This window comes from Hymenobacter monticola, assembly GCF_022811645.1.
GTDB classification, from domain to species: Bacteria; Bacteroidota; Bacteroidia; order Cytophagales; family Hymenobacteraceae; genus Hymenobacter; species Hymenobacter monticola.
The window spans coordinates 2,062,525-2,293,210 of record NZ_CP094534.1; the positions used below are offsets into that span (position 1 = coordinate 2,062,525).

At 61.0% G+C, this 230,686-nt stretch carries 185 protein-coding genes, 4 tRNA genes and 3 rRNA genes (1 of these 192 cut by a window edge); 109 read left to right on the forward strand and 83 right to left on the reverse strand.

Annotation, left to right across the window (positions count from 1 at the left end; genetic code table 11):
* Positions 1 to 226, reverse strand: the 5' portion of a protein-coding gene (locus MTP16_RS08575; RefSeq protein ID WP_243518222.1) for an NAD(P)/FAD-dependent oxidoreductase. It extends 1,109 nt beyond the left edge of the window; the window shows 226 of its 1,335 coding nt (coding positions 1-226); the start codon lies at positions 224 to 226; its stop codon lies beyond the left edge, outside the window.
* A gap of 96 nt (positions 227 to 322) precedes the next feature.
* Complete coding sequence (locus tag MTP16_RS08580; RefSeq protein ID WP_243518225.1) at positions 323 to 769, reverse strand: META domain-containing protein; 447 nt, start codon at positions 767 to 769, stop codon at positions 323 to 325.
* A gap of 174 nt (positions 770 to 943) precedes the next feature.
* Here MTP16_RS08580 and MTP16_RS08585 point away from each other — a divergent pair, with 174 nt between their 5' ends.
* Positions 944 to 1,378 carry a DUF2141 domain-containing protein gene (locus MTP16_RS08585; protein WP_243518228.1) on the forward strand — a complete coding sequence of 145 codons (435 nt, stop codon included), beginning with the start codon at positions 944 to 946 and terminating at the stop codon, positions 1,376 to 1,378.
* A 243-nt stretch (positions 1,379 to 1,621) separates the two neighbouring features.
* Positions 1,622 to 3,508, forward strand: coding sequence for a T9SS type A sorting domain-containing protein (locus tag MTP16_RS08590; RefSeq protein ID WP_243518231.1), 1,887 nt, complete (start codon positions 1,622 to 1,624; stop codon positions 3,506 to 3,508).
* 7 nt (positions 3,509 to 3,515) lie between these two features.
* Here MTP16_RS08590 and MTP16_RS08595 read toward each other — a convergent pair whose 3' ends face one another.
* Positions 3,516 to 4,007 carry a YdeI/OmpD-associated family protein gene (locus MTP16_RS08595; RefSeq protein ID WP_243518234.1) on the reverse strand — a complete coding sequence of 164 codons (492 nt, stop codon included), beginning with the start codon at positions 4,005 to 4,007 and terminating at the stop codon, positions 3,516 to 3,518.
* Positions 4,008 to 4,186: 179 nt separating this feature from the next.
* Here MTP16_RS08595 and MTP16_RS08600 point away from each other — a divergent pair, with 179 nt between their 5' ends.
* Complete coding sequence (locus MTP16_RS08600; protein ID WP_243518236.1) at positions 4,187 to 5,461, forward strand: hypothetical protein; 1,275 nt, start codon at positions 4,187 to 4,189, stop codon at positions 5,459 to 5,461.
* Here the strand turns inward: MTP16_RS08600 and MTP16_RS08605 are convergent.
* Positions 5,458 to 6,447, reverse strand: a complete 990-nt coding sequence (locus MTP16_RS08605) for an aldo/keto reductase (protein ID WP_243518238.1) — start codon at positions 6,445 to 6,447, stop codon at positions 5,458 to 5,460. The two genes, MTP16_RS08600 and MTP16_RS08605, sit on opposite strands and share 4 nt — an antisense overlap.
* Before the next feature lie 285 nt (positions 6,448 to 6,732).
* Between MTP16_RS08605 and MTP16_RS08610 the strand changes: the two genes are divergently transcribed.
* Positions 6,733 to 7,437, forward strand: a complete 705-nt coding sequence (locus MTP16_RS08610) for a DsbA family oxidoreductase (protein WP_243518240.1) — start codon at positions 6,733 to 6,735, stop codon at positions 7,435 to 7,437.
* 72 nt (positions 7,438 to 7,509) lie between these two features.
* Here MTP16_RS08610 and MTP16_RS08615 read toward each other — a convergent pair whose 3' ends face one another.
* Genes MTP16_RS08615 through mfd form a run of 4 tightly spaced genes read right to left on the reverse strand, consistent with a single transcriptional unit; the run spans position 7,510 to position 13,619 of the window.
* Positions 7,510 to 8,985: a PAS domain-containing protein gene (locus tag MTP16_RS08615; RefSeq protein ID WP_243518242.1), complete on the reverse strand. Its 1,476-nt coding sequence runs from the start codon at positions 8,983 to 8,985 to the stop codon at positions 7,510 to 7,512.
* 60 nt (positions 8,986 to 9,045) lie between these two features.
* Positions 9,046 to 9,495, reverse strand: coding sequence for a GNAT family N-acetyltransferase (locus tag MTP16_RS08620; protein ID WP_243518244.1), 450 nt, complete (start codon positions 9,493 to 9,495; stop codon positions 9,046 to 9,048).
* Between the two features lie 9 nt (positions 9,496 to 9,504).
* Complete coding sequence (locus MTP16_RS08625; RefSeq protein WP_243518246.1) at positions 9,505 to 10,188, reverse strand: DUF6624 domain-containing protein; 684 nt, start codon at positions 10,186 to 10,188, stop codon at positions 9,505 to 9,507.
* A 17-nt stretch (positions 10,189 to 10,205) separates the two neighbouring features.
* Positions 10,206 to 13,619, reverse strand: coding sequence for a transcription-repair coupling factor (gene mfd, locus MTP16_RS08630; protein WP_243518248.1), 3,414 nt, complete (start codon positions 13,617 to 13,619; stop codon positions 10,206 to 10,208).
* Between the two features lie 195 nt (positions 13,620 to 13,814).
* On the opposite strand from mfd, the gene MTP16_RS08635 reads away from it, so the two are divergent.
* The 3 genes from MTP16_RS08635 to MTP16_RS08645 all read left to right on the forward strand — a co-directional run bounded on the left by MTP16_RS08635 (position 13,815) and on the right by MTP16_RS08645 (position 17,761).
* Positions 13,815 to 15,491, forward strand: coding sequence for a toxin-antitoxin system YwqK family antitoxin (locus MTP16_RS08635; protein WP_243520139.1), 1,677 nt, complete (start codon positions 13,815 to 13,817; stop codon positions 15,489 to 15,491).
* A 122-nt stretch (positions 15,492 to 15,613) separates the two neighbouring features.
* Positions 15,614 to 16,354: a metal-dependent hydrolase gene (locus MTP16_RS08640; protein WP_243518250.1), complete on the forward strand. Its 741-nt coding sequence runs from the start codon at positions 15,614 to 15,616 to the stop codon at positions 16,352 to 16,354.
* A gap of 399 nt (positions 16,355 to 16,753) precedes the next feature.
* Entirely contained in the window at positions 16,754 to 17,761 is a 1,008-nt protein-coding gene (locus MTP16_RS08645) for an NYN domain-containing protein (protein ID WP_243518252.1), read from the forward strand.
* Between the two features lie 213 nt (positions 17,762 to 17,974).
* Here the strand turns inward: MTP16_RS08645 and MTP16_RS08650 are convergent, their stop codons facing one another.
* Positions 17,975 to 18,457, reverse strand: coding sequence for a PaaI family thioesterase (locus MTP16_RS08650; RefSeq protein ID WP_243518254.1), 483 nt, complete (start codon positions 18,455 to 18,457; stop codon positions 17,975 to 17,977).
* Between the two features lie 132 nt (positions 18,458 to 18,589).
* Positions 18,590 to 19,051, reverse strand: coding sequence for a GNAT family N-acetyltransferase (locus tag MTP16_RS08655; protein WP_243518256.1), 462 nt, complete (start codon positions 19,049 to 19,051; stop codon positions 18,590 to 18,592).
* Positions 19,052 to 19,154: 103 nt separating this feature from the next.
* Here MTP16_RS08655 and MTP16_RS08660 point away from each other — a divergent pair, with 103 nt between their 5' ends.
* Both MTP16_RS08660 and MTP16_RS08665 read left to right on the forward strand, forming a co-directional pair.
* Positions 19,155 to 19,646: a YajQ family cyclic di-GMP-binding protein gene (locus MTP16_RS08660; protein WP_243518258.1), complete on the forward strand. Its 492-nt coding sequence runs from the start codon at positions 19,155 to 19,157 to the stop codon at positions 19,644 to 19,646.
* A gap of 154 nt (positions 19,647 to 19,800) precedes the next feature.
* The gene (locus tag MTP16_RS08665; protein ID WP_243518260.1) at positions 19,801 to 20,571 is read left to right on the forward strand and encodes a TerC family protein; all 771 of its coding nucleotides are present in this window, start codon (positions 19,801 to 19,803) and stop codon (positions 20,569 to 20,571) included.
* A 100-nt stretch (positions 20,572 to 20,671) separates the two neighbouring features.
* Here MTP16_RS08665 and MTP16_RS08670 read toward each other — a convergent pair whose 3' ends face one another.
* Entirely contained in the window at positions 20,672 to 21,082 is a 411-nt protein-coding gene (locus tag MTP16_RS08670) for a hypothetical protein (RefSeq protein WP_243518262.1), read from the reverse strand.
* A gap of 41 nt (positions 21,083 to 21,123) precedes the next feature.
* The gene (locus tag MTP16_RS08675) at positions 21,124 to 21,657 is read right to left on the reverse strand and encodes an RNA methyltransferase (protein WP_243518265.1); all 534 of its coding nucleotides are present in this window, start codon (positions 21,655 to 21,657) and stop codon (positions 21,124 to 21,126) included.
* A 250-nt stretch (positions 21,658 to 21,907) separates the two neighbouring features.
* Here MTP16_RS08675 and mutS point away from each other — a divergent pair, with 250 nt between their 5' ends.
* The 5 genes from mutS to galB all read left to right on the forward strand — a co-directional run bounded on the left by mutS (position 21,908) and on the right by galB (position 28,088).
* A complete protein-coding gene (gene mutS, locus MTP16_RS08680) occupies positions 21,908 to 24,595 on the forward strand; it encodes a DNA mismatch repair protein MutS (protein WP_243520009.1) in 2,688 nt (895 codons plus the stop codon).
* A gap of 131 nt (positions 24,596 to 24,726) precedes the next feature.
* Positions 24,727 to 24,799 (forward strand) — tRNA-Gly (locus MTP16_RS08685).
* Between the two features lie 51 nt (positions 24,800 to 24,850).
* Entirely contained in the window at positions 24,851 to 25,342 is a 492-nt protein-coding gene (locus MTP16_RS08690) for an HNH endonuclease (RefSeq protein WP_243518268.1), read from the forward strand.
* Between the two features lie 8 nt (positions 25,343 to 25,350).
* Positions 25,351 to 25,434 (forward strand) — tRNA-Leu (locus MTP16_RS08695).
* 179 nt (positions 25,435 to 25,613) lie between these two features.
* Positions 25,614 to 28,088 carry a beta-galactosidase GalB gene (gene galB / locus MTP16_RS08700; RefSeq protein WP_243518271.1) on the forward strand — a complete coding sequence of 825 codons (2,475 nt, stop codon included), beginning with the start codon at positions 25,614 to 25,616 and terminating at the stop codon, positions 28,086 to 28,088.
* Positions 28,089 to 28,171: 83 nt separating this feature from the next.
* Here the strand turns inward: galB and MTP16_RS08705 are convergent, their stop codons facing one another.
* The 3 genes from MTP16_RS08705 to MTP16_RS08715 form a co-directional block, all read right to left on the reverse strand.
* Positions 28,172 to 30,391: a T9SS type A sorting domain-containing protein gene (locus tag MTP16_RS08705; RefSeq protein ID WP_243518283.1), complete on the reverse strand. Its 2,220-nt coding sequence runs from the start codon at positions 30,389 to 30,391 to the stop codon at positions 28,172 to 28,174.
* 80 nt (positions 30,392 to 30,471) lie between these two features.
* Positions 30,472 to 32,667 carry a T9SS type A sorting domain-containing protein gene (locus tag MTP16_RS08710; RefSeq protein ID WP_243518285.1) on the reverse strand — a complete coding sequence of 732 codons (2,196 nt, stop codon included), beginning with the start codon at positions 32,665 to 32,667 and terminating at the stop codon, positions 30,472 to 30,474.
* Between the two features lie 122 nt (positions 32,668 to 32,789).
* A complete protein-coding gene (locus tag MTP16_RS08715; protein ID WP_243518287.1) occupies positions 32,790 to 35,573 on the reverse strand; it encodes a T9SS type A sorting domain-containing protein in 2,784 nt (927 codons plus the stop codon).
* Between the two features lie 245 nt (positions 35,574 to 35,818).
* Here MTP16_RS08715 and MTP16_RS08720 point away from each other — a divergent pair, with 245 nt between their 5' ends.
* Positions 35,819 to 36,448 carry a TIGR04282 family arsenosugar biosynthesis glycosyltransferase gene (locus tag MTP16_RS08720; protein WP_243518289.1) on the forward strand — a complete coding sequence of 210 codons (630 nt, stop codon included), beginning with the start codon at positions 35,819 to 35,821 and terminating at the stop codon, positions 36,446 to 36,448.
* Between the two features lie 120 nt (positions 36,449 to 36,568).
* On the opposite strand, the gene MTP16_RS08725 is transcribed toward MTP16_RS08720, so the two are convergent.
* From MTP16_RS08725 to MTP16_RS08770, 10 genes are all read right to left on the reverse strand, one after another.
* Positions 36,569 to 37,729, reverse strand: coding sequence for a 3-hydroxyacyl-CoA dehydrogenase NAD-binding domain-containing protein (locus MTP16_RS08725; protein WP_243518292.1), 1,161 nt, complete (start codon positions 37,727 to 37,729; stop codon positions 36,569 to 36,571).
* Between the two features lie 106 nt (positions 37,730 to 37,835).
* Positions 37,836 to 38,354: a 1,2-phenylacetyl-CoA epoxidase subunit PaaD gene (paaD, locus tag MTP16_RS08730; RefSeq protein WP_243518295.1), complete on the reverse strand. Its 519-nt coding sequence runs from the start codon at positions 38,352 to 38,354 to the stop codon at positions 37,836 to 37,838.
* Between the two features lie 62 nt (positions 38,355 to 38,416).
* Complete coding sequence (paaC, locus tag MTP16_RS08735) at positions 38,417 to 39,217, reverse strand: 1,2-phenylacetyl-CoA epoxidase subunit PaaC (RefSeq protein ID WP_243518299.1); 801 nt, start codon at positions 39,215 to 39,217, stop codon at positions 38,417 to 38,419.
* An 11-nt stretch (positions 39,218 to 39,228) separates the two neighbouring features.
* Entirely contained in the window at positions 39,229 to 39,516 is a 288-nt protein-coding gene (paaB, locus tag MTP16_RS08740; protein WP_243518302.1) for a 1,2-phenylacetyl-CoA epoxidase subunit PaaB, read from the reverse strand.
* A 127-nt stretch (positions 39,517 to 39,643) separates the two neighbouring features.
* Positions 39,644 to 40,600 carry a 1,2-phenylacetyl-CoA epoxidase subunit PaaA gene (paaA, locus tag MTP16_RS08745; protein WP_243518305.1) on the reverse strand — a complete coding sequence of 319 codons (957 nt, stop codon included), beginning with the start codon at positions 40,598 to 40,600 and terminating at the stop codon, positions 39,644 to 39,646.
* 86 nt (positions 40,601 to 40,686) lie between these two features.
* Positions 40,687 to 41,763 (reverse strand): 1,2-phenylacetyl-CoA epoxidase subunit PaaE, encoded by a 1,077-nt coding sequence (paaE, locus tag MTP16_RS08750; protein ID WP_243518308.1) that lies wholly within the window; start codon positions 41,761 to 41,763, stop codon positions 40,687 to 40,689.
* Between the two features lie 148 nt (positions 41,764 to 41,911).
* Positions 41,912 to 42,418 (reverse strand): XrtX-associated membrane protein, encoded by a 507-nt coding sequence (locus MTP16_RS08755; protein ID WP_243518312.1) that lies wholly within the window; start codon positions 42,416 to 42,418, stop codon positions 41,912 to 41,914.
* Position 42,419: 1 nt separating this feature from the next.
* Positions 42,420 to 42,971: an exosortase X gene (gene xrtX / locus MTP16_RS08760; RefSeq protein ID WP_243518315.1), complete on the reverse strand. Its 552-nt coding sequence runs from the start codon at positions 42,969 to 42,971 to the stop codon at positions 42,420 to 42,422.
* A gap of 98 nt (positions 42,972 to 43,069) precedes the next feature.
* Positions 43,070 to 43,291 (reverse strand): PID-CTERM protein-sorting domain-containing protein, encoded by a 222-nt coding sequence (locus MTP16_RS08765; RefSeq protein WP_243518317.1) that lies wholly within the window; start codon positions 43,289 to 43,291, stop codon positions 43,070 to 43,072.
* A 125-nt stretch (positions 43,292 to 43,416) separates the two neighbouring features.
* Positions 43,417 to 47,427 carry a fibronectin type III domain-containing protein gene (locus MTP16_RS08770; RefSeq protein ID WP_243518335.1) on the reverse strand — a complete coding sequence of 1,337 codons (4,011 nt, stop codon included), beginning with the start codon at positions 47,425 to 47,427 and terminating at the stop codon, positions 43,417 to 43,419.
* A 372-nt stretch (positions 47,428 to 47,799) separates the two neighbouring features.
* Between MTP16_RS08770 and MTP16_RS08775 the strand changes: the two genes are divergently transcribed.
* Complete coding sequence (locus tag MTP16_RS08775) at positions 47,800 to 48,798, forward strand: AAA family ATPase (RefSeq protein WP_243518337.1); 999 nt, start codon at positions 47,800 to 47,802, stop codon at positions 48,796 to 48,798.
* Between the two features lie 109 nt (positions 48,799 to 48,907).
* On the opposite strand, the gene MTP16_RS08780 is transcribed toward MTP16_RS08775, so the two are convergent.
* From MTP16_RS08780 to MTP16_RS08790, 3 genes are all read right to left on the reverse strand, one after another.
* Positions 48,908 to 50,818, reverse strand: coding sequence for a T9SS type A sorting domain-containing protein (locus MTP16_RS08780; protein ID WP_243518355.1), 1,911 nt, complete (start codon positions 50,816 to 50,818; stop codon positions 48,908 to 48,910).
* A gap of 161 nt (positions 50,819 to 50,979) precedes the next feature.
* Positions 50,980 to 52,008, reverse strand: a complete 1,029-nt coding sequence (mnmH, locus tag MTP16_RS08785) for a tRNA 2-selenouridine(34) synthase MnmH (protein WP_243518367.1) — start codon at positions 52,006 to 52,008, stop codon at positions 50,980 to 50,982.
* Positions 52,009 to 52,228: 220 nt separating this feature from the next.
* Positions 52,229 to 52,942 carry a pyridoxine 5'-phosphate synthase gene (locus tag MTP16_RS08790; RefSeq protein ID WP_243518370.1) on the reverse strand — a complete coding sequence of 238 codons (714 nt, stop codon included), beginning with the start codon at positions 52,940 to 52,942 and terminating at the stop codon, positions 52,229 to 52,231.
* A gap of 208 nt (positions 52,943 to 53,150) precedes the next feature.
* Here MTP16_RS08790 and MTP16_RS08795 point away from each other — a divergent pair, with 208 nt between their 5' ends.
* The 14 genes from MTP16_RS08795 to MTP16_RS08860 all read left to right on the forward strand — a co-directional run bounded on the left by MTP16_RS08795 (position 53,151) and on the right by MTP16_RS08860 (position 66,802).
* Complete coding sequence (locus MTP16_RS08795) at positions 53,151 to 53,615, forward strand: GatB/YqeY domain-containing protein (RefSeq protein ID WP_243520011.1); 465 nt, start codon at positions 53,151 to 53,153, stop codon at positions 53,613 to 53,615.
* Between the two features lie 103 nt (positions 53,616 to 53,718).
* Positions 53,719 to 54,249, forward strand: a complete 531-nt coding sequence (locus MTP16_RS08800) for a CvpA family protein (protein WP_243518373.1) — start codon at positions 53,719 to 53,721, stop codon at positions 54,247 to 54,249.
* Between the two features lie 88 nt (positions 54,250 to 54,337).
* Positions 54,338 to 54,934, forward strand: a complete 597-nt coding sequence (locus tag MTP16_RS08805; protein WP_243518374.1) for an anthranilate synthase component II — start codon at positions 54,338 to 54,340, stop codon at positions 54,932 to 54,934.
* A gap of 11 nt (positions 54,935 to 54,945) precedes the next feature.
* Complete coding sequence (locus MTP16_RS08810) at positions 54,946 to 55,728, forward strand: alpha/beta fold hydrolase (protein WP_243520013.1); 783 nt, start codon at positions 54,946 to 54,948, stop codon at positions 55,726 to 55,728.
* Between the two features lie 129 nt (positions 55,729 to 55,857).
* On the forward strand, positions 55,858 to 56,535 hold the full coding sequence (locus tag MTP16_RS08815) for a CBS domain-containing protein (RefSeq protein ID WP_243518386.1): 678 nt from the start codon (positions 55,858 to 55,860) through the stop codon (positions 56,533 to 56,535).
* A 37-nt stretch (positions 56,536 to 56,572) separates the two neighbouring features.
* On the forward strand, positions 56,573 to 58,003 hold the full coding sequence (locus MTP16_RS08820) for a BamA/TamA family outer membrane protein (protein ID WP_243518389.1): 1,431 nt from the start codon (positions 56,573 to 56,575) through the stop codon (positions 58,001 to 58,003).
* A 95-nt stretch (positions 58,004 to 58,098) separates the two neighbouring features.
* A complete protein-coding gene (locus MTP16_RS08825) occupies positions 58,099 to 58,992 on the forward strand; it encodes an NAD kinase (RefSeq protein ID WP_243518391.1) in 894 nt (297 codons plus the stop codon).
* A 137-nt stretch (positions 58,993 to 59,129) separates the two neighbouring features.
* Positions 59,130 to 60,062, forward strand: coding sequence for a DUF6089 family protein (locus MTP16_RS08830; protein WP_243518393.1), 933 nt, complete (start codon positions 59,130 to 59,132; stop codon positions 60,060 to 60,062).
* A gap of 47 nt (positions 60,063 to 60,109) precedes the next feature.
* On the forward strand, positions 60,110 to 60,865 hold the full coding sequence (porG, locus tag MTP16_RS08835; RefSeq protein ID WP_243518396.1) for a type IX secretion system protein PorG: 756 nt from the start codon (positions 60,110 to 60,112) through the stop codon (positions 60,863 to 60,865).
* Positions 60,866 to 60,996: 131 nt separating this feature from the next.
* Complete coding sequence (locus MTP16_RS08840) at positions 60,997 to 61,743, forward strand: isoprenyl transferase (protein WP_243518411.1); 747 nt, start codon at positions 60,997 to 60,999, stop codon at positions 61,741 to 61,743.
* An 18-nt stretch (positions 61,744 to 61,761) separates the two neighbouring features.
* A complete protein-coding gene (gene bamA / locus MTP16_RS08845) occupies positions 61,762 to 64,260 on the forward strand; it encodes an outer membrane protein assembly factor BamA (RefSeq protein ID WP_243518414.1) in 2,499 nt (832 codons plus the stop codon).
* 38 nt (positions 64,261 to 64,298) lie between these two features.
* On the forward strand, positions 64,299 to 64,982 hold the full coding sequence (locus MTP16_RS08850) for an OmpH family outer membrane protein (protein ID WP_243518416.1): 684 nt from the start codon (positions 64,299 to 64,301) through the stop codon (positions 64,980 to 64,982).
* A 50-nt stretch (positions 64,983 to 65,032) separates the two neighbouring features.
* Positions 65,033 to 65,668, forward strand: coding sequence for an OmpH family outer membrane protein (locus tag MTP16_RS08855; RefSeq protein ID WP_243518419.1), 636 nt, complete (start codon positions 65,033 to 65,035; stop codon positions 65,666 to 65,668).
* 78 nt (positions 65,669 to 65,746) lie between these two features.
* Positions 65,747 to 66,802: an RluA family pseudouridine synthase gene (locus MTP16_RS08860; protein ID WP_394804941.1), complete on the forward strand. Its 1,056-nt coding sequence runs from the start codon at positions 65,747 to 65,749 to the stop codon at positions 66,800 to 66,802.
* A 63-nt stretch (positions 66,803 to 66,865) separates the two neighbouring features.
* Here the strand turns inward: MTP16_RS08860 and MTP16_RS08865 are convergent, their stop codons facing one another.
* From MTP16_RS08865 to mazG, 9 genes are all read right to left on the reverse strand, one after another.
* Positions 66,866 to 68,512, reverse strand: a complete 1,647-nt coding sequence (locus MTP16_RS08865; protein WP_243518422.1) for a tetratricopeptide repeat protein — start codon at positions 68,510 to 68,512, stop codon at positions 66,866 to 66,868.
* A gap of 54 nt (positions 68,513 to 68,566) precedes the next feature.
* A complete protein-coding gene (locus tag MTP16_RS08870) occupies positions 68,567 to 69,562 on the reverse strand; it encodes a PstS family phosphate ABC transporter substrate-binding protein (RefSeq protein WP_243518424.1) in 996 nt (331 codons plus the stop codon).
* Positions 69,555 to 69,752, reverse strand: a complete 198-nt coding sequence (locus tag MTP16_RS08875; protein ID WP_243518426.1) for a hypothetical protein — start codon at positions 69,750 to 69,752, stop codon at positions 69,555 to 69,557. Before MTP16_RS08875 ends, MTP16_RS08870 begins: the two co-directional genes overlap by 8 nt.
* A gap of 251 nt (positions 69,753 to 70,003) precedes the next feature.
* Positions 70,004 to 70,825, reverse strand: a complete 822-nt coding sequence (locus MTP16_RS08880; RefSeq protein WP_243518428.1) for an energy transducer TonB — start codon at positions 70,823 to 70,825, stop codon at positions 70,004 to 70,006.
* A gap of 210 nt (positions 70,826 to 71,035) precedes the next feature.
* Positions 71,036 to 71,869 carry an energy transducer TonB gene (locus MTP16_RS08885; protein WP_243518430.1) on the reverse strand — a complete coding sequence of 278 codons (834 nt, stop codon included), beginning with the start codon at positions 71,867 to 71,869 and terminating at the stop codon, positions 71,036 to 71,038.
* Positions 71,866 to 72,402 (reverse strand): ExbD/TolR family protein, encoded by a 537-nt coding sequence (locus tag MTP16_RS08890; RefSeq protein ID WP_243518432.1) that lies wholly within the window; start codon positions 72,400 to 72,402, stop codon positions 71,866 to 71,868. The genes MTP16_RS08885 and MTP16_RS08890 overlap by 4 nt, the downstream gene beginning before the upstream one ends.
* 57 nt (positions 72,403 to 72,459) lie before the next feature.
* On the reverse strand, positions 72,460 to 73,089 hold the full coding sequence (locus MTP16_RS08895; protein ID WP_243518434.1) for an ExbD/TolR family protein: 630 nt from the start codon (positions 73,087 to 73,089) through the stop codon (positions 72,460 to 72,462).
* Between the two features lie 87 nt (positions 73,090 to 73,176).
* Positions 73,177 to 74,064: a MotA/TolQ/ExbB proton channel family protein gene (locus MTP16_RS08900; RefSeq protein WP_380286416.1), complete on the reverse strand. Its 888-nt coding sequence runs from the start codon at positions 74,062 to 74,064 to the stop codon at positions 73,177 to 73,179.
* A gap of 268 nt (positions 74,065 to 74,332) precedes the next feature.
* Positions 74,333 to 75,187 (reverse strand): nucleoside triphosphate pyrophosphohydrolase, encoded by an 855-nt coding sequence (gene mazG, locus MTP16_RS08905; protein WP_243518436.1) that lies wholly within the window; start codon positions 75,185 to 75,187, stop codon positions 74,333 to 74,335.
* A 73-nt stretch (positions 75,188 to 75,260) separates the two neighbouring features.
* Here mazG and glmM point away from each other — a divergent pair, with 73 nt between their 5' ends.
* A complete protein-coding gene (glmM, locus tag MTP16_RS08910) occupies positions 75,261 to 76,658 on the forward strand; it encodes a phosphoglucosamine mutase (protein ID WP_243518438.1) in 1,398 nt (465 codons plus the stop codon).
* Positions 76,659 to 76,813: 155 nt separating this feature from the next.
* Positions 76,814 to 77,983: a cysteine desulfurase family protein gene (locus MTP16_RS08915; protein WP_243518441.1), complete on the forward strand. Its 1,170-nt coding sequence runs from the start codon at positions 76,814 to 76,816 to the stop codon at positions 77,981 to 77,983.
* A gap of 81 nt (positions 77,984 to 78,064) precedes the next feature.
* Here MTP16_RS08915 and MTP16_RS08920 read toward each other — a convergent pair whose 3' ends face one another.
* The 3 genes from MTP16_RS08920 to MTP16_RS08930 form a co-directional block, all read right to left on the reverse strand.
* Entirely contained in the window at positions 78,065 to 79,261 is a 1,197-nt protein-coding gene (locus MTP16_RS08920) for a hypothetical protein (RefSeq protein ID WP_243518444.1), read from the reverse strand.
* Positions 79,258 to 80,292: a DUF2157 domain-containing protein gene (locus MTP16_RS08925; protein ID WP_243518447.1), complete on the reverse strand. Its 1,035-nt coding sequence runs from the start codon at positions 80,290 to 80,292 to the stop codon at positions 79,258 to 79,260. The genes MTP16_RS08920 and MTP16_RS08925 overlap by 4 nt, the downstream gene beginning before the upstream one ends.
* An 86-nt stretch (positions 80,293 to 80,378) precedes the next feature.
* Positions 80,379 to 81,308, reverse strand: a complete 930-nt coding sequence (locus MTP16_RS08930) for a DUF389 domain-containing protein (protein ID WP_243518449.1) — start codon at positions 81,306 to 81,308, stop codon at positions 80,379 to 80,381.
* Positions 81,309 to 81,522: 214 nt separating this feature from the next.
* Here MTP16_RS08930 and MTP16_RS08935 point away from each other — a divergent pair, with 214 nt between their 5' ends.
* Positions 81,523 to 82,212, forward strand: a complete 690-nt coding sequence (locus MTP16_RS08935) for a hypothetical protein (RefSeq protein ID WP_243518452.1) — start codon at positions 81,523 to 81,525, stop codon at positions 82,210 to 82,212.
* Positions 82,213 to 82,218: 6 nt separating this feature from the next.
* Positions 82,219 to 82,671 (forward strand): PRC-barrel domain-containing protein, encoded by a 453-nt coding sequence (locus tag MTP16_RS08940; RefSeq protein WP_243518469.1) that lies wholly within the window; start codon positions 82,219 to 82,221, stop codon positions 82,669 to 82,671.
* A gap of 102 nt (positions 82,672 to 82,773) precedes the next feature.
* Here the strand turns inward: MTP16_RS08940 and hemH are convergent, their stop codons facing one another.
* Positions 82,774 to 83,820 carry a ferrochelatase gene (gene hemH, locus MTP16_RS08945; RefSeq protein ID WP_243518482.1) on the reverse strand — a complete coding sequence of 349 codons (1,047 nt, stop codon included), beginning with the start codon at positions 83,818 to 83,820 and terminating at the stop codon, positions 82,774 to 82,776.
* A gap of 180 nt (positions 83,821 to 84,000) precedes the next feature.
* On the opposite strand from hemH, the gene era reads away from it, so the two are divergent.
* The 3 genes from era to MTP16_RS08960 all read left to right on the forward strand — a co-directional run bounded on the left by era (position 84,001) and on the right by MTP16_RS08960 (position 86,794).
* Complete coding sequence (gene era, locus MTP16_RS08950) at positions 84,001 to 84,897, forward strand: GTPase Era (RefSeq protein ID WP_243518492.1); 897 nt, start codon at positions 84,001 to 84,003, stop codon at positions 84,895 to 84,897.
* 154 nt (positions 84,898 to 85,051) lie between these two features.
* Positions 85,052 to 86,380, forward strand: a complete 1,329-nt coding sequence (der, locus tag MTP16_RS08955; RefSeq protein ID WP_243518495.1) for a ribosome biogenesis GTPase Der — start codon at positions 85,052 to 85,054, stop codon at positions 86,378 to 86,380.
* Positions 86,381 to 86,542: 162 nt separating this feature from the next.
* Positions 86,543 to 86,794: a hypothetical protein gene (locus MTP16_RS08960; protein WP_243518497.1), complete on the forward strand. Its 252-nt coding sequence runs from the start codon at positions 86,543 to 86,545 to the stop codon at positions 86,792 to 86,794.
* 53 nt (positions 86,795 to 86,847) lie between these two features.
* Here the strand turns inward: MTP16_RS08960 and MTP16_RS08965 are convergent, their stop codons facing one another.
* The 4 genes from MTP16_RS08965 to MTP16_RS08980 form a co-directional block, all read right to left on the reverse strand.
* The gene (locus tag MTP16_RS08965) at positions 86,848 to 87,438 is read right to left on the reverse strand and encodes a hypothetical protein (protein ID WP_243518500.1); all 591 of its coding nucleotides are present in this window, start codon (positions 87,436 to 87,438) and stop codon (positions 86,848 to 86,850) included.
* 103 nt (positions 87,439 to 87,541) lie between these two features.
* A complete protein-coding gene (gene murQ / locus MTP16_RS08970; protein ID WP_243520019.1) occupies positions 87,542 to 88,342 on the reverse strand; it encodes an N-acetylmuramic acid 6-phosphate etherase in 801 nt (266 codons plus the stop codon).
* Positions 88,343 to 88,414: 72 nt separating this feature from the next.
* Positions 88,415 to 88,672: a cytochrome b5 domain-containing protein gene (locus MTP16_RS08975; RefSeq protein ID WP_243518503.1), complete on the reverse strand. Its 258-nt coding sequence runs from the start codon at positions 88,670 to 88,672 to the stop codon at positions 88,415 to 88,417.
* 125 nt (positions 88,673 to 88,797) lie between these two features.
* Positions 88,798 to 89,949, reverse strand: coding sequence for a formimidoylglutamase (locus MTP16_RS08980; protein ID WP_243518506.1), 1,152 nt, complete (start codon positions 89,947 to 89,949; stop codon positions 88,798 to 88,800).
* 198 nt (positions 89,950 to 90,147) lie between these two features.
* Between MTP16_RS08980 and MTP16_RS08985 the strand changes: the two genes are divergently transcribed.
* From MTP16_RS08985 to MTP16_RS09005, 5 genes are all read left to right on the forward strand, one after another.
* On the forward strand, positions 90,148 to 91,947 hold the full coding sequence (locus tag MTP16_RS08985) for an AMP-dependent synthetase/ligase (RefSeq protein WP_243518508.1): 1,800 nt from the start codon (positions 90,148 to 90,150) through the stop codon (positions 91,945 to 91,947).
* Positions 91,948 to 92,082: 135 nt separating this feature from the next.
* Positions 92,083 to 92,562 (forward strand): MarR family winged helix-turn-helix transcriptional regulator, encoded by a 480-nt coding sequence (locus MTP16_RS08990; RefSeq protein ID WP_243518511.1) that lies wholly within the window; start codon positions 92,083 to 92,085, stop codon positions 92,560 to 92,562.
* A gap of 100 nt (positions 92,563 to 92,662) precedes the next feature.
* Complete coding sequence (locus tag MTP16_RS08995) at positions 92,663 to 95,068, forward strand: 3-hydroxyacyl-CoA dehydrogenase/enoyl-CoA hydratase family protein (protein ID WP_243518514.1); 2,406 nt, start codon at positions 92,663 to 92,665, stop codon at positions 95,066 to 95,068.
* 106 nt (positions 95,069 to 95,174) lie between these two features.
* On the forward strand, positions 95,175 to 95,537 hold the full coding sequence (locus MTP16_RS09000; protein WP_243518517.1) for a four helix bundle protein: 363 nt from the start codon (positions 95,175 to 95,177) through the stop codon (positions 95,535 to 95,537).
* A 34-nt stretch (positions 95,538 to 95,571) separates the two neighbouring features.
* Entirely contained in the window at positions 95,572 to 96,756 is a 1,185-nt protein-coding gene (locus MTP16_RS09005) for an acetyl-CoA C-acyltransferase (RefSeq protein ID WP_243518519.1), read from the forward strand.
* 252 nt (positions 96,757 to 97,008) lie between these two features.
* Here MTP16_RS09005 and MTP16_RS09010 read toward each other — a convergent pair whose 3' ends face one another.
* On the reverse strand, positions 97,009 to 97,164 hold the full coding sequence (locus tag MTP16_RS09010; RefSeq protein ID WP_243518522.1) for a hypothetical protein: 156 nt from the start codon (positions 97,162 to 97,164) through the stop codon (positions 97,009 to 97,011).
* Positions 97,165 to 97,340: 176 nt separating this feature from the next.
* On the opposite strand from MTP16_RS09010, the gene MTP16_RS09015 reads away from it, so the two are divergent.
* The 3 genes from MTP16_RS09015 (at position 97,341) to MTP16_RS09025 (ending at position 101,310) form a co-directional block, all read left to right on the forward strand.
* Positions 97,341 to 97,646, forward strand: a complete 306-nt coding sequence (locus MTP16_RS09015; RefSeq protein WP_243518523.1) for a hypothetical protein — start codon at positions 97,341 to 97,343, stop codon at positions 97,644 to 97,646.
* Positions 97,647 to 97,816: 170 nt separating this feature from the next.
* Positions 97,817 to 99,607: an acyl-CoA dehydrogenase family protein gene (locus MTP16_RS09020; protein ID WP_243518526.1), complete on the forward strand. Its 1,791-nt coding sequence runs from the start codon at positions 97,817 to 97,819 to the stop codon at positions 99,605 to 99,607.
* Positions 99,608 to 99,840: 233 nt separating this feature from the next.
* Positions 99,841 to 101,310 carry a fibronectin type III domain-containing protein gene (locus MTP16_RS09025; RefSeq protein WP_243518529.1) on the forward strand — a complete coding sequence of 490 codons (1,470 nt, stop codon included), beginning with the start codon at positions 99,841 to 99,843 and terminating at the stop codon, positions 101,308 to 101,310.
* A gap of 78 nt (positions 101,311 to 101,388) precedes the next feature.
* On the opposite strand, the gene MTP16_RS09030 is transcribed toward MTP16_RS09025, so the two are convergent.
* A complete protein-coding gene (locus MTP16_RS09030) occupies positions 101,389 to 104,469 on the reverse strand; it encodes a fibronectin type III domain-containing protein (protein WP_243518532.1) in 3,081 nt (1,026 codons plus the stop codon).
* Between the two features lie 199 nt (positions 104,470 to 104,668).
* Complete coding sequence (locus MTP16_RS09035) at positions 104,669 to 106,045, reverse strand: hypothetical protein (protein WP_243518534.1); 1,377 nt, start codon at positions 106,043 to 106,045, stop codon at positions 104,669 to 104,671.
* Between the two features lie 425 nt (positions 106,046 to 106,470).
* Between MTP16_RS09035 and MTP16_RS09040 the strand changes: the two genes are divergently transcribed.
* Entirely contained in the window at positions 106,471 to 106,701 is a 231-nt protein-coding gene (locus MTP16_RS09040; RefSeq protein WP_243518536.1) for a hypothetical protein, read from the forward strand.
* 68 nt (positions 106,702 to 106,769) lie between these two features.
* Here MTP16_RS09040 and recG read toward each other — a convergent pair whose 3' ends face one another.
* From recG to mutY, 4 genes are all read right to left on the reverse strand, one after another.
* Positions 106,770 to 108,866: an ATP-dependent DNA helicase RecG gene (gene recG, locus MTP16_RS09045; protein WP_243518540.1), complete on the reverse strand. Its 2,097-nt coding sequence runs from the start codon at positions 108,864 to 108,866 to the stop codon at positions 106,770 to 106,772.
* 104 nt (positions 108,867 to 108,970) lie between these two features.
* Positions 108,971 to 109,555, reverse strand: coding sequence for a gliding motility lipoprotein GldD (gldD, locus tag MTP16_RS09050; protein ID WP_243518543.1), 585 nt, complete (start codon positions 109,553 to 109,555; stop codon positions 108,971 to 108,973).
* A 156-nt stretch (positions 109,556 to 109,711) separates the two neighbouring features.
* On the reverse strand, positions 109,712 to 110,143 hold the full coding sequence (locus MTP16_RS09055) for a single-stranded DNA-binding protein (protein WP_243518546.1): 432 nt from the start codon (positions 110,141 to 110,143) through the stop codon (positions 109,712 to 109,714).
* Between the two features lie 130 nt (positions 110,144 to 110,273).
* Positions 110,274 to 111,368, reverse strand: coding sequence for an A/G-specific adenine glycosylase (gene mutY, locus MTP16_RS09060; RefSeq protein WP_243518548.1), 1,095 nt, complete (start codon positions 111,366 to 111,368; stop codon positions 110,274 to 110,276).
* A gap of 189 nt (positions 111,369 to 111,557) precedes the next feature.
* Between mutY and MTP16_RS09065 the strand changes: the two genes are divergently transcribed.
* The 3 genes from MTP16_RS09065 (at position 111,558) to MTP16_RS09075 (ending at position 114,924) form a co-directional block, all read left to right on the forward strand.
* Positions 111,558 to 111,866, forward strand: a complete 309-nt coding sequence (locus MTP16_RS09065; RefSeq protein ID WP_196286816.1) for an HU family DNA-binding protein — start codon at positions 111,558 to 111,560, stop codon at positions 111,864 to 111,866.
* Between the two features lie 141 nt (positions 111,867 to 112,007).
* Positions 112,008 to 112,973: a tetratricopeptide repeat protein gene (locus MTP16_RS09070; protein ID WP_243518551.1), complete on the forward strand. Its 966-nt coding sequence runs from the start codon at positions 112,008 to 112,010 to the stop codon at positions 112,971 to 112,973.
* A gap of 343 nt (positions 112,974 to 113,316) precedes the next feature.
* Positions 113,317 to 114,924 (forward strand): Rne/Rng family ribonuclease, encoded by a 1,608-nt coding sequence (locus tag MTP16_RS09075; RefSeq protein WP_243518554.1) that lies wholly within the window; start codon positions 113,317 to 113,319, stop codon positions 114,922 to 114,924.
* Positions 114,925 to 115,007: 83 nt separating this feature from the next.
* On the opposite strand, the gene MTP16_RS09080 is transcribed toward MTP16_RS09075, so the two are convergent.
* Entirely contained in the window at positions 115,008 to 115,700 is a 693-nt protein-coding gene (locus MTP16_RS09080; RefSeq protein WP_243518558.1) for a porin family protein, read from the reverse strand.
* Between the two features lie 80 nt (positions 115,701 to 115,780).
* On the opposite strand from MTP16_RS09080, the gene MTP16_RS09085 reads away from it, so the two are divergent.
* Positions 115,781 to 116,812, forward strand: a complete 1,032-nt coding sequence (locus MTP16_RS09085) for a gliding motility protein GldB-related protein (RefSeq protein ID WP_243518561.1) — start codon at positions 115,781 to 115,783, stop codon at positions 116,810 to 116,812.
* Between the two features lie 74 nt (positions 116,813 to 116,886).
* The gene (locus MTP16_RS09090) at positions 116,887 to 118,101 is read left to right on the forward strand and encodes a glycosyltransferase family 4 protein (protein ID WP_243518564.1); all 1,215 of its coding nucleotides are present in this window, start codon (positions 116,887 to 116,889) and stop codon (positions 118,099 to 118,101) included.
* Positions 118,102 to 118,185: 84 nt separating this feature from the next.
* Here the strand turns inward: MTP16_RS09090 and nth are convergent, their stop codons facing one another.
* From nth to MTP16_RS09105, 3 genes are all read right to left on the reverse strand, one after another.
* On the reverse strand, positions 118,186 to 118,866 hold the full coding sequence (gene nth / locus MTP16_RS09095; RefSeq protein WP_243520021.1) for an endonuclease III: 681 nt from the start codon (positions 118,864 to 118,866) through the stop codon (positions 118,186 to 118,188).
* Positions 118,867 to 119,256: 390 nt separating this feature from the next.
* Entirely contained in the window at positions 119,257 to 119,892 is a 636-nt protein-coding gene (locus MTP16_RS09100; protein ID WP_243518567.1) for an RNA polymerase sigma factor, read from the reverse strand.
* Positions 119,893 to 120,183: 291 nt separating this feature from the next.
* Positions 120,184 to 120,588: a hypothetical protein gene (locus MTP16_RS09105; protein WP_243518570.1), complete on the reverse strand. Its 405-nt coding sequence runs from the start codon at positions 120,586 to 120,588 to the stop codon at positions 120,184 to 120,186.
* Between the two features lie 124 nt (positions 120,589 to 120,712).
* Here MTP16_RS09105 and MTP16_RS09110 point away from each other — a divergent pair, with 124 nt between their 5' ends.
* Positions 120,713 to 121,987: an MFS transporter gene (locus tag MTP16_RS09110; protein WP_243518573.1), complete on the forward strand. Its 1,275-nt coding sequence runs from the start codon at positions 120,713 to 120,715 to the stop codon at positions 121,985 to 121,987.
* 21 nt (positions 121,988 to 122,008) lie between these two features.
* On the opposite strand, the gene MTP16_RS09115 is transcribed toward MTP16_RS09110, so the two are convergent.
* The 9 genes from MTP16_RS09115 to MTP16_RS09155 all read right to left on the reverse strand — a co-directional run bounded on the left by MTP16_RS09115 (position 122,009) and on the right by MTP16_RS09155 (position 133,182).
* Positions 122,009 to 122,647 carry an NUDIX hydrolase gene (locus MTP16_RS09115; RefSeq protein ID WP_243518576.1) on the reverse strand — a complete coding sequence of 213 codons (639 nt, stop codon included), beginning with the start codon at positions 122,645 to 122,647 and terminating at the stop codon, positions 122,009 to 122,011.
* Positions 122,648 to 122,665: 18 nt separating this feature from the next.
* Positions 122,666 to 123,262, reverse strand: a complete 597-nt coding sequence (locus tag MTP16_RS09120) for a nucleotidyltransferase family protein (protein ID WP_243518579.1) — start codon at positions 123,260 to 123,262, stop codon at positions 122,666 to 122,668.
* A 115-nt stretch (positions 123,263 to 123,377) separates the two neighbouring features.
* On the reverse strand, positions 123,378 to 125,711 hold the full coding sequence (locus MTP16_RS09125) for a xanthine dehydrogenase family protein molybdopterin-binding subunit (RefSeq protein ID WP_243518583.1): 2,334 nt from the start codon (positions 125,709 to 125,711) through the stop codon (positions 123,378 to 123,380).
* Positions 125,712 to 125,836: 125 nt separating this feature from the next.
* A complete protein-coding gene (locus tag MTP16_RS09130; RefSeq protein ID WP_243518586.1) occupies positions 125,837 to 126,820 on the reverse strand; it encodes an FAD binding domain-containing protein in 984 nt (327 codons plus the stop codon).
* A 138-nt stretch (positions 126,821 to 126,958) separates the two neighbouring features.
* Positions 126,959 to 127,597, reverse strand: a complete 639-nt coding sequence (locus MTP16_RS09135) for a (2Fe-2S)-binding protein (protein ID WP_243518588.1) — start codon at positions 127,595 to 127,597, stop codon at positions 126,959 to 126,961.
* Between the two features lie 274 nt (positions 127,598 to 127,871).
* Positions 127,872 to 128,924, reverse strand: coding sequence for a ComEA family DNA-binding protein (locus tag MTP16_RS09140; RefSeq protein ID WP_243518591.1), 1,053 nt, complete (start codon positions 128,922 to 128,924; stop codon positions 127,872 to 127,874).
* 135 nt (positions 128,925 to 129,059) lie between these two features.
* Positions 129,060 to 130,484: an alpha/beta hydrolase family protein gene (locus MTP16_RS09145; RefSeq protein WP_243518595.1), complete on the reverse strand. Its 1,425-nt coding sequence runs from the start codon at positions 130,482 to 130,484 to the stop codon at positions 129,060 to 129,062.
* Between the two features lie 234 nt (positions 130,485 to 130,718).
* Positions 130,719 to 132,092 (reverse strand): alpha/beta hydrolase family protein, encoded by a 1,374-nt coding sequence (locus MTP16_RS09150; protein WP_243518610.1) that lies wholly within the window; start codon positions 132,090 to 132,092, stop codon positions 130,719 to 130,721.
* 100 nt (positions 132,093 to 132,192) lie between these two features.
* A complete protein-coding gene (locus MTP16_RS09155; RefSeq protein ID WP_243518613.1) occupies positions 132,193 to 133,182 on the reverse strand; it encodes a type I restriction enzyme HsdR N-terminal domain-containing protein in 990 nt (329 codons plus the stop codon).
* 177 nt (positions 133,183 to 133,359) lie between these two features.
* Here MTP16_RS09155 and uvrA point away from each other — a divergent pair, with 177 nt between their 5' ends.
* The 9 genes from uvrA (at position 133,360) to MTP16_RS09200 (ending at position 144,931) form a co-directional block, all read left to right on the forward strand.
* Positions 133,360 to 136,212: an excinuclease ABC subunit UvrA gene (gene uvrA, locus MTP16_RS09160; RefSeq protein WP_243520023.1), complete on the forward strand. Its 2,853-nt coding sequence runs from the start codon at positions 133,360 to 133,362 to the stop codon at positions 136,210 to 136,212.
* Positions 136,213 to 136,317: 105 nt separating this feature from the next.
* Complete coding sequence (locus MTP16_RS09165; RefSeq protein WP_243518628.1) at positions 136,318 to 137,388, forward strand: T9SS type A sorting domain-containing protein; 1,071 nt, start codon at positions 136,318 to 136,320, stop codon at positions 137,386 to 137,388.
* A 224-nt stretch (positions 137,389 to 137,612) separates the two neighbouring features.
* Positions 137,613 to 138,494, forward strand: a complete 882-nt coding sequence (locus tag MTP16_RS09170; RefSeq protein WP_243518631.1) for a hypothetical protein — start codon at positions 137,613 to 137,615, stop codon at positions 138,492 to 138,494.
* A gap of 75 nt (positions 138,495 to 138,569) precedes the next feature.
* Complete coding sequence (gene tpiA / locus MTP16_RS09175) at positions 138,570 to 139,328, forward strand: triose-phosphate isomerase (RefSeq protein ID WP_243518634.1); 759 nt, start codon at positions 138,570 to 138,572, stop codon at positions 139,326 to 139,328.
* A gap of 99 nt (positions 139,329 to 139,427) precedes the next feature.
* Positions 139,428 to 139,811, forward strand: coding sequence for a hypothetical protein (locus MTP16_RS09180; RefSeq protein ID WP_243518637.1), 384 nt, complete (start codon positions 139,428 to 139,430; stop codon positions 139,809 to 139,811).
* 146 nt (positions 139,812 to 139,957) lie between these two features.
* Positions 139,958 to 140,719 (forward strand): ABC transporter ATP-binding protein, encoded by a 762-nt coding sequence (locus MTP16_RS09185; RefSeq protein WP_243518639.1) that lies wholly within the window; start codon positions 139,958 to 139,960, stop codon positions 140,717 to 140,719.
* The gene (locus MTP16_RS09190; protein WP_243518642.1) at positions 140,698 to 142,110 is read left to right on the forward strand and encodes a hypothetical protein; all 1,413 of its coding nucleotides are present in this window, start codon (positions 140,698 to 140,700) and stop codon (positions 142,108 to 142,110) included. The genes MTP16_RS09185 and MTP16_RS09190 overlap by 22 nt, the downstream gene beginning before the upstream one ends.
* A 44-nt stretch (positions 142,111 to 142,154) precedes the next feature.
* Positions 142,155 to 142,985 carry a 50S ribosomal protein L11 methyltransferase gene (gene prmA / locus MTP16_RS09195; RefSeq protein ID WP_243518645.1) on the forward strand — a complete coding sequence of 277 codons (831 nt, stop codon included), beginning with the start codon at positions 142,155 to 142,157 and terminating at the stop codon, positions 142,983 to 142,985.
* 188 nt (positions 142,986 to 143,173) lie between these two features.
* Positions 143,174 to 144,931 carry a T9SS type A sorting domain-containing protein gene (locus MTP16_RS09200; protein WP_243518661.1) on the forward strand — a complete coding sequence of 586 codons (1,758 nt, stop codon included), beginning with the start codon at positions 143,174 to 143,176 and terminating at the stop codon, positions 144,929 to 144,931.
* 77 nt (positions 144,932 to 145,008) lie between these two features.
* Here the strand turns inward: MTP16_RS09200 and MTP16_RS09205 are convergent, their stop codons facing one another.
* Positions 145,009 to 146,043, reverse strand: coding sequence for a LacI family DNA-binding transcriptional regulator (locus MTP16_RS09205; protein WP_243518663.1), 1,035 nt, complete (start codon positions 146,041 to 146,043; stop codon positions 145,009 to 145,011).
* A gap of 364 nt (positions 146,044 to 146,407) precedes the next feature.
* On the opposite strand from MTP16_RS09205, the gene MTP16_RS09210 reads away from it, so the two are divergent.
* On the forward strand, positions 146,408 to 148,909 hold the full coding sequence (locus tag MTP16_RS09210; RefSeq protein WP_243518665.1) for a TonB-dependent receptor plug domain-containing protein: 2,502 nt from the start codon (positions 146,408 to 146,410) through the stop codon (positions 148,907 to 148,909).
* Positions 148,910 to 149,133: 224 nt separating this feature from the next.
* On the opposite strand, the gene MTP16_RS09215 is transcribed toward MTP16_RS09210, so the two are convergent.
* Both MTP16_RS09215 and MTP16_RS09220 read right to left on the reverse strand, forming a co-directional pair.
* Entirely contained in the window at positions 149,134 to 150,156 is a 1,023-nt protein-coding gene (locus tag MTP16_RS09215) for a T9SS type A sorting domain-containing protein (RefSeq protein WP_243518667.1), read from the reverse strand.
* 13 nt (positions 150,157 to 150,169) lie between these two features.
* On the reverse strand, positions 150,170 to 150,580 hold the full coding sequence (locus MTP16_RS09220; RefSeq protein WP_243518669.1) for a hypothetical protein: 411 nt from the start codon (positions 150,578 to 150,580) through the stop codon (positions 150,170 to 150,172).
* Here MTP16_RS09220 and MTP16_RS09225 point away from each other — a divergent pair.
* The 18 genes from MTP16_RS09225 to MTP16_RS09310 all read left to right on the forward strand — a co-directional run bounded on the left by MTP16_RS09225 (position 150,579) and on the right by MTP16_RS09310 (position 178,642).
* Entirely contained in the window at positions 150,579 to 152,942 is a 2,364-nt protein-coding gene (locus tag MTP16_RS09225; protein ID WP_243518671.1) for a glycosyl hydrolase family 28 protein, read from the forward strand. The two genes, MTP16_RS09220 and MTP16_RS09225, sit on opposite strands and share 2 nt — an antisense overlap.
* An 84-nt stretch (positions 152,943 to 153,026) precedes the next feature.
* On the forward strand, positions 153,027 to 154,955 hold the full coding sequence (locus tag MTP16_RS09230; protein WP_243518672.1) for a glycoside hydrolase family 88/105 protein: 1,929 nt from the start codon (positions 153,027 to 153,029) through the stop codon (positions 154,953 to 154,955).
* Positions 154,956 to 155,239: 284 nt separating this feature from the next.
* Entirely contained in the window at positions 155,240 to 156,934 is a 1,695-nt protein-coding gene (locus MTP16_RS09235) for a sodium/sugar symporter (RefSeq protein WP_243518675.1), read from the forward strand.
* Positions 156,935 to 157,212: 278 nt separating this feature from the next.
* A complete protein-coding gene (locus tag MTP16_RS09240) occupies positions 157,213 to 158,172 on the forward strand; it encodes a pectinesterase family protein (RefSeq protein ID WP_243518678.1) in 960 nt (319 codons plus the stop codon).
* 385 nt (positions 158,173 to 158,557) lie between these two features.
* Positions 158,558 to 159,328, forward strand: a complete 771-nt coding sequence (locus MTP16_RS09245) for an SDR family oxidoreductase (RefSeq protein ID WP_243518680.1) — start codon at positions 158,558 to 158,560, stop codon at positions 159,326 to 159,328.
* Between the two features lie 123 nt (positions 159,329 to 159,451).
* Positions 159,452 to 160,282, forward strand: coding sequence for a 5-dehydro-4-deoxy-D-glucuronate isomerase (gene kduI, locus MTP16_RS09250; RefSeq protein ID WP_243518682.1), 831 nt, complete (start codon positions 159,452 to 159,454; stop codon positions 160,280 to 160,282).
* A 36-nt stretch (positions 160,283 to 160,318) separates the two neighbouring features.
* The gene (locus tag MTP16_RS09255) at positions 160,319 to 163,663 is read left to right on the forward strand and encodes a SusC/RagA family TonB-linked outer membrane protein (RefSeq protein ID WP_243518684.1); all 3,345 of its coding nucleotides are present in this window, start codon (positions 160,319 to 160,321) and stop codon (positions 163,661 to 163,663) included.
* A 26-nt stretch (positions 163,664 to 163,689) separates the two neighbouring features.
* Positions 163,690 to 165,609: a RagB/SusD family nutrient uptake outer membrane protein gene (locus MTP16_RS09260; protein ID WP_243518698.1), complete on the forward strand. Its 1,920-nt coding sequence runs from the start codon at positions 163,690 to 163,692 to the stop codon at positions 165,607 to 165,609.
* Between the two features lie 58 nt (positions 165,610 to 165,667).
* Positions 165,668 to 166,798 carry a pectate lyase gene (gene pelA, locus MTP16_RS09265; RefSeq protein ID WP_243518710.1) on the forward strand — a complete coding sequence of 377 codons (1,131 nt, stop codon included), beginning with the start codon at positions 165,668 to 165,670 and terminating at the stop codon, positions 166,796 to 166,798.
* A 44-nt stretch (positions 166,799 to 166,842) separates the two neighbouring features.
* Positions 166,843 to 168,375: a tagaturonate reductase gene (locus tag MTP16_RS09270; protein ID WP_243518712.1), complete on the forward strand. Its 1,533-nt coding sequence runs from the start codon at positions 166,843 to 166,845 to the stop codon at positions 168,373 to 168,375.
* 25 nt (positions 168,376 to 168,400) lie between these two features.
* Positions 168,401 to 170,056, forward strand: coding sequence for a UxaA family hydrolase (locus tag MTP16_RS09275; RefSeq protein ID WP_243518714.1), 1,656 nt, complete (start codon positions 168,401 to 168,403; stop codon positions 170,054 to 170,056).
* A gap of 253 nt (positions 170,057 to 170,309) precedes the next feature.
* On the forward strand, positions 170,310 to 171,743 hold the full coding sequence (gene uxaC / locus MTP16_RS09280) for a glucuronate isomerase (RefSeq protein WP_243518716.1): 1,434 nt from the start codon (positions 170,310 to 170,312) through the stop codon (positions 171,741 to 171,743).
* 150 nt (positions 171,744 to 171,893) lie between these two features.
* The gene (locus MTP16_RS09285) at positions 171,894 to 172,904 is read left to right on the forward strand and encodes a sugar kinase (protein ID WP_243518718.1); all 1,011 of its coding nucleotides are present in this window, start codon (positions 171,894 to 171,896) and stop codon (positions 172,902 to 172,904) included.
* A 12-nt stretch (positions 172,905 to 172,916) separates the two neighbouring features.
* Positions 172,917 to 173,573 carry a beta/alpha barrel domain-containing protein gene (locus tag MTP16_RS09290; RefSeq protein WP_243518720.1) on the forward strand — a complete coding sequence of 219 codons (657 nt, stop codon included), beginning with the start codon at positions 172,917 to 172,919 and terminating at the stop codon, positions 173,571 to 173,573.
* Positions 173,574 to 173,650: 77 nt separating this feature from the next.
* Entirely contained in the window at positions 173,651 to 175,009 is a 1,359-nt protein-coding gene (locus MTP16_RS09295) for an MFS transporter (RefSeq protein WP_243518722.1), read from the forward strand.
* Positions 175,010 to 175,078: 69 nt separating this feature from the next.
* Entirely contained in the window at positions 175,079 to 175,546 is a 468-nt protein-coding gene (locus MTP16_RS09300) for a nuclear transport factor 2 family protein (RefSeq protein ID WP_243518724.1), read from the forward strand.
* A 95-nt stretch (positions 175,547 to 175,641) separates the two neighbouring features.
* Positions 175,642 to 176,649 (forward strand): class 1 fructose-bisphosphatase, encoded by a 1,008-nt coding sequence (gene fbp, locus MTP16_RS09305; protein ID WP_243518729.1) that lies wholly within the window; start codon positions 175,642 to 175,644, stop codon positions 176,647 to 176,649.
* Positions 176,650 to 176,653: 4 nt separating this feature from the next.
* Positions 176,654 to 178,642 (forward strand): alpha/beta hydrolase family protein, encoded by a 1,989-nt coding sequence (locus MTP16_RS09310; RefSeq protein ID WP_243518732.1) that lies wholly within the window; start codon positions 176,654 to 176,656, stop codon positions 178,640 to 178,642.
* 114 nt (positions 178,643 to 178,756) lie between these two features.
* Here the strand turns inward: MTP16_RS09310 and MTP16_RS09315 are convergent, their stop codons facing one another.
* Positions 178,757 to 179,785 carry a Gfo/Idh/MocA family oxidoreductase gene (locus tag MTP16_RS09315; protein ID WP_243518743.1) on the reverse strand — a complete coding sequence of 343 codons (1,029 nt, stop codon included), beginning with the start codon at positions 179,783 to 179,785 and terminating at the stop codon, positions 178,757 to 178,759.
* 408 nt (positions 179,786 to 180,193) lie between these two features.
* Between MTP16_RS09315 and MTP16_RS09320 the strand changes: the two genes are divergently transcribed.
* The 5 genes from MTP16_RS09320 (at position 180,194) to MTP16_RS09340 (ending at position 189,553) form a co-directional block, all read left to right on the forward strand.
* A complete protein-coding gene (locus MTP16_RS09320) occupies positions 180,194 to 185,770 on the forward strand; it encodes a hypothetical protein (RefSeq protein ID WP_243518745.1) in 5,577 nt (1,858 codons plus the stop codon).
* Positions 185,771 to 185,972: 202 nt separating this feature from the next.
* On the forward strand, positions 185,973 to 186,617 hold the full coding sequence (gene plsY, locus MTP16_RS09325) for a glycerol-3-phosphate 1-O-acyltransferase PlsY (RefSeq protein WP_243518747.1): 645 nt from the start codon (positions 185,973 to 185,975) through the stop codon (positions 186,615 to 186,617).
* 232 nt (positions 186,618 to 186,849) lie between these two features.
* Entirely contained in the window at positions 186,850 to 187,440 is a 591-nt protein-coding gene (locus tag MTP16_RS09330; protein ID WP_243518748.1) for a hypothetical protein, read from the forward strand.
* A 20-nt stretch (positions 187,441 to 187,460) separates the two neighbouring features.
* Positions 187,461 to 188,036: a hypothetical protein gene (locus MTP16_RS09335; RefSeq protein WP_243518751.1), complete on the forward strand. Its 576-nt coding sequence runs from the start codon at positions 187,461 to 187,463 to the stop codon at positions 188,034 to 188,036.
* 149 nt (positions 188,037 to 188,185) lie between these two features.
* Positions 188,186 to 189,553 carry a dipeptidase gene (locus tag MTP16_RS09340; protein WP_243518754.1) on the forward strand — a complete coding sequence of 456 codons (1,368 nt, stop codon included), beginning with the start codon at positions 188,186 to 188,188 and terminating at the stop codon, positions 189,551 to 189,553.
* Between the two features lie 55 nt (positions 189,554 to 189,608).
* Here the strand turns inward: MTP16_RS09340 and MTP16_RS09345 are convergent, their stop codons facing one another.
* The 4 genes from MTP16_RS09345 to MTP16_RS09360 all read right to left on the reverse strand — a co-directional run bounded on the left by MTP16_RS09345 (position 189,609) and on the right by MTP16_RS09360 (position 192,699).
* A complete protein-coding gene (locus MTP16_RS09345; RefSeq protein WP_243518756.1) occupies positions 189,609 to 190,268 on the reverse strand; it encodes a porin family protein in 660 nt (219 codons plus the stop codon).
* A 98-nt stretch (positions 190,269 to 190,366) separates the two neighbouring features.
* Entirely contained in the window at positions 190,367 to 190,954 is a 588-nt protein-coding gene (locus tag MTP16_RS09350; RefSeq protein WP_243518758.1) for a porin family protein, read from the reverse strand.
* 153 nt (positions 190,955 to 191,107) lie between these two features.
* Positions 191,108 to 191,689 carry a porin family protein gene (locus MTP16_RS09355; RefSeq protein WP_243518760.1) on the reverse strand — a complete coding sequence of 194 codons (582 nt, stop codon included), beginning with the start codon at positions 191,687 to 191,689 and terminating at the stop codon, positions 191,108 to 191,110.
* Between the two features lie 236 nt (positions 191,690 to 191,925).
* Positions 191,926 to 192,699, reverse strand: coding sequence for a porin family protein (locus MTP16_RS09360; protein ID WP_243518762.1), 774 nt, complete (start codon positions 192,697 to 192,699; stop codon positions 191,926 to 191,928).
* 610 nt (positions 192,700 to 193,309) lie between these two features.
* Here MTP16_RS09360 and MTP16_RS09365 point away from each other — a divergent pair.
* Together MTP16_RS09365 and MTP16_RS09370 are read left to right on the forward strand one after the other, a co-directional pair.
* The gene (locus tag MTP16_RS09365; protein WP_243518764.1) at positions 193,310 to 194,398 is read left to right on the forward strand and encodes an acyloxyacyl hydrolase; all 1,089 of its coding nucleotides are present in this window, start codon (positions 193,310 to 193,312) and stop codon (positions 194,396 to 194,398) included.
* 133 nt (positions 194,399 to 194,531) lie between these two features.
* On the forward strand, positions 194,532 to 195,179 hold the full coding sequence (locus MTP16_RS09370) for a DUF2306 domain-containing protein (RefSeq protein WP_243518766.1): 648 nt from the start codon (positions 194,532 to 194,534) through the stop codon (positions 195,177 to 195,179).
* 46 nt (positions 195,180 to 195,225) lie between these two features.
* Here the strand turns inward: MTP16_RS09370 and MTP16_RS09375 are convergent, their stop codons facing one another.
* From MTP16_RS09375 to MTP16_RS09400, 6 genes are all read right to left on the reverse strand, one after another.
* Positions 195,226 to 196,761 carry a YifB family Mg chelatase-like AAA ATPase gene (locus MTP16_RS09375; RefSeq protein WP_243518779.1) on the reverse strand — a complete coding sequence of 512 codons (1,536 nt, stop codon included), beginning with the start codon at positions 196,759 to 196,761 and terminating at the stop codon, positions 195,226 to 195,228.
* Positions 196,762 to 196,853: 92 nt separating this feature from the next.
* A complete protein-coding gene (gene lpcA, locus MTP16_RS09380) occupies positions 196,854 to 197,441 on the reverse strand; it encodes a D-sedoheptulose 7-phosphate isomerase (RefSeq protein WP_243518782.1) in 588 nt (195 codons plus the stop codon).
* Positions 197,442 to 197,525: 84 nt separating this feature from the next.
* The gene (locus tag MTP16_RS09385; RefSeq protein WP_243518785.1) at positions 197,526 to 198,032 is read right to left on the reverse strand and encodes a hypothetical protein; all 507 of its coding nucleotides are present in this window, start codon (positions 198,030 to 198,032) and stop codon (positions 197,526 to 197,528) included.
* 38 nt (positions 198,033 to 198,070) lie between these two features.
* Complete coding sequence (locus MTP16_RS09390; RefSeq protein WP_243518788.1) at positions 198,071 to 199,915, reverse strand: ABC transporter ATP-binding protein; 1,845 nt, start codon at positions 199,913 to 199,915, stop codon at positions 198,071 to 198,073.
* Between the two features lie 19 nt (positions 199,916 to 199,934).
* On the reverse strand, positions 199,935 to 200,285 hold the full coding sequence (locus MTP16_RS09395) for a hypothetical protein (RefSeq protein ID WP_243518791.1): 351 nt from the start codon (positions 200,283 to 200,285) through the stop codon (positions 199,935 to 199,937).
* Positions 200,286 to 200,288: 3 nt separating this feature from the next.
* Positions 200,289 to 202,241 (reverse strand): capsule assembly Wzi family protein, encoded by a 1,953-nt coding sequence (locus tag MTP16_RS09400; RefSeq protein ID WP_243518793.1) that lies wholly within the window; start codon positions 202,239 to 202,241, stop codon positions 200,289 to 200,291.
* A 235-nt stretch (positions 202,242 to 202,476) separates the two neighbouring features.
* On the opposite strand from MTP16_RS09400, the gene upp reads away from it, so the two are divergent.
* Both upp and MTP16_RS09410 read left to right on the forward strand, forming a co-directional pair.
* The gene (gene upp, locus MTP16_RS09405; RefSeq protein WP_243518795.1) at positions 202,477 to 203,184 is read left to right on the forward strand and encodes a uracil phosphoribosyltransferase; all 708 of its coding nucleotides are present in this window, start codon (positions 202,477 to 202,479) and stop codon (positions 203,182 to 203,184) included.
* Positions 203,185 to 203,313: 129 nt separating this feature from the next.
* A complete protein-coding gene (locus MTP16_RS09410) occupies positions 203,314 to 203,763 on the forward strand; it encodes a hypothetical protein (protein WP_243518797.1) in 450 nt (149 codons plus the stop codon).
* Positions 203,764 to 203,840: 77 nt separating this feature from the next.
* Here MTP16_RS09410 and MTP16_RS09415 read toward each other — a convergent pair whose 3' ends face one another.
* Positions 203,841 to 205,250: a DEAD/DEAH box helicase gene (locus tag MTP16_RS09415; protein ID WP_243518799.1), complete on the reverse strand. Its 1,410-nt coding sequence runs from the start codon at positions 205,248 to 205,250 to the stop codon at positions 203,841 to 203,843.
* Positions 205,251 to 205,485: 235 nt separating this feature from the next.
* On the opposite strand from MTP16_RS09415, the gene MTP16_RS09420 reads away from it, so the two are divergent.
* The 3 genes from MTP16_RS09420 (at position 205,486) to MTP16_RS09430 (ending at position 207,000) form a co-directional block, all read left to right on the forward strand.
* Positions 205,486 to 205,559: transfer RNA gene (locus tag MTP16_RS09420), tRNA-His, on the forward strand.
* A gap of 110 nt (positions 205,560 to 205,669) precedes the next feature.
* Positions 205,670 to 206,611, forward strand: coding sequence for a PfkB family carbohydrate kinase (locus tag MTP16_RS09425; protein ID WP_243518801.1), 942 nt, complete (start codon positions 205,670 to 205,672; stop codon positions 206,609 to 206,611).
* 95 nt (positions 206,612 to 206,706) lie between these two features.
* Positions 206,707 to 207,000, forward strand: coding sequence for a hypothetical protein (locus MTP16_RS09430; RefSeq protein ID WP_243518802.1), 294 nt, complete (start codon positions 206,707 to 206,709; stop codon positions 206,998 to 207,000).
* A gap of 68 nt (positions 207,001 to 207,068) precedes the next feature.
* Here the strand turns inward: MTP16_RS09430 and MTP16_RS09435 are convergent, their stop codons facing one another.
* A complete protein-coding gene (locus MTP16_RS09435) occupies positions 207,069 to 208,802 on the reverse strand; it encodes a M61 family metallopeptidase (protein ID WP_243518804.1) in 1,734 nt (577 codons plus the stop codon).
* A gap of 141 nt (positions 208,803 to 208,943) precedes the next feature.
* On the opposite strand from MTP16_RS09435, the gene rpmH reads away from it, so the two are divergent.
* From rpmH to rodA, 14 genes are all read left to right on the forward strand, one after another.
* Complete coding sequence (rpmH, locus tag MTP16_RS09440; RefSeq protein ID WP_190928465.1) at positions 208,944 to 209,102, forward strand: 50S ribosomal protein L34; 159 nt, start codon at positions 208,944 to 208,946, stop codon at positions 209,100 to 209,102.
* 56 nt (positions 209,103 to 209,158) lie between these two features.
* On the forward strand, positions 209,159 to 209,599 hold the full coding sequence (locus MTP16_RS09445) for a ribonuclease P protein component (RefSeq protein ID WP_243518806.1): 441 nt from the start codon (positions 209,159 to 209,161) through the stop codon (positions 209,597 to 209,599).
* A gap of 26 nt (positions 209,600 to 209,625) precedes the next feature.
* Positions 209,626 to 211,320 carry a S41 family peptidase gene (locus MTP16_RS09450; protein ID WP_243518809.1) on the forward strand — a complete coding sequence of 565 codons (1,695 nt, stop codon included), beginning with the start codon at positions 209,626 to 209,628 and terminating at the stop codon, positions 211,318 to 211,320.
* A gap of 71 nt (positions 211,321 to 211,391) precedes the next feature.
* Complete coding sequence (locus MTP16_RS09455) at positions 211,392 to 211,931, forward strand: hypothetical protein (RefSeq protein WP_243518812.1); 540 nt, start codon at positions 211,392 to 211,394, stop codon at positions 211,929 to 211,931.
* The gene (gene tsaB / locus MTP16_RS09460; RefSeq protein ID WP_317244099.1) at positions 211,912 to 212,604 is read left to right on the forward strand and encodes a tRNA (adenosine(37)-N6)-threonylcarbamoyltransferase complex dimerization subunit type 1 TsaB; all 693 of its coding nucleotides are present in this window, start codon (positions 211,912 to 211,914) and stop codon (positions 212,602 to 212,604) included. Before MTP16_RS09455 ends, tsaB begins: the two co-directional genes overlap by 20 nt.
* Positions 212,605 to 212,687: 83 nt before the next feature.
* Positions 212,688 to 213,209, forward strand: coding sequence for a DUF2480 family protein (locus tag MTP16_RS09465; RefSeq protein WP_243518814.1), 522 nt, complete (start codon positions 212,688 to 212,690; stop codon positions 213,207 to 213,209).
* Positions 213,210 to 213,466: 257 nt separating this feature from the next.
* Positions 213,467 to 214,813: an APC family permease gene (locus MTP16_RS09470; RefSeq protein ID WP_243518817.1), complete on the forward strand. Its 1,347-nt coding sequence runs from the start codon at positions 213,467 to 213,469 to the stop codon at positions 214,811 to 214,813.
* A 119-nt stretch (positions 214,814 to 214,932) separates the two neighbouring features.
* Positions 214,933 to 216,222, forward strand: coding sequence for a hypothetical protein (locus tag MTP16_RS09475; RefSeq protein WP_243518820.1), 1,290 nt, complete (start codon positions 214,933 to 214,935; stop codon positions 216,220 to 216,222).
* Positions 216,223 to 216,289: 67 nt separating this feature from the next.
* Positions 216,290 to 217,624 (forward strand): serine hydrolase, encoded by a 1,335-nt coding sequence (locus tag MTP16_RS09480; protein WP_243518822.1) that lies wholly within the window; start codon positions 216,290 to 216,292, stop codon positions 217,622 to 217,624.
* A 664-nt stretch (positions 217,625 to 218,288) separates the two neighbouring features.
* A 16S ribosomal RNA gene (locus MTP16_RS09485) occupies positions 218,289 to 219,802 on the forward strand.
* Between the two features lie 102 nt (positions 219,803 to 219,904).
* Positions 219,905 to 219,978 (forward strand) — tRNA-Ile (locus tag MTP16_RS09490).
* A gap of 191 nt (positions 219,979 to 220,169) precedes the next feature.
* Positions 220,170 to 223,088 (forward strand): 23S ribosomal RNA (locus MTP16_RS09495).
* A 90-nt stretch (positions 223,089 to 223,178) separates the two neighbouring features.
* Positions 223,179 to 223,290, forward strand: a 5S ribosomal RNA gene (rrf, locus tag MTP16_RS09500).
* Together the 16S, 23S and 5S rRNA genes with 1 tRNA gene alongside form the textbook arrangement of a ribosomal RNA operon.
* Before the next feature lie 182 nt (positions 223,291 to 223,472).
* Positions 223,473 to 224,768 carry a rod shape-determining protein RodA gene (gene rodA / locus MTP16_RS09505; protein ID WP_243518825.1) on the forward strand — a complete coding sequence of 432 codons (1,296 nt, stop codon included), beginning with the start codon at positions 223,473 to 223,475 and terminating at the stop codon, positions 224,766 to 224,768.
* A 22-nt stretch (positions 224,769 to 224,790) separates the two neighbouring features.
* On the opposite strand, the gene MTP16_RS09510 is transcribed toward rodA, so the two are convergent.
* Together MTP16_RS09510 and MTP16_RS09515 are read right to left on the reverse strand one after the other, a co-directional pair.
* The gene (locus MTP16_RS09510; RefSeq protein WP_243518828.1) at positions 224,791 to 225,768 is read right to left on the reverse strand and encodes a hypothetical protein; all 978 of its coding nucleotides are present in this window, start codon (positions 225,766 to 225,768) and stop codon (positions 224,791 to 224,793) included.
* Between the two features lie 82 nt (positions 225,769 to 225,850).
* Complete coding sequence (locus tag MTP16_RS09515; RefSeq protein WP_243518831.1) at positions 225,851 to 227,014, reverse strand: hypothetical protein; 1,164 nt, start codon at positions 227,012 to 227,014, stop codon at positions 225,851 to 225,853.
* Between the two features lie 37 nt (positions 227,015 to 227,051).
* Between MTP16_RS09515 and MTP16_RS09520 the strand changes: the two genes are divergently transcribed.
* The 3 genes from MTP16_RS09520 to porZ all read left to right on the forward strand — a co-directional run bounded on the left by MTP16_RS09520 (position 227,052) and on the right by porZ (position 230,662).
* The gene (locus MTP16_RS09520) at positions 227,052 to 227,384 is read left to right on the forward strand and encodes a 2Fe-2S iron-sulfur cluster-binding protein (protein WP_243518834.1); all 333 of its coding nucleotides are present in this window, start codon (positions 227,052 to 227,054) and stop codon (positions 227,382 to 227,384) included.
* Positions 227,385 to 227,566: 182 nt separating this feature from the next.
* A complete protein-coding gene (locus MTP16_RS09525) occupies positions 227,567 to 228,193 on the forward strand; it encodes a thymidine kinase (RefSeq protein WP_243518837.1) in 627 nt (208 codons plus the stop codon).
* Positions 228,194 to 228,268: 75 nt separating this feature from the next.
* Complete coding sequence (gene porZ, locus MTP16_RS09530; protein ID WP_243518840.1) at positions 228,269 to 230,662, forward strand: type IX secretion system anionic LPS delivery protein PorZ; 2,394 nt, start codon at positions 228,269 to 228,271, stop codon at positions 230,660 to 230,662.
* Positions 230,663 to 230,686 lie beyond the last annotated feature (24 nt).

Below are 230,686 nucleotides of genomic sequence, written 5' to 3' on the forward strand. Positions count from 1 at the left end.
CGCTGAGAATTTTACGGAACGGCGACACGATGTCGCCCTCGTCCAGGCCCGCCGACGCCACCTGGTAGAGCAGCGGCTGAAAGGTGTGGTAGTTCTGCTTATCAATGAGCACCACCTGCACCGGCGCGTGGGCCAATGCCTTGGCCAGTTCCAGCCCGCCGAAGCCGCCGCCCACAATCACGACGCGCGGCTTGCCGAGGTCGTCAATCTTCGTTAACCCTTCCATGCACTAAGGATGCGGCCGGATGGCGGCCACAACGGGGACTTTACCGGATTTGGGCGGGTGGGGTTGTCAAACTCAACCGGAAGCCTGGCAAAGCCGCTACGGCGCCACCCGCCGAAACACCAGCCGCGGCGTGGCCATCGAGCCATCATACAGCCGCAAGTCGTCGCCGCTGATTTCGTAGCGCGTGGTCTGGGCCAGATTGGCGAGGTAGCGGGTTTCGAGCGTTTGCACGGGGCAGGGCGTCTGGGTCGGGATGGGCGTCGACAACTGGAGCTGCTGCCCGCTGCCGAGGCTGAAGCGCCCACTGAAATTGTTGCACGGTCCCAGGCCCACAATGCTATTGCCCAAGGCAGCGAATTCGATGTAGGACCGTGCCGCGCCCGAATAGCTCGACGCCATTACCGGAAACTCATCAATGCTGGTCAGCATCCAGCGGGCCTCAAGCAGGGTAGCCGCTGCGGGCTCGGCCGCTTCGTTTTTCTCGCAGCTGCCGAGGGAAATGGAAACAAGTATGGCCAACGGCAGGAGGCGACGAAACATCATAAAAGCACGGGAAATAAAGTGCAAGGCTGATACGCAATATCAGCAAAATGATAGCAAAATGACAGCCACCCGGCCAACTTTTTATAAAGAATGCTAACCAAAACCAGTTGTTACCGAACTCTTTCCGTAAGCAGCCCTGTTGCCGGTCTACTTCCACCCGCTCCCCATTTGCTTATGACCTTGCTGCCCATCGCCTCGCTGTTAATTGCCACGCTGCTGTCGGCGGCTCCCGCACCCAACGAGCCCCAGGCCGTAACGGTCACGGTCACCTCGCTGGTATCAACCACGGCAGCCGTCAGGCTGTATTTTTACAACACCCGGGAAGGTTTTTTGAAAAGCGGCAAGTGGGCGTTTTCCAAATCGGTGAAACCCGGCGGCAAGAGCGAATTCACGCTGCCGGTGGAGCTGCCGCGGGGCGATTGGGCGGTGGCCATCACCCAGGATTTGAATAATAACGATAAAATCGACAAAAATTTCCTCGGCATTCCCACCGAGCCGTATGCTTTTTCTAACAATGTGCGGCCCACGGTGGCCGCGCCCGGTTTTGATGAGTGCAAATTCACGGTGGATGGGCCCGGCAAAGTGGTGAGCATCGTATTGAAAAACTAAAACGCATTTGGCTCCTCTAAAGCCAAAGCTTGCTTATAGTAAAAGCCTCCTGCACAGAAATGTGGGAGGCTTTTTTGTTGTGTATCGCATCTAAAAAATGATATTTTACTTCCAATAAATGCTTTTAAGTTTTTATCATTTGTCAAACAAATACTGTGTTAAAAGCCGAATTTATTGAATATAACCGTGTGAGTGTAATAATTTTGCACCGATGTTACCCGACTTAACTTCTTGCTAGTAACTATGAGCCAAACCTTTACTTCTGCTTCATTTCCGTACGTCGCAATAGCGCCCAAGCGCCGCGGCTTCTACTTGCCCGTGCTGTTGCTGCTAAGCTTTTTAAGCGTAAGCGGGACGTCCTGGGCTACTTCTTACGTGGTTGATAACCCCGATAAGAAGAAGACCTTCAATCTTGAGAACAACGACGACCTGACCATTAGCAGCAACGTCAACTTCGAAGGTATCATCAACGTCAACGGGAGCAACGTGACCATCACCGTTAACGGCGACCTTATCAACGGCAGCGTCATCGCGGTTAATAACGTAGTGAACACGGGGATTACCAATTTTGGCGTATTCAACGGCACGCTCATGGTAGCCAGCGGCGCCATCGGCACGGTTATCAACAACCTGGGTTCGGTCCCTTCGCAGCAGGTGTACCTGAACGCGCCCACCACTATTAACAACGGCAGCGCTTCGGCTTCGGCCGGGGTGAGCTGGACGGGCTACGTGGGCGGCCGGTTCGCGGCCGCGCCTACCATCAATAACTTCGGTAGCTGGACGGCGCAGATGCAGCCCCTGCCCGGCGGCACCATCAGCAACAAAGCCGGCGCCACCTGGAACGCTTACATGACCGTGAGTGCCCCGCTCAGCATCACCAACGAAGGCACCTGGAGCTCGCAGATTCAGCCGGCCGGCTCGGGCGCGCCTACCTTCACGTTCGTGAACAGCGGCACGTGGTCGGGCAGCGTAACGGCCAACAGCGTCGCCACGTCGGTGACCAACAGCGGCACCTGGAACAGCCAAATTGACTACAGCGGCGCGCTTACCATCGTGCACACTGCTGGCACCTGGAATGGCCTGCCCAACGGCAGCAGCGGCTCGCTGCGCATCACCAACGGCGCTACCTGGACCCAGGGCTTCAACTTCCCCGGCACTGGCCCCAACAGCTTTGTGAACACCGGCACGGCCACTTTCAACCGTTACCTGGGCATGGGTTCGGCCACCACCATCACCAATAGCGGCGCCATGACGGTGAGCAACGGCATGGGCAACATCAGCGCCAATTCCAGCCTCAACAACCAGCGTGGAGCTACCTTCCGGGTGGTGGGCCAGCTCGTGAACTTCGGCACGGTAAGCAACGCGGGCACCGTGGCCGTCTCCGGCGATTTCCGCAACGAAGGCGGGGGCGTGATGAGCGGCCCGGCCGCTCCACTGCGCGGCAGCATCACGGCCAGTGGCTACTCGGTGAATGCCGGCGCGTTTGGCACCACGGGTCGCCTCGATTTCTGCGACGCCGGCAACAGCGCGGGCTTCGACCTGCAGTCGGGCACTGTGGGCTCGGGCATCACTTTTTGTGCGCTCCGGCCCCTGCCGGTGGAGCTGGCCGCTTTCACGGCCGAGGCGGTGAAGGACCGGGTGCTGGTGCGCTGGAGCACGGCCACGGAGCAAAACAGCGCCGTGTTCGTGGTAGAGCGCAGCGCCGATGGCAAGAGCTTCAATGCTGTGCGGGAGGTGAGCGCGCAGGGCAATTCGATGGTTGTGACGGCCTACGCCGCCGCCGACGCCAAGCCGCTGCCCGGCACCAGCTACTACCGCCTGCGCCAGGTAGACCGCGATGGCGCCGTGGCTTACTCGCCGGTGGCCAAAGTGAGCTTCGCCCTGGGCGCGCAACCCGTGCTGGCTTACCCCAACCCCACCACCGACCGTCTGGTGCTTGACCTGACCGCCGCTTCGGCCGAGGCTTGCGCCGTGCGGGTACTCACCCCGGCCGGCCAGGTGGTACGCACCGAAGCCCTGACCGGGGGCAGCTTGCAGGAAGTGTCGCTCGCGGGGCTGCCTGCTGGCCTCTACCTGCTGCAAGTGCGCACCGCCACGGGCAGCTCGGTGCAGCGCATCGAAAAGAAATAATTCTTAATCAGTCGCCCCGAAACGGGTGCAGGCCCCGCGCCAGTCGTTCCGTGAGTGTCACGGCGCGGCGGGCGCGGGTTTCTGTTTGTTTGGCCTCGGCCACCAGGCGGGCCATGGCGCGGCGGTGGGCGCCGCTGTAGCGGAGGAAGGCGGCTTCGGCCTCGGGCCAGGCGGCCAGGGCTTCGGCCAGCTCGTCGGGCAAGTCCACGTGGTCGGGGTTGGGGTCGGGCGCGATGGTCACGTCCAGCCACTGGCCCAGCTCGATGCCCACGGCCCGGCACACGTCCTTGTTCAGCATGAGGTAGCGCCCGCCGCCTTCCAGCGGCAGCAGCCCCAGCCGCAGCTCCTGCCCTCTGATGGTAACAATGACTCGTTTGGCTGCCTTGCCGCCCAGCGCGGTCAGCACGTCGGCCGGCACCACAATGGTTTGGGTGGGCATGAAGCTGGGGCCGCCGGGCTCCAGTTGGGCGCGAAAAAGGATAGGTGCGGAACTGGGCATTGGGCTACATGCAAAGGGCCAAGCAGGCGTGGATTTTCGCTTTTAAAAGTAAAGCTGTTTTACCAGCGGAATACCCGGAAGAAGACGAAGCATGGCGAAGAGGGGCGAAATCATTTACTCCGCAGGCCTGCGTCGTGCCCGGGCCCATCGGATGCAGGCGCCTACATTTGACCTTGATTATGGCCCCTGCTTCTGGTAAGAAAATATCAATAGCCGCGCTGGTTGTGCTGATGCTGGCCACCTGCCTGTCGTTCTGGCTGGCCCCGGCGCCGCAGGGCGAGCCCGAGGTGGAGTACTGGGGACATTACGCCCAGGTAGGGCCGGGGCTGGGGTTTGTGGTGAACCACGACAGCTACGGCTACCTGGCCGTAGCGCAGGAGCCCGGCAAGCTGCTGCTGCCGCAGGAGGTGCGGCAGTCGCGCCCGCTGTATGCACTACTGGGCGCAGCCGTGGGCTACCCGCTTGCAGCTTTGCTGGGGCTGGCCAGCCGCGTTGGGCTGGCCCCGCCGTGGCCGCCCGAAGACGTCGCTTTTTATGGTTTTTACAGCGGGTTTGTAATGCTCAACGGCTTAGTGCTGTTGCTGGCTTTGTGGCTATTCCGGCAGCTATTCGATGTTTTCACGGCAGGCCAGGGCAGCAAAGCCGAATTTTATGCGCTGGCCTGGGTACTCGTGGCCAACCCTATTACGAAGGCTTTTTTCTGGACGGCGCACCAGCAGATGTTTGCGTTTCTGGTGCCCCTGTTCTGCCTGTGGCTGGCCATCCGACTGCGGCAAGGGCGGGTACTGCCGTGGGCCGGCTTGAGCGAGCTGGCCCTGGGGTTGGGTGTGCTGCCGCTGGTGTACGGGAGCTTTGTGCTGGTGTGGCCGGCGCTGGCGTTTGGCATGCTGAGGTTTGGCGATGCCACTCCTCCGAGCTGGGCAAACCGATTTGGCAGGCTCGCACTCAGCGCGCTGCTTTTCGGCCTGCCCACGCTAGGGTGGATTCTGCTGCTGAAATTGGTTGGAACCACTTATTATAACCACGAAGCCGAACGATTTCACCAACTGGTGTGGCTGTTGGATGCGCGTCACCTGCCGCTGGCTGACGCGGCCAGCCTGGTGGGCAGCAAGCTATTGGAGTATCTGGCCAGCATTCAGCTCATGGGATTCTGGCTGCTGGGCAGCGCGGGCTTGTATGCCGCCACCCGGTGGCGCACCCGGGCGCAGGCGGCCCAGGTGCTGCCCGCCATGGCTGGGGCCGCGCTGGCGTGGGTGTCGGGCTGCTTTGTCGCATTCTTCGCCCTGCTGGGCTACTACCCCGAGCGCCTGGCTTTCACCCTGCTGCCATTGGTGCTGTGCCTACTGGTGGCCCTGCTGCCGCGCTGGCCCCGGTGCTACGCCCAGCCGGCGGCGCTGGCTGTGGCCGCCGGCTGGTACCTCTACGTGCTGCTGAGCTACGGCCCCTTTAGCTAGGCCGCCAGCTCGCGCAGCTGCTTGTTAATGAAGTCCACCTCCTCGAACGTGAGCTGGAAATCCATGGCCCGGGCGTTTTGTACGGCCTGCTCAGGGTTGCGGGCGCCCACCAGCGCTACCGTGATGCCGGGCTGCGCCAGCGTCCAGCGCAGCACGAGCTGGCCCAGGGTGGCGTTTTTGGTTTCGGCCAGCGGGCGAATCTTATTCAGCATGGCATTCACGCGCTGCACGTTCTCGGGCGTGAACAGGCGGTGGCCCCGGCGCAGGTCGCCTTCGCCAAACTCCTGGCCGGGCTTCATCTTGCCGGTGAGCAGGCCCAGCTGCAGCGGGCTATACACCAGAATGGCCTTGTTATTTTCAATGCAATACGGCACCACATCGGCCTCAATATCGCGCCGCACCATGCTGTAAGGCACTTGGTTGGAGGCGAGGTTGATGGTTTTTTCGGCTTCCTGCATCTGGGCCACCGAGTAGTTGCTCACGCCGCCCGCGCGCACCTTGCCCTGCTCCACGAGGCGGCCCAGGGCCTCCATGGTTTCGTCAATCGGGGTGGTCACGTCGGGCCAGTGCTGCTGGTAAAGGTCGATGTAGTCGGTGCCGAGGCGGCGCAGGCTGTCTTCGCATTCCTTGATAATGCTGTCGCGGCCGGCGTACTTGTACACGTCGAGGTCGTGGCCGTTGTTGTCCTTGGTTTTCATGGCGAAGTCGCCCTTGGCCAAGTCCCAGCGCATGCCGAATTTGGTCAGAATCTGCACCTTGTCGCGTGGCAGGCCCTTGATGGCCTCGCCCACGATTTCCTCGCTGAAGCCCATGCCGTACACCGGCGCCGTGTCGATGCTGGTCACGCCCAGGTCGTAGCTGGCCCGGATGGCGCCCACGGCGTCGTTCTGCTCGGTGCCGCCCCACATCCAGCCGCCAGCGGCCCAGCTGCCAAAGGTGATGCGCGAAACGGTGACGCCGGAGTTGCCTAGTTTTTGAAATTCCATGAGGTTGATTGGTCGGGTGAATGGGAAGTGGCCGCGTTGGGGCCGGGGTTTTTAACCGAGCTTTGGGGGCGAAGGTTGTGGTAATGGATTAATTTGAACGCCATGCCGCGCGCCGCCGAGGCATCTCGTTCGCTTCGTTGTGATGCCGTTGATTACTTCCGCACACGAGATGTCTCGGCTGCGCCCGACAATGACATGCTGCTGTGGCCGCAAGCCCGTAATCCGAAACTTTTCCCCGCCTCCGTTTCTTGTAGCCACTTCCATAGCTTCAAAAATCTCATTGATATGAAAGTTGAAATCTGGTCCGACGTGGTTTGCCCGTTCTGCTACATCGGCAAGCGCAAGTTTGAGAATGCGCTTAAAGGCTTCGCGCACCGCGACGAAGTAGAAGTGGTGTGGCACAGCTTCGAGCTGAACCCGGAATTCGAGCCCGTTCCCGGCCTGAGCATTCACGACCACCTTGCCCAAAAGAAAGGCGTGTCGCCCGCCGAGGGCCGCCGCATGAACGACTACATGACCGGCGTGGCCAAAGAAGTGGACCTGGACTACGACTTTGACAAGGCCATTCCGGCCAATACCTTCCTGGCGCACCAGCTCATTCACCTCGGTGCCCACCACGGCCGGCAGGACGCCACTAAAGAGCGCCTGTTTGCCGCCTACTACACCGAAGGCCAGGACCTCAACGACCTTGACACGCTGGTGAAGCTTGGCACTGAAGTAGGCCTCGATGCCACCGAAATCCGTGAAGCCCTCACGGCCGGCACCTACGCCGAAGCCGTGCGCATCGACGAGTACCACGCTCAGCAAATCAACGTGCGCGGCGTGCCCTTCTTCGTGTTTGAGGACAAGTACGCCGTGTCGGGCGCGCAGCCCAGCGAGCTGTTTGCCGAGGTGCTGGAAAAGGTGTACGAGGAGTTCAAGCCCGCCAAACCCGCCCTGGTTTCGCTGGGCGACGGCGACGCCTGCGGGCCGGACGGCTGCGCGGTGTAAAGCCCGAAAAACCCCGTAAAAAAGCCGGTCGTGCCATGGCACGACCGGCTTTTTAGTGTTCATAATCTGCAGCTAGGCGGCGTCTTGCCCGTCGCGCGGTTGCCCTTGCTGCGTTTCGGCTTGCTGCCGGGTCAGGGTTCTATCGGTCACTTCCACGATAAAAGCCAGGATGCCAAGCGTCTGGCCTTGTTCGTTGCGAAGGGGCTGGTAGCTGAAGTCGATGTAGTGGCTGGATTGCTGGCCGGTGGTGGGGTGGGTGAGCTGAACGGGCATGTCGCGGCCCTGGAAGGGCTCGCCGGTGGCATACACCTGGTCGAGCAGCTTGATGAAGCCTTGTTCCAAGGCCTCTGGGAAAACCTCGGCGGCCGTAAGGCCCACCCGCGCCCGATTGCCCGACAGGTCTTGGTAATGCTCATTCATAAACGAAAACCGGTGTTCGGGCCCGGTAAGGGTGGCAATGCCGGCCGGCGTTTGCCCCAGAATCTGGCTCAGCAAGAGTTGCTGCTGAGCGGCGTTGATGCGGTGCTGCTCGGCCTCGGCCAGGGCGCTTTGCAGCTGCTTGGTGCGCTCAGCCACATTGCCTTCCAGCAACTGCTGCACTTTCAGCACTTCTTCCTGGTTGGTCAGCAGCTCGGCGTTGCTTTCCTGCAAGGCCTGGTTTACGGCGGCGAGCTGGGTGTTCAGTTCCTGGATTTTTTGGCGGGCCTGAACCTGCTCCGTTACCTCCGTGGCCACGACCATGGCGCCGTAAATGCTGCCATTGTCTTCGTAGAGAGGCACATACACGAAGTCCCAGTACACGGTTTCGCGCTGGCCGTTGCGGTCGTGCTGGGCTTCCATGCCGTGGGCCACGTAGGGCTCACCCGTGGCCATCACTCCATCGAGCAACTCCTCGTAGCCCATGCCGGCGACCTCGGGCAATGCCTCAAAGAGGCCTTTGCCGATAATATCGGCTTGGTTGCGGCCCCACAGCTCGCAAACCAGCGGGTTGGCAAACTCGATGGTGTAGCTTGAGCCGCGGTAAGTAGCAATGGCCACCGGGGCCTGCTCGAAAATGCGGCTCAGTTCGCTGCGCTGCCAGTCGGCGGCTTCGCGGGCGGCCTGCTCGCGCACTTGCGCATCGTGCAGCCGCGCGGCGGCCTCGGTTTCGGCCGTGATGTTGACCACCGTCTGAATAAGGTGCGTGACGCGGCCTTGCTCGTCGAGCACGGGCGTGTTGCGCGCCTGCCAGTAGTGCTCCACAAACTGGCCGGGATGCTCGGGGTCGGGCAGGGCGTAGCGCTGGGCGGGCAGCTCGTTGGGCTGGCCTGTGGCCAGAACGCGCTCCAACGCCGCCTGTACATCGGCCACGGAATGGGCCGTCGGGTCGTTGGGGTTATCGGGAAAGACGTCGGACCGGTGGCGGCCCAGCATGTTGGCGCGCGGTGTGCCCGTCACGGCTACGAAGCTGTCGCTGGCCGCTTCAATCACAAAATCAGGCGAAAGCAGCACACAGGCGCTGGGCAGGGCGCTAAAAACGGACAACAGGTCCGAAGCAGGGGCGGGCATAAGAGCAGAAGTAAGACCGGCGGTAAAGGAATGCGAAATACGCAATTCCCAACCATTTGGCTACGCCCGCCGCATCGGAATGTGCGGAATGCCGTCTTCCACGTACATCGGCCCGCACTGCTCGTAGCCAAAGCCGTTGTAAAATGCCTCCAGGTGCTGCTGTGCGCCGATTTTGTTGGGCTGCGGGCCAAACAGCGTGTCGGAATGCAGCAGGGCCTGGCGCATCAGCTCGCGGCCCAGGCCGTACTGCCGGAACGCAGGAGCCACAATGACGCGCCCAATGCTGGCCTCGGTGTAGCACTTGCCCGCGTCGAAGAGGCGGGCGTAGGCGGCCAGTTCGCCGGCTTCGTTGTAGCCCAGCAGGTGGTAGGCATCGGGGTCCTGCCGGTCAATGTCTTGGTAAACACAATTTTGCTCCACTACAAAGACCTCGGAACGCAGGCGCAACACGTCGTAGAGGATGAGGGGCGGGAAGGAATCGAAGGCGATGCAGTGCCAGCGGATAGTCATCGTGAAAGCTTATTGTTTAGGCATTTTGGCAACTTCTTCCAGGGTCACCACCCGGTACGAAATGCCCATTAGGGCGGCATTCTGCTCCACCGTATTCTTAAAGCCAGCTTTTTGGCGGCGGGCATTCACGTCGGCCGCATCCCGGATGGGCCACACAAAGGGCCGCTGTCCTTCGCGCCGGCCGGTGGCCGGGTTCGTTACGTTGTAGCCCATGGCCTGGGTGCCGTAGAGCTGCTCTTTGCCCTGGCGCATGAGTTGGCGGTCCAGCATCTGGGCGTAAAGGTAAAAGGGCAATTCGCCTTTGCTGGCGGCCTTTTTGATGAGCGGCAGGTATTGCTTGATGTCATCCGAATGCTGGATGACGTACCACGCGGCCTCATTCGTCGGCTCACCCACCAGCGACTTGCCGGGGTAGCCGTACTGCTTGATAAGCTGCTTCACCCGCACCTGGTTGGCCGAGTCGGAGCGCATCATCTGCTGGGGAATGTAGGTGGGCAGGCTTTCGCGCGTCACCCCCAGGGCCCGGGCCACCGAGTCGGGCCGGAAACGCTGGCGCGGGTCGAAAAGCAGGCTGCGCCACTTCTGGTCCACGGCGTAGATGCTGTCCAGCTCGTGCTTCAGGCGCGGGTTTTGGGGCGTCTGGGCGGCGGCCAGCTGGGGGAGCAGGGGTAGGAGCAAGAAAAGCAGTTTCATGGGGTCAGGGGGTGAGGTTACACCGCCACGGCCTCCGCACTGCCCAGCTCGCTGAGCACGCGCTTGGCCTGCTGAATGGAGCGCACCTCGTCAAACGTCACAATGAGTTGCTCCTTGTGCTCCTTCAGCTTGGCCGTGCGCGGGTGCGTCTGCACGTAATTAAGGATGGTGCCGAACTGCTCGCCCTGGAAATAGGCCTTGTGGTCGTCGTCGGCGGGCAAGTAGCCTTTCAGCGTGTCGCGCTTGAGCGTGATTTTGTGGAAGCCCACCTGGCAGGCCTGCCAGCGCAGCCGCACAATGTCGGCCAGCTGCTCCACTTCGGGTGGCAGGGGCCCGAATCGGTCAGTCATGCTGGTGAGCAGCTTCTGCAGTTCCTCGGGCTTCTGGGCGCGGTCGAGCTTGGCGTAGAGCTGCAGGCGCTCCGACACGTTGCTCACGTACTTCTCCGGGATGAGCACCTGCTGGTCCGTCTCCACGTTGCACTCGTGGGCACGGCCCGCGCCGGCCGCCGCCTGCAGGCGCTGGTTCGAGTCGCCTAGGAACAGGTCGCGGAATTCGGTTTCCTTGAGCTCCGTCACGGCCTCGTCCAGAATCTGGTGGTAGGTTTCGTAGCCCAGGTCGTTGATGAAGCCCGACTGCTCGCCGCCCAGCAGGTTGCCGGCGCCGCGAATGTCCAGGTCGCGCATAGCCACGTTGAAGCCCGCGCCCAGGTCCGAAAACTCCTCCAGCGTGCTCAGGCGCTTGCGGGCGTCGCTCGGCAGGTTGGCCACCGGGGGCGTGAGCAAGTAGCAGTACGCCTTGCGGTTGGAGCGGCCCACGCGGCCGCGCATCTGGTGCAGGTCGCTCAGGCCGTGCAGGTGGGCGCGGTTGATGATGATGGTGTTGGCGTTGGGAATGTCGAGGCCCGACTCAATCAGGTTGGTGCTCACCAGCACGTCGTACTCGCCCTCCACAAACTTCATCATGCGCTTTTCCAGCTGGTCGCCCTCCATCTGCCCGTGAATGGTGGTGATGCGGGCATCGGGCACCATGCGCAGTATCATGGCGGCCTGCTCATCAAGGTCCTTCACGCGGTTGTGCACGAAGAATACCTGCCCGCCGCGCTTCAGCTCCCGCGCTACCGCGTCGCGAATCAGAATCTCGTCAAATACGTGCAACTCGGTGTTCACCGGCTGGCGGTTGGGCGGCGGCGTGGCAATCACGCTCAGGTCGCGCGCGCCCATCAGCGAGAAGTGTAGCGTGCGCGGAATGGGCGTGGCCGAGAGCGTGAGCGTGTCCACGTTAACCTTCAGCTCCTTGAGCTTGTCCTTGGTTTTTACGCCGAACTTCTGCTCCTCGTCAATCACCAGCAAGCCCAGGTCCTTGAACTTGATGTCCTTGTTGGTCAGTCGGTGCGTGCCGATGAGGATGTCGGTTTTGCCCTCGGCCACGCGCTGCAGGGTTTCCTTAATCTGCTTGGTGGTTTTGAAGCGGTTGATGTACTCCACCGTCACGGGCAGCGTGGCCAGCCGGTCGCGGAAGGTCTTGTAGTGCTGCATGGCCAGGATGGTGGTGGGCACCAGCACGGCCGCCTGCTTGCCATCGGCCACGGCTTTGAAGGCCGCCCGAATGGCCACTTCGGTCTTGCCAAAGCCCACGTCGCCGCACACCAGCCGGTCCATGGGGTGGGGCTGCTGCATGTCGTTTTTCACATCCTCGGTGGCCTTGGCCTGGTCGGGCGTGTCCTCGTAAATGAAGCTCGACTCCAGCTCGGCCTGCATAAAGCCATCGGGCGAGAAGGCGAAGCCGGGCGCGGTTTTGCGCTTGGCATACAGGCGAATGAGGTCGGCCGCAATGTCCTTCACCTTCTTCTTCACCGCCTTCTTCTTGTTCTCCCACTCCGGCGAGCCCAGCTTGCTCATGGTGGGCGGCGCGCCCTCGGCGCCGCTGTACTTGGCAATCTTGTGCAGGGCGTGAATGCTCACCGTCAGCACGTCGTCGTCGCGGTAAATCAGGCGAATAGCCTCCTGAACCTGCCCGTTGATGTCCACCTGCGTCAGCCCCGCAAACCGCGCAATCCCGTAGTCCTGGTGGGTCACGTAGTCGCCGGGCTGCAGGGTTTTCAGCTCGCGCAGGGTCAGCGCCTTTTTCTTGGAAAACTTCTTGGTTTCCTGCGCCCGGTAGTAGCGCTCAAACAGCTGGTGGTCGGTGTACACGGCCAGCTCCAGCTGCTCGTCCACGTAGCCCTCGCGCAGGGCCAGCAGCAGGTGCTGAAACTGCACGTTGTTGTCCAGCTCGTCGAAAATCGTGCGCAGCCGGTCGGCCTGCCGTACCGTGTCAGAAGCAATAATGGTGGTGAAGTTGCGCTGCTGGTTCTCGCGCAGGTTCTTGGCCATGCGCTCAAATTCCTTGTTGAAGCTGGGCTGCGGCTTGGCGCTGAACTGGAAGGTCTCTGCATTTTTGAAGTGGAAGCGCTTGCCAAATTCCACCACCGCAAACTCATCAAGCAGCTTCTTGAAATTCTTGCCGCTCTCAAACAAATCAGCCGGCTTGCTCACAATCTGCATGCCGCCGGCCTCACTCAGCATCTGCTGAAAATTGGCCTCCGCCTTCTCAAATAGCTCGCTCACCACGTCCAGCGTCTGCCGCACGTCTTTCAGCCAGATGCAGGCCGTGCGGGGCAGAAAATCAAAAAAAGCCTCCCGCGTCTCGGTCAGCATCTTCGTCTGCACGTTCGGAATAATGCTGATACTGGGCCGCGGCTCCACCGACAGCTGCGTCTCGGGATTGAACGTGCGGATGCTCTCAATCTCATCCCCGAACAGCTCCAGCCGGAACGGCAGCTCGTTCGCGTAGCTGAACACGTCCACGATGCCGCCCCGCACCGCGTACTGCCCCGCTTCATACACAAAATCCGTCTTCTCGAAGTCGTACTCGCCCAGCAGCTCGCCCAGAAAATTCACGTCCAGCTTATCGCCTACTTTCGCGTTGAAGGTGTTTTTCACCAGGCTCTGCCGGTTGATTACCTTCTCCGTCAGCGCCTCCGGGTACGTCACGATGAACACGCTATTGCCGCTGCTGGCCGCCCGCGTCGTGTTCACGCGGTTCAACACCTCGGCGCGCATCAGCACGTTGGCGTTTTCCGTCTCGTCGAACTGGTAAGCCCGCTTGTAGGAACTCGGAAACAGCAGCACCTCGGGCCCCTCGGGCAGCAGGTGCTGCAGGTCGGAGAGGAAGTAAGCTGCCTCGTCCTTGTCGTGGAGCACGAACACGTGCGGGTGCTGGCCGTGGGCCACGGCGGCGGCCACCACGGCATCCTGGCTGCCCACCAGGCCGCGCAGGTGCAGGCGCACGCCGCTGGGGTCGGGCTTGGCGGCGCCGCGCAGGCGGGCGGCCAGCACCTGCAGCTCGGGCGAAAGGCGATAGAGGCGAAGAAAGTCAGTTACTTGCACAAATTTTCAGGCTAGAGGGGCAAATGAACTAGCCCGGCCAGATGAGAATCCGGTCGGGCTGTGGGCTAAATACACGGTTGCGGCGGCGAAGGTTTCCGGGCCGCCGGCCCGGCTGTAGCTTAGCAGCTTGGCATCCCAAGCCGCTACCTCAACCGCTGCGCAAAGTACATGCTCCGATTCTACTCCTGCGCGGCCATGCTGCCGCTTCTTCTTCTTGCCACCAATACCCGGGCCCAAACCAGCCGCCCGCTACGCATCGTCACTTTCTACGACTCGGCGCGCACCCAGCGCCGGGCCGTCTACGGTGCTCAGCTCACCGGCCCGCGCCCCGACACCGTGGCCCATGGCCCGTTTCGGCGCTTTGGGCGCGATGGCAGCTTGCAGGAGCTGGGCCACTTCACCCTGGGCCAGGCCGACAGCATCTGGACCCGCTACTACCCGGCCAAACCCGGCCGGGCGCCCGCCGTGGCGCGCCGCCTGCCCATGCGCGCCGGCCAGCCCAGTGGCCCCTTCGTCGTGTTCCACCCCGACGGCCGGGTGGCCCAGCGCGGCACCTTCCGCCGCGGGCAGCTGGTCGATTCATTGGTGACCACTGGCAGAACCGGCCGCTCGCGCCTGCTGGCCCGTTTCGACAGCAGCCGGGCGCCCGGGCTGCGGGGCAGCTTCCGGCAGTGGGGCGGGCAGTATACAGCTGCCTTTCTTCCAAAAATTAATTTCTGGGGCGATGGCGCAAGCGAAAGAAATGACTACCCACGGCGCGACCCGGCCCGCTACTGGCAGGGCCAGCTCGCGGCCGGCCGGCTGGTGGGCGCTTACACCGAATACGACCCCGACGGTGAGCCGCGCGTGCGGCTTTCCTACACCGACCAGGGCCAATACCGCCTCACGACCGTCTATTACCCGGCGGCGTGGCTGCGCAGTGAGGCAAAAGAAGAACAGCCGCTGCCGGCCGATAGCGTGGTGCACAGCCAGCCTTTCATCCAATGGCAGGCCGTGGGACCGCACCCTTACCTGTTGCAGCGGCATTGGAGCTACAGCTATGGCTCAATCGCCGGCCAGTCAGAGGATAAGCTTTATAGAGTGGTGCCGCTCGAATTTAAATGGAATCGGCACCACCACAATTACCACACAACGCCCCGAGGCGTTTTCACTAGCGACGTAATAGGCACTTTGAGAGGGGGCAGCAGCCCCGCACCGCTGCCACCCCAGGTAGCCGCGGCTTTCATCAAGCCCATTTCCCCTCAATCAGACCTTTTCTGCAGCGGTTTGCAAGCGCAGTACCGGACGCATGGCCGGCCCCCGCTCCAAACCGTAGCCCTCACCGACGGCTCGGTGCTGCGCCGCTACCCACCCCTCAGCCGCTACCGCCAGCCCGTGGGGCTGGAAGTCGTGCGCCACCCCGGCCGCTGGCATTTAGGTGCTGCCGATACCACGGGCGCCAGCCCGCGGCCCGCCCGGCAACGCACCGCCACGCTGGCCGATGGCCGCCGCCTGGTGGAAACCCGGTACACCACGCGCACCTATTTTGCCACGGGCCAGCTGCAGGATTTTTCGCGGCGTCGCCCGCTAATTGGGGCCGTTGACAAGGAATATTATCCCAACGGCACCCGAAAAGAGCAACTCACCGCAGGCTGGCTGGGCATTTTCTCCCGCAAATGGGATGAGGCGGGCCACCTCACGAGTCATAACTATGAGAGCCCATTTGGCGACCATCCCGGTAAGGCCCTGCGCCGCACGTTCAAACAGTGGCATCCTTTGCGCAAGGCACGGCTGAAACTTCGGCGCTTTCACCCCTTCCGGCCCGTGGGCCGGGCCATCCGCAAGGTATTTCCCCGCCACGACCACCACACGCCGCGCCCGCACAAGGACTGAGACGGCCCGTTGTAGCTTCGCAACCGGTTTTGGGTTGTCAGTAGTTCGTTGCCGGTTGTCAGGCCAGTAGCGACGTGCAAAGCACCTAACAACTGACAACGAATAACTGACAACCAAATAAAATGCGCGGTTCTTCCCACTTGGCCATCGGCCTCATCACCGGCGTGGCCATTGCGGGGCTGGTGCCGGGCCTGCCGTTTTCGGTGCCCGGCATTGCCCTGGCCGGCTTTTCCAGCCTCGCCCCCGACCTCGACCACCCCGAGAGCCGCCTCAGCAAGCGCCTCGGCTTCACCCAGAATTACGTGCGCTGGGCCTTCGCCGCCGGCGCGCTGGCCATTGCGGCCTATGCTTACTTCCAGTTAAGGGTCGGGTCGGAGCAGCGGCTCTACTACACCGTGGCGCTGGCGTTCGGGCTGATTGGGGTGGGCATGCAGGGCGGCTCGGCGCGGCGGCTGGCGCTGCTCTTCACCGGGCTGGCCACGGTGGTGGCCGGCCTCTACACCGAGCAATTGTGGCTGAGCTTGCTGGGAACGTTTGTGGCGCTGGCGCCCTTCACTTCACACCGCTCCTGGACGCACACCATCTGGGCCACCGCCCTCTGGACTTACATCGGCCACTTGGCCAACCAGCACCTGGGCTGGCACGGCGTGGCCCTGTTTGCCGGCGGCGGCTACGCCTCCCACCTGATAGCCGATAGCCTCACCAAAGCGGGCGTGCGGTGGTTTTTGCCCCTTTGGGACTACTCGTTTAAGATTCCGCTCATCAGCACGGGCTCGGCTTCGGGCAACATGCTGGAGGTGGCCATTTGCACCGGCTACGGGCTGCTGGTGCTGGGCCTGGTGGTGGGCCGCATGGGGTTCTAAGCGCGCGCCAACTGTTGAGTAGTCCGGCATTTAGCGCACACTACGCTGCCGCGCGGTTTCGTCCTAATTAACTTACTGTTGCATAAGTCGGCTCAGACCATTAGCTTCGCAGCAGATATACCGACATATTACGGTCGTATTGAGCCGAGGGCGTGCTATTATCCAGCGTTTTCGAGCCTTGCGTCCACGTCGCATCCCTTTACCGCTACCCTAACCTTAACCCCTCCGGCCGCCGGCCATTATCCTATCTTCCGGCCCGCTCCCCACAACTACCTATCCTTGGCTGACACAGCATACGACGGCACTTCGGTGCAGTGGTATGATTAGCCGTTCTGCCTCATTCCTAACACCTTGTCCCACTCACAACGCTTTTTCTAACTTTACCCCATTCCATTACGCATGAACCAGATGAACAGCCCCTTGATTCGGGTTGGTGTCTTTTATGACGGCAACTATTTCTTAAAAATCAGCGACTATTATTATTTCCAGCACGAGCGCAAGGCCCGCATTAGCCTTGAAGGACTGCACGAATACATTCGCCACCAGGTTGCCGAAGAAGAAGACGTGGACGTGCGCCTGGCGCAAATCACCGACGCGCATTTCTTCCGCGGCCGCCTCTCGGCCACCGAAGCCCGCGACAAGGACCGCCTGTTCCACGACCGCCTGCTCGACGACATCCTAATGAACCTAGGCGTGCAGACGCACTACATGGCCCTCAAAACCCGCGACGGCCGCCTGCAGGAAAAAGGCATCGACGTGTGGCTGAGCCTCGAAGCCCTCGAGCTGGCCCTGCACAAAACCCTCGACGTGGTGGTGCTCATCGCCGGCGACTCCGACTACGTGCCCCTCATCCGCAAGCTCAACACCGTGGGCACCCGCGTGATGCTGCTGAACTGGGACTTCAAATACGAAGACTTCAAGGGCGAAACCCGCGTGACGCGCGCCTCGCAGCAGCTGCTGGAGCAGGTGACGTACCCCGTGGCCATGCACGACGTCATTGACCGCGGCCTGCAGCAGCAGGACGAAGTGGTGGAAGCCCTGTTTGTGAACCAAACCGAGCCCGCCGCTTTCGCTCCCAGCACGGCCGCCGCGCCCAAGCCCCTGCGCCCCACCGGCCCCACCGCCGCCGGCCCCGTGGGCACGCTGGGCATGAGCACCATCAAAAACCTGAAAAACGGCTTCGGCTTCGTGGTAATGCCGCCGAACAACCTGTTTTTCAGCTACGCCGACCTGACGGAGGGCGACTTCAACGACCTGCGCGAAGGCGACTGGGTGGAGTTTACCGTGGGCCGCAACCACCGCGACGAGGACTGCGCCCGCAACGTGCGCAAAGTGCCCGCCCCCCAAATGGCCGACGGCGACGACGAGTACGAGCCCGTGAGCATGCACGCCTCGGCGGAATTGTAAGAATCGGTCCGTTTGTCATTGCGAATGGAGCGCACCGCAACGCGGCAATCCGTCCTCTAAACGCCAGACATTCTCTTTTACCAGAAAGCCCCGATGCTGCAAAGTATCGGGGCTTTTGTGCTGATAAAGGCTTTGTCGCAACTCAAAGCTAATCGCATTGGGAGGACAGATTGCCGCGTTGCGCTGCGCTCCACTCGCAATGACAAACCAGAATCACATCAGCAGCTTGGCAAATTCACGCTTGTTGGCCGGGTAGCGGTTGAACGTGCCCATGCCACGCGCTACGGCTACGTTCTCCTGGCCTTCCTGCACGCGATAGATGACGCAGCTGCTCACCACCAACGAGTTGCCGGCGTGGTCGACGTCACCGCGGGCTACCAGTGTGTCGTGCAGATGCACGGCGTGGAGGTAGTTCATCTTGAATTCGACCGTCGAAACAAATTCGAGTTTGGTGAAGGCCAGGGTGAGGGCGGCAGCGCCCAATGCGGCGTCCATGAGGCCGGCCAGCACGCCGCCGTGGCAGGTGCCAGGGGAGGAGAGGTGCTCCTCGCGCACGGTCATGCGGTATTCGGCGTGGCCGGGCTCGGGCACGGTCAGGGTCATGCCATTGGTGCGGCCGTAGTGGTTCATCTGGTCGTAGGCGGCTACCATGGCGGCTAATTCGGGCACGGGACGGGGCGAGGTTGTTTCGGACATGCGGACTTGGAATGGAATGACGAAGCTTGAGGCAGTATGGTACGAGTGCTCCGGAATTTCATTTCGGATGCCGAAACAAACCTGCGGTAGTTGCCCACACGTCCTGATATAAAATTTTGGGGTACTGGTGCCTTACAAATGCTTCTGCATCAGAAAGTGCGGGATGAGGCCAAATAATAGGTGCGACGGCTCCATCACCGCGTAGCCCAGCCTTTCATAAAAGCCCACGGCCGCCTCCCGCGAATGCAACACCACTTCCGTGAGCCCGGCCGTGCGGGCCTGCGCTTCTAGGTAGGCCACCACCTCACGCCCCAGGCCGCGGCCCGCGGCCTCTGGCGCCACGGCCATGAAGCGAATCTGGCCCTGCGCGGGGCCGGTAGGTTGGAGCATTCCCACCGCTAAGGCCACCGGCGTTTCGGCGGCCTCGTCGGCCAGCAGCAGGGCGTGCATGGTGCCGGGCTCGTCGTCGGCGGGCACGCGCTCGGAGCCGGGGGGCTGCTGCCAGGGCTGGCGCAGCACGGCGTAGCGCAGGTGGTAGTAGGCGGCCCACTCGGCGGGGGTGCGCGGCGGACGAACGATGGGGGCGGAAGTCATGAGGAAAGAATGAAGACGAGCGCAACCCCGGCCGGAACCGGGCGTTACCTTTACGCCCCGGCTGCGGCCGGTTTCTCTTCCCAAAACTACTTCTCTTCCCGCCATGGCTTCCTTCGACATCGTGAGCAAAGTGGACCCGCAAACCCTCGAAAACGCGGTGAACACAGCCCAAAAAGAACTCCAGACCCGCTACGACCTGCGCGACACCAAGGGCGGCATCGAGCTCAACAAAAAGGAAAACACCATTCTCCTGTCGTCCGAAAACTCCATGCGCATCAAGGCCTTGGAGGACATTCTGCTGGGCCGCGTGGTGAAGCAGGGCATCGACGGCACCAGCCTCGATTTCACGGCCGACGAGCAGCCCAGCGGCCAGCTCATCAAGAAAACAATCAAGGTGCGTGCTGGGGTCGATAAGGAGTACGGCCGCAAAATCATCAAGGCCATCAAGGACGCCAAGGTGAAGGTAGAAGCCCAGATGCAGGACGACCAGGTGCGCGTGACATCGAAGAAAATCGACGATTTGCAGGCCGCCATCGCCGTGCTGCGCAAGGCCGACATCGGGTTGCCGCTGCAGTTCGTGAACATGAAATCGTAGGTAGGTTAACGAACTGTCATTCTGAGCACAGCGAAGGACCTTATCAGCATAGAACGAAGCCAACGTAATACAATTGGCGCAGGCGCGATAAGGTCCTTCGTTGCGCTCAGGATGACAGCCGTTCGGTTTATTCTTCATTCCTCATTCAAAAAAAGTGTACGACTTCGGAGCCTTTGCCCACGCTGCCACCTGGGTTAGTCTGCTGACCCTCACGTTCATGGAAATCGTGTTGGGCATCGACAACATCATTTTCATTTCCATTGTCGTCAACCGGCTGCCCAAAGAGCAGCAGGCGCGGGGCCGCACCATTGGCCTGCTGCTGGCGCTGCTGTTTCGCATTGGCCTGCTGCTGAGCATTTCCTGGATTGTGAGCTTGCGCAATCCGCTGTTCAACCTGCCCGATTTTCCGTGGCTCAACCAGCCCTTCGGTGTGACCGGGCGCGACCTGATTCTGCTGGCCGGCGGCTTGTTCCTGATGTACAAGAGCACCACCGAGATTCACACCAAGCTGCAAGGCGAGGAGGACGACGAAACCGGCGGCAAAGGCCAGACGTCGATGCTGAATGTGATTCTGCAGATTATCGTCATCGACATTGTGTTCAGCTTCGACTCCATCCTGACCGCCGTGGGCCTCGTGGACAATGTGCTGGTGATGATTGCGGCCGTGATTTGCGCCATGGGCATCATGCTCACGTTCAGCGGTGCCGTGGCCAACTTCGTGAACAACAACCCCACCATCAAGATGCTGGCGCTGTCGTTCCTCATCATGATTGGCTTCATGCTGGTGATGGAAGCTGCCCACAAAGAAATCGAAAAAGGCTACCTCTATTTCGCCATGGCCTTTTCGCTGATTGTGGAGTTGCTGAACCTGCGCCTGCGCAAGAAAGCCAAGCCCGTGCAGCTGCGCGACTCGCAGTACGACTAGAGGATTTCACCGCAGAGGGCGCAGAAGAAAGACGCAGAGGGCCGCAGAACGTTCTGCGGCCCTCTGCGTCTTTCTTCTGCGCCCTCTGCGGTGAAAACCGTTAGCCCGCCAAAACCACCACACTGTCTGCCTGGTCGAGCACGCGGCGCAGGGCCATTTCCAGCAAGCGGCGGTTCAGCTCGGAGCGGTGCTGGCGGTAGAAAGCGTATTCTTCGGTGGTGAACTGACCGGAAGTCAGCCCCACCACGGTGTAGCGCAGCTTGGTGTTGCGGGTGAGCAATTCGGTGAGCTGGTGGTGCTGGTCGGTGGGCCGTAGGGCAATGTGGTGGTCGCGCACAAAATCGGCCACCACGGCCAGGAGCAGGTCGTTTTGCAGCTTGAGCACCGGGCGGAGCGTGGCGTGCAGAAAAGCGCCTACGGTGCCGTCGGCGTCGGTGGTTTCGGTGGGCACGAGGGGGCGCAGGGCCAGCAAGGCGTCGTTGGGGCGCGCGGATGGGGGAGAAGGGAGCATAACCGGAAAACGAGGCCGTGCCCCAATGGTTTTGGCCGCGCCTACACCACGCCCAGCTTCACCAGCGCATCCCAGAGCACCACGCCGGCCGCCACGCCCACGTTCAGCGAATGCTTGGTGCCGAATTGCGGGATTTCCACGGCCATGTCGCACAAAGCCAGCACCGCGTCTTCCACGCCAAAAACCTCGTTGCCCAGCACCAATGCCAGCGGCCGGCCAACTTCGGGCCGAAACTGCGGCAGCAGGACGCTGCCCGTGGTTTGCTCCACGGCCGCCACTTGGTAGCCGGCGGCTTTGAGGGCAGCCACGGCCGTCGCGGTTTCGGCCGCGTATTCCCAGGCCATGGATTCCTCGCTGCCCAGGGCCGTTTTGGTGATTTCGCGGTGCGGCGGGCGCGGCGTGTAGCCGCAGAGGTAGATTTTTTCGAGCGCGAAGGCGTCGGCCGTGCGGAAAATGGCGCCCACGTTGTGCATGCTGCGCACGTTGTCGAGCACTAAAACCACGGGGCTTTTGGGCGTACTTTTGAAATCATCCACCGAGGCCCGGTTCAGCTCGGCCATTGTGAGTTTTCGCATGGAAATAGCGCGAACTTTGCGGTTCGCTTTGTCGGTTTAAAATAGGGTGGCCCGCTGGTTTGATGTGTTTCATCAGGCCGCGTTCGTCGCTGCGGAAGCGGCCGCTCTTTTCTCGTTCACATCAAAATGCTGCGCCCTGCAAAGGTCGCGCGCCGTTGCCTTGCCTGCACCCAAAAAAGAATTCGTCATCAAATCCGTCGGCCCCGACCACTTCACCGTGCCCATCCCGGCCGTGAGCGAAACGCCGCTGATGAAGCAGTATTACCAGCTCAAGCAGCAGCACCCGGGCGCGGTGCTGCTGTTTCGGGTGGGCGATTTTTACGAAACCTTCGGGGAGGACGCCGTCACGGCCGCCCGCATTCTCGACATCACGCTCACCAAGCGCGGCGCCGGCAGCAGCAGCGAAGTGGCGCTGGCGGGCTTCCCGCACCACTCCCTCGACAACTACCTGCCCAAGCTAGTGCGCGCTGGCCAGCGCGTGGCCATCTGCGACCAGCTCGAAAACCCCAAAGAAGCCAAGGGACTCGTCAAGCGCGGCATCACTGAACTGGTGACGCCCGGCGTGAGCATGCACGACAACGTGCTCGAACGCCGCTCGAACAACTACCTCGCCGCCATCCACTTCGGCAAGCAGGAGGCCGGCATTTCCTTCCTTGATATAAGCACCGGCGAGTTCCTGGCTGCCCAGGGCACCCTCGATTACCTGGGCAAGCTGATGCAGAATTTCAGCCCTGCCGAGGTGCTGTTCTGCAAGAAAAGCCGCTCAGATTTTGAGTTACACTTCGGCCCTGATTATTGCACCTACGTGCTGGATGACTGGGTTTTCGGGGCTGACTACGCCCACGATACCCTCACGCGCCACTTCCGCACCACTTCGCTCAAGGGCTTCGGGGTGGATAATTTGAAGGAAGGCGTCATCGCAGCCGGCTGCATTCTGCACTACCTCGCCGAAACCAAGCACACCGACATCCAGCACATCGCCAGCCTCGGCCGGCTTGAGGAGGACAAGTACGTCTGGCTCGACCGCTTCACGGTGCGCAACCTGGAGCTGGTGCAGGCCCAGCACCCCGGCGGCGTGCCCCTCATCGACGTGCTCGACCAAACCCTGACACCCATGGGCGCCCGCCTGCTGCGCAAGTGGATAGTGTTGCCCCTGAAAGAAGTAAGCCAAATTCAGCGGCGTCTCGATACCGTGGCTGCCCTAGTAGCCGACGAGGAATTGCTCGGCGACCTCACCCAGCACCTGCGCCAGATAAACGACCTGGAGCGCCTGATATCCAAAGTGGCCGTGCGCCGTGTGAACCCGCGCGAGCTGTTGCAGCTGGCCCGTGCCCTCGAAGCCGTGGCGCCCATGCGCGAGCGGCTGGCCGCCTCCGGCGTGAAGGCGTTGGTGAAGCTGGCCGACCAGCTCAACCCCTGCGCCACCCTGCGCCAGGAAATCCTCACCAAAATCAAGCCCGACGCGCCCATCCTCACCAACCAGGGCGGCGTGCTGAACACGGGCGTCGATGCCGAGCTGGATGAGTTGCGGGCACTGGCTTTTTCGGGCAAGGACTTCCTGTTGCAGTTGCAACAACGGGAGCAGCGCAATACGGGCATCTCGTCGCTGAAAGTGGCTTACAACAAGGTGTTTGGTTACTACCTCGAAGTGACCAACGCCCACAAAGACAAGGTGCCGGCCGAGTGGATTCGCAAGCAGACGCTGGTGAATGCCGAGCGCTACGTGACCGAAGAGCTGAAAACCTACGAGGAGAAAATCCTCAACGCCGAGGAAAAGCTATTCGTCATTGAGCAGAAAATCTACAACGACCTCGTGCTGGCGGCGCTCGATTTTGTGCCCCAGATTCAGCAAAACGCCCGTGCCATTGGCGTGACCGACTGCCTGGCCAGCTTCGCCCTCACGGCGCGGCAGCAGCGCTACGTGCAGCCCGTGGTGAACGACGGCACCGTGCTCGACATCAAGGCCGGCCGTCACCCCGTCATCGAGCGGCAGTTGCCACCCGGCGAAAGCTACATTCCCAACGACATCTGCCTCGACCAGGACGAGCAACAGATTGTGGTGATAACCGGCCCCAACATGGCCGGTAAATCGGCCCTGCTGCGCCAGACGGCCCTCATCGTGCTGCTGGCCCAGATTGGCTCCTTCGTGCCCGCCGATGCCGCCACCGTAGGCATTATCGACAAGATTTTTACCCGCGTGGGTGCTTCCGACAACCTGAGCAAGGGCGAAAGTACCTTCATGGTGGAGATGACCGAAACCGCTTCTATTCTCAACAACCTCTCGGATAGAAGTTTGGTGCTCATGGATGAAATCGGGCGCGGCACCAGCACTTACGACGGCATCAGCATTGCCTGGGCCATTGTGGAGCACCTGCACAACAACCCCAAAGCCAAGGCCAAAACCCTTTTTGCTACTCACTACCACGAGCTCAACCAGCTGGCCGACGACTGTGCCCGCGTGCGCAACTACAACGTGGCTGTGAAGGAGGCCGACGGTCGCATCCTGTTCTTGCGCAAGCTGCAGCCCGGCGGCTCCGAGCACAGCTTCGGCATCCACGTGGCGCGGCTGGCCGGCATGCCTACCTCAGTGGTGTTGCGGGCCAACGAAATCATGCACCATCTGGAAGTGGAGCGTACCAGTGCGGGCGCCGATGATAATGCAGCTACGGAGTTTGACGACGTCTTGGCCGGCATCGAGTCCGGTAACGGCCGGGTGGGCATTGCGGTGCCACCGCCTCGGCAGCCCGCCACGCCCCAGCCCCGTGCCACGGCAGCGGTGGCCACCGCGCCGCGGGCCCAGCTCAGCATCTTCGAGCCTTCCGACCCGGCTCTGGAGCGCATCCGCGAGCTGCTGCAGCACCTCGATGTGAACACGCTTACGCCCATCGAAGCGCTGATGAAGCTGAACGAACTGAAGCTGACGTTAGAGAAAGGTTAAATTTTTCGGGCTGAAAATGAAGCAGAAAGGGCCCTGGGGTGAAAATTTCCACACTAGGTACTTGCTTCTCCAAAAAATGCCCCTACCTTTGTCGCACCATTCAGCACAACGAAACTTGTTCTGAACCTCCTGCGAGAGTAGCTCAGTTGGTAGAGCGCGACCTTGCCAAGGTCGAGGTCGCGAGTTCGAACCTCGTCTCCCGCTCAAAAAAACGCCGCCTTCGGGCGGCGTTTTTGTTTTCTGCCAAGTCTGAAAATGGCCGCTACCCGCAAATGCCTGAGCACCGACGATGAATTTAGGCTGGCCGTGGCCGAAAGCCTCTCGGTGGCCCAAGTGCTGGGCCGCATTGGGCTGGTGCCGGCCGGTGGCAACTACAAAACCGTGCACACCCGCATCGCCAAGCTGGGGTTGGACACCAGCCATTTCACGGGTGCCGCCTGGAACCAGGGGGCGCGGTATCGCACGCTGGGACCTGCGTTTTCGTGGGAAAACGTGTTGGTTGAGAATTCAGCCTATACGTCCACGTATCGGCTACGAAATCGCCTGATTGAGCATGGAATAAAAGGACACCGGTGCGAAAAATGCGGGTTGACCGAATGGCAACAGGAGCCTATCCCATTGGAGCTTCATCACGCCAATGGCATCAATAATGACCATCGACTTGCTAACTTGCAGTTGCTTTGTCCTAATTGCCACGCGCTAACGGAAAATTATCGGGGCAAGAATCAGAGCAGAAAAAAGGCATAACTGCCTATGCCAGAGTGGTGTAATTGGTAGCCACGCGACACTTAAACTGTCGTTTCCGTAAGGAAGTACGGGTTCGAGTCCCGTCTCTGGTACAAATAAAAAGCCCTTCATCATGCGGTGAAGGGCTTTTTATTTGGCGCAATTCCAGCGCACGGCGTGGGCAATGTCACCAATTGCGCAAACGATTATCTTGTTGCTTCCGCTCTGGAAAAGGACCTTTGCCGGACTGGCTGAACAAGCATTTTAACCAGCTTTACTTTATTAAAATCGCATGAGTGCATTATTGAGCCGCTGGGCTTTGGGCGGGCTGGCCACCGTTGTCTTATCCTCAACGGCCCTGCTTGCAGCAGGCCAAACGCGGCAGGAATACTTGCTGACCACGGACTGGAAATTCGCCAAAGGCGAGCAGACTGACGCGGCCAAGCCTGATTTTAAGGACGCCGGGTGGCAGACGGTGCGCGTGCCGCACGACTGGGCCATCTACGGGCCTTTCGACGGCAACAACGACCTGCAAACGGTGAAGATTGAGCAGAATCAGGAGCAGAAGGCCACCCAAAAGGCCGGGCGCACGGGCGGGTTGCCCTTCATCGGCACGGGCTGGTACCGGCGGCGGCTGGTGGTGCCGGGCTTCAAGGCCGGGCAGCGCGCGGTGCTGCTGTTTGATGGGGCCATGAGCGACGCCCACGTGTTTGTGAACGGCAAGGAGGTGGGCAGCTGGCCCTACGGCTACAATTCGTTTTCCTTCGATATTACCCCGTATCTGAAAGCCAGCGGCGACAACACGCTGGCCGTGCGCCTGCGCAACCAGCCGGAGGCATCGCGCTGGTACCCCGGCGCCGGCCTCTACCGCAACGTGCACCTCATTGTAACCGACGACGTGCACATTCCGGTGTGGGGCACCTACCTCACCACGCCCGACATCACCGCTCAGTCTGCGACGGTGAAGCTGCGCACCCAAGTGGCGGCAAGCGGCGCGCGGCCGGCCCTGCGCCTTGTGACTGAAATCAAAGACGTGGCAGGCAAGGTGGTGGCCACCTCTACCAGCAACTTGGCGGCTGCGGGCGCTGCAGAATTCGACCAAACCTTGCAGGTGCCGCAGCCGAAACTGTGGTCGCCGGAGACGCCGGTGCTGTACACGGCTTCGTCGAAGCTGTATTCGGGTCAGACGCTGAAGGATACCTACACCACGCGTTTTGGTATTCGCTCGTTTAAGTTCGAGAAGGATAAGGGCTTCTCGCTGAACGGGCAGCCGCGCAAGTTCAAGGGCGTGTGCAACCACCACGATTTGGGGCCGTTGGGTGCGGCCATCAACACGGCAGCTTTGCGCCGGCAGCTGGCTTTGCTGAAGGACATGGGCTGCGACGCCATCCGTACCTCGCACAACATGCCGGCCCCGGAGCTGGTGCAGCTGTGCGATGAGATGGGCTTTATGATGATGGTGGAGGCCTTTGACGAATGGAAGGCGCCGAAGGTGAAAAACGGCTACAGCCAGTATTTCGACCAGTGGTCGGAGAAGGACCTGGTGAACATGGTGCACCGCGACCGGAATAGCCCGTCGGTGATTATGTGGAGCATTGGCAACGAGGTGCCCGACCAGAGCAACGCCAACGGCCCCGTCATTGCCAAGCGCCTGCAGGACATTGTGCACCGCGAAGACCCCACGCGCCCCGTGGCGGCGGGCATGGACCGGTTCGACGACGACTTCAAGTACGGCATGGCGCCGGTGGTCGATATTCCGGGTTTCAACTACAAGCCGCACCGCTACGCCGAGGCGCTGGCCAAGCTGCCGCAGGGATTCCTGCTGGGCTCCGAAACGGCCTCCACCATCAGCTCGCGGGGCGTGTACAAGTTTCCGGTGGTGCGGGCCAAACAGAAGCAGTACGACGATAACCAATGCTCTTCGTACGACCTGGAGGCCTGTGTCTGGTCGCAGACCCCGGACGAGGAGTTTGTGCAGCAGGACGATATGGCCAATGTGCTGGGCGAGTTTGTGTGGACGGGATTCGACTATTTGGGCGAGCCCACGCCCTACGACGAAAAGTGGCCCTCGCACAGCTCCATGTTTGGCATTCTGGATTTGGCAGGGATGCCTAAAGACCGGTTCTACCTCTACCGCGCCCGCTGGAATGCCAGCCAGCCCACCCTGCACCTGCTGCCGCACTGGACCTGGCCCGGCCGCGAAGGCCAGACCACGCCCGTGTTCTGCTACACCAATTACCCCTCGGCCGAGCTGTTTGTGAACGGCGTGAGCCAGGGCCGCCAAACCAAAGCGAAGTCGGACCAACCCCAGACGCGCTACCGCCTGATGTGGAACGACGTGAAATACGCGCCCGGCGCCATCAAAGTGGTGGCCTACAACGCCCAGGGCAAGGCCGTGGCCGAAGAAACCGTGCGCACGGCTGGCAAGCCGCACCACCTCAAACTGGTAGCCGACCGCAGCAAGCTGGCCGCCGATGGCCAGGACCAGGCCTACGTGACCGTGCGCGTGGAAGATGCCCAGGGCAACCTCTGCCCCGACGCCGCCGACCAGCTGCAGGTAGCAGTGAGCGGTGCTGGTAGCTTCCGCGCCGTGGGCAACGGCGACCCTACCAGCCTGGAGCTGTTTCATAAGCCCCAAATGCATGCCTTCCACGGGCAGCTGGTGGCCATTGTGCAGGCCGCGGATAAAGCCGGCGATGTGCAGTTGAAAGTGACAGGCGCGGGCCTGCAGACCGGTACTTTGCAGCTGAAAGTGGGGTTGAAGTAAAATTGGCAGAACAGCAAAAAGCCGGCTGCTTAGCAAGCAGTCGGCTTTTTTGTGCCTGAACCGAAGGCTCGGCGCCCGCGCGACTACTGGCGCACGATGCGTCGGATTTCAAGGCTGGTGGCGGTGCGCACCTGCAGCAGGTAGAGGCCGGCCTCGCAGCGGCTCAAGTCCAGTTCCTGCGTGCTGCCCTGCGGGTTGGGCGCGGGCACCGTGGCGTCGGCCACCCGGCGGCCCAGGGCGTCGAGCACGCTGAGCGAAACCGGCTGGGTGTAGCCGGTGAGGGTGAGCTGCAGGCGGCCGTCGGGCGTGGGGTTGGGCGCCACACTCAGGCTGCTGCCGGGCAGGGGCCGCGCTGCCGAGAGCAACGTAAGCGGAGACGACATGGGAGAGGTATACGTCACGCCGCCTGCTACTATCGTGACCATCACGGTGTAGGTTCCCCCACCGGTGGCCGTAATGGTCTGGCCCGTGGCCCCGGGAATCAGCTGGCCGTTGAGGTACCACTGATTGCCGGTGGCGTAGCTGCTGCGTAGCACGGTGCCACTGGCCGTGACGACGGGTGCCAGCGGCATCATCAGGGTTACCAGCACCGAGGTGGTGTCGCCGCAGCCCCCACTGAAGCCCCCGGCGGGCGTCACGGCCAGCAGGTAGCGGCTGGGAACAGTAGGCGCCACCGTGATGCTGCCGCTGGTGGCCTGCGCCGGGTTGAGGCCATTGCCGCGCACCTGCCACTGGTAGTTGTAAGTCTGGGCGACCGTGGTGCCGGAGGCAAACCGCCGCAACGAGTCCGGCCGCATGGCCAGGCCTCTCAAATCCAGCGTGCTGCCAATGGGCAGGCTGTAGGTTCTCACTGGCGCCAAAGTGCCGGCCAGGGCAATGGCGGCCCGTAGGCTCTTGCGTATTTTAATCACAATCACCCGGTTTTGCCGGCCTTTGACGGGGCAGGCATTGTCTTCCACGCGCACGTTGATGCGGATGGTGCGCCCGGCGGCCGAGGCCGAAGGCTGCAAGTAGAGCGTGCCCCGCGGACGGGCCGTGCCGTTGCCGCTGAGGCTGAACGTGCCCACGTCGCCCGCGTCCAGTAGCAGGGGATTGGTGTTGAGGTCGGCTGGAACGGTGACGGTGAGCAGTTGGCCTACGCTAGGCATGCGCAGGTTATCGGGGTCGGTGAAGTCCAGCGCCAGGCGCGAGTAGCTGCAGGCTTCCACTTCCACGCGGGTAGTGTCCAGCGCGTTGATGATGCGGGCCCCGGAATTGGTGGTCTGGTTGGCCACCTGCACAGGGTTTGGCACCGTGTTGCCGCCGCCGTCTGTCACAATCAGCACCATTTCATGATATACGCGGCCAATCAGTCGGCGCACGCCGTTCACGTAGCGGTATTCGTCGATTCGCACGGCTTGCAGGTATTTGTTGTTGCCACTACTTGGCGACGTGCTGGCATTATAATAGCCGGGCTGAACCGTGATGGTACGCGCCTCATGGTTAAAATGCTGTGTGCGCAGTACCAGCGTTTTGGTGGGGCAGGTGCCCACCGTGTCGCAACCCAGGAGCATGGGGTTAGCAGGGGAGAAAACACTCGGGGGCACGACCGATTGATTGATAAAACACGGTAGGCCGGTGGGAAAGCACGCAATCACGTACTGTGAAGGGGTGGAATTATAGACAACCGGAGTGTTGCAGGCCTGCATCGGTGCCGCCAGCGAATACACCACAGAGTCTCCATCGGCCTCCAGGGCTGAGAAGCTGAAAGTGGTGCGCTGCCGCCAGTTGATGTATTGCACTGGGATGTCATCGGCGTCAAACTGGGGCGAGTTATTCGCTACGCCGCTGCCGCGGTTGTCAAGGTACGCCTCGGCATATAAGTCGCCAGCTACGACGTTGACCAGCGGAGGACGAGAGTTCTGGTAAGTGCTCAGCGTCCATTGGCCGGGGGCCAGCGTCACGGTCGCTTCGTAATTCACGAAGCGAAATGCGGCATAAGCCGATGCAGGATTCTGGCACGAAGTAGGCACGCTGACGCACAGGGCCGCGGGCTCGAAGGCTATGCCTTGCTGCAGCAGCGGCGCCGTGAGGGTGGCGGCGGTGTTGCACCCGCCGCCGTTGCGGCATTCCAGCGTAAGGGCCGTGGTGGGGGCGCCCGAACAGTCCTGGTAAAGCCGGAACCTGACCCGGTACTGGTTGTTGCCCAGCGAGCGATAAGTCATTTCGCCGCCGAGCATGTGCGAGGCTTGCGCGGTGGGCAGGCCGCCCAGCAGCGCCCAGGCCACGATAGTTCTGAGAACAAGGAGTAGGAAGGCTTTCATACGAGGTACAGCCAAAGGTTGAATTCTGCTTAGTGAAAAGAATCAGCTAAAAGTGGATTAGCCCCGCGGCGCCCGCGCGACTACTGGCGCACGATGCGGCGGATTTCAAGGCTGGTGGCGGTGCGCACCTGCAGCAGGTAGAGGCCGGCCTCGCAGCGGCTCAAGTCCACTTCCTGCGTGCTGCCCTGCGGGTTGGGGGCGGGCACCGTGGCGTCGGCCACCCGGCGGCCCAGGGCATCGAGCACGCTGAGCGAAACCGGCTGGGTGTAGCCGGTGAGGGTGAGCTGCAGGCGGCCGTCGGGCGTGGGGTTGGGCACCACGCGCAGGCTGCTGCCGGGCAGGGGCTGCACCGCCGACAGCACCGTGAGGGCCGCCGAAGCGGGCGAGGTGCAGCTGCCCGATGCGCCCGCCACCACGGTTTGCACCGTGTAGCTGCCGCTGGCGGTAATGGTAAAGCTTTGGCCGGTGGCGCCAGGAATGGGCTGGCCGTTGAGGTACCACTGATTACCGGTGGCGTAGCTGCTGGTCAGGGTCTGGCCGTTGCGCGTGATGACGGGCGTGGCCACGCCCGGCCGCACGCGCACCACCACCGACACCGTGTCGCCGCACCCCGCGGTGTAGCCCAGGGTGGGAGTCACGCGTAGGATGTAGCGCTTCGTCACGGTGGGGTTTACCGCGATGTCGCGCGTGTTTGTCACGGCTGGCAGGCCATTGCCGCCCGCGGTGGTGCTCCATTGGTAGGCGTATGGCTGCAGCTGCGAGGTGTTGGAGGTGAAGTTCCGAACCGAGTCGGCGCGCAGTATCAGGCCTTGCAGCGTCATGCTGGCGCCCTGGCACAGCGGAGGCGGCGAGAAGGGCATGATGACGGCGTAATTGCCCCGAACTATCCGAATGTCAATCACCCGGGTTTGCACACCCTTGACGGGGCAGGCATCGTCCTCAAGTTTCAACGTGAAGCGAATGGTGCGCCCGCCGGCGGTGGGTGAGGGCTGGAAGAGAAACACCGCTTTGGGGTTTGTGCTGCCGTTGCCCGTGAGGCGGAACGTGCCCACATCGGTGGCGCCAAACAGGCTGGGGTCGGTGTTGATGTTGGGCGGCAGCGTCACGGTCAGGCGTTGGTTGGCGCTGGGCGTGCGCAGATTGTCGGGGTCGGTGAAGTTGAGCTCCACGCGCGTGTAGCTGCAGGTGCGCACCGTAATGCGCGTCGTGTCCTGCAGGTTGAGGCCGTTGTTGGTCATTGGCGGATTGGGCACGGAGTTGCCGCTGCAATCGGTCACCAGCAAGGTCATTTCCCGACGCACCGTGCCCACCACGCGCAGGGTGCCGTTGATGCGGCGGTACTCGGTTACCAGCATGGCCAATTGATAGCGGTTGTTGCTGGTGTTGCCGGTTGGCGCATTGTAGACGCCGGGGGTAAAAGTGATGGTGTGGGCCTGCGCGTTGAAAGACAGCTGACGCAGGACGCCCGTCCGCGTTGGGCAGAAGCCAACGGTATCCATCCCCAGCCAAATGGGACGGGTCGGGCTGTAGAAGTTGGAAGGCGTGCCGGGGTAACTGAAAAAGCACGACCCGCTGGCGCTGGAAATGGGTGTCAGCACCGACGGAAGCACAAAGGAATTATACGTCACCGGCGTCCCGCAGGCCTGCAGCGGCGCGGCCAGTTCATACGCCAGCGAGTCGCCATCGGCTTCGGTGGTAGGCAGGGAGAGCGTAGTACGCTGCCGCCAGCACACGTACTGCACCGGCGCTTCCTGCGGGTCGAACTGGGGCGAGTTGTTGGCCACGGCCGCGCCCGTGCTGGAGTTGCGGTTGTCGAGGGTGGCCTCCACGTACAGGTCGCCGGCTGCTGTGCTGGTCATCAGCGGGCGGGCGCTATACACGGTGCTCAGCTGCCACTGGCCGGCGGGCAGCGTCACGGTGGCGGCGTAGGTGAAGAGCTGGTAGTTGGGCAAGCCCGTCGGACCCTGGCAGGGAGTGGTTGAAAGAGCCGCGCAGAACGGATTGCCGGCCTCAACGGGCCCTTGCTGCACCAAGGGCGCCGAAAGCGTAGCCGCGGCGCCGCAGCCGCCGTTGCGGCACGTCAGGGTGAAGGGCGCGGGCATCACCCCCGAGCAGTCCTGGTAGTAATGCAGCGTGACGCGGTACTGGCTATTGCCCAACGACACATAGGTCAGGTCGCCGCCAACAAATTGGGTAGCGCGGGCCTGCCGGACGCCGCCGGGCAGCCATCCGCTCAACACCAGCAGAAAAAGGAGTAACGATAAATAATTTTTCATGCTCAAGGGGAAAGAAAAGAAAAATGGAATAGGGTTGAGTGGCCGGAACGGGCCCATACCGGCCGTACGGGAGTTGGCCAGCCAACCAACAGCTGACCAACTCCCGCACGGCCGTGAGAAGACTACTGACGCACGATGCGGCGGATTTCCAAGCTAGTTGCGGTGCGTACCTGCAGCAGGTAGAGGCCGGCCTCGTAGCGGCCCAGGTTAAGTTCCTGAGTGGTGCCCTGCGGGTTGGGCGCGGGCACCGCGGCGTCGGCCACCCGGCGGCCCAGGGCGTCGAGCACGGTGAGCGCCACGGGCTGCGCGTAGCCGGTGAGCGTGACTTGCAGGCGGCCGTCGGGCGTGGGGTTGGGTACCACGCGCAGGCTGCTGCCCGCCAGGGGCCGCACCGCCGAGAGCACTGTGAGGGCGGTCGACAGGGGCGAGGTGCAACTGGTGGTGCCCGTTATCACGGTGGCCGTAGCGGCGTAAGCACCGTTGGTGGTCACGGTGAAGGTAGGATTGGTGGCGCCGGGCAGCAGCACGTTGTCGCGGTACCATTGGTTGCCGGTCAGCGCGCTGCTGGTGAGTGCGTTGCCGCTGCGCGTAATAACAGGTGGGGTTACGGCTGGCAGAACACGCACTACAACCGAAGCCGTATCGGCGCAGCCTCTTTGCGAATTACCAAATGCCGTCACCAAGTAGCGGGTTGTAACCGTCGGTCTCACCGTCGGGTTGGCATTGGTCAGGTCGGCGGTGGCTAAGCCATTGGCCGAGGAAAAGCGGTAAGTGTAGGCATCGGTGAAGCCCGCAGGAGGCGTGGCCGAAGCCATCAGGGTAGCCGGGCTACCGGCACAGACATAGTCATTGCTCGTGGTAATGCGCACCGTGGGCCGGGGCACCACGCGTACCTGCACCACGTTGGTAGCTGTGCAGCCATAGGGCGAAGCCCCGTTAGCCGTTACGGCGTAGGTGTTCAACCCCAATGCGGTGGGACGCACCGTCAGGGTCGAGCCCGTGGTGTTGGCCGGCACGCCGGGGCCGGTCCAGCTGTAGGTATACGTGTCGGGCAGGTTGCTGCCCAGGCCGGGGGGGCGACTCGCGACTGCCGTCAGCGCCACCGGCGCACCGGCGCACACCGCCGCCAGCGAAGGCGTGACTGTCACAACGGGCGGGGGCACGACACGCACCAGCACCGAGGTGGTGTCGCTACAGGCGCCTTGGGCAAAACCCAGCTGCGGCGTAATGCGCAGCAGGTAGCGGGTGGTCACGGTGGGGTTCACGGTGATGTTGCGCGTGTTGGTCACGGCCGGTAGGCCGTTGCCGCCCGCAGCTACGCTCCACTGGAAAGAGTAGGGCTGGAGCACGGTGGTGCTGTTGGCAATGCGGCGAATGGAGTCCGAACGCAGCACGTTGCCCTGGAGCGTGAGCGCGCCGCCCGGGCATATAGAGGCCGGCGTCGTGAAGTTGCCAATGCCGGACACACTCACGGCCTGCGCAAAATTGCCGCGCAGCACCCGGATGACCACCACCCGGTTTTGCACGCCCTTGATGGGGCAGGCATCGTCCTCCACCCGGAAGCCCACCAAAATGGTGCGGCCCACGGTGGTGGGCGAGGGCTGGAAGAAGAACACGCCTTTGGGGTTGGCGGTGCCGTTGCCGCTCAGGCTGAACGTGCCCACGTCGCCCGCGTCAAGCAGCCGCGGGTCGGTGTTGATGTTGGCGGGCATGCTCACGGTCAGGCGCTGGTTGGCGCTGGGCGTGCGCAGGTTGTCGGGGTCGGTGAAGTTGAGCTCCACGCGCGAGTAGTTGCAGCTGCGCACGTCGATGCGCGTCGTGTCCACGGTGTTCACGGTGGTGGTGTTCGAGTTGGCCGTCACGGCCGTGGGGCGCACCGTGCTTGGTATGGTGTTCGCGCCGCAGTCAATGACCATTATCGTGGCCTCGCGGCGCACCGTGCCGATGACGCGCCGCACGCCGTTGATGCGGCGGTATTCGGTGATGAGCACCGCTACCTGGTATCGGTTATCACCGCCGGCCGAACCAACCTGGGGGAAAAAATAACCGGGCGTGAAGGTCACCGTGCGGGCTTGCTGGTTGAAGAGGAACGGCTGCGCTACGCCGGTTCTCAGCGGGCAGGAACCAACCGTGTCGAGGCCCAGGCGAATAGGGTAACTAAGGGTGTAAGTCGTGCTGGGCGAGCCGGCGTAAGAGAAAAAGCACGGCGGGTTGGTGCCAATGGGAAGGATGACGGGCTGAATGTTCGGGTACGTGTTATATAGAACCGGAGTGCCGCAGGCTTGCAGCGGCGCCGCCAGCGAGTACACCAGGGAGTCGCCGTCGGCCTCGGTCGAGGAGAAAGCCAGGGTGGTCCGCTGCTTCCAGCACACGTACTGCACGGGAATGTCCTGCGGGTCGAACTGCGGCGAATTGTTGGCTACCGCCGTGCCGCCCTGGCTGCGGTTGTCGAGGGTGGCCTCCACGTACAGGTCGCCGGCCACGATGTTGGCCATGGCCGGACGGGCGTTCTGGTCAGTGCTCAGAATCCACTGCCCGGGCGCCAGCGTTACCGTAGCTGTGTAGGTAGATATGTCGTAGTTGGGCAGGCCCGCCGGCCCCTGGCACGGCCCCGCTGACACCGCCGCGCAAAACGGATTGCCGGCCTGCACCGCTCCCTGCTGCACCAACGGAGTCGTTATAGTGGCAGGAGAGCTGCAGCCCCCGTTTTTGCAGCTCAAAACGAACGCGCTGGGCACGATGCCTGAGCAGTCCCGATAGAGGCGAAAGCTCACGCGGTACTGGTTGTTGCCCAACGACTCGTAGGTGAGGTCGCCGCCCAGCAGGTGCGAGGCCTGCGCCCTTGGCGCGTTGCCCAACAGCCCCGCCAAAAGGAATGAAAAAATCAGGAGTAAATGATTTTTCATAGGTGAAAAGGAAGAAGTGAATGATTTATATAGGCATCTCAGGAATCACAGGCCCGCTGCTTGCTGCGTAAGCCGTAAAAACAGCTCAATTGATGAAGCAAAAAGCACATTAAGCGTATGGCCTTGTGTTTTTTTAGGTTAGCAATTTTGGTTCCATAAAGGCTGAAAATTTTTAAAGCCCAACTTTTTAATTGAGCCGAGTTGGCCGCGGGCGTTAGCTTGCTACCCGCTTAGCAGACGCCCCCATGCCGACTCCTGTTGATTTTTCCCTCAACCATCTTCTCATTTTCGCCCGCGAGCCCGTGCTGGGCCGCGTCAAAACCCGCCTCGCGGCCGACATTGGCCCCGAAGCTGCGCTGGCCGTGTACCGCGAATTGCTGGGCCTGACCGCCGCCGCCGTGGCCGCCGCCCAGGTGCCCGCCACCGTGTGGCTGGCCGAGGCCCCGGCATCTGCCGCGCAGGCTACCCAGCCCCGGCCCGAATGGCCCGGCCTGCCCTGGCGCGTGCAGCCCGTCGCCGAATCCCTCGGCGAACGCATGCAACACGCCTTCGCCGAGGCTTTTGCCGCGGGTGCCGCCCGCGTGGTCATCATCGGAACCGACTGCCCCGGCCTGACGCCGGAGCTGCTGCACGCCGCCTTCGAGGCCCTGCAGCACCACGAGGTGGTGGTAGGCCCGGCCGACGACGGCGGGTATTACCTGTTGGGGCTGCGCGAGCTACAGCCTGCCTTGTTCGCCAACAAAAACTGGAGCACCGCCTCCGTGCTGCCCGATACCCTGGCCGACACCACCCGCCTAGGCCTCCGGGTGGCACAGCTGCCCGTGCTGCACGACGTGGACTCCGGGCGCGACCTGGCTACGTGGCGAAACCTTTAAAGCGGCCGCGCCCGGCAATTAAGTTATCCAGTTGGTATCGGTAATAAGGAAAGCGGTATTGAAAGGGCTGGTCGGCATCCACTCTAGCTAAAAAAGCGGCCAAACAGCCCCGCAAAACGGCTACTGGCCAGCAAATGTTTGGCCGGCGCGCACCAGGCGGCGCAGCAGCGGGCTGGCGCGGTACCGGTCCTCGTGGTACTCATCATACAGCGCGTCGAGGGTGGCCAGTACCTGCGGGAGGCCCCGCTCGTCGGCCCAGGCCAGCAGGCCCTTGGGATAATTCACGCCCTTGGTCATGGCCAGTTCCAGGTCTTCTTTCAACGCCACGTTGAGCGCCAGCGCGTCCACGGCTTCGTTGATGAGCATGGCCAGCACGCGCGTCAGAATCTGCTGGCCCAGGGCTTCGTCGCGGGTGGGCTCGGGCATGGCAGCACCTTCCGCATAGTTATAAAAGCCGCGGCCTGATTTGCGGCCGTAGTAGCCGGCCTCGAACAGGCGCTTCTGGGTGAAAGAAGGCTTGAAGCGCGGGTCGAAGAAAAAGGACGTGAACACCGATTCCGTGACGCGGTAGTTCACGTCGTGGCCGATGAAATCCATGAGCGCAAACGGGCCCATGCGGAAGCCGCCCAGCTCGGTGAGGGCCCAGTCGATGGTGGCCATGTCGGCCACGCCTTCCTCCAACAGCCGGATGGCCTCGCCGTAGAAGGGCCGCGCCACGCGGTTCACGATGAAGCCGGGCGTGTCTTTGCACAGCACCGGCAGCTTGCCCCAGCTTTGCACCAGCGCCCGCATTTCCTCGGCCAGCCCTTCGCGCGTCTGCACCGCCGGAATGATTTCGACCAGCGCCATCAGCGGCGCCGGGTTGAAGAAATGAATGCCAATGAACCGCTCCGGCCGCTGACAGGCGCTGGCAATGGAAGCAATGGACAGCGACGAGGTGTTGCTGGCCAGCACGCAGTCGGCCGGCACCACCATCTCCACCTGCCGGAAGAGCTGCTGCTTCACGCCCAACTCCTCCACAATGGCCTCCATCACCAGCCCGCAGTTCGAAAAGTCCTGTATGTCGGTGGTGGGGTGCAGGCGGGCGGTGGCGGCCTGCGCCGCTTCGGCCGTCATCTTGCCTTTTTCGGCCAGCTTGCGCAGGGTGCTGGCGATGCCGGCGGTGGCTTTCTCCAGCGCGGTAGTGCTTTGGTCGAGCAGGTACACGTCGTGACCGGCCACGGCCACTACTTGCGCAATGCCCGCGCCCATGGCGCCGCTGCCGATAATTCCGATGGTCATGTGAGGTGAGTTGGTGAAATGGCGAGATGGTGAGTTTGATTTTCAAGTGGCGCATGTGGCGCAGACAGAACGTCAAACTCACACTTCGCCATTTCACCAACTCACCTTAGTTGTGGCATTTGAAATAGTCGAACGGCTCCAGGCAGTCGTCGCACTGGTAGTGCGCCTTGCAGGCGGTGGAACCAAACTGGCTGACCATGTGCGTATGCGTCGACTTGCAGACGGGGCAGCGCACGGCCGTGTCCTTGCCGAAGAGGTTGAGCATATGGCCCGTAGCGGTGCCGTCCACGGGCGGGGCAATGCCGTAGGCTTCCAGCTTGGTGCGGCCGGCCTGGCTCATCCAGTCGGTGGTCCAAGCCGGACTGAGCTGGTTATGAATCAGCACGTTGGAAAACCCTTCGGCCAGCAGCCGCAGCCGGATTTCGGTGGCAATGACGTTCATGGCCGGGCAGCCCGAGTAGGTGGGCGTTATGGTGACGTGGATTTCCTCGCCCGTCACCTTCACCCCGCGCACAATGCCCAGGTCCAGAATACTGAGCACCGGCACTTCGGGGTCGCTTACATCGGCCAGCAGCCGCCACACTTTGGCGGTTAGCTCCTGGTTATTAGCTACTAGCTTTTCCATAACGGTCTTGTTTTCGTAGAGAGCTAATAGCCAGCAGCTAGAGGCTAACAGCTAAATTAAAATCACCATTTCAGGCCGGGATATGCGCGCTGCATGTACTGCAGCTCCGACAGCAGGTAACCCAAATGCTCGGAGTGACGACCGGTTTTGCCACCCAGCTGCGCAAAAACGGCCGTGGGCAGCGGCACGGTAGCTTCGGCAAACACGTGCTCGGCGTGCGCCTGCATGGCCGGCAGCAGGGCCGCGTAGTCGGGCACCAGGCCCGCGGCCTGCAAGCCTTTTTCTGTATCAGTAGGCGTCGTCAATTCGCCCCCAAACCGCCACAGTGTGGCAATGGCCTTGTCGAGGCGCTTACGGCTTTCCTCGGTGCCATCGCCAAGGCGAATGACCCATTCTGAGCTCCATTTCAAATGGTAAGCCGCTTCCTTCACCGATTTTTCGGCAATGGCCGCCAGCTGCGCGTCGGGGCCGTCTTTCAGTTCCCGCAGCAAGTGGTAGTGGAAATTGTCGAACAAAAACTGCCGCACGATGGTGTGCGCGAAGTCGCCGTTGGGCTGCTCCACCAGCAGCGGGTTGCGGTATTCCACGGCGCTGCGCAGGTAGGCGAGGTCGTCTTCGGTGCGGTCCTGGCCTTCCAGTTCGGCGGCGTACTGGTAGTAGCTACGCGCCTCGCCCAGCAGGTCCAGCGCAATGTTGGCCAGCGCCAAGTCTTGCTCCAACACCGGCCCGTGCCCGCACCACTCCGACAGGCGGTGCGCCAGAATCAGGCTGGTGTCGGCCAGTTGCAGCACAAAGGGAAACAGCGGGCGCGGGGCGCTGGCGGGTACGGCCGCGGCCGTGGTTTCGGGCAAGGTAGCAGACATAGCAGGCAGGTTTACATGTGTTTGATGGAATCCGGCACTTCGTAAAAGGTGGGGTGCCGGTATACTTTGTCGGCCGCCGGGTCGAAGAACGCCTCCGAGTCGTCGGGGTTCGAGGCGTGGATGTACTTCGACTCCACCACCCAGATGCTCACGCCCTCAAGGCGGCGCGTGTACACGTCGCGGGCATTTTGGACGGCCATGGTGGCGTCGGCCGCGTGCAGGCTACCCACGTGCTTGTGGTCAAGCCCCTGCTTGCTGCGGATAAAAACCTCCCACAGAGGCCATTCGGATTGATTCATTTTGATTGATTTCGTGTCATCCTGAGCATAGCGAAGGACCTTATTACGCCTTGGCAGTTTGTAGCCATCCCAACTTGCGCAGACGTGACAAGGTCCTTCGCTGCGCTCAGGATGACAGACGTTGCAACTAAGCCGCCACCGCAGCCCGTGCGGCGCGCTTGGCCGCGTGGGCATTGGCCGCCTCGCGCACCCAGGCGCCTTCCTCGTGGGCGTCCACGCGGGCTTGCAGGCGCTCGTGATTGCAGAGGCCGTTGCCCTTCACCACGGCCCAGAACTCGTCCCAGTTCACTTCGCCGAAGTCGTAGGCCTGGCGCTCTTCGTTCCACTGCACCTTTTCATCCGGCACAGTCAGGCCCAGAAACTCGGCCTGGGGCACCATCATGTCCACAAATTTCTGGCGCAGCTCGTCGTTGGTGAAGCGCTTGATGCGCCACTTCATGCTTTGCTCGGTGTTGGGCGAGTCGGCGTCTTTGGGCCCGAACATCATCAGCGTGGGCCACCACCAGCGGTTGAGGGCTTCCTGGGCCATGGCTTTTTGCTCCGGCGCGCCTTCGCACAGCGTCTGCATCACCTCAAAGCCCTGGCGCTGGTGGAAGCTTTCCTCCTTGCACACGCGCACCATGGCGCGGGCGTAGGGCCCGTAGCTGGTGCGGCACAGCGGCACTTGGTTCAGAATGGCCGCGCCGTCCACAAGCCAGCCCACGCAGCCCATGTCGGCCCAGCTTAGGGTGGGGTAGTTGAAGATGCTGCTGTACTTAGCCTTGCCCGAGTGCAGGTCGGCCAGCATCTGGTCACGGGTGGTGCCCAGGGTTTCGGCGGCGCTATACAGGTAAAGGCCGTGGCCGGCTTCGTCCTGCACCTTGGCCAGCAAAATGGACTTGCGCTTAAGCGAAGGCGCCCGGGTAATCCAGTTGCCTTCGGGCAGCATGCCCACCAGTTCAGAATGCGCGTGCTGCGAAATCTGGCGAATCAGGGTTTTGCGGTACGCGTCCGGCATCCAGTCCTTGGGCTCGATGCGCACGTCGGCGTCGATGCGGGCCTGAAACTGTTCTTCCGGAGTGAGGACTTGTTCGAGGGTTTCCATAAGACTGGGTGGGATGATGTTGGTTGGAAAGGAAAGGTAGAACATCGAACCTCATGCAGCGCAGCATAAGATTCATCAATGACGTTCTATTGGTCAAAATCAACTGTGACTTCCGGCGTTGTTGGCCGTGCCTGGCAGGTAAGTACGTACCCTTTGGCCACTTCGGTCTCCGACAGCGAGTAGTTTACGTCCATCTCCGTGCTGCCGGCTGTCACGCGGGCGCGGCAGGTGCTGCACATGCCGTTTTTGCACGAGTACGGCGCATCCACGCCCACCGCCAACAAGGCGTCGAGCACAGTGTCGCCGTAATACGACATGGCCAGCGGGTAGGCGCGACCGTCGAGGCGCACCGTCACCTGGCTTTTCTGGTCGTCTTCGCCCACCGGGCGTGGCGCGGTGGCGCGGGCATTGACGGGGCTATTGCTGGTGGCAAACAGCTCAAAATGAATTTTATCCGGCGCCACGCCGGCTTCGGCCAGGGCCTGACGCACGCCGTGTATCATCTCCTCGGGCCCGCAGATGTAGGCCTCATCAAGCCGTGCGGCGGGCACCATCTTTTGCAAAATATCGGCCGTCTTGGCATAATCCAGCCGACCGAAAAACAGGTCGCTGTCGCCCTGCTCGCGGCTAAGCACGTGGTACACGCTCAACCGGTGCAGAAACTTATTCTTCAGCCCCTCAATGGCTTCTTTGAAAATGATGGAGTTGCGCCCCCGGTTGCCATACACGAGGTAGACGTGGCTGTCGGGCTCAGTCAGCAGCACGGTTTTGGCGATGCTTAGGATGGGGGTGATACCGCTGCCGGCCGCAAACAGCGCGTAGCGCTTGGCCTGGGCGGGGTGCAGGGTGGGCGAGAAGCGGCCCTGCGGCGGCATCACGTCCAGGGTGTCGCCCACGTGCAGGGTGTCCACGGCCAGGGTCGAGAAGCGGCCTTCGGGCACTTTTTTGATGGCTACGCGCCATTCATCGTCCAGCGGGCTGCTGCAAATGGAGTAGGACCGGCGCAACTCTTCGCCCTGATGCTCGCGGCGCAGCGTGAGATACTGCCCGGGCGTGTAACGGAAAGCTTCGCGCAGCTCGGCCGGCACGTCAAACGCAACCGACACACAGTCGGGCGTTTCGCGGCGGATATTCTTGATTTTCAGTGGGTGAAACCGGCTCATGGGTGGGAAGGGAATGAGCTGTGGAAGCAACCGCCTTACTGCAGGCTAACCGCCTTGACTCCGATGCGGAGCAAGAACATCAGCCGGGCAATGATGCGTTTCCAAAAGTAGTCATTATAACCCAAAAAGCTAACGAGTGTTTGTTTTGCTACAACCCCTGCTCCGCTGTTCTATCTGCGCGGCGCGGGGCAACCAGGCCCGACTGCAATAGCACGTACAGCGCCCCCACCGGCAAGGGACACATGATAAAATCGAGCAGCTGCCGGCTGAGGCGGTAGGCCCACACCAGGTCGCCGCCCAACTTGCCTAGCAGCACCAGCGCCGCATAAACCATCAGGCCGGCCGCATAAGACCGCCACACCAGCCACCATTGCCGCGGCACCAACACCTTCAGGAGAAGCAGACTCACGGCCAGATACATCGCTGCATACGTGGCCACCGCGGGCAGCAAGCGTTTCACCACGTTGCCGTCGATGCCTTGCTGCAAGGCAGTGGCCCGCTGCAGCAGGTCCATCGCTGCCAGCATGCGCTCCCAGCAGACGGTCAGAAAAACGGCAATTTGCTCTTTATAAAACCCCAGTAACAGCAATGCGGCTAGCAACAGCGCCGCCAGCACCCAGCGTCCACGCCCGGGCTCGAAAGAAGATGACTGCATATTAGTTTGCGGGGGCATGGGGCGCCGGGGCCAAGCGCCGGGCCCACAGCATCCACAGGCCAAAAATGCAGCCGTACACCACTATGGCAAAAGTGTAGTGGTGGTTGAAGTCGACGGTTTGGCGTGCGTAGTGGTGATTGAGCGCCAGGGCCGCCACCCGCAGTACGTTCAGCAGCCAAAGCAGGGCAATGCCAGCCGGAATAAACCACGCTTTGCGCCGCCCGGGGCCGGGGAAGGCCAGAACAAAACCCGCAAATAAAGTGTACAACACCAGACCGTTGCAGGGAGGGTATACGATAACGGAAGGCTCCCCGTTCATAAGCAGGAGCTGAGCGTCGGCGGGAGCTACCGCGGCACCGAAGCCGATGATGCGCAGCAAACTCGCGCTGCTGCTGGCAATCTGCCCGCAGAGCGCGGCGTCCAGCCGCCCATCGGGCTCCAACCACCGCTGGTAAACAAAAAACCACGCCAGGTACAGCGCCCCGGCGACGAGCAAAAAGCGAAACAGCAGCCGGTTATCGGGCGGAGCGGTGGCAGGAGCTGTGGATTGCATGGGCTGGAATGAATGGGTGTGCAAAGCTGCAAAAAAAACGACGGCCCACCAGTCAAGGGAGGCCGTCGGTATTCAATAGATACGCCAAATGGCGCGGACTAAGCTTTTTTGCGACGTTCGCGCAGGCGCTTGAGGCCGTAGGCCACGCCACCGGCCAGCAGCAGCGAGGCACCGCCGTCGAGGGGCACATCGGTAGGCGTGGGGGTAATGGGCGTGCCAGGGCCGGGGCCCCCGCTGCCGGGCTGGGCCGACAGGGCCCCCACGAAGGCTAAGGTCAGCGTAAGTGTTGGTAGTAAACGAGTTAGGAGAAGTGATTTCATGTGGAGGAGCTAAAAAATGGAGGAGACGGGCCTGATGGAGTGAGAGTAAATGTAAAACAATAATTTGGAATGCAAACCCAATCAGCAACTGCAGAAGGGGTTTGCATTTCAATTATTTCATGGTGTTATTCAATTGCCACGCGCTTGACCAAAACGTGCTGGCCGGCTTGCAGCCGGAGCATGTATACGCCGGTGGCCAGCAGTCGGGTGTCGAAGGTGGCGGTGGCACCGGCGGCTGTCAGGCCAATGCTCCGGCTGGCCACCACTTGGCCCAGGGCGTTGAGCAGGGTGGCATGCACCTCGCGCTGGCCGGGCAGCGGCGGCAGCAGCACCGTGAAGTTGGCATGGGCGGGGTTGGGGTACAGGCTAACGGCGGCGGCATTGAGCGGAGCCGTGGTGGCCAACACCCCAGCGGCGCGGAACACCACGCTGAAGCGACCCGTGCCCGCCGTGACCAGGGCAAATGTGTAGCGGGTGCCCGTCGTGAGCAGTTGCTGGGTGCCCGTCAGGGCATCGCGCAGATACACCGTGGCCGTGCCGAAGTTGGCCAAATCGGCCACCTCAAAGCTGAAGCTGCCGGCTTGCGGCACACGCAGGGCCAGCGGCACCACCACGTCGGTAGTGCTGAGCGGGGCCAGGCCGTTGATGGCCAGCTGCGTGGTGCCAGCGAGCGAAGCCAAGTCGAGGCCGGCCGGGTTGGCCAGCTTGGTGGCGTCGTACTGCGCGTCTACGTTGGCCGTGGCGCCGGCTTCCAGGTAGAGGAAGGTTTCATCAGCGAGGCCGGCGCCGGCTAGGCGCAGCTGCAGCTGGGGGCGCGTATCGGCCATACTCCGACCAAAGGGGGGTTGCGAGCCATAGGTGGTGACCCGGTTGGAGTTGGTGAGGTTCACCTCGCCGCTGGTGCCCGGCGTGGTCACGCGCACAAAGTAGCCAGAGCCGGCCGGGATGATGGGCGAGCCGGAGCCGATGCCGTTGGTGTAGCTGCGATAAGTGCCGCTGTACTGGCCGCTGCTCTGGAACAAGTACACGGCGGCGTCCATGCCGGGGCGTTGGGCCGGGGCCACGGTGCTCCAGTCCAGCGGGCTCGGGTAGGGGTTACCTAGCAGTTGCCAGCCGGCTCTAGCATCGGTGCCGCGGGCCAGGGTTCCCGAATTTTGGGTGCCGGTATTGAACGAGCCCACAAAATCAATTAGTGCACTGCTTGGCGCGTTCACTGTGTAGCCGCGCGTGGGCTGCATGGCGTCGCCGGGGCCAGCAGGCGAGAACCAGCCTTTGTCGAAGCCAACGTAGGTGGATGTCACCGTGCTCACGCGGTTTTGGTCGTAGCCAAACACGGTGGGGAAGGGCGTCACCAGGCTGGGGGCGGCGCTGGTGTTGTAGGTGGTGTTGAACTGCGGCGTGAAGCTGCTCGTGGTCAGGTCGCCCAGCGTGGTGTTGCTCACCGGAGCCGAGTAGTGGCGGTAGCTAATCGCATTCCGGTTGTCGAGGTAGCGCTGCATGGTGCCGGTGCCGGTTACCACGCCGCCCGAGTTATCAATAAGAGCAGTGCCATTGACCGAAGAGAGCAGCGTGAAGGCCTGGCCGCTGGTGGCCAGGTTGCCGCTTTGGAGGCGGGCCACCTGGGCAATGCTCACGCCCTGGCTCAGGGTGAGGCCGGCCGGGTTGTTCACCGTCAGGTTGCGCACGGCGGCGGGCAGGCCCGCGCCCGTTACCTGCGCCGCCGTGCCGTTGTAGGTATAGGAAGCATCCGACGCATAGCTGCGGGTGCCGGTGAGCTGGATGGCGCCCGTAGCCCCGGCCGTGGTGATGCCGGTCGCGTCGCAGATGCGCAGCTCCGCGCCGGTTTGGAGCGCGAAGCTGCCGCTGCCCGTCAGGGGCTGGCAGTTGGTGATGAGCACGCCCCCGGTTTGCACCTGCACCGCGCCGGCGGCCGACGTAGGCCCGGTGAACGTGAGCGTGCCACCGTTCTGCACGGTGATGTTGTTGTAGGGGCCGCTGGCCGTCAGGTTCTGGCCGTTGGCCACGGTCAGGTCCGTGAGCGGGGCGGCCGGCGTGGTGAAGGTGGTGGTTACGGCCGCCGTGGTGCCGCTGCCGGCGCACGCTGCCTGCAGGCTCAGGGTGTAGGTCGTGTTCGGGGCCAGGCCCATTAGGGAGAAGGGCGAGGAAACCGGGGCCGTCGTGCCCGTTCCGCCTTGGGGCGTGAGTGTGGCCGTGAAGCTGGTGTTGCCCGTGCCCGCCGTGAAGCTCACATTGGCTGAGTTCTGGGTCAGGTTATTGATGGTCAAAGCTGTGGGCGCGTTGCAAACGGGCGAGGTGCAGGTAAGAGTAAGGGTGAACCTAGGGCTGCCGCTGACGCCCTGCACGAAGATGAAGTAGTTGGTGCCAGCCACGCTCGGGAAAGTTACCTGCGAAGCGACGCCATTTGTTAAGCAGGTGAGCTGGTCGTCGTTGCCGTCCACGCAGGTGAGGGCCCCGCAAGTGCCGCTGTACACAAAGACCTTCGTGTTGCCCGTGAAGGCCTGGAGGGTCGTGCAGGCGTTCACCGTGACGATGTCGCCTGTGCCTACAAACGAGTAGAACACGCCGGCCCGGTTCGCAAAGGCGCCGCCGCAGGTGCCGGTGGGGTCGCCGGCGGTGGTGGCCCCGACGGTGGTGCCCGTCACGCTCTGCCCGCAACTCAGGGCAACGGCGCCGCTGCACACGTCATTGGCCATCGCGAGGGTGGTGAAGGTGGTGGTGGCGGCTGTGGACGTAAGGCCGCCCGTGCAGTTGGCCACCACCGAAACCGTGTAGGTGGTGCTGGGCGTCAGGCCGGTGAGGGCCACGGGCGAGGCGGTGGGGGCGGGCGTGACGGTGGTGGCCGTGCCGCCGGTGGGCGTGTAAGTCACGGTATAGCTCGCCGCGCTGGCCGAAAAGGTCACGTTGGCCGACGTGTTGGTGACGCTGTTGGTCGAGAGGGCGGCGGGCGCTGGGCAAACCGGTGGGTTCGTCACGCAGATGGTGAAGCCCCCGTTAGAGCTGGACGTCGGGGGAAAACTGGAGAAGCTGTAAACGCGCACGTAGTAAGTCGCGCCCACGCTCAGGCCCGTGGCTGTGATGGTTTCAACCCCGCCGCGGGGGGTGGCATCGGCGCAGGCAACGGTGGTGCCGGGGCAGGCGCCGTCGCGCAGGTCGAGCACGGCGTCGAAGGTCATGTTGCCCGTCACCGTCACGGTGTGCGTGGTGTTGGTGGCCACGAATGAGTACCACACATCGTCATCGGCCGTGCCACCGCAGGAGCCAGCCGCCGTCGAGGCCGTAGCCCCGAGCGTGCTACCCGTAGTTCGGGAACAGGCGACGTTGGAAGCGAGCGAAACAGCCCCCGCGCATTCGTCGTTGGCCGGCACGCTGGGGAGCGTCTGGAAGGAGCCGACCAGGGGGGAAGTTGCCGTCAGGCCACCGCTGCAGTTGCCGGTCACCGTCACGCTGTACTGGGTGCCGGGCGTCAGGCCGGTGAGGGCAATGGGCGAGGCCGCGCCGGTGGTCATTTGGGCCGTGCCGCCGGTGGGCGTGTAGTTCACGGTGTAGCTCGTATTGCCGTTGCCACCCGTGAATTCTACGTTGGCGCTGGTGGTTGTAATCGCGCTCACTGCCGTCAAGGTAGGGGCCGCACAGGCCGGCGGGGCTACGCAGGCAATGGAAGCCGCAAACCCCGTGCTGACGATGCTAGCGTTCGAGGAGAACACCAAGGTGAGCTGGCCCGTCGAATTGGTAGCGGTGACCGTGCCGGGGCTGTTGGTGCTAGAGTGGGACCCGATAAGAGGAGCTGAGGTCGTCGGCCCGTCGTAGATGCGCAGAAAGTCAACCGCGCCTTCCGTGCTGAAGGAAGAGAACACCAGCTGCACCCGCGAGCCCGCCGTGGCCGGCGTCAGTACGCTGGTCAGGCTCTCGTTATTCTGGTAGTTGCCGCTGGCACCGCCCGAATCGTAGATGGTACCGGAACAAGTCGTCGCGTTGGTCCCAATGGTGAACACCTGGGCCCGGGCGCCGGTGCTGCACAATAGCAGCACCAGCAAGGCCAGTACCAATAGCCGGCCGGTGCGGAATGATACAGGCCGCGGCCGGGCGGGCCGCCTTGCTTGTAAAAAGTTTCTCATAAGCGAAAAGTAAAGGTGATTTGGCACTGGGTTTTAGGAAGCTTTTTTTGAACTTATAAGTGTTAAGGTACGACCCAAGCGAATTAGATGCGGTTTTCCCCAAGAGATAAGCGGCTTTGTAAAGTGCGGCGGCGTACTATTTTGATGACATAATTAAAATCTGTCTTCTACAATATAAACGGCTTAGATTACTGTGGCTACCCTTCAGCTTAACGGCTCTTGGTTAAGTACTGTTGTTGCGTTTTTGCAGCAATCAGCCCAATAAGGGGGGATGGGCGGTGGCCCACGGCCTGCGCGGGTGCGGCTCGGTTTCTGGTGGCAGCCGGGCACAATGCCTACCTTGCGGCTCTCATTTTGGCTTGCTGTTCCGCTATGCTTCCTGCTTCCAATACGTCTCTTCCGGCAGACGCTCCCATCGATTACCATCCCCTCATCCGCCAGGTATTTGCCGAGATGGGCAAAGTGGTGGTGGGCCAGCAGCCGCTGCTCAGCCGCCTGCTCATTGGCCTGTTCACGGGCGGCCATATTCTGCTGGAGGGCGTGCCCGGCCTAGCCAAAACGCTCACCATCTCCACGCTGGCCAAGGTGCTGCACCTGCACTTTCAGCGCGTGCAGTTCACCCCCGACCTGCTGCCCTCCGACCTGGTGGGCACCATGATTTACAACCAGAACCAATCCATCTTCGAGGTGAAGAAGGGGCCGATTTTCGCCAACCTCGTGCTGGCCGACGAAATCAACCGCTCACCGGCCAAGGTGCAGAGCGCCCTGCTCGAAGCCATGCAGGAAAAACAGGTTACCATCGGCGACACCACCTATCCGCTCGACCTGCCCTTTTTGGTGCTGGCCACCCAAAACCCCGTGGAGCAGGAAGGCACCTACCCACTACCCGAGGCCCAGGTCGACCGCTTCATGCTGAAGGTGCACGTCGACTATCTCAAGAAAGCCGACGAGCTGGAGGTGATGCGCCGCATGGCCAACCTCAGCTTCGTAGAAGATGTGCAGCCGGTGCTCACGCAAGCCGATATCTTCGGCATTCGCCAGCAAATCAACCAGGTGCAGATTTCCGACACGCTGGAGAAGTACCTCATTGAGCTGGTGTTTGCCACCCGCCGCCCGGCCGATTACGAGCTGCCGGAGTTTGCCCAGGCCGTGCAATTCGGGGCCAGCCCGCGGGCCAGCATTGCCCTGCACCGCGCCTCCAAGGCCGTGGCTTATCTGGAGGGCCGCGACTACGTGCTGCCCGAAGACATCAAGGAAGTGGCGGCCGACGTGCTCAACCACCGCATCCTGCTCACCTACGAGGCCGAAGCCGACGGCATCCGCACCCAGGACCTGATTGAGGCCATTCTGCGCAAGGTGCCCATTAGCTAGTAAGAATCAGGAAAAGGTTTTGCCTTCACGCTACTTTGCTGCTCTATTTTATTCGCACAAAAAAAGGCTGACCGTGCGGTCAGCCTTTTTTATGCCATGTAGCAGAAGTTTATTCTACTACCACGCGTTTAACCACGAGGTCGTTGCCGGTTTTCAGCGTCAGAGTGTAGATGCCGGGGGCAAAGCTGCTTACGTTGAATTCGGTGGTGCCGCCGGCGGTGGGCAGGCTCAATTGGCGCGTGAGCACCACTTGGCCCAGCGCGTTGCTGAGCGTAGCGGTGGCGGCATGCAAACCCGCAGGTACCGTGAGCTGGAAGCTCTGGTGCGCGGGGTTCGGGTACAGATTCATCGTGGCAGCCAGCGCGTCATTGCGGGTGCCTGACAGCGTGCTCAGCGTAACACTCAGGGCAGGACGGAACGAAGTGCCAGCTACGCTTAAGTCAGTGAAGGCGATGCCATCGTTGGAGGCGAAGAAAGTGCCGACACGCAACGGCGTCTCGTCTTGGTAGGCGAGACCGAAGTTGGAAGTGCTGAGCTGCCGCACGGCAACGAAGAAAGTGCCCGAAACGGCAATGTTGGGGATAGATACCACGTCATCGCCGCCAGCCAGCGGACGCACCCGTGCCGGCGAGGTGTACAGTACGGTACCCGGGTTGCCGTTGGAAGCTGCCGACAGGATGAGAACTTGATAATTGTTCGAAGCAGTGGCGGTGCCAATGAACGTGGGCGTAACCGCCGATACAGACGATGACGCGGCGTTGGTGGTGTATTTTGAGTAGAAAGTGGCCGTGTTAACGGTGGTGGAGTTGGAGCCGAAACCGCCCGCGAAGGTCGTCACCGCAGGATTGGTGTAGGAAAGGGTGCCGGCCGAAAGAGTTTGTTGCGTGCTGGCCGTGTTGTTGCCGGCGGCATCGTCGGCGGGCACGGCCACAGTCACGGTATTGGTGCCGGTAGCAGCCGTAACGGGATAAGCCGTGAACGTGATGGTGGTGCTGGCATTAGCGGCAATAGCCGGGATAGCCTGCGTAGTGGTGTACGTGGTAGCCCCGCTCACCGTCAGGGTGGCGTTGCGGGCGGTGCTGGCGGCACTACCTACGTTCTTAATAACGGCACTCACAACCACCGGCGATGCGTAGCTCGAAACGGTGCCCAGCGTGTAGATGGTTTGCACGCTCAAGTCGTTGGCATACACTACAGTAGGAGTGAAGCGGTAAGTGCGGCCGGCATCCGGGCGTACGTTGCCGCTGTAGTTGAAGGCGCCGGTGGCGTTGGTGTAGAAGCCGGTGATGAAAGTGGCCGCGCTCCAAAGCGTGGTGCCGGGGCCGGTTTTGTTCACCAAAACGGTTTGGCCGTTGGCCGAGCTCGAACCTTTCAGGCCCACTACGGCAAAGCGGTAGTCGTCGGCGTTGGGGCCCTGCGTGGCGGTGTTGTACACAAACTCCACGTTGTTGGTGGTTTCGTACAGCTTCACCTGGAAGCTTATCGAACTGTATTGCAGGTCGTAGAGCGCCGTTTTGTCGCTCACGTTCTTCCACTGAATGGTGCACACCCGGTTGGGGGCCGTGCCCGTGGTAGCCACCCGGTACTCGGTGCCGCCGGCGGCGGTACCCGCTGCCAGGTCCATGTTGAAGGGCGCAATGATGTTTACGTTGGCCGGGTTCGTGCTGGAGATAGGGTCGGGAATGGTAGGGGTGGTGCTTTCCTGCAGAAATAGGGCGGCTGCCGAAGGCGCCGCGGCCCCCAGCCGGATAAAGCCGTTCGTGTTCAGTACGAACTGCGTGAAGGCCGCGCCGTTGTAGTTGAACGTGAAGCCAATGTTTTGCGCCGCCGAGTTGTCGTCGTCGGTGTTGGCCGTGGCAATGGCCGCGCCCGTGGTGCCCAGGTCGGTATAGGTACCGGCCACGTTTTGCGCGTTCGTGGGCGTGTAGTTGAAGGTTTGCGCGTGCGCCAATACGGGCAGCAAGGCAACGGGCAGCAGCCGACTAGCTCGCTTCAGCTGCGTTTGTAGGGATGAGAACATGAAAAAGGGAAAAGGTGGTGAATATGAAGAGGGGAAAAAACGAAACAAAAAAAAGCTCAACAGCCAGCTACTGGGGGTGCTCAGGCGTAAGCTGCGCCCAAGTTACGGCCGCAACGAGCAAAGCGTTCGATAAAAGAGCCAGGCTGGCCATGTGCAGGGCCCTAAGTGCCCGCCGCCGATACGGCTTGCATTAAAGTCACGGCATTGCCGGAAGGGTTGCATCCCGCCACGGGCATAAAGGTGCGCGCCGGCTCGCCCGGGCGCAGGGCCAGGCCGTGGGTATAGGTCTTGTCATAGTAATCGAGCACCAGCTCCACCATGCGCTCGAAGTCGCCGGCCTCGACGGCCGCCAGCGCCTGCTGGGTGGCCAGTCCCCCCAGGCGCTTGTGCAGCCGCTCGATGGCCGCCGCCAGCTCGGCGGGGCTTTCGGCGCCGTATTCGGCGGCCAGCTTGGTCACGCGGGCTTCGCGGGGCACTTGCAGCACGTAGCGCGGGGCCTGACGCATTTGCTCAAATAAGGCCACCGGGATGGTGAGGCGCCCAATCTGCCGGCTTTCGTCTTCCACCCACACCGGCACATTAGGGGGCAACTGCAGCAGGGCGGCGGCCAGGTTGTTTTCGAACTGCTCCTGCGTCGGCTGGACGGGCTGCCCAATGGCCCCAAAGGCCGAGCCCTTGTGGTGGGCCAGCCCTTCGAGGTCGAGCACCGGCTGCCCGTGCTCGGCGGCCAGCGCGTGCAGCACGTCGGTTTTGCCGCTGCCGGTGAGGCCACCCAGCACGCGCCACGGCCGCGGCTCGGCAAACGCGGCCAGCACCGCCCGGCGGTAGTCCTTGTAGCCTTTGTCGAGCAAATGCACTTTGAAGCCGGCCAGTTCCAGCAGCCACAGCACGGCGCCGCTGCGCATGCCGCCGCGCCAGCAGTGCAGGCGCACTTCCTTGCCGGGGGCCAGCTTTTTGGCCTGTTTCACCATCGCCGACATCTTCGGCCCAAAGAATTCGAGGCCCAGGTGCACGGCCTTCTCCTGGCTTATCTGCTTGTAGGCCGTGCCAATGCGGGCCCGTTCCTCGTCGGTGAACAGCGGCAGGCTGAGGGCGCCCGGCACGTGGCCCTGGGCAAACTCAATGGGCGCCCGCACGTCGAGGATGGGGTAGGGCAGGGCTTCGAACTCGGCAAGGGGGTGGCGGGGCATGGTGGGCGGTGTACGGACGTAAAAAGAAAACAGTCGGACGCGCGCGTCTGGTGCGTCCAAGGCACCCCGGAGGCACCCACCACCGGTGGCGGGCGCCTCCGGGGCCGTCTGGATAGGCCCGGCAGCGGTGGCGGGTGCTTCCGGGGGCATCTGGACAGGCCCGGCAGCGCTGCCCGGTGCTTCTGGAACTGTCCGGATAGGCCCGGCAGCGCGGCCCGGCCTACCGCAGCTGCTGCTTATACAGCTGCACCGTGTTTTCGAGGCCCAGGTAAATGGCGTCGCAAATCAGCGCGTGGCCGATGCTCACCTCGGCCAGTTCGGGCAGCTGCTGGTGCAGGAACGCCAGGTTGTCGAGGTCGAGGTCGTGGCCGGCGTTCACGCCCAGGCCCAGCTGGCCGGCGCGGGCGGCGGTGGCGCGGTAGGGGGCCACGGCGGCTTCGCGGTCGGCGGAGTACTGCACGGCATAGGCTTCGGTGTAGAGCTCAATGCGGTCGGTACCGGTGCTCTGGGCCGCTTCCAGCAGGCGCAGGTCGGGGTCGAGGAAGATGCTGACGCGGGCGCCGAATGATTTCAGCTCGGCCACCACCTCGCGCAGAAACTGCTGGTGCGTGATGGTGTCCCAGCCCGCGTTGGAGGTAATGGCGTCGGGGGCGTCGGGCACCAGCGTCACCTGCTCAGGACGCACCTCGCGGCACAGGGCCAGGAAGTCGGGCGTGGGGTTGCCCTCCACGTTCAGCTCGGTGCTGACGATGTGCTTCAGGTCGCGCACGTCCTGGTAGCGGATGTGGCGCTCGTCGGGCCGCGGGTGCACCGTGATGCCCTCGGCTCCAAACCGCTCAATGTCGCGGGCGGCCTGCAGAATGTCGGGGCGGTTGTGGCCCCGGGCGTTGCGCAGGGTGGCCAGTTTGTTGATGTTGACGCTGAGCTTGGTCATGTTTTTCAGGGCAAGAGGGTGCGGGGGTAGGAGGGCAGGAGGAATTTGAAAAAGCAAAAGAACGTCATGCAGAGCGCAGCGAAGCATCTTGCTCGCGCAGCCCAATTCATTCGATTGGATTACTTGCTGCGGGCAAGATGCTTCGCTGCGCTCTGCATGACGTTCTTTGCGTCGTTCTGTTTGTCCAATTGCCTCACCACTCCACCTCATCATGCTCAAAAACGACATCGACGCCGCCATCAAGCAAGCCATGCTGGCCAAAGACAAAGTGCGCCTCACCGCCCTGCGCAGCATCAAATCGCAGATTATGCTGGCCGAAACGGCCGAGGGCGCCAGCGCCGCCGGCCTCACGCCTGAGGCCGAGCTCAAGCTCCTCAACAAAGCTGCCAAGCAACGCCGCGACGCCGCCACCATTTATAAGGAGCAGTTCCGTTCCGAACTAGAGGCCAACGAGCTGGCCGAGCTGGCCATCATCGAAGAATTCCTGCCCGCCCAGCTCACCGAAGCCGACCTCGTGGAGCGCCTCGTGCACATCATCCAGCGCGTGGGCGCCACCGGCCCCTCCGACCTGGGCAAGGTGATGGGCGTGGCCGCCCGCGAGCTCTCGGGTCAGGCCGACGGCAAGCGCATCTCCGACGTGCTGGGCCACCTGCTGAACAACACGAACCTGTAATGAAATTTTGAGGGTTGAGTTTTAAGTGTTTAATGAGCAGCTATTGGGGATTCCAGCAAAAGCGCAACTCAACATTCAACCCTCAAAACTCAACCTTTTCAACATGACTGCCCTCGACATCCTGCTGTTGCTGCCCATCGGCATCGGAGCCGTGAAGGGCTACCGGCGCGGGCTGGTGCTGGAGGTGGTGTCGCTGCTGGCCTTCGTGCTGGCGGCAGTAGGCGGGCTCAGCCTGCTCTCGGCGGCGGTGCCACTGGTGCGGCAGTACGTGGGCGATGCTTTCGGGATGCTGCCGCTGCTGTCGTTTGCGCTGGTGTTTGTGGGCATTATGTGGGGCGTGCACCTGCTGGGCGGCCTGCTCAAAACCGCCGTGCACCTCACCCCGCTGGGCGTGCTCGACAACCTGCTGGGCGGCGCGGCCGGCGTGCTGAAATGGCTACTCGGCCTGAGCCTGTTGCTGCATGGCACGGCGCTGGCAGGCCTGCCTCTGCTTTCAGCCAACCTCGTGGCTGGCTCGCAGGTGCTGCCCATTGTGCGGCAGGCCACCCCGCTAGCCCTGCAAATCACCGGCTACGTGCTGCCCATCGCCCAGGACCTGCTGGTTCGGATGCGGGCAGCGTTTGTGAAGGGTTGAGTGTTGAGGGTTGAATGTTGAGTTGCACATGCCCCCAAATCCTTCCTTCAATTCAACATTCAACCCTCAACACTCAACCCTTCAAAGAATGCGCCTGCTGCTGCTCGACAACTTCGATTCCTTCACCTTCACGTTGGCCGACTACCTGCGCCAGCTGGGAACCGAAGTCATCGTGCGGCGCAACGACGTGGCATTATCGGAGCTGCAGCAACTGGTTTTTGATGCCATCGTTCTCTCGCCGGGCCCCGGCACGCCGGCCGACGCCGGCGTGATGCCCGCCGTTATTCAGCATTACCACCAGCGGGTGCCCATGCTGGGCGTATGCCTGGGCCACCAGGCGCTGGGCGAGTTTTTTGGCGGCGAAGTGGTGCGGGCGGCGCGCCCGGTGCACGGCAAAGTCTCAGATATGCAGTGCGCCCCCCACGAGCCGCTGTTTGCGGGGCTGCCTGCTATTCAGCCGGTCACGCGCTACCACTCGCTGCTGGTGCGCGAGCCGTTGCCCGCCGCCCTGGTGCCGCTGGCCCGCACCACCGGCCCGGTACCCGAACTCATGGCCCTGCGCCACCGCACGCTGCCGCTCTACGGCGTCCAGTTCCATCCCGAAGCCCTGCTCACGCCGCACGGGCTGGCAATTTTGGGCAATTGGCTCCGTTGTTGTATCATTGCCGAAACCGCCGGGAATTGACGAGAAACGAGATGGAATTGCGCCGCCAGCACCAACACGGGTACGAGTACGTGGACGAAGGCCAGGGCCCCGTGCTGCTGCTGCTGCACGGCCTGTTCGGCGCGCTCAGCAACTGGCAGGACGTAGTGGAGGAGTTTGCGTCCGACCACCGCGTCATCATCCCCCTGTTGCCCATCTACGACATGCCCCTCACCCAGGCCGGCGTGCCGGGCCTGGTGGCTTATGTCGAAGGCTTCGTGAAAGCTCTGGCGCTGCCGCCGTCGTTCACGGTGCTCGGCAACTCGCTGGGTGGGCACATTGCCTTGGTGTATGCCCTGAGCAACCCGGCCCGCGTGAGCCGCCTCGTGCTCACCGGCAGCAGCGGTTTGTTTGAAGACAGCATGGGCGGCTCCTTCCCCAAGCGCGGCAATTACGCCTATGTGCAGGAGCGGGTGGGCTACACTTTTTACGACCCTGCCATTGCCACCCAGGAACTGGTTGACGAAATCTTCAACGTCACCAACTCCAATGCCAAGTGTCTGCGCATCATTGCCATTGCCCGCTCGGCTCAGCGCCACAACCTGAGCAAGGAGCTGACGAAAGTAGCGGTGCCCACGCTGCTGGTGTGGGGGCTGAACGATACCATCACGCCCCCGCCGGTGGCCCACGAGTTTGCCCGCCTGCTGCCCCAGGCCGAGCTGCGCTTCCTCGACCACTGCGGCCACGCCCCCATGATGGAGCGTCCCGCCGGCTTCAACGCCTACCTGCGCCACTTTTTGCGTACTACTGCCACGGCGCCCGCCGCCGCTGCCTAAACGGCGGGTATCTTTTCGGCGGCTCGATTGTTGTTCGTTAAACCATCACGCCCCCGGGCACTGTTTTATTTATCCTTTCCACCCATATCGTCCTTATTTGCCGTTTACCTCATTATTAGCCTGAATAATATGCCTGCCCTGCTCGCCGAGGACTTACTCAACGAAATGATTCCGCCCCTGAAAGGCACCGATTCGGCGGGCAAAGCAGCGCGCTGGCTCGATGAGTTTCACGTGGCCCAACTGCCGGTGCTCGACAACCGCCACTACCGCGGCCTCGTGACCGAGTCTGACCTGGCCGATTTCGACGACCCCGAAACCCTGCTTTCCGAACTTTCGCTCGGCTACGCCGATACGTACGTGCGCCCCGACCAGCACTTTTACCGCGTGATGGAGCTGGCCATCGAAAATAAAATCCAGCTCGTGCCCGTCGTCGATGAGCACCAGGAGTACGCGGGCGTGGTCACCATTGCCGATGCCTTGGCTGCCTTCGGTCAGCAGCCGGCCGGCGGAGGTCAAGGCGGCATCATCGTCCTCACCATGGAGGAGCGCGACTACTCGCTCACCCAAATCAGCCGCTACGTAGAGGAGAATAATGCCAAGGTGCTCAGCGCCCTGGTAGCGCAGGACGAAGTCGACCCCGCCCGCATCCGCCTCACCCTCAAACTAAACACCGACAACCTGACCCGCATCACCGCCACGCTGGAGCGGTTTGGCTACGTGGTCACGGCGCAGTTCAGCGGCACCGCTGCCCCCAATGAGGACGAGCAGGACCGCTACGATGCCCTGCTGCGGTACCTGAGCGTTTGATAAGCGGGTGCTCGGAGTCTTCTTACTATTGCTGCGGATGCTGTTGGCCAGCCCGGCCATTAGCCAGGCGCCCGCCGACACGCTGCCCCGCCCGCTGAAACCTGTGGTAGCGCCCGCCGATACGCTGGTGCGCGTGCTCCCCTGCCAGGGAGTAGACCGCGCGCCTGTGGGCTCCATCCTGTTTTTGGGCAATGCCGTCACCAAGGAGCGCATCCTGCGGGTTGAGCTCGACTTTCGCGAAAGCGATACGCTGGCCGTGGCCGACATAGCCGGCCGCCTCGAAGCCAACCGCAGCCGCTTGTTCAATTTGCAGCTGTTTCATGCGGTGGTGGTGCAGGCCAGCTGCAGCGGCGGGAAGTGGCTTATCGTATTCGGCCTGCAGGAACGACTCTACACCTTCCCGGTGCCCATCTTCTCGCTGGCCGACCGCAACCTGCGCTCCTGGCTCGACCGCTCCGACCGCTGGCGCCGGCTCGATTACGGTGTGCACTTGGTGCGCACCAACTTCCGCGGCCGCAACGAGCAAGTCAGTGCCAACCTGCAACTTGGGTTCAACCGCAAGTACGAGTTGTTCTACGAAGCACCTGGCCTGGGGCACTACCGCCGCCTGGGCCTCGGCGCGGGTGTGTCTTACTACCAAAGTCACACCCTCGACTACATCACTCTAGCCGACCGCCTCGTGCCGTTTCGGGCCGATGAGAGCTTTCCCATTCAGCGCTTCTACGCCACGGCGGGGCTGCGGCTGCGCCACACGGTGCAGTTCCTCACCGCGTTCGATGTTTCCTACCACCGTGAGCGAATTACCGATTCCATCAACTTTTACAACCCCGTGTATTACCTGGGCCGTACCCAGCGCGAATACCTCGACCTGACGCTCACCAGCACCCGTAACCAGCGCAAAACCTTTGCCTACCCGCTCACCGGCCAATACGCGCAGGTCTCGCTTTCACACCGCGTCTTTCTGGGGGGTGTCGCGCCCGGCATCACCACGCTGCACCTCAGCTACTCGCGCTATCTGGCGTTGGGGCACAATTTCTACTACAGCATCGGCCTGAGCGGACAAACGCGCCTCGCCCGGCACCTGGCCTACGCCGACTCCCGCGCCCTGGGCTACGCCGACCTGGTGCGGGGCTACGACGAGTACGTTATCGACGGCCGGCACTACGGCCTGGTGCAGCAGGGGGTGTCGTATGCTTTGTTAAAGCCCCGCGCCATTCGCCTGGGTAGCATCGACAATCCCAAAATCAACACCATCCCGCTCGCCGTCTACCTCAATATCTTTACCGACGCCGGCTATGTGGTCGCGCCGGTTGTACCGCCCCAAAACCGTTTGCCGAATCAGTTATTAAGCTCCGTTGGCCTCGGCCTGCACCTGGTCACGTACTACGACCGGGTCTTTACCGTCGAGTATACCCTGAACGGCCTCGGCCAGACAGGCTACTTTTTCAGAGCCGAATTCCCCATCTAAATGGTTTTGCGCCCGGGCTCCAGGTTATTAATTTGTTGTGAATCTTCCGGCGGACCCGCGCTTGCTGCTGGCATAAGCGCGTTCGCCCCTTCCGCATGAAAATCGCCATCCTCGGCAAGCCCTTCAACGACGAAGCCGCCCCCGCCATCCAAGCCCTGCTCGACGACCTGGCCGCGCGCCGGGCCGAAGTCCGCATCGGCGAATCCTTCCGCACCTTCCTCGACAACCGCCTGCGTCTGCCTCCCGGCACCACCGAGTTCCGGCGCGGCGACTCGTTGCGCGGGGTGCAGTTCGTCCTCAGCATCGGCGGCGACGGCACCCTGCTCGACACCGTCACCTACGTCGGCAGCCTGCAAATCCCCATCCTGGGCATTCACACCGGCCGTTTAGGCTTCTTGGCTACCATCACCCCCGACCGCATTGCCCAAGCCATCGACGCCCTCTATAAAGGCCATTTCACCCTCGAAGAGCGCAGCTTGATTCGCGTCGACACCGACCCCGACGTATTCGGTAGCCTCAATTTCGGGCTCAACGAGTTCAGTGTCCTCAAGCGTGACACGTCGTCCATGATTGTGGTGCATACGTATATCGACGGCGAGTACCTGAACTCCTACTGGGCCGACGGCCTGGTGGTGGCCACTCCCACGGGCTCTACCGGCTATTCCCTGAGCTGCGGCGGCCCCGTGATGCTGCCCCAAACAAACAATTTCATTATTGCTCCCGTATGCCCCCACAATCTGAATGTGCGCCCCTTGGTGGTGTCGGACCAGAGCGTGATTTCCTTCGAAATCGAAGGCCGTAGCACCAGCTATATGCTGGCGCTCGACTCCCGCTCCCTTCCCGTCGAAGCCTCCGTTCAGATTGCCGTTCGCCGAGAAACATTCAATGCCCGCCTAGTAAAACTCAACCACGTAAACTTCCTAAGTACCTTGCGCAGCAAACTCAACTGGGGTTTGGACCGCCGAAACCCAGTTGGCATACAAGTCTAACGGTCAGTTTTTTTAGGAAAAAATGGGGGAAACTTTTTTTAGTTCCCGATTAGGCCTACTTTTGTCACCGTCTGAAACTGCGCATTCACTGCACTGCCCTCACACCTCGAAACTCGAATCATCATTTTCGTTGCCTTATGAAAAATATTTTCACTTATTCCTCGGCAATTGCGCTTGGGCTGGCCTTGGTGGCCACACCGGATGCAGATGCTCAGCAGTTCAGCAAGCGCAAGCAATACAACTCGATTGGCTTCAGCCTGAACGCCATGAACTATTTCGGTGATGTTACGCCGGTTACTAACTTCACCAGCTTGCGCCTCGGTGCTACCCGCGTAGGGGCTGGCGTATCCATTACCCGCCGCTTTTATCCGCGTGTGTCTGGTCGTTTTGGCGTTTCCTACGGCCGTATCTCGGGTGATGATGCTCTGGCTGCCAACCAGGACGACCCCAACGCTCGTTTTCGCTATAATCGGAACTTCTCTTTCCGGAACGACATTCTCGAAGCTTCGGCTGTTGCCATCATCGACCTGATTGAAAACCGCAACAACTATTTGAAGCGCCCGGACTTTGTGCCTTATGTATTCGCGGGTGTTGCTGGTTTCTATCACAACCCGAAAGGCTTGGTAGGGCCTAATGCTGGTGGTGGACTGACCGAGGGCGAATATGTTGCCCTAGCTGACGTGCAAACTGAAGGCCAAGCCAGCAAATACGGACAGACCCAATTCTCTATTCCCTTTGGTGGTGGTATCCGTTACCGCATCAACCGGAATTTCGATGCAAGCCTCGAAATCGGCTGGCGTAAAACGTTTACCGATTATCTTGATGACGTGGGAGGTAAGTTTGCTGACCCCGCCAAACTGGTTACACCGGCTCAGCAGTATTTCGGTCGTAATATTACCCGTAGTATTTCTATGCCAGATGGTAACTTTAACGCTGGTACTTTCCCTGGCTTTACGAATCCCACCGCGCAACGTGGTGACGTCGGCAATAAAACCGACTGGTACATCGTTACCGGCGTTACGTTGAACTACATCTTGACGCCCCGCATCAAGAACCCCAAATTCCGCTAACCAGCGGCCGCTGGTTGAGGCCCTTTCCTAGCCAGTAGATTGTTTAAATGACAAATTCGATTTTCAACACCGCACTCCTCGTTTGCCTTGTGCAAGCGGGGAGTGCGTTTTTTTGTGCATCGGCTCATGCACAAAACACCAGCGAACTGGGCATAGGCATCGGCGCTACCAACTACCGCGGCGAAATTTCACCGGAGTACCAGCTGCAGAATAGCCGCCCTGCCTTCACCGTGTTCTATCGCAAAGACGTATCGGTGCCCATCACCCTGCGGGGGGGCCTCACCGCCGGGTTGCTACGGGCCGATGACGGCAACGTGAGCGGCTCCAACGGTGGGGTGCCGCCCTTGCTAGGCTATCGGCAGGCCAACACCAAGGGAAGCATTCTGGAAGCATCGGCAGTGGTGGAGTATAACTTCTTGGACTACCACTACCGTACCGATAAGATACATTTTACGCCGTATCTGTTTGCGGGCCTAGCAGCTTTCTACGCCAATACCAGCACCGTCACCAACAATTCCCGCCTCGGCAATGACCTCAACCGGGACGGAAGTATGCTGGGCTTCTCTATCCCGGCGGGAGCTGGCTTGAAATATGCGTTGTCGGAGCACCTCAATCTGGGACTGGAAGTGGGAGTGCGCAAGGCTTTCACCGACCAACTTGACCATTTGGGCGACCAAGACCCGCTGCTGGTGAACCCGCACGACCAGGATTGGTATTACTATAGCGGCTTAAGTCTGTCCTATACTTTTTATAAAATACCCTGCCCCAGCCAATACAAAAAGAATAAAAAGCTGCTCAAATAGCTGCTGCGAGGGGCGAAGAGGCTGAAAAACAAAGGGCTTTGCCCGGGTTATTACCGCTGCATCAGTACAAGTAACGCCGCTGAATGCAACCATTTCCGTAACTTGCGGGCTCTTTTAGCGAAACCGCAAAGATGACCGGCAAGGCCGAAATAGATACTCAAAACATCCCTGCTCATGTGGCCGTCATCATGGACGGCAATGGGCGTTGGGCCAAGAAGCGGGGTGGCCTGCGGGTGTTCGGGCACCAGAGTGCCATCACGGCCGTGCGCGAAACCGTGGAGGAAGCTGCCCAACTGGGGGTGCGCTACCTGACGCTGTACGCCTTCTCTACCGAAAATTGGAACCGTCCGGCTCTCGAGGTAATGGCCTTGATGCAACTGCTGGTGCACACCATTCGGCAGGAAACAGCCACGTTGCTCAAAAACAGCATTCGTCTGGAGGCCATCGGCGATTTGAGCACGTTGCCGGGCAGCTGCCAGCGCGAGTTGGCCGAAGCTATGGAGCTGACCAAGGGCGGCCGCCGCATGACGCTGGTGCTGGCCCTGAGCTATAGTGGGCGCTGGGACCTGACCCAGGCCGCGCGGCGCATGGCCGAGGATGTGGCCAGCGGCCGGCTTCAGCCCGCTCAGGTAAGCGAAAGCACGGTGGCGAGCTACTTGGTAACGGCTAAGATGCCGGACCCGGAATTGCTCATCCGCACTAGCGGCGAGCAGCGCATCAGCAATTTCTTGCTGTGGCAACTCGCTTATACGGAACTATACATCACGGATTTGCTGTGGCCGGATTTCCGGAAGGAGCATTTTCAGGAGGCCATTCGGGCCTACCAGGGCCGGGAGCGGCGCTTTGGTAAAACGAGCGAGCAAGTGACTGTCTCTTAAATTCTTGTAATTTATACTGTGCGTAATTTAGTTGTAAGATTAATGCTGGCCCTGGGCCTGCTGGGCGGCGCGATGAGCCAGCCGGTGCGGGCACAGCAGGCCGTGGGCGACGAACCTAAAAAGTACCAGTTGGGCGGCATCACCGTGAGCGGGGCGCGCAACTTGGACCCCAATACGCTCATTAGCCTTTCCGGGCTGCGGGTCGGCGACGATATCAATATTCCGGGCGAAGAGATTGGAAAATCGATTCGCAAGCTGTGGGGCCAAGGCCTGCTGGGCGACGTGAGCGTGACCATCGCCCGCATCGAGGGCAATAAAATTTACCTCGACTACAACGTGAAGGAGCGCCCGCGCTTGTCGAAATTCACATTCTCGGGCATTCGCAAGGGCCAAACGGAAGACCTCACCAAGAAAATTGCCCTGATTCGGGGCAAGGTGGTGACCGATGCGCTGCTGAACAACACCCGCACGCAAGTGCGCAAGTTCTTCGTGAACAAAGGCTACCTGGATGCCAAAGTAAACGTGGTGCAGGTAGCCGATTCGTCTTTGGCCAACAGCGTGGCGCTGCGCATTGACGTCGATAAGGGCTCAAAAGTGCGCATTCACGACATTGCCATTGAGGGCAATAAGGCTTTCTCGGACCGCAAGCTGAAAGGCAAACTGAAGAAGACCAAGGAACGCAAACCGTATAAGATATTGACGGCGGGCAAGTTCCAGCGCAGCGAGTACGAAGAAGACAAGAAAAAGCTGATTGAGTTCTACAATGCGGAGGGCTACCGCGACGCCGCCATTGTGAGCGATACGCTGATACGCGACGACCAAGGGCTGGCGTTACGTATCAAGGTGGACGAAGGACCGAAATACTTCTTCCGCCACATCACTTGGACGGGCAACTACCTCTACGACGACAAGACGCTGGCCAACGTGCTGGGCATCAAGCCGGGCAGCCCGTATAGCAAGGAAGTATTGGACAAGCGCATGAATTATAACCCTACGGGGCAGGATATTTCGTCGCTGTACCTAAACGACGGCTACTTGTTTTTCACCATCGACCCGGTGGAAACGAAAGTAGACGGCGATTCCATCGACATTGAGATGCGCATCAGCGAGGGCGTGCAGGCGCACATCAAAGACATCAACATCTCGGGCAATACCAAGACCAGCGACCACGTGCTGCGGCGCACCCTGCGCACGCTGCCCGGTGACAAGTTCAACCGCGAACTGCTGATTCGTTCGCAGCGCGAAATTGCAACTCTGGGCTATTTCGACCCCGAGAAAATTGGCATCAACCCCATCCCGAACCAGGCCGACGGCACCGTGGACATCAACTACACAGTGGTGGAAAAGCCTTCGGACCAGGTGACGCTGTCGGGCGGCTGGGGCGGCTATGCCGGTTTCATCGGCACGGTGGGCTTGGTGTTCAACAACTTTTCGCTGCGCAAGGCCGGCAATTTCCGCAACTGGACGCCGGTGCCCGCGGGCGACGGCCAGCGCGTGGCCCTGAACGTGCAAGCCAACGGCGTGCAGTACCAGGCGTATTCGCTGTCGTTTACGGAGCCCTGGCTGGGCGGCCGTCGGCCGAACTCGTTCTCCTTTAGCCTCAACCACAGCGTGCAGCGGGCCGGTGCAGCGCTGGATGCCGCTTCGGACCAGTTCATCAAGGTGAACAGCGCCACGGTGGGCCTGGGCCGCCAGCTGCGGGTGCCGGACGACTATTTCACGCTCAGCAACTCGCTGTCGTACAGCCAGTACCAGACGCAGAATTACATTGCCATTGCCGGTGCTACTACGGGTACGTTCAACAACATCACCCTGAACACCACCCTGGTCCGCAACAGCATCGACAACCCGACTTATACGCGCCGCGGCTCCTCGCTGAGCCTGAGCCTGAACCTGACGCCCCCGTATTCGCTGCTGAATAATAACCACACCAGCAACGAGTGGATTGAGTTTCACAAGTGGATGTTTGATGCGTCGTGGTTTACGCCCATTGTGGGCAAGCTGGTGCTGAACACCCGCGCCCACTTCGGCTACCTGAGTACTTACAACTCCAACCGGGCCGTAGGGCCGTTCGAACGGTTTAAGATGGGCGGTGCGGGCCTGGGCTACAACGGTGGCGGCAACTTCCTGGTGGGGGCCGACTACATTGGCCTGCGCGGCTACGACGACCCCGGCCAGACGTTTGCCATTCCCACGGCGCAGGCCAACCAGGCGGGCGGTATTGCTTTCAACAAGTACGTGCTGGAAATGCGCTACCCCGTGAGCCTGAACCCAGCCGCGACGGTGTACGTGCTGGCCTTCGCGGAAGCCGGCAACTCGGTGGACGCTTACACCAACTACAACCCCTACAAGCTGTACCGTTCGGCTGGGGTGGGCGCCCGCATCTTCATGTCGGCTTTCGGCCTGCTTGGGTTTGACTACGGCCACGGCTTCGACTCGGTGATACCCAGCGTGCCCAATGCCGGTACCCGCGACCCCAACCACTTCCACTTCATCATCGGCCAGCAAATTCGCTAGCAGGGCACTAGCGGGCAACATTTCACGTTTCCTCTCCTATGAAGAACTTAAGTGGCCTGTGGCTGGCCTTGTTGTTGCTGTTGGTGGTGCCGGGCGCGCGGGCGCAGAAGTTTGGTTGGGTCGACTCGGAGTTTATTACGAGCAAAATGCCGGAATATGCCAAGGCCAAAGCCGAGCTTGATGCCCTGTCGGATACGTGGCAGAAGGAAATAGAGGCCCAGAAAAAAGACCTCGATAAGCTTTACCGCACGTACCAAGCCGAAGAAGTGGTGCTCACTGAGGCAATGAAAAAGAAGCGGCAGGACGAAATCCTGAAAAAAGAGCAAGACATTAAAGCCTACCAGAACAAGCAGTTTGGCTACGAGGGTCAGTTGTTTAAGAAGCGACAGGAGCTGAACAAGCCGGTGCAGGACAAGGTGTTTGAGGCTTGTGAAAAAGTAGCCAAAAAGAAACAATTGGCGGTACTGTTCGACAAATCCGGCGACTTGACCATGCTTTACACCAATCCGGCGCACGATTACACCGAATTTGTGTTAGAGGAACTGGGGCTGGGTGCTGAGGACCGGAACCAGCCCGGCCCGAAAGGCGCCGTGAAGACCGTGGCCCCGCCCAAAACGCCCGTTGACCCCAACTTCGAGTCTGACTCAGGTGCGTCGGAAATGGCCCCGGCGAGCAAGACGCCGACGAAAACGACGCGGCCTGTGAAGAAGCCCGCGAAGTAATTACCTTTGTTCCAACATTTTTCTGACCCTTTTTCTTTTTGATGAATCTCGTGAAAATCTTTCGTCTGACGCTCGCCGCCGCTCTGCTGACCGCCGGAACCCTGGCCGCCACTTCGGCGCAGGCCCAGGCTCCCCTGAAAATTGGGTACACCGACGTGCAGTACGTGCTGTCACAGATGCCCGAAAGCAAGCAAATCGAATCGGAACTGAAAACCTACAATTCGCAGCTGGAAAACCAGCTCAAGAGCAAATCTTCCGAACTGGAAACGAAATACAAAGCTTACCAAGCCGGCGAAGCCACGATGACCGATGTGGTGAAAGCCGACAAGCAGAAAGAGCTCCAGAATCTGCAGCAGTCCATTCAGGAGTTTCAGCAGAGCGCTCAGCAGTCGTTGCAGCAGAAGCAGCAGACACTGCTGAAGCCGGCCCTCGACAAGCTGCAGAAGAACATTGACCTGGTAGCCGACGAAAACGGCATCACTTACGTGTTCAACTCCGACGGTGGTGGCAGCCCGCTGCTGCTGCACGCTCCCAAAGATGGCGACATCTCGGACATGGTGCTGAAGAAAATGGGCATCACGCCGGGTGCCAATGCTCCCGTGGTGCGCCAGCCCACTAACGCTCCTGCTCCTACTCCAGCCGCGAACAAGACGACGCCGAGCAAGACCAAAATCAAAACCAAGTAACGCTTAAATGGCCGCTACGGCGACCAGAAAAAGCCGGAGCATCCGCTTCGGCTTTTTTTGTGCCACACAGGCTAGAAAATGATGGAAGACACGCTAGATGGGGATTTGCTGGGCGCAGGTCCTGACGAAGAGGGCGATGAGCTGTATGAGCACCACCGCATCGTCGTCGACCGCGGGCAGGAGCTGTTGCGCATCGATAAATTCCTGCAGAACCGCCTGCGCAACACTTCGCGCAACAAGATTCAGGAAGCTATTCGCGCCTCGGCGGTGGAAGTGAACGGTACGGCCGTGAAGCCCAACTACCGCATCAAGCCGCACGATACCATTACCATTACCCTGCCCGAGCCACCGCGCGACGTACGCGTACTGCCAGAGGAAATGCCGCTGGACATTCGCTACGAGGACCCGGAGCTGCTCATTGTGAACAAGCCGGCGGGGCTGGTGGTGCACCCCGCTTTTGGGCACTGGCAGGGTACGTTGGTCAACGGTCTGGCCTTCCACCTGGCCAACCTGCCCACGGGGCGCAACGGCGAAATCCGGCCCGGGCTGGTGCACCGCATCGACAAGGATACCTCGGGCCTGCTGGTCATTGGCAAAACGGAGTACGCCATGACGCACTTGTCCAACCAGTTTTTTCACCACACCATTCAGCGCAGCTATCTGGCGCTGGTGTGGGGCATGCCGCCCGGGCCCACGGGCACCATTCGGGGCCACATTGGCCGCAGCGTGCGCGACCGCAAGGTGCAAGCCGTGTACCCGGAGGGAGACCAGGGAAAAGCCGCGGTAACGCATTACGAAGTACTGGAAAGCTTCGGCCCCGTCACGCTCATTCGTTGTGTGCTCGAAACCGGCCGCACCCACCAAATCAGGGTGCACATGCAGTACCTCGGCCACCCGCTTTTCTCCGATGCTACCTACGGCGGCGACCGGATACGTGTGGGGCAGAACACCGGGGCATACCGTGATTTTGTGGAAAGTGCCTTTCAGCTAATGCCCCGCCAAGCGCTGCATGCACGTTCTCTCGGCTTCGTGCATCCTGTGTCGGGCGAGCAGCTGTTCTTCGAAGCCGAATTGCCGGAGGACTTTGCGGCGGTGCTGGAGAAGTGGCGCGAATGGGCGTCGCAGCGCGCCTGAAATACACCCATAAAAAAAGCCCCGCCGTGAAACAGCGGGGCTTTTTTTATCTACCATCAGCGGCTACTTTTTCTTGGTAGTCGTGGTGGTCTTCTTCACGGTGGTGGTTTTGGCCGGAGCTTTGGGCTTGGCTTTCAACACATCAATGTTGTTTTTGGCACCTTCGTTGGTGGGGTCCAAAGCGAGTACTTGCTCGAAATTAGACTGTGCAGTTGCCTTGTCGCCTTTCTGGTAGTTGTAAACACCCAGGTAACCATAAGCAGCCACAAGGCCTTCTTTGAACTTGGACTGGTCAGCACCTTCGGCCTTCGAGAGTTCAATGTATTTCTCGTAGTGAGGCTTCGCCAGGCCTTGCTTGCCATCGGCATCACGTACGGCATTCACCTTGGCGCGGGCCAGCACGGCCGGTGCGTAAGTGGGCTTTGCTACGTTGATGATGCCATACACGCTATCGGCCTGGGCGTACTGCTTGTTGTTGCCATACGCCACGGCCAAGCGGAACTGGTCGGTCAGGTCGCCGCCATTGGCCAGCTTTTGCCGGTACACGCCAATTGCCTTGGCGTAGTCCTTGTTGGTCATGTAAGCTGTTGCCAGGTCGTTCTGGAGGTCAGCTTTTTTAGCGGGGTCAGTCGTGCTGGCAATGGCCTTGTTGATGGTCGCGATGCCTTCGGCCGGCTTGCCTGCGCGAGCCTGGATGCGGCCCAAGTACGAGTAGTCCTCTGGGATGATTTTCTCAGCAGGAGCTATTTTCATGTAATTGTCCATCGCCGCTAGCGCGCCCGTAAAGTCGCCGGTTTCGTACAGCGAGTAAGCCTTCAGGCGATTCATGGTGAGGTTGTTGGGGTCAGCAGCCAACACCTTGTTTACCTCCGTCAGAGCCTCCGGGTACTTCTTGCTCAGATACAGGAACGAGGCGTATTGGGCATCCGTAGCAGGCGAGCGCTCAGCCAGGTCTGTGTACTTCTTGATGTTCTGCAGCGCCAGGTCGTACTGACCGGCATAGTAGTACATGTCGGCTAGCTCCCGGTAAGCCGGCGCGTAGCTGGGGTCCAGTTCTACGGCCTTGTTCAAGGCTTCGCGGGCCGCATTGTAGTTACGGGCCCGCACGTCGAGCACGCCTTTCTTGTAATAAGCCTGGGCGTAGCTCGGGTTGGCGGCAATGGCGCGGTCAAAGCTGGTCATAGCTTCGCCTCCTCCGGTTTCCGAGTGCAGATAGATGTCACCACGAGCCACCATCAGGGCCGGGTCGTCTTTCTTGAAAGCCGTTTGGGCAGCCGTCAGATAGGTCTGCGACTTGCCGGCTTCCTTGATATCCGCTTCACCGTAGGCCTGCGCAATCATGGTCAGGACCTTGGTGTCTTTGTTCTTAGTGGCTTTGGCGGCGGCGTCAAACTGTGCTTCGGCCGGACCCAGCTGGCCTTTGGCGAGCAGAGCACGGCCAGCAGCTACCTGGCCAAACGGCGTCGAGCCGGCGGCCTTGTTGAAATAATAAGCGGCCGAGTCCGGCATGTCGCGCATCTGGTACAAACGGCCCAACTCAAAAGCCGTTTCGGGCGAAGAGCCGGGGCGCAGCATAGCGCGGGCCTCATTGTAGCGGCCTAGCTCAATGGCGCGCTGGGCTTTTTGTACGTCTTGGGCGGTGGCCGCCGTAGTGCCTGCTGCCACAAAGAGGGCGGCGAGCAGCGGCTGTTTCCAGGGCTTGAAACTCATAGGATGATGAAAAGATGAAAAGCGTAAGTGAAAATGGGTACGCGCAACTAGCGCTTACAGTTTAGGCGTGGTCACGATGCGGGCCTGCATCTGGGCCGGCAGCAAGCCCGACTTCTGAAAAATCAGCTGGCCACTCTTGCCTGCTACAAAGGATGCAAACCCTGTGCCTAATCCGGCCCGCGCCTCCCGACTGATGATGTAAAGGTTGCGCCGGAGCGGGTAATTCTGCAACTCGCGGTGCTCAGCGAGCTGTTGCGGGGTTTTTTCAGCCAGGTATACCTGGTAGGGTTGGATGTAGTCGTTGGGTGTGGGGTTGGGCCGGGCAGTGATGCTGGCGACGCGCACTTTGTTGGCAAATTTCATGGCGGCTGGGTCGTCGCGGTCCGAAATCCAGTTCACGCCCACCACGCCAATGGCGTTCGGGTGCGTCGCAACATAATCCAGTAATGTGGGGTTCGATGTTGCGGCAAATACGCGGGGTGTCAGCGCGGCACCGCGCGTCACGGAGTCGCGCACGAAACGTGCCGTGCTGCTGCGGTTGGCATCAAACACCACATTGATGGCCGCCAAGCCCTTCTTCCCACTAATTTGACTCCAGTTAGCGGTTTTGCCGGTGAAAATGTCGGCCAGCTGCGCTACTGTGAGCAGCGAATCGGGGTTGGCGCGGTTCAGGACAATGGCCAAGCCATCAATGCCAATGTGGGTGGTGCGCGTGGTGATTTTCTGCTTCTCAAAGTCCGCCTTCTCCTCGGCGTTCAACTCCCGCGACACCACCGCCAGCTTAATCTTGTCGTTCACCAAATCCACCATCACCTTCTCCTCCGGCTGAAAAGACGTCTTCAAATGGGCGTTGGGGTAGAGCTTTCCAAACGTATCAATCTCCGCCTGCAGAATAGGGGCAAAGGTTTCGTCAACGCCCACGGCTACGGTGCCGCTGGTGGGCGTATCCTGCGCGCCGGGCGTGCCCGGGCCGTTGCAGGAGGCCACTGCCATGGCGGTGGCCAGCACAGCCGCCGCGCTGGTCGTCAAAAATTGCGTGCGCTTAGTCATGGTCATTTGAAGGAGTGTTTTTGCGAAACTGGGCTTGGTAAATGCGGTAAAAGCGCAACAGTCCGTAAAGAACGAACACCGAGCCCAAAATGCGGCGCGCAATTGGCCCCAATGTGATAATGCTGCCGGCGGCAGGTACATCGGCCGTCCACCACAGCCAAGCGCCCAGGCCCACGTAAACCAGGGCCATTATCAAAGCAAAGTAGCGAACCAGGCGTTGAGGCGACTTCCCGAGTCGTTCCTCCGTTGTTGGGATATTGAGCATGAGGCGATAAGCGCAGGAATGGAGATGGATAAACCGTAAAACGCCGGTTAAAGGTTCGGATGGCTCGAAGTCAGCCCGGAATCAGCGCACAAAAAAGCCGAAAATTAGCCGCTTTTCATAGTTGCGGACAATTTTCGGCTTTTAGGCAGGCACCTTCCAATGGCTAGGGATGGCCGCTATTCAAACTGAAACGTGATAGGCAACGTGAAGCGTACCGGCACGGCACGGCGGTTTTGCAGGCCCGGCGTCCAGGCCGGCATCTCACGAACCACGTGTGCTGCCGCTTCTTCAGTGCCGTAGCCCAAGCCTTTAAGCACCGTCACCTCGCCGATGCTACCGTCCGTTTGCACCACAAACGATACAAACACCTTGCCCGATACCTGAGCGGCCAGCGCTGCGGCCGGAAACCGCAAGTGCTTTTGCAGATAGCGTTGTAAAGCCGCGCGTCCACCCACAAAATCGGGCATCACTTCGGCATACAGCACCGGGGCGGGGGCGGGCACCGCGGCCGGCCGGGCCGAGTCAGAGCGTGGGCCCGTGCTCAGGCCAGTACTGCCCGTGGCGCCATCGGCATCCGCCACGCCGGTTTTAGCCGGGCCGGTTGGGCCCACATCGGGGAGAAGCTTCGAGTCGGCCTCCGGCTTCACTTCCTTATCGGGGGCTACCTGCGTCTTAATGGCTGCATGTGGAACCACGGTCACGGCCGGGTGCACGGCGGCGGGTGGGGGAGTGGGCTTAATTTTGGGGAGTTCGTAAATCTGTGGACGCGACTCCGTCACATGAGGCAGCATGGGGTCTGATATCGTTTTATCAGCGAACAGCTTTTTAGCTGTCATCACAGCTAGAAAAAGGAGCGAGCAGGCGGTGAGCGAAATGACCAGTGCCGACCCCAAGTGGCGCTGGTAGGACCGGCGCAGTTGATAAGCGCCGTAAGCCTGGTTGCGGCCGTCGAAAACGATGTCATCGAGCGAGCCAGTAAGCATGATGGACGTGGACATGGCAATGGATTGAAATGAATAATCAAACCCAAGCCATCTGCGCGGGGGCCCTCCGCCACTGGCTTGCCCACCCTCAACGTTGGATATAGTTGGTATAGTATGCAAGCATACTTTTTTCTTTAGCAATTTGAAAAACGAAAAACCCCGAACCCAGCCGCGAGGCTTTGTTCGGGGTTTTCTTGGTGCTGGCATTAAGACCAGTACTGTTCCTTACTGGATTTTGAAGGTAATCGGCACCGTAAACGATACGCTTACTGCGCGGCCGTTCTGCTTGCCGGGGATGAACTTGGGCAGGGTTTTCACCGCCCGAATCGTTTCCTCGTCCAAGCCCGAACCCAGGCCTTTCACCACCTTCACATCCGAAACGTCGCCTTGGGCATTCACCGTGAAGCTCACGAAAATGCGGCCTTCGACTTGGTTGCGGAGTGCCAGGGGCGGATACTTAGTGGCTTTCTGGATGGCTGCTACGATGGCACCGTTGCCGCCGCCGCCGGGCAGCTGGGGCATCTGCTCCACGTAGGTGTAGACTTTGTTTTCTACTACCTCTTCCACCACTTTGTCGCCTTCGCCCGAAAGTTCCGTAAGGTCTGGAGGAGCGGCATCGGTGTTGCCTTTCACGGTCACCGTCGACACAGCTTTGTCCTTCAGTTCTTCCTGGTCCGGCACCTCTTCCTTTTTCACTTCCTCATCCTTCTTCACCACCGGCGGGGTGAATTTGATGGTGGTGAGTTTGGGGGGCGGGGGTGGCGGTGCCTCGGGGGGAGGCGGCGGGGGTGGGGGCTTGGTTTCGTCCAGCGGAGGAGCGTCCATCAGCACGTTCTCCTGCAGGTTTTTCTTCGGCTCTTTCGGCATCTTATCTTTCAGATACTGCGAAATGAGCGGGAAGGCAATCAGCAGCAGGAAAAAAGCCGTGGCAATAATCAACGCCCGGGTTACGTGGCGCTGGTACAACCGACGAAGCACGTAGGCTCCGTACGCCTTATTGCGGCCCTCAAAAACGATATCGTTTAAGCTGGCCTTGGCGATTTGCGCATTGTCCATCATAAGCCAGATTCTTTAATAAGGTCTAAGTCGTCTTTGAACACCTTCACCAGCGCGTATTTCTTCTGGTTCGTGATATTCATCTCATCCAGAATGTCCACCATGTTCTTGTACTTGGCGTCCTCCGTCGGCTTGATGAGGATGATGGGCTCGGGGCTCTGGCGCTGGCGGTCCAACAGAACTTTGCGGATGCCATCGGCCGAATAATTGGTCACTTTCAGCTCGGGCTTCGGTACGGTTTTGTCGTTGGGCGTGTTCAGGCCGAAGTAGTAATACGCTTTGTTATCCTTGCCGAGCAGGATGGTCATGGCCTGCGAGGCCTTGATTTTGGTGTCCTCCACGTCGTCGGTTTTCTTCACCGGCATCGTGAGCTGCATCACGTTGGGCTTGGCGAAGGTAGTCGTCAGCATGAAGAAGGTGAGCAGGAGGAAGGCCAAGTCAACCATCGGGGTCATGTCGATTTTGGTCGACATTTTCTTGGCCCGCTTTTTCCCACCTTTCCCACCGGAATCGGCTTTTCCTTGAATTTCTGCCATGGGATTTACAAAAGTGAATGAACCGGAAAATAAAAGGCTTGCGTGGCTAAGTCGAAATTACTTAGCAGCAACGGGCGCGTTTTCCAGGTCGGTAATGAGGTTGAAGCGGTTGATGTCGCGTTCCTGCAACAGCTTAATCACCTGCTGCACCGTGGGCACGTCGGCGTTGCCGTCGCCTTTGATGGCGATAAACGTTTGCTTTTTGAAAAGCGCCAGGTTGGCCCGGCGGGCTTCCATTACCCAATCAATAAGCTGATTATTGAGCGAGTCAATCGGAATACCCGGCTGTTGCGAGTTAAGCGACTTGCGTTCTTCCTTCTCTACATTGAGATAGGAACCCAACTGGTTGATGGGAAGGCCGAAGTTGGGCAGATTGCTGAATTCCTTGGCTTGAGCCGCCGTAAAGTTGACGCCGTACTTGGCAGCAACCTTTTGCAGAATCTGCGTTTTGGTTTTTGCGTCATCAACCCCAAAAAACACGCGCTTCTTGTTGTCGATGGTCAGCGTAATCACGTTGCTCTCGGGGAGCTTAATCTCCGAGATGGAAGATGGCGTGTCCACTACCACCGTCTCTTCAGGGGCGAACTTGGTGGTGAGCATGAAGAACGTCACCAGCAAGAAGGCCAGGTCCACCATCGGCGTCATGTCGAGCGACGGCGAGGTACGGTGCGGTTTTACTTTAGGCATTGCGAGGTGGGATTAAAAGGGGGCAATTCGTTCTGGATTAGCTGAACGAATCACCCCGCATTTTAGTGCATCGGTGAAAGACGGAAATTAAACCGTCCGAACCGGCTGGCCCGCGTTGTTGCCGTGCTGGCCGGCAAACGTTTGGATAATGCTGAAACCGGCTTCGTCGATGCTGTAGGTCAGCTCGTCAATTTTGCTGGTGAAGTAGTTGTAGGCTACGATGGCAAGAGCCGATGTACCGATACCGAGAGCCGTGTTGATAAGAGCTTCCGAGATACCGTTTGCCAGAGCTACGGCGTCGGGGCTACCGGCTTGGGCCAGAGCGGCGAAGGCGTTAATCATGCCGAATACCGTACCGAGCAGACCGGTCAGGGTGGCGATAGAAGCCAGCGTCGAGATGATAACCAGGTTCTTTTCGAGCATCGGCAGCTCCAGAGCAGTGCTTTCCTCGATTTCTTTCTGGATAGCCAGTACGCGCTGGTCGGTGCCCATCGAGGTTTCACGCGACATTTCGTTGTACTTCAACAGGCCGGCTTTCACCACGTTGGCTACCGAGCCTTTCTGCTGGTCGCACACGGCGAGAGCGCCGTTGATGTCGTTGGCGTTCAGCTTCTGACGTACGCTGCGCACGAAGGACTCGATGCTCTTGCTGCCTTTGGCTTTGCTGATGGTGAGGGCCCGCTCAATGGAGAAGGTGATAACGCAGAGCAGCATGGTCATCAGGATGGGTACGATAACACCACCCTTGTAAACTATACCCAGGTAGTCGCCAGCCATGGGGTTGTTTTTGTTGTCGCCGCCTTGGAAGTGGCTGCCGTCGCCGAGCACGAACTTATAGACTACAACGCTGACGATAAAGGCAAGGATGATAACCAGGACGGAGAACAGCGAGGCTCCACCGCTGCTTTGGGCTTCGGCTTTAGCGGCCGTAGCGGCGGGCCGGGGGCTCGTATTCATGGCATTTTTCTGTTCCATTGTTCCGGAGTGTTTGGGGTTGGTTGTTTGAAGTAGTTGAATTGAGTGGGTAAAGAAAAAGCAAAAAAAGTTGGTTAGAAACGCTGCAACGGCAGGGGCGCTTTGAAAATCCCGCAATGAATAGGATTAAAATAGCACTTACCTAAGGTCAAAATGTCTCAGTGCCGTCTTAGCTGGGCAAACCTAACCAAAAACAGCCGCCCGACCAAAGAAAAACTGACCGGGGCTTACCTAATCGGGATATAAGGGCGAAAGAAATCTGCCAACGCTAATTCGAGCCCTTGGGTTGGGCAAGGTGCTGTTTGGCCTGCTCCCAATACACATCCATCTGGGCCAGCGTGAGGTCGGCTAGCTGCTGGCCGCTGGCCGAAGCAGCGCTTTCCAGGTACTGAAAGCGGCTGATAAACTTGCGGTTGGTGCGCTCCAATGCTTCTTCGGGGTTGATGCCGGCAAAGCGCGCAAAGTTCACCAGGGAAAATAGCAGGTCGCCGAACTCGTCGGCAGCGCGCTCAGCGTTCATTTGGTCTGCTTGGCCGTGGCCGTATTCCTGGCCAAACTCGCGCAATTCTTCTTGCACTTTCTGCCACACCTGCGTGGGCTCTTCCCAATCGAAGCCGGCGCCGCGGGCTTTTTCCTGGATGCGCATGGCCTTCACCAGGGCCGGAAGGGAGGTGGGCACGCCGCTCAGCACGCCCTTATTGCCTTTTTCCTTCAGTTTGAGCTGCTCCCAGTTGCGCTTCACGGCGTCTTCGTCGTCGGCCTGCACGTCGCTGTAGATGTGCGGGTGGCGCGAAATGAGCTTTTCGCACTGGGCGTTGAGCACGTCGGCGATGTCGAAAGCGCCTTGCTCGGCGGCAATGCGGGCGTAGAAAATCAGGTGCAGCATGACGTCGCCCAGTTCCTTTTTAAGGTCGGGCAGGTCGTCGCGCAGAATGGCGTCGCTGATTTCGTAGGTTTCCTCAATGGTGAGGTGGCGCAGGCTTTGCAGGGTTTGCTTTTTGTCCCAGGGGCACTCAGTGCGCAGGCGGTCAAGCACGTCGAGCAGGCGTCCAAAGGCTTCGAGCTGGGCCGGGCGCCGGGCGCTGGTAAGCAGGGCGGTAGGGTCGGGGGAGGAATTTTCCATTGTTCCAAAGATAAATCCGGCGCCGTCAACCGGGCATTCATGCCTAATTTTGGTCTTTCAAAAAATCTACTGCGTGACTCTTATTAAATCAATCTCCGGCATTCGCGGCACCATCGGCGGGCCGGTTGGGCAGGGCCTGACGCCCCTCGACGTCGTGAAATATGCCGCTGCTTACGGCTCGTGGGTGAAAACCCAGGCCACGGCCAGCAAGCTCATCGTGATTGGGCGCGACGCCCGCCTCTCGGGCGACATGGTGAGCCGGCTGGTGGCCGCCACGCTGCAAGGCCTCGGCCTCGACGTGTGCGACCTGGGCCTGAGCACCACGCCCACCGTGGAAATGGCCGTACCCGCCAAAAACGCGGCCGGTGGCATCATTCTCACCGCCTCGCACAACCCCAAGCAGTGGAACGCGCTGAAGCTGCTCAACGCCAAGGGCGAATTCATTTCCGACACCGAAGGGCAGCAGGTGCTGGCTTCGGCCGAAAGCGAGGACTTTGATTTCGCACCGGTGACCAAACTGGGCGAATACACCACGGACGATAATTTCCTGACCACGCACATAGAAGCCATCCTGGCGCTGCCGCTGGTGGACGTGGAGGCCATTCGGGCCCGCAACTTCCGGGTAGTGGTAGATGCCGTGAACTCCTCGGGCGGCTTTGCGGTGCCGCAACTGCTGGAGGCATTGGGCGTAACGACCATCGAAAAGCTGCACTGCGAGCCCACCGGCGACTTTGCCCACAACCCCGAGCCGCTGCCCGAGCACCTGCGCGACATTGCCAAAGTGCTGGAGCGCGGCGGCTTCGACCTCGGCATTGTGGTGGACCCCGACGTGGACCGCTTGGCCCTGGTGAGCGAAAATGGCGAGATGTTCGGCGAGGAGTACACGCTGGTGGCCGTGGCCGAATACGTGCTGAAGGCCCTGGGCGGCGGCAACACCGTGAGCAACCTGAGCAGCACCCGCGCCCTGCGCGACGTGACGGAGAAGGCTGGGGGCAGCTACGCCGCTGCCGCCGTGGGCGAAGTGAACGTGGTGACCAAAATGAAGGAAACCAACGCCGTGATTGGCGGCGAAGGCAACGGCGGCATCATCTACCCGGAACTGCACTACGGCCGCGACGCCTTGGTGGGCATCGCGCTGTTCCTGACGCACCTGGCCAAGTCGGGCCTCACGGTGAGCCGGCTGCGCAACTCGTACCCGAGCTACTTCATCTCGAAAAACAAGATTGAGCTGACGCCGGAAATCGACACCGACAACGTGCTGGTGCAGATGCAGAAGCGCTACGCCAAGCAGCCGGTGAACACCATCGACGGCGTGAAGATTGAGTTCGACAAGGAATGGGTGCACCTGCGCAAGTCCAACACCGAGCCCATCATCCGCATCTACGCTGAGTCCGATTCCAATTCGACGGCCGACTATCTGGCCCAGAAAATCATCGGCGACATCAAGGAAATCATTGCCGTGAAGGCATAGGCGACAGGGCCCGGGACTAGGTTCCGGGCCCTGCTTGCTTCGAGGGCAGCGAACAGCGGGCGGTATGGTTTCGGTTAAAAGTCCGACGTTTGTATCTTCATAGCCTCATCCATTGGATGCACCCACGTCCACTGGATTGGTACCTTTTTCATCTTATGGCCCTCACCACCTCCACCGCTCCCGCCTACGCCTACTTCGATAACGCCGCCACCACGCCCCTCGACCCGGAAGTGCTGGACGCCATGCTGCCGTTTATGCAGCTCCACTACGGCAACCCCAGCAGCCTGCACGGCCCCGGCCGGCAGGTGCGCTCCGCCATCGAAAACGCCCGCAAGACGGTGGCCCACCTGCTGAATGCGGCCCCGGCCGAAATCATTTTCACCAGCGGCGGCACCGAGGCCGACAACTACGCTGCCTTCGGTAGTGTGCGCACGCTCGGCCTGAAGCACGCCATCACCTCCAAGCTAGAGCACCACGCGGTACTTCACCCCCTGCAGGCGTTGGCCAAAACGGGCGAGTTGGAATTGCACTACGTGAAGCACGACGCGCAGGGCAAGCTGGATTTGGGGCATTTGGAAGAAATGCTGGCCGCGCAGTCGCGCACTTTCGTGAGCTTGATGCACGCCAACAACGAGATTGGTAACCTCAATGACATTGAGGCCATTGGCGAAATCTGTGCTCGCTACGATGCCGTGTTCCATACGGATACCGTGCAGACCATGGGCCACTACCGCCACGACGTGCAGCAGCTGAAAAATCACTTTCTGGTGGGTTCGGCCCACAAGTTCCACGGGCCGAAGGGGGTAGGCTTTATCTACACCCGTAGCGGGCTGCAGGTGAGCCCGCTCATCCACGGCGGCTCGCAGGAGCGCAATGTGCGCTCGGGCACGGAGAATGTGTACGGCATTGTGGGCCTGGCCAAGGCTCTGGAAGTTGCGGTGCGCGACCTGGCTGCCCACCAGGCCCACGTGCAGGGGCTCAAAACCCGCTTCGTGGAAAAGCTGCGGGCCGAAATTGACGACGTGCAGTTCAACGGCCTCTCCGAGTATGCCGACCGCAGCCTCTACACGGTGCTGAGCGTGAGCTTACCGGCCTCGGCCATCAGCGAGATGCTGCTTTTCAACCTCGACATCAGCAAAGTGGCCGCGTCGGGCGGCTCGGCCTGTACCAGCGGGGCGCAGGCCGGCTCGCACGTGCTCGAAGCCCTGGGCTGTGACCCTGAGCGCGCCACGGTGCGCTTTTCGATGAGCAAGATGAACACCGCCGCCGAGGTGGATTACGCTGTGGCGGCGCTGGCCAAGCTCTATCGGCCAGTAGCCGTCTAGGGAAGGTCAATTTTGGGAGCTGAAAGTTGGATTAAAACCTGCTTTTTGCCCAGCACTCAGCCCTCAAAACTTAACACTTTCTTAAAACTGTCCGGTGGCCCCGCCACCACCTGAATGGCCGCCGCCGAATTCGAAGCCGCCGGTAGCGGGCGCATCGGGCGCGTGGGCGGTTTGGGCCTGAATCAGGTTTTCGAGGTTGAAGTGGCGCGGCTCGTCGTCGGGCATGGAGGTGAGGCCGCCGCGGGCGGGGCGTAAGAAGCGGAGGAGCGCGCCAGCCAGCACCGTGAGCAGGGTGCCCGCGGCCACGGCCGCTACTTCGGGTGGCAGTAGCGAGCGGTAGTGCCGCAGGGTGAACAGCGAAAACGCCAGCGCCAGCAGGCCCAGCAGCAGCAACGGCCGGTCGGCCCGGCGCAACCCCAGCACGATATAGAGCAGCGGAACACCAGCCGTGAGGGCATAGAATACCGGCGCAAAGGGAATTTGAGTGGAAGTAAATTCGTGATGCAGCTCCGCGCTGCCTTCGCGCACCACGAGGTAGTTGCCGGCTAGGTACAGCACCGCCAGGCTCAGCACCTTGAGTGTGAGCAAGCAGTTGGCGTAGTAGTCGGTCAAGTACAGGTTAGCCGCGTGCTGAGCCAGCTTACGATACAACAGCAGCAAGCCTCCGGCAGCACCCATCAAGAGGAAGGGCAAAAGCATTTGGCCCTTTGGGCTATTCAGGCCAAATAGTGCCACTAGCAGCAGCGCGGCGGCCACGGCCGCTGCCGTCACAACGGCATCGGCGTAGCGCAGGGTGGCGGCCACCAGCAAGGCCAGCACCAGCAAAACCACGAGGTAGGTAGCTCCCAAATCGAGGTGGTAGCCGCCGCGCTGGGGCCACAGGTATTCCGAAAAAGCGTAGTAGATGAGGCCGCTGGCACTGCTCAGCCCTGCATATAGCAGGGCATTGTCGACCCCCGCGTGGTAGCAGCGTTGCTCTTTGATTAGCAATTCCAGCAGCGCAAAACAAGCCACGCAAAAAACCAGCCCCGATGCAAACGGCGTGTGGCTACCGGTCATCAACAGTAAAAAGCTGCCTCCCAGCGCTACCCCGAGGCAAGAGAAAATGAACAGCCCCACGCGCAAGGGCCAAACAGGCCTGTAGTATTCCAACGGGTAAAGGGCTTCGATGGCTGCCAGCTGCTCGGAGTTTGCCAACTGCTGCCGCTGCCAGCGCGCCGCCCGTTTTCGTAGCGCCGAGTTGAACGCCCAGTCTGGATTGTAAGCCCGTATTTTCATGCTTGCGGGGAGGAAAAGGGCGGCTTGGGAGCATCGGCAGGCCCGTGCATGATTTTCCGGATGTTGATGAAGAAAAGCACTACCAGCACGGCCGACGTTGGGAGCAGGAAAAAGGCCGCCATAAAAACAGCATCCGAAGGCAGCAGCAGCAATAGCTCTACCAGCACGTAGCCTGTGGCGAAATAGGCGTAGCCGGCCGCCAACACCAAAAACCAGTACGACTGCGTACGCCGGGCGTACCAATACAGCCCCGCGCACAGCGCCAACATCACCACCACATAGCTTAGCCCCAGCGGCTCGTAGAGGCTGGTACCAACCAACGAAGTAGCCAGCGCAGCCAGGGCCAGGTTGCTGCCCAGCAAGAGGTAGGTAAAGGCAAAATGCGCCTTGCGGCCCTGGTGCTCAGAATAGAAGCCCGCCGCCATTAGTAAGACACCCAGCACAATGGCAGCTCCGCGAATGTGCTCGTTCCAGAATTCGTTTTCGGTGAGCACGGCCAAAGGCGCTACCGTGAGGCCCACCCACGACGCCAGCGCGGTTAGGCCCATGGCCAGCACGCCGCGGTGGTCGAACCAATAGGCCAGCGGCAGGAAAACCAGCGCCGGCACCGCCGTTGCTAATCCGTAGCGACTGCCAAACAGGCCGTACTGGTATTGCACATAGCCCTCCAGCACCACAAACAGCAGGCAGCCCAGTAGCAGCAGGTAGTCGGCCCCAACCGAGGTTTTGGGAATCATGCCCCAAGTGAAAGGCGCCCGATGCCGTGCCGCGTAGCCGAAGCACGCCGCCATGAGGGCGGCAATGACGGCGATGATGACGCCGTGGCTGATGGTGTCAATGTTCTGGTAAATCAGCACACCCAGGCCCCCGGCCAGCAGCGTGATGCCGAGGTACAGCAGGGCCCGCAACTCGTAGTGCAGCGAAAAGGGTTGGGTGCTTTCGGCGGCGGCAATGGAGGCGGCCTGCTCCGGGGGGAGCAGGTTGCGCCGCTGCAAGTCGGCTAGGTAGCGGGCAGAGGGCGGTGCGGACATAAGGCAAGCGCGCACCGGCTTGGGGCGGCGGGCACAGCCGCAAGTACGCCACCGGCCGGATAAATCGAGTAGGAGAGCGGCCGGCTTTATTCAATCGGTTGGCGCTGGTGCTGCAGCAGCTGCTTCAGCCCAAACACCAGCAGGCCCGCCACCAGAATAAAGCCGGCATCGGCTAGGGTGCGTTCCAGGCCTTCGCCAGCCAAGCCAAGCTGGCCGATGGCCAGGCCGCTGCCAATGAGGGCCGCGGCCGGCATGAGCGCCAAGGCAATGAGCGGACCAGCGATGATGCTGCGCCGGTAAGCCGCCAATATGAGGATGCCCGCCAGGGCCCCGGCGCCGGCCACGCTCAGCTCCTTCACGCCGGGGTGGCGCAGGCTTTCTACCTCGGCATTGCCCACAAGGTCGGCCACGGTGGCGGCGCCGGTGGCCAGCAGCGCGTGCATGGTCAGGAACGCGGCCAGCACAAACACGGCGTAGCCCACCGCAGTGGAGGCCACGCCCCGGCCCGCGAGGTTCCAGTTGCGCAGCACCAGGCCCAGCGGCATCTTGGCCAGCGGCTCAAAGCCCGGGGCGATGATGCTGGAAGAGATGAAGGCGATGGTTTGCGGCACGGGGTCGGACACGAGGCCGATGGCCGCCAGCAGCCCGCCCAAGGCCATGAGGGAAAGGTAATTGGCGTTGATGCGGGCGCTGTAGCAGAGGCCGGCAATCATTTCTTCCCAAATGGCTTCGTCTTGGTCGGCCTTTATCTGGGAGTGGTCGGCGGGGGAAATGATGCTGGCAATTTCGGCCGTGGCTATCGACAACTGGTCGTCGTTCGGCACGGCAGCGCGGGCCAGGCGGAGCACTTCGTCGGCGCCCCGGTTAAGGACTTGCAGCGTGAGCACATCGCCTGCCGGCTTGCGCGAGCCGCCCGGCTGCACGCTCAGGCCGATGACTTCGGGCAATTTTTCGAGCTGTTGGCAGAGGGGTTCGGTGGCCGCCGCAGGGATGGTGAGCGTGAAGGTGCGATGCATAAGAGAATAAACGGCGTGGCTTGGCGGCCCCGTGCTGCCGTGGCTGAAGACGAACGGATGCCTATCTTACGGGCAGTCGCCTACAAATGACCGAGCTTTAAAGCCTGGCCAACATGCACGACACGGTGGAATGAGCGGTAGAATGGCCGAAGTCAGGCGGGAATAGCTACTTTTCGGCTTCCTTCGTAAACACCCAGCGAAAACGAATTTCCGCATGGCTGACATCAATATTCAACGCAAAAAGGTCTCGCCGAGCCCATGGCTGCTGGTGCTGCTGGCCGCCGTGGTGCTGGGGCTGGCTGCTTACTTTTTCCTGCGCCCCGACCCCGCTGATGAGCCCGCCCCGCCGGCCGCCACCCCGGAGGCCACTGCCCCCGCCACCACGCCCGATACGTTGGCCGCCGCCGCCGCCGTGGACCAGGCCACCCGCCGCGCCGCCATCGATGCTATTCCGCAGGCCGACACCACCTCTGCGGCCGGCAATCAGGATACGGCCGAATCGTTGGCCGCCCAAGCCGCGACAAACCCGGCCGCGCCCGATTACGCCCTCAACGGCCTGCAAAAACTGACCACCGTGCTGGTGGCCTTCACCGACCGCGACGACCTGCGCGACGCCACCATCACGGAGCTGCGCGACAACCTGACCAGTGCCACCGACCGCGTGGGCGAACCCGGCGCCAGCCTGCGGCCCGGCTTTGTGGCCGCCGCCAATTTGGTGCGGGCCATGCAGCAAAAAGCGTATCCTAATCTGGAAAACGAAGTGAATGAACTGACGCGTCTGGCAGGCCAGTTGTCGGGCCGTAGCGCTACGGCCGCCGACCAACAGCAGAACAAGCAATTTTTGACCAAGGCGGCCGAAGTTGTGCGCGCGCTCAGTGAGCCTGCCCGCAATTCCTTAAACTAATTCGCTATGGAAACCTCCATCCTGCGCCGCTTGCGCGACCTAACCGATTTTGAAGTGGCCGACGGCAACCCCGACGTGCGCGGCTGGACCGTGCGTGGCGGCGACGGCCAGGCCCTCGGCACCGTATACGAATTGATTGTGGAGCCCGAGGCCATGAAGGTGCGCTACCTCGACATTGAGCTCGATGGCCGTTTCCACATCAATGAGCACGAAAACCACATCCTGCTGCCCATCGGTGTGGCCGCCCTCGATACCGATGACGACAACGTTTTCGTGCCCGCCCTCACGGCCGAGTCGGTGTTGAATTACCCGCCCTACGTCGAAATCCAAATCACCCGCGAGTACGAAGAAGCTATGCTGCGGGCGCTGGGCCAAGAGTCAGGCGCCAGCAACCCACGCTTCTACGAGCAGGAGTCGTTCGATGCCGACAGCTTCTACAGCCGCCGTCGGGCTTCGTAGAGAGTGGCAATGGTGCGAGTACCCCGAAGCTCCGCTTCGGCCCGTGAGAACGTCAGTCGTTCAACGCGAGCCGAAGCGGAGCTTCGGGGTACTCGTTCTTACTCAATTCTGCCGAATCATATCGGCCACGGCCTCTACCCAGTAGGGCTCCGAGTTCAGTGAGGGCACCAACTGCCAGTGCTTGCCGCCGGCCTCTTCGAACATCTCCTTGAATTCCTCGCCTACTTCGATGGTCGTTTCCAGGCAGTCGGCCACAAAGGCGGGGGAGAAGGCCAGCACGTTGTTGATGCCTTTGGCCGGGAATTCCTTGATGACTTCGTCGGTGTAGGGCTGCAGCCAGGGGTCGCGCAGGCGGCTTTGCAGGCGGCTCTGGAACGTAACGGTGTACTGGTCGTCGCGCAGGCCCAGCTCTTTGGCCAGCAGGCGCGAGGTGGCAAAGCACTGTGCCCGGTAGCAGTAGCGGTTGTTTTTGTTGTAGCTGGCGCAGCAGGTGCCCAGCTTGCAGTAGCCCTTGAAGCTGCCCTTGAGCACGTGCCGCTCCGGGATACCGTGGTAGCTGAAAACGACATGGTCGTAGTCATGCCGGGCCATTTCGGCCTTGCCCCGCGCCGCGAAGCTGCTGATGAAGCCCGGGTCGTCGGCAAAAGTGCTGATGAAGCTGATGTTCGGCACTATCCACCAGTCTTTCACGATGTCCATCACCTTTTCCTGCACCGAGCCGGTGCTGGCCGAGGCATACTGCGGAAACAGCGGCAGCACGATGATGCGGTCCACAGCGGCGTCGCGCAGCTCCTCCAGCGCCTTCTCGATGCTGGGTTTCTGGTAGCGCATCCCGAAGGCTACCACGTACTCCTTGCCCAGCACTTCCTTCAGCCTGGCCTGCAGGTCGAGGCCGTGGAAGAGTAGGGGCGAGCCCCGTTCATCATCCCAAAGCTGCTGGTAGATTTTGGCTGATTTTGGCGCCCGCAACGGCACCACGAGGCCCTGAAACAGCGGGTAGCGCACGGCGGCCGGCATGTCAATCACGCGGCCGTCGGTGAGGAATTCGTTGAGGTAGCGGCGCACGTCGGGCGTGCTGGGCGAGTCGGGCGTGCCGAGGTTGACAAGAAGTACGCCGATGCGGCGAGTGGGAGTGGCGGGGGAATTCATTAGAGCAAAGGTCCGAAGCAATGCGCAGATGGAAACATGCGGCGCATTAGGCAAACAGCTGTCGGCCGTCATGGGTTTGGCCCAGCTTTCTACTTCGCTCCGACCTCGCCTTGAGGGCCACCTAGCTTTTGCGCTCCGAAAGCCGTACCTTTGCGGCCCTGATTATCAAACCCATCCCTCGTGAACCCCGAAACCAAACCCCACCGCGCCGGCTTTGTGAGCATCATTGGCAAGCCCAACGTGGGCAAGTCGACGCTGATGAACGCGCTGGTGGGCGAGCGGCTCAGCATCGTCACGAGCAAGGCCCAGACCACGCGCCACCGCATCCTGGGCATCCTGAATGGCGATGACTTCCAGCTGATTTATTCCGACACGCCCGGCATCATTCAGCCCAAGTACGAGCTGCACAACGCCATGATGAGCTTCGTGTACTCGTCGCTGGAAGATGCCGACGTGGTGCTGTTCGTGACAGACATCTACGAAAAGCACGACGAAGAGCCCGTGGTGGAGCGCCTGCGCAAGATGGTGGATACGCCCATCATCCTGCTGGTCAACAAAATAGACCAGGCCGAGCAGGCCGACGTGGAAGCCAAGCTGGTCTACTGGAAAGAGCTGCTGCCCAACGCCGCCGAGGTGCTGCCCATCTCGGCGCTCAATGCCTTCGGCACCGAGCGCGTGCTGCAAATGGTGCTGGAACGTCTGCCGGTACATCCGCCGTATTATCCAAAAGACGAACTAACCGACAAGCCCGAGCGTTTTTTCGCCGCCGAGATGGTGCGCGAGAAAATCTTCAAGCTCTACAAAAAGGAGATTCCCTACAGCTGCGAGGTTGTTATTGAAGAGTTTAAAGAGGAAGACGCCATCATTCGCATTCGCGGCATCATCTACGTCGAGCGCAGCAGCCAAAAGGGCATCGTCATCGGGCAGGGCGGCGAGGCGCTGAAAAAAGTAGGCACTTGGGCGCGCGAGGAAATGGAGAAGTTTTTCCTAAAAAAGGTATTCCTAGAATTGCACGTGAAAGTGAACGAGAACTGGCGTACGGACGCAAAAGCACTTTCACGCTTCGGGTACCAATAATGTAGCGTGGACTCTGCGAGTCCGCGCTTTAAGGAACGAAACCAAACGGGCGCGGACTCGCAGAGTCCACGCTACAATCTTTCCGACCATTTACAACTAAATAACCCCGGGCACTGCCGAATCTAGGTCGGGTCGGCGGCTGGGGCCACACAACATGTCTAAGCAGAACACCATCGCCATCGTGGGGCGGCCCAACGTGGGCAAATCCACGCTATTTAACCGCCTCGTAGGCCAGCGCAAGGCCATTATGGACAACGAGAGCGGCGTTACCCGCGACCGCCACTACGGCTACGGCGACTGGATTGGTAAGAACTTCACCGTGATTGACACGGGCGGCTACGTGCACAATTCGGAAGATATTTTCGAGGGCGAAATCAACAAGCAAGTGAAGCTGGCCATTGAAGAGGCCGACGTGGTGCTCTTCATGGTGGATGCCGACGCCGGCGTGCACGGCCTCGACGAGGAGTTTGCCAACGTGCTGCGCCGCTACCAGGGCCAGAAGCCCATTTACATCGTGGCCAACAAGGCCGACACCAACCTGCGCGCCAACGGCGTGGGCGAGTTCTACTCGCTGGGCCTGGCCGTCGATGAAATCTTCGCCATCAGCAGCCAGAACGGCCACGGCACCGGCGAACTGCTCGACCAGGTGGTGAGCCACTTCGAAGAGCCCGGCGTGGAAGAGCCGGAGTCGGAAATTCCGCGCATTGCCGTGGTGGGCCGCCCCAACGTGGGCAAGTCCAGCCTCGTGAACCTGCTACTGGGCGAAGACCGTAGCATCGTGACCGACATTGCCGGCACCACCCGCGACTCCATCTCGGCCCGCTACAATGCCTTCGGCAACGAGTTTATTCTGGTGGATACGGCCGGTTTGCGCCGCAAGGCCAAGGTGAGCGAGGACATCGAGTTCTACGCCAACATGCGCAGCCTGCGCGCCTTGGAGGAATCCGACGTGTGCATCGTGATGCTGGACGCCACCCGCGGCATCGAGGCCCAGGATGTGAACATCATCACCTTGGCCGACAAGAACCGCAAGGGCATCGTCATCCTCGTGAACAAGTGGGACTTGGTGGAGGACAAGCAGACGAACACCGCCAAGGAGTTCGAGGCGAAAATCATGGAGAAGCTGGCGCCCATTGCGTATCCGCCCGTCATTTTCGTGTCGGTGCTGAATAAGCAGCGCGTGCACAAGGCCATCGAAACGGCCATTGAGGTGTACCAGAACAAGCGCCGTAAAATTCCGACCTCGCAGCTCAATGACGTGATGCTGAAGGAGATTGAGAAGTATGGCCCGCCGGCCATCAAGGGCAAGCTGGTGCGCATCAAGTACGTGACGCAGCTGCCCACGCACAACCCGGTGTTTGCCTTCTTCTGCAACCTGCCGCAGTACGTGACGGCCAGCTACACGCGCTACCTGGAAAACCGCATGCGCGAAAACTTCGATTTCAAGGGCGTGCCGATTGGGATTGTATTCCGGAAGAAGTAAGCAATGAAGTTGTTAGGGTTGAGTTTATAAAAACTTCACAAATTTTTTATTCGAGGCGGGTTACCTCTACCGTGTGCAGGTATAAAGCCTCGAATTTGAAATTTTGGCCTGTCCAGAACTTCAGAAGTTGCCTGAAATCTCACCCCCTAACTAAACCTCAAGATGAAAAAAGTATTGTTCCTCGCCCTGGCTGCTGCCTCGTTCTCGTTCACCGCTTGCGAAAGCAAGAAAGAAGAGGCTGTTGAGCAGCAAGCTGACAACGTAGAAGCTTCGGGCGAAGCCAAAGCTGACGCTATGGAAGACAAAGCTGACGCCGTACGTGACTCGGCCGACGCTAAGGCTGACAAAATGGAGGATGCTGCCGACAAGATGGCTCCTGCTACCGAAACCCCCGCTGAAGAAGTGAAGAAGTAATTCTTCGCCTTCGGGCACAAAAAAGCCTCTCCGCATGCGGAGGGGCTTTTTTATTAGCCTTCTATTTCGGTCTCGGGAGCGCCGAGGCGGCGGTTGAGCACGTTGTCGACCACCTCGAACAGACGGCGCGGCTCGTAGGTGCGCCAGGGCAGGTCGTCGAGCTGCCCGCCGAAGTTGACGTAGTTGTCCACGTTGTACTGGTGCATTTCGCGTCGCACGTGCTCCTGGAAGTTCACGCCCGCAATCCAGCCGTCTTCCACGTCCTCATACCATTCCTCGTAATAGCTGTCGTCGGAGCCGTGGAAGTTGAATACATTCTCGCCGATGAGGATAAACTTGCGGATGCCTTCATGCGTCAGAATATCGATGATATTCCGCTTGAGCTCCATGATGTCGTTTTCGATGGCGTCGTTCCACTCGCCAATGAATTCGAGCACGGCCACACCGTCTTCGTAATCAGCAAACAGAATTTTGAAGAACAGCGTGTCGGAGCCCAGGCTGTCCCACTGCGGGTGGATGTAGTACCCGTAAATGGTGTTCGTGTAGGACTCCAGACTGTTTTCAGCTTCGAAAAGGGGCGAGCGGGGGTCCTCCGAGGCGGAGTACTGCTCAATCCAGTTGTAATGGGGCTCGATGGTGTGCATAGGGAGTGGCACACGCTATGGCCTGTGCGTACCTAGAAACGACAAAAAGCCCGAATCGTTCGCCGAAATAAGCAAGCCCGTGAGGCACAAGCCGAACCAAATGCTACTGCTTCGTGGCTTCCAGAGCGGCCCGTACGCTGCCGTGTTGCTTCAGTAGTTGCACGGCCTCGGCTTCGGCAATTCCCAGTTCGTCCATCAGCATCTTTTCGCCGCGGTGCACCAGCTTTTCATTCGAAAGCTGCATGTCCACCATCTTGTTGCCCTTCACGCGGCCCAGGCGGATGAATGTGGCGGTGGTGAGCATGTTGAGCACCAGCTTCTGCGCCGTGCCAGCCTTGAGGCGGGTGCTGCCCGTCAGGAACTCCGGCCCCGTCACCACTTCCACCGGAAACTCGGCGGCGGCGGCTACGGCCGAGCCAGCGTTGCACACCACGCAGCCGGTGGCCAAGCCGGCGGCCCGCGCCTTGTTCAGCCCGCCGATGACGTAGGGCGTGCGGCCCGAAGCGGCAATGCCCACCAGCACGTCTTTGGAGTTGATATCGTGCTTTTGCAGGTCAATCCAAGCTTGTTCGGCGTCGTCCTCGGCGCCTTCCACGGCTTGGCGAATGGCGCCGTCGCCGCCGGCCATGATGCCCACCACCAGGCCCGCCGGCACGCCAAACGTGGGCGGACACTCCGAGGCATCCACCACGCCCAGCCGCCCGCTGGTGCCGGCCCCGATGTAAAACAAGCGCCCGCCGGCGGCCAATCGCGCCACAGTGGCGTCCACCAGTGCCTCAATCTGCGGCAGGGCTTTGGCCACAGTGTCTGGTACCGTGTGGTCGAGGCGGTTCATGCCGGCCAGCAACTCGGGGGTGGAGAGGGTTTCGAGGTGGTTGAATTCGGAGGGAGCTTCGGTGGTCATCATAGCGCGTGGAACGGGCTTGGGCTTGTTCGGGGAAATAGAGTTCAAACATAGAACAAGGGAGAGCCTGTTCTACACGAGTTGGCCCACAACAGGGAAATTGTCGAATACGTTGGCCGTATGCGGCGCGTCTTTGTCAAGCTCAGCCGTGAGGTCCTGGCCGGCCCAGTGCTCATAGTGCTTGCCACGCTGCCACAGCCGCGAGCGGCTCACGTCGTAAATCTGCCCTTGGTAAGCTACCCAAATTTCGTCGCGGTCCTGCCCATTGCGCAGGGCGAGCTGGCGGGCGGTGTAGGTGGGCAGATTAGTTGGGCTTTCTGGAACGGTCATGCTGAGCGCAGTCGAAGCAGCTCCATCGCTTCGTTGATTTGGCGTTGATTACTGTTGCGGTAGAGCTGCTTCGACTGCGCTCAGCATGACATTCTTTTTTTATGTTTTTAGCAGCTAATCAGCTATCAGCTCAGCAGCGCCTGCAGCCGAATCCAACGTTGCGGCAGGTCGCCTTGCGAGGCGTTCAAGTAGTCTTCGTAGGTGCAGGGCACCACACGCTTGGTGGCGTTGTCGCCGAGGCGTTCCACTTCCATCCACCACTTCTCGGCGCGGCGCGATTTGTAGAACACCAGCTTGTCGGGGTTGCCGGGCAGCACCACGGTGTAAGTAAGGAAGCGGAAGGTGCCAAAGCCCGTTTCGGGCCGGCGGTGGTAGAAGCCTTCCACGAAATACCAGAGCATGGTGGCCAGCGTGGCCGCTGCTAAACCGTTCACGTCCTGGTCGGTGCGGTAGCCGTAGAGGCCGAAGGAGCTCAGCTGCTCGTTGTGGCCGGCGTACCAGCACAGCTGCGTGGCTTCCTCGTTGCCGAGCCCGAAAGGGTAGGCGGGGTAGTAGCCGGGCGCGTCCTGCCAACGGATGGCGGCGATGTCAACGCTCATAAAATCGGCCTGACGTACCAGCGGCTCGGCCATGCGACGGTCGGCCCGCACCTCGCCCACACTCATGGTTTCGAAGTGCATTTTCTCCAGCGCCACCAGCACTTCGGGCGGCGTGAGGTACTGCTGGTGGGCCAAGTGGGCCAGGCTGAACACGAAGTTGGGCTCGTGCACCAGCATGCGGCGCAGGTGGCTGTCTTCTGGCGCGGTGCCGGGGCCGGGCTCGGCCATGTCGGGCCGCGAGTCGACCAGGGCGAAGCTGATGGCGCGGTTCTGGGTTTCGTAGGCCAGGAACTGGCCGTAGTCGAGGTCGTGGCTGCCGCCGAGCAGGATGGGCACCGTGTTTTCCTCAATCAGGGCGGCCACTATCTCGCGCAGGCGCTGGTAGGTGTCTTCCAGCGTGAGGCCAGGGCGCAGGTTGCCCAGGTCGACGAGGCGCACGGCGCCGCTGCCTTTCTGCAGGCTGTAGAAGCGTTGGCGCACCTCGTTGGCGCCGTGGCGGCTGGGGTGGCCGATGGTGCTGCCGCGCCACTCGTCCAGCCCGATGAGGGCCAGGTCGGCCGCGCGCCAGTCCGGAAACGTTTCGGTGAAGCGGGTGGCGTAGGCGGCCAGCGTGGTAGGGGCGGGCGCAGCAGCGGTCAGCGTTTCCGGCAGCGGGTCAAAAAACAGGGCCAGGTTCATTGGGGGCGGAAATGCAATTGGCCCAAAATTACACAGGAAAAGGCCGTTTGCGCGGTTTTTTGACCGTTTTTGCGGCCCGTTTGGTTTTTACCCGTATGTGCAAGGCTACAGACGGGCTCCCTGCCCGTAGCTTGGCCCGGAAAAAAGCTCTTTATTTAAGCTGAAATTCACCCGCAACGCCTTACCCAACCCCACCCAATGGACGTTCGTCGCGCCTTCGATATCCTTCCGCACCAAATTGCCACCGCGCCCAAGCCCGATGCGCTGGCTTCCAAAATAGACGGCCAGTGGGTGCCCATCAGCAGCCAGCAGCTGCTCGACCAGGCCAATCTGGTTTCGCTCGGCCTCGTGTCGCTCGGCCTCAAGCGCGGCGACAAAGTGGCCATCATCAGCATGAACCGCCCCGAGTGGATGATGGCCGACTTCGGCATCTCGCAAATCGGCGCCACCAGCGTGCCGATGTACCCCAGCATCACCGTCGAAGACTATAAGTACATCTTCACCGACGCCGGCGTGCGCGCCGTGTTCGTGGCCGATAATAAGCTGTTTGATAAGGTAAAGGAAGCCACGCAGGGCCTCGATATTCCCGCTGAAAACATCTTCAGCTTCGACAAGGTCGAAGGTGCCCGCCACTTCAGCGAGCTGCTGGAGCTCGGCAAAAAAGGCAACGCCGCCGACCTCGACCCGCTGAAAGCGGCCGTGGAGCCCGACGACCTGCTCACGCTCATCTACACCAGCGGCACCACCGGCAGCCCCAAGGGCGTGATGCTCACGCACGACAACATCCTGAGCAACTGCCGCGGCTCGCAGCGCTTCGTGCCCGTCACGAAAGACGATAAGGCGTTGAGCTTCCTGCCGCTCTGCCACATTTTCGAGCGCATGGTGACTTACCTGTACATGATAAACAGCGTGAGCATCTACTACGCCGAAAACATGGACGTCATAGCCGACAACCTGCGCGAGGTGAAGCCCCAGATTTTCACCACCGTGCCGCGCCTGCTGGAAAAGGTGTACGACAAGATTGTGGCGAAGGGCCACGAGCAGGAAGGCATCAAGAAAAGCCTGTTCTTCTGGGCGTTGGACCTGGGCTTGAAATTCGACACTCAGAAAGACCAAGGCTTTCTGTACAACACGCAGCTGGCGCTGGCCAACAAAATCATTTTCAATAAATGGCGCGAGGCGCTGGGCGGCAACCTGCGTTGCATCGTGAGCGGCGGCGGCGCCCTTCAGCCGCGCCTGGCCCGGGTGTTCTGGGCAGCCGGCATTCGGGTGATGGAAGGCTACGGCCTGACCGAAACCTCGCCGGTAATTGCCGTGGGCGGCTTCGAGCCGGAAAATAACATGATTGGCACGGTGGGCCCGCTCATTGACAACGTGCAGGTGAAAATTGCCGAAGACGGCGAGATTCTGACCAAGTCGGCCTCCGTAATGAAAGGCTACTACAACAAGCCTGACCTTACCGCCAAAGAAATCGATGAGCAAGGCTGGTTCCACACCGGCGACATCGGCGAGCTGGTGAACGGCCGGTTCCTGAAAATCACCGACCGCAAGAAGGAAATGTTCAAGACCTCGGGCGGCAAATACATTGCCCCTCAGGTCATCGAAGGCAAGCTGAAGGAAGACCCGCTCATCGAGCAGGCCATGGTGGTGGGCGCCGACCAAAAGTTTCCGTCCGCGCTGGTCATCCCGTCCTTCCCCGACCTCAAAGGCTGGTGCAAGCGCAACGGCGTGCCCGACGCGCCGAACGAGGAGCTGATTAAAAACGAGCGGGTGGTGAAGCTCTACAAAGAGCTGATTGAGAAGTATAACAAGGGCTTTGCGCAGTGGGAGCAGGTGAAGCGGCACGTGCTGCTACCCACCCTCTGGACGGTGGAAAGTGGCGAGATGACGCCCACCATGAAGGTGAAGCGCAAGGTCATTTCGGAGAATAACAAAGACGTAATTGCCGACATCTACGAGCGGGCCGAGAAGGAGCCGCACGAGCGCGCGGCGCACTAGGCAGCATCGTAGCGCGGGCTTTTGGAGTGCGAGTGCATAGTTCACTCGTGAACTAAAAGCCCGCGCTGCTTTTTTACGAACTGTTATGCAAGCCGAATATATTTTTCGTAAGTTTACCGCACTTACACCCCGCCCATGAAACCCGAAGAAACCGTCGATTATAACATCAAAGTAGCCTGGCACGCCATCTCGCGGATGTATAACACGCAGGCGGCGCAGAACGACATCACCACGAGCATCGGCTTCGTGCTGCTGAACATCGACCAGGAGAAGGGCACCCCGGCCACCAAAATTGCGCCGCTACTGGGCCTCGAAACCCGCAGCCTCACCCGCATCCTGCGCAGCATGGAAGAGAAGGGCCTCATCTACAAGCAGGCTGACTCGGTAGACAAACGCTCGGTGCGCATTTTTCTAACGCCGCTGGGCCTAGAGAAAAAGGAGGTTTCGCGCCAGACGGTGCGGCACTTTAATTTGAAAATTCGCGAGAAAATCCCGCAGAGTCAACTGGATGTTTTCTTCAAAGTAGCGGCCCAGATTACGGGCATGATTGAAGGCAAGACCTTGTTTGAAGAATTCGTGCTCAAGCCCTTGCGGACGGAGCCGGCGGCTTCTTAACTGTCTAATTTGGAACGTCATGCAGCGCGTAGCGAAGCATAATGCTCTTCATAACAACCACTTTACCAACCCACCTCACCACCCCAAAAAGAGAAAGAGGATGAATAGAACCATCAAGAAAGTGGCCGTGCTCGGCTCCGGCGTCATGGGCTCGCGCATTGCCTGCCACTTCGCCAACATCGGCGTGCAGGTGCTGCTGCTCGACATCGCGCCCAAGGAGCTAACGCCCGACGAAGAGAAAAAAGGCTTGAAGCTGGAGGCCCCGGCCGTACGCAACCGCATTGTGAATGCCGCGTTGCAGGCCACAATCGTTGCCAACCCCTCGCCGCTCTACCGCAAGGCCGACGCGGCCAAAATCAAGACTGGCAACTTCGATGATAACCTCAAGGACATTGCCGGCTGCGACTGGACGATTGAGGTAGTGATTGAGCGGCTCGATATCAAGAAAAGCCTGTACGAGCGGGTAGAGCAGTTCCGTAAGAAGGGCACGCTCATCACCAGCAACACCAGCGGCATCCCGATTCACCTGCTGGCCGAGGGCCGCTCCGAGGATTTCAAGCAGCACTTCGCAGGCACGCACTTCTTCAACCCGCCGCGCTATCTGAAGCTGCTGGAAATCATCCCGACGCCGGACACCAAGCCGGATGTGCTGGACTTCCTGCAGCACTACGGCGACCTGTACCTGGGCAAAACCGTGGTGCTGGCTAAGGACACGCCCGGCTTCATTGCCAACCGCGTGGGCGTGTGGGCGCTGCTCGACGCCATGCAGACCATGCAGAAGTTGGGTTTGACCGTGGAAGAAACCGACAAGCTGACCGGCCCGGTGATTGGCCACGCGAAGTCGGCCACGCTGCGCACTTCGGATGTGGTGGGTTTGGACACGACCATCAACGTGGCCAACGGTTTGGCCCAGGGCCTGCCGAATGACGAGGCCAAAGACGTATTCGTGCTGCCCGACTTCGTAAAGAAAATGGGCGAGAGCAAGTGGCTGGGCGACAAAACCGGCCAGGGATTCTACAAGAAGGTGAAGGGTGAGGGCGGCAAGTCGGAAATCCACGCGCTGGACCTGAATACCTTGGAATACAAGCCCAGCCAGAAGGTGAAGTTTGCCACACTGGAAATGACCAAGTCCATCGAGAAGCTGGCCGACCGGTTCAAGGTGCTGGTGGGCGGCAAGGACAAGGCCGGCGAGTTCTACCGCCTAAGTTTCGGCGGGCTGTTTGCCTACGTGAGCAACCGCGTGCCGGAAATCTCCGACCAGCTTTATAAGATTGACGACGCCCTGCGTGCCGGCTTCGGCTGGGAACTGGGCCCGTTCGAAACCTGGGACGCGCTGGGCGTGCAAGCTGGTGTGGACCTCGCCAAAGCGGCCGGCCGCACGGTGGCCCCGTGGGTGGAGGAAATACTGGCTGCCGGCAACTCGACCTTTTACAAGGTGGAGGATGGTGTGCGCAAATTCTACGACCAGGCCAGCAAGACCTATCAGGCCATTCCGGGCGTGGAGAATTTCATTCTTCTCGACAACCTGCGGGCCAGCGGCAAGGTGCTATGGAAAAACGCGGGCGCTTCGGTTATCGACCTCGGCGATGGCATCCTGAACGTGGAATTCCACTCCAAGATGAACTCGCTGGGCACCGACGTTATCCAAGGTTTGCTGAAGGGCGTGGAGATGGCCGAAGCCGGCTACCGTGGCCTCGTGGTGGGCAACGACGCGCCCAACTTCTCAGCCGGCGCCAACCTGGGCCTTGTGTACATGCAGGCGCTGGAGCAGGAGTTTGACGAGCTGAACCTGATGATTCAGCAGTTCCAGCAGGCCATGATGCGGATGCGCTACAGCAGCATCCCGGTGGTGGGCACCCCGCACGGCCTCACGCTGGGCGGCGGCTGCGAGCTGAACCTGCACTGCGACCGCGTGGTAGCAGCCGCCGAATCCTACATCGGCCTCGTGGAGTTCGGCGTAGGTCTGATTCCTGGCGGCGGCGGCACCAAGGAAATGACCCTGCGCACCGCAGCCAAGTACGAAGAAGGCGAGCCGGAATTCAACCTGCTGCGCAACACTTACATGACCATCAGCACGGCTAAAGTCTCGACCTCGGCCGCCGAAGCTATGGACCTGGGCTTCCTGCGCCGGGGCGATGAAGTCGTGGTGAACTCGAACCGCGTCATTGCCCAGGCCAAAGCCGCCGCGCTGGAGCTAGCCGACGCCGGCTACACCCAGCCCACCCAGAAAACCAACATCAAGGTGCACGGCAAAGGCGCGCTGGCCATGTTCAAAACGGGCGTGTACGCCATGCAGCAGGGCAACTACATCTCGACCCACGACCAACTCATTGCCGATAAGCTGGCCTACGTAATGTGCGGCGGCGACCTGTCATCGCCCACGGAAGTGAGCGAGCAGTACCTGCTGGATTTGGAGCGCGAGGCTTTCCTGTCGCTCTGCGGCGAGCGGAAGACGTTGGAGCGGATTCAGAGCATTTTGACCACCGGTAAGCCGTTGCGCAACTAAGTTGAGAGGTGAGACGGTGAGAAGTGAGATATGAGAATTTTTTCAAAAGCTTTATCCATATCTCACTGTCTCGCTTCTCATCGTCTTACCTCTCACCATCTCCAAAATGACGCACCGATTCAAAGAGTTGAAAATCTGGCAGGCTGCAATTGAAATTGCTGGATTGACTTATGAGTGGTGCGCGGGCTTTCCGGATGCCGAGAAGTTTGGCCTGATTTCGCAGATGCGTCGGGCTGCGGTTTCGATGCCTTCGAACATTGCCGAAGGTGCCGGGCGTGATAGCCAAAAAGATTTCGCACGCTTTCTAGCCATTGCCAAAGGCTCGTCCTATGAACTGGAAACACAGTTTATTCTGGCTGCCAAGTTCAATTACATCACCGCAGAACAACTGCGATTTGTGAGCGAGAAGATTGACCAATGGCAACGCATGATGTACACGTTTCGCAAAACATTAATCATTGAAGCATGAGCCAACGGTCTCATGTCTCACATCTCATAGTCTCATGTCTCAACAAGCATATATCGTAGCCGGCTACCGCACGGCCGTGGGCAAAGCCCCGCGTGGCGGCTTCCGCTTCACCCGGCCCGACGACCTCGCCGCGGCCGTCATTAAACACCTCGTGGCCGAAGTGCCCGCCCTCGACCCCACGCGCATCGACGACGTTATCGTCGGCAACGCCGTGCCGGAAGCGGAGCAGGGCCTGCAAATGGGCCGCCTGATTTCGCTGCTGGCCCTGCCCATCAATGTGCCCGGCCTCATCGTGAACCGCTACTGCGGCTCCGGCGTCGAAACCATTGCCATGGCCGTGGGCAAAATCTCGGCCGGCATGGCCGACTGCATCATCGCGGGCGGCACCGAGAGCATGAGCATGGTGCCCACCGTGGGCTGGAAAACCGTGCCCAACTACAAGCTGGCCATGCAGCACCCCGACTACTACATGGGCATGGGCCTCACCGCCGAAGCCGTGGCCAACGACTACAAAATCAGCCGCCAGGACCAGGACGAATTCTCCTACAACTCGCACCAGAAGGCCATCAAGGCCATCGAAGGCGGCAAGTTCAAGAAGCAAATCGTGCCCATTACAGTAGAGGAAACCTACCTCGACCCGGCCACCGGCAAGAAGAAAAACCGCTCCTACGTGGTGGATACTGACGAAGGCCCCCGTGCCGACACCTCGGTAGAGGCCCTCGCCCGGCTGCGCCCCGTGTTCGCCGCCAACGGCACCGTGACCGCCGGCAACTCCTCCCAAACATCCGACGGTGCCGCCTTCGTGCTCGTGATGTCGGAGCGCATGGTGAAAGAGCTGAACCTCGAGCCCATCGCCCGCCTAGTGAACTACGCCTCCGAAGGCGTGGACCCGCGCATCATGGGCATGGGCCCCATCAAGGCCGTGCCGAAAGTGCTCAAGCAAGCCGGCCTCAAGCTCGACGACATCGACCTGATTGAGCTCAACGAAGCCTTCGCCTCGCAGTCCATCGCCGTGGTGCGCGAGCTCGGTATCGACCCCGAGAAGCTGAACGTGAACGGCGGCGCCATCGCCCTCGGCCACCCGCTGGGCTGCTCCGGCGCCAAGCTCAGCATCCAGCTCTTCGACGAGCTGCGCGAGCGCGGCAAGAAGTACGGGATGGTTACGGCCTGCGTGGGCGGCGGCCAGGGCGTCGCCGGCATCTACGAACTGCTGAAGTAGCTTTCTGTCAGTAAGAAATAGAACGTTAGGCTGAGCGAAGGCGAAGCATCTCTACCGCTTCGCCTGACGGGGAAACCTCACCCCCGGCCCCTCTCCGCAGGAGAGGGGAGCCTAACGAAGTACGCGAGATGCTTCGATTCTGCTCAGCATGACGATCTTGCAACCTGCTGAGAACTATTTTCAAATAGCAGCAGTATATTTGTCAGCATAAAAAATGAGGTGGCCCGGCACCCGGCCGAACCACCCCAATAACTACCGCATCAGCCAGCTAGCGAGCTGGGCCAGCAAGTAAGCCGCCAGAGCTGCTCCAACAGCTTTCCCGGTGCCACTTGCAAAGCCAACCGCCAGGGCTTGCAGCAATTTTTTCGCGTTCCTCTCCATTTTTCGTCTGAAGTAGAGGGTTGCCATTAACCCCGCACTTCTGAAAGCCCGGCCGCTCCAACGGCTGGGCTTTCGTCTTTCTAACGAAAGCCGGTTGTAGGTCGCGGGGTATAACCCCAACGCGAACGTGGCGAAGATACGCTTGCTTCAACCGCTTATGCATTTGCATATGATTTGCTAACTGCCTTCAATATCTAACTTATATGGCATCTATCTTGGCTAAGCGGTGGTTCATTTTCGTGATGAGCTTACAATTTCTTGGGCAGCCATTAGCGGATAGGCTCATGTTACCCTCGGGTTATTTTGACGGAGCACTTATATGCCACATTCTTCTGCAATGGAATCTTATTCTGATTTTCATCTGCTTACTTGGTAGATATTATGCAGCAAACGCCGAAAATCTTGATTTAAAAAGAACATACACCGTTTTAGGGGCATTGAGCTCATTGGGAGCTTTATTCTACCTATATGGCTATTCGTTTTATACCAGCAATATTCCTTCAAATTAGTATTTAGACTTTATTGATATTAAATGACCACGCTGGGGTTTTCTTTAGAAAAACTAGTAGGCGTGCCTAACATTTTTTCTTATCTTGCAACACTAAAATCGCCGGCCCGTTGTTTCTTAAAATAGTAGGCTAGCCTAACACTTTTTAACTTCACACCCACCCCCACCGACATGGAAACCACGCAGCATGCCAGCCTCAAGGGCGGCGAATTCATCATCAAGCCGACCGATGCCCAGAGCGTGTTCACGCCGGCCGACTTCACCGAGGAGCAGAACTACATGCACCAAACCTGCCTCGACTTCGTGCAGGCTGAGGTGCAGCCTTTGCTCGAGCGCCTCGACAATCACGAGGAAGGCCTCATGCGCGGCCTGATGGAGAAAGCCGGTCAGCTGGGCCTGTTCGGTGTGAGCATTCCCGAACAGTACGGCGGGCTCGATATGGACTTCACCACGGCCCTGCGCGTGACTGAGGGCGTGGGCGGCGGCCACTCGTTCCCGGTGGCGTTTGCGGCGCACACGGGCATCGCCATGCTGCCCATCCTCTACTTCGGCAACGACGAGCAGAAGGCCAAGTACCTGCCTGGCCTCACCAGCGGCGAGCTGATGGGTGCATACTGCCTCACCGAGCCCGGCTCCGGCTCCGACGCGCTGGGTGCGAAGACCAAGGCCGTGCTCAATGCCGAAGGCACGCACTACGTGCTGAACGGTCAGAAAATGTGGATTACCAACGCCGGCTTTGCCGACGTGTTTATCGTGTTTGCCCAGATTGACGGCGACAAGTTCACCGGCTTCATCGTGGAGAAAAACACGCCCGGCCTGAGCCTCGGCAACGAGGAGCATAAGATGGGCATCAAAGGTTCTTCGACCCGCCAAGTGTTCCTAAGCGACGCGCAAGTGCCCAAGGAAAACGTGCTGGGTGAGATTGGCAAAGGCCACCTCATCGCCTTTAACGTATTGAACATCGGCCGCATCAAGCTGGCCGCCGCCTGCTTAGGTGCTACCAAAATGGCTTCTACGCTGAGCGTGAAGTATGCCAATGAGCGGGTGCAGTTCAAGCTGCCGATTTCGAAGTTTGGCGCCATTCGGCACAAGCTGGCCGAGCAGGCCATCCGCATCTACGCCGTGGAATCGGGCATCTACCGCGCTGGGGCCGACATCTACCGCATGGAGCAGCAGCTCATGGCCGAAGGCAAGGGCTCGAACGAAGCCCTGCTGGGCGCCGCCCGCGAGTTTGCCGTGGAGTGCGCCATCCTGAAAGTGGAGGGCTCGGAAGTGCTCGACTATGTGACCGACGAGGGCGTGCAGATTTACGGCGGCTACGGCTTCTCGGCCGACTACCCGATGGACCGTGCCTACCGCGACTCGCGCATCAACCGCATTTTTGAGGGCACCAACGAAATCAACCGCCTGCTGGCCGTTGACATGATTTTGAAGAAGGGCCTGAAGGGCGAAATCGACCTGATGGGCCCGGCCCAGGCCGTGCAGCAGGAGCTGATGAGCATTCCAAGCCTGAGCCAGGACGAGGAAACCGGCCTGTTCAGCAAGGAATACAAGACCATTGCCAACCTGAAAAAGGCGGTCCTGATGGTGGCCGGCTCGGCTGTGCAGAAGTTCACCGCCACCCTGGCCAAAGAGCAGGAACTGCTGATGAACATCGCCGACATGGCCATCAAAACCTACATCGCCGAGAGCACCTTGCTCCGCGTGGAGAAAGAAGCTGCCGCCAAAGGCGAAGAAGCCCTGGCCCTGCAAGCCGACATTGCCCGCGTGTACCTGGCCGACGCCGTGGACATTGTGGAGAAAGCCGGCAAAGACGCCATCGGCAGCATGGCCGAGGGCGACGAGCAGCGCCTGCTGCTCATGGGCCTGAAGCGCTTCACCAAAACCGAACTCATCAACGTGAAGGAGTCGCGCCGCCGCATCGCCGCCAAGCTGATTGAGGCGAACGAGTACGCGTTCTAGAACACGGATTGGCACAGAACTTCGATTCTGTAGCTGATAAAAAAAGGCCGCTCCTGGGTTCAGGAGCGGCCTTTTTTATTGTTGCGTGTGGAGCATTGGGTGTATATAGGAAAAATTATTTTTTGAAAAATTAAGATATGGAGAAGCCTTTTACGGCAAGAGCTGGTCTGGAAGAAAAGCACGGCGCGGCCGCCTTGCTTCAGGCATTTATCACTCTTTTTCTTTCTGTGTTTATGAAACCCTTTACTCTTTTCCTAGCCATGCTGGTGGCGGCGCTGGGTTGGCTGGCACCCACTGCCCAGGCACAAATCTGCGCGGCGCCCACCAATGTCAGCATGACCAGCAACTCCGATTCGACGGTACTGATAACATTCACGCCCTCTCCCAATGCAGTGAGCTACACCGTGCGCTACTTCTGGACCGGTGACAGTACCGCCACCGGCATCCGGACGATAACCACGACAACGTCGCCCGTATTCATCGCCGGGCTGCAGGTTGGGAGGTACTATGTAGTGACCATCAGCAGCAACTGCGCCGGGGGCGGCACTTCGGGGGGCACCACGCAGGTGGTGCAGGTAGGGGGCACGGGGCCGGTTTCCTGTGCTGCGCCCACCAGCGTGTCGGCCGTGGCGACTGGCGCCACGTCGGCTTCGGTTGGTTTTCCGTCGGTGTCCGGGGCCATCGGCTACCAGGTGCAATACTACCCGCTGGGCACGGCCCTGACGACGACCGTTAACACCCTGACTTCGCCGGTGGCGCTGACCGGCTTGCAGCCAAACACGCAGTACGGAATCCGCGTCATCAGCATCTGTGGTGCCGGGAGCCAGTCGGCGCCGGTCAGCACCACGGTGCGCACCAACGCCCCGACTGCTCCCTGCGGCACGGTTGGCAACGTCAGCACCTCTGTCACCACCAGCACGGCCACGTTAAATTTTGCTCCGGTTTCGGGCGCACAGAGCTACACTGTTCGGTACTATGCGGCGGGCGACAGCATTAACACGCAGACAATTTACACTTCCGGCTCGCCCCTCACGCTGAGCGCCTTGCTACCCAACACGAACTATGTGGTGCGCATCTATACCAACTGCACCAGCACCAGCACTTCGGGTCCGAGGCTGGTGACGCTGCGCACCCTTGCGGTGCCCGCGCCCTGCGGTGCCGTCACGAATGTGGTGGTAACGGCCACCAGCGCCTCCACAGCCACGGTCAGCTTCACGCCCGGTGTCAACAATACCAGCTTCACCGTGACGTATTACATGCCCAACGACTCGGCGCGCTGGGTGATATCGAACGCTTCGCCTGTCACCATCACCGGCCTGGTGCCCGGCCGCACCTACACCATTCAGGTGCGGAGCACCTGCGGCACCGGAGCCACCGTTATGTACACGGCCGGAGCCCCCATCACCTATTCGTTCCGCAGTGCGCTGAGTGCCCGGACGGTGCTGGGCACCGGCACGCTGGAAGTATTCCCCAACCCCGCCCACCACACTGTCAGCCTAGTGCTGCCGGCCGTGACCGGCGCTGCGCAAGCCCGGGTTACGCTGCTGAACGCTCTGGGCCAGCAAGTGCGCGAACTTACCTTGCCGCTGTCGGCCACGGAAACGCGGGCTGCGCTCAACTTGTCGGGCGTGGCGCCGGGCCTCTACACCTTGCGCGTGGCGGCGGGCGGCCAAACGGCCAGCCAGCGCCTGGCAGTGGAATAGTAGGCGGCCATTCCAAGTAAAAAAGGCCGCTCCTGATGCAGGAGCGGCCTTTTTTGTGAATGTTGCTGATGGAGTGGCTTATTCCTTTACCAGTTTCACGCGTTGGGTCTTGCCCTCAAGTGCGAAGTGCAGCACATAAAACCCGCGGGGCAGCTGGCCCAGTCCGTGTACCGTCAGTTGAGCAGCACCTGCCGGCACCTCCAATTCCTGCCTGAGCACCGGACGGCCGCTGGCATCGGTGAAAACTACCGTGGTGCGGACGGCCTGAGCAGCTTGCGTGCGCAAGTAAAGCACCTCCTTGAAGGGGTTGGGGCCGGCCACGGCTGCCACAACCGCGCTGCCAAACGCCACGGCCCGCGCCGGCGTGTAGGTGCTGGTGCCATCCAAGTCAAGTTGTTTCAGGCGGTAGTAGCGCGTGCCAGCAGCCAGTTCCGGCGCATCGACAAAGCGGTAAGCCTGCGCGGTGGTGCTGGTGGCACTCACGCTTGGCACGAAGCCCACCGCCCGGAATTCGTAGCCATCGGCCGAAGCTTCTATGCTGAACCCTTTGCTGTTGTGCTCGCTGGCCGTGGCCCAGCTGAGAAGGGCTTGATTGCCCTGGCGCACCGCCTCAAAGCGCGTGAGCGTAACCGGCAGCGGCGATGCCGTTACCTGGCCCAGCAGTTGCACGTCGCGCAGCAGGGCGTAGCGGCCGGCGCTGCTGCTGCCGATGCCGAAGTACACCCGCACGGTCAGCCTTTGACCGGGCGTGAGGGCAATGCCGGCGCTGGTAGCCGCCAGGGGCAAGCGGTAGGTGGTCGACAAGCCGCTAGTCTGGTTGGGCAGGTTGATAACGTTGTTGAAGGCTCCGTAATTGGCGGCGGGCAACGGGCCGCCGGGCACTGCTTTGCCGCCCGCCGCCACGTCGGTCGAGTCGGAAATGAAGTTGCTGCGCGAATACACCACCGCCAGACGGCCGTTGGCCGAGCCGTAGCCGGCCGCGCTCAGAATGAGCGAATCGAGCCGGATGGTATAGCCGCTGGCGGCCGTCACAACAAACTGCTCGTAGTATTTGCGGTTGACGGTTTGCACGTTGTCGGGCGTGGCGGGGCTGGAAGTCGTGTTCCAGGTGCCGGCCGCCGTAGGGCCCAGGCCCTGGCCATTGGCGCCGGAATAGGCCGGCACGCTGCTCACCGAGCCATCGGCCAGTTGCAGCCGGCGCAGGCTGGCCGTGCTGGCGGCCACCGCCGCCGAGCGCGTGGCCGCTTGGTCCTGCATATCGGCTTGCAAGGGCCATTGCTGCAACGCGGCCGACAACAGGCGCGTGGTGAACGTAGTGCTGAGCACTCCGCTCTGGCCGGCCGCGCAGGTGCTTTGCAGCGTCACGGTGTAGGTGGTAGCCGAAGCCAGGCCACTCAAAGCCACCGGCGAGGCCGTGGGCGCAGGCGTCACAGTCGTGACCGCGCCACCGGCGGGCTGGTACGTCAGCACGTAGGTGGTGCTGCCCGCCGCGGGCGTGAAGCTGACGCTGGCCGAATTGCTGGTAATGCTGCCCACGGCCAGGTTGGCGGGGTTGGCACAGGTAGGCGTGGCCTCGCCTTTCACGGCCACGGTTTTGAGCAGCGCGTAGCGGCTGCTGGTAGTGCCCAGCGCGAAATAGAGCCGAAAGGCAATGCTTTGCCCGTTGGTGAGACTGACGCCCGCACCCGCCGTCAGGGGCAGGCGGAACTGCGAGAACGAAGTGTTCTGGTTATTTACTGCCACCGGCGCGGCAGCCGAACCCAGGATATAGGTGCTGGTTGCAAAGCCATCGGTGGAATAGGCTATAGCCAGCTTGCCGTTGGCCGTGTTGTAGAAAGCCGACGACAATATCAGCGAATCGAGCCGCAACTGGCCGTTCGTCGCCGTCGTGGTAAACTCTTCATAATAAGCGGGCCGAATGGTACCGTTCCAGCCGGTGCCGTCGGCATTGGGCGCGGTGGCCTGGCCGTAAGCCACGGAGTTAGCGGTGTAGCCGGTCACGGTGGTTCCATCGGCGGCGGCCATGTTGGCGAAGGTGGGCGCACTGGCCGTCACGTTGGGCGAGCGGGTGGCGGCTTCGTCGTTGTTGTCAGCCGTTAGCAGCCAGCGCTGAAGCACCGAGGAACTGAGTGCGGCAGCGGCCGCCGTGGTAAGCGTTGTAGTAGCCGTGGTGCCGGCGCCGCCCGCGCAATTGCTGGTCACGCTCACGGTGTAGGTGGTGTTTGGTGTCAAGCCGCCCAAGGTCACCGGCCCCGCCGCAACCGTTTGCGTGCTCGAAGCAGGGGTGGTGCTGATGGTGTAGCTGGTGTTGGTGCCGGGGGCCGTGAACGTAAGCTGTGCCGAAGTGGCGGCAATGCTTCCTGCCGTTAAATTGCTGGCCGCCGCACACGGCGTGGCCACCACCGCAGCACTGACGCCTTTTGCCGTTACCGCTCGCAGTTGGGCTTGGCGAATAGCCGTGGTTGAACCAAGAGCATAATAGAGCCGGATGCTGAGTGTTTGCCCGGCGGGCACGGCCACACCCGTGGCGCCGTTCAAAGCCAGGCGGTAGGTGGTCGCGTTCACCACCGGCCCGCTCGTCCGATTGGGTACCAGCGTCGCATCAGTTGCCACCGTGGTGAAGGCGCCGGTAGCCGTGGCAGGCTGCGCGGTGGGCGAGGAGGCTGACCCCCCGGCCGGCAGCGTGCCCCCGGTCACTTCGCTTAGGGTAGTGAAGCCGTTCGTGGAATAGGAAACGCCAACCCGGCCATTTGCGCTGTTGTTAAAGGCCGAGGAAAAGATGAGAGAGTCGACGCGCAGGTTGTAACCGCTGGCGGCTACGATGGTAAACTCCTCGTATATCGTCCGGCTCAAGGTGCCGCTGGTCCAACCGCCGCCGTTGTTGCCGTTGGGCGAAAATGCCTGGCCTCGCGCTGTGGAATAGCCGGGTATGCTACCGCTGGTTGAAGAGCCATCAGACAGAGCCAGGCCGGCGAAGGTGGGCGTGCTCGCCGTCACGCCCGCGGCCGCTGTCGTGGCCACATTGTCGGCCGTGAGGGGCCATTGTTCCAGGATAACGCTTTGGGCCTGTCCGGCCAGTGGCAAAGCCAAGCCGATAAGAAACAGAGCCAGCCGCCGAAGCCGGTCCAGGGGCATTACTAAATGTAAAATTGAAGCCATGAAATAGAAAAAGAGGGTGGGATTACAGGTCTCCTGGCACGGAGACGTTCCGGCAAGGTCCTGAAATCACACCCTCAGTTCTATATTTTGCTTCAACTTTATTTCCGCAATCGATGTCGGGAACGTTGCCGGATACGCACTGTGGCTCGGACTCAGCTCTATTCAACTGACTCGATTGACCATCAAATAATTAATCGTGCTACTTGACCACAATTTTCTCCAATTGCAGCGCTGCTGATTTTTTACTCGGCCGGCTCACGCCCACAATGGTTTTCTCGCCCAGCCAGGCGGTGAAGTCTTTCACATAGGCCAGCTGCTGGTCGTCGGCCACGTTCAGCTTGAGGCGTTCGGGCGAGCCCACCACGCCGGTTTGGGCATTTACCCGGCGTAGGTACAGGTCCGATTTTTTGTCCCGCGTTTCCAGCGTGAGCAACTGCACCGTGTTGCCAAACACCGCCGCCCGGAAGCCGATGCCCGTGTAAGCGTCCACGGCCGGGGCCACCTGGTCTTTGGCCACCAAGCTGTGCCAGGTGGGCGACCCAAACTCATTGTAGCCGAACAAATGCAGTTCGCGGGCGTGCACCGGCGCCTCGCTGCCGCCTTCCTCGAAATGCTTTTCGGCTGCTACCACCAGCTGCTTATCAGCCGTGAGCAGCAAGTCGCTCAGATACAAGTCGTCCAGCCGCTTCACGTCGAGGCCGCTGGCCTTGCTTACCTCGGCCAGGTAGGCGGGCGTAAACCGAAACTCGGGCGAAAACTTCATGTCGCCGTTGCCGCTGAAGTCATACTTCACCACCTTCAGGCTGTAGTACTCGCCGGTTTCATAGTCGGCGCAGAGGGCGGCGGCGTACAGGCTGCCGTCGTTCAGCACCGTGAACTTGGCGTCGCGCACCGTCACGGCGCGCCCGCCAAACACCCCGCCCACCGGCACGCCCAGCACTTTCACATCGGTTTTGGCGCCGGGCAGGTAGCGGCGCACGGTCAGCTTCTTCATGCCGTCGCTCACCAGCGTCACGTACTGGGTGCCATCGTTGGCCACGTGCACGGCCGGCGAAAAAAAGTCGCCGATGTCGCGGAAGTCATACGTTTTTTCCTCCAGCTGCAGCACGTTCTGGTCAAAGAGTGTGGCCGCGATGCTCTTCACCTGCTGCCCCGTGGCGAAGTAGCGGAAAGCCAGCAGCCGGCTGCCGTCGGGCGAGATGGACACGCCGGGGCGCCGGTCGCGCGGGCTCGCGCTCATCACCACCTTAGCGGGGCTGCGCTGGCCGCTTTGCAGGTTCACGGCTACCACGGCCAGGTTCTGGCCGGCGTCGTCCTTATGGTGCAGCACCACCAGCGCCTGCTTGTCGCCCCGCCCGAAGGCTTCGAGGGTTTCGTCGGGGGCCACCGGAATGGTTGCGCTCCACTGCTTTTTCAAGTCGGCGTCGTAGCGCTCCACGGCGTAGCCGCCGGCGCTTTGGTGGGCCAGTATCACAAAGCCCGAGCCGTCGGCCAGGGGCAGGGTTTTGCGCGGCACCCGCATGTCGTAGCGGTCGGGGCCCTGCTCGGGCAGGTAGCTAAACGGGGTTAACTTCACTTTTTGTGCCCAGGCCGGCGCCGCGGCCAGCGCCCATCCCATCGAGCCCAGCAAGCAAGCCCGCCGCAGTAGTATTTTTGCGTGTGATTGAGTCATAAATTAATAATCTAGCTTCACTGCCTCTTCAAAAGTAGCTATTGCGCCGGTTTTTGGCCTTGTTTTCGCTACCTGCCTGTTGGCAGCGAGGGCGTTGATAAAAAAATGTTAGCCGAACCATAACACTATTTACCCCTCCCCCGTACAGGGAACCCGTTTACTTTGCGGTGGTCAACGAGGCTTAATCGAGGCCCTTTCTCCAGCGCTTTTCTACCGCCCATTTTCGCTTCTTGCTTCCCACCAGTTGGCTTGTAAAGTTTTGAGGCACTGCTTTGTTTAAAAACAGCGCGCCTCGCTATCTTTGAATCCGGCTGCTATATATAAGTATTATGAAATCACTTTTGAAGTTCTCGCTCTTATCGGCCCTCATCATTGGCGGTAGGTTTGCTAAAACGACAATACCTGCTACTGCGGCGCAGCCCAATACTTTTCAGGGCCGCCCCGATTCTTCCGTTGTACTGGTGCACCAAGTGCTCACTTCCGAACCCGTAAAGCCTGCCCAACACCCAGCCCCGTCGCAGCAGCAGAGTGGCAGTGGCCTGATAACAGAGCTGTTCTAACCGGAACCTCCCAACGACTTTCACCAAGTCGTTTTTTTTTGCCCGTACCAGATTAGCTGAGCGATGTGCTAGCTAATTCGGCTCCAATTCACGGCCGTAGCCGGCAAGCTCTCGATGTGGTGCCGGATGTTAGCATTCTCAGGATGCGCAAGGTTGGGGTCATCGGCCAGCAGGGCCTGGGCGGCGGCCCGGCTTTCGCTCAAAATGCGCCCGTCTTTGGCCAAATCGGCAATCAGCAGGTCGAGCACGCCGCTTTGCTGGGTGCCCATCAGGTCGCCGGGGCCGCGCAGTTTCAGGTCGATGTCGGCAATTTCGAAGCCGTTGTTGGTCCGCACCATCGTTTCGAGGCGGGTGCGGGCGTCCTTGCTCAGCTTGAAGCCCGTCATCAGGATGCAGTAGCTTTGGTCGGCGCCGCGGCCCACACGGCCGCGCAGCTGGTGCAGCTGCGACAGCCCAAACCGTTCGGCCGATTCTATCACCATCACCGAGGCGTTGGGCACGTTCACGCCCACCTCAATCACGGTGGTGGCCACCATTATCTGCGTTTCGCGCTTGATGAAGCGCTGCATCTCGTAATCCTTCTCCTCGGCTTTCATGCGCCCGTGCACGATGCTGATTTGCATCTCCGGGAAGGCCCGCGCCACGCTCTCGTAGCCGTCGGTCAGGTCCTTGTAGTCCATCGTTTCCGACTCCTCAATCAGCGGGTACACGATGTATACCTGCCGTCCAATCTTCACCTGGTCCCGAATAAACTCAAACACCTTCAGGCGGTTGGCGTCAAAGCGGTGCACCGTCACGATGGGCTTGCGGCCGGCCGGCAACTCATCAATCACGCTCACGTCGAGGTCGCCGTACAAGGTCATGGCCAGCGTGCGCGGGATGGGCGTGGCCGTCATCACCAGCACGTGCGGGATGACGTGCGGGTTTTTCTGCCACAGCTTCGAGCGCTGCGCCACCCCGAAGCGGTGCTGCTCGTCCATGATGGTCAGGCCCAGGTTGCGGAACTGCACCACATCTTCGAGTAGCGCGTGGGTGCCCACCAGCATGTGCATGGTGCCGTTGCGCAGCTCCTCGTGCAGCACGCGCCGCTCACTGGTCCGGGTGCTGCCCGTGAGCTTGCCAATCTTGATGCCCAACGCATCAGCGTATACCTTCAGGCCCACGTAGTGCTGGTCGGCCAGAATCTCGGTGGGCGCCATCAGGCAGCTTTGCGCGCCGTTGTCGGCTGCCATCAGCATCGAAATGAAGGCCACAATGGTTTTGCCCGAGCCTACGTCGCCCTGCAGCAGCCGGTTCATCTGCTTGCCGGCGCAGAAGTCCTTGTAAATGTCGTGGATAACGCGTTTTTGCGCCCCAGTCAGGTCAAAGGTGAGGTGGTTTTTGTAGAAGTCCACCAGCGTAGGCACTTCCTTGAAAATCTGCCCGGCCAGCGTCACCTTGCGCTGGTCGCGCTGCCGCAGCAGCTTGAGCTGCACAAAAAACAGCTCCTCAAACTTCAGCCGGAACTTGGCCGCCGCCAGCAGCTCCGGGCTCTGTGGGAAGTGAATCTGCTGCATGGCCTGCGCCTTGGGCATCAGCCCGTACTGCTGAACCAAAGCCGGCGACAACGACTCCCGAATGTGGGGCTGGGCCAGCTTCAGCAACTCGGCCACCATCCGCATAATGGCCTTGCTGTCCACGCGGTGGTAGTTTTTGAGCTTCTCCGAAGTGTTGTACACCGGCTGCAGAAAGCTCTGGCCGGGCTTGTTCTCGCTCACCTCCTCCAGTTCCGGGTGCGCCATCTGCGGCCGGCCGTTGAACATCGTCGGCTTGCCAAAAACAATGTACTCCTGGTTGTTCTTGGCCACCTGCTGCACCCACTTGATGCCCTTGAACCACACCAGTTCCAGCTCGCCGGTGCCGTCGCCCACTTTGGCCGTCAGGCGCTGCTTGGGGCCTTCGCCAACCAGCTCCTTGCCGCGCAGCATGCCGCGCACCTGCACATAAGAGAGGTCATCGTGGAGGTCGGCCACCTTGTACACCTGCGTCCGGTCGAGGTAGCGAAACGGGTAGCGCTGAATCAGGTCGCCGTAGGTGAACAGGTTTAGCTCCTTGCCCAGCAACTGCGCCCGCTGCAGGCTGCCCACCGAGCGCAAAAACTCCAGACGGGTGTTGAAAAAACTCATTTAACAATTGACGTTTATCATTTAATAACCATTTATCAATCAACGGTCTATACACAGGTTTGCCCAGCCAAGCTGTTAAATGTCAATTGATAAATGTTAAATGACTACTTATACTTAAGGGTGTTCAGCATCTGCACCATGTCTGCCTTCACGTATTCAATCACCGGGGCCAGCGAGTCATTGGCCGTGGCCGTGCGGAAATAGAGCGCGCCGCGCAGGAAGTGCTTGGTGCTGTCGGTGGTGTAGAACTGAAACTGGCTCGGCACCTCGCCCTGCAACTCAAACACCGACGCCTTCATGCCACTCGGCGTCCGCAAAATCCGCTCATCAATGGCCGTGGCCTTAATTTCATGCTTGCCGGTGAGCTTGCGCGCGTCCTCCATCATCTTGTTGTAGAGGCGGCGGTCGCGCTGCACGTCCATGTATGTAATCTGCACGTTGGCGTGCAGCTTGGGATAGTACACGTTCAGCCAATGCGGCTGGGCCATGTACGAAGAATCGCGCTTTATTACCGCTTCCGTCGAGTATTCAAACTCGTATGGGTGCCCGCCCCCCAACATCTGGTAGCGGTGCGCCGGCAGGTCGATGCGGTTGTAGCCCTTGGGCTTAGGCGTGAAATCCGGCGCCGATGAACAGCCCGCCAGCAGCCCCAGCCCCATCAGCAACACCACGGTTGAAAAATATCTCATGCAAAAAGCGGCTTCAGCCTGAAATAGCCCAGCCTTCCTAACTTCAAAGGTAACCAGTCCGGCAACGAAAAAAGCCCCGGCACAGTGCCAGGGCTCCTTACTAATAATCGATTTGGATAACTGCAGCCACAGGCCCGTCAGTCCAACACCCGGTATTCAGAACGGCAGCTGGTCCAGCTCCGGCTCCTGCCGGAAGGTCTGCTGCGCTTCGGCGGGGGCCGCGCCGTTGGACTCAGCGGCCGCGCCGGCGCCCTGCGGACGGCCGCCCAGCATCGAAATCTCGTCGGCGATGATTTCGGTGATGTAGCGCGTCTGCTGGTCTTTATCCTGGTACTGGCGGGTGCGCAACTTGCCCTCGATGTACACCTGCTGGCCCTTCTTGAGGTATTTATCAGCCATGTCGGCCAAGCCGCGCCACGCCGAGATGTTGTGCCACTCGGTGCGTTCCACGCGGTTGCCTTGCTTGTCCTTATAATAGTCGTTGGTGGCGAGGGTGAAGTGAGCCACGCTCACACCGCCTTCCAAATGGCGCACTTCGGGGTCTTTCCCCAGGTTGCCTACCAAAATCACCTTGTTCACTCCGGCCATATTATTGCACGTTAGGAAATACAGAATCGAGCAAGCCACCCGGCTTGTTCTTGTCTCAAATATAACAGCTTAAATCATAAAAGCAATATTATTTGCTAATAATTTTTGCTGAAAAATCTAAAAATATTGGTTAGCGTGTGGTCCTAATATTCTGCTCCACATAGTTAGCAATAAGCTGCGGTTTCGGCAGCGCCTCAATTTCGGTCACCGAATAAGCACGGAGGCCTAGGTCCCGCACGGTAGCTTCGGGCAGCGCTTCTGCTAAAGCCATAGGGTGAAAGCGCACCTCTAGTTTCTGGTGGCTCAGCACATGGCGGTAGGCCGCAGTGGGCTCGGCTGCCTGGCTCGTGTCCAGCGCAGCGCCAAGAGCGTCGAGGTGGCGGCTCAGCTCCGCTGCCGGCAACTCCGGCTCAGTAGTTTCGGCCAAGGCAAAATCGTAGAGGCCCTGCCAGATGTCCTTTTCGCGCCGCTCGCGCAGGTAGGTTTGCTCGCCGTGGCGCAGCACGAAATAGTGGAAGTAGCGCGTGCGTGCAGCTTTAGCTTTGCTTTTTACCGGTAGCAGCGAAACTTGCCCGTGCTGAAACGCCCAGCAAGTGCTTTGCAGGGGGCAAAACAGGCAGTCGGGCTTAGCGGGCGTGCACTGAATGGCCCCAAACTCCATTATGGCCTGGTTGAAATCGGCCGGTGCGGTAGCGGGGATGTGCTGGTCGGCCACGGCCTGAAACTCCTTCCGCGAGCTAGGCGCCGCAATGTCGGAGTGCAGCCCAAAAATGCGAGCCAGCACCCGGTACACGTTGCCGTCGAGCACGGCCACGGCCTCATCAAATGCAAAGGAGGCAATGGCCGCGGCCGTGTAGGGGCCAATGCCGCGCAGCTTCAGCAACTCCGCGTACGAGTCAGGAAATTTGCCGCCGTATTCGGCCACTACTTGCTGGGCAGTGCGGTGCATGTTGCGGGCCCGCGAGTAGTAGCCCAGGCCCTGCCAGTAGCGCAGCACCTCAGCCTCGGGCGCGGCCGCTAAGTCCTGCACCGTAGGGTAGGCTGCCAGAAAGGTTTCATAGTAGGGGAGGCCCTGAGCCACACGGGTTTGTTGGAGAATTACCTCCGACAGCCAGATGGCGTACGGGTCGCGGGTATGGCGCCAGGGCAGGTCGCGGTGGTGGCGCGGATACCAGGCCAACAGGGCCGACGCCAGAAAGGAAGGATGGGAAAGGGTTTTTGCCAAAATTTTGAAAGAGAATAATTTGGGCCCAGCCTTTGTTTAGGAGGGTACATTGGTAAAACGAAAAAATGGGGTTACCTTTGTGGCCCCAATTCGAGGGCGAACCGCCTACCAGGCAAAGGCTTACGCTGGAATTCGGGATTTTTTTGCCTAAAAACGTAATTTTTTCAACCACCTAAGTACCATACCAACGTGACTAAAGCTGAGGTAATCGCCGAAATCTCCACCAAGACCGGCATCGAGAAAGCAGACGTATTGATGACTGTTGAGGCTTTCTTCAAAGTCGTGAAAGATTCCATGACTGAAGGCAACAACATCTATGTTCGTGGCTTCGGCTCATTTGTCAACAAAAAGCGCGCCCGGAAAGTGGCCCGCAACATTTCGAAAAACACGTCGCTCATCATCGAAGAGCACTACATCCCGAGCTTCAAGCCTTCGAAAACCTTCGTAGCTAAAATCAAAAACAGCAAGAAAGTAAAATCGACTGCTGCTAAAGCCTAATTATTTAGTGGTTAGTGGTTAATGGTTAATGATTAGCAAAACTGACCATTAACCACTAAGCACTAACCACTGAAAAACTGCCGGCCGCGCCGCCGGTGTCTTTCCCGCCAGGGAAAGCCCGGCGGCCGGTTTTTTTCAGCCATGGCCACTACCTCCCGCTCTGCTTCGCACCAACTGGTTGTCCTCGCTGCCGCGCTCGCGCTGGTGGGAGGGCTTTTTGTGTTGCCGAAAGGCATCATGAAGCCCAAGGAAAGCCGTTCGGAACTGAGCAAGGATGCGGCCGCCACGGCCAACCGCGACGGCGGCGGCTCCAAGACCAACGGCTCCAAAACGGAGGCTTCTTCAGGCCCGGTACCGGCCACGGCCACCGATAACGGTGGCGCGCACTCCGACGATGACGGGCACGACCATAGCGCCACGGGCACCGCTGCTGCGCCGCACACCGCCGCCACCGCTGCCCAGCGCCAGGAACTCAACCGCCTGCTGAAGGAATACGCCGCCGCCCCCAACGCCGCAGCCAAAGCCACGGTGGCTACCACCCTGGCCCGCCGCTACAACGGCGTGGAACGGTTCGACAGCGCCGGCTATTACCTGGAACAAGTGGCCCTGGCCAAGCCTACTGCCGCCAACTGGCAGCAGGCCGCCGATGCTTACTACCAGGCGTTTAGCTTTGCCGCCACCGATGAGCGTGTTAAATTGCTCGGCGGCAAAACGCGTGAGCTGTACGCCAAGGTGCTGGAGAAAGAGCCCGGCAACCTCGACGCCAAAACCAACCTCGGCATGGCCTACATGGCCTCCGACAACCCTGTGCAGGGCATTTCCTACCTGCGCGAAGTGCTGGAGGCAGACCCCCGCAACGAGAAGGCCCTGTACAACATGGGCATCCTGGCGGTGCAAAGCAACCAGTACGACAAAGCCGTGCAGCGTTTCAAGGATTTGGTGAAAATCAACCCGAAAAACGTGAACGGCCAATTTTACCTTGGCGTAACTTTGGCCCGCACCGGCGCCAAAGCCGAAGCCAAGCAGGCATTCCTCACCGCCAAAACCCTCAGCAACGACCCGGCGCTGGCGGCCTCGGTAGAAGAGGAAATTGCCAAACTGAAATAACAAAGACTCAAACAACCACCAACTTAACCCCCAAGCATCATGCCCTGCGGTAAAAAAAGAAAGCGTCATAAGATTGCCACCCACAAGCGCAAGAAGCGCCTGCGCAAGAACCGCCACAAGAAGAAGTAAGCCTCACGGGGCGTAGCGGCGGCCGGCAGTTTTCCTAACGGGAAGGGAGCCAGCTGCCTATCTCTCACGTAGCCTCCTGGGTGTGGCCGCGTTGGGCGCTTTTCCCGTGGCTCGCGAGGGAAGCCAGAACTTAGGGTTCTGGCTTCCCTTTGCCGGTTTCGGGGTAGTGCTGCGGCGACGCGCAGGTGCAGGTTACTTTAACTAAATCAAGGCTTTGAGTAATGAATTAGTCATTAATTCTACTCAGGAAGGCGAGCGGATTGCGTTGCTGCAAGACAAGCGGCTGATTGAATACCATTTCGACCGCAACGACACCAACTACTCGGTTGGCGACATCTTCCTGGGCACCGTGAAAAAGGTGATGCCCGGCCTGAACGCAGCTTTCGTGGACATTGGCTACGAAAAAGACGCGTTTTTGCATTACGGCGACCTCGGCGAGCAGTACAACTCGTTCACGAAGTGGGCGCGCACCGTGCAAAGCGGCCGCGCCACCAGCGCTGGCCTCGAAAAATTCACGTTTGAACCCCCGCTCGACAAAGTGGGCAAGGCCGAGAACGTGTTTAAGAAGGGCCAGCAAATTGTAGTTCAGATTATTAAGGAGCCCATCTCAACGAAGGGCCCCCGCGTGAGCACCGACATTTCGATGGCCGGCCGCTACCTCGTGCTGATGCCATTTTCGAACACCATCAGTGTGAGCAAAAAGATAGTGAGCAAAGCGGAGCGCGACCGGCTCAAGCGGCTCATTGCCAGCATCAAGCCCGACAACTTCGGCGTCATCATCCGCACCGTGGCCGAAGGCCGCGAAGTGGCCGAACTGGACAAGGACATGCAGGACATGGTGGCCAAGTGGGAGCAGCTCTACAGCACGCTCCGCACCGCCAAGCCCAACGACAAGGTGCTGGGCGAACTCGGCCGCACCTCCTCCATGCTCCGCGACATGCTAAACGAGTCCTTCGACAGCATCATGGTCGACGCGCCGACGATGTACGAGGAGATGCGCGACTACATCCAGAAAATCGCGCCCGACAAGCTTGGTTTGCTGAAGCTGCACAACTCGAAAATCAAGATTTTCGAGCAAACCGGCATCGAGAAGCAGCTCAAAACGCTGTTTGGCAAGACCGTGACCGTGCCCGGCGGCGGCTATCTCGTCATCGAGCATACCGAAGCCCTGCACGTCATCGACGTGAACTCGGGCAGCAAGAGCAACCAGGAAAACGACCAAGAGGCTACTGCCCTCATGATTAACATGCTGGCGGCCAAAGAAGTGGCCCGACAGCTGCGCCTGCGCGACATGGGCGGCATCATTGTGGTCGACTTCATCGACATGCGCTCGGCTGAAAGTCGCAAAAAGGTGGAAGATGCCGTGCGCGACGTGATGAAGCACGACAAAGCCAAGTTCACGGTGCTGCCCATCACCAAGTTTGGCCTGCTGCAGATTACCCGGCAGCGGGTGCGCCCGGCCGAGAACATCGTGACCGGCGAGGTATGCCCCACCTGCGGCGGCACGGGCAAGATTTCGGCCTCCATCCAAGTAACGGACGACATCGATAACAGCATCGACGACCTGCTGGTGAACCAGAACCAGTCGGGCATCACGCTGTCGGTGCACCCGTTCCTGCACGCGTACTACACCAAAGGGTTGGTTTCGCGCCAGATGAAGTGGTACCTCAAGTACTACAAGTGGGTGAAAGTGGTTAAGGACAGCAGCCTGGGCCTGACCGACTACCGCATCGAAGACGAACGCGGTGAGGAAATTCAGCTGCGCAGCCAGTCTGCTGCCATGAGCCGCCTGCAGGACCGCGAAGTGCAAATCGAGGATTAGCGTCTCGCGGTTTATTGTTGTTTGCAACAACGAAAAAGCCCCAGCCTCGTGAGAAGCTGGGGCTTTTTGCTGACCGTAAGGGTTTAGAATTTAATACCCAAGTCAAGGCCAAACGAACTGTTTTTGATGGTCACGTCGGTGAAGTCGCGTTTGCTTTCAAAGTAGTGGTCGATGTCGACCAGGCCGCGGTGGTAGCCGATGCCGGCGAAAAGCTTGGTGCTACTGCCCAGCGCGTACTCGACACCAGCGCCCACGAGGGCATCGGCGTCGAAGAAATACATGTAGTCGCCGGCTTTGTTTTCGGTACCGGTGGCGGGGTCGGTGTAGAACTTGCTGCTGTTGATGCGGGTGCCAATGGGCACGTTCAGCGAACCGCCCACTTGGAAGTAGAGACGAGTGGCCGTCGCAATCTCATTCGTGAACAGCTTGACCGTGAGAGGCAACTGCAAGTATTGCGTGGTCATTTTATACGAGTTCTGAAACGCATTGCCCACGCCGTTGCCGTTGTTGTAGAAGTCGGTGTAGCGAATGCTGCCCCCTTTTCCGGCCAACTCTAGGCCGGTGCTGAACGCGTAGTTTTCGCCGAAGAAATAATCGACCACCAAGCCGCCGCTGAAACCTAGCTGGCTGCCGTCGCTGGCGAAGGCATTTTTGGAAGCCGATTCGGCCCGCAGGCTGGTGATGGCGGGAGAAACTTTAAGGCCAATTTCGACCTGGGCCGAGGCGGTGCCAATGGTAGCAGCAGAGGCTAGCGCGGCGAGGAATAGTTTTTTCATGCGTACGGGATATGGCTACTGCGGATGGAACCCACCGACTGCCGGCAGGATTTGGCTATTTTTACGCCAAAGTAACGAGCGTGAATACGAATAATTTCGCCTGGCGGCGTTGGCTGCCCCTGTTTTTAGTAGGAAGCCTCGGCCTGGCGGCTTGCAACAAAGGCCCGGCCGAAGGCTGCCGTGAAGATGCCGCGGCTGACGCCGCCGCTGTGTCCGTGCGGCTGAAGCGTCTGGAGCAGCCCTTTTTTGCCATTAAGACGTCATCCGATGCCCAGCGTTTTATGGACGCCAACCCGGTCTTTGCGCGCTACTACTTGCAGCGCCAGCCGGCCGCAGAAAAGGAGTTGGAGAATGGCCTGACGCAACTGGCCACCAACGCAGCGCTGCAGCAGTTGGGCCGCGAAACGGCGGCGGCCTTCCCCGATAGTGCGGCCTTGCGGCACGATTTGGGCGAGCTATTCCGGCGGGTGCACCACTATTTCCCCGATTTTCGGGTGCCGCCGGCCAATACCTACGTGAGTGGCTTTCTGGCCAAGGACATTTACGTGAACGACAGCCTGTTGGTGATGAGCTTGGACTGGTTTGTGGGCCCCAAGGCCAGCAAGCGGCCCGACCTGCCGCAGTACATGCTACGTCGCTACACGCCCGCCGGCTTGATGCCACTGCTGGCGCACAACGTGTCGAGCAAATACAACCGCCACGAGTTGACCGCCAATACGATGCTGGATGCGATGGTGCATGAGGGCAAGGCTCTATACTTCGCCAGCCAGATGCTACCCTGCGCCCCCGACTCGCTGCTCATGGGTTATACCCGGCGCGAAATGGTGGGCCTGGAGGCCAACGAGCCCCGCGTGTGGGGGCACTTCCTGGAGAAGAACCTGCTGTATTCGACCACGCCCTTCTTGCTGCAGAAGTACGTGGGCGAGCGCCCCAACGTGCCCGAAATCGATAAAACCTGTCCCGGACGGGTGGGACAGTGGGTGGGACTGCAAATCGTGCGCAAGTACATGGCGCAACACCCCGGCGTGTCGCTGGGCCGCCTGATGGCCGAGAAGAACGCCCAGCGCATCCTCAACGAGTCGCACTACCGGCCCATGAATGAATCGAAATGAGGAATGCAGGGCTCACATCGTGAGCGTTCTGCGATTGCGGCGGCATAATCAGGATGAAAGGTTTTCACTGACCCATGCACATTGCCGTTTTTAGCCAGTACCACACCAGCCCCGACTGCCCGGCTACCAGCCGGCACTACACGTTGCTGGCGCACATTGCCCGCACGCACCGGGTGACGCTGCTGACCACGCCCGCCTGGCGTAGCCAGCAGCTGACGCATGAGTTTCCGTGGGTACCAGCCGGGGTGGAAATTCGAGAGGCGAACATTCCTTACGACAACAAGATGGGGCCGGCCCGGCGGGCCTTGGCGTTTGCGCAGTACGCGGGCTGGGCAGTGCGCGAGGGCTTGCGCATTGACCGTCCCGACGTGATTTGGGGCATTAGTACACCGCTCACGGCGGCCTGGGCGGCGGCGCAGGTGGCGCGCTGGCGGCGGGTGCCGTGGGTATTCGAGGTGCAGGATTTATGGCCGTCGTTTCCCATTGCCATGGGAGCGGTGCCCACGGCGCTGGCCCGGCAGCAACTGTTTCGGCTGGAGAAACGCCTGTACCAAAGCGCACGGCACGTGCTGCCGCTCTCGCCCGACATGACGCGCTACGTGACGAATTTGGGCATTGCGCCCGGAAAGGTCACGACCGTGCTGAATGGAACAGACCTGGAGCTAGCCGCCCGCGCTACCCCCGAAGCGGTGGAGCGCCTGCGGCAGGAGCAGGGCCTGGCGGGTAAAAAAGTCATTCTCTACGCCGGTACCTTCGGCCGCGCCAACGATATCCCAACGCTGGTGGCTGCCGCTGAAGCTATGGCTGCCACCGAGCCGGACGCGGTGTGGCTTTTTCTGGGCCATGGCTTTCACGAGCCGCTGATTGCGGCGGCGGCGGCGCGCTGGCCGGGGCGCATCCGGCTGGTAGGTGGCCAAGCGCGGCACGAGGTGTTTAGCTGGTTTGCGCTGGCGGCGGTGTCGATGGTGTCGTTTCTGGATATGCCGGTGCTGGACACCAATTCGCCTGCCAAGCTTTACGACTCGTTGGCCGTGGGCACGCCTGTCATCGTCACAAACCGGGGGTGGACCAAAGCCTTGGTTGAGCAGCACGGCTGCGGCTGGTACGTGCCCGCTGGCGATGCTGAGGCGTTGGCCGCACAGCTACGCCAGCTGCTAGCACAGCCCGACATGCTGCTGGAAGCTGGAAACCGGGGACGACAATTGGCTACTCGGGAATTTGACCGCCACCAATTGGCCGCAGAAGTGCAACAGCTTTTAGAGAGAGCAGCCCGCACGTTGTTGTACTAGGGGCATCGCGTTTTGTGCCGCCATGTACTCGCAATTGAACTTTGTGTGCTAAAAACCGCAGTTTTGGGCAAATAGGAGAGACGTTCACGGCTTATCTGGCAGCGGTACGTAAGCCGCAGCTTTGCCAAAATGCTTCTCAGAATAGGCGCAGCTGGGCGCCAGCGGGCAGATGTTGCACTTGGGAGAGCGCGCCACGCAGATGTAGCGGCCGTGCAAAATCAGCCAGTGGTGGGCTTTGGGAATGACGTCTTCGGGGATGTACTTCACCAGTCCTTTCTCCACGGCCAGCGGCGTAGTGGCCGTTTTAGGCACCAGTCCGATGCGGTGCGACACCCGAAATACGTGCGTATCGACCGCCATGGTGGGCTGGTTGTATATAACAGATGCCACCACGTTGGCGGTTTTGCGCCCCACCCCGGGCAGGCGCTGCAACTCGTCGAGCTGGCTGGGCACTTCGCCGCCGAAGTCCTGTGTCAGCATGCGGCCCAGGCCGGCCAGGTGCTTCGCTTTGTTGTTGGGGTAGGAGATGCTGCTGATGAAGGGCAGGATTTCCTCGGCCGACGCGGCGCCGAGGTGCGCGGCCGTCGGAAACTGCTGCAGCAAGGGCGGCATCACCATGTTCACGCGTTTGTCGGTGCACTGCGCGCTCAGCACCACGGCCACTATCAGCTCATACGGGTTGCCGTAAGCCAGCTCGGTTTTGGGCTCTGGAAAATTGGTAGTGAAATAATCGATGAAATATTGAAATCGGTCGGCGCGGCGCATGGCGTTGTAGTGGGTGCCCCACAAAAGTAAACGGTCATGCCGGGCGCAGCCGAAGCCTCTGGCGTGAGTCGAAATCCAAGGGGCCGGATTTACGCTTGCACGCGAGATGCTTCGGCTGCGCTCAGCATGACCGATTTTGGGTGCTTATAAGGTTTGCTAACCCCGCTGCTTCCGGCTTCGCTGCAAGGGCTGCAGTGGGTGCCAGAGAAAATTGAACGGACTTAGGATTTGGCTAAAAAAGTACGCGAGTAGCGCAAAATGGCCTCGGAGGTTCGGGCCCGCGGCTCGCGGCGAACGCCGTCGAGGGCCCGCTGGGCCAAAAGGAGGTCGGCGCACGTGGCTGCCAGTTCCGGGTCGTGCTGCAACGACTCCTCTACCTCGCGCTGCCTTTCAGGAGGCAATTCTTTGTACACATACTGGAGCAGTGTCGAATGGGGTAAGGTTTGAATCATAATCGAGAGAATTTGCGGTCATCTTCTTCCGCAGGTTTATCAGCGCATAGCGCATCCGGCCCAGGGCCGTGTTGATGCTGACGCCGGTTGCGTCGGCAATTTCCTGGAAGCTCATGTCGCCGTAGTGGCGCATCAGCAGCACCTCCTTTTGGGCGGCGGGCAGTTCCTGAATTAACGCCCGGAGGCGGGTATGGGTTTCCTCGCGGGCCAAGATGTCGTCCGGGCCGTCGTCGGCGAGGGTGAGGGTGTTGCTCAGTCGGTCGTTGTCGCTGAGGCTCACGTGGGGCGTGCGCTTGCCGCGGCGGAACGAGTCGATGGCCAGGTTGTGGGCAATGCGGCAAATCCAGGGGGCAAACTTGCCCTCTTCGTTGTAGCGCCCGCCTTTCAGGGTGTGAATGGCTTTAATGAAGGTGTCCTGCAACAGGTCCTCGGCCACGTCCTCATCGCGCACGATGAGGAGGATGGTCGTGAACACACGACTGCGGTGCCGCTCCAGCAGGATAGCGAAGGCGGATTCCTGGCCAGCCAGGTAGAGCGAAATGAGCGCGGAGTCGCTCGGTTGCAAGAGGTCCATAAAGGGCTACGGAATAAGGGAACGTAGAGCTTTAGGCCATAGTATGCAGTTACCGAGAAAAATTTTGGGAGCGACCGGTAGTCGGGATTTTTACCCGCTAGAATCGTTCCAAATGTAGAGCGACGAAAAGCATTTGCGCAATACCCCAAATATAAAAAATGACAAAATTCTGTAGGTAAAATGGAGCAACCTTCCGCAAATCTTCATCTACAACGTGCTAGCGCATTTTTTGGGAATAAAAAATCTGAAAAAAGTTTCAAAAATATTTTTTTATTTTTTGAAAGGCCGAATTCAGGCGCCTAACCACTGATAGGCAGCGGCTTCTTCGGTGAATAATTTGGTGTGGTAGCCGTGCTCAGGCCGGGTGGCGGCACTGATGGCGGCCACCGAGCTGGGCTCCGGCTGCCGGGCGGCGCGCAGGGGCGAGATGAGGAAGGCGATGCGCACCGGCGCAGCGTAGCGGCCCGGCAATTGCGGGAAGAAATCGGTTTCGACCCATTGGTTGACTTCGGCCGAGACGACTTCGTTGCGGCGGCGCAGGTCGAGCAGCCAGCGCGGGCAGCCGAGGGCATCGGCGGCGGCGAGGATAGCGAGGTAGCCGGCCTGTAGCTCGGCAGCGGTGATTTCGCGCTGCCAGCGGGCCACGATGGCCGGCAGGTCGGGGCGCGGGGTGATTTCGAGGCCAAAATTGGGCATGAACCGGGCAGGCGTTGAGAGTCAATTCACAAGGTAAGGGCAAGGTGGGGCTGTGCCCAAAGGCAGGAGCGGTGGGGGTTACCTTTGCCGGCCTGCGCCGTAAAGCTGCCTTTCTACGTTACTCATGCTGCCTTCTGCTGATTCGGCTCCGGCCCACGACCCGTACGCGGCCCTGCGCGTGCCCGATTTTCGCCGCCTGGTTTCGACCCGCACGCTGCTCACGGTGGCCACGCGCATTCAGGGGCTGGTGGTAAGCTGGCAGATTTATCACCTCACCGGCGACCCGTTGGCGCTGGGCCTCATTGGGCTGTCGGAGGCCATTCCGAGCATTGTGGTGTCGCTGTACGCCGGCTACGTGGCCGATACCGTGCGCCGCAAGCGCATTGTGGTGTTGGCGCTGGCGGTGCTGGTGCTGTGCGCGGCGGCCCTGGCCGCGCTGGCCAGCCCCTACGGCATCGGGCTGCTGGCCAAGGGTTCTCTTTATACGTTTCCGCTGTACGCGGTGATTTTTGTGAGCGGGCTGGCGCGGGGCTTCATGGGGCCGGCGCTGTTTTCGTTTATGCCGCAGCTGCTGCCCGACCGCGCCCTGCTGCCCAACGCCATTACCTGGAACAGCACCACTTATCAGGCCTCGGCGGTGCTGGGGCCGGCGCTGGGCGGCTTTCTGATTGAGCCACTGGGCGTGGCCTGGTCCTACGCGGTGGGGCTGGGGCTGCTGGTACTGGGCTTGCTGCAGTTCGTACGCATTGCCGACCGGCCGCTGCCGCCCATGGAAGGCGAGCGCCTGAACCTGAAAGACAGCGTGCTCAGCGGCCTGCGCTTCATTTTCGGCAACCAGCTGGTGCTGGCGGCGCTGTCGCTGGATATGTTCGCGGTGCTGTTTGGCGGGGCGGTGGCGCTGCTGCCGGTGTTTGCTTCCGACATTCTGAAAGTGGGCGCGCGCGGCTTTGGGCAGCTGGAGGCGGCGCCGGCCATTGGCTCGGTGCTGATGGCCGTTTTCCTGACGTATTACCCGCTGAAGCGCAAGGCGGGGCTGAAGCTGCTGGGCGCGGTGGCAGGCTTTGGGGTGGCTACCATCTGCTTCGCGCTGTCGAAAAACTTCTACCTGTCGCTTTTCCTGCTTTTTATGACGGGCGTGTTCGACTCGGTGTCGGTGATAGTGCGCTCCACGCTCATCCACGTCTACACGCCGGAGTACATGAAAGGCCGGGTGTCGGCGGTGAACAACATCTTCATCGGTTCCAGCAACGAGATTGGGGCGTTCGAGAGCGGTACGGCAGCGCGGCTGCTGGGCACGGTGCGTTCGGTGGTATTCGGCGGGCTGATGACGCTGCTGGTGGTGGCCATCACCACTTGGCGGGCCGACAAGCTGCGCAGGCTGGAATCGGGTACCAAATAAAAAACTGTGCGTTGGCGCAGCTTAGTCGCAGAGCGTGGGCAGGGCGGGGTTGGCAGCATATTGAAACATCATCTCAAGCTGGGCCAGCGTGGCCCGGTCGTTGGATAGGGGCAGGACGGGCAGCTCAGAACGATGCACCCAGCGGGCCTGCGCGGTTTCGGACGTTTCGGCTTGCAGGGCGCCGCCCGTGGCCCGGCACAGCACGAAGGCCTTGTACACATACCAGGGCTGCGGCGGATGGGCGTGGCGCTTCTTATCGAGCAGGGCCAGCAGGCGCACGGCCTCGGCTTCGAGCCCGGTTTCTTCCCAGGTTTCCTTCACGGCTACTTCGAAAGGTGTGTAGCCGATGTCGGCCCAGCCGCCGGGCAGCGTCCATCGGTTGCCGTCTGATTTTTCCTGCACCATCAGCAGCTCGTCAATCCCGCGAAACAGTACGGCCCGCACATCGACTTTGGGCGTGGGGTAGTTGGTTTCGTTTGCAAATAGGGCGTTGAGCTGGGCTACGGGCTCGCCGGTGAGCAGGGCCATCAGGCGCAGGCTCAGGTCGTGCACTTCCTGGTAGCGTTCCTGGTCGTAGGCGTTGGGCTCGTAGGCCAGGCCGGCCTGGGCAATGGCTTGCAGGCGTTGGGCGATGCCCAGAAAATCAAAATCAGGGTTCATCAACAGACAATAGAAAAATCAAACGGCGCCGTCCAATAAAGCGGCGTATTGCTCCGGCGTATCCACATCGAGCAAGCCGGCCGGAAAATCCACGCGTTCCACCGCCGACCCATAGCCTGCAATGAGACGGCCCGCCCCGGCCTGCCCTTGCAGCCGCAATAACTCAGGAAACACGCTTTTGGCGAAAACGGCGGGCACGCCCAGCGTGTCGCCATACGCAGCGGCCACAATGGGAGTCTGCGTGTCCTGCTGTCGTTGCGCTAGTTGCCTCAGTAACTCCGGCGTCACGTGCGGCTGGTCGGTGAGCATGATGAGCACGGCGCGCGGCTGCGCGGGCAGCACAGCGGCCAAGCCTGTGCGAATGGAGGATGCCATGCCCGTTTCCCATTCCACATTGTGTACGGCCTGAATAGGCAGGCCGGCCACTTGGGCGGCTAAAGCTTGGTTTAAGGCCCCTGTCACTAGCACAATGGGCGCGCAGCCGCTGGCCACGGCCGTTTCGGCGGCGTGACGAAGCAGGGTCCGGCCGCGGTAGGCCAGGAGTTGCTTGGGCTGGCCCATGCGGGCGGAGGCGCCGGCAGCCAGGAGGATGAGGGCAGGAGGAGTGGGAAGCATTAAGGCAGGAAAGCGTTGGCAGAACGTGTATCCCGAAGCTCCTGCTTCGGCTCGTTGAACGACTTGCGCGCGGGCCGAAGCAGAGCTTCGGGATACACGTTCTGTTTGCTTTGGACTACACTGATTTCGTGCCCAGAACCTTCTCCGGTGTGATGGGCAGGTCGCGTACGCGCTTGCCGGTGGCGTGGAACACGGCGTTGGCCACGGCGGCCGATACGCCAACCATCGAAATCTCGCCGATGCCCTTCACGCCCATGGCGTTGATGTAGGGGTCGTGCTCGTCGATGAACTCCACGGTCATGTCCGGAATGTCGGCGTTCACGGGAATGTGGTAGTCGCCGAGGTCGGCGTTGGTGTAGCGGGCGTAGTGCGGGTCGCGGGCGGTGGCCTCCATTAGCGCCGCGCCGATGCCGAAGATGCTGCCGCCGATAATCTGGCTGCGGGCCGTTTTGGCGTTGAGGATGCGGCCGGCACCGTGCACGCTCACCCAGCGCGTGACGCGCACGGTGCCCAAATCGGGGTCGACCTGCACCTCGCAGAAGTGCGCGCCGAAGGAGTGCATGGAATGCTTGGCTTCCGATTCGGTGTTGTTTTGGGGCCCGGCGGGGTTGCTGGGGCGACCGGTTTCGTAGCCCGCCCCGTACTTGCCTTGGCCGGTGCCTTCGATGTCGTCTAAGCCCGCGCGCTTCATCAGGGCCATGAAATTTTCGCCTTTAGCGGCGTCTTTTTTCAGTTGCAAGCGGCCATTTTCGGTGGTTACGTCTTCCGCTTTGGCCTGAAAAAGCGGGGATTTGGGGTCTTTGATGGCGACTTTGGTGAGGCGTTCCCACACGTCCTGCGCCGCCATGTACACCGACGACGACACCGTGCCTGCTGCCACCGAGCCGCCCGAGTTGGGCGCGGTGGGCAGCTTGGTGTCGCCTAGCTCGAAGCGGATTTTGTCGGGCGCTAGGCCCAGTGAGTCGGCGGCTACCTGCGTCATCACGGTGTAGGTGCCGGTGCCGAGGTCGGTGGCGCCGGCCTGCACCACGGCGTGGCCGTCGGCGTAGAGGCGCACGCGGGCGGTGCCCTGCGAGTTGTGCACCGGGTAGCTGGCCGTGGCCATGCCGTAGCCCACCAGCAAGCGGCCGTTGCGGGTGGCGCCGGCCTTGGGGTTGCGCTTGCTCCAGCCGAACAGTTCGGCGCCGCGGGCGTAGCACTGGCGCAGGCTTTTGCTGCTCCAGGGCTGGCCGGTGCTGGGGTCTTTCTCGGCGTAGTTGCGCAGGCGGATTTCGATGGGGTCGAGGCCCAACTGGTAGGCCAAATCATCCATCGAACACTCAATGGCAAATGAGCCCGGCGCCTCGCCGGGAGCCCGGGTGAAGGTCGACGTCATCACATTGGCCCGGCCCAGCTCATAGTGCGACTCGAAAGTGGGGCAGTCGTAGAGCAGGTTGATGATTTTGCTGTTGGCCTCGGCGTAGTTGTCCCAGGGCGAGGTGGTGGAGGTTTTCTCATGGATAAGTGCCAGCAGCTTGCCTTCCTTGCTCGCGCCCAGCGTGAGGGTCTGAGTCTGGTCTTCGCGGTGGCCCATGCTCGTGAACTGCTGCGGGCGGCTGAGCACCAGCTTCACCGGCCGGCCCACCGCCTTGGCGGCCTGCACCGTGAGCACCGTGTGCGGCCAGCACGAACCCTTGCAGCCAAACCCGCCGCCCAAATACTTGGTGATGACGCGCACTTGGTCCTGCGGCAACCCCAGGTAGGCAGCCAACGCTTTTTGGGTGCGCGTCACGCCCTGGGTCGATTCGTACACCGTGAGTCGGTCGGGGGCTTCCCAAATGGCCGTGGTGGCGCCCGGCTCCATGGGATTGTGGTGGTTGATGGCGTGCGTGTACACGGCCGTCATTTTGATGGGCGCGTTGGCTAGGGCGGCCCGGGCATCGCCGCGGCGGGTGTAGCCGTCCTGCTTGCCGTCCTGAATTTTCTCGGGGTTGAAGAGCTGGGCGCGCTTGTCGGTGTAGGCGGCAATGGGCGCTTCGGCCGCGTAGTTCACGCGAATGAGCGCGGCGGCCTGAGTGGCGCGCTCAAAGGTATCGGCCACCACCAGGGCCACGGGCTGGCCGGCGTAGTGAATGACGTCCGACGTCAGCGGCAGGAAGCCCATGGGCGCGCCAATGGCTTTTTTGCCCTCGGGGTCGTTGGGCGTTTTGGCCAGCTTGGGCAGGTTGAGGTGCGTGAGAATCTGCAGCACGCCGGGCTCTTTCATCGCCAGGCTAGTATCGATGCTCTGCACGCGACCCTTGGCGATGGCGCTGGTTTTGAGTACGCCGTACACCAGGCCCGGCAGCGGGTATTCGGCCGAGTATTTGGCCTTGCCCATCACCTTGTCGCGGCCATCCACGCGATTGAGCGGCTTGCCAACGACGCCGGGCGTGGGGGAAGTTTCGAAGAAAGCGGGTTCGTTTTCCATGGAAAGGCGAAAATTCAAACGATGTAGAGACGCGTATTCGCGTCTCGTCGCGTGCTGAGGTTGTTTAATTATTTGTCTGAACGTTCCGGTTGCATCGTTCAACGACGAGACGCGAATACGCGTCTCTACGCCGCCGACAATTCCAGCAGCGCCCGCACCAGCGTGTTCTGTGCCAGCTCCACCTTGAAGCGGTTCTGCTCCCGCGGCTGCGCATCGCGCACGGCGGCAGCGGCGGCGGCCCGGAAGGTAGCTTCGGTGGCCGGCGCCCCGGTCAGGATTTTCTCAGCTGCCACTGAGCGCCAGGGTTTGGTGCCCACGCCGCCCAGCGCCACCCGCGCCGAGCGAATCTGCCCGCCCTGCACATCGAGCCCCACGGCAGCCGAGGCCAGCGCAAAGGCATAAGAGGCCCGGTCTCGCACCTTCAGGTACATCGACTTGCGGGCGTGCGTGGCGGCCGGCACCGTCACCGACACAATGAGTTCGCCGGGCTCCAGCACGGTTTCGCGCTGGGGCGTGTTGCCGGGCGTCACGTGGAAATCGACCAGCGGCACGCGGCGTTGCTTGCCCTTGGCGTTTTCGAGCAGCAGCACGGCATCGAGGGCCGCCAGGGCCACGCCGAGGTCGCCGGGGTGGGTGGCAATGCAGGCCTTGCTGCCGCCCAGGATGGCCAGGTTGCGGTTCTCGCCCTCCTGCGCCGGGCAGCCCGAGCCGGGGTTGCGCTTGTTGCACGGAAACGCCACGTCGCGGAAGTAGCCGCAGCGCGTGCGCTGCAGCAGGTTGCCGCCGATGCTGGCCATGTTGCGCAATTGCGGCGATGCGGCCAGCAGCAGCGACTGCGAAATCGCGGGGTAGTTCTGCACCACCAGCGGGTGCTCGCCCACGTCGCTCATGCGTTCCAGCGCGCCAATGCGCAGGCCGTCGGCCGTCTGCTCAACGCCTTTGAAAGGCACCATGTTGATGTCGACCAGCTGGCTGTGGTTTTCCACGTTCAGCTTCATCAAGTCAAGCACCGTGGTGCCGCCGGCGATGAAGGCCGCGCCCTTGGTGCCCGTCACAGCGGCCGTGGCTTCTTTGGCCTGATTAGCTTGGAGGTAGGAGAAGTTGTTCATAACTCGCTTCTGATTACAGAAAGAACGTCATGTCGAGCGCAGCTGAGACATCTCGCTCGCATCGTCTGACGATTGATTTACTATAGCGCGCGAGATGTCTCGGCTGCGCTCGACATGACGGGCCAATGCACCACGTTGCTACCCCTTAAACCCACTCTTCTCTACCTCGCGGATGGCCGCCACGATATTGGGGTAGGCCCCGCAGCGGCAGAGGTTGCCGCTCATCCACTCGCGCACGTCGCCGTCGGTTTTGGCATGGCCCTCTTTAATGCAAGCCACGCCGGACATGAGCTGGCCCGGCGTGCAGTAGCCGCACTGGAAACCGTCGTGGTCGAGGAAAGCCTGTTGCAGCGGGTGCAAATCTTCGCCCTTGGCCAGGCCCTCCACGGTGGTGATTTCCTTGCCCTGATTCATCACGGCCAGGGTGAGGCAGGAGTTGACGCGTTTGCCATCGACCAGCACGGTGCAGGCGCCGCACTGCCCGTGGTCGCAGCCTTTTTTCGAGCCGGTGAGGTCGAGCTTTTCGCGCAGCGCGTCGAGCAGGCTCACCCGCGGCTCGGCTTTAAAGCTGCGCACGGTGCCGTTCACTTTCAAGCGCATCTCGCTCACGCCCTCCACCTTTTTGGCCATGGCCGTCAGGCGCTCGGCCTGGCCCACCAGCGGCGGGGCCAGGGCCAGCCCCAGCAGCCCCGAGGCCTGCTTCATGAAAGTGCGGCGGCCGTCATCAGACGGCAGCTCGTCGGAACCGGAGGGGGCGGGGGTAAAATCGTCGGTCATAGCGCGCGAGTATTTGGGCGGGCTACTAATACTTGATTTACATCGGAATTGTTGGCGAATGGCCCCGCCTTATTGACCGGATAAAGAGCAGCTTAAATAGTGCATTATGGTGGAGCTGCGATATTCAGCGGGGTGTCCGGAGTTGCTTTAAACAAGAACGAGGTAGGAGTTGGGCTTGCCCCGTCCGGCCGTACGCGCCGAATCCACGCCGTCGCAACGGTTGCGTTCGATGACAGGCAGACCGTGCCACGCTCTTACATCCATCGCTCAATTTCTACTCCAAGCGCACATAAGGCCGCATCTTTTCGATATCGGCCGGCTTTAAAATCGGAATCTGCTTCAAATCCTCCACCGATTTGAAAGGGCCGTGCTGCTGCCGGTAAGCCACAATAAGCCGCGCCCGCGGCTTGCCGATGTAGGGCTGCAAGTACAGCTCATCGAACGTGGCGGTGTTCAGGTTCACGGCCTTAGGCGCGAAGCCAGGCGCTACAAAGGTGTATTTCTTGAGGCTGTCGCGCAGGTCGGGCGCGTCGCGCAGCACGAAAACCTCGTCCAGTTGGTCTTCGCGCACGTAGCCGCCCAGCTGGTTGCGGTACTTCACCACCCACTTGGCTCGGCCCGCGCCGATGCCGCGAATCTGCATCAGCTGCGTGGTGTCGGCCAGGTTCAGGTCGAAGGGCTGCAGGTTGCGGGGTTTGCGGGGAAACTTGGTAGGGGCCGCTTCGCCAGCGGCGAAGGGCGGGAACTTGCCATCGGGGCCGGGGCGGTTGGTGGCGTAGTCGCGCTTGGGCGCCTCGTCGGGCAACTGCATGAACGGGGCCAGCCGCTGGTATACCGAGTCTTCCAGCCCGTACATCTTTTTCACCTGCGCTTTGGCCTTGAAGCCGCCCGCTGCCTCGCGGTATTTCACGATGCGCGCGGCCACAAAGTGCGGCACGCCGCGCGCCTCCCAGCCCTCGGCGGTGAGGGCGTTGGGGTCGAAGGGGCCAAGGCGCACCTGTGATACGGCCGGGTAGCGCGGCTCACGGCGCTCAAATTTCTTGTATTCGCGTTTTGGATAACGTGATGCAAAGCCGCGCTCCACCGTCCGATGCTCTTTCAGCTGGGCAGCCAATGCATCGAGGCCCTTTTGGTCGGCCGCCGGTAGGTAAGTCGGCAGCTCTGGCCGCAGCAGCAAGGGCGCCACAATGGTGAGCAGCATGAGCAGCAGCAGCCCCGCCAGGCCCCGGGCCTCGCTGCGCGAGTAGCCAAAGGAGCGCCGCACCCAGCGCATGGGAGCGGAGTTTTCCCAGGACCGTGGCGGGCGGGGCAGGGGAGGAGGGGCCATAAGCAGGAGCGGCCGGCCAGCGGCCCAAGTGGGTAGAAGGGAGTACAGAAGGCCAGCCCATTAGGCCAGCTACTGTGCAATGATAGGAATAAATCTATCACTTCTGCTACCCAGGCGAGGCACCCAGCCCCGCACCTAGCTGCGCGTGCGGTTGGTGCTGGGCGTGCGGTTCACCTTGCGGGTGGGGCCGGGCCGTTTCACCGTCACGGGCAGGGGGCCGCCGGGCAGCTTGGTTTCCTGGGCTATCCAGCTGTGCACCAGCTTGAGCGCCTCGGGGGAGAATACGGCTTGCGGAGCCGCATTCACCAGCGGCCACTGGGCCGGCGGGGCCTGAAACAGGTGGTTTACGCCGGTGAGCTTGTAATTCGTGGCGGTGCGGTTGGCACGGCGCAGGGCCTTGTAGAGCGGCGTCATGTTGCGCCGGGCCGATACCTGCAGGTCGGCTGTGCCGTTGAGCAGCAGCACCGAGCACTGCACCTTGTCGAGCTTGGCCTGCGGGTCGAAGTCGAAGAAATAGCGGGCCCAGGGCGAGGTGAGCTGCACGGCCCGGGCGCGGGCCATACTGCCGTCGAGGCCCATGTTGGCGCCGGCCAGCAGGGCGGCTACTTTGGTGCGGGCCGCGGCATTGTCCGGCGTTTGGCGGATGATGCCCACCGTGCGCTGGTACACGTCCTGCGCGGCCTTCACCTGGGCCGGGTCGGCCCCAATGAGGCGCATGATTTCGCCCTGCTGGCGCAGCAGCACGTCGTAGCCCGTTTGCCCGTAGCCGGCCAACGACACCACAAACGCCGGCGCCCGGCCGGCCCCGGCGGCCGCCAGCAACGCCACGTTGGCTCCTTCGCCGTGGCCCAGCAAACCCACGCGGTGCGCCGACACCAGCGGGCTGTTGCGCAGGTACGCCAGGGCCGCCTGGGCGTCGGTCACCAGGTCGGCGGTGGTGGCGTTGGCGTAGGTGCCCCCCGATTTGCCCACGCCCCGGTCGTCGAAGCGCAGCACGGCCACGCCGTGGCGGGTGAGGTAGTCGGCCAGCTGGCCAAACATGCGGTAGCCCGGCACTTCCACCTCGCGGCTCTGCGGGCCCGAGTCGGACAGCAGCACCACGCCCGCAAACGGCCCTTCGCCGGCGGGCACCGTGAGCGTGCCGGCCAGGCGCTGCTTGGTGCTGGGATTGGTGAAGGTGACGTCGCTTTGGCGGTAGGGCGGCGTGGCCTTGAATTTGGTGGCCGCCTGCGTCGAGGCCATCGCGCGCTTCAGCACCATGGGGGCTGTCACGCCGGGCTGCTTCCAAGTGCCGGTAAGCGTGGCGCCGTCTTCCTGAATCTTGCCCACGAAGCTGCTGCCCGCCTGCTCGATGCGCAGGGTCAGGTCATCGTCCTTCACTTCCACATCGACCGGCATGCGGCTGATGCGTTGCTGGGGCGCATCGAGGGCGGCGTAGTAGGTGCCGTTGGTGAGCGGCACGATGGTGATGACAATGGTGATTTCGCCGCCAAGCAGCTTCAAAGGGCCACGCCACTGGCCATTAAGCGGTGCGGGAGCCAGCGGCGCGGCAAGCACCACTGAGAATTGGATAATTGAAGCCAGAAAAAATAATGCAGCCTGTATAAATCTTGTCATGAAATCAGACAATAAATCGGTCTTAGAATAGCTTGTTGAGGCAAAGTTATACTGAAAAGTACAACAAATGTTTTTAAAATTTTCAGTCGGTTGGCTTTGAAATACCCAATTGTTGAATAAAAAAGGCCGCTCTGACTAGAGCGGCCTTAAATGGTGAATATGAAGCTTTACTTCTGGCTATTTCCGGGAATGTTGCGCTATCCAGTCGCCGATAAGCTGGAGCGCTGCCGGCGAAAAAGTCTCTTCGATAGTGCCATATTCTTCTACTGCGCCGGTGGCGGCCGTCTGGAAAAGGTGGTTTAGGCCGGGCAGTTCTTTGATGGTTACGTCGCGGTTGTTGCCGGCTTTCAGGCCCGCGGCCGTGGCGGCAAGGTTGAGCGCGGCGGGCACCTGCACATCCTTACTGCCGCCGAGGGCCAGCACCGGGCAGTGCACCTTGGGCAGTGTTTGGGCGGGGCGGTCGGCCAGCAGGTGGCGGTAGTCGGGCGAGGTGAGCAGGGGCAACTGCGGCTCCACCTGTGCGGCCAACTGCGGGCTGATAGCGGTGTAATAAGCTCGCAGCTTGGTTTTGGCCTGCGCGTCGTCGGGCGTTTGCTGAATGATTTCCGTCATGGCGCGTTGCATCTTCTCGGTGGCGGCCAGTTGGGCGGCGTCGGAGGTTTGCAGGCGGGCCAGGGCCAGCGACTGTTGCACAATCAGTTCGTTGCCGGGCAGGGCCGGGGCGGCTAGCAGCACCAGAAAATCGGGCCCGCTCGCCTGGCCGGCCGCACCAATGGCCGCCGTGCCGCCCTGGCTGTGCCCCAGCAGCCCCGCGTGGTTTTTCTGCACGGCGGGCTGGGCGCGCAGCCAGGCCAGCGCCGCTTGGGCGTCGGTGGTGTAGTCGGCGCTGGTGGCGCCTTGCAACGTGCCGCCGCTCTGGCCCACGCCCCGGTCGTCGAAGCGCAGCACGGCCACGCCGTGGCGGCTGAGGTAGTCGGCCAGCACCGCAAAGGGCTGGTGGCCAAAGGCCGATTCGTTGCGGTCTTCGGGCCCCGAGCCGGTGAGCAGCGCCACGGCCGGAAACGGGCCTTTGCCGGCGGGCACGGTGTAGGTGCCGGCCAGCGTGACACCGGCCTTCTCGTTGCGGAAGGTGACGTCGGTAGCCCGGTAGGGAAAAGGCGCCTTAGGTGTTTGCGGGCGCTTAGCCACGCCAGTGCCCCGACTGAGCGTGAGCGGAAACGTGCGCGGCCCCTGCTGCCATTCGCCTATCAGCTGCTGGCTGTCGGCGGAGCGGCGGCCCACAAAGCGCGCCGCCGGCTGGCCCAAGCGCAGGTACACGCTGTCGCCGGGGGCCGTAAACTGCAGGGGCAGGCCCTTCGCCTGCTGGGCCGGAATATCGAGGCTGGCCATGCGCGGCCCGGCAGCCGGGTCGGTGAGGTGAATGGTGAAACCTATGGGGCCAATGGTGCCGGTCCAGTCGCCGGTGAGGCTGGGGCGGGCCGTTTGGGCCTGGGCGCTGGTGAAGCCCAGCAGCGCGGCGGCGGTAAGGAAAAGGCGGGTAAAAGTGGGCATGGGAAAGAGCTGGTTGGATGACGATGCAATGGTAAGGAGATAATTAGACAAATTTCTAATTATTGAGAGACTGATTTGCCATCCTGCTGTGTTATTCAGACTAGAAACTGACCGCAAGGCTTGCTACTTGCTGACTATGTGGAAGATGCTTAGCGGCATATAGCGCATTGGAAATACACGCTTCTGCACTATAATTGGTATAAATGAACAACGGCTGGTTCTTGTACATCGTTAATGCACTAGAGCCTTTTGCTGGCTTTGTTAGCGAGAATAAGAAAGACTTTTTCCCTGCTTTATCTGGAAAAGGAATTGGTAATTGAGTATTGGTTTTTAATAATAGTCCGCACACTTCCAAGAGAATATCCTTCCAAGTAGAAATGGGTTTGACTGTTCCATTAGGCAACCGAAGCTGCTTAGGCTTCTGGCCTTGCGGTAGATTCAGTTGATGCAACTGACTTACATCCGTAAAAGCGGTTTCTTCGGCCTCTTGCTTTGCGGAATGCTTGGGTTGCTTAGTGGTAACAGGTTTACTCTTCGGAGCGAAATCGGCCGTGGGGGCCGGTGATGGAATCGTGCTTTCAGCGACCGGGAGGTGAATGCCGTGGCCGCTCAATGCTGCATCAAGCCACCGAATCAATTGCAGGGCCGCGGCAACGGGCTCCTCATCCCGCAGATTCAAGGTTTCGATAGGTTGGTAATGCGAGTGAGCTGGCGAATAGCAATGCCAGTTCAGGCCATCGGTAATGAAAAACGTCTGAGGCTTCAGGGAAAAAGCGTAGCCAATGAGTGCTCCAACGTGACCGAGCTTATCGAGGCTTTCGCCAAGCTTTTTAGCTTCGATAACCGCACGGATATTGCCGACAGCATCTTTCAACACATAGTCCAGCGACTGTTTATTTTCGACCGTTCGTTCTGGCTCAACCATGCGCACATTGGTCGTGTCCCAGCCCAAGCTGCGCAAAATTGGGTCGATTAGTGCTGCTCGAGTTGCTGCTTCGTTTTTCTGAAAAATTCCGGGGTTGGCAGCCGCGTTTGAGCGAATCTGTTGAATAACCTGATAGATAGAAACAAGTGGACTTGCAGATGTCATGGGCGGGAAGCGACGCGAAGTAAGGCGTAATGTTAAGTAAAGCCCGGCATTATTGAGCACATCTTGCGCGAATGCAGTAAAGCCCTGCTTATGGCCTCCACCCCCGCCGTACCTTCGCGCCTCCAGCAAATGCCCGCGGCCGAAACCTTCGGGGCCGGTTTTGCTGTTAGCTCGTTTATGCCCAAAAAAGACGCTTTGCAGGTGTCGGCCCCATCCGACAACGCCATTGATGCCCTCGACCCGCGCGAATTCATCCTCATCAAAAACGCCCGGGTTCACAACCTCAAAAACCTCAGCGTGGCCCTGCCGCGCAACCAGTTCATCGTCGTCACGGGCCTGAGCGGCTCGGGCAAGTCGAGCCTCGCCTTCGATACCCTGTATGCTGAGGGACAGCGCATGTACGTGGAGAGCTTGAGCAGCTACGCCCGCCAGTTTCTGGGCCGCATGGACAAGCCCGACGTGGACTACATCCGCGGGATTTCGCCGGCCATCGCCATCGAGCAAAAGGTCAGCATCAAGAACAACCGCTCGACGGTGGGCACCAGCACCGAGATTTACGACTACCTCAAGCTGCTGTTTGCGCGGGTGGGCAAAACGTTCTCGCCCGAGAGCGGCGAGCAGGTGCGCAAGGATAACGTGGCCGACGTGGTCGATTTCCTGGCCGCGCAGCCTGAAGGCACCCGCGCCATGATACTGGCCCCGCTGCACCGCCCCGACCCCAGCCGCCCCATGAGCAAGGAACTGGATTTGCTGCTGCAAAAAGGCTACAGCCGCGTGGTGGTGAACGGCGAAACCTCGCAAATCGAGGACTTGCTAGGGGAGGGGCGGCCCGAAGTGAAGGGCGACGTGTTCATCATGATTGACCGCGCCGTGCTGCGCCCTGATGACGAGGACTTGCTTTTCCGCCTGTCCGACTCGGTGCAAACCGCGTTTTTTGAAGGCCACGGCACTTGCCTGGTGCAAATGTCCGGCGCCGAACGTGAGCCGGAAACCCGCACGTTCTCCGACAAATTCGAGCTCGACGGCATCACGTTTGAAGAGCCCAGCGTCAATTTCTTCTCCTTCAACAACCCCTACGGCGCCTGCCAGACCTGCGAGGGCTTCGGCTCGGTGCTGGGCATCGACGAGGACCTGGTGATTCCGGACAAGAGCCTGACGGTGTACGAAGGGGCGATTGCGCCGTGGCGCACCGAGAAGCAGGGCGAATGGCTGAAGCCGCTGCTGAAAAACGGCATCCGCTTCGACTTCCCCATCCACCGGCCCTACAATGAGCTGAGTGAGGCGGAGCAGCGCCTGCTCTGGACCGGCAACAAGCACTTCCAGGGCCTCGATTCCTACTTCAAGTGGGTGAGCGAGCAAACCCATAAAATTCAGTACCGCGTGCTGCAGAGCCGCTACCGGGGCCGCACCACCTGCCCCGACTGCCGCGGCACCCGCCTGCGCAAAGACGCGCAGTACGTGAAAATCGACGGCCGCAGCATTGCCGACATCGTGCTGCTGCCCATCTCCGAAGGGCTGAAGTTCTTCGAAAACATGAGCCTGAGCGAGCACGACGCCAAAGTGGCCGAGCGCCTCGTGACGGAAATCACCAACCGTCTCGGCTACCTCAACCGCGTAGGCCTGGGCTACCTCACCCTGAACCGCCTGAGCAACACGCTGAGCGGCGGCGAAAGCCAGCGCATTTCGCTGGCCACCTCGCTGGGCTCGGCCTTGGTGGGCTCCATGTATGTGCTCGATGAGCCGAGCATTGGCCTGCACCCTAAGGATGCCGAGCAACTCATCGGCGTGTTGCGCTCGTTGCAGCAGCTCGGCAACACGGTGGTGGTGGTGGAGCACGAAGAGAAGATGATGGAAGCCGCCGACCAGATTATTGACATCGGCCCTGAGGCCGGCAGCGGCGGTGGCAACCTCATGTTCCAGGGCACCATGGAGGCGCTGCTGCAGGACACCAGCACCTACACCGGCCAGTACCTGAGCGGCCGTCTGGAAGTGCCCGTGCCCAAGGTGCGCCGCCCCTGGCGCAACGCGCTGGAGCTGACCGGCGCCCGCGAAAACAACCTCAAAAATGTGAGTGTGAAGCTGCCCCTGGGCGTAATGACGGTGGTGACGGGCGTGTCGGGCTCGGGCAAGAGCACGCTCATCAAGCGCATTCTGGCGCCGGCCCTGATGAAGATGCTGGGCGGCGGCGCAGGCGAAAGCACCGGCAAGTTCGACCGCCTCACCGGCGTGAACGGGCAGGTGACGCACGTCGAGTTCGTGGACCAGAATCCCATCGGCAAATCGTCGCGCTCCAACCCCGTCACCTACGTAAAGGCCTACGACCAGATCCGGACGCTGTTTTCGGAGCAGCCGCTGGCCAAGGCGCGCGGCCTCAAGCCCTCGCACTTTAGCTTCAACGTGGACGGCGGGCGCTGCGAGGTGTGCCAGGGCGAAGGCCAGGTGAAAATCGAGATGCAGTTCATGGCCGACATTTATTTGACCTGCGAGGGCTGCGGCGGCCACAAGTTCAAGCAGGACATTCTGGAAATCAAATTCCAGGACAAAGGCATTGACGAGGTGCTGGAAATGACGGTGTCCGACGCCGTGCAGTTCTTCCAGGGGCAGCCCAAGGTAGCCGAGCGCCTCAAGCCGCTCGAAGACGTGGGGCTGGGCTACATCCGCCTCGGGCAGTCGGCCAACACGCTGAGCGGCGGCGAGGCCCAGCGCGTGAAGTTGGCTTCGTTCCTCACCAAAGGTGCTACGCTTCAGCAGGATAAGATTCTGTTCATCTTCGATGAGCCCAGCACAGGCCTGCATTTCCACGACATCGCCAAGCTGGTGGGCGCCCTCAACGCCCTCATCGAGCAAGGCAACTCGGTGCTCATCATCGAGCACAACATCGACATTATCAAGTGCGCCGACTGGATTATCGACCTCGGCCCCGAGGGCGGCCTCAACGGCGGGCACCTGCTCTTTGAGGGCACGCCCGAAGACATGGTGAAGCTGAAAGACACCAACCACACCGCCCGTTTCCTGGCAGAAAAGGTGTAATTTTGAAATTGTTTGGGGCGCAACGGTTAGGCTAAAACCAGCCTGAGCGTTGCGCCCCAACAGTTTGAACTACGCAGGCCAACTGCCGCACAGTAAATATTTTAGATGAAGAAAAAGCTACTCTACGTGTTTTTCGGCTGCCTGCTGGGCCACGGCGCAGCGGCCCAAAACCTAAATAGCGGCCTATTGTGCCGCTTTCCGTTCGACGGCAACACCACCGACGCGACCGGCAATATGAGCACCAACAGCGCCACCAACGTAGCCTACGGCTCCGACCGGCGCAGCCAGCCCAACGCGGCGCTGCAGCTGGGCGGCGGCGGCGAGGTGTGGATTACGCCCAACGGCCTGCTTAGCTTCGGCACCACCGGCGACTTCAGTTTCTCGGTAGCCTTCCGGACGCTGTCGTCGGCTACCCAGGCGTTTTTCAGCAACCAGGGCTACTACTCGGCCAGCGGCAGCACCGGCAGCGGCGCCCGCGGCTGGAGCCTGGGCTTTGATAACGTCCAGGTAGGCAAGGTTTTCTTCAATTTAGTGGCCGCCAGCTCTTACAACGGCAATCTGGGCCTAGCCACCCAAGCCTCGTTCAACGACGGCCTCTGGCACACGGCCACTGCCACCGTGAACCGCGGCACCCGCCAAGTGGTGCTGTACGTGGATGGCGTGGCCCAGCCGCTCACCTACGTGTCGTCGCGCCCCGACTACGGTACCGTGAGCGGCACGGTGTTCCAGCTCAACGCCACGGCCAGCATGTTCATCGACCTGAACCCCGGCTACAGCACCAGCCGCACCGGTTTCCTGACCGATGCCAACCGCTTCGGCCTGAACTTCAACGGCGGCCTCGACGAGGCCCGCTTCTACAACCGCGTCCTCACCGCCGCCGAAGCCCAGGCCCTGCACACGCTGGCCCTGGCCGCCGTGGCCGGCCGGCCGGCGGGGGCTCAGGTGCAGGTATACCCCAATCCGGCCCCGGGCGGAAACGTGACGGTGCGCCTGGCACCCGCGCTGAGCGGGGCGCAGTTGGCCGTGTACACAACGCTGGGCCAACGGGTGTACCCCAGCGTGCAGACCACGGCCGGGCCGGAGGTGCAGCTGCGGGGCCTGGCCCCGGGGTTGTATGTGCTGGTGGCCAAAGGAGCCGCCGCCACGCTTACCCAGCGGTTTCAGGTTAGCGAATAACCTGCGCTGCGGGCACCGTTGCTGATAGCAAACGCCCGGATGCGAATAATTGAGGAAGAAAATGTAACGTTGTAGCCCCAAGCGCAGCGCCACGAGCAAAGGGACGGCAGGCGCTTCCAAGCCAATTGGAAGTTGAAATGCTCGCGGCATGCAGACTGGGGAGCCCCGTGCCCCATCCAACCGCTTCACGGGCACGTAGGTAATACCACCCACCCTTCTGCATAATGTCCACCGCCACCACCGCCCCCGACCAATACGCTGCTCCCAATGCCACGGCTACCGGCTACGCCTGGCGCTGGCTCACGGCCTTGTCCATTTGGGGCACTATTTTCATTAATTACTACGCCAACGTCCACCCCTTCAATGGCCAAACCATGGGGCAGGTGTCGGCCGCGTACCCCACGCTGCTCACGCCGGCGGGCTACGCGTTCAGCATCTGGGGACTGATATTTCTGGGCTTGGTGGTGTATTCGGTATGGCAGCTGCTGCCCGCGCAACGGAAGCTCTCGCTGCCCGATGCCGTGGCCAAGCCGCTCACGCTGGCGGCTTTGGGGGCCAGCGCCTGGGTGGTGCTGTTTGCCTACGAGCTGATTATGCCCGGCGTGGGCGTGATGTTGCTAATCCTCGCCAGCCTGGCCGTGGCCTACGGGCGCGTGCGTCGCCGCATTTTTGCTGAGGCCGCGCCGGTGTGGGTGGGCGTGCCGTTTTCACTTTTTCTGGGCTGGATTTCGGTGGCCACGGTGGTCAACATCACCCTGGGCCTGCGGCACCTGGGCTGGCAAACGGCGGAAGGCGTGTCGGTGACGCTCGCGCTGCTGCTGATTCTGGTCATTGTGGCCTTGGCCCTAATCATGAGCCGGGCATTCCGGGATTTGGTGTTTCCGTTGGTGGTGGCCTGGGCGCTGGCGTGGCTGTGGGTGGCGCGCGTGCACGAGGTGCCCGAGCTGGGCTGGGTTGCCCTGGCCGGCGCGGTGCTGTGCCTGGTGCTCGGCATCAAGCTCGCGCGCGTGGGAGGCCGCAAAACGCCCTGGCAGCTGCGCGACGAAGCCGCCAAAGCCATTGAAGCCGAGATTGCCGCCCGCAACGCCGCCCGGCAGAACCACTAAAGCGGCGTGGCCCCGGCCGGCGGTTTGCCCCGTAGCTTTGCGGCGAACTCTCAACCCTAATTCGCCCCGCTTAGTATGCGCCAAAACCTCGTTGCCGGCAACTGGAAAATGAACCTGACCTACCAGGAAGGCCTGGCCCTGGTAGAAGAAATTGTTCGACTGAACGAAGCCAACGGCACCGGCCCCGAGGTGGTGCTGTGCCCGCCGTTTCCGTTCCTGGCGGGCGTGGGTCAGGCCCTGCCTCAAGGCGGCAAGCTGCACCTCGGCGCCCAGAATTGCCACCAGAAAGAAAGCGGGGCCTTCACCGGCGAGGTATCGGCGAAGATGCTGGCTTCGGTGGGCTGCGAGTACGTGATTCTGGGCCACTCGGAGCGCCGCCAGTATTTTGGTGAGGACGATGACCTGCTTAGTCAGAAGCTAAAAGCCGCCCTGGCCGCCGGGCTCAAACCCATTTTCTGCGTGGGCGAGTCGCTGGACACCCGCGAGGCCGACGAGACGTTTGACTTCATCGGCCAGCAGTTGGCCAACGGCTTGTTCCACCTCAGCAATGAGGAATTCGCGCAGGTGGTCGTTGCCTACGAGCCCATCTGGGCCATCGGCACGGGCCGCACCGCCACCAGCGCGCAGGCGCAGGAAGTGCACGCCTTCATCCGCGAGCAGATAGCCCGCGCCTACGACGCCCAGGCCGCCCTCGATACCACCATTCTCTACGGCGGCTCGGCCAACGCGCAGAACGCGCGGGAGCTTTTCTCGCAGCCCGACGTGGACGGCGGCCTCATCGGCGGCGCCTCGCTGAAAGCGGCCGATTTCACGACCATCATCCAGTCGTTTTAGCAATGTTGAATTTTTAGGGTCGAGGGTTGGGTTGAAAAGCGCAACGCGGCACCGCATTTGCCATTCAGCCCTCAGTATTTAAAAATCAACACTATCCCGATGTTCTTTTCCCTGTTGCTCACGGCCCTGTTGGCCACTGCCCCGGCGCCGCCTGTTGCGGCTCCGGCCGCCAAAGTAACGCACGTGGCTGGCCCGCTGGAGCCGTGCAAAATCTTCGGCTCGGTGTACCTCGAAACCGACCCCGCCCGGCGCAGCTACTGCTACGGCACGGTGTACGTAGAACCCGAGGAAGCCTTTGCCGACGTACTGGTTTTCAGGGAGAACAACAAGCTGTTTGCCGACAAGCCCGGCCTCTGGGCTGACGCCCCCGCCCGCGATTTTGCCGATTACGTGCTGCTGGTGGTGAAGGACCGCAGCCGCGCCGATTTCAGCATTCACTACACCACGGTGCGCTCGTTTGCGGGCTGCAAATCGAACAACTAAACGAAGGCCAAAAGAACGTCGTGCCGAGTGCAGCCGAGGCCTCTGGCAGGCCGCAGTAATGATTTGGTCGTGGGAACGATTGAGTCGCTGCGGCTTGCCAGAGGCCTCGGCTGCACTCGGCACGATGTTTTAATTTCTACCCCTGCATGGACTTAACCTTACAAAACCTGACCAAAAGCTTCGGGCCAAAAACCGTGCTGCGCGACCTGAGCCTGACGGCCGGCCCCGGCATGTGCGTGGGGGTACTGGGCCGCAACGGCGCCGGTAAAAGCACGCTCTTCAACCTGCTCACCAACGTGCTGCTGCCCAGCAGCGGCCAGATTATTATCGACGGGAAGGCGCAGGGCGAAACCTTCCCCGTGGCGGTGAAGCGCCGCATGGGCGCGCTCGTAAACCAGGGCTACCTGGTGGAGGAGCTGACGGCCGAGGAATACCTGCAGTTTGTGGCCCGCATCTACGAGCTGCCCGATGGGCAGGCGCGCATCGCCAGCCTGTTGGCCCACCTGCTGGAGGACTACGAAACCGTGCGCCGCAAGCGCCTAAGCACATTTTCGACGGGCATGAAGCAGCGCGTGGCCATTGCCTCCTGCCTGCTGCACCGCCCCGAGCTGCTTATTCTGGACGAGCCCTTCAACGGCCTCGACGTGTTTGCGGCCGACCGCGTGCTGAGCCTCTTGCGCAGCTACCAGCCGCAGGCCCTCACGTTCGTGTCGTCGCACAACCTGGGCCACATCGAGCAGTTGGCCACGCACTTGCTCATTATCGACGAGAGCGAAGTGAAATTCTGGGGCACCATGGCCGAGTTTGCCCAGGGCGAGCGCGCCGACCTCGGCGACGCCCTGCTGCAGCTGCTGCACCCTGCCACCAACCAAGCCCAGGACCTGACATGGCTGACCTCGCAGCGCTAGCGCCAACCGGCAGCTCCGGCGGCCGACTCGGCCATTTCCTGCCCTACCTGCTGCGCCGCCGCCTGCGCGCCGTGCTCTGGCCCGCCGACGGCGGCGAGCGCGCCACGGCCCTGCTTCTGCTGGCCCTTATGATGGCCTATGGCGCCGGTTTCGGCACGCTGCTCAACCACGCCGATGCGTTGGATGAGTCGCCCGATTTCGTGCCCACCATGCTGGTGGGCCTGAACGCGGCCTGGCTGGTGTCGGCGCTGCTGGTCGATTTTCTGCCGGCGTTGCGGCCGGTGGCGCGCGTGTTGCCCGAGCACTACCCCGTATCGGCTCGCTGGAACGTGGTGGCTGCTTTTCTGCTCGATTTGATAACGCTGCGCCGCCTGCTGGTGGTGGCCACGCTGCTCACGGCACTGGCCGTGGCCTGGCGCCACGCGGCGGTGCCGGGCTTTAGCCTGCTGCTGGTGCTGGGCGCCACGGTGTTCAGCTTCAACCTGCGGCTGCTGGTGGCACTGCGGCGCTGGCGGCACCCGCTCATGCTGGCCCACTTGGCCAGCCTGGGCCTGATGCTGTGGTGGCTGGCGCACCCCGAGGCTTCCTACAACCCGCCGCTGGGCGTGGGCATGGCCGTGCTGCCGTGGCTGCTGGGCGCGGGGCAGCTGTACATGCTGGGGCCCTACTTCAGCGCCCGCTACCTGCCCGATGAGGCGGCACCGGCCGCGGCGCCCACGGCTTCGGGCTCGCTGCTGGCACGCCTCTCGCCCGAGCATCGCGCCTACTTCGCCCGCGTATGGTCGTTGCTGCTGATAGGCCTGGTCATAAAAATAGCCTTGCTGGGCATCACGCGCGCCGGCTTGGGCGACGACGAGCAGCTAAAAGGCCAGTCGTTTTTCTACCTGGGGCTGATGCCGCTGGTGGGCTTCACCTACGCCAATAACAACCTGTTCGGCTTCGTGCGTACGCTGGTAGCCAACGAAATCCAGCGCCTGGGCCTAACTAAGCGAGTGCTGCATCTATACCTGCGGCTGGTGCTGCCGGTGGTGCTCGTCGACTGCCTGCTCACGGCGGCGCTGCTGCTGGGGCTTTACCCAAAGGCATTCTGGCCTTACCTGGGGCTGCTACCGCTGGGCGCGGCGGCCCTCACCAGCCTGGGGCTGTGGGGCAGCCTCTACCAGGCCAAGCACGTGGTGAAGGTGATGCAGTTTGGCAACAACCGCAACGCGAGCACGCTCATGAGCTTTGCCACCCTGGGCACGTCGGCGGCGCTGTACTTCCTGCCGTGGTGGTGGGTGCGCATAGCGCTGGCGGCCGTCATCACGGCATCGGCCTACTGGCCCGCGCGGGCCGTGCTGCGCAACGAGGGTAGCTTGCGCCGCCGCCTGTGGCGTGGCATCGGCGCCTGATTTTTTGGCGACCTTTGCGGGCTCTTATTCTAGATTCAAGCAAGATGGATTTCATTGAACTGACTGTGGAGGCTCCGCGCGAGCTGGCCGACATTTTGGTGGCCGAGCTGGCCGAAGTAGGCTTCGACACTTTTGAAGACACCGACGAGGGCTTCCGGGCCTACACCACCGAAGACATCTTCAACCCCGATGCGGTGGAGGAAATCATCGCCCGCTACTCGGGCATTGGCGACCTCAACCACTCGCACCGCGTCATCACCCGCCAGAACTGGAACGCCGAGTGGGAGAAGAACTTCCAGCCTCTCATCATTGCCGAGCGGGTGTCGGTGCGGGCGCCATTCCACCCGGAGCCGGCGGGCGTCGACTACGACATCGTGATTATGCCGCGCATGTCCTTCGGCACGGGCCACCACGAAACCACGGCCCTGATGATTGAAAACCAGCTGGACATCGACCACAAAGGCCTGCGCGTGCTCGACATGGGCACCGGCACCGGCATTCTGGCCATCATGGCCGAGATGCTGGGCGCGCGCCAGGTGCTGGCCGTGGATACCGAGCCCTGGACCGTGGAAAACGCCCGCGACAACGCCGCCGAGAACCAGTGCCACAACATCGAGTGCCGCCTGGGAGGCGTGGAAACGCTGGTCAACGAGGAGCCCTTCGACCTGATTCTGGCCAACATCAACCGCAACGTGCTGCTGGAGGACATGCACGAGTATGCGCGCCTGCTGCCCAGCGGCCGGCCCATCCTGTTCAGCGGCTTCTACGAGGAAGACCTGCCGAAAATTCAGGCCGAGGCCGGCAAGCACGGCCTGCGCTACCAGCGCCACCGCACCCTGCGCAGCTGGGTGTCGGCCATTTTCGAGAAGGAGTAGCGTGAGGGTAAGGTGAAGGGCCGGGAATGGCATCGTTCCCGGCATCGATTGCGCGAATAAAACCCCACCTGGCAGCACAGGCCGGGAGGTTGGGGCGTCATATTTATAGGGGAATTACCGGGCGGTGCGGTCGTGTTGCGACGGTAAGGCCCGGTAATTTTTGCTATTCGACTCCCAATTATTTCGCCATGATTTCTTTTTTCCCTCGCTTCTTTTCTTCGCTTCGGATGCGCCGTGGGCTGGGGCTGCTGGCCACGGTGAGCGGCTTGGCCGCCACGGCGCCGGCCCAGGCCCAGCAGCTGGCTTTCCCGGGCGCGGAAGGCGCCGGCCGCTTCGTGACGGGCGGCCGCGGCCGCGCGGCCCAGCCCACCACGGTGTTTGAGGTAACCAGCTTGGCCGATACCAATACGCCGGGCACACTGCGCTACGCCTGCAGCCAGTCGGCCACGGCGGCTCCGTTTCGCACCATCGTGTTTCGGGTGTGCGGCACCATCCGCCTCACCAACCGGCTGAACATTCCGGCCAACACCACCATTGCCGGCCAAACCGCGCCGGGCGACGGCATCTGCCTGGCCGACCGGCAGGTGCAGGTGAACGGCAACAACGTAATTATCCGCTTTGTGCGCTTCCGTACCGGCGACCGGTACCCGCAGCAAACCGGCATCGGCATGGTGAACGGCAACGGCGACGAGGACGCCCTGAGCAGCACCGAGCGCAAGAACATTGTGGTGGACCACTGCACCATGAGCTGGAGCATGGACGAGGCCTTCACTTTCTACGGCGCGGCCACCGACTCGATGACCCTGCAGTGGAACCTGATTTCGGAGCCGCTGAACTACTCCTACCACTTCGAAACCGGTGACACCGACTACGAGCGCCACGGCTACGGCGGCATCTGGGGCGGCCGGCGGGCCTCGTTTCACCACAACCTGTTTGCCCACTGCCTGAGCCGCACCCCGCGCTGGAACGGCACCCGCTACGGCGCGGCCATCGGCTCCGAGAACTGCGACTTCACCAACAACGTCATCTACAACTGGGGCAACAACAACGTGTACGGCGGCGAGGGCGGCAACTACAACATCGTCAACAACTACTACAAGCCGGGGCCTTCCACCACCAGCAACCGCACCCGCACGGTGAACCCCTACAAGCAAACCACCGCGCCCGTGCTGCCCTATGCCCAGATTTACATGACCGGCAACTACGTGGATGGCTCGGCGGCCAATACCCGTCGCAACTGGCTGGGGGCCAGCATGCAGGGCGGCACGCTGGCCGATACCGTGCAGTCGAAAGTTAACACACCGTTCAACGTGGCGCCGCTCACCGTTCAGTCGGCCACCGATGCCTACAACTCGGTGCTGCAAGGGGTGGGTTGCGTGCTGCCCATGCGCGACGCCGTGGACCAGCGCATCATCAGCGACGTGCAGAACCGCACCGGAGCCATCATCGACGTGCAGGGCGGCTTTCCGGCCAAAACGCTCTTCAGCGTTTCGCAGGTGGCCTGGCCGGTGCTGAACTGCGGCACTGCTCCGGCCGATTCGGACCACGACGGCATGACCGATGCCTACGAAGCGGCTAATGGCCTCAACCCCAACAACGCCGCCGACCGCCAAGCCATTGCCGCCAACGGCTACACCAATCTCGAGAACTACCTCAACGGCCTCGTGACCATCATCACGGCCAGCAAGCCCACCGGCGCCACCCTCACGCCGCTGCAGCTCTACCCCAACCCCGCCAGCGAACGGTTGACCGTGACGCACCCCCGCGCCACGGCCGCCGCCACGCTCACCGTCTACAACTTCGTTGGCCAGCGCGTGGCCACGTTCGCGCCCAGCGCCGGCGGCACCGCCACGCCAGTGAGCCTGGCCAATCTGGCCAAGGGCAATTACCTCGTGGTCTTCACCAATGCTGACGTAAGCCTGACGGCCAAGTGCACCAAGGAGTAGATTAGAATTAGCGACAGCCAATTGAAAAGGCCCGACTGGTAATCCGGTCGGGCCTTTTCAATTGGCTGTCGCTAATTCTATCGGCTTGCCACCTTCGCCACCGGGCGCGACGACTCGCGCACCACCAGCGTGGTGGGAAGCTTCATGGTATTCGGCCCGGTGCTTTTGCGCTTGCGCTCGATGAGCTCAATGAGGCGCTCGGCGGCGAGCTGGCCGATTTCCTGGGCCGGTTGCGTCACGGTGCTCAGGGGCGGGTTCAGCAGATGGGCCGACTGCGAGTTGGTGAAGCTGAGCAGGGCCACTTGGTCGGGCACGCCGATGCCGCGCTTTTGCAGAGCGCCCAGGCAGCCCAGCGCCAGCCGGTCGGAGGCCGTGAAAAACGCATCCGGGGGCGGGGAGAGGGCCAGCAGCTCGTCCACGAGCGGCTGGGCCTCGTCGGGGCCGAAGGTGCCGTAGCGCACCAGGTTTTCGTCGTAGGGCACGCCGTACTGCTCCAGGGCGGCGCGGTAGCCGGCCAGGCGCTCCTGCGTAATGCTGAGGTAGGGCGGAATGGTGAGGTGGGCAATGCGTCGCCGCCCAGTCTGCAGCAGGTGGGAAGTGGCGGCGTAGGCCCCGCCAAAGTTGTCGGCCACCACCTGCGTCACGTCCAGCTCGCCGGCCACCCGGTCGAACAGCACCAGCGGCATGCCCTGGTCGATGAGGGTTTGCAGGTGCTTCACGTCCGAGGTTTCGCTGGAAAGCGACAGGAGCAGGCCGTCCACGCGGCGCGACACGGCTTGTTGCACGTTGGCCACTTCGCGCTCGTAGCTTTCGTGCGTCTGGAAGATGATGACGTGGTAGCCGCGGTTGTAGGCAATGGCCTCGATGCCGTTGATGGCCTGCGAAAAGAAGTTGTTCGCAATCTGCGGCACGATGACGGCCAGGGCCTTGCTGCTGCTGCCCTTCAGGCTGAGGGCAATGGGGTTGGGGCGGTAGTTGAGCCGTTCGGCGTACTCCATCACCAGCCGCTTGGTTTCGGGGCTGATTTCGTAGCTGTCGCGCAGGGCCCGGGATACTGTCGAGGTCGACAGGTTGAGGGCGTGCGCGATATCCTTGATGGTGACGGGGTCCAAGCGCGTTGAGAAAGGAAGTAAGAAAAACGGCAGCATTCGGGGCCGCTCACTTAAAGCTAGCGGCTGGACGGCCCGAATAGTTTCATTCGGCAAAAAAGGCGTTGCCTACCGCCCGGCTTCGCCATGGCCGGGGGCCGCCGCGCACTCCTTCAAAAGGGCTTCATCGGGCCAATCCGGGTACAAGAGTAACGAAATTCTCGCTAAGTCGCGTGGCGTTGGGTTCGCAGAGTCGACCAAACCCGCCATTTCATCGCCTGCGGTGGCGCCGTGGGCTTCACGGCGTCGCCATCTTTGTGGTCTAATCTCGCGGGTAGTTCCGGCCCGCCGGCCTACCTTTTCCGCTTCCACCGATTCCCTTCTGCTCATGCGCTTGCCCAAAGCACTTTTTGCTGCCCTGTTGGCTGGTGGCGCGGCCCTTTCCGCGTTTCGCCCCCGGCCCACCGACGAAACGCTGATTCAGCGCATCGCGCGCCAGCTGGGCGAATACTACACCACCGCCCGCCAGGAAAAAACCTACCTGCACCTCGACCGCCCGGTGTACGCCACCGGCGAAACCATCTGGTTCAGCGCCTACGTGGTGGATGCCTCGCGCCACCAGCTCGATTCGCTCAGCTCGGTGCTGCACGTCGATTTGCTCTCGCCCCAGCGCAAGGTGGTGGCCCGCCGCACCATTCGCCTGCAGGGCGGCCGCGCCGCCGGCGATATCGACATTGCCGACTCGCTCGCGGCCGGCACCTACGTGCTGCGCGCCTACACCAACTGGATGCGCAATGCTGGCGAAAACTTTATTTACAGCCGCCGCCTCAACGTGTGGCCTGCCTCGCCCCTGAGCCCGCCCGACGTACCCACCAGCACCCCCGCCGGCGCGGGCAGCAACGTGCGCCGCGTGGCCAAGCCCGGCCAGCCCGACATCCAGTTCTTTCCCGAAGGGGGCTACCTCGTGGAAGGCCTGCCCGCCGTGGTGGCCGTGAAAGCAACCGACGCCACCGGCCGCGGCCTGGCCGTGAAAGGCCAGATTCTGAACGCTCAGAACGCCGTGGTGGCGCCGGCCTACAGCACCCGCCACGCCGGTATGGGCCGTTTTTCCTTCGTGCCCGGCGCCGGGCAGCGCTACCACGCCCGCTTCACCCTGCCCGACGGCACAGCCGCCGACTACCCGCTGCCGGCCGTACAGCCCACCGGCTACACCCTGCACGTGGTGGAAAGCCCCGACGACTTTCTGGTGGAGGCCCGCTACCGGGGCACCGGCACGCCCGGCGCCGTGGTGCTCATGACCGAGGTGCGCGGCGTGGTGGCCTACCCCGGCCCCCGCAACCTCACCGCCGACGCGCCCGCCAGCTGGCGCATGCCCAAGAAAAACTACCCCAGCGGTATTGTCCACTTCACGCTGTTCGACGGGCAGGGGGCGCCGCAGTGCGAGCGCCTGGCTTTCGTGCAGAACGGTGCCGGCCCGCTGCGCATCAGCGTGACGCCCGACCAGGCAAGCTACGGGCCCCACGCCCCGGTGCAGCTCAACGTGCGCGTGACCGACGCGGCTGGCAAGCCCGTGGCCACCAATTTCTCATTGGGCGTGAGCGATGCTGGCCTGACGGCCCTCGACCCGCAGGCCGAAACCATTGCCACCAACCTGCTGCTCACGTCGGACCTGGTGGGCTACGTCGAAAGCCCCGGCTACTACTTCCGCGAGCCCTCGGCGGCCACCGCCCAGGCCCTCGATGATTTGCTGCTCACCCAGGGCTGGCGCCGCTTTGTGTGGAAGGAAGTGCTGGCCGGCCAGGGCCCGCCCCAGCACTTCACCCCGGAGCGCGACATCAGCCTAGTGGGCCAGATAGTGAGTGCCAACGGCAACCGCCCCGTCCCCAACAGCCAGCTCACCTACCTGCAGATGCGCCCCAGCAAGGTGATAACCACCGGTGCCACCGACGCCAACGGCCGTTTCAGCTTTGCCGGCGTGCCCGTGGCCGATACGGCCGTTATCACGCTGCAGGCGCGGCGCTCCCAGGGCGGTGCCAACGTTCTCATCAAGCCAGATTTCGGGCCCGACCCCACGGGGGGGCCGCTGCCGCTGCTGCCCCAGCTCTCGGCCGCGCCGGCCGCCGTGTCCACATTCGTGAAGCGCAGCCGCCAGGCCCAGGCCGCGGAGCTGGACCTGCACCCCGAAAAGGCGATTCGCAACATCAACCTCGGCAACGTGGCCGTGACGGCCAAGCGCGAACCCGTGCCGCGCGACGACCCGCGCCGCCTCTACGGCGCCGTCGGCGGCACTGTCATCGACTTTGCCGACATGCCGGCCGCACAGTCGGGCATGAACATTTTGCTGCTGCTGCAGGGCCGGGTGGCGGGCCTGACCATCACCGGCAATCCGCCCAACGTCAACGTCCAGATTCGGGGCAGCGGCAGCCCGCAGTTCATCCTGGACGGCATGAAGGTAGACATCGACGCCATCAGCAACCTGAGTTCGTCGGATGTGCAAGCGGTGGAGGTGTTCAAGGGCGCCGAGGCCGCACTTTTCGGCGGCAGCGGCGGGGCCATTGCCGTCTACACCAAGCGCGCCGACCCCAACTACAAGGGCAAGGACCTGCCGCCCGCGCCCGGCATCGCCACCGTGAAGCTGCCCGGCTTCTACGCCACCCGCGAGTTCTACCAGCCCCGCTACAACGCCCTGCTCACCAACCCGCCGGCCGACCCGCGCACCAGCACCCTCTACTGGAACCCCCTGGTGCGCACCAATGCCAATGGCCAGGCCGAGCTCCATTTCTTCACCGCCGATGGCAGCGGCACCTTCCAAGCCGTTGCCGAGGGCGTAAGCACCGACGGTCAGCCCGCGCTAGGCAGTTCCAGCAACTTTACGGTGCGCGGAAAATAGGCCAGCCGCGCAGCCGATTATCACTTTACAAAAAGCCCCGCTGTGCGCCACAGCGGGGCTTTTTAGCTAATAAGCCGGCTGCTGCTGGTACACGTGCCTGCATGTGGCCTGATTCATCACACCATCGCCACGGCTGGTGGTGAATTCATTCGCTGGGGCTAAACGCAAAAAAGCGCCCCCAGCCGAGCCGGGGGCGCTTTCCAGAAGCAAGCGTAGCAAAAAAGCTATTCTTTCACGATGCGGGCGCTGCTGCGCTGCGTGCCGTCGGCGTACTCTACCAGGTAGAGGCCTTTGGGCAGGGCGCTCAGGTCAACCGCCGTTTCGGTGCTGCCGGCTTGGGCCACGAAAGCGGCCACTTTAGAGCCGGTGGTGCTGAACACGGTCACGCGGGCGTCGCGGCTGGCAGCGGTGTGGGGCACGTTGAGCTGGTTTTGCGCCGGGTTGGGGTACACGGCCAGATTGGTTTGCACGGCCGAGCGGGCGGCCAGGGCAACCTGACGGCTTTTCAGGGTCACGTTGCGCAGCAATACGTAGCGGCCAACGCCGGTGCTGGCGACGCCGAAGTAGAGGCGTACGCTCAACGTTTGGCCCGAAGGCACTGCCAGGCCGGTGGCACCGTTCAGGGCCAGGCGGAAGGTAGTGGCCGAGCTTGGAGCCCCGGCTACGTACTGCGGTACCACAGCCCCGTTCACGGCCGTGTTCACCGTGCCGCCGGTGGAGCTCAGGCCGAACGTTGCATTGCCGGTGCTCGGGAGCACGCCCGTGGGGCCTTTGCCGCCGGTGATGTCGGTGGAATCGGAAACGAAATTGCTGCGCGAGTACGCCACCGCCACCTTGCCGTTGGCCGAACTCACCACCGCAGCGCTGAACAGAATCGAGTCGACCTGTACCGCCGAGGTGGCCGTAAACGAGAACTGCTCAGAGAAGCCGCGACGGGGCGAGCCGCCCGGACCCATGGAAGGAGCCGTGGAGCTCCACCCGCTGCCGTCAGCATTCACGCCGAAAGCTTGGCCAACGCTGGAATAGGGCGCAAACGCTGCTGCCCCGGTCGGAACCTGTCCGTTCGAAATAAAATAGCGCCGCAGCATTGGCGTACCGGGCGTCACGCCCGTCGAGCGCACCGCCGCGCTATCCGAAGCGTTGCGCTTTAAGGGCCACTGCACAAAAACCTGCGTTTGGGCAGCGGCTGTTTCTGCCAGGCCCAAGCCCGCTACTAGTAATAGGGCAGAAAGTAGATGATTTTTCATTGTAATCTGTGTGTTAAGTGAAAATGAAAGCGAGAATATGAGAAGTACAAGAAGTCGCTGACTTCAGGGCATGGGGAGTCGTTGCTTGTGCAAGCTGTCCACTCTCTAGCGCATAACGCAAGCTTTGGGTTTCTTTTAATTGCGCAATCGTTGCCGGGAACGGTTTCGGAAACAGGTGGGCAGGCCGTCTCCCGTCTGAATAAGTTGGGAAACCGCGTGGCGAGTCCAAAACGTCGGCATCGGTTCTGATTGAGGCTGCATCTGACATCGTTCCCGGCAACGATTGCGCAAAAAAAGGCGCATGGCCCGCCGAAATGAGGGGCCGAAGACCTGCGAACGGGCCTAATATTGTTAGGGCAACTCTGCCCTTGCTTCTAATCGCACGGGCAAAATCATCGGATTTAGCCCCTTCTTCAATTCCCATGAAATCAACTTCGATGATGCTGCTGGCCGGGCTGGCGGCTTCCCTTTCGGTAGCTTTCCAACCGGCGGCTGCGCCCCAAACCCAGGTGTTTCTGGTGGGCGACTCGACCATGGCTGAGAAGGCCGACCTGACCAAGCCCGAGCGTGGCTGGGGCATGGAGTTCGGCCAGTACTTCGACAATAGTGTCGTCATCCGCAACACGGCCCAAAACGGGCGCAGCACCAAAAGCTTTTACCGCGAAGGCCGCTGGGCCAAGGTGCTCGAAGGCCTGAAGCCCGGCGACTGGGTGTTTATCCAGTTCGGCCACAACGACTCAAAGCTGGATGACAGCGTGCGCGCCGCCCCGGCCCAGACCACGTACCGGCAGTTTCTCACCAAATTTGTGCAGGAGGCCAAGGCCAAAGGCGCCAACCCCGTGCTGCTCACGCCGGTGGGCCGCCGCTACTTCGACGACAAAGGCCAGCGCAAAGACGACCACGGCGAATACCCCGGCGTGGTGCGCGAGGTAGCCAAAGCGCAGAAGGTGCCGCTGATTGACTTGCACGAGCAAAGCTGGAAGATGTATTCGCAGCTGGGCGAGGCCGGCACCCGGCCGCTGTTCTGGAGCTACCAAAACGGCTACTACCAGCCCAACCCCGTGCCGCCGGCCAAGAACGACAACACCCACTTCTCGCAGTACGGCGCCGCCCGCGTGGCCCAGCTGGTGGCCGAAGACGTGCAGGCCCAGCACCTGGGGCTGGCCAGCCACCTCAGCCGCACGCCCTTCGAGGGCAAGCTGCTGGCCGACCTGCCGGTGGTACTGGCACCTTCGTTCAAAAAGGACACCTTCAACCTGGCCAAGTACGGCGCCGTGGCCGACGGCCAGACCCTGAACACCGAAGTCTTCCGCAAGGCCATCGATGCCTGCGCTGTGGGAGGCGGCACCGTGCTGGTACCGCGAGGCCTGTGGCTGACCGGCCCCATTGTGCTGAAAAACAACGTGAACCTGCACCTGGCCACCGGCGCCCTGGTGCAGTTCACCGCCGACCGCAGCCAGTACCCACTCGTGAAAACCACTTGGGAAGGGGAGGACGCCATCCGCAGCCAGGCCCCCATTTCGGGCGTGGACCTGACCAACATTGCCATCACCGGCAACGGCACCTTCGACGGCGCCGGCGATGCCTGGCGGCCCGTGAAGAAGAGCAAGCTCAACGAGACGCAGTGGAAAAGCCTGCTGGAATCGGGCGGCGTGCTCAATGATAAAAAGGACTATTGGTACCCCTCGGCCAGCTCGCTCAAGGGCAACCTGATGGCCGCTTCGGGCCAGAAGCGCAGCAGCCTCAACGCGGCTGAATTTGATGACATCCGCGACTACCTGCGGCCCAACATGCTCAGCCTCACGCGCTGCAAGCAGATTTTGCTCGAAGGCTTCGTAATTCAGAACTCACCGGCCTGGACCATTCATCCGCTGCTCTGCGAAAACATTACCCTGCGCAACGTGACGGCCCGCAACCCCTGGTACGGCCAAAACACCGACGCGCTGGACCTGGAATCGTGCCGCAACGGCATCGTAGAGGGCTGCACGTTTGATGTGGGCGACGACGGCATCTGCATCAAATCGGGCCGCGACGAGCAGGGCCGTAAGCGTGGTGTGCCCACCGAAAACTTCATCATCCGCGACACGAAGGTGTACCACGCCCACGGCGGCTTCGTGATTGGCTCGGAGATGTCGGGCGGCGCGCGCAACCTCTACGTGAGCAACTGCACGTTCATCGGTACCGACGTGGGGCTGCGTTTCAAAACGGCCCGGGGCCGCGGGGGCGTGGTCGAGAACATCTTTGTGGATGGCGTCGATATGACCAATATTGCCGGCGAAGCCATTCTGTTCGACATGTACTATGCGGCCAAAGACCCCGTGCCTATGGCTGGTGAGAGCTCGGCGCCGCCCGTCATCGCGGCGATGCCGTTGAATGAGGGCACGCCGCAGTTCAAAACCTTCCGCATCAAAAACGTGACCTGCAAGGGCGCCAACACCGGCATCCTGGTGCGCGGCCTGCCCGAAATGAGCATCAAGGACATCAGCATCGAAAACGCAGTGCTCGAAAGCAAAAAAGGCCTTGTGTGCCAGGAAGCCGAGAACATTCGCCTGAAAAACGTGACCCTGCTCTCGGCCGATACCGCGCCAGTGATGGAGGTGCAAAACAGCCGAAACCTCGCCTTCGACGGCATCCGCTACGCCAACGGCGCCGAGCTGCTGCTGCGTGTGACCGGCGACCGCAGCAAGGACATTCGCCTGACCAACACCGACACCAAGAAGGCCAAAAAAGACGTGCAACTGGGCGACAAGCTGGCCAAGAAAACGGTAAGCGTGGCCCAGCGGTAAAGTATCAACCGAACGAAACAGAACGAAAAAGAACGTCATGCAGAGCGCTGCGCTCTGCATGACGTCCTGCTTAGATAACCATTTATGAAACACCCTTCCCGCTTCCTGCTGCCGTTCCTGGGGCTGGCGCTGCTCAGCGAAACCACCGCTGCCCAAACGGCCACCAAGCCGTACTCGCAGCGCATGGCCGATGCGTTTATCTCCTGGAATCCTGATTCCATCGTGGTGGGCAATGCGAAAGTCAGCCGCTGGAACTACGAGCAGGGCCTGATGTACACGGCCCTGGAGCGCGTGTGGGAGCGGACCGGCGACGCCTGCTATTACACCTACATTCAGAAAGACCTCAACCGCTTTGTGCAGAAGGACGGCAGCATCCGCACCTACAAGGCCGAGGAGTTCCAACTCGACAACGTGACGCCCGGCCGCGGGCTGCTGCTGCTGAGCCAGCTGTCGGCGGTGCCCGAGCAGGACAAGTACATCAAAGCCGCACAGCTGCTGCGCAAGCAGCTCGACGCCCAGCCCCGCACCAAGGAGGGCGGCTTCTGGCACAAGAAAATTTACCCCAACCAGATGTGGCTCGACGGCCTGTACATGGCCGCGCCGTTCTATGCCGAGTACAGCCGCGTGTTCAACCAGCCCGCCGGGCTCGATGACGTGGCCAAGCAGTTTGCGCTGATTGAGCAGCACCTCGTCGACCCCAAAACCGGCCTGCTCTACCACGGCTACGACGAAAGCCGCGAGCAGCCTTGGGCCAACAAAACCACCGGCCAGAGCCCCAGCTTCTGGGACCGCGCCGTGGGCTGGTACGGCATGGCCCTGGTCGACGTGCTCGACTATTTCCCCGCCAACCATCCGCAACGGCCTGCCCTCGTGAAAGCCCTGCAGCGCCTGGCGCCCGTGCTGGCCAAGTACCAGGACGCCAAAACCGGCACCTGGAGCCTGGTGATGGGCCAAGAAGGCCGCAAGGGCAACTACGCCGAAGCCTCCGGCAGCAGCATGTTCGTATACGCGCTGGCCAAGGGCGTGCGCCTGGGCTACCTCGATAAGAAATACGCGGCTGTGGCCAAAAAGGGCTACGAGGGCATCCTGAAAACCTTCGTGGCCACCGAGGCCAATGGCGCGCTGGCCTACAACGGCACCGTGAGCGTGGGCGGCCTGGGTGGCAAGCCTTACCGCGACGGCACCTTCGACTACTACCTCACCGAGCCACTGCGCAAGAACGATTTGAAAGGTGTGGGCCCCTTCATCCTGGCCAGCACCGAGATGGAAATTGCGGCCGAGGCTGGCATCGGCCAAGGCAAAACCGTGGGCCTGGACTACTTCTTCAACCACGAGATGCGCAAAAGCCCGCTCACCGGCGAGCAGGAGCAGTGGCACTACACCTGGGAAGAGCGTCAGCACGGCGGTTTCTGGCTGTGGGGCGCGCAGTTCCGCGAGCTGGGCGCCCGCACCGTAGCCGTGCCCGCTGCGCCTACGGCCGCCAGCCTCAAGCCATTGAGCGTGTACATCATCGTGGACCCAGACTCACGCAAGGAGTCGCCCAAGCCCAACTACGTGCAGCCCGCCGACAGCAAGGTTATCACCGAGTGGGTGAAGGGCGGTGGCACCCTCGTGCTGCTGGCCAACGACACGGCCAACTGCGAAACCAAGCGCTTCAACGAACTGGCCAAAAACTTCGGCGTGCAGTTCACCGCCCAAAGTGTGAACATGGTGCAGGGCGCGCAGTTCGAGCAAGGCAAGGTCGATTTGACTTCCGGCAAAGCCGTATTCAAGAACGCCGGCACAGCTTATGTGAAGGAGCTGTCGGTGCTGTCGGTGGCCGCGCCGGCCCAGCCGCTGGTGACGAACAATGGCAAAGTCATCATGGCCACGGCCCGGCTGGGCAAGGGCAAAGTCTTCATCCTCGGCGACCCGTGGCTGTACAACGAGTATGTGGACGGTCGCAAGATTCCGGCAAGTTTTGAAAATTTTCAGGCCGGGAAGGACCTCGCCACCTGGCTGCTGGGCAAGTAGCGAGTGCTTACTCATTGGACGTCAGCGAAAAAGCCGGGCTTGCCCGGCTTTTTTTATTGGCCTCATGCGTAAAATGTTTACCCTCAAGATGCTATGCAATCGAAACCGATAGCTGCGCGTCGCAACCGTTTGCGAAAAAATGTGCTGGTTGAATCGGCTCGATTTGAAAAAAACCTTTCAGAAGCCGTTTTTTTACCGGAACATTACTTTCCCATAGCTTCGTCAACCCTGCGTCCGGCGGCGTGTGGCAACAAACCAACGCCTTAATTCCCACTCTTCTTTCAATGAACCAACACACCCTCGGTACGATTGACTACATCGTATTCTTCGTCTACTTCATCATCGTCTCCGGCTACGGCATCTGGGTATACCGGCGCAAAACCGGCCACGACGGCACCCTGGAGGGCAATTCCAAAGACTATTTCCTCGCCGAAGGCTCCCTGACGTGGTGGGCCATTGGGTCCTCACTCATCGCCTCCAACATCTCGGCCGAGCAGTTCGTGGGCATGTCGGGCTCGGGCTTCGCCATGGGCTTGGCCATTGCCACCTACGAGTGGATGGCGGCCATTACGCTGGTCATCGTGGCCGTGTTCTTCATTCCGGTGTACCTGAAGAATAACATCGCCACCATGCCGCAGTTTCTCAGCCAGCGCTACAACGGCACGGTGGCCATGATTATGGCCCTGTTCTGGCTGGCCCTCTACGTAGTGGTGAACCTGACCTCGATTCTCTACCTCGGCGCCATCGCCATCAGCAGCATCGCGGGCCTCAACCTGACCTTCTGCATGTACATGCTGGCGGGCTTCGCCGTCATCATCACGCTGGGCGGCATGAAGGTGATTGGCTTCACCGACGTGATTCAGGTGTTCTTCCTGATTCTGGGCGGCCTGGCCACCACCTACCTGGCCCTGAATCTGGTGGCCGAGCACTACGGCACCAGCGGCGCCATCAGCGGCTTCAACCTGATGACCGAGCACGCCTCCGACCACTTCCAGATGATTTTCAAGCGCGACAACGAGCACTACCTCGACCTGCCGGGCCTCACCGTGCTGCTCGGCGGCATGTGGATTGTGAACCTCAACTACTGGGGCTGCAACCAGTACATCACCCAGCGCGCCCTGGGCGCCGACCTTCCCACGGCCCGCTCGGGCATTTTGTTTGCCGCCTTCCTCAAACTGCTCATGCCCGTGATTGTGGTGTTGCCTGGCATTGCGGCCTACGTGCTCTACAAGCAGGACGTATTTGGCGCCGCCGAATTTGGCTCCGGCGCCGACCTCAACCCCGACCGCGCCTACCCGGTGCTGCTCAACATCCTGCCGGTTGGTCTGAAAGGCCTGTCCTTCGCCGCCCTCACGGCCGCCGTGGTGGCCTCACTGGCTGGCAAAGCCAATTCCATTGCCACCATCTTCACGCTCGACGTGTACCACAAGGTGTTCAAAACCGACGCCACGGAGAAGCAGCTGGTAGCCACCGGCAAAATCGCCGTGGTGGTGGCCATGATTCTGGGCGTGCTCATTGCGCCGCACCTGGGCATCGACAAGAAAGGCGGTTTCCAGTACATCCAGGAATACACCGGCTTCGTGTCGCCGGGCATCTTCGCCATGTTCATCCTGGGCTTCTTCTGGAAGAAAACAACCTCTACGGCCGCGCTTTTTGCCACCATCGGCGGCTTCCTGCTGTCGGTGCTGTTCAAGTTCCTACCCACCTACACGGATTTGTCGTTCCTAGCGCCGTTCGGTTTCGCCGTGAAGCCCGCCGGCTCCAACGTCTACGAAATTCCCTTTCTCGACCGCATGGGCTTCGTGTTCGTCATCTGCATCATCATGATGATTATCATCAGCCTGATTGACAACGCCCGCGGCGTGAAGCCCAAGGGCCTGGAAGTGGACAGCAGCATGTTCAAGCCACAACCCAGCTTTGTGATTGGTACGGCGGCCATTGTGGTCATTCTCACCACGCTCTATACCATCTATTGGTAGGCAGCCAGATTGCTCTTTTAGGCACTCATCATCCGTGTGGCCCGTTGGCGAAAGCCGGCGGGCCACACCTGCGTCTAGGCCATTGCCGAAGGCTGTGCGCATTAGTTGGGCAGGAAGGTTATTTTTATAATTGAAATAGGCTTATTCTTTAGTGAAACTGGCAAAATCGTAGGTCTGGCGAATATAAATTAGGACTGGTTGGGAATAACTTCTTAAATTCGCCTACCCAATTTAGTCCCTCGTGGCTTATTTCTTTTTCCCAATCCCACCCATTAGCTATGTCTAAGCTTCTACTGTTTGTCTTGCTGCTCGTCAGCCTCACCGGCTTTGCCCAAACCAAAAACGTGGTGGTGGCCCAGGACGGCTCCGGCAACTACCGCACCGTACAGGCCGCCCTCGATGCCGTTCCCCTGAACAACCGCACGCCCACGGTCATCTTCATCCGCAAAGGCATTTACAAGGAGAAGTTGAACCTGGCCAAAAAGAAGAACTTTGTGCGCCTCAAGGGCGAGGACGTGAACACCACCATCCTCACCTTCGACGACTACAACGGCCGCACCCCCGCCAACGGCGAGCCCCTGGGCACTTCCGAGGCCTCCACGTTCCGGGTATTTGGCGCCGACTTCTCGGCCGAAAACATCACCTTCGAGAACACGGCCGGTACGGTAGGGCAGGGGCCCGCCATGTGGGTGTACGGCGACCGCGCCCGCTTTGTGGGCTGCCGCTTCCTGGGCTTCCGCGACACGCTATACGTGTACGGCTACGGCAGCCGGCAGTACTACAAAGACTGCTACATCGAGGGCACCACCGATTACATTTTGGGCTCGGCCACGGCTTGGCTTGAGGACTGCACCTTGTTTTGCAAAACCGGCGGCACCGTCATCATCGCCGCTTCCACGCCCGACAGCATTCGCTACGGCATCGTGATGCAGCGCTGCAAGATTGGCGGCGAAGCCCCGCCCGAGTCCTACTTCATTGCCCGCCCTTGGAAGCCCACCGGCAAAACCGTGCTGCTGAGCTGCGAGCTCGCCAACATCATCAAGCCCAAGGGCTGGGACCACTGGGGCAAGGAAAGCAACAAACAAGACGCCTTTTTCGCCGAGTACAAGTCCATTGGGCCGGGTGCCGCGCCCAAGGCGCGCATCCTGTGGTCACGCCAGCTCACGCCGCAGCAGGCCGCCTTCTACACCCGCGAGAGCGTGCTGGGCAACTGGGACCCCAACGCCAGCGTGGAGTAAGCCGGCCGGACACCGCCAGCAAGCATTTGGGCCGGCAGCTGTTCCCTCGGGGTTCGGCTGCCGGCCCAACTATTTATAATAAGGCAACGCAGGCAAGATTTTTCAAAGCCCTGTTTGTTAGAAAAATTCAATTTGAGGCAGCGCCGCTTCGATGCTGGGTAAAAGATGGATTTTAGCGGTTTTCGACCTTGCAAAGCCGTTTTAGATATGATGAGGCCCGGAGATTTGGCCTATGGCATCGTTCCCGGCAACGATTGCGCGAAAATAGATTGTCCAACTCTTGCTTTTGGCAGGGGCTGGTGAAATCTTTATAAAGCAAAGCCACCTTCAAGTAGGTAGTTTTGCGGATTTCAACTACTCTTTCTCCTTCGCATTGTCCTTTCGTATGACTGCTTTCTCTTCCGCATTTAGTTTGGCTGGCAAGCGCGCCCTCGTTACGGGTTGCGACCGGGGTATCGGGCAAGCCATTGCCCTCGGCCTGGCCGAGGCGGGCGCCGACATCATCGGCGTGTCCATCCACATGCCCAAGGGCGGCGAAACCGAGCTGGCCGTGCAGGCCCTGGGCCGCGAATACAAAGGCTACCAAGCCGACTTTGGCCAATTGGAAGAGTTGCAGGGCTTCATCAAGCAGGTACAGGCCGACTTTCCGGTCATCGACATCCTGTTCAACAACGCCGGCATCATCCGCCGCGCCCCGGCTGCCGAGCACTCCGACGAAGACTGGGACGCCGTGCTCAGCATCAACCTCGACGCGCCCTTCCGCCTGGCCCGCGCCATTGGCGGCCAGATGCTGCAAAACGGCTCCGGCAAAATCATCTTCACGGCTTCGCTGCTCACCTTCCAGGGCGGCATCAACGTGCCCAGCTACGCGGCCAGCAAGGGCGGCGTGGGCAGCCTGGTGAAGGCGCTGGCCAACGAATGGGCCGGCCGTGGCGTGAACGTGAACGCCATCGCGCCCGGCTATGTGGCCACCGACAACACCGCCGCCCTGCGCCAGGACGAGGAGCGCAGCGCCGCCATCCTCTCGCGCATCCCGGCCGGCCGCTGGGCCCTGCCCTCTGACTACGCCGGCCCGGCCGTGTTCCTGGCTTCGGCCGCTTCGGACTATGTGCACGGCACCATCCTCACCGTCGACGGCGGCTGGATGGGACGGTAATTGAAGTGTTGAGTTTTGAGGGTTGAATGTTGAATGAAAATTCAGCCACGACCCTAAGGAGGACAACCTCGAACAACTCAACATTCAACCCTCGAAACTCAACACTTAAAATTTAACACTCCCTTGACCCAGCGCTTTGCCATCGGCCCCCGCGAAACCGCCACGCTCAACACGAGCGGCATTCGGGAGCATTTCCTGATTGAAAACATCTTCACGCCCGGCGAAATCGAGCTGACTTACACGCACTACGACCGCATGGTTGTGGGCGGGGCCCAGCCCACCGGCGCGGCCCTGCAGCTGCCCTGCCCGGAGTCGCTGAAAGCCAACTTCTTTCTGGAGCGCCGCGAACTGGGCGTCCTGAACGTGGGCGGCGCGGGAACTATCACCGTGGATGGCACGGTCTACGAGCTGGGCAACCAGGACTGCCTGTACGTGGGCATGGGCAGCAAGGAAGTGGCTTTTGCTAGTGTGGACGCAGCTAATCCCGCCAAGTTTTACCTGCTGTCGGCGCCGGCGCACGCGGTGCACCCCACCACCCGCCGCACCCAGGCCGAGGCCACGCCCGTGGAAATGGGCGCCATGGAAACGGCCAACGAGCGCACCATCTACAAATACATCTACCAGGAAGGCATCCAGAGCTGCCAGTTGGTGATGGGTCTCACGCAGCTCAAGCCCGGCAATGTGTGGAATACCATGCCGAGCCACACCCACGACCGCCGCATGGAGGCCTACCTCTATTTTAACCTGCCCCAGGGCCAGCGCGTGCTGCACCTGCTGGGCGAGCCCACCGAAACGCGCCCCCTGTGGGTGAGCAACGAGCAGGCCATTCTCTCACCGCCGTGGTCCATCCACACGGGCTGCGGCTCCAGCAACTACGCCTTCATCTGGGGCATGGCCGGCGAAAACCGCGAGTACACCGACATGGACGCCGTGCCGCTCGACGCGCTGCGCTAACCCGATTTTAAAAACTCCCACCCAATTATATCACTCATGAAAAAACATTTTCTCCTGGTCTGGCTCCTGTTTTTCGGGAGCATGGGGCTGGCCCTGGCGCAGAGCCGCCAGGTGCAGGGCGTCGTCAAAGCCGCGGATGGCGAGACCCTGCCGGGCGTGACGGTGCTTGTTGAAGGCACCACCAACGGCGCCTCCACGGGCGTCAACGGTGAGTACACCATTACGCTGACTCCGGCCCAAGTGGCAGGCGCTAAGCTGCGCTTCAGCTTCGTGGGCTACGTGTCGAAGGAAGAAACCGTGGGCGACCGGTCAACCATCAACGTGACGCTGGCCTCGGACAGCAAGCAGCTGGAAGACGTGGTGGTGATTGGCTACCAGGAGGTGCAGCGCCGCGACGTAACCGGCTCGGTGTCGTCCGTCAGCGCCCAGCAGATTAAGGACATTCCGGTGAACTCGGCCGCGGAGGCGCTCACGGGCCGTTTGGCTGGCGTGCAGCTCACTTCCTCGGAGGGCTCGCCCGGCAATCCCGACGTGCAGGTGCGCGTGCGCGGCGGCGGCTCCATCACGCAGGACAACTCGCCGCTGTACGTGGTGGATGGCATCCAGATTGAAAACGCGCTGAGCGTGCTTGCGCCGCAGGACATTGCCTCGGTGGACGTGCTGAAGGACGCCTCGGCTACGGCCATCTACGGCGCGCGCGGCGCCAACGGCGTTATCATCATCACCACCAAAAAAGGGTCGGAGGGCCGTACGACTGTGAGCTACAACGGCTTTGCGGGCGTGCGCAAAATTGCCAAAACCCTGAGTGTGCTGGGGCCGGAAGACTTCCTGAACTACCAGTACGAGCGTTCGCGCCTGGTGGGCGCGACGGGCACTGGCTCGCTCTCAACCTTTAAGAGCCTGTACGGCAGCACCAACTTCAACAGTGACACCTTGCAGCGGGCCCGCACGGCGCCGTTTGTGAACTGGCAGGACGAGGTGTTTGGGCGCACCGCCTTCCAGCAGACGCACAACGTGTCGGTGGCCGGCGGGGCCAAAGGCACCACTTATTCGCTGAGCCTCACGCACAACGACGAGCAGGGCATTCAGCGCGGCTCGGACTACAGCCGCAACCTGGTCAACTTCCGCTTCGACACCAAGGTGAGCGACAAGTTCCGCATCGGCCTCAACACCCGCTTCAACGACCAGGGCACCCTGGGCGCCGGCACCGGCGCGGCACTGGGCACCTCCTCCACGGGCCAAACCGTGAACACCGGCTCCAGCACCACCTCTCGCCTGCGCAACTCGGTGCAGTACCAGCCGCTGCTGGTGCCCAAAATCAACGGCTTGGTGCCCGACGTTGACAGCTTCGACTCCGATTTTGCCGACAACTCCGGTGGCCTGGTCAACCCCCTGGTAACCATTGACAACGAGTACCGCAAAGACAAGCGCCGCACCATCAACATCGGCGCCAATGCTTCTTATGAAATCATCAAAGGCCTGACCTTCCGCACCACGGCCGGCTTCGACATCACCGACATCAACCTCGGCACGTTCAACGGGCGGTATTCGCCCACGCTGCGCTCGGCATCGGGCGGCTATTCCAACCTGCCGTTTGCCACCATCACGGCCACGAAGCAAACCACGCTCAACAACTCGAACGTGCTCGATTACAGCTTCAAGAAAGGTAATCATTCGGTCGGTATCCTGTTGGGCGAGGAAATCTACCAGCAGCGCGCCGAGCAGATGTATATCCAAACCAACTTCCTGCCGTTGGAAATCACGGCCGAGCGGGCGTTGGCCAACATCAACCAAGGCGTAATTCCGGCCGGCCAAACGGCGCAGCCCATCCTGCCGGGCACCAGCATTCCGGTCGACTTCCACCAATTGTCGGGCTTTGGTCGATTGACCTATTCCTACGCCGACAAATATTTGTTCACGGGTACCTTCCGCGCCGATGGTTCATCTAAGTTCCTCACGGGCAATCAGTGGGGATTCTTCCCCGGCGCTTCGGCGGCCTGGCGCATTTCGCAGGAAGAATTTTTTAAGGGCGTACCCGCTATTTCGGACCTGAAGCTGCGCCTGAGCTACGGAAAAGCGGGCAACAACCGCATCCGGGACTTCCTCTACAGCCAGTTGTTCCAGGCTGGCAGCGCCCCTTATGCCCTCAACCATACGCTGGTGCTGGGCTCCTCGGCAACCAGCCTGGCTAACCCTGACCTCATCTGGGAATCGACCACCACGCGTAACCTGGGCCTGGACGTGGCTTTGTTCGACAACCGCGTGCAATTCACGGCCGACGCTTACTACAACACGACCAGCGACCTGCTGCTCGACAAGCCGGTACCGGCGTTCATTGGCTACACTACGCAGCAGCAGAACGTGGGCTCCACCTCGAACCGCGGCCTGGAGCTGCAGCTGACCGGCACGGTGATTCGCAACGAAAACTTCACCTGGACGGCTACGGCCAACGCCTCGTTCAACCGCGGGCGCATTGAGAGCCTGGGCGGCGACCAGCAGGAAATTCTGGGCATCACCTCGGGCTGGGGCGGCACCGCTCTCACCCAAGATTACCTGGCCCGCGTGGGCCGGCCCGTGGGCGAGATGTACGGCTACGTGACCGACGGCTATCTCACCGCCGCCGAGTTCTCGGGCTACTCGGCCCCGGCCAGCAGCACCAGCAGCATTGCCAACACCTGGACGCCCCGCGCCGACGTGAAGTTTGTTGACAACCTGGGCCTCATCGGCGAAACGGCGTACCGTCCGGGTCTCATCAAGTTCAAAGACCTCAGCGGCCCCAACGGCGTGCCCGATGGCAAGATTGACGCTTTCGACCAAACGGTGATTGGCAACGCCAACCCCAAAATGGTGGGCGGCCTGAACCAGCAGTTCACCTTCAAAGGTTTTGACGCCAGCTTGTTCCTGAACTTCGTGCTGGGCAACGACGTGTACAACGCCAACAAGCTGGAGTTCACCACCAACACCCCCAACACGGTGAACAATAACCTGCTGGGCATCATGGGCGACCGTTACCGCATTGTCGAAGCCAACGGCGCGCCCATCACTTCGCTAGAGCGCCTGAACGAGGTAAACAAAAACGCCAACATCTGGACGCCCACCCGCGGCCTGGTGTTCCACTCCTGGGCCGTGGAGAACGGCTCGTTCCTGCGCATCAACAACCTGACCCTGGGCTACACCCTGCCCAAGGCCCTCACGAGCCGTGCCAAGATGCAGAGCCTGCGCTTCTACGTGACGGCCAACAACTTGTACACCTTCACGAAGTACACCGGCTACGACCCGGAAGTGAACACCCGCCGCGGCACCCCGCTCACGCCGGGTGTGGACTACGCGGCCTACCCCCGCAGCCGCGCCCTGCTCTTCGGCGTGAACCTGTCGCTTTAATTCCCACCCGTATTTCGACTTAGTATATGAAATCGTTTCACGCTATCGGCCGGGCAGTGCTGGCCGCTGCGGCACTGGCCGGGACCGCCGGGTTGGTGTCTTCTTGCAAAGACTACCTGGAAGTGGAGCCCGTTGCGCTCAACACCACCGAATACACCTTCAGCACCGTGAGCGGTGCCACGGCTGCCATCATCGGCGCCTACGACCCGCTGTCGGGTGACTACGGCTACGGCCAACGCGTGAGCCTGTACTTTCCGCTGGACTCGGACGAGCTGATTGGCTCAGCCGGCGCCCCGGCCGACCCGCGCCGCCAGATTGCCCGCTACGCCGTGCAGACCAACAACGACGACGTGGTGCGCTCTTGGAACCAGCTCTACCAGGGCGTGGAGCGCGCCAACATCTGCATCGACCAGATTCCGAAGATGGCGCTGTACACGAGCGGCACCGCTACCGACATTGCGGCTCTCAGGCGCCTGCACGGCGAAGCCCTCACCCTGCGCGCCCAGTACCTGTTTGAGCTGGTGCGCAACTGGGGCAACGTGCCCGTGCAATTCACGCCGGCCGTGTCGGGTCAGAATTTTAACCTGCCCAATTCCGACAGCAATACCACCCTTGAGCGCCTCGTGGCCGACCTGTTGCAGGCCCAGGACCTGCTGCCGTGGCGCTCGCAGGCCGGCCCCGCCAACGAGCGCATCACCAAAGGCGCGGCCAAAGCCCTGCGGGCGCGCATTGCGCTGTACCGCGGCGGCTACTCGTCGCAGAACGGCCAGATGGTGCGCGCCAACGACTACCTGAACTACTACCGCATTGCCCGCCAGGAGTGCGCCGACCTGATGACCGTGGACGCCCGGCGGGAGCACAACCTGAACCCCAGCTTCCTGGAAACCTTCAAAAGCATGAACGAGCTTCGGCCCGAAGCGGCTAATGAGCTCATCTTCCAAGTGGGTATGGCCACGGCTACGGGGGCATCGGGCAGCAAGCTGGGCTACTACAACGGCCCGCGCCTGCAAAACCAGTCGAGCATCTACGGCTCTTCGCAGGGTGGTGTCACCATTGTGCCGACGTATTTCTACGCCTTCGACTCGACCGATACGCGCCGCGACGTGACCATTACCACCTACGGCATGGCGACTTCCGGCACTGTGCAGATTGGCGTGGCCCTGACCTCCGCCGCCGACGGCAAGTGGCGCCGCGACTGGCACAACCCGCCCGTGACCGGCACGGTGAATTACCTGGACTACAACTGGCCCATCATCCGCTACGCCGACGTGCTGCTGATGTTTGCCGAAACCGAGAACGAACTCAACGGTCCCACCCAGCTGGCGCAAGATGCCCTGATGGAAGTGCGCTCCCGCGGCTTCGGCGGCAACCGGGCCCTGGCCACCGCCGCGCTGACGCGTGCCGGCTTCAGCCTGGGTTCCAAGGCCAGCTTCTTCGAGGCGCTGGTGAACGAGCGGTACCTGGAATTTGGCGGCGAGGGCATTCGCAAGTACGACCTGCTGCGCTGGAACCTGTTCGAAACCAAAATAAACGAAGCGAAGGCCAACATCGAAAAAATGGCCCTGGGCCAAGCGCCCTACGACAAAGTGCCGCTGTACCAGTTCTACCGCACGCCCACGGGCCCTTCGCTGGCCGTGCAGCCCGTGCAGTGGCTCCGCTCGTTTTACAAGCCTACGCCCACGGCGTTGCTGCCCACTACGCCTGCCACTCCGTTGCCGGCTGGCTACAACCTCGTGAACTGGCGCCAGAGCATCAACGCGGCCTACGTGGCCAACACCAAGCCGGCTGGCACGGTGTACACCCTGCCCGGCGCCACTACTCCGCAAACGAGCGTAGGCTCCGGCCTGGCGGCGCAGTACGTGCCCGGCCGCGGCAAGGAATTGCTGCCCATCCCGCAAGCCACTATCAACGCCGACCCGGCCCTGAAGCAAAACTTCGGCTACTAAGCAGCTAGGGCTCGGCCCAAGCCGAGCCCTGGTTATTCCCTTCTCTTACTGCATCCTCATGTTTCGTTCACTGCTCCTAACCGGTGCGCTGGCGGCTGTAGCGCTAGGCACTTCCTGCGCCCGGCAAACCCTGTCGGGTGAAGCCGCAAACACCATGGCCGCCAAACCGGGAGCGGCGGCTGCGGCCAGCACCGCCAGCCCGCAGGCTCCCCTGCAGGACAGCACCGCCGAGAAGATGCTGGTGTTTCAGCGTACCATCGGCGGCTGGCCCAAAGCCGTGGGCAATGAGAAGGTGGACTACAAACACCCCCTGACCGCTGCCGACCGCACCCGCACGCTGGCCGACAAGGGGCGCAACGACGCCACCATCGACAACAACGCCACCAGCCGCGAAATCCTTTACCTGGCCCAGGCCTACCAGAAAACCAACAACCCCACCTACCGCCAGGGCGCCGAAGCCGGAATCCGCTTCCTGCTGAAAATGCAGTACGCCAACGGAGGGTTCCCGCAGTACTACCCCGATTTCAGCAACTACCGCCACCAGATTACCTACAACGACAACGCCATGGTGCGCGTGCTGGAGCTGCTGCGCAGCGTGGCCCGGCAAAAGGCCCCGTTTGTGGGCCTCGCGGCCGACCTGCCGGCGCAAGCCCAAACGGCCGTCGAGAAAGGCACCGACTGCATCCTGAAAACGCAGTATGTGCGCCAGGGCGTGCCCACGGCCTGGTGCGCTCAGTACGACGAGAAGACCCTGCGGCCGGCCAAGGCGCGGGCCTTCGAGCTGGCCTCGCTGAGCGGGGATGAGTCGGTGGAGATTGTGCGGTTTCTGATGGGCATCGACAACCCTTCTGCGGAGGTGAAAAAGGCCATCGAAAGCGCCGTGGTCTGGTTCGAGAAAGTAAAAATCAGCGGCTACACGGTGAAAGAAATTGCGGCACCGCAGGAGAAATCGGGCCGCGACCGGGTGATGGTGCCCGAAGCCGGCGCCGCTGTCTGGGCCCGTTTCTATGAGCTTGATACCGACCGCCCCATCTACGTGGGCCGCGACAGCCAGGTGCACTACCAGCTCAGTGAAATCGAGAACGAGCGCCGCGCCGGCTATCTGTACCTGGGCACCTGGCCCGAAAAACTTCTCACCAAAGACTACCCCGCCTGGCAAAAGCGGGTGAGTACGGGAGGGAGGGGTTAACTCCACTTTATAGCTTCGTTTCGCAATCCTACTATTTCGTCGTAATGGACACTTTAAATCAAGAATTGGCCTTGTCCGCCCCCAGCGCCGCTGCTGCGGTGGCCTGGCCTACCCCGGCGCTCTTCGCTTTGCCCGAGAAGGTGCTGCAGTTTGGCACCGGCGTGCTGCTGCGCGGCCTGCCCGATTTTATGATTGACGAGGCCAACCGCCAAGGCGTGTTCAACGGCCGCGTGGTGGTGGTGAAAAGCACCGACGGCGGCGACGCCACCGCCTTCGAACGCCAGAATGGCCTTTACACCGTGTGCATTCGCGGCGTGGAAGACGGCCAGCCGGTGGAAGAAAACGTGGTGTGCAGCAGCATCAGCCGCGTGCTCTCGGCTAAAAGCCAATGGGCCGAAGTGCTCGAATTCGCCAAGAGCCCCGACCTGCAGGTAGTCATTTCGAACACCACCGAAGTGGGCATTCAGCTGGTAAACGAGGACATTCACCTCACGCCCCCTTCCTCATTCCCGGGCAAGCTGCTGGCCGTGCTCCACGCGCGCTTTGAAGCTTTCAAGGGCGACGTAAACCGCGGCCTGGTGATTGTGCCCACCGAGCTCATTCCCGACAACGGCCGCAAGCTCGAAGCCATTGTGCTGGAGCTGGCCCACCGCAACGACCTGGGCAGCGCCTTCATCGACTGGCTCGAATCGGCCAACTCATTTTGCAACACCCTCGTGGACCGCATCGTGCCGGGCAAGCCTGAGCCCGCGCTTTACGCGCAGCTGCAGGAAGAGCTTGGCTACCGCGACGAGCTGCTGACCATGAGCGAGGCCTACGCCTTGTGGGCCATCGAAGGCGACGAAAAGGTGCGCGAGGTGCTGTCCTTCCACTCCGTGGCCAAGGGCGTGGTTATCCGCCCCGACATCACGCTTTTCCGCGAGCTGAAGCTGCGCCTGCTGAACGGCACGCACACCCTCAGCTACGCGCTGGCCCATCTGGCAGGCTGCACCACGGTGCGCGAGGCCCTCGAAAACGAAGATTTGGCCCGCTTCATCCACAACCTGATGCTGGCCGACTTGCTGCCCGGCATCCCGTACCAGGTGGATGAGAAAGTGGGCCAGCGCTTCGGCATGCAGGTGCTCGACCGCTTCCGCAACCCCTTCCTGGAGCACCGCTGGCTGGCCATTGCCATGCAAGGCACCGCCAAGATGCAGATGCGCAACGTGCCCACGCTGCTGCACTACTACCAGACGCACAACGCCGTGCCGCATTACATGGCGCTGGGCTTTGCGGCCTACCTGCTGTTCATGCGCAACACGGCCACCGGCACCGGTACCGGCCAGGGCGAAGCCAACGGCGAGCCCTACAACATTCAGGACGACCGGGCCGGCTATTTTGCTGACCTGTGGGCCAAGCTTTCGCCCGAGGAGCTGACCGGCGCTGCCTTGCGCAACACCGCCCTCTGGGGCCACGACCTCACCCGCCTGCCGGGCTTCGCCGAGAAGGTGACCCAGTACATCCACCAGCTGCTGGAAGAAGGCCCGTCGGCCACGCTGGCTGCTTTTTTCACTAAAAAAACAGCTTTGGCCAGCTAGTTTAGGCCTTTTCTGTTTAGCTACTATGAAACACCAAGTTGCTCGCATTCACCCCGCCGATAACGTGCTTGTGGCCCTCGTCGACCTGCCCATCGGCACCGAAGTGCCCTGGGAAAACGGCTACGTCACCACCACCGAAGCCATTCCGGCCAAGCACAAGCTCGCGCCCCTGGGCCTGAGCGTGGGCCAGCCCGTGACGATGTACGGCGTGCTGGTGGGCAAAGCCAAGGCCGACATTCGGCCCGGCGGCCGCCTCACCACGGCCAACATGCAGCACGCCACCAACAGCTACGAGGAACAAGGCCACCAGCGCCCCGCCTGGCAAGCGCCCGACGTATCGAACTGGCAGAACCGCACCTTCATGGGCTACCACCGCGCCGACGGCCGCGTGGGCACCGCCAACTACTGGCTGGTGATTCCGCTGGTGTTCTGCGAGAACCGCAACATCCAGGTGCTGCAGGATGCGCTGATTACCGACCTCGGCTATGCCCGCCGCAAAAACTACCAGCCCGAAACCCGCAAGCTGCTGGAACTGATGCAAGCCGGCCGCTCGGTGGAGGAAATCCTGAGCGCCGACCTCGATGCCGGCGAAGACACGGCCCGCAGCCAGCGTCCCTTCCCCAACGTCGACGGCATCCGTTTTCTCTCGCACGAAGGCGGCTGCGGCGGCATCCGCCAGGACGCCCAGACGCTGTGCGGGCTGCTGGCCGGCTACATCACGCACCCCAACGTGGCTGGCGCCACCGTGCTCAGCCTCGGCTGCCAGAACGCGCAGGCCAGCATGCTGCAGGAGGAAATCGCCAAGCGCGACCCCAACTTCAACAAGCCGCTCTTCATCCTCGACCAGCAGAAGCTGGGTACCGAAGAGGCGCTTATCAGCGATGCCCTGCGCCAGACCTTCGCCGGCCTGATGCTGGCCAACCGCGCCCGTCGCGAGCCCGCCCCCCTCAAGGCCCTGAACATTGGCTTGGAATGCGGCGGCTCCGACGGCTTCTCCGGCATCTCGGCCAACCCGGCTCTGGGCCACGTTTCGGATATGCTCGTCGCCCTTGGCGGTTCGGTCATCCTGGCCGAATTCCCGGAGCTGTGCGGCGTTGAGCAGGAACTGGTGGACCGCAGCGTGGAGCCCGCCATTGCCGAGCGTTTCAGCAGCCTGATGAAGGCTTATGGCGACAGCGCCGTGGCCGTGGGCTCGGGCTTCGATATGAACCCCTCGCCCGGCAACATTCGCGACGGCTTGATTACGGACGCCATGAAATCGGCCGGCGCGGCCCGCAAAGGTGGCTCGTCGCCTGTGGTGGCCGTGCTCGACTACCCGGAGCCCGTGACCAAGCCCGGCCTGAACCTGCTCTGCACCCCCGGCAACGACGTGGAATCGACCACGGCCGAAGTAGGGTCGGGGGCTAATATTGTGCTCTTCACCACCGGCCTGGGCACGCCTACCGGCAACCCCATTGCCCCGGTTATCAAAATAGCCAGCAATACGGCCCTGGCGCGTCGCATGCCCGACATCATCGACGTGAACACCGGAACGGTGATTGACGGCGAAGAAACCATCGAGCAGGCCGGCGAGCGCATTCTCGACTACGTCATTCGCGTAGCCAGCGGCGAGGAAGAAATTGCCGCCGTGCGCCACGACCAAACCGACTTCATCCCGTGGAAGCGCGGGGTGAGCTTGTAAATACTTACCATCTGTCATCCTGAGCACAGCGAAGGACCTTATCGCGTCAGCTTCGGCTGAGTTACTGCAGGTCGTTTTGGCGTGATAAGGTCCTTCGCTGCGCTCAGGATGACAGCTGATTGCAAACTGCCTACGCAACCGTTTTCGCTAATAAATACTGCTCTGTGAAGAATACGGCCCCGGCGGCGGCCTACCTTCGGTGCTGGAAGCAGCCGCACTAACCGGGTCCCACCCCCATCCATCTTAGTTGCTCATGAAGCCTTTCCTCAACGACGATTTTCTGCTGCAAACGGCCACGGCCAGCACGCTCTACCACGAGTATGCCAAGCAGATGCCCATTATCGACTATCACAACCACCTCATTCCTGAGCAGATAGCCGAAGACAAGCAGTTCGAAAACATCACCCAAATCTGGCTCTACGGCGACCACTACAAGTGGCGCGCCATGCGGGCCAACGGCATTCCCGAGCGCTACATCACCGGCAACGCGTCGGACTGGGAGAAGTTTGAGAAATGGGCCGAAACCGTGCCCTATACCCTGCGCAACCCGCTTTACCACTGGACGCACCTGGAGCTGCGCCGCTACTTTGGCATTACCGAGCTGCTGAATAAGGACAGCGCCCGCCGCATCTACGACGAGTGCAACGCCAAGCTGCAAACCGCCGAGTACTCGGTGCAAAACCTGCTGAAAATGATGCAGGTGGAAACCCTCTGCACCACCGACGACCCAGCCGACGCGCTGGAGCACCACCAGGCGCTGGCCGCCTCGGGCTTCGCCGTCAACGTGCTGCCCACCTTCCGCGCCGACAAGGCGATGGCCCCGGAATCGGCCGCGGCCTACAACCAGTACCTCGACAAGCTGGCCGCTGCCGCCGAGCTGGAAATTCGCACCTTCGCTGACCTGGAAAAGGCCCTGCGCCGCCGCCACGACTTCTTTGCCAGTGTGGGCAGCCGCCTGTCGGACCACGGCCTGGAGCAGATTTACGCCGCCGACTACACAGAGGCCGAAATCGACGCCATCTTCTCAAAGGTGCGCGGCGGCGCCGAGCTGACGGCGGATGAGGTGCTGAAGTTCAAATCGGCAATGCTGGTGCTGCTGGCTGTGCTGGACTGGGAAAAGGGCTGGACGCAGCAGTACCACATCGGCGCGCTGCGCAACAACAACTCCCGCATGCTGCGTGAGCTGGGCCCCGACACGGGCTGGGACAGCATTGGTGACTTCTCGCAGGGCCGCGCCCTTTCCGCCTTCCTCGACCGCCTCGACGGGCAGGACAAGTTGGCCAAAACCATTATCTACAACCTGAACCCGGCCGACAACGAGCTGATTGCCACAATGATTGGCAACTTCAACGATGGCTCGGTGGTGGGCAAGATTCAGTTCGGCTCCGGCTGGTGGTTCCTCGACCAGAAGGACGGCATGGAAAAGCAAATCAACGCCCTGAGCAACATGGGCTTGCTGTCGCGCTTCGTGGGCATGCTCACCGACTCGCGCAGCTTCCTCTCGTATCCGCGCCACGAGTATTTCCGCCGCGTGCTCTGCAACCTGCTCGGCAACGACGTGGAAAACGGCGAGCTGCCGGCCGATATGGATTTGCTCGGCACGATGGTGCAGAACATTTGCTACGGCAACGCCAAGCAGTATTTCGGTTTCGGCAAAGTGGCCGAAACGGCGGCCGTAACGGCGTAAAATACCGCCTGTCATCCGGAGCGCAGCGAAGGACCTTCTCACGTTTGCATTGGTCGAATCACTGCAAGCTGTTCAGTCGTGAGAAGGTCCTTCGCTGCGCTCCGGATGACAGATGAATACCAAAACCCTAAGACCCCAAGTCCCCAATAGATGAAGCAAGTTGTCACGTTTGGCGAAATCATGATGCGGCTATCGCCGCCGCTGAATTACCGGTTCGCGCAAGCCCAAAGCCTGGAAATTACCTACGGCGGCGGCGACGCCAACGTGGGCGCCTCGCTGGCTGGCCTGGGCGTGCCCGCCGCCCACGTCACCTGCTTCCCTAACAACGACTTGGGCCGCGCCGCCGCCCAGCAGTTCCGCGCCCTGGGTGTGAATATGGATGCTACCGTATACCAGGGCGACCGCCTCGGGCTGTATTTCTTGGAAGTAGGGGCGGGGATGCGCCCCAGCAAAGTGGTGTACGACCGCGCCAACTCGGCCTTTGCGAACCTTGACCCAGCTGCCTTTAACTGGGATGAAATTCTGAAGAATGCCGGCTGGCTGCACTGGACGGGCATCACGCCCGCCATCTCGGCCAGTACGGCCGAGGCCACGCGCCAGGCCATTGCCGCCGCGCGCCGTTTGGGCATCACCGTGTCGGCCGACGTGAACTACCGCCGCAACCTATGGCAGTACGGCCAGACGGCCCAGTCGGTGATGAGCGAGCTGGTGGAAGGCTGCGACATTGTGGTGTGCTCCGAGAATGACGCGGAGGACTTGTTTGGCATCGTGCCTGAGCCGGGAACGGACAATAAATTCGTGTCGGTGGCGCGTCAGGTGATGGCGCGGTTTCCGCAAATCAAGCAGGTCATCACCACCCGCCGCAAGACGCACAGCGCCTCGCACAATGGGTTGAAAGGCATTTACTACGACGGCAAGCAGTTTCTGGAAACCGTCACCTACGACATCAACCCCATTGTGGACCGCATTGGCGGGGGCGACGCCTTCATGGCTGGCTTCATCTACGGCTCGCTGAACTACGACAACCCGCAGCAGGCGCTTACCTTCGGGGTGGCCGCTTCGGCCCTGAAGCACACCGTACACGGCGACATCAACCTCGTGACGGTGGCCGAAGTGGAAGAAATCATGAAAGGCAACACCAGCGGCCGCCTGCTTCGCTAACTAACTGAAAACATGCCCCGACACTCCGCCGAAGAAACCCTCGCCACGCTGCTCCGCTACCCGGTGGTGCCCGTGTTCTACCACGCCGATTTGGCTTACACGCAGCGCATTCTCCAGGCTTGCTACACTGGCGGCATTCGCGTGTTTGAGTTTGTGAACCGGGGCGAGCAGGCGCTGGAGGTGTTCACGCAGCTGCAGTCCTTCGTGGCCGAGCAGTGCCCCGACATGATTCTGGGCATCGGCACCATTTACAAGGCCGAGGACGCAGCCAAGTTCATTGCCGCCGGGGCCGAGTTTGTGGTGCAGCCCTGTGCCACCGCCGAGGTGGCCGACGTGTGCCGCAGCCGCAACATTCCGTGGCTGCCCGGCGCCATGACGCCCACCGAGATTTACCACGCCAGCCAGTTTGGCGCGGCCGTGGTGAAGATTTTCCCTGGCAACGTGGTGGGCCCCGACTATGTGAAAGCCCTGCGCGGCCCCATGCCCCACATCAAGCTAATGGTGACGGGCGGCGTGGAGCCCACCCGCGAAAGCCTCAGCGCCTGGTTTGGCGCCGGGGTGAATGCTGTGGGCATGGGCTCACAGCTCTTCAAAAATGCCGACGACACCGCTGCCCTCACCGCCAGCATCACGGAGCTGATGCAGACGGTTGACACCCTGAAAAAATAGTGCCCAACGGCGCGCCCTGCGCGCCGTTGGGTTGATTACCGAGTAGTGCCCTGGTTTCAAATTCCCGAACTCGATATATGGCTTATTCCGCCCAAGCGCCGCCCACTTCCCCGCTGGCCACTGCCAACGCCGCCGTCGGCAAATACCGCTGGACCATCTGCGGGCTGGTGTTTTTCGCCACCACGATTAACTACCTCGACCGGGCGGTTATCTCGCTGCTGAAGCCCTACCTGGAAAAGGCCTTCAACTGGAATTCCGGCGACTACGCCAACATCGAAATTGCCTTTAAGCTGGCTTACGCAGCGGGCATGGTAGGCGTTGGTCGGGTGATTGACCGGCTGGGCACTAAGCTAGGCTACGCACTGTCAACCACGCTGTGGAGCATTGCCGCCATGGGCCACGCCGTGGTGAGCAGCACCTTTGGCTTCGGGGTGGCCCGGGCGTTCCTAGGCGTGACGGAGGCCGGCAACTTCCCGGCCGCTATCAAGACGGTGGCCGAGTGGTTTCCGCAGCGCGAGCGGGCGCTGGCCACGGGCATCTTCAACTCGGGCGCCAACGTGGGCGCCATTGTGGCGCCGCTGTCAGTGCCGCTCATTGCCGAGCAAATGGGCTGGCAATGGGCTTTCATCATCACCGGCGCACTGGGCTTTTTGTGGCTGGTAGCATGGCAGCTGATGTACACGCCACCGGCCGAGAACAAGCGGCTGAGCAAGGCCGAATTCGACTACATCAATGCCGACATTCCCGTTGGCCTGCCGGCTGAAGGCGTGACGGAAGAAAAGCCCAAGGCCTCGTGGGGCACGCTGCTGGGCTTCCGCCAAACCTGGGCCTTCGTGGTGGGCAAGTTCCTGACGGACCCCATCTGGTGGTTCTACCTGTTCTGGTTGCCCGATTTCCTGGGCAAGCAGTACGGCCTGAAAGGCACCGACATTGCGCTGCCGGTGGCGGCTGTGTACGTGCTGTCGAGCATTGGCAGCGTGGGCGGCGGCTACCTGCCGCTGAGCTTCATGAAGCGGGGCATGCCCGCGTTCCAGGCCCGCAAACGCGCCATGCTGCTCATTGCCTGCTGCGTGTTCCCCATCGTGTTTGCGCAGTGGCTGGGCGGCATGAATATGTGGCTGGCCGTGCTGGTAATTGGCATTGCCGCAGCGGCCCACCAGGCCTGGAGTGCCAACATCTTCACCACCGTGTCGGACATGTTCCCGAAGCGGGCCGTGGGCTCGGTCACCGGCATTGGCGGCATGGCTGGTGGCCTGGGCGGCATTGCCCTCACAGCGCTGGTGCAAAAGCGCATGTTCGTGCACTTCGAGAGCATCGGCCAGATTGACAAGGCCTACTACATCATGTTTTTCATCTGCGGCGCAGCTTACCTGCTGGCCTGGGTGCTGATGTTCTCGCTGGTGCCGCGCATGGAGCCCATCAAGCTCGACGAATAGTAACTTTTTAAACGGCGCGGCTTCCTTGGGAGCCGCGCCGTTTGGATTTCTTCACAGGTATACTTCGATATGAAAATGCGGCCTTTGCTGCTGGCGTTGTTGCTGGCCTTGCCTGTCCTGACGTTCGCTCAGTCTTCTAACCCGAGAAGCATTGCAATTGTCAAAACAATTGAAGCGCTGGAGCGCCAGCGCTTCGAGGCGCAGGTGAAAAAAGACTACGCTTTTCTGGAAAAGGCTTTTGCCGACGACCTGGTGTACACCCATGGCAGCGGCGTGCAAAACACCAAAACGGAATACATCCAGAGTATAAAGGATGGCAAAAGCCAGTACGGCAAAATCGAAATCGACGCCCTGAATGTGCGGCCCTACAACGACGGCCAGACGGCCGTGGTGAACGGCACCATCCGCATCACCTCGCCGCCCCAAGCCGACGGCAGCACCAGCGTAGCCCGCATCAAGTACGTGGTGGTGCAAATCAAAGACAAGAAGAAAGGCTGGCAGGTAGTGCTGTGGCAGGCTCAGAAGCAAGCCAGCTAGAATCAATAAACGGTTAACAGTGAGCAGTTAACAATCGACCCTATTACCCAAAAGCAACCTGTTAACTGCTCACTGTTAACTGCCAATTGACCTCCATGTCCCAAGCCAACGAAAACACCCTGGCCACGCCCGTCGGCACCACCCTCGAGCGCTACATCAAGCGCAAAGAAGCCGAGTTTGCCTACGCCACCGGCGAGCTGAGCCAACTGCTGCGCGATATTGCCCTGGCCGGCAAAATTGTGAACCGCGAAGTGAATCGGGCAGGCCTCTCGCGCATAACCGGCAGCATGGGCGAGAAAAATGTGCAGGGCGAGCACCAACAAAAGCTCGATGTGGAAGCCAACATCCGCTTCATCCGGGCCCTCACCAACGGGGGCGAGGCCTGCGCCATCTTGTCGGAGGAAGATGAGCACATCATCGAAACCGGTAACACCAACGGCAAGTACGTGGTGGCCATCGACCCGCTCGACGGCTCGTCGAACATCGACGTGAACGTGAGCATCGGTACCATTTTCAGTATCTACCGCCGCGTGTCGCGCATCGGTGGGCCGGCCCGCAAGGAAGACTTTTTGCAGGGCGGCCGGGCGCAGGTGGCGGCGGGCTACATCCTGTACGGCTCCAGCACCATGCTCGTGTACACCACCGGGCACGGCGTGGCGGGCTTCACCTACGAAAACTCGCTGGGCGAATTCTTCCTCTCGCACCCCGACATCAAGATTCCGCGCCAGGGCCCGGTGTTCAGCTGCAATGAGGGCAACTGGTTCGACTACCCCGAGTTCGTGCGCACTTTCCTGATGAAATGCAAGGAGCGCCGCCTCACCGCGCGCTACGTGGGCTCGCTGGTAGCCGATTATCACCGCAACCTGTTCACGGGCGGCATCTACCTCTACCCACCCACTACGGCCAAGCCGGAGGGCAAGCTGCGCCTTCTCTACGAAGGCTACCCGCTGGCCTTCCTCATCGAGCAGGCTGGCGGCATGGCCGTGACCGGCGCCGACGTAGTGCTTGACGTGCACCCGAACGCCGACCTGCACCAACGCGCCCCCCTGTTCGTGGGCTCGGCCGATTTGGTGGAGGAGCTGCAAGCCGTGGCGGCGCAGTAAGTCCATGCGGAGGCACGGAAAGTACCTTCTATGCCTGTTGGCGGCCCTGAGCGCGGCCTTCAGCGCCCGTGCTCAGCAGCCCACGGCCAACGTGCTGGATTGGAAAGCGCCGGCCACGCTCAGCACCTATTTGATACAGCAGATGCACGCGCAGTACGCTCCCCGTGCCGCCGAACTGGAGCGCGCCGCGCAATCGGCGGCCGGTGCCGTGGTCTACCGCGACAGCGTGCGGGCGCGTTTCCGGCAGGTGCTCGGGCCACTGCCGACGCGCACGCCGCTGCGAGCCCAGGTGACGGGCAAGCTGGCTCGCGAGGGCTTTCGCATCGAAAAAGTCATCTACGAGAGCACGCCCAACCACCACGTCACGGCCAATCTGTACGTGCCGGCGGGCAAGGGCCGCAAGCCGGGCGTGCTGCTGTTCTGCGGGCACGAGCAGGAATCGAAGGCGACGGTTTCGTATCAAAAAACAGCTATTCTGCTGGCGCAGCACGGCTTCGTGGTGTTCGTCATCGACCCCATTTCGCAGGGTGAACGCCTGCAGCTGACCGATGCCGCTGGCAAGCCGCTCACCCGCGGCGGTACTACCGAGCACACGTTGCTTAATGCCGGTGCTGCCCTAGTGGGCACCACCACACCCGCCGAGCAGTATTGGGACAACAAGCGCGGGCTGGACTACCTGCTGACCCGAGCTGAAGTGGATACGTCGCGCCTGGGCTGCCTGGGCAACTCCGGCGGCGCCACCCAAACGGCTTACTTCATGGCCCTGGAGCCGCGCATGAAGGCGGCGGCGCTGTGTAGCTACGTGGCCGCCGGCGAGCACAACTTGGAGATAACCGGTCCGGCCGACGGCTGCGTGATGCTGCCCGGCGCCGGCCGCGCCCGGCTCGACCTCGCCGACTGGCCCATCATGTTTGCGCCCAAGCCGCTGCTTATTCTGGCCGGCCGCTACGATTTCGTGGACTACACCCAGATTCAGGCGGCTACCACCGAAACCCGCGGCATCTACGCCGCATTGGGTAAGGCCGAGCAGGTCGATTTGTTTACCTACGACGACGGCCACGGCATTTCGCAGCCCAAGCGTGAGGCGGCGGTGGCTTGGTTTCGGCGGTGGCTGTACGGCGATTCGAACCCGGTTCACGAAAGCAGCTTGACTGCTTCAACTGAAAAAGAATTGCGCTGCACCAGCACGGGCCAGGTCAACACCGCTTTCAAGAAAGAGGAAACATTGGCGTCGCAGCATGTGGCTGCCGCCCAAAATCTGGCAAAGCAGCGGGGCGCGGCGCCGGGTGCGGAATGGCTCAAACGGGTGGCCGCGGCAACCGCGGACGACGACGCGGCTTCGCCTAAACGCATGTCCATTTCGGTGGTTGATATCATGGAACGGGACGGCATTGCCTGGCAAAAGGTGATTTTGCGGGCCGAGAACGAGCCGCCGCTGCCGCTGCTGCTGGCGCTGCCTGCCGGCTCTGAGCCCAGCAAAGTGTTGCTTTGGCTGCCCGATGCGGGCAAAGCCGCCGCGCTCGATAGCGCGCGGCGGCTGCAAGCCTACCTCCGGCAGGGCACGGCTGTGGTGCTGGCCGACCTGCGTGGCCTGGGCGAAACCACCGACCCCGCCGCCTTCAACGACCCGAAGTACTACAACCGCGAGTACCGTAACGCCATGCTGGCCCTGCACACGGGCCGGCCCCTGCTGGCCCAGCGTATGAATGACATCGCCCAACTGCGCATGTTCGTGCGCAACACCGAGCACCTCGACGCAGCCCCGCTCGAAATCCGGGCCAGTGGCCGGGCGGCGCTGCCGGCCCTGCTCACGGCCGTGCTTGTCCCCGCCATCACAAAAGTCACCGTCGAGCAACTGCTCCCGTCATTTCAGCAGCTGTTGGAACAGCCGGCCACCAAAGATGCTTACTCCCAGGTGCTGCCCGGCGTGTTGCGCTACTGGGACGTGCCGGAGGTGCGGCAGGCGCTGGGCGCGCGGTTGCTCTTAAAGTAAGTAGTTGGAAGAAAGGAAAACCTACCCGCTACTGCATTAACGCAAAGCCCCGGCGGGGCGGCTTCGGTCTACGAACACCGCCCCGCCGGGGCTTCTGATTACACTCGAAAAGGTTTAGCTGGCAGCGGGAGCCTCTAGCAATTCGTTCTGCCACAGCAGCTGCTCGGCCCGAATAGGGTAGGGGGCATCGTGGCGGATGGTCTGAAACACGGCCTCGAACAAGCCCAGGTAATTGCCGGGCGCGGCCGGGTCGGGCGTGGTGCTCAGCGCGCCATCGGGGCCGGCTAGGGTGAGGCGGGCTTCGTCGCCGGGCTTTTCGCAACCGTACTGCGGAGCCGTGGGCGGCGTGCCAACGAGTAGCTGGGGTTCCTGCGGGTCGGTGCGGTGTTTTTGGTAGCTGCCGTGGGCTCCGTGTAGCACGTAGGCGGGCACGGGGTCGGCGATGAGCAGGCCGGAGGTCAGCCACACGTTCAGGCCCTGCGGGTAGCGCAGGTGCAGCGAGAAATAGTCGTCGACCTGGGTGCCTTCGCGGTAACGGCCCACGGTTTTGTGGTAGCTCAAAGGGCGGCCAAACAGGCTGATGGCCTGGTCGATGAGGTGCGGTCCCAGGTCGTAGAGCAAGCCGCTGCCGGGCAGCACTTCTTCCTTGAATTTCTTGGGGTTGAGGGTTGGCTTATAGCGGTCGAAGCGGAAATGCACTTCGATGAGTTGGCCCAGCTGGCCGCTTTCCACCACGCGGCGCACGGCGCCGAAGTCGGTGTCCCAACGACGGTTGTGGTAGGCCAGCAAGTGACGGCCCGCCTGCTTAGCCAGCGCCAGCAGTTCCTGCAGCTGCGCTACCGAGGTGGCCACAGGCTTTTCGAGCAGCACGTGCTTGCCGGCGCGCAGGGCTTGGCTGGCCAACTCGAAGTGGGTGTTGCTGGGCGTGTTCACCACCACCAGCTCAATGCTGGGCTCGGCCAGCAGCTCGGCCACGCTGGCGTAGCTGCGGATGCCGGGGTAGTCGCGGTGCATGCGCTGCTCGGTGCGCTCGGCCACGGCAAACAGCTCAAACCCGGGATGGGCGGCCACGAAGGGCGCCTGAAATAGCTTGCCCGACATGCCGTAGGCCAGCAGGGCGGTGCGAATGGGGGCAGTGGTCATGCCTCAAAGTAACGCAGGGACGCGGCAAACCGGAGCGGCGCTCCTGGCCTGGCCATGGCGCCCCGGGCAGATACAGTAGGGTGGGGGAGGCGCCGAAAAATGAACATTCGCAAGAATCATGGAATGGATACTATTTAGAAAATTGTTGATAATCAACAGGTATTATGAGCCATTGTAAACATTGGCTGGATTGCTTTTTTGATTGTGCCTAACTTGTACCGGGTTTTTAGCGCAAGGCTGGGCACTATCCTTCGTGCCAAGCGTTTGCGTTAAAAAAAGCAGCCCGTCGGTTCGGGCCCGCGTCGTTGGGCGAGGCGGACTTAACCGGGTTTGCCGGCTGGAACATTGAAAATTTGGGGCGATGCGGGGCTTGCTGGGCAAGCCACACTACTACCGAAAACAGACTTTATGAATCGATATTTGATATTCACGGCGTGGTTGGGCTTGGTGCTGGGCAGCTATTCGGCGGCCCAGGCCCAGACGAAAGCGGCGCCCGGTACCGCGCCGGCCGCCGCGGCCCCGCGCTACAAAGTGGGTACCCTGGCCACCGACCCGGCGCAGTACATCCTCGACGCGCAAAGCATGATGGCCGCCACCCGCAACGCGGGCGCCATGGCCGCGGCTGCCCGCTTAAAGGAGCTTTGGGGCACCAACCGCCTCACTTCCTCGCAGCAAGCGCGCATCGTGGCCTTGTCGCAGGTGATGCTGACCCAGCATTTCCGGCCGCGGCCGCATTTCGAGAACCTGTTCGGCGCCATTGTGGGCGGGGCCACCACGGCCAAGCTCAGCGACGCGCAAATGGACCAGTACCTCGACGTGCTGGGCCAGACCCTGCAAAAGGAAGCGCCGCAGGAAACCGAGAAGTTCATCACGTCCACCAACCGCTACCTCAACGGCGGCTACCTCTACCGCACGGGCTTCAACTCGCTGCGGGCGGTGGGCGGCACCGTGTCGTTTGCGTACTCGCCCATCGCAGCGCCGGCTTCCAACCTCGACTTTGGCAGCGCCACACCGGCGGCACCCAAAGAGGAGCCGCTGCCCGCCGCACCCAAGCCGGCCGCTAAGAAGCCCGCTGCCGCCAAGCCGGTGGCCAAACCCGCCGCCAAGCCTGCACCCAAAAAGAAAGCCAGCAGCAGCGGCTGGGACACGGCCGATTTGTGGTCATCGCCCTCGGGCGGCGGCTGGGGCGATGCCGACGACGGCTGGGGCGCGCCCGTGAAGAAAAAAGCACCGGCCAAAAAGCCCGTGGCCAAAGCCGCGCCCGCCACCAAAGCCAGCCCGGCCGCCACCAAAACGCCTTCGGCCTCGGAAGTGGCCGCCAAGGCCGCCGATTTTGAGACGCCCACCGCCAGCTTCACGCCCTCGGCCACGCCGTATGAAGAGTACCTGGCGCCGCCGGTTCGCGGGGCCGTGCTGGTCATCAAGGACGCTGATTTGTTTATGGCTTCGGCCGGCGACTCGGTGTTCATTAAGAAGGTGAGTGGCACGGCGGTGCCCAATTCCAGCCGCTTTATCGGCACGGGGGGGCAATTTGTCTGGTCCATCAACAGCAATCTGGTAACGGCCGAGCTGGCGGGCTTTGACTTCGACCTGAGCAAGCCCGAGTTCACGGCGCAGCCTGTGACGCTGACCTACCCGGCCGTGCTGGAGGCCCCCGTGAAGGGTGCCCTCAGCTACAAGGCCGTGCGTCGCAAGCCCGGCCAGACCGACAACGGCTACCCGCGCTTCATCTCGCTCACCAACGACGCCCGCATTAAGAGCTTGGGCGATAACATCAAGTACCGCGGCGGCCTGTCGATGGCGGGCAGCAAGGTGCTGAGCGCGGCCCTCGACGGCTCGCTTTCGAACCTCACGGTGAGCCTCGACGGCAAGCCCAAGTTCAAGGCCGCCTCCCGGGCCTACGTGCTCGGCGACTCGCTGATTACGGCCAGCCGCGCCGCCGTCACCATCTACGAAGGCGCCAAGGACTCGGTGACGCACCCCGGCGCGCAGCTCAAGTACTCGAAGGCCAAGCAGCAGCTCAAGCTCTCGCGCGAAGAGGGCTTATATAAGAACACGCCCTACAGCGACTCCTACCACCAGATGGAAATCCGGACGCAGGCCCTGACCTGGAACCTGCACCAGCCCACGGTGAATTTTGAGGTGCTTTCGTCGAAAAACCAGCAGTCGGCTGATTTCGAGAGCAAGGAATTCTTCACCAACAACCGCTACCAGCAGCTTAAGAGCATCAACCGGCTGCACCCGCTGCAGATGCTGGTGGGCTACAGCCAGGCCCACGGTAATGCGAAAACCATCAACGTGAGCGACCTGGCCCGCGACCTGCAAACCTCGGAAGACAACATGCGCAGCGCCGCCTCGGGCCTGACGCGCGACGGCTACGTGGCCTGGAACGCCCAAACCGGCGAGGTCACCATTCTGCCCAAGGGCTTCCACTACGTGGCCTCGGCCCGCGACAAGAAGGACTACGACCACATTGCCATCAAGTCGTTGTCGGGCTCGGGACGCAATGCCACGCTCAACCTGAACACCAACGAGCTGCTGGTGCGCGGCGTGGAGCGCTTCAACTTCTCCGACGACTCGGCCACGGTATTCGTGAAACCGGACAGTGCCATCATTCGCATCCAGAAAAACCGCAACATTGATTTCGGCGGCACGGTGGTGGCCTCAGCCATGCGCTTCAAGGGGCGCGAGTTCAAGTTCGACTACGACGGCTTCTACGTCGACATGGCCAAGATTGACTCCATTGTGATTCGCAGCGAGGCCAAGGACGCCAAGGGCAAGCCCACCGGCAAACGCGCCGATTTTGCTCTTACCAACAAGGGCAAGACGTCGAGCGGCCGCCTCTACCTGAACGACCCCAAGAACAAGTCGGGCCGCAAGAAAAAGCCGCAGTATCCCTCGTTTGATTCCAAAACCGGCTCCAACGTGTTTTTCGGCAAGCAGGACGTACTGGGCGGCGCCTACGACTCCACGATGGTGTTCGACATTCCGCCCTTCAAGCTCGATTCGCTCAACGGCATCGGCAAAACGGCGTCGGGCTTCGATGGCACCTTCCGCAGCGGCGGCATTCTGCCCGATATCAAGACCAAGCTCACGGTGCAGGAAGACGGCTCGCTGGGCTTCACCTACGACGTGCCCAAGGACGGCTTCCCGCTCTACAAGGGCCGGGGCCGGGTGTTCAACAAGGTGAAGATGGACGGCAAGGGCCTGCAGGCCGATGGTACCGTAACGTACCAGTCGGGCACGTTTACCTCGAACAGCTTCGTGTTCTACCGCGACTCGGTGGTGGCCGTGGGCAAAACCGGCTCCATCGCCGCCAAGAAAACCGCCACGGCCGACATTCCAAAGATGACCCTGCCCACCGGCTACCTCATGAACTGGAATGTGAAACAGGACTCGATGTACCTGGCCACGCCGGCCAGCGGCGAGGCCATCAAGCTCTATTCGGGACCCGTGGACCCCAAAACCAAAACGGCCTCAGGCTACAGCTTCAAAGGCACGGCCTTGCTGACGCCGCGCAACGCGGGCGGCAGCGGCCGGCTGGACGGGCCGCAGTCCTTCATCAAGTCGCCGGAGTTCACCTTCAAAACCGACAGCTACTCGGGGCGCAATGCTGCGCTCAGCGTGAAATCGGCCGAGACGAACAAGCCGGCCCTCACGGCCAACGACGTAGCCTTTGAGTACAACCTGCAGAAGGGCTACGCCGACTTCAAGCGCGAAGAGGGCAGCAAGGCCAGCATCGACCTGCCGTACTCCAAGTTCAAGACCACGCTGAGCGACGGCCACTGGGACTTCAAGAAAAAGCAGGTAAAGCTGCGCGTGGCGGCCAATTCCGACTCCACCAGGTCGTACTTCTACTCCACCAACCCCGACCAGCAGGGCTTGAAATTTAAGGCAGCCACCGCCACCTACGACCTGGCCAAATACCGCATGCAGGTAGGCGGCGTGCCCTACATCGCCTCGGCCGATGCCTGGGTGTATCCGGACTCGGGCAAGGTGAGCATCGGGGCCAACGGCAAGCTGCAGCGCTTCCGGAATGCCACGGTGGTGCTCGACTCGCTGGCCAAGTTCCACCGCCTGAGCAAGGGCGCCATTGAAGTGGTGTCGAAAACGACCTTCACCGGCACCGCCGAGTACACCTTCAAAACGGCGCGCGACTCGGTGGCTTTGCGCTTCTCTAACTTCCAGGCCGACTCCGGCGCCGTGGCCGGCACCCGCAAGGGCAAGGGCCTGCTGAGCCGCAAGCCCAAGCCCGCCGCCGACGGCGAAACACCCGCCGGCCCGGCCACCGTGGCCACGGCCGTGGTGAACGCCAACAGCAAGTTCCAGCTCACGCCGCGCATCGGCTACCGCGGCAACGTGCAGCTGAACTCGCAGCGCCGCGGCTTCGCCTTCGATGGTCAGGTGCAGCTGCAGTTTGGCAAAAACCGCGCGTCGGCCGAGTGGATTGCGGTGAAGGACTCCATCGACCCGAAAAACTTTAGTCTGAGCCTGCAGGACATCAAAACCGAGGACGGCACGCCGCTCATGACGGGCCTGTTCGTGTCGGACCAGAGCAACAAGGTGTACCCGCTCTACGCCGCCACCGTGCCCAACAACACCGACATTCCGCTCTTCAAGGTGGATGGCAAGCTGCGCTACGACGACCGCAAGGGCATCTACAGCATCTCGCGCCGCGACCTGGAAGACGTGAACGCCTACGAGGGCGCGGCCATGACCTACACCGACGAGACGAACTCGCTCAGCTTCCGCGGGCCGATGTCGTTCATTGGCGGCAGCAAGGACTACAAGATGGTGGCCAGCGGCGTGGGCACCGCCAACCCCGACAGCGCCCGCTACTCGGTAGACGCCCTGCTGGGCCTCGACATCAACATGCCGGCCAAAGCCATTGAGGCCATGGGCGCCGACCTAGCCCGCGTCACCAAGGGTTCGGCCGAGGCCCAGGACGGCTCCACTAACGAGCTCTACAAGCTGGCCCAGTTCATTGGCGACAAAGGCGCCGAGGGCTACGCCGGCCACCCCGGCGGGGCCGAGTCCATCATGAAGCTCTCGCCCAAGCTGGTGCACACCATCTTGCTGAGCAAGGTGAACCTGCGCTGGAGCGAGAAAAAGCGCGCCTGGTACTCGGTGGGCCCCATTGGGCTGGCCGGCGTGGGCAAAACGTCGCTCAACGCGCTGGTGAATGGCCACGTGGAAATCCGCCGCGAAAACTCGACCGACGTGGTAGAGCTGTACCTGGAGCCCGAGCCCCAGACCTGGTATTACCTAAAATACGCCAACAACCTGTTGCTAGCCAAAGCCTCGAACGAAAGCTTCGACGGCGAGATTGGCGGCAAGCAGAAAGGCGACTACCAGACGGCCACCGCCTACGGCACCTTCCTGGGTGAATTCTCCGACGTGGACAACTTCCGTTCGCACTTCCAGAAGGACTACCTGGGCCAGAGCGGCAAGCTGGCTGCCCGTCCGGCCGCCCCGGTGCCTACCGGCAACTTCGACAACTTCGAGGACAAGAAGAAAAAGAAGAAGGGCAAGAACGACGACCCCTTCGGCAGTGAAGACGCCAGCGCCAACCCCGGCAGCGCCCCCGCCGATGCCGCCCCGGCCGCCAGCAAGAAGGCGAAGAAGAAAAAAGACAACGACCCCTTTGGCGATGGCGCCGTGGACGAGCCCGCCCCCGCGCCGGTGACCAAGGAAAAAACCAAAGACAAGGAAAAAGCCGCCGAGCCCGCTGCCGCTGACTCCCCGGCTCCCGAGCCTAAAAAGGAGAAAGCCAAGGAAAAAGCTGCTGACCCTGCTCCTGCCGCCGATGCTCCCGCTACCGAGCCCGACGCCGCGCAGTCTAAGAAAGACGCCGAGCGCGAAGCCAAGGAAGCCGAAAAGCGGAAAAAGGAGGAAGAAAAAGCCGCCAAAGCCGCCGAAAAGGCTAAGCAGGAGGAGGAAAAGCGCAAGAAGAAAAACGAAAACGACCCCTTCGGGGACAGCTAGCACGTCACTCCCCCTCGTTACCAAGGAGGAGACATTTCAGCGAAGCTGAAATTGGGGTAGTTGAATCGTTGAACGATGCCCGAACGAAGCCAACGCGCCGTTCATCCATCGTTCCACGACTCAACCACCCCAATTTTGCTTTCAGCAAAATATCCCCTCCTTTGCAAGGAGGGGAGTACCGCCGCCCTACATTTATCCCCGCATGCACTATCTCTACATCGCCCTCGCCTTCCTCGCCGCCTATCTGCTCGGCTCCGTCCCCACGGCCCTGTGGGTAGGCCGCCGCTTCTTCAACCTCGCCGACATCCGGGAGCACGGCTCCGGCAACGCGGGCGCCACCAACACCTTTCGGGTGCTGGGCCCCAAGGCGGGCTCCTTCGTTTTGTTCGTGGATGCGCTGAAGGGCTTCGTGGCGGCGTTTTTCCTGCCGCAGTGGCTGGTGGCGCAGGGTGCCATCGCACCCGAGCACGAGCTGTATTACCGCCTGGCCTGTGGCGCCCTGGCCGTGGTGGGGCACATCTACCCCGTGTTTGCGCAGTTTCGGGGCGGCAAGGGCGTGGCCACTATCCTGGGCATGATGCTGGGCGTGGCCCCGGCCACGGTGGGCGTGTGCATCCTCGTCTTCATCGTGATGCTGCTCTTGTTCCGCTACGTGTCGCTGGCCTCCATGACGGCGGGCGTGTGCTTCGCGCTGCTGCAGCTGCTGCCGCAGTTCCGGCCGCAGCAGCCGTTTCTAATTTATGTGGGTTTCGTGCTGGCGGCGCTGCTCATCTACACCCACCGGGCCAACATTGGTCGGCTGCGCGCCGGGACGGAGAGCCGCGTACCGCTGCCGTGGGCGAAATAGGTAAAGCCAAATGCAATGGTTGCCAATTGTCGCGTTAGGGGAACATGACCAATTCTCAGCGTGTGCTTCGACTTATCAGTACCATACTATTCATCATTTCAGGCGGCGGATTGGCGATTGTGCTGTTTTATGTCCTGTTTAAAGTTTTTTCTGAATAAACGCGGAGAAAATTGAGCTGGCCGCGCCCGGCGCCACCCCGTATAGCCAAGCTCCACCAGTCACGCCTTGCCCGATGCTACGTCCCCTCGTTTTGGCCGTGTGCGGCCTGCTACTGATGCGCCCGGCCGCGGCCCAAACCACTCCACCGCCCACCGCCGGCCGCACAATTACGGCGCCCGTGGGCTACAACTGGCAGCTGCTGCCCGAAGTAAACGCGGCTGTGCTCAAGCCCTTCACCTGGAACTACAAGGCCGAGGCCAGCCGCGACGCGCAGGCCTATTTCGTGACGCGCGAAAGGATTATGCCCGGCAAGCAGTTTAAAACCGGGCTTTCGCTGAACGTGGTGCGGCGCATCAGCGCCCGGGCCAAGCAGCCGGCTGATGCCTACGCCCGGGCTTTCGCAGCCCGCAGCGGGCGCGGGGCCGGGCAGCAGGTGCTGGCCCAGGAAACCAAGGCGCAGGGGCCACTGCGCCTCTACGGCGTGCGCTACCGCGTGGCCAACAGCGGGGCCGACGCCAAAATCATTCAGCAGTGGGCCATTGCCAATACCGCCACCGATACCTTCTACCTGCTGCTTTTCGAAAGCCCCGAGAAAGACTGGCCGCTGGCCTGCAAATTCGGCCAGGAAATGATAAAGCAGATTCGACTCGATGCGAAAGTGTAGCGGGTGCTAGCTTCGCCGGTATGTTCCGTTTCATCTTCGCCGTGGTGGCCGTGCTGCTGGCGCTGCCCGCCGCCGCGCAACGCTACAACACCAAGCTGACGGCCCCACTCGCAGGCTTCAATTGGCAGCCGCTGCCCGAAAGCAAGGCCGCCGCGCTGCTGCCCGCCGGCTGGTACTACAAAGCCGAAGGCGAGAAAAGCGCGCCCACCTACTACCTCACCCAAGAGGAGCTGGGGGAAACCGGCGAGTACCAAACCGGCCTCTCGCTGCAGGTGGTGCGCAAGGCCAAAGCCAAAACCCGCCACGCCGCCCCCGAATACGCCGAGCTGCTGATGATGCGCACCGGTTTCGGCCGCGGCCAGCAGCAGCTGGAGAAAACGGCCGCCACCGAGGGCCCCTGGCACAAGCGCACCGTACGCTACCGCGACGCCCCGCCCGATGCCGAGCCCCGCGTGGTATACCAAATGGCCCTGGCCAACGCCAAAACCGACACGCTCTACCTGCTCACCTTCGAAAGCCCCGAAAAAGAATGGGCCGAGGCTTGGAAGCTGGGCGAAGTGATGGTGCGCGAGCTGGTGCTGGACGCGCGGCAGTGAGCCGGGCCGAAACGTGTACCCCGAAGCTCCTGCTTCGGCTCGCGTCTGCTTCGTTCAACGGGCCGAAGCAGGAGCTTCGGGGTACAAGTTTCGGCCCGGAACCGCCTACTTTTACCGCCGCATTCCCAACCCCTAAAACTTCGCTTCGCATGGCCAATTACCTCGCCGATAATCAAACCCGCTTCCTCGATGAGCTGCTCGACTGGCTCCGCATCCCGTCCGTGTCGGCCGACCCCAAGTTCCACGGCGACGTGCTGCGCGCCGCCGACTACCTCAAAACCCGCCTCGAAGAAGCCGGCGTGCAAAACGTGGAAATCTGCCCCACGGCCGGCAACCCCATTGTGTACGGCGAATACCTCGTGGCTGGCCCCGGCGCCAAAACCGTGCTCGTGTACGGCCACTACGACGTGCAGCCCGCCGACCCCTACGAGCTGTGGACTTCGCCGCCCTTCGAGCCGGTGATTAAGGACGAGAAAATATACGCCCGCGGCGCCTGCGACGACAAAGGCCAGGTGTACATGCACGTGAAAGCCTTCGAGATGATGATGCGCGACGGCCAGGGCGGCGTGCCCTGCAACATCAAGTTCATGTTCGAAGGCGAGGAGGAAATTGGCTCCAACAACCTCGAAATCTTCGTGCGGGCCAACAAGGAGAAGCTCAAGGCCGACGTCATCCTCATCTCCGACACCGGCATCCTGGCCAACGACGTGCCCAGCATCGAGGTGGGCCTGCGCGGCCTGAGCTACCACGAAGTGACCGTGACCGGCCCCAACCGCGACCTGCACTCCGGCCTCTACGGCGGCGCCGTACAAAACCCCATCAACGCCCTGTGCGAGATGATTGCCAGCCTGCACGACGAAAACGGCCACATCACCATCCCCGGCTTCTACGACAACGTGGATGAGCTGAGCGCCGACGAGCGCGCCGAGATGGCCAAAGCCCCGTTTTCGGAAGAGGAGTTCAAGCAAAGCATTGGCCTGCCCGACAGCTACGGTGAGAAAGGCTATAGCAGCATGGAGCGTACCAGCATCCGGCCCACGCTCGACGTAAACGGCATCTGGGGCGGCTACACCGGCGAGGGCGCCAAAACCGTCATCGCCTCGCAGGCCCACGCCAAAATCTCCATGCGCCTGGTGCCCCACCAAACCTCAGCCGAAATCACCGAGAAATTTAAGCGCCACTTCGAAAGCATTGCGCCCCAGGGCGTGACGGTGGAAGTGCGCCCCCACCACGGCGGCGAGCCCGTCGTCACGCCCACCAACTCGGTGGCCTACCGCGCCGCCGCCGATGCCATGGAAACCACCTTCGGCAAGCGCCCGGTGCCCACACGCGGCGGCGGCTCCATCCCCATCGTGGCCATGTTCAAGTCGGAGCTGGGCCTCGATACCGTGTTGCTCGGCTTCGGGCTCGACTCCGACGCCATCCACTCGCCCAACGAGCATTTCGGCGTGTTCAATTTCCTGAAAGGCATCGAAACCATCCCGCACTTCTACCGCAACTACGCGGCCGCCGAGTAAGCGGTGCCCGGTTGAGGCCCACGGCAAAGCCCCGTCCCCGCAAGAGGGCGGGGCTTTACTTTGAACGTTCCGGGGCGGACCGGTCCCGGAAAATGAGGCCGGCGTAGAGCTGGAACACCTGGTTGTGCACATCGGGCTCGCCGGAAACGTTCGAGTAGCTCGCGTAAACGCCGGTGCGCAACACCGAAGTCAGGCCCGCGCAGTAGCGCACGCCCAGCATCAACCCGTTTTCGGCCTGAAAGCCGCCCCCCAAAGCGTAGCCCAGCTCGAACGGCTTGACCTTGCTGCGGTTTTCGTACAGGCTTTGCCCGTTCGATTCGAGGCGGGCGCTGAGGAGGTAGGAAAAAGTGGGGCCGGTTTCGACGAATAAGCCCAGCGGGATGCGCAGCTTGGCCAGCACCGGTACTTCCAGATAGGCCAGACGCTGGTCACCGCTCACATACTGGTTGTTGGGCAGTGGAAAGCCTTGGCTACGGGCGCCTTTTTGCGAGTACAGCAGCTCGCCCTGCACCGAAAACACCGGCCCGAGGGGCAATGCCAGCACCCCGCCGCCGCAGTAGCCGCCTAGGTTGCCATTGCCCACAAACGTGTCGTTGCCCCGGTACTGGGCCAGGCTGCCCCCCAGCTTGAGGCCCACGCGGGGGCGTTGGGCGGCGGCGGGCGGGCTGCCCGCCAGCAGGGTGAGAACAGCGGCCAAAGCCAGCGCGTTGGGCATAAGAAACATTTGAAGGGAAAGGATGCCGCAAATCAAACGCAAAAGCCCGGCTTCCGCAACGGCCGCCGGGCTCTTAAATCAGGACTGAGGCCGGCCGGCTACCGCCCGAACGAATACGTCACGTATAGCTGGAAAGCGCTGTTGCGGATGCTGTTCTGCAGCTTCACATTGCCCACCGTCACGGCTTTCTCGATGTTGGTAAAGCCGCCGTTGTAGCGCAGGCCGATGCCCGGGCCCTTTTTGCGCTGAAAGCCCAGCCCGGCCAGGTAGCCAAAGTCCAGCGAGTTGTAGATGTTTTTGGTGTCGATGGATGCAGTACCCACTTCTTGCTGCGCCCCCACCAGAAAGCCAATCTGCGGGCCGGCTTCAAAGAAAAGCCCGTCGGCGTTCACGTGAAACGCCAGCGGTACATCAACGTAGTGCAGGCGTTTTTTGACATCGGTGAGGTTGGAGACGGAACCCTTCTGCGAGTAGATGATTTCGGGCTGAAACGCGAACATGTCCGTCAGGCCAATATTGGCGAACGCGCCCGCGTGAAATCCCCATATATACTCATCGTTGACGGTCTGCTTGCCAACAAAGCTCGAATACGTTGCGCCCGCCTTCAGGCCAAGCGACACATCTTGTGCCTGCGCGGCACCCGTGAGCCCGGCCAGCAGCGCGAGGGTGAAAAGGGTCTTTTTCATAAGCGAAGTAGATAGGTGATGCCGCAAAGCTACGCCGGCCGCCCTGCGCGTCGGTCCGCCCAGGCACCCTTTCTGCGGCCGGCAAGCACACAAAAGCCCGGTTTCCAGTGCGAAAACCGGGCTTTTGCCGCAAGGGCGTTGCCGTTGTCGGCCTTAGCCGCCAAACGAGTAAGCCAGTACCACCCACACGGCGCTCGACTTGAACTTGCCCGTGCCCAGCACCGTGGAGGCGTTGCTTTTGAAAAGGTTGGAGGCGCCGCCGTCGTAGCGCACGCCCAGCGACGGGCCTGCGCCAAAGCGGTAGCCCACGCCGGCCATGTAGTTGAGCACGACGCTGTTTAGCTCGCTCTTGGTGTCGGCCGCATCCTCGTTCACGGCCTTGATGGGAAAGCCCACTGCCGGGCCCGCCTCAAAAAACAGCCCGTTGAGGCGGTAGCGCACCAGCAGCGGCACGTCGATGGACGTGATGTCACGGTTCAGGCTTTCGTCGTTCGACGTGTCGAAATAGCGCTTGCTGTAGAGCACCTCGGGGTGAAAGCCCACCTTGTCCGACACCTTGAAGTCGGCCGTGAGGCCGGCCTGGTAGGCCGAGTGGGCCACCGACGTGTACTGGTTGTTGCTCAGAATCCGGTCGCGGCCGTAGCCCACCGTTATGCCAAATGTGGTAGCGCTCTGGGCCTGGGCCGCGCCGTAGGCCCCAAGCAGCAGGGCCAGGGTGGTGATGATTTTTTTCATAACAAAGAACAAAGATGAAGATTGGATGAAGCTGATTTTGTGAGAGTTAGCTTTGCAATCCTGTATACTGTGCGTTTTGTAAATGGTTATCATCTTCCCCTTATTGGTGCAAAAAAATCCGGCTTGCTGGCCTAACCGGCAGTGGCCCACTGCCCTGCACCGGAAGTGGGTAGGCATAAAAAAAGGCTGGCGACCCGAGGTCGCCAGCCTTTTCAGCCGGTTCAAAGCAATGAAGCTTATTTGCCCAGCGGCAGCAGGTAGCCTACCTGCAGCGTGAAGGCGTTGTTGAAAGCCTTGGGCTCGTTTTTCGTGTCTTTCGAATCAATCAGCGAGTTGAAGCCTTGGGCGAAGCGCAGGCCCAGGCTCAGGCCGCCCTCGGTTTGGTAGCCCACGCCGGCCACGCCGGCGATGTCGAACTGCGCCAGGTCCGACTTATCGGAACCGCTCTGGAAAGCGCCGGTGTAGTTCTGGAAGGTGCCATTGTCTTCCACTTTGTCTTTGGTGCCGTTGGTGTACTTGGTGGTGGTTTGCTGCTTGTTCTTGGAACCGAACAGGAAGCTCACCTGCGGGCCGAGCTCAAAAAACAGGCCGCCGGCATTGATGCGGGCCAGCAAAGGCACGTCGAGGTAGTGTAGCACGCGCTGCTGCTCAAACTCGATTTTGGAAATGTTGGAGCCGGCTGCAAAGCCAGTGGATTGCTGCGAGTTGATTTCGTATCCCTTGCGGTTGTACAGCAGCTCGGGAGCGAAGGCAAAGAAGCCGTCGCTGCTCAGCGGGATGATGGCACCAACACCCGCGTTGTAGCCCAGCTTATAAGAGCCCAGCTCGGAGTTAAAATTGGGGCCCGCGATTTGGGATACGCTGCTGCCGTTGAGGCTGGAATACGTGGCACCGACTTTCACACCGAGGCGAAAGCCACCGCTGTCCTGCGCGTTGGCAACCGAGATGCTGAATGCCGACAGGGCCAGTACGGCCGCTTTTTTTGCGATGCTGGAGGAGGTAATGGTCATAAAATGGGGGTGGTTAAAAAAAGGTGAAATGGGCAAAAAAGAATAGATGATACTCTCAATGAATTTCCCTTTCAGGCCTGTCCTTATAGCGCATCGAAGGGCCAATAGGTTGCTGAAAAGCAATTAAATTTTGAGGTTAAGTAACTGTTAATGCAATAGTTATGCTTGTTAATGGGCGCGAAGGGATAAGGCCTGCTGCTGGGCCGATGACGCGGTGCGGCAAGCACCTGAAACAACCGTGGTGATTTTATGCTGGCAGACCCATAGTTGCGGTGGGAGGCGGCCCTATCGGGCCCGGCTATTTTCGTTGCTATTTGCCAACTGCTCGTATCGGTGCCGCCCGGCGTTCCGGACGCTTGCAGTGAAGTTCCAGAGGCACTATACTGATGGGAATGGAAAAGGGTTGTGCCAGTGGTAGGGGCACCGCCCGGCTGGCCCGGCTGGTTGCACTGCAAGGCAAACGAAGTCAGGCCGCTACTGCGTGGGCACAGGGCCAAAAAAAGACGACGGGCAGAAGTGGGCCAAACGCTGGCGGCGCGTCGTAATTTTGAAGCCAGTGAGCTAGGAGCCTATGAAGTTTCGTTTGTTTAAGACTGTTTTGGTCGGGTTAATGTTGTGGAGCGGTGCCACTGTGGCGCAAGCGCAGAGCTCAGACACCACCGTGGCCGCCGCCCCGCCCCGGGCTCCGCTGGTGGTGGGGGCCTACGCGCAGGGCAGCATCATCATGGCGCACACCTACGCCATCCGGCACCTGGTGGCCTCGCACCCCACGGGCTTCGAAATCAACCTGCAGCGCCAGACCACCGGCGCAGCACCCTGGCACGGCTGGTACAAGTACCCCAAAATTGGCTTGGCGCTCACCTACTACGATTTTCACAATCCCATCCTGGGCCACGCGTTTTCGGCCAGCCCTTACATCAGCAAGACGTTTTCGCGCGGGCCCAAGCACGATTTCAGCTTCCGACTGGGCGCGGGGCTGGCCTACCTCACCAACCCCTACAGCCAGGAAACCAACCACAAAAACACCATCGCCAGCTCGGCCCTGAACGCCACGCTGCAGTTCCGGTTCGAGTACGACTACGCCCTCACGCCGCACCTGGGCCTGCTGGTGGGCGCCGGCCTGAACCACTACTCCAACGGCGCCACCTCCAAGCCCAACTTCGGCGTGAACCTGCCCTCGCTGGTGCTGGGCCTGAACTACCACGAGCAGCGCCACCCCGCCCAAACCAACCCCAACGCGCCGGCGCCCGAAGACGTGGGCAAGCTGTTCTACAACGTGAGCACCAGCCTGGGCTACAAGCAGCGCTCCGAAGGCGACAAGCAGAAATACTTGGTGAACTCCGTGACGCTGGCCGTAGGCCGGCGCATGAACCGCAAATCCAACCTGCTGCTCGGGGTCGAAGGCTTCAACGACCGCAGCCTGAAAGCCACCCTGGATGATACCACTCGCGCCGGCCTTAAGCAGCCCGACGTGAAAAAGGCGGGCGTATTCATCGGCCACGAACTGCTATTTGGGCGGCTGGCGTTCGACTCGCACCTGGGCTTCTACGTGTACGCGCCCTACAAATCGAGCACGCCCTACTACGAGCGGCTGGGCCTGAAATACCACTTCACCAACCTGCTGTTCGGCGCCGTCGACCTGAAAATCCACCGCGGCGCGGCCGATGTGATTGAGTTTAAAGTAGGGGCGAAGCTGTAGCCGGGCCGCCGCTTCGTCGGGCTGATTGGGTAGCCCGGCACCCAAAACGGACGCTTGAGTCATGTTTTCAACGGGCTGGCGGCCGAGGCATGTCATCTTTCGGACGCGGTTCGATCAACCCGCGCCCGTTCGCATGGAAACCTTCTTTCTCGCCAACCGCTACCTGCACATTGCCACCGGATTTGTCGGGTTTTTTGTGGCGCCCGTGGCCCTGGCCGTGCGCAAAGGTGGACCGGCGCACCGGCTTTGGGGCCGGGTGTTTTTCTGGGCCATGGCGGTAGCCGGCACCACGGCGCTGGTGGGTGCGCAGCACATTCACAACCTGTTTCTGCTGCTCACGGCGGTTTTCAGCCTCTACATGGCGGCGTTTGGCTACCGCTCCCTGTATCTGAAGCCTTTGGCCTGGGATGCGCGGGTAGCCCCTGGCGACTGGGCGACGGCGGGTGTGGGGCTGGCCGTATTTCTGGGTACGGTGGGCTATGCGGTGGTGGCGCGCAACATCCCGGTGGGCATTTTCGGCGCCATCGGGGGCCTCACGGCCGCCCGCCAACTGCGCGGCTACGCCAACGCCGGCCGTTGGAATAAAAACCAATGGCTGCTCAACCACATTTCCGGTTTCATGGCTGCGTACATCGCAGCGGTGTCAGCATTTTCGGTCACCAGCCTGCACTTCATTCCCTTTCCCTACAATTTCTTGTGGCCCACCGTGCTGGGTGTGCCCGTCATTGCCTGGTGGCAACGCCGGGTGCAGCGGCAACAAGGGGTGCCGGTGGCCCGCTAAGCGTCGATGTTGAAAAGCAAGGGTTTGGCTATTGGTGCATAACAGGTTATCCCGCCCAGCCTTCGCGGTCGAGGCTGCGGTACTGAATGGCCTCGGCTAGGTGCGGCAGCTGAATGTCTTCCGCGCCGGCCAGGTCGGCAATGGTGCGGGCCACTTTCAGAATCCGGTCATAGGCCCGGGCCGAGAGGCCGAGGCGCTCCATGGCCGTCTTCAGCAGCGTGCGGCCGTCCTCGCTGATGGCGCAAATGTCTTTCACCATCTGCGGCGGCATCATGGCGTTGGAGTGGATGTCGGCGTAATCGCGGAAGCGGGCTTCCTGCACGGCGCGGGCCCGGTCTACGCGGGGCTGAATGTCGGCGCTGGTTTCGGCCTTCCGCGTTTCGGTCATCTGGTCGAAGGTCACGGGCGTCACTTCCACGTGCAGGTCGATGCGGTCGAGCAGCGGGCCCGATACCTTGTTCAGGTACTTCTGTACCACGCCGGGGCCGCACACGCATTCCTTCTCGGGGTGGTTGTAATAACCACAGGGACAAGGGTTCATGCTGGCTATCAACATGAAATTTGCCGGAAACTCAATGCTCACCTTGGCCCGCGAAATGGTCACGCGGCGCTCCTCCAGTGGCTGGCGCATTACCTCCAGCACCGTGCGCTTGAACTCGGGCAGCTCGTCCAGAAACAACACGCCGTTGTGGGCCAGCGAGATTTCGCCGGGCTGCGGGTTGCCGCCCCCGCCCACCAGCGCCACATCGGAAATGGTGTGATGCGGCGCCCGAAAGGGCCGGCTGCTCAGCAGCCCGCCCCCGCCCAGTTTCCCGGCCACCGAGTGAATTTTGGTGGTTTCCAGCGCTTCCTGCATGCTCAGGGGCGGCAAAATGCTGGGCAGGCGCTTGGCCAGCATGGTTTTGCCCGCACCGGGAGGCCCAATCATAATCACGTTGTGGCCGCCGGCCGCCGCTATTTCCAAGGCCCGCTTGATGTTCTCCTGGCCCTGCACGTCGGCAAAATCGGCCGTGTATTTATTGACGGAATGCTGAAACAGCTCGCGGGTATCGACGGTGGTGGGCGCAATTTCCAAACGGCCCTCGAAGAAGCCAATGGCCTCCTGCATGCTGCTCACGGCAATCACGTCGAGGTTGTTCACAATGGCCGCTTCTTCGGCGTTGGCTTTAGGCAAAATAATGCCTTTGAAACCTTCTTTACGGGCCTGGATAGCAATGGGCAGCACACCCCGAATGGGCCGCAGCTCACCATCCAGCGCCATTTCGCCCATGATAATGTACTCAGGCAGCCGCTCCGTCATCAATTGCTGCGAGGCGTGCAAAATGCCCAGCGCAATGGGCAGGTCGTAGGCCGCGCCTTCTTTGCGGATGTCGGCCGGGGCCATATTCACCACCGTTTTGGTGCGCGGCATGCGGTAGCCGCGGAATTTCAGCGCCGCCTCAATGCGCTGCTGACTCTCCTTGATGGCGTTATCCGGCAAGCCCACCACATTGAACCCCGTTCCGGCCGAAACCACCACTTCAATAATGATGGTGTAGGCGTTGACGCCCTGCACGGCCGAGCCGAAGGTTTTGGTAAGCATGGTAGAAGTAGCGTAGTAAGCGTTAGGCCTTAGGCGGAGGATAATGAGACTTCCTACAAACCTACTACTTCATCTTCAATCGGTATACACCTTCACACCACCAGCTTCTCAATCAGCATAATCAGGATGTGAATCACCTTGATGTGAATTTCCTGAATCCTATCCGCATACCCAAAATGCGGCACCCGGATTTCCACGTCGCTCAGGCCGGCCAACTGCCCGCCGTCTTTGCCAGTAAGTGACACCACTTTCATTCCAAGCTCCTTGGCGGCTTCGGCGGCGCGCAGGATGTTGGGCGAGTTGCCGCTGGTGCTGATGGCCAGCAGCACGTCGCCGGGCCGCCCCAAGGCCTCCACGAAGCGGCTGAACACGAACTCGAAGCCAAAATCATTGGCCACGCAGGTCATGTGCGAGGCCTCGGTGAGGGCGATGGCGGCCAGGGCGCGGCGGTTTTGGCGGTAGCGGCCGCTGAGTTCTTCGGCAAAGTGCTGGGCGTCGCAGAGGCTGCCGCCGTTGCCGCAGGTAAGGGCCTTGCCGCCGGCGCGCAAGCTGCTGGCAAAAACTTCAGCGGCTTCGGCAATGCGGGCCAGATTGGCCGGGTCGGCCAGAAATTGGTCGAGCACGGTGCGGGCTTCGCTGAGTTCGGCGTGAATGAGGTCGGAAAGGCTGGTTTCAGGCACGTTGAAACGTCTTCGATTTGAAAAATCGCCTGCCACATTGAGCGGGGCTCAGCATGACAGGCGGTTGGTTGTGGCTTGAATTGATTACGCCAGCGGCGGGCGCTCGGCGGGTGGGGTGTTGGGCAGGCTGGGGTCGCTCTGCGGGAAAGTGGGCTGGGGCAGGTGGTCGGGCGTACGGTGCTCGGTGTTGCTCATTGTGCCGACAGCCTGGCTCTGGGTGGGCTGGGCAGGCAGTGGCTCGCTGAGGATGCGGCCGTCCACGGTGCGGGCCGTGGGCACGCCTACCGGGCCAGCGCTGCGTTGCTGGTGGTCATAAAGCTTGGCCTTGAGCTCGTTGATTTTGTTTTCCTGCTGGCTCACCGAACGACGCAAGAGCACGCTGTCCAGGTTTTCGGTGATGAGGTGCAACGCCAGCAGGCCGGCCCCAATCAGGAACATAGTGTAGTAGAAGCTGCGCTCTTTTTCCAGCGCCGACAGGCCGGAGCCCATGTCCATCACGGTGGTGCGCACAGCAGGAGCCAGCACGAACAACAGCGCCAGTAACAGGTAAACCATGACGGCGACGGTAACAATGCGTTTGAGGGCAAGCATGGCGAAAAAGTTGGTTAAAGGCGAAAGATAAAATGTCGTTAGACCAGCGCGGCGTTGGTTTGCAAGGAGCTCAGGCGCTGGTACACGCCGCCTTCGCGCCGCACCAGCTCGTCGTGGGTACCGCGCTCCACGATGCGGCCGTGCTGCAGCACCACAATTTCGTCGGCGTGCTGCACGGTGCTCAGGCGGTGGGCAATGACAAGCGAGGTGCGGTTTTGCATCAGACGCTGCAGGGCTTCTTGTACGAGTTTTTCGCTTTCGGTGTCGAGGGCCGAGGTGGCTTCGTCCAGAATCAGGATGGGCGGGTTGCGCAAAATGGCCCGCGCAATGCTCAGCCGCTGCCGCTGCCCGCCCGAGAGCCGCCCGCCCCGGTCGCCAATCACCGTTTGGTAGCCCTCGGGGCTGGCCACGATGAATTCGTGCGCGTTGGCAATGCGGGCGGCTTCCATCACCTCCGCCTCGGTGGCCTGGGTGTTGAAGCGGATGTTGTTAAAGATGGTGTCGTTAAACAGAATGCTCTCCTGCGTCACAATGCCCATTTGGTCGCGCACCGAATGCAGGGTGCAGGCGCGCACATCATGCCCGTCGATGAGAATCTGGCCAGCGCTGGGGTCATAGAAACGGGGAAGCAGGTCGGCTAAGGTGCTTTTGCCGCCGCCGCTGCCGCCCACCAGCGCCACCGTTTGGCCTTTCTTGATGCGCAGGTTGATGTCGTAGAGCACGGGCTTGTCGCCGTAGCTGAAGCTCAGGTTCTGGAACTCGATTTCGCGCTCGAACGGCGGCAGCTGCGCCGCGTCGGGCCGGTCCCGAATGGCGGGCTCGGTGTCGATGATGCTCAGCACCCGCTCGCCGGCCACCAGCCCGCGCTGGATGTTGCCGAAGGAGCTGGACAGCGCCTTGGCCGGCGTGAGCACCTGCGAAAACAGGATGACGTAGCCAATAAACGTCTCGCCATCGAGCGCCGACTGCCCGCCCAGAATGAGCGTGCCGCCGAAGTACAGCAGCCCCGCCACCACGCTCACGCCCGCAAACTCCGAAAACGGCGAGGCCAAATCCCGGGTGTTGTCAATACTGCGCGAGGTGCGGGCGTACTGGTTGTTCTGCTCCTCAAACTTGCCCTTGATGTATTCCTGTGCGTTAAACGCCTTGATGACCCGAATGCCGCCCAGCGTCTCGTCAATCACCGACAGCATGGTGCCCAGCGTTTTCTGGCTTTGCTTGGCCTGGGTGCGCAGGCGCTTGGCAATGGTGGCAATAATGCCCCCGGAAACGGGCAATAGCACCAAGGTGAACAGCGTGAGCGGCACCGAGATGTGGAACAGCACCAGGAAATACGCCACAATGGTGAGCGGCTCCTTGATGACGGCCGTGAAAGTATTCACCACCGAGGTTTCCACTTCCTGCACGTCGGCCGTGAAACGCGACATCAAATCGCCCTTGCGCTCGCCCGAAAAGAAGCCCAGTTGCAGGTTGATGATGCGATGGTACAAGTCGCGCCGCAGGTTGCGAATCACGCGGGCCCGCACCTTGGCCAGCAGCCGCAGGCTCACGTAGCGAAACACGTTGCTCAGCAGCACCGACAACACCACCACGCCGCACACAAAAGCCAGCGCGCCCATCTTGCCGTGCGTGGTGAGCACGTCGGCAAAGTAGTAGTTGAACGTGTCCGTCACCCACGTGATGGTGGGCTTGAACGCGGGCAGGTGCGCGGGCGCTTTCAACGGAACCTTGTCCGTTTTGTCGAACAGCACCTTCAGCAGCGGAATAATCAGCGTGAAGTTGCCGATGCTGAAGAAGATGGTCAGCACCGTGTAAAGCAGGTACTGCGGCAGAAAGGACATCAGCGGCCGCGCGTATTGCAGAATCCTGAGATAAGTCTTCATCAGTTATAAGAACAGACTATTAGGGACGCCGGAACTCCGCTGTTACTTCAATCCGGCCCCGAATGTGCTGATTGAATTCGGCCAGCTGCTCAGCCGGCACCCACAGCTCGTTGTGCTGGGCGTCGCCCACGTTTTGCACCGGGAACTGGCTCAGGTAAGCCGTATCAACCGCAAACCGCACCACGTAGCCCACGCCGTAGTAGGGCACGTTCCAATCGCGGCTGATTTGGATGGCGTACTCCTCGTTCGTGACCGGGTAGAAGATGGGCTGCTCCGGCAGCCGGGGCGGAAATTCCCGCCAGCCGCTGGCCGCAATCAAATCCAGCTCCTGCTGGTTCACGGGACGGAATAAATCGGTGGTTTCGGCCATGGCTTAAAACTCGTGCAGGCGTTGGGCAATGTTCCAGCGCAGGGCCACGGAGGCGTACGTTTCGTTGCCGTTGAGAGCGGGTGTGAGCGAATAGGTTTGGTGGCGCGCAATCAGCTTAGCGTCCAGAAACAGGTTGAGGCGCGGCTGGTAGGTGGCCGTGAAATCGGCGTGCAGCAGGCGGCTCTTGTTGCCCTGGGCGGTGCGGTTGTCGTACTCGGCCACGCGGGTGTTGTAGGACTTGAGCACGTTGCCGCCGTAGTTGGCGCCCGCTACGTCGAAGTTGTTTAGGTCGAGGCCTTGCTCCGTGTAAAAGGCCTTGCCCACCAGCATCAGGCGGGGCAGGGGCTGGTAGCTGAGCACGCCCAGAATCTCGGCCAGATTGGCGCCCATAGGGTGGGCCAGGGGCTGCATGTAGTGCGTGTAGGCCGTGTAGTAGTCCTCGTGCTGGTAAGTGTAGGGGCGGATGTAGTTGAACTCTACCTGCAAATCGAGGTTGCGCACGCCGGCCACGTCGATGTACTTACCACCCAGCTGAAAAGCTTGCTTGTTGCCCCACCAACCGTTGCGGGCCCGCACTTCGCCAATCTTAAACTCATCGAGCACTAGTTGCCCGTAGACCTGCGCCGTGTGGAAAATATTCCACTTAAAATCAAGGCCCAGAACGGCATTGTCGGCCGAGCCAACCTGCTGCTCCACGGCGCGGTAGAAGATAATCGGGTTCAGGTATTGCAGCTCCAGCCCGCGCCCGGGGCCACCGGCAATTTCCGACTCAAACACGCCGATGTTCAGGTTTGAAGTCACATCGAGGCTGAGGTGGTGCAAAGCCAGGTATTTCTTCGGGTACACGCCATCGACGGGGCTGCCGGCCGAATTGTAGGTGCGCCGGCCCGTGAGCTCGGCAAACAGGTTCTGGTAGTTCAGCTTCCAGACGCGGGTGTTCAGCTTCAAAAAGAAGTACGGCGTGCTGTAATCCGACAGAATCAGCGAGCGGTAACCGTTGCCGATGAAGTTGCGGTCGTGCCCCAGCTGCACGTTGATGTGTTTGGTGGCCGCGTAGGTGAGGTAGCCCCGCGCCGAGAAGAAATCGTACTGGCCGGCGCCTGTTTTGTAGGGCTTCCAGTAGCCTTCGTGCGGCACAATGGTGTCGCGCGCAATGCGGTTTTGCACGTACTGCGGCACCCGTTCCTGGTTATCAGTCAGGAAGGCGTAGAAGCCCAGTCGCTGGTCGATGGTACCTTCCAACTGGGCCCCGCGCGTGTTCACGTAGCGGATGCCGTCGCTGTTCTGGTTGTCCTTGCCCACCGACAGCAGCGCCACCGGGTTCACGCGCAGCGTAAAATCTTTGCTGTCGACGTGGTAGAAATCGGTCTGGTCGCGGTAGAAGTAGTTGAGAAACGGACGGGCGCTCTGGTTCAGGTCGTTGCCCTGCGCCGAGTTGGCCCAATTGTCTTTCAGCAAGTATTGGGCATTGAAGCGGTCGGCCCGCGAGAGGCTGCCGCTGCGCGTGGCCTGGGCGCTGTCGGGTCCCAGCATGCGCTCGCCGAGGTGGGCGGCCGCCGTGCGCGTGTAGGGCCGCACGCTGGTGTGCGGGTCGCGCAGCGAATCAGAGCCAAATTTGATGGCGTAGCGGTCGATGAGGCGGTAAATGTCAGGGTCGAGCGGCACATAAGTTGCGCCTTGCGTCGCCTCAAACCCGTTGCGCGACACCTGAGCCGTGCGCTGAGGGCTACCGGGGGCCGGAGCGCGGCGCACCGCTCTTTCGCGCGTGGCGCGCCGCTTGGGCGTGTCGGCCACGCTGTCGAGCGGCTGGTCAAAAATCAGCCAGGGCGACTTTTCGGCGGCGGGCGCCGGGGAGGTCGGCGTGCCAGGAGCAGGCACGGCCGGCACCGGCACCGTTTGGGCGGCAGCAGCCCCGGCCAGCAGCGTCAGGCCAATCAGGAACAAGGTTTTGGGCATAAAATCGGATAAGCGCCCGTCGGGGCCACGCCGCGCGGTCGCAAAAAGTCAGACAAGGCAATTTCTTAACAAACCTACGCAGCAGGCCGTTGGCGGGCTGATATCGGGCACGGGCGCGGGGCGGCGGGCGCCGACGTTTTTCGGCTCGTTTTCTTGCCCACGCCCGGTTTTGGTGCCAACTTCGGGGCGTTGGCCGCGCCTGTTGCTTGGCTACTCTCCTCAACGCCCTGTTTCTATGGCCACGCCACACGCCTCTTCCGCCCTTCCCTCGCCCGCTACCGAAGCAGCCGCGGCCATGGCCAACATCCATGTCGTGTGCGCCGAGCCCAGCATTGCCAACCATTTCCTGGCCGAGCTGCGCGACAAAGACGTGCAAAAAGACAGCCTGCGCTTCCGCCGCAACCTGCAGCGCCTGGGCGAAATCATCGCCTACCGCATCAGCGCCCACCTCAGCTACACCGACCAAACCATTCAGACACCCCTGGCCGAAACCACCGGCAAGCTCCTGCACGACTTCCCCATTCTGGCCACGGTGCTGCGCGCCGGATTACCTTTCCATCAAGGTTTTCTGAATTATTTCGACCAGTCGCCCAGCGCCTTCGTAGCTGCCTACCGCATCGAGGGCACGGCCCAGGTACAGGTGCAGGTCGATTACCTCTCCGCGCCGCGCCTCGACGAGCGGGTGCTCATCCTGGCCGACCCCATGCTGGCCTCTGGCAAAAGCCTGGTGCAAACCTACCGGGCCATGCTGCGCTTCGGCACGCCGCGCCAAGTGCACATCGCGGCCGTCATTGCCTCGCCCGAGGGCCTGGCCCACGTGGCCCGCGAAATCCCCGAAGCCAACCTCTGGGTGGCCGCCATCGACGAAAAGCTCAACGAGCAAGCTTACATCGTGCCCGGCCTCGGCGACGCCGGCGACCTGAGCTACGGCAGCAAGCTGTAGTGTAGCCACGCGCCAAGACGGAATTTCTCAGGCTGGTTGAACCCTGAACTTCGGAAAAGGGTATCTTTGCCACGCGCCCACCCCGCGTTCAGTTGCCCCTCTTCACCCGCCTGCCTTTCCGCCTTCGCCGTGGTTCATCCCGCAGTTAAGTTTGCGTCCGTGTTCCTGCTGAGCACGGTCAAGTTTTTGGGCGGCCCGCTGGCCGGGACCTCTATGGGCCTGCACTTTTGGCAAACCCTGGCCCTCACCGTGGCCGGCATGATGACCAGTGTGTTCGTCTTTTCCGGCGTGGGCGGCACCTGGATGCGCCACCGCCAGAAGCAGCGCCGTCTGCGCCGCGAGCCCATCTTCACCAAACGCTCGCGCAACATCATCAAGGTGTTTCGCAAGTTTGGCATGGGCGGCATCGCCTTTCTCACGCCCATTTTGCTGTCGCCCATCGGCGGCACCGTCATCGCCACGCTGCTGGGCGTGCCGCGGCAACGCATCCTGCTGCACATGTTTCTGAGCGCAGTGTTCTGGGGCACGGCCCTCACCTTCGCCAGTATCCACTTCGGGCACCTGCTGCACCACAAGTAAAAGGGTTGAGTGTTGAAGGTTGAATGTTGAGTGAAAGATTGGTTAACTCAACATTCAACCTTCAACACTCAACCCTTTTAACGCCCGCGCCGCTTCAGCGCCTTCACGCCGGGGTTCGAGCCGCCTTTTTTGCCCACAAAGGCTTTGGCACCCTTGCGACTCTTCTTCTGGCCTTCCACGAAGGGCTTGCCGGTGCGTTTGTCGATGGTCACGCCGGGTTTAATCCACTCCTTGCGCTCGTGGAAAGCGCCTTTGAAGTCGGGGTCCAGCTTTTTGCGGCGGTCGTCGAGCTCGCGGCCCATCTTCTGCTTTTCCTCGAAGGGGGTTTCTTCCACTTTCACTTCCTCGGGCAGCGGCAGCAGCTCAATCTTCTGGTTGATGAGCTGCTCAATCTCGCCGACGTGCACCATTTCGGCCTCGTTGGCGAAGGTGATGGCGGCGCCCGTGTGCTGGGCCCGGCCCGTGCGCCCAATGCGGTGCACGTAGTCGTCGTGCACAATGGGCACGTCGAAATTGATGACGTGGCTCACCTGCGGCACGTCGATGCCGCGCGCGGCCACATCAGTGGCCACCATGTAGCGCACCTCCCCGGCCTTGAAAGAATCCATGCTGTTCATGCGGGCGTTCTGGCCCTTGTTGCCGTGAATTACGCGCACCTCGCCGGCCGGAGCCTTGCGCTCCAGAAAATGGGCCACCTGGTCGGCGTGCTGCTTGGTGCGGCAGAACAGTAGCACCCGCGTCATCACCTCCGCGTCGCGGTAGAGCAAGAAATGCAGCAGGTTGATTTTGGTGAGCAGGTTTGGCACTTCGTACAGCACCTGGCTCACCGTAGAGGCCGTTTTGGCCGGCGGGCTCACCTCCACCCGCACCGGAAATTCCAAGAACTCCTCGCTTAGCGTCGTCACGCGGTCGGGCATGGTAGCTGAGAAAAGCGCGTTCTGCCGCTTGCGCGGAATGATTTCCAAAATGCGCCGAATCTGGGGCATGAAGCCCATGTCCATCATTTTGTCGGCCTCGTCCATCACCAGCGTTTTCAGGTCGGTGAGGCGCACGGCGCCTTTGAGGTAAATTTCCAGCAGCCGGCCCGGTGTAGCCACCAGTATATCCAGCCCTTCGGCAATGGTTTCAATCTGCGTTTTGGGACCCAAACCGCCGTAAATGGCGAAAATGCGCAGGTCGGTGTTCACGGCCAGCGCCTTGAGGTGCTTCTCAATCTGCATGGCCAGCTCGCGGGTGGGAGCCAGCACCAGCGCCCGTGGGTGGGTGCCCTGGGCATATTTTACCTTCATGAGCAGCGGCAGGCCGAAGGCGGCCGTTTTGCCGGTACCGGTTTGGGCGATGCCCAGCACGTCGTGCCCGGCCAGCAGCAGTGGAATGGTCTGCACCTGCACCGGCGTGGGCTCGGTGAAGCCCGCCTCGGCCACGGCGGTGAGGAGTTGTTTGTTGAGTTTGAAATCGTTGAACGATGGGGTGGTATTGGGTTCCATTCCGCAAAGGTCGGGATTTTTCGAGCGAGCGACTGCCTGCCGACATAAAAGAACGTCATGCAGCGTGCTGCGAAGCATCTTTGCCGCTTCGTTGCATTAGCATTGATTACTACCGCTGTAAAGATGCTTCGCGGCGCTTTGCATGAAGTTTCGCCGTGCGTAATGGCGTCAGGCGAGAACTTTTTTTGCCGTTTCTCGTCTCTTTTCTTATCTTTGCCCCACCAAAACAAACACGGTAGATATAGCTCAGCTGGTTAGAGCGTCGGATTGTGATTCCGAAGGTCGTGGGTTCGAGCCCCATTATTTACCCACCCAAAAGAAAGTCCCCGGAATTATCCGGGGACTTTTTTGTTGCTTGCAAGGAATCCGCTTTAATGCGGCTTTAATTTGACCGTTTTTATTCACCACAATTTACCTGCATGAGTCTGCTCGTCATCGGCAGCGTCGCGTTCGACGCTCTGGAAACGCCTTTCGGCAAAACCGATAAAATCATCGGCGGCGCCGCTACCTACATCAGCCTTTCGGCGTCGTATTCGCTGAAACCCGTGAAGCTGGTGGCCGTGGTGGGCGAAGATTTTCCGCAGTCCGACATCCTGCTCCTTGAAGAGCACGGCGTCGACACCGAAGGCCTGCAAGTGAAGCAGGGCGAGAAGTCGTTCTTCTGGTCGGGCAAATATTCTAAAGACCTGAACTCGCGCGAAACCCTCGTGACCGAGCTCAACGTGCTGGCCGATTTCGACCCTATCATTCCCGACGCGTACCAAGACTGCAAATACCTGATGCTGGGCAACCTTGCCCCGCAGGTGCAGCGCCTCGTCATTCAGCGCCTCGTGAACCGGCCCAAGCTGATTGTGATGGACACGATGAACTTCTGGATGGACATTGCTCTCGACGAGCTCATCGCCACCATCGAAATGGTGGACGTGCTGAGCATCAACGACGAGGAAGCCCGCCAGCTCTCTGGCGAGTACTCGCTGGTGAAGGCCGCGAAGAAAATCATGGCCATGGGCCCGAAATTCCTCATCATCAAAAAGGGCGAACACGGCGCGCTGCTCTTCCACAAAAACAAGGTGTTCTACGCCCCCGCGCTGCCGCTGGAAGAAGTTTTCGACCCGACCGGCGCCGGCGATACCTTCGCGGGCGGCTTCATCGGCCACCTAGCCGCGACGGACGACATCAGTTTCGAGAACATGAAGCGCGCCGTCATTCACGGCTCGGCCATGGCTTCGTTCTGCGTGGAGAAGTTTGGCACCGAGCGCCTGCTCAACCTCAGCACGGAGGAAGTGGAAGCCCGCGAGGCCCAGTTCGCCGAGCTGGTGAAAGTCGTGCCGGCATCAGCCGTGGCCAATGTGCCGGCCTAAGGCGGCATAATTTGGGCATTGGGCTGCGGGCGCACAACTCTTTGGCGGCGGTGTGGGTAAAAGGAAACATCATTCCACCTTTTGCCTTCCACGCCATGTCTGATAAGAAAACCAACCTGCCCGACGAACAGCCTTCGGTAGTGCCCTATGAGAATGAGCACCACAAGAAGACCAAAACCCCCTCGGTCGATTCGTCTACGAATCAAAACGTGAATCAGAACCACATCACCGAGCAGGGCAACGAAACCAAAGGCAACACGCCCGGCGGTAATTTCAACGAGGTGCGCCACACTCAGGCCAACAAGCCCCGTAGCAACCCGCAGGGCAACAGCCCAATGTCCATCGACACAAATAGCCCCAAAAAAGGCCCTGGCAGCAAAGCCGACTAGGTTCTTCTAAGTTGACAAAAAAGCCCCGCCGGACGATTCCGGCGGGGCTTTTCTATTGGGGAGATGCGTTAAAACTCCCAGCCCAGCCACTGCTGAAACCCGCGCTGTTGCGCTGCATCGGCTATTTCCAGCGTGTCTACCGCGTAGCGCTGCCCGAAGCGGACGCCCGGGGTGGCGGCCAGCGTCACGGTCAGCAACCGGTTCTGACGGAACACGCTTACTTCATAAGCCGCTTCGTCAGTGCTTAGCAGGCTTTGCAGGTTCATATCCACGCGGCGGCCATTCACAGCCACGATTTCGTCGTCTACGGTCAGGGCCGCGGCAGCGGGAGAGTTTGGCCAAATGGCGGTGACTTCGGTGCGCTCGTTCTTTACCACCGTGCGAAAACCAAAGTGGCCCTCCGATGCCGACGCATTCTCGCCTACCAACAATTGGCAGCCCACGGTGCGTAGCACCCGGTCCAGCGTGTCCTGCAAGGGCGCGGTGCCGTAGATGAACTTATCGAAATAAGCCTGCATGTCGCGCCCGGCCACTTCATTCACAATCCGGATGTAGTCGGCCTCGGTGTAGCCGATGCCGGTTTTGCCAAACTCCTCGTACAGTCGCCGCATCACGTCGTCGAGGCTGCGGGCGTGGCCGGAAAGCTGCCGGATGGTGAGGTCCAGAATCAGAGCCACCAAGGCGCCCTTGTGGTACACCGATACCTTGCGGTCGGGCACGCCGGGCTTGTAGCCGTCGAGCCACAGGTCCATGCTGGCGTCGGCCAACGAGAGGCTGTCGCCGCCGGCATCGTCGTAGTGCTTGCGCAGCACGGTGTTCAGCTCCTCAAAATACTGGGCCGGCGTGCGCACGTGGCTGCGGGCCAGCAGGTACTCGCCATAATAAGTCGTGATGCCCTCGGCGATGAAGCAGGTGCGGAAGTAGTTCTCGCGGCTGTAGTCGTAAGGCTGCATCTCGGCTGGCCGGATGCTCTTGATGTTCCAGGTATGAAATAGCTCGTGGCAGCTCACGCCCAGCAGCTCCTTGTATAAGCCTTCGCTCATAATGAGCTCTGCTGGCCCCAGCGTAATCACCGTGGAGTTGTTGTGTTCCACGCCGTGGTAGTGTTTGTAGGGCAGAAACTGGTTTAGAAAGTGGTATTCGGCCACCGGAAAACCGCCGAACAGCTGTAGCTGTACTTCTGAGAAAGCTTTAAAATCGGTCAGAATCTGCGGCCAATTCAACTCCGCTTCCCCCTGCACCCACACGTGGAAGGGCAGCCCGCCGGCCTCGTACTCGTGGTGCACCAGTGTGGGACTGGCAATGAGGGGCGAATCGGCCAGCTGGTCGAAATTCTGCGCCGTGAGAACATTGGGACCGGTTTGGGGCAGCCCGCAGGCTATCTGCCAGTCGTCGGGAATGTCCAGTGTTAGTTCGCACGCTTCCTCCTGCCGGCCCTCGGCATACATCAGCGCCTGCACGGGGTTCAGGTACAGCTGCGACTCATCGAGCCAGGAGCCACCCGCGTCCATCTGGTGGGCGTAGAAGTTGTAGCGCACCCGCACGCTACGGCCGGCCGCGTTGGGCACTTCCCACCGGTCTTTGGTAAGCTTGCGGTAGGGGAGGGGCTGGCTGGTGGTTGCGTCTTCCACCACCACGCGCTGAATCTTTTGCGCAAAGTTCTGCAACTCGTAACGGCCCGGCCGCCACGCCGGAAGCTGCAGCTCCAGCGGCGCTTGGGCGTCGGCGGCTACATCCAGTGTCAGCTCTATCTGCAGATAAAACGTGAGGGGATTCTCGAAGGAAACGCGGTAGTGAATCATCGCCAAAACGGTGTAAAGGGCCTTAAAACTACTGCCTACGTGCTGCCTCGCGTAAAAGTGGCTGAGGCCCTTGCCTTTTCCAGACAAAGCCCGTACCTTTGCCGGCCCAACTCGAAACTCGTCTTTTTAAGATTCCTTGATATGAAACGTACCTTCCAACCTTCGAAACGTAAGCGCGTGAACAAGCACGGCTTCCGCAGCCGCATGGAAACCGCCAACGGCCGTAACGTACTGGCCCGCCGTCGCGCCAAAGGCCGCAAGCGCCTCACCGTATCCGACGAAGGCAAGCACAAGCGCTAAGCCTTAGTGCTCGGTTGTTGGTGCATGGTGCGTGGCAGTTCAAATTGAACTCATTTATGCCAAGCACTGAGCACCAAGCACCAAGCACCCGAAAACACGCTTTCCCGAAAGAGGAACACCTGTGCCGCAAAAAGCTTATTGAAGAGCTTTTTGGGAAGCAGAGTTCCTCTTTTGGCGTTTACCCCCTGCGCCTCGTCTACACCAAAACCGCGGCGCCCACCACGGCCCCGCCGCAGGTGCTCATCAGCGTGAGCAAGCGCAGCTTTAAGCGGGCCGTCGACCGCAACCGCCTCAAACGGCTCATCCGGGAGGCCTACCGGCTCAATAAATATCGATTGCTGGAGCAACCAAACGGGCATCAAGTCGCTCTGCTGGGTATTATCTTCACGGGGAAGGAAAAAAGTCCATTAGCAGTAGTGGAAAAAAAATTAATTTCCGGTATTCTTCGTTTGATGGGCACGACTATTGACGCATCCGCGCCACCGCCGGCCTCGTAGATTCGCCCAGCCGCTATCCGTTCCGTATGACTATCCGCAAAAAGCTACTCGCTGCCCTGGCCCTGAGCACGATGGGTTTGGTATCGTTCCGCGCCGCTTCCGACAACGAGCGGTACTTCGAAATCGCGAAGAACCTGGACATTTTTGCCACGCTTTTTAAGGAGGTCAATACCTATTACGTCGACGAGATTACGCCTGCCAAGCTGGTGAAAACCGGCATCGACGCCATGCTGCGCTCGCTCGACCCTTACACCAACTACATCCCGGAAGATGACATCGAGGACTTCCGCACCATGACCACCGGCCAGTACGGTGGCATCGGGGCCTCGGTGGCGAAGCGTAGCGGTAAAGCCGTGGTGACGAGCACGCTGGAAGGCTACCCGGCTCAGAAGGCCGGCCTGCTTCCCGGCGATGAAATCATCGATATCAACGGCGTGGTGGTGGATAAAAAGTCGAATTCTGATATTGGCAAGCTCCTGAAGGGGCAGGCCAATTCGACGGTGAAGCTGCTCGTGACCCGCTACGGCCAGGAAAAACCCGTGCTGATTGAAATCGCCCTGGATAAAATTCACCTGGACAACGTGCCCTACACCGGCATGATTTCCGGCGATGTGGGCTACTTCCAGCTGAGCGGCTTCACCGTGGACGCGGGCAAGGAAGTGCGCACGGCCATCACCAAGCTCAGGGAGCAGGGCGCGAAGAAAATCGTGTTCGACATCCGCGACAACCCTGGTGGCTTGCTCAACGAAGCGGTGAACATTTCCAACTTGTTCATCGACAAAGGCCTTGACGTGGTAAGCACCAAGGGCAAGGTGACGGAGTGGAACAAGACCTACAAGGCCCTCGACGTGCCGCTCGATACCCAGGTTCCCATTGCCATCATCACGAGCAACCGCTCGGCGTCGGCGTCGGAAATCGTATCGGGCGTGCTGCAGGACTACGACCGCGCCGTGCTCGTGGGCGAGCGCACCTTTGGCAAGGGCCTCGTGCAGGCCACCCGGCCGCTCAGCTACAACTCGCAGCTGAAGGTGACCACCGCCAAGTACTACATCCCGAGCGGCCGCTGCATCCAGGAAATCGACTACGCCCACCGCGCCGAGGACGGCACGCTGGGTAAATTCCCGGACTCGTTGCGCACGGCCTTCAAAACCACGGCCGGTCGCACCGTGTACGACGGCGGCGGCGTGGCCCCCGACATTGAAGTGCAGGACCGCGAAATTGCCGACATCACCCGCATCCTGCTCCAGAAAAGCTACCTCTTCGACTACGCCACCCGCTACCGCGCCGAGCACGCCACCATCGCGCCGGCCCGCCAGTTCAAGCTCTCTGATGCCGACTACCAGAAGTTTGTGGCTTACCTGCAAGGCAAGAACATCAGCTACAGCACCGATGCCGAAAAAGCCCTCACCGACCTCAGCAAGAAGGTGAAGGAGGAAAAGCACTACGACGACGTGAAACAGGAACTCGAAGCCGTGCGCAAGAAAATTACCGTAAACAAGGCCAACGACCTGCAGCGCTTCAAACCTGAAATAAAGGAGTTGCTGGAGCAGGAAATTGTGTCGCGCTACTACTTCGAGAAGGGCCGCACCGAAGCCGGCTTCGACGACGACCCCAACATCATCGCCGCCGTGGCCGTGCTGAACGACCCGAACCGCTACGCCGCCCTGCTGAAGCCCACGGGCCAGGCCGCCAGCGCCCGTAAGTCAGCCGGGACGAAGTAATTTTGAGTTGCGTTAGAATTAGAAGAGCAGGCGCTGAGAGGTGCCTGCTTTTTTTACTGGTTAATATTTGAATGGAACAAACGATACTGAAGGCAAAATCTTGGCAAGTATTTTTAGTATTAATCGCCAGCTATTTTATTTCATGGTTTATTAAGGATACTGATGCAGGCGAATTGCTGAAACTGCTCGGCTTCAGTGTCTTTTGCATCTGGCTTGCGCTCATCGGCAATACATTGAGCCGGCTTAGCCAAACACAAGAAAAGAAAAAGACAGGCTGGTTTATATTCAATATCGCGGTAACAATGGCGGCCCCACTTGTGAGCCTGATGGTATCAGACCCGGACTTTGTTGTGACACCGACGAGTTTCAGCGCAAAAGGCATATGGGTGCTGCCTACTTTTTATTTAGCTGTCGCCTACGTTCAAACTCATTGGTTCGTAGCCTCAGCAATGGTGGCGAAAGAGCGGGGGCAAAAGCCGGAGTTTAGTCAAGTATTAGGTACGGCCATCTTAATCTCTCTTTGGCCTATCGGCGTTTGGTTCGTGCAGCCACGCCTCAACCGTATTAACAACGTCATCAACGTAGATACCATTGCTGCTTCTCTCCCTTGAAACCTCCTCGCCCGTCTGCTCAGTGGCCCTACACCGCCTCGCCGACGGCTCCCTCATCGGCCAGTCGGAATTGCGACTCGATAAGTCGCACTCCACCCACCTCACGGTGCTCATCGAGCAGTTGCTGGCCAATACCGGTCACGCACTTGCCGACCTTGGCGCCGTGGCCGTGAGCGACGGTCCCGGTTCCTACACCGGCCTGCGCATTGGTGGGGCCGCGGCCAAGGGCCTGTGCTTCGCGCTCGATATTCCGCTGGTGGCCGTGAGCACGCTGCGGGCGCTGGCGGCGCAGGTGGCGGCCGTCACGGCGCGGCCCGAAACCCATCTGTACTGCCCCATGCTGGATGCCCGGCGCACGGAAGTATACGCCGCCCTCTACACCCACGAGGGGCAGGAAGTGCTGGCACCCACGCCGCTGCTGCTCGATGCCGACACGCTGGCCGAACAATTGGCCCACCGTTCCGTGTTATTCTTTGGTCACGGCGCGGCAAAGTTTCAGGCGGTGCTGGGGGCGCATTCCAACGCGGGTTTCCTGGCGGGGATTGAGCCTTCGGCCATTGCAGTGGGACAACTGGGCGTGGCAGCTTTTCACCAGCAGGAGTTTCAGGACGTGGCCTACTACGAGCCCTTCTACCTGAAAGAAGTGTACACGACTACGCCTAAAGCGAAGTAGCGCGGGCTTTGTAGTCCGCGTCCCTGCGCCCGTAGAGTCATTCACCAACAATTACGCGAACAAGAAAGTCCGCGCTACAGCATATGGAACCCCTTTTCGTCAACCGCGTCGCCAATTCCGGCCTCATTACCCTCAACTTAGAGGAGTTTATCCACCCCGGCGAGCGGGTGGTGTACGACATCAAGGACAACCTCTTCCACGGCCTGATGCTGCGCGAAAAGGACTTCCGCGAATTTGTGAAAACCCACGATTGGACGCAGTACGACGGCCAAAATGTAGCCATCATTTGCTCGGCCGACGCCATTGTGCCTACCTGGGCCTATATGCTGCTTGCCACCAAGCTGCAGGGCCACGCCCACCGTTACGTGTTCGGCGGCCTTGAGGCGCTGGAGCAGTCGCTGTTTGAGGAAGCCATTGCCGGCATCAATGCCGAGGAATACCGCGACGCCAAAGTAGTGGTGAAAGGCTGCGGCGATAAGCCCGTGCCCACCTTCGCCTACGTGGCCATCATACAAAAGCTGCTGCCCGTCACGAGTAGCATCATGTACGGCGAGCCGTGCAGTACTGTGCCACTGTATAAAAAGCCCAAGGCTGTGAGCGCCTAAAAATACGTTCGTTCCGATGGGAATTCCCGGCATTCCGATGGGGCTTCCCGTCGGCGGGAACACGCGTCGGAAGGTCGGGAAGACCTAACTAGAGGTCGGAAAGATGCATCGAAAGGTCGGGAAGACGCATCGGAGAGGCGGGAACGGGCAGCGGAAGGTCGGGAAGGCCCGTCGGAATGCCGGGAACCCCCATCAAAAGGGCGCAAGCGGGCAACGGCGGTCTGCGGGCGTACTTTTGAGCTTTCGTCGCTCATTTCATGCCCGGTACTTCGCCCGCCAGCCCTTATAGAATTACCTTCCTCACCGGCGCAGCCATCGTCATCGCCAACATGGTGGGCACGGGGGTGTTCACCAGCCTCGGCTTTCAGGTGATGGGCATCGAAAGCGGCTTTGCGCTGCTGATGCTCTGGCTTGTGGGCGGCCTCATTGCTCTTTGCGGTGCCGTGAGCTACGCCGAGTTGGCGGCGGCCATGCCCCGCTCGGGCGGCGAATACCACTACCTGAGCCAGATTTACCATCCCGCGCTGGGCTTCCTCTCGGGTTGGGTATCGGCCACGGTAGGCTTCGCGGCACCTACTGCGCTGGCCGCGCTGGCGCTCGGCGAATATGCCAAAAGTGTCTGGCCAAATCTGCAGCCCACGTGGCTGTCGGTAGCCGTGGTGCTGGTGCTAACGGCCGTCCACGGCACCAGCGCCCGCCTCGGCGGCCGCTTGCAGGTTTTTATCACGGCCCTCAAAGTGGCGGTATTGATTGCATTCATTGGCGCCGGAATGACGGTAGGGGAGGGGCAGCCCTTGAGCTTCGCGCCCGACGCCGCCGGCTGGCGCGCCCTGCTTAGCCCCGCATTTGCCGTTTCGCTGGTGTATGTGAGCTACGCCTACTCGGGCTGGAACGCGGCCGTGTACGTCACCGGCGAAATCGAAAACCCCCAGCGTAACCTCTCGCGCATCCTGCTGGCAGGTACCGCTGTCGTGCTCCTGCTGTATGTAGGACTCAATTACGTGTTCCTTCGGTCCACCCCAATAGCCGGTCTGAAAGGACAGGTCGAAGTGGGTTTTGTGGCCGCCACATCACTGTTTGGCTCGATGGGGGGCCGGCTGATGGGCGGCATTATCGCGGCGCTGCTGGTTTCCACGGTCAGTTCCATGGTGCTGGCTGGCCCGCGCATTGTGCAAACAATGGGGGAAGACATTCCCGCGCTCCGATTTCTGGCGCCAAAAAGCCGCGCCGGCATCCCCGTGCGCGCGCTGTTGTTGCAAACGGCCATCACCTTGCTGTTCATCAGCAAGCCGAGGTTCAAGGAAGTGTTGGTTTACGCCGGCTTTGTCCTGAACCTGTTTACGTTCCTCACCGTGCTTGGCCTTTTCGTTTTCCGCTGGCGCCGGCCCGATGTGACGCGCCCCTACAAAGCGTGGGGCTACCCCTTCACCCCATTGCTTTTTCTGTTTCTCAGCGGCTGGACGCTCGTGTTCATCCTGCGCGACAAACCTTGGGAGTCGCTATACGGCTTGGCCACGCTGGCTGTCGGAGCAGTGGTCTACTTTATAACGACGCGCATCAGTCGCCCGGCTGCTGAAGAAGCTCCGGTCCGCAATAGCTATTAAAGAGTTCAAAACGCTTCTCGCGTTCCAGCCAAGCTTGTCCTCTCCCTTGAGGAGTGCACCGGAAGGTAAGCCGTCAGAACGAGCAGCCGTAACTTGCGCTTTCAATCACGCTTATTAGAATGTCCCTTCGCACCGTTGCGCTTCGGCTGTTGCCGGCCACTCTGCTCTTGCTTGCTGCATGCTCTGAGTCGAACCCCAAAACCGACACCGCTTCCGCCAAGGAAGAAACCATGGCCAATACGGCCGATGCCATCGACCACAGCAAATCGGCTTCGCCCAGCGTCAGCGAAAAGCCATCCGCTACGGCCACCGCAGCCAAGCCCACCGCTGCCCCTGATACCGCCTACGCCCAGGACGTGGCCATGTTCCTCGGCGGCCTGCAGCCCAGTCAGCACAGCGACCTAAAGCAACTGGCCGCCACACCCGCCTGGCAGGCCTTCGCCAAAGACCAGGACAAAAGCTGGGATAAATACCGCGCCACCCACACCACGCGCATGACGCAGTGGGCCAACACTGAGCTCGACTCTGTGCACGCTAGCAGCCCCACCATCTTCTACCCCTTTAGCGGCCCCGATTTCCTAAACGTCGTCACGATGTTCCCCACCAGCCAAACCTACGTGCTGATGGGCCTCGAACCGGTGGGCAGTATCCCCGCCCGCGCCACGCTCGAAAACCCCAGGCTGCTGCCCGCCGTCAAAACCTCGCTTTGGTCGGTGCTCAATTTCAGCTTCTTCCGCACCAACGACATGGCCGTGGACCTGAAATCCGTCGAGCTCGACGGCGCCTTGCCGCTCATGATGCTCTTCGCCGCCCGCACCGGCAATCAAATCACCGCCATCCGGCCCGTGCAGCTCGATGCTGCAGGCCAGCTCCAGGATGCCCCCAAGGACAGCATTGCGCCCCCCGGCCTAAATCAAAAGCCAGCGTTAGTTAAAACCATTCCCGGCGTTGAGATGAAGCTGCGCGGCCCCAACGGCCAGCCCAAAACCGTCTACTACTTCTCCGCCGACCTCAGCGACTGGAAACTCACCTCCAAGAGCGCCCCACTGGAATTTGTGCGCCACCTTGGCCCCCTCACCACCTACGTGAAGTCGGCCACCTACCTCATGCACAAGTCGTACTTCAACAAAGTGCGCCGCACCGTCCTCCGTCGCAGCCGCTACATCCTGCAAGACGATTCCGGTATTGCCATGAAGTATTTCCAAAAAGGCGCGTGGCATTTCAACTACTACGGCACCTACCGCCGCCCCATCAATCTCTTCGCCAAGCAGTACCAACCCGAGCTCACCGCTGCTTACCACGACACCATCCACCCTCCCAAACAGCTTCCTTTCGGTACCGGCTACAACTGGCGTCAAACCGACTCCAACCTGCTCCTCGCCAAGCGCCTAGTCCCCTTGGCCGACTAACCCCCGTACAAAACCAGCCTCACAGGGCCGTGGTGGCAACATCACGGCCCTTCCTATTTTCTATCCTATGAAAACGCCTGCTCAATCTCGCCCCTCTCTATACTATATAATAGGAGTATCCTTTTTACTAGCGATAACGACCCTGCTCACCCTAGCCGCAGAAGGCCATCTTGCACGAACTGTAAGAGTAAGCCAGGAAATGAAGTCAACGCCGGAAGATTCTCCACTACTGGATTTCCTGCTAAAAGCCAACCCGCTATTAAAGCGCGTCGCCACCAACCCTCGATACGAGCTTCAAATCATCTATACCCAAATCAACCGCGACGCCCAGAACCGTCCCACCTTCATCCCGCATACCTACCACCTCAACTCTCGCCAGTATTTCAACCCCGCCAGCTTAGTCAAACTCCCCGTCGTCGCCCTCTCCCTCGAAAAGCTCAACGACCTCCACAATCCTGCCGTCACCCGCCGCACCATCATGGCCACCGGCACCGCCTTCCGCTGCCAAACCCCCGTTCCCTTCGCCGCCCCCGCCGACTCCGACCGCACCGCTACCGTCGGCAACTACATCAAAAGAATGCTCTTGGTAAGCGACAACATCGCCTACAATCGCCTCTACGAATTTCTTGGCCAACGTCCGCTCAATGAGCGCCTCGCCCAGCTTGGCTATCCCAACGCCCGCATTACCCGTCGCTTTGCTCCCTGCGATACCGCCGCAAACCGCCACACTAACCCCATTAGCTTCCACACCCCCCAGGGTGATACCCTCTACAAACAGCCCGCTCAATTCAACCCCGTGCCCTACAGCAGCCCGCTAGGCCGCGTCCTCAAAGGCCGCGCCCACCAAGCCGGAGGCCGCATCATCTCCGAACCCTACGATTTTACCACCGCAAATCACCTTCCGCTTCCCGACATCACTCATCTTCTCCAGAGCATCCTCTTCCCCGAATCCGTCCCCGCCGCCCAGCGCCTCCACCTAGCCGCCACCGACTATGCTTTCCTACGGCGTTACCTCCACGCTACTCCGCACGAGTCCGGCTTCCACCCCTACACATCCGCCCGCTATTTCGACGCCTACAAAAAATACCTCTACTACGGTCGCAATCCCGACCTATCCCAACAATCTACCCTCCGCATCTACAACATCGTCGGCATGTCCCACGGCTTCCTCGCCGATGTAGCCTATTTCGCCGACTCTTTGCATCAATCCGAATTTCTCCTCAGTGCTGTCCTCTACGTCAACCAAGACAACATTATTAACGACGGAGCCTACGAATACGAAACCATCGGCCAGCCCTTCCTTGCCCAGTTAGGCCATCAAATTCGGCAATACGAATCCCAACGTCCCCGTCAGCACCGCCCCAACCTCACTGAGTTCTTCGCTCCCGAAATTATCCGCTAAATTTTCTCAGAAATTTCTCAAGTTATAAGTAGCTGATTCCGAATCGTACTTAGCCTGAAAAGCCGCAATGGTACGTTCATCCAATACAAAAGTTTTGAACTGGCCCTTGCTTTCTGAAAAAGTCCCGCTACTTTTGCACTCCCAATCGCCAACCGGGTATCGGGTTTTGCCAAGCAAGCGCTTTGCAGAAAAAGTTGAAAAGGTGCGGAACTTCCCGAAAGCCGGCGTTGTCTGGACTTTTGCGGCGGCCGGGCAAAGTGCTAGAAAAATAAATTTTCCGCGCCGCTTGCTAGAGTCGAAAAAAGGGCCTTACCTTTGCACCCCGCTTCAAAAGGAGGCGGCCAGGAATTGAAAAGCGGTTCGAAGAAAAATAAAAATTTTCCTCTTTCGCTTGCCACTTCAAAACTTCTTCTTACCTTTGCACTCCCAATCGCAAGAAAGGGTTTGAAAAGAAAGAAACATCGGCCGGTAACGGCCACACTATCACGCCAACTGGGCATGGTACACGTTCTTTGAATGTTTGGAAAAGACAAATAGTAAGGGCTTCCGGCAGCAATGTCGGAAGCAGCAATTACAAGCGTAATACGAAGACATGAACTCGTCAAATACGAGTCGGATTCGCACTCGACATCAGCCCATGTTCGCATGGGTGTAGAGAAATTTTACAATGGAGAGTTTGATCCTGGCTCAGGATGAACGCTAGCGGCAGGCCTAATACATGCAAGTCGAACGGTGGTAGCAATACCATAGTGGCGCACGGGTGCGTAACGCGTAACCAACCTGCCCTTGACTGGGGGATAGCCCGCCGAAAGGCGGATTAATACCGCATAAAACAAGGTGGCGGCATCGTCTCTTTGTTAAAGATTTATTGGTCAAGGATGGGGTTGCGTGACATTAGCTAGTTGGCGGGGTAACGGCCCACCAAGGCGACGATGTCTAGGGGAGCTGAGAGGCTGGTCCCCCACACGGGCACTGAGATACGGGCCCGACTCCTACGGGAGGCAGCAGTAGGGAATATTGGGCAATGGGAGCAATCCTGACCCAGCCATGCCGCGTGCAGGATGAAGGCTTTCTGAGTCGTAAACTGCTTTTGCCAGGGAAGAATAAGGGGCATGCGTGCTCCGACGACGGTACCTGGTGAATAAGCACCGGCTAACTCCGTGCCAGCAGCCGCGGTAATACGGAGGGTGCAAGCGTTGTCCGGATTTATTGGGTTTAAAGGGTGCGTAGGCGGCTGTTTAAGTCTGGGGTGAAAGCCCGTTGCTCAACAACGGAACTGCCCTGGAAACTGGATAGCTTGAGTACAGACGAGGTTGGCGGAATGGATGCTGTAGCGGTGAAATGCATAGATAGCATCCAGAACCCCGATTGCGAAGGCAGCTGACTAGGCTGTAACTGACGCTGAGGCACGAAAGCGTGGGGAGCGAACAGGATTAGATACCCTGGTAGTCCACGCCGTAAACGATGGATACTCGCTGCCGGCGATAGAATGTCGGTGGCTTAGCGAAAGCGTTAAGTATCCCACCTGGGGAGTACGCCCGCAAGGGTGAAACTCAAAGGAATTGACGGGGGCCCGCACAAGTGGTGGAGCATGTGGTTTAATTCGATGATACGCGAGGAACCTTACCTAGGCTAGAATGCGCGTGACCGCCTCAGAGATGAGGCTTTCCTTCGGGACACAAAGCAAGGTGCTGCATGGCCGTCGTCAGCTCGTGCCGTGAGGTGTTGGGTTAAGTCCCGCAACGAGCGCAACCCCTACATTTAGTTGCCAGCGCGTCAAGGCGGGGACTCTAGATGGACTGCCTGCGCAAGCAGTGAGGAAGGCGGGGACGACGTCAGGTCATCATGGCCCTTACGCCTAGGGCTACACACGTGCTACAATGGACGGTACAGCGGGTTGCCAACCAGCGATGGTGCGCCAATCCCGAAAAGCCGTTCTCAGTTCGGATCGGAGTCTGCAACTCGACTCCGTGAAGCTGGAATCACTAGTAATCGCGTATCAGCAATGACGCGGTGAATACGTTCCCGGGCCTTGTACACACCGCCCGTCAAGCCATGAAAGTCTGGTAGACCTGAAGCCGGTGCTCCGCAACGAAGCCGGTTAGGGTAGAACAGGTAATTAGGGCTAAGTCGTAACAAGGTAGCCGTACCGGAAGGTGCGGCTGGATCACCTCCTTTCTGGAGCAGTTCGACTCGTGGGTTCGTGTAAAGTGAGACGCTTATAATGAACAACTTACCGTTGTCTTTTCCATCATTCAAATAATACTTGAATCCGAATACGGGCTTGTAGCTCAGGTGGTTAGAGCGCTACACTGATAATGTAGAGGTCCGTGGTTCGAGTCCACGCAGGCCCACTTGGTTCGCCAAGTGGTCTGAAAGGTTCAGGATTCTAAATGTATATAGACTATTGGTAATTGACCGATAGTTTACGATGTCACTAAACACCAGAGTGACGAACGTTCTTTGACGTAAGGGGTAACAAAAACGAAGCGTAGCGCACTTGCCGCTCTTAATTGAGCGGAATCAAACAAGTGTTGATTACGAAAGAGAAGTAACGAAGAGCACACGGGGGATGCCTAGGGTCTCAGAGGCGACGAAGGACGCGATAAGCTGCGATAAGGCTGGGGGAGGGGCACATACCCGTTAATCCCAGCATTTCCGAATGGGGCAACCCCTCACATGGAAGATGTGAGAACTGATGAGCTTGACTCACAGTGGCAAACGCAGGGAACTGAAACATCTAAGTACCTGCAGGAAAAGAAAATAACAATGATTCCCCAAGTAGTGGCGAGCGAACGGGGAGGAGCCCAAACCGGGTTGGTTACGGCCAGTCCGGGGTTGTAGGACCACGACATGTGATTGAATCCAGTTAGCTGAACTGCTTGGGAAAGCGGGCCATAGACGGTGAGAGCCCGGTAAGCGACAATTGTGATTCACGCTAGTGGTATCCTGAGTAGGGCGGGGCCGGAGAAACCCCGTCTGAAGCGAGCGGCACCATCCGCTAAGGCTACATACTCCTGAGACACCGATAGTGAACGAGTACCGTGAGGGAAAGGTGAAAAGAACCGGGAATACCGGAGTGAAAAGAACCTGAAACCGTGTGCTTACAAGCAGTCAGAGGGAGTTCGTCTCCTGATGGCGTGCCTTTTGCATAATGAGCCTACGAGTTACTCCTCTCTGGCAAGGTTAAGCGTTTGTAAACGCGGAGCCGCAGCGAAAGCGAGTCTGAACAGGGCGCGCAGTCAGAGGGGGTAGACGCGAAACTTTGTGAGCTACCCATGCGCAGGTTGAAGGTGCCGTAACAGGCACTGGAGGACCGAACCAGTTTCCGTTGAAAAGGATTTGGATGACGTGTGGGTAGGGGTGAAAGGCCAATCAAACTGAGAAATAGCTCGTACTCCCCGAAATGTATTGAGGTACAGCGTCGGCGTCGAGGTCGTTGGAGGTAGAGCTACCAATAGGACTAGGGGGTGTCAGAGCCTACCGAATCCTGATGAACTCCGAATGCCAACGGCTATAGCCGGCAGTGAGGCCTGGGGTGCTAAGGTCCCCGGCCGAGAGGGAAAGAACCCAGACCAACAGCTAAGGTCCCTAAATCTAGATTAAGTTGAACAAAGGAGGTCCAGTTGCTTTGACAGCCAGGAGGTTGGCTTGGAAGCAGCCATTCCTTTAAAGAGTGCGTAACAGCTCACTGGTCGAGCGACCGGGCATCGATAATACGCGGGCATCAAATCTAGTACCGAAGCTTTGGATGTAGTCTGCAAGATGACTACGTGGTAGGGGAGCATTCTCCTTGCGGTGAAGCCGTCTCGTCAGGGATGGTGGAGCGTGGAGAAACGCATATGTAGGCATGAGTAACGATAATGCGGGTGCGAAACCCGCACGCCGATAGACTAAGGTTTCCAGCTCAACGCTAATCGGAGCTGGGTTAGTCGGGACCTAAGGGGCAGCCGAAAGGTGAACTCGATGGACAGCAGGTTAATATTCCTGTACTGATGATGGCAAGTGATGCAGTGACGCAGAAGTGAAAGCACCGCGGGCGGACGGAAGTGCCCGTTAAAGACCGTAGGTAGTGGGACCGTAGTTAAGTACGCGGACCTAGCCGAAAGTTGACAGTACCGCACGGCCTTCGGGCCACGCGGATAGTGTGCCTAATCCGACTGCCAAGAAAACCTGCTAAGCGTTTTAACGTCATTATCACCCGTACCGCAAACCGACACAGGTAGTCAAGGAGAGCATCCTGAGGCGCTCGAGTGAATCACGGCCAAGGAACTCGGCAAAATGGACCTGTAACTTCGGGAGAAGGGTCGCTTCCTGGTAGCAATACCAGAAGCCGCAGTGAAAAGGCCCAGGCGACTGTTTAACAAAAACACATGGCTTTGCTAACGCGCAAGCGGACGTATAAGGCCTGACACCTGCCCGGTGCCGGAAGGTTAAGAGGGGAGCTTAGTCGCAAGGCGAAGGCTTGAATCGAAGCCCCGGTAAACGGCGGCCGTAACTATAACGGTCCTAAGGTAGCGAAATTCCTTGTCGGGTAAGTTCCGACCTGCACGAATGGTGTAACGATCTGGGCGCTGTCTCAGCCGTGAGCTCGGTGAAATTGTAGTCTCGGTGAAGATGCCGAGTACCCGCCACGGGACGGAAAGACCCCGTGCACCTTTACTATAGGTTGCCATTGGTGGTGGGTTCAGTATGTGTAGCATAGGCGGGAGGCGCTGAGCCGGGGACGCTAGTTCTCGGGGAGCCGACGTTGAAATACCGCCCTTACTGTGCCTGCTGCCTAATCCCGGACGCCGGGAGACAGTGGCTGCTGGGTAGTTTGACTGGGGTGGTCGCCTCCAAAAGAGTATCGGAGGCTTTCAAAGGTCCGCTCAGTCCGCTTGGTAACCGGACGCAGAGCGCAATAGCAGAAGCGGGCTTGACTGTGAGGCCGACCAGCCGAGCAGGGTCGAAAGACGGATATAGTGATCCGGTGGTTCCGCATGGAAGGGCCATCGCTCAAAGGATAAAAGGTACGCCGGGGATAACAGGCTGATCTCCCCCAAGAGCTCATATCGACGGGGAGGTTTGGCACCTCGATGTCGGCTCGTCACGTCCTGGGGCTGGAGAAGGTCCCAAGGGTTCGGCTGTTCGCCGATTAAAGTGGCACGCGAGCTGGGTTCAGAACGTCGTGAGACAGTTCGGTCCCTATCTGTGGTGGGCGTTGGAAATTTGACAGGACCTGTCCTTAGTACGAGAGGACCGGGATGGACCAGCCGCTGGTGCGCCGGTTGTACCGCCAGGTGCAGCGCCGGGTAGCTACGCTGGGACGAGATAAGCGCTGAAAGCATCTAAGTGCGAAACTCCCCTGGAGATGAGATTTCCCAATGGAAGGACCGTCGGAGATGACGACGTGGATAGGCGGCAGGTGAAACACCAGAAATGGAATAGCTGAGCCGTACTAAGGGTCCGAGGGCTTCTCTACTATGTCGTCAAGTGCGCGCCCAGCGCTTCGTTTTTGTCCCCTTGCGTCGAGTTATTGAGTTGTTGCACGAACACGCAACAGCCCGCCAGCAATGGTGGCTTTAGCCCGGGTGTTCACCTCTTCCCATTCCGAACAGAGCCGTTAAGCCCCGGTGCGCCCATGGTACTGCCTTCACCGGTGGGAGAGTCGGTCGCCGCCAATCTTATCAACAGGAAACCCCTCCTCGAACGCTTTCATCAGCGAACCAGGAGGGGTTTTGCTTTTATGCCCCACTTGGCTGATAGTTTCATAAGAAATTGACCGATGTGGGCATAAGGATAGTTTTACATAGTATTGAGGGGTGAAATCGGTAATTTTGATAGTGAATAATTAACCGTAATAGTTGTGCAAGTATCACCGGCACGTTATAGCCGAAGTATTGATTGGATTACAGTGCTGCTTTATGCATTACTGGTGGGCTTGGGTTGGGTCTGTATTTATGCCTCTAGTTATTCGCCGGACGCACCTGCAAATCCGTTGGCCAGCTTGAGTTTTGACAAGCTGATGGCGTTTAACTGGTTTAAGCAGTTGTTGTGGATTGCAACTGCGGCGGTGCTGGTGGTGATATTGCTTGTAATAGATTATAAAGCTTATGACACGCTAGCTTATGCCTTGTATGGGGGCATGATTTTACTTCTGCTTGTGACAATGTTGGTGGCGCGGCCAATTGCGGGCTCGCGCTCGTGGTTGGAACTGGGACCGGTGCGGTTGCAACCGGCGGAATTTGCCAAGTTTACCACAGCGCTGGCGGCCTCTCGGTTTATGTCGAGTATAAACTTACGCTACCAAGATTGGCGCGACCAGCTGGTACTGGCAGGTATTACCCTGCTGCCGCCCTTGCTAATTGTAGCGTCGAATGAATCGGGGCAGGCTTTGGTGTTTGGAGCTTTGCTGCTGGCTTATTTTAGGGAGGGGATGTCGCCGCTAATACTTTTGCTGCTGGCAGCGGCGGGAATTATACTGCTGTCGGCGCTTCTGGTGCCGAAAGTTTGGCTGGTAGCAGCGGCCACTCTCTTCTTGCTGGCAGTTTTGGGGTTGAACCGGCGGGTGCTAAGGCATCATTTGCCGCTGGCTTTGGGTGTTTGGGTCGTAGTGATTGGCATGGTGGTGGGAATGGATTTCTTTTATAACAAAGTGCTGCAGCCGCACCAGCGGCAGCGCATTGAGATATTGATTAATCCCTCGGCGGACCCACTCGGCAAAGGTTGGAATGTGACACAGAGCAAAATTGCCATTGGGTCGGGGGGACTTGCTGGCAAGGGGTTTTTGCAAGGCACTCAAACCAAGTTTGATTTCGTGCCGGAGCAGAGCACTGATTTTATTTTTTGCACCGTGGGTGAGGAATTTGGATGGTTGGGCAGCCTCGTGGTTCTCGCGCTGTACCTAACACTGCTTTGGCGCATTATTTACGTGGCAGAACGCCAGAAATCGGTGTTTGGGCGCACTTACGGGTATTGTGTGGCCAGTGTGCTCTTTTTCCACGTGACGGTGAATGTGGGCATGACCATTGGGCTTGCGCCCGTGGTGGGCATTCCATTGCCTTTCTTTAGCTATGGCGGGTCATCGTTGTGGTCGTTTACAATCCTGCTGTTCAGCTTGCTGGCAATTGATGCCTATCGAAAGCAGGACTTGGTGCGCTGAGAAATCAGGTAATTGCTGAGACCTAGCGACCAGTCAAGCGTCGCCAATGCGTGAAACATAGCGCGAGGAGCACGCAGAATGCAGGGGCAAAGAGGTAGCCCATGCGGCCAAGGTCGCCGGAAAGGAGCATATGAACTGCTACTACGGCAGCGAGGCCCATTTCAGGGGGGCCAAAGCGGGCAAAAATGGACGGTTGCGCGACGCCGTGCCTTGGATGTTGAAGCCACAAGGCGAAGGCCGGAACCAGCGTGAAAAAGCCGAAAATGCTCAGCAGTTCGCCTATGCCTTTGGGAGAGGCGGCACGTCGGACGGAGTAGGCGAGGTTTTCAAAATGCTCAAATGCGTTGGAAACGGCTTGGCTAGTGGTGGCCCCTGTCTGGGCATCGACCCAATTATGCACGGCAAGAAGCGCTGCCGAGCCGGCCAGCAGGGCCAATAGCTGCTTAAACCACGGCAGGGAGGGGCGGCCGAACCAGAACAACCAAGGCACCAAAAAAACGAATGACTCTTTGGCCAGAGGCCCGAAGAGCAAGGCTAACGTCAAAGCCCATCCGCCACGGGAACCGCGCCGGATGGCATAATAACTCAGGCTCACGACGAGCAAATACAAACTATCGGTTAGGGGCAAGCCCGCCCCGTACACGGCCCAGCGGCTGGTGAGCAATGCCAGCATGGCGAGCGTGGCGGCTTCGGGCGAAGCGCCTGAGAGGCGGGCTGCATTAAACCAGCAAGCTGCAGCGGCCGCTAGCAGTAGGCAGTTGACCAAATAAAAAGCGAAGCGCAGGGGCCACAAACCGGCGGGGCGCTGGGGCCAGACCCAGGCGTAGAGTTTGGCTACGGGTGCGGCTACTGCGGCGGCAGCGGCGGGCACGAGCACGCGGTAGCGGTGCGTGACGCGTACGCTATCGAAACGACCAGCGGCCATGCGCAGGTAGCTGCGCGTGTCGGAGGAGTGCGAAAAGTCATAGTGCACATACATCGGGTAGGCCAGGTTGGCCAAGGCAGCCAACGCCAGCAACCACGGCAACAGCCACCGGCGCAGCCGAGCATTTCTATGAAGGACCATCCGATGAGCGCACAATCTAGGCAAACTTGCGCTCGATGAGCTTCAGCAGTTTGTTGACGTGTTCTTCTTTGCGGCCCCACTCATAGCGCTGGGATAAGTCGCCGGTAACATAAGCGCGGGCTTGTTCGGCGGAGGGCAGGGAGTCGAGGTGCTGAATGGCGGCGTGGTAGTCCATGTTTTCGCCGTTGAACAGCTCGTTGATGAAACTGAAGCGCTGATTGATGGAAATGGCCTCGCGCAGGGTTTCAACTTTGGGACCGCCGCGCTCAGCCAGGGAGGGCGTGGAGGCATTGGGGCGGAGCGTTTCGGCCAATGGTGCGGCGGCGGGCTGCACTGCCCGCAGCTTTTCGTGAAGCGGCACGCTGGCGCTATCGGTGTTGGGCAACGGACGCGACGGAGGAGCCGGCGCGGCAACTGGTGCGGGCGCAGGGGCCGAAGGAGCCACAAAGGTGGGCGGCGTCACGGCCACTGGTTCGACGGGAGCAGGCGCGACCGGGGGCGTGGGCGGAGCTGCGGCCGGCTGAGGGGTTGCCGGCGCGGCTACCGGGCCGTCTTCCAACAAGTCGGCCGTGGTGAGGGGAAGCAGCGCGCTGAGCTCGTCAACGAGGCGCTGCATGGGCTGATGGGCTTTGTAATTGGCTGCGTGGTAGAGTTCGAAGCGATGCGTGAGGAAATCGCGGCTGAGGTCTTGGCTATCGGGCAGGCTGTCGACAAAGCCCTGATAAAACGACTTATCCACGTCAATGTAACGCAGGTTTTCGCGCAAGCCGGCCAAGTTGGGCTGCTCGGCGGTGCCCAGTAGCAGCCGTTGAAAGCTGCCGATGGGGTCGGCCACTAGGCCAAGGGTATCGGCGATGGCTTGGGCGAGCAGGGGCTCGTAGGCGGCGCGGCTGAGGCTGATATGCCGCGAGAGCACGTTCATGAACTGCGTAAGGGCCGCCTGCACGGGGGCCGCTTCGAAATCGAAGTAAGGGCTGCGCAGGCGAGCGGTTTCCGCTTGCCACCGGCCCAGCAACTGGTGCACCACCAGCAAGTTGAGCTGCCGCACCGGGGTGAATTTGAGCACCGCCGCACCGTCGAGAGCAGGCGCAGCGTTGGCCGTAAAGTATTGGTCGCAGAGCCGGGCGGCCAAGCGGCGGCCGTATTGGGCGCACTTGGCGAGGCTATATTTGTCGTTCATAAAAAGGCCGGGTTTCAATGGCCGAAGTTAGGCACAAATGCCCCTGTTGACGATTGAAAACTTGCTTGGGGCGCGCGTTGAGGTGGCGCCCGGCGCCACCCTGCTGGCGGCCCTGCAAGCCGCGGGGCACGACTGGATGCATGCCTGCGGTGCCAAAGGCCGCTGCACCACCTGCCGCCTGCAGGTGCGCGCCGGACTCGAAAACCTGACGCCGCCCACCGACGCCGAACTGCGCTACCGTGCCGCCGGCCGCCTGCTGCCCCAGGAGCGGCTCACCTGCCAAGCCCGCCTGCCGACCGGCGCGGTATCGGGCCGTGTGCCCGAGGCCACCCAACTGCCGCACATGCGGTACGGCGACTTAGACCAATAGCCTGTCAAGCCGCAGCCGGCTTTTTCAACGGACAAAAAGAACCCACGCGTGCAAGCGCCTGAAAGCGAGTCGCGGGCCTTAAAAGAATTGGTTTTGGGCTTGAGGCAAGCCGGCGCCGGCCGTACTTTAGAGGTTCCGTACGGGGAATGTTGCCCCATTTGCTCACTTGTTTTTCTCCGCCTGTGTTTATTGAACCCCGCGTTGGCAACCGCCACAATGCCCCCCGCCGGGGCTGGATTGAAGTGGTGTGCGGCTCCATGTTTTCGGGCAAAACCGAAGAGCTGATTCGCCGCCTCACCCGCGCCCGCATTGCGCGGCAGCAGGTCGAAATTTTCAAGCCCGCCCTCGACACGCGCTATCACGCCGAAGACGTGGTGAGCCACAACGCCGCGCGCATCCGCTCCACGCCGGTGGCCGTGCCGTCGGAAATCCTGCTGCTGGCCGCCGGCTCCGATGTGGTGGGCATCGACGAAGGCCAGTTCTTTGACGATTCGCTGGTGGACGTGTGCGAGCAGCTGGCCAACAACGGTACCCGCGTTATTGTGGCCGGGCTCGACATGGACTACCTTGGCCGGCCCTTTGGCCCCATGCCGGCGCTGCTGGCCACGGCCGAGTTTGTGACCAAGGTGCACGCCGTGTGCGTGTGTTGCGGCGAAATTGCCTCGTATTCCTACCGCATTGCGGCCAGCGAAAGCCAGGTGCTGCTCGGCGAAACCGATTCGTACGAAGCACGCTGCCGGCCCTGCTTCCTGGGCGGCATGCAGGTGGGGCGGCCGGCGCCGGAAGCGCGGTCCACGGCCGCGCACTAAATTGGCAGGGCGGGCGTTGGCATTGGCAGAACCGGCCCCCGGCTTCGCATTCTTCATTCGAATTTTGCTGCGCGTATGACCCATCTTTTCCGTTGTTTGCTCGGCTTGGCCGGGCTGCTGCTGCTGGCCGGCCAGGGGCATACCCAAGGCGTGGGCTACGGCGACTGGCAGTTGCACCTGCCCACCAACCGTCCGCTGAAATTGGCAGATGCGGGTGACCGGGTCTACGTAGCAAATGAAGCGCGGGCGTTTTATTTCCTGGACAAAAACCAGAATACCACCCAGGTACTATCGCGCCGCGACGGCCTGAACGCGGCCGGTGTGTCGGCCGTGGCGTATGACTCGGTGACGCGGCAAACCGTGTTGGCGTACAACGACACCAACATCGATGTGATACAGCCCAACGGCAAGGTGCGCAACATCGGCGACGTGTACCGGAAGGTGTCGCAGGGCGTGATACAGGCCGGGGATAATCCCATCAACCGGGTCTCAATGGGCGGGGGCAAGGCGTACGTGAGTACCAAGTTCGGCTTGGTGGCTATCGACCTGAATAAGTTGGAAATCAGCGACACGTATACCAACATCGGGCCCAGAGGTGCCAGGGTCATCGTCTACGATGCGGCCGTGGCCGACGGGTATTTGTTCGCGGCTACCTCGGCAGGCATTTTGCGCGGCTCGCTGGTGCAAAACCTACTGGACTACAGCAAATGGACGCTCTACCAGCCGGTGCCGGCACTTACGCAGCAGGTGGTGTACCGCTTTCTGGCGGTGGATAACGGGCAGGTGTACGCGGCCATCGAGGCTGGAGGCAACAGCAACGCCGTGTACCGGTTTGTGGCCGGCAGTAGCACGCCCTGGCAGCAGGTGCCGGGCTCCAACGTGCCCTATTTCCGCAGCCTGCGGGGCAGCGGGGCGGGCTTGCTCGTCATCGACGATAGTTACGGGGTGCGGCGACTGAACCGAAGCACGGGCGCGCTTACCATCGTGGTGCCGCCCATGCCGGGTACCAATACGGAGGACGCGGTGCGCGCGCGCGATGGCTACTATTACGTGGCCAATTACGATAAGGGGTTGATGCGGGTAGCGCCCGGCGCGGGCCAGACTCCGGAATACTTCGTAGCCAACGGCCCAGAAGGTGCCGCTTCGTTTAGCATTTTGGCCGATGCGCGCTCCAATAAGGTGGACGTGTTTTCGGGCGCTTACGAGGAACGGTATGGTCCGAGGGGGGCGGGGCAAGGTTTTTATGAATTTTTCAACGGCCAGTGGACCAACATCACGAAGCAAACCCAGCCCAGCGCGGCTTATCCCAACCCGGTGCGGCCCGTGCGGGGCGCGCGCACGCCCGACGGCACGCTGTACATTGGGCACTTCGGAGGCGGATTGCTTGAATGGAAAGGCCCGGGCGACTTTCGGCTTTTCACGCCGAACTCGCCGCCCGGCACCCCGCTGCTGAGCACCACCGGTGGCGGCCCAAGCCGGATAGACGTAACCGACCTGGCCGCTACGCCCGAAGGCAAGGTGTGGGTGGTGAACCGGCACATGCAGCCCGGCAACTCCGGCTTGTTTTTATTTGACCCTGCCGCCACCACTTGGCAGACGGTTCCGTTTTATTTAGGCCTCGACGCCTTAGAACGCATCACACTTGATGACACCGGCAACCCGTGGGTTTCGGTATCGCGCAAGACGGATGCCAGCAGCGTGGGCGGCCCGGCCATTGGCCTCTACGCCATCGACGCGACCGGGGCCAACCTGCCGCGTCTGTTCAACACGTCTTCCGGCTTGCCCGACAACCAGATTTACGAGCTGGCTAAGGACCGGCGCGGCTACATCTGGGCGGCCACCATCAAGGGCGTGGCTTACTTCCGCGAGCCGGAAGGACCGTTTGCCACCACAGCGGGATTCACGCAGCCCTTCGTGACCCGGGGCGAAGGCACGGGCTTCAATACGTTGTACAGCGAAGCCGTGCGCTGCATGGCCGTGGACGGGGCCGACCGCAAGTGGTTTGGCACCGACCGGGGCCTGTGGCTGTTCAGCCGCGATGCCGACGAGGCCTTGCTGCACTTCACCATGGCCAACAGTCCGCTGCCGTCCGACCGCATCGTGGACGTGAAGGTGAACGACAAAACCGGCGACGTGTGGGTGGCCACCGACGCCGGCGTGGTGACTTACCGCGGCTCGGCTACCGTCACGGAGGGCAAGCCCGACTGCACAGCAGTGTTTCCCAACCCCGTGCGGCCCGATTTCGCTGGCACCGTGGGCATCACCGGCCTGGCCAACAATGCGCTGGTGAAAATCACTGACGTGGCCGGCCACTTGGTGTACGCCACCACCGCCACCGGCGGCACCGTGACCTGGAACCTGACCAACCCCAACGGCGAGCGGGTGCGCTCCGGCGTATACATGGTGCTCTCGAGCGACGCCGACGGCAAAAATGGCTGCGTAAGTAAAGTGGCCGTACTTAGCAAATGAGGAGTGAAGAATGAGGAATGAAGA

Excerpts from the sequence above, each read along its gene's own strand:
- MTP16_RS08580 (WP_243518225.1), bottom strand. The coding sequence starts at position 769 with ATGATGTTTCGTCGCCTCCTGCCGTTGGCCATACTTGTTTCCATTTCC.
- MTP16_RS08585 (WP_243518228.1), top strand. The coding sequence starts at position 944 with ATGACCTTGCTGCCCATCGCCTCGCTGTTAATTGCCACGCTGCTGTCG.
- MTP16_RS08590 (WP_243518231.1), top strand. The coding sequence starts at position 1,622 with ATGAGCCAAACCTTTACTTCTGCTTCATTTCCGTACGTCGCAATAGCG.
- MTP16_RS08595 (WP_243518234.1), bottom strand. The coding sequence starts at position 4,007 with ATGCCCAGTTCCGCACCTATCCTTTTTCGCGCCCAACTGGAGCCCGGC.
- MTP16_RS08600 (WP_243518236.1), top strand. The coding sequence starts at position 4,187 with ATGGCCCCTGCTTCTGGTAAGAAAATATCAATAGCCGCGCTGGTTGTG.
- MTP16_RS08605 (WP_243518238.1), bottom strand. The coding sequence starts at position 6,447 with ATGGAATTTCAAAAACTAGGCAACTCCGGCGTCACCGTTTCGCGCATC.
- MTP16_RS08610 (WP_243518240.1), top strand. The coding sequence starts at position 6,733 with ATGAAAGTTGAAATCTGGTCCGACGTGGTTTGCCCGTTCTGCTACATC.
- MTP16_RS08615 (WP_243518242.1), bottom strand. The coding sequence starts at position 8,985 with ATGCCCGCCCCTGCTTCGGACCTGTTGTCCGTTTTTAGCGCCCTGCCC.
- MTP16_RS08620 (WP_243518244.1), bottom strand. The coding sequence starts at position 9,495 with ATGACTATCCGCTGGCACTGCATCGCCTTCGATTCCTTCCCGCCCCTC.
- MTP16_RS08625 (WP_243518246.1), bottom strand. The coding sequence starts at position 10,188 with ATGAAACTGCTTTTCTTGCTCCTACCCCTGCTCCCCCAGCTGGCCGCC.
- MTP16_RS08635 (WP_243520139.1), top strand. The coding sequence starts at position 13,815 with ATGCTGCCGCTTCTTCTTCTTGCCACCAATACCCGGGCCCAAACCAGC.
- MTP16_RS08640 (WP_243518250.1), top strand. The coding sequence starts at position 15,614 with ATGCGCGGTTCTTCCCACTTGGCCATCGGCCTCATCACCGGCGTGGCC.
- MTP16_RS08645 (WP_243518252.1), top strand. The coding sequence starts at position 16,754 with ATGAACCAGATGAACAGCCCCTTGATTCGGGTTGGTGTCTTTTATGAC.
- MTP16_RS08650 (WP_243518254.1), bottom strand. The coding sequence starts at position 18,457 with ATGTCCGAAACAACCTCGCCCCGTCCCGTGCCCGAATTAGCCGCCATG.
- MTP16_RS08655 (WP_243518256.1), bottom strand. The coding sequence starts at position 19,051 with ATGACTTCCGCCCCCATCGTTCGTCCGCCGCGCACCCCCGCCGAGTGG.
- MTP16_RS08660 (WP_243518258.1), top strand. The coding sequence starts at position 19,155 with ATGGCTTCCTTCGACATCGTGAGCAAAGTGGACCCGCAAACCCTCGAA.
- MTP16_RS08670 (WP_243518262.1), bottom strand. The coding sequence starts at position 21,082 with ATGCTCCCTTCTCCCCCATCCGCGCGCCCCAACGACGCCTTGCTGGCC.
- MTP16_RS08675 (WP_243518265.1), bottom strand. The coding sequence starts at position 21,657 with ATGCGAAAACTCACAATGGCCGAGCTGAACCGGGCCTCGGTGGATGAT.
- mutS (WP_243520009.1), top strand. The coding sequence starts at position 21,908 with ATGAAGCAGTATTACCAGCTCAAGCAGCAGCACCCGGGCGCGGTGCTG.
- MTP16_RS08690 (WP_243518268.1), top strand. The coding sequence starts at position 24,851 with ATGGCCGCTACCCGCAAATGCCTGAGCACCGACGATGAATTTAGGCTG.
- galB (WP_243518271.1), top strand. The coding sequence starts at position 25,614 with ATGAGTGCATTATTGAGCCGCTGGGCTTTGGGCGGGCTGGCCACCGTT.
- MTP16_RS08705 (WP_243518283.1), bottom strand. The coding sequence starts at position 30,391 with ATGAAAGCCTTCCTACTCCTTGTTCTCAGAACTATCGTGGCCTGGGCG.
- MTP16_RS08710 (WP_243518285.1), bottom strand. The coding sequence starts at position 32,667 with ATGAAAAATTATTTATCGTTACTCCTTTTTCTGCTGGTGTTGAGCGGA.
- MTP16_RS08715 (WP_243518287.1), bottom strand. The coding sequence starts at position 35,573 with ATGAAAAATCATTTACTCCTGATTTTTTCATTCCTTTTGGCGGGGCTG.
- MTP16_RS08720 (WP_243518289.1), top strand. The coding sequence starts at position 35,819 with ATGCCGACTCCTGTTGATTTTTCCCTCAACCATCTTCTCATTTTCGCC.
- MTP16_RS08725 (WP_243518292.1), bottom strand. The coding sequence starts at position 37,729 with ATGACCATCGGAATTATCGGCAGCGGCGCCATGGGCGCGGGCATTGCG.
- paaD (WP_243518295.1), bottom strand. The coding sequence starts at position 38,354 with ATGGAAAAGCTAGTAGCTAATAACCAGGAGCTAACCGCCAAAGTGTGG.
- paaC (WP_243518299.1), bottom strand. The coding sequence starts at position 39,217 with ATGTCTGCTACCTTGCCCGAAACCACGGCCGCGGCCGTACCCGCCAGC.
- paaB (WP_243518302.1), bottom strand. The coding sequence starts at position 39,516 with ATGAATCAATCCGAATGGCCTCTGTGGGAGGTTTTTATCCGCAGCAAG.
- paaA (WP_243518305.1), bottom strand. The coding sequence starts at position 40,600 with ATGGAAACCCTCGAACAAGTCCTCACTCCGGAAGAACAGTTTCAGGCC.
- paaE (WP_243518308.1), bottom strand. The coding sequence starts at position 41,763 with ATGAGCCGGTTTCACCCACTGAAAATCAAGAATATCCGCCGCGAAACG.
- MTP16_RS08755 (WP_243518312.1), bottom strand. The coding sequence starts at position 42,418 with ATGCAGTCATCTTCTTTCGAGCCCGGGCGTGGACGCTGGGTGCTGGCG.
- xrtX (WP_243518315.1), bottom strand. The coding sequence starts at position 42,971 with ATGCAATCCACAGCTCCTGCCACCGCTCCGCCCGATAACCGGCTGCTG.
- MTP16_RS08765 (WP_243518317.1), bottom strand. The coding sequence starts at position 43,291 with ATGAAATCACTTCTCCTAACTCGTTTACTACCAACACTTACGCTGACC.
- MTP16_RS08770 (WP_243518335.1), bottom strand. The coding sequence starts at position 47,427 with ATGAGAAACTTTTTACAAGCAAGGCGGCCCGCCCGGCCGCGGCCTGTA.
- MTP16_RS08775 (WP_243518337.1), top strand. The coding sequence starts at position 47,800 with ATGCTTCCTGCTTCCAATACGTCTCTTCCGGCAGACGCTCCCATCGAT.
- MTP16_RS08780 (WP_243518355.1), bottom strand. The coding sequence starts at position 50,818 with ATGTTCTCATCCCTACAAACGCAGCTGAAGCGAGCTAGTCGGCTGCTG.
- mnmH (WP_243518367.1), bottom strand. The coding sequence starts at position 52,008 with ATGCCCCGCCACCCCCTTGCCGAGTTCGAAGCCCTGCCCTACCCCATC.
- MTP16_RS08790 (WP_243518370.1), bottom strand. The coding sequence starts at position 52,942 with ATGACCAAGCTCAGCGTCAACATCAACAAACTGGCCACCCTGCGCAAC.
- MTP16_RS08800 (WP_243518373.1), top strand. The coding sequence starts at position 53,719 with ATGACTGCCCTCGACATCCTGCTGTTGCTGCCCATCGGCATCGGAGCC.
- MTP16_RS08805 (WP_243518374.1), top strand. The coding sequence starts at position 54,338 with ATGCGCCTGCTGCTGCTCGACAACTTCGATTCCTTCACCTTCACGTTG.
- MTP16_RS08810 (WP_243520013.1), top strand. The coding sequence starts at position 54,946 with ATGGAATTGCGCCGCCAGCACCAACACGGGTACGAGTACGTGGACGAA.
- MTP16_RS08815 (WP_243518386.1), top strand. The coding sequence starts at position 55,858 with ATGCCTGCCCTGCTCGCCGAGGACTTACTCAACGAAATGATTCCGCCC.
- MTP16_RS08820 (WP_243518389.1), top strand. The coding sequence starts at position 56,573 with ATGCTGTTGGCCAGCCCGGCCATTAGCCAGGCGCCCGCCGACACGCTG.
- MTP16_RS08825 (WP_243518391.1), top strand. The coding sequence starts at position 58,099 with ATGAAAATCGCCATCCTCGGCAAGCCCTTCAACGACGAAGCCGCCCCC.
- MTP16_RS08830 (WP_243518393.1), top strand. The coding sequence starts at position 59,130 with ATGAAAAATATTTTCACTTATTCCTCGGCAATTGCGCTTGGGCTGGCC.
- porG (WP_243518396.1), top strand. The coding sequence starts at position 60,110 with ATGACAAATTCGATTTTCAACACCGCACTCCTCGTTTGCCTTGTGCAA.
- MTP16_RS08840 (WP_243518411.1), top strand. The coding sequence starts at position 60,997 with ATGACCGGCAAGGCCGAAATAGATACTCAAAACATCCCTGCTCATGTG.
- MTP16_RS08850 (WP_243518416.1), top strand. The coding sequence starts at position 64,299 with ATGAAGAACTTAAGTGGCCTGTGGCTGGCCTTGTTGTTGCTGTTGGTG.
- MTP16_RS08860 (WP_394804941.1), top strand. The coding sequence starts at position 65,747 with ATGATGGAAGACACGCTAGATGGGGATTTGCTGGGCGCAGGTCCTGAC.
- MTP16_RS08865 (WP_243518422.1), bottom strand. The coding sequence starts at position 68,512 with ATGAGTTTCAAGCCCTGGAAACAGCCGCTGCTCGCCGCCCTCTTTGTG.
- MTP16_RS08870 (WP_243518424.1), bottom strand. The coding sequence starts at position 69,562 with ATGACTAAGCGCACGCAATTTTTGACGACCAGCGCGGCGGCTGTGCTG.
- MTP16_RS08875 (WP_243518426.1), bottom strand. The coding sequence starts at position 69,752 with ATGGCCCTGGTTTACGTGGGCCTGGGCGCTTGGCTGTGGTGGACGGCC.
- MTP16_RS08880 (WP_243518428.1), bottom strand. The coding sequence starts at position 70,825 with ATGTCCACGTCCATCATGCTTACTGGCTCGCTCGATGACATCGTTTTC.
- MTP16_RS08885 (WP_243518430.1), bottom strand. The coding sequence starts at position 71,869 with ATGATGGACAATGCGCAAATCGCCAAGGCCAGCTTAAACGATATCGTT.
- MTP16_RS08890 (WP_243518432.1), bottom strand. The coding sequence starts at position 72,402 with ATGGCAGAAATTCAAGGAAAAGCCGATTCCGGTGGGAAAGGTGGGAAA.
- MTP16_RS08895 (WP_243518434.1), bottom strand. The coding sequence starts at position 73,089 with ATGCCTAAAGTAAAACCGCACCGTACCTCGCCGTCGCTCGACATGACG.
- MTP16_RS08900 (WP_380286416.1), bottom strand. The coding sequence starts at position 74,064 with ATGGAACAGAAAAATGCCATGAATACGAGCCCCCGGCCCGCCGCTACG.
- mazG (WP_243518436.1), bottom strand. The coding sequence starts at position 75,187 with ATGGAAAATTCCTCCCCCGACCCTACCGCCCTGCTTACCAGCGCCCGG.
- MTP16_RS08915 (WP_243518441.1), top strand. The coding sequence starts at position 76,814 with ATGGCCCTCACCACCTCCACCGCTCCCGCCTACGCCTACTTCGATAAC.
- MTP16_RS08920 (WP_243518444.1), bottom strand. The coding sequence starts at position 79,261 with ATGAAAATACGGGCTTACAATCCAGACTGGGCGTTCAACTCGGCGCTA.
- MTP16_RS08925 (WP_243518447.1), bottom strand. The coding sequence starts at position 80,292 with ATGTCCGCACCGCCCTCTGCCCGCTACCTAGCCGACTTGCAGCGGCGC.
- MTP16_RS08930 (WP_243518449.1), bottom strand. The coding sequence starts at position 81,308 with ATGCATCGCACCTTCACGCTCACCATCCCTGCGGCGGCCACCGAACCC.
- MTP16_RS08935 (WP_243518452.1), top strand. The coding sequence starts at position 81,523 with ATGGCTGACATCAATATTCAACGCAAAAAGGTCTCGCCGAGCCCATGG.
- MTP16_RS08940 (WP_243518469.1), top strand. The coding sequence starts at position 82,219 with ATGGAAACCTCCATCCTGCGCCGCTTGCGCGACCTAACCGATTTTGAA.
- hemH (WP_243518482.1), bottom strand. The coding sequence starts at position 83,820 with ATGAATTCCCCCGCCACTCCCACTCGCCGCATCGGCGTACTTCTTGTC.
- der (WP_243518495.1), top strand. The coding sequence starts at position 85,052 with ATGTCTAAGCAGAACACCATCGCCATCGTGGGGCGGCCCAACGTGGGC.
- MTP16_RS08960 (WP_243518497.1), top strand. The coding sequence starts at position 86,543 with ATGAAAAAAGTATTGTTCCTCGCCCTGGCTGCTGCCTCGTTCTCGTTC.
- MTP16_RS08965 (WP_243518500.1), bottom strand. The coding sequence starts at position 87,438 with ATGCACACCATCGAGCCCCATTACAACTGGATTGAGCAGTACTCCGCC.
- murQ (WP_243520019.1), bottom strand. The coding sequence starts at position 88,342 with ATGACCACCGAAGCTCCCTCCGAATTCAACCACCTCGAAACCCTCTCC.
- MTP16_RS08975 (WP_243518503.1), bottom strand. The coding sequence starts at position 88,672 with ATGACCGTTCCAGAAAGCCCAACTAATCTGCCCACCTACACCGCCCGC.
- MTP16_RS08980 (WP_243518506.1), bottom strand. The coding sequence starts at position 89,949 with ATGAACCTGGCCCTGTTTTTTGACCCGCTGCCGGAAACGCTGACCGCT.
- MTP16_RS08985 (WP_243518508.1), top strand. The coding sequence starts at position 90,148 with ATGGACGTTCGTCGCGCCTTCGATATCCTTCCGCACCAAATTGCCACC.
- MTP16_RS08990 (WP_243518511.1), top strand. The coding sequence starts at position 92,083 with ATGAAACCCGAAGAAACCGTCGATTATAACATCAAAGTAGCCTGGCAC.
- MTP16_RS08995 (WP_243518514.1), top strand. The coding sequence starts at position 92,663 with ATGAATAGAACCATCAAGAAAGTGGCCGTGCTCGGCTCCGGCGTCATG.
- MTP16_RS09000 (WP_243518517.1), top strand. The coding sequence starts at position 95,175 with ATGACGCACCGATTCAAAGAGTTGAAAATCTGGCAGGCTGCAATTGAA.
- MTP16_RS09005 (WP_243518519.1), top strand. The coding sequence starts at position 95,572 with ATGTCTCAACAAGCATATATCGTAGCCGGCTACCGCACGGCCGTGGGC.
- MTP16_RS09010 (WP_243518522.1), bottom strand. The coding sequence starts at position 97,164 with ATGGCAACCCTCTACTTCAGACGAAAAATGGAGAGGAACGCGAAAAAA.
- MTP16_RS09015 (WP_243518523.1), top strand. The coding sequence starts at position 97,341 with ATGGCATCTATCTTGGCTAAGCGGTGGTTCATTTTCGTGATGAGCTTA.
- MTP16_RS09020 (WP_243518526.1), top strand. The coding sequence starts at position 97,817 with ATGGAAACCACGCAGCATGCCAGCCTCAAGGGCGGCGAATTCATCATC.
- MTP16_RS09025 (WP_243518529.1), top strand. The coding sequence starts at position 99,841 with ATGAAACCCTTTACTCTTTTCCTAGCCATGCTGGTGGCGGCGCTGGGT.
- MTP16_RS09030 (WP_243518532.1), bottom strand. The coding sequence starts at position 104,469 with ATGGCTTCAATTTTACATTTAGTAATGCCCCTGGACCGGCTTCGGCGG.
- MTP16_RS09040 (WP_243518536.1), top strand. The coding sequence starts at position 106,471 with ATGAAATCACTTTTGAAGTTCTCGCTCTTATCGGCCCTCATCATTGGC.
- recG (WP_243518540.1), bottom strand. The coding sequence starts at position 108,866 with ATGAGTTTTTTCAACACCCGTCTGGAGTTTTTGCGCTCGGTGGGCAGC.
- gldD (WP_243518543.1), bottom strand. The coding sequence starts at position 109,555 with ATGAGATATTTTTCAACCGTGGTGTTGCTGATGGGGCTGGGGCTGCTG.
- MTP16_RS09055 (WP_243518546.1), bottom strand. The coding sequence starts at position 110,143 with ATGGCCGGAGTGAACAAGGTGATTTTGGTAGGCAACCTGGGGAAAGAC.
- MTP16_RS09070 (WP_243518551.1), top strand. The coding sequence starts at position 112,008 with ATGGCCACTACCTCCCGCTCTGCTTCGCACCAACTGGTTGTCCTCGCT.
- MTP16_RS09080 (WP_243518558.1), bottom strand. The coding sequence starts at position 115,700 with ATGAAAAAACTATTCCTCGCCGCGCTAGCCTCTGCTGCTACCATTGGC.
- MTP16_RS09090 (WP_243518564.1), top strand. The coding sequence starts at position 116,887 with ATGCACATTGCCGTTTTTAGCCAGTACCACACCAGCCCCGACTGCCCG.
- nth (WP_243520021.1), bottom strand. The coding sequence starts at position 118,866 with ATGCGCCGCGCCGACCGATTTCAATATTTCATCGATTATTTCACTACC.
- MTP16_RS09100 (WP_243518567.1), bottom strand. The coding sequence starts at position 119,892 with ATGGACCTCTTGCAACCGAGCGACTCCGCGCTCATTTCGCTCTACCTG.
- MTP16_RS09105 (WP_243518570.1), bottom strand. The coding sequence starts at position 120,588 with ATGCCCAATTTTGGCCTCGAAATCACCCCGCGCCCCGACCTGCCGGCC.
- MTP16_RS09110 (WP_243518573.1), top strand. The coding sequence starts at position 120,713 with ATGCTGCCTTCTGCTGATTCGGCTCCGGCCCACGACCCGTACGCGGCC.
- MTP16_RS09115 (WP_243518576.1), bottom strand. The coding sequence starts at position 122,647 with ATGAACCCTGATTTTGATTTTCTGGGCATCGCCCAACGCCTGCAAGCC.
- MTP16_RS09120 (WP_243518579.1), bottom strand. The coding sequence starts at position 123,262 with ATGCTTCCCACTCCTCCTGCCCTCATCCTCCTGGCTGCCGGCGCCTCC.
- MTP16_RS09125 (WP_243518583.1), bottom strand. The coding sequence starts at position 125,711 with ATGGAAAACGAACCCGCTTTCTTCGAAACTTCCCCCACGCCCGGCGTC.
- MTP16_RS09130 (WP_243518586.1), bottom strand. The coding sequence starts at position 126,820 with ATGAACAACTTCTCCTACCTCCAAGCTAATCAGGCCAAAGAAGCCACG.
- MTP16_RS09135 (WP_243518588.1), bottom strand. The coding sequence starts at position 127,597 with ATGACCGACGATTTTACCCCCGCCCCCTCCGGTTCCGACGAGCTGCCG.
- MTP16_RS09140 (WP_243518591.1), bottom strand. The coding sequence starts at position 128,924 with ATGGCCCCTCCTCCCCTGCCCCGCCCGCCACGGTCCTGGGAAAACTCC.
- MTP16_RS09150 (WP_243518610.1), bottom strand. The coding sequence starts at position 132,092 with ATGCCCACTTTTACCCGCCTTTTCCTTACCGCCGCCGCGCTGCTGGGC.
- MTP16_RS09155 (WP_243518613.1), bottom strand. The coding sequence starts at position 133,182 with ATGACATCTGCAAGTCCACTTGTTTCTATCTATCAGGTTATTCAACAG.
- uvrA (WP_243520023.1), top strand. The coding sequence starts at position 133,360 with ATGCCCAAAAAAGACGCTTTGCAGGTGTCGGCCCCATCCGACAACGCC.
- MTP16_RS09165 (WP_243518628.1), top strand. The coding sequence starts at position 136,318 with ATGAAGAAAAAGCTACTCTACGTGTTTTTCGGCTGCCTGCTGGGCCAC.
- MTP16_RS09170 (WP_243518631.1), top strand. The coding sequence starts at position 137,613 with ATGTCCACCGCCACCACCGCCCCCGACCAATACGCTGCTCCCAATGCC.
- tpiA (WP_243518634.1), top strand. The coding sequence starts at position 138,570 with ATGCGCCAAAACCTCGTTGCCGGCAACTGGAAAATGAACCTGACCTAC.
- MTP16_RS09180 (WP_243518637.1), top strand. The coding sequence starts at position 139,428 with ATGTTCTTTTCCCTGTTGCTCACGGCCCTGTTGGCCACTGCCCCGGCG.
- MTP16_RS09185 (WP_243518639.1), top strand. The coding sequence starts at position 139,958 with ATGGACTTAACCTTACAAAACCTGACCAAAAGCTTCGGGCCAAAAACC.
- MTP16_RS09190 (WP_243518642.1), top strand. The coding sequence starts at position 140,698 with ATGGCTGACCTCGCAGCGCTAGCGCCAACCGGCAGCTCCGGCGGCCGA.
- prmA (WP_243518645.1), top strand. The coding sequence starts at position 142,155 with ATGGATTTCATTGAACTGACTGTGGAGGCTCCGCGCGAGCTGGCCGAC.
- MTP16_RS09200 (WP_243518661.1), top strand. The coding sequence starts at position 143,174 with ATGATTTCTTTTTTCCCTCGCTTCTTTTCTTCGCTTCGGATGCGCCGT.
- MTP16_RS09210 (WP_243518665.1), top strand. The coding sequence starts at position 146,408 with ATGCGCTTGCCCAAAGCACTTTTTGCTGCCCTGTTGGCTGGTGGCGCG.
- MTP16_RS09215 (WP_243518667.1), bottom strand. The coding sequence starts at position 150,156 with ATGAAAAATCATCTACTTTCTGCCCTATTACTAGTAGCGGGCTTGGGC.
- MTP16_RS09225 (WP_243518671.1), top strand. The coding sequence starts at position 150,579 with ATGAAATCAACTTCGATGATGCTGCTGGCCGGGCTGGCGGCTTCCCTT.
- MTP16_RS09220 (WP_243518669.1), bottom strand. The coding sequence starts at position 150,580 with ATGGGAATTGAAGAAGGGGCTAAATCCGATGATTTTGCCCGTGCGATT.
- MTP16_RS09230 (WP_243518672.1), top strand. The coding sequence starts at position 153,027 with ATGAAACACCCTTCCCGCTTCCTGCTGCCGTTCCTGGGGCTGGCGCTG.
- MTP16_RS09235 (WP_243518675.1), top strand. The coding sequence starts at position 155,240 with ATGAACCAACACACCCTCGGTACGATTGACTACATCGTATTCTTCGTC.
- MTP16_RS09240 (WP_243518678.1), top strand. The coding sequence starts at position 157,213 with ATGTCTAAGCTTCTACTGTTTGTCTTGCTGCTCGTCAGCCTCACCGGC.
- MTP16_RS09245 (WP_243518680.1), top strand. The coding sequence starts at position 158,558 with ATGACTGCTTTCTCTTCCGCATTTAGTTTGGCTGGCAAGCGCGCCCTC.
- MTP16_RS09255 (WP_243518684.1), top strand. The coding sequence starts at position 160,319 with ATGAAAAAACATTTTCTCCTGGTCTGGCTCCTGTTTTTCGGGAGCATG.
- MTP16_RS09260 (WP_243518698.1), top strand. The coding sequence starts at position 163,690 with ATGAAATCGTTTCACGCTATCGGCCGGGCAGTGCTGGCCGCTGCGGCA.
- pelA (WP_243518710.1), top strand. The coding sequence starts at position 165,668 with ATGTTTCGTTCACTGCTCCTAACCGGTGCGCTGGCGGCTGTAGCGCTA.
- MTP16_RS09270 (WP_243518712.1), top strand. The coding sequence starts at position 166,843 with ATGGACACTTTAAATCAAGAATTGGCCTTGTCCGCCCCCAGCGCCGCT.
- MTP16_RS09275 (WP_243518714.1), top strand. The coding sequence starts at position 168,401 with ATGAAACACCAAGTTGCTCGCATTCACCCCGCCGATAACGTGCTTGTG.
- uxaC (WP_243518716.1), top strand. The coding sequence starts at position 170,310 with ATGAAGCCTTTCCTCAACGACGATTTTCTGCTGCAAACGGCCACGGCC.
- MTP16_RS09285 (WP_243518718.1), top strand. The coding sequence starts at position 171,894 with ATGAAGCAAGTTGTCACGTTTGGCGAAATCATGATGCGGCTATCGCCG.
- MTP16_RS09290 (WP_243518720.1), top strand. The coding sequence starts at position 172,917 with ATGCCCCGACACTCCGCCGAAGAAACCCTCGCCACGCTGCTCCGCTAC.
- MTP16_RS09295 (WP_243518722.1), top strand. The coding sequence starts at position 173,651 with ATGGCTTATTCCGCCCAAGCGCCGCCCACTTCCCCGCTGGCCACTGCC.
- MTP16_RS09300 (WP_243518724.1), top strand. The coding sequence starts at position 175,079 with ATGAAAATGCGGCCTTTGCTGCTGGCGTTGTTGCTGGCCTTGCCTGTC.
- fbp (WP_243518729.1), top strand. The coding sequence starts at position 175,642 with ATGTCCCAAGCCAACGAAAACACCCTGGCCACGCCCGTCGGCACCACC.
- MTP16_RS09310 (WP_243518732.1), top strand. The coding sequence starts at position 176,654 with ATGCGGAGGCACGGAAAGTACCTTCTATGCCTGTTGGCGGCCCTGAGC.
- MTP16_RS09315 (WP_243518743.1), bottom strand. The coding sequence starts at position 179,785 with ATGACCACTGCCCCCATTCGCACCGCCCTGCTGGCCTACGGCATGTCG.
- MTP16_RS09320 (WP_243518745.1), top strand. The coding sequence starts at position 180,194 with ATGAATCGATATTTGATATTCACGGCGTGGTTGGGCTTGGTGCTGGGC.
- plsY (WP_243518747.1), top strand. The coding sequence starts at position 185,973 with ATGCACTATCTCTACATCGCCCTCGCCTTCCTCGCCGCCTATCTGCTC.
- MTP16_RS09330 (WP_243518748.1), top strand. The coding sequence starts at position 186,850 with ATGCTACGTCCCCTCGTTTTGGCCGTGTGCGGCCTGCTACTGATGCGC.
- MTP16_RS09335 (WP_243518751.1), top strand. The coding sequence starts at position 187,461 with ATGTTCCGTTTCATCTTCGCCGTGGTGGCCGTGCTGCTGGCGCTGCCC.
- MTP16_RS09340 (WP_243518754.1), top strand. The coding sequence starts at position 188,186 with ATGGCCAATTACCTCGCCGATAATCAAACCCGCTTCCTCGATGAGCTG.
- MTP16_RS09345 (WP_243518756.1), bottom strand. The coding sequence starts at position 190,268 with ATGCCCAACGCGCTGGCTTTGGCCGCTGTTCTCACCCTGCTGGCGGGC.
- MTP16_RS09350 (WP_243518758.1), bottom strand. The coding sequence starts at position 190,954 with ATGAAAAAGACCCTTTTCACCCTCGCGCTGCTGGCCGGGCTCACGGGT.
- MTP16_RS09355 (WP_243518760.1), bottom strand. The coding sequence starts at position 191,689 with ATGAAAAAAATCATCACCACCCTGGCCCTGCTGCTTGGGGCCTACGGC.
- MTP16_RS09360 (WP_243518762.1), bottom strand. The coding sequence starts at position 192,699 with ATGACCATTACCTCCTCCAGCATCGCAAAAAAAGCGGCCGTACTGGCC.
- MTP16_RS09365 (WP_243518764.1), top strand. The coding sequence starts at position 193,310 with ATGTTGTGGAGCGGTGCCACTGTGGCGCAAGCGCAGAGCTCAGACACC.
- MTP16_RS09370 (WP_243518766.1), top strand. The coding sequence starts at position 194,532 with ATGGAAACCTTCTTTCTCGCCAACCGCTACCTGCACATTGCCACCGGA.
- MTP16_RS09375 (WP_243518779.1), bottom strand. The coding sequence starts at position 196,761 with ATGCTTACCAAAACCTTCGGCTCGGCCGTGCAGGGCGTCAACGCCTAC.
- MTP16_RS09385 (WP_243518785.1), bottom strand. The coding sequence starts at position 198,032 with ATGCTTGCCCTCAAACGCATTGTTACCGTCGCCGTCATGGTTTACCTG.
- MTP16_RS09390 (WP_243518788.1), bottom strand. The coding sequence starts at position 199,915 with ATGAAGACTTATCTCAGGATTCTGCAATACGCGCGGCCGCTGATGTCC.
- MTP16_RS09395 (WP_243518791.1), bottom strand. The coding sequence starts at position 200,285 with ATGGCCGAAACCACCGATTTATTCCGTCCCGTGAACCAGCAGGAGCTG.
- MTP16_RS09400 (WP_243518793.1), bottom strand. The coding sequence starts at position 202,241 with ATGCCCAAAACCTTGTTCCTGATTGGCCTGACGCTGCTGGCCGGGGCT.
- upp (WP_243518795.1), top strand. The coding sequence starts at position 202,477 with ATGGCCACGCCACACGCCTCTTCCGCCCTTCCCTCGCCCGCTACCGAA.
- MTP16_RS09415 (WP_243518799.1), bottom strand. The coding sequence starts at position 205,250 with ATGGAACCCAATACCACCCCATCGTTCAACGATTTCAAACTCAACAAA.
- MTP16_RS09425 (WP_243518801.1), top strand. The coding sequence starts at position 205,670 with ATGAGTCTGCTCGTCATCGGCAGCGTCGCGTTCGACGCTCTGGAAACG.
- MTP16_RS09430 (WP_243518802.1), top strand. The coding sequence starts at position 206,707 with ATGTCTGATAAGAAAACCAACCTGCCCGACGAACAGCCTTCGGTAGTG.
- MTP16_RS09435 (WP_243518804.1), bottom strand. The coding sequence starts at position 208,802 with ATGATTCACTACCGCGTTTCCTTCGAGAATCCCCTCACGTTTTATCTG.
- rpmH (WP_190928465.1), top strand. The coding sequence starts at position 208,944 with ATGAAACGTACCTTCCAACCTTCGAAACGTAAGCGCGTGAACAAGCAC.
- MTP16_RS09445 (WP_243518806.1), top strand. The coding sequence starts at position 209,159 with ATGCCAAGCACTGAGCACCAAGCACCAAGCACCCGAAAACACGCTTTC.
- MTP16_RS09450 (WP_243518809.1), top strand. The coding sequence starts at position 209,626 with ATGACTATCCGCAAAAAGCTACTCGCTGCCCTGGCCCTGAGCACGATG.
- MTP16_RS09455 (WP_243518812.1), top strand. The coding sequence starts at position 211,392 with ATGGAACAAACGATACTGAAGGCAAAATCTTGGCAAGTATTTTTAGTA.
- MTP16_RS09465 (WP_243518814.1), top strand. The coding sequence starts at position 212,688 with ATGGAACCCCTTTTCGTCAACCGCGTCGCCAATTCCGGCCTCATTACC.
- MTP16_RS09470 (WP_243518817.1), top strand. The coding sequence starts at position 213,467 with ATGCCCGGTACTTCGCCCGCCAGCCCTTATAGAATTACCTTCCTCACC.
- MTP16_RS09475 (WP_243518820.1), top strand. The coding sequence starts at position 214,933 with ATGTCCCTTCGCACCGTTGCGCTTCGGCTGTTGCCGGCCACTCTGCTC.
- MTP16_RS09480 (WP_243518822.1), top strand. The coding sequence starts at position 216,290 with ATGAAAACGCCTGCTCAATCTCGCCCCTCTCTATACTATATAATAGGA.
- MTP16_RS09515 (WP_243518831.1), bottom strand. The coding sequence starts at position 227,014 with ATGAACGACAAATATAGCCTCGCCAAGTGCGCCCAATACGGCCGCCGC.
- MTP16_RS09520 (WP_243518834.1), top strand. The coding sequence starts at position 227,052 with ATGCCCCTGTTGACGATTGAAAACTTGCTTGGGGCGCGCGTTGAGGTG.
- porZ (WP_243518840.1), top strand. The coding sequence starts at position 228,269 with ATGACCCATCTTTTCCGTTGTTTGCTCGGCTTGGCCGGGCTGCTGCTG.